The 228071-nt window shown below is 73.4% G+C and carries 203 protein-coding genes, 1 tRNA gene, 2 pseudogenes and 3 riboswitches (2 of these 209 cut by a window edge); of the genes and pseudogenes, 86 read left to right on the forward strand and 120 right to left on the reverse strand.

Annotation, left to right across the window (positions count from 1 at the left end; all coding sequences use genetic code 11):
* On the reverse strand, positions 1 to 471 hold the 5' portion of the coding sequence (locus ACZ34W_RS00260) for an MBL fold metallo-hydrolase (protein ID WP_329487178.1). It extends 171 nt beyond the left edge of the window; only the first 471 of its 642 coding nucleotides appear in the window; its start codon is at positions 469 to 471; its stop codon lies off the left edge, out of view.
* Between the two features lie 61 nt (positions 472 to 532).
* Here ACZ34W_RS00260 and ACZ34W_RS00265 point away from each other — a divergent pair, with 61 nt between their 5' ends.
* Together ACZ34W_RS00265 and zapE are read left to right on the forward strand one after the other, a co-directional pair.
* Positions 533 to 991 (forward strand): MarR family winged helix-turn-helix transcriptional regulator, encoded by a 459-nt coding sequence (locus tag ACZ34W_RS00265; RefSeq protein ID WP_359802412.1) that lies wholly within the window; start codon positions 533 to 535, stop codon positions 989 to 991.
* A 26-nt stretch (positions 992 to 1017) separates the two neighbouring features.
* Positions 1018 to 1203 (forward strand): AFG1/ZapE family ATPase, encoded by a 186-nt coding sequence (zapE, locus tag ACZ34W_RS00270; RefSeq protein ID WP_465601122.1) that lies wholly within the window; start codon positions 1018 to 1020, stop codon positions 1201 to 1203.
* On the opposite strand, the gene ACZ34W_RS00275 is transcribed toward zapE, so the two are convergent.
* Together ACZ34W_RS00275 and rpsA are read right to left on the reverse strand one after the other, a co-directional pair.
* Entirely contained in the window at positions 1204 to 3420 is a 2217-nt protein-coding gene (locus tag ACZ34W_RS00275; protein ID WP_465600251.1) for an MMPL family transporter, read from the reverse strand.
* A gap of 252 nt (positions 3421 to 3672) precedes the next feature.
* Positions 3673 to 5163 (reverse strand): 30S ribosomal protein S1, encoded by a 1491-nt coding sequence (rpsA, locus tag ACZ34W_RS00280; RefSeq protein WP_329487183.1) that lies wholly within the window; start codon positions 5161 to 5163, stop codon positions 3673 to 3675.
* Between the two features lie 412 nt (positions 5164 to 5575).
* Here rpsA and ACZ34W_RS00285 point away from each other — a divergent pair, with 412 nt between their 5' ends.
* Entirely contained in the window at positions 5576 to 6430 is an 855-nt protein-coding gene (locus ACZ34W_RS00285; RefSeq protein ID WP_329487184.1) for a class I SAM-dependent methyltransferase, read from the forward strand.
* A 213-nt stretch (positions 6431 to 6643) separates the two neighbouring features.
* Positions 6644 to 9181 carry an ATP-dependent helicase HrpB gene (hrpB, locus tag ACZ34W_RS00290; RefSeq protein ID WP_465600254.1) on the forward strand — a complete coding sequence of 846 codons (2538 nt, stop codon included), beginning with the start codon at positions 6644 to 6646 and terminating at the stop codon, positions 9179 to 9181.
* 78 nt (positions 9182 to 9259) lie between these two features.
* Here hrpB and ACZ34W_RS00295 read toward each other — a convergent pair whose 3' ends face one another.
* Both ACZ34W_RS00295 and polA read right to left on the reverse strand, forming a co-directional pair.
* On the reverse strand, positions 9260 to 10483 hold the full coding sequence (locus ACZ34W_RS00295) for a DUF3103 family protein (protein WP_465600257.1): 1224 nt from the start codon (positions 10481 to 10483) through the stop codon (positions 9260 to 9262).
* Between the two features lie 204 nt (positions 10484 to 10687).
* A complete protein-coding gene (gene polA, locus ACZ34W_RS00300; RefSeq protein WP_465601125.1) occupies positions 10688 to 13387 on the reverse strand; it encodes a DNA polymerase I in 2700 nt (899 codons plus the stop codon).
* A 384-nt stretch (positions 13388 to 13771) separates the two neighbouring features.
* On the opposite strand from polA, the gene ACZ34W_RS00305 reads away from it, so the two are divergent.
* From ACZ34W_RS00305 to ACZ34W_RS00330, 6 genes are all read left to right on the forward strand, one after another.
* Entirely contained in the window at positions 13772 to 14251 is a 480-nt protein-coding gene (locus ACZ34W_RS00305; protein WP_329487187.1) for a PaaI family thioesterase, read from the forward strand.
* Between the two features lie 586 nt (positions 14252 to 14837).
* Complete coding sequence (locus tag ACZ34W_RS00310) at positions 14838 to 16064, forward strand: branched-chain amino acid ABC transporter substrate-binding protein (RefSeq protein ID WP_465600261.1); 1227 nt, start codon at positions 14838 to 14840, stop codon at positions 16062 to 16064.
* A gap of 129 nt (positions 16065 to 16193) precedes the next feature.
* The gene (locus ACZ34W_RS00315; protein ID WP_329487189.1) at positions 16194 to 17123 is read left to right on the forward strand and encodes a branched-chain amino acid ABC transporter permease; all 930 of its coding nucleotides are present in this window, start codon (positions 16194 to 16196) and stop codon (positions 17121 to 17123) included.
* 5 nt (positions 17124 to 17128) lie between these two features.
* Positions 17129 to 19063, forward strand: a complete 1935-nt coding sequence (locus tag ACZ34W_RS00320; protein ID WP_465601128.1) for an ABC transporter permease subunit — start codon at positions 17129 to 17131, stop codon at positions 19061 to 19063.
* A gap of 8 nt (positions 19064 to 19071) precedes the next feature.
* Positions 19072 to 19914, forward strand: a complete 843-nt coding sequence (locus ACZ34W_RS00325; protein ID WP_329492074.1) for an ABC transporter ATP-binding protein — start codon at positions 19072 to 19074, stop codon at positions 19912 to 19914.
* Positions 19911 to 20627 (forward strand): ABC transporter ATP-binding protein, encoded by a 717-nt coding sequence (locus ACZ34W_RS00330; RefSeq protein WP_329487190.1) that lies wholly within the window; start codon positions 19911 to 19913, stop codon positions 20625 to 20627. The genes ACZ34W_RS00325 and ACZ34W_RS00330 overlap by 4 nt, the downstream gene beginning before the upstream one ends.
* A gap of 81 nt (positions 20628 to 20708) precedes the next feature.
* Here ACZ34W_RS00330 and ACZ34W_RS00335 read toward each other — a convergent pair whose 3' ends face one another.
* Positions 20709 to 21398, reverse strand: coding sequence for an ANTAR domain-containing response regulator (locus ACZ34W_RS00335; protein WP_380394343.1), 690 nt, complete (start codon positions 21396 to 21398; stop codon positions 20709 to 20711).
* A gap of 62 nt (positions 21399 to 21460) precedes the next feature.
* Here ACZ34W_RS00335 and ACZ34W_RS00340 point away from each other — a divergent pair.
* The 3 genes and pseudogenes from ACZ34W_RS00340 to ACZ34W_RS00350 all read left to right on the forward strand — a co-directional run bounded on the left by ACZ34W_RS00340 (position 21461) and on the right by ACZ34W_RS00350 (position 22429).
* Positions 21461 to 21544, forward strand: a tRNA-Leu gene (locus ACZ34W_RS00340).
* Positions 21545 to 21643: 99 nt separating this feature from the next.
* Positions 21644 to 21790: pseudogene (locus ACZ34W_RS00345) on the forward strand (helix-turn-helix domain-containing protein); the annotation flags it as partial.
* Between the two features lie 165 nt (positions 21791 to 21955).
* A complete protein-coding gene (locus ACZ34W_RS00350; RefSeq protein WP_465601181.1) occupies positions 21956 to 22429 on the forward strand; it encodes a hypothetical protein in 474 nt (157 codons plus the stop codon).
* 45 nt (positions 22430 to 22474) lie between these two features.
* Here ACZ34W_RS00350 and pyk read toward each other — a convergent pair whose 3' ends face one another.
* Complete coding sequence (gene pyk / locus ACZ34W_RS00355; RefSeq protein ID WP_329487191.1) at positions 22475 to 23905, reverse strand: pyruvate kinase; 1431 nt, start codon at positions 23903 to 23905, stop codon at positions 22475 to 22477.
* A gap of 266 nt (positions 23906 to 24171) precedes the next feature.
* On the opposite strand from pyk, the gene ACZ34W_RS00360 reads away from it, so the two are divergent.
* The 3 genes from ACZ34W_RS00360 to ACZ34W_RS00370 all read left to right on the forward strand — a co-directional run bounded on the left by ACZ34W_RS00360 (position 24172) and on the right by ACZ34W_RS00370 (position 27524).
* Positions 24172 to 25263 carry a hypothetical protein gene (locus tag ACZ34W_RS00360; RefSeq protein ID WP_465600267.1) on the forward strand — a complete coding sequence of 364 codons (1092 nt, stop codon included), beginning with the start codon at positions 24172 to 24174 and terminating at the stop codon, positions 25261 to 25263.
* A gap of 82 nt (positions 25264 to 25345) precedes the next feature.
* Complete coding sequence (locus ACZ34W_RS00365; protein WP_465600270.1) at positions 25346 to 26998, forward strand: VWA domain-containing protein; 1653 nt, start codon at positions 25346 to 25348, stop codon at positions 26996 to 26998.
* A complete protein-coding gene (locus ACZ34W_RS00370) occupies positions 26985 to 27524 on the forward strand; it encodes a hypothetical protein (RefSeq protein WP_465600273.1) in 540 nt (179 codons plus the stop codon). The genes ACZ34W_RS00365 and ACZ34W_RS00370 overlap by 14 nt, the downstream gene beginning before the upstream one ends.
* Positions 27525 to 27561: 37 nt before the next feature.
* On the opposite strand, the gene ACZ34W_RS00375 is transcribed toward ACZ34W_RS00370, so the two are convergent.
* Positions 27562 to 30876, reverse strand: coding sequence for a helix-turn-helix transcriptional regulator (locus tag ACZ34W_RS00375; protein WP_465600276.1), 3315 nt, complete (start codon positions 30874 to 30876; stop codon positions 27562 to 27564).
* Positions 30877 to 31411: 535 nt separating this feature from the next.
* On the opposite strand from ACZ34W_RS00375, the gene ACZ34W_RS00380 reads away from it, so the two are divergent.
* The 3 genes from ACZ34W_RS00380 (at position 31412) to ACZ34W_RS00390 (ending at position 34875) form a co-directional block, all read left to right on the forward strand.
* Positions 31412 to 32089, forward strand: coding sequence for a helix-turn-helix transcriptional regulator (locus tag ACZ34W_RS00380; RefSeq protein ID WP_329492076.1), 678 nt, complete (start codon positions 31412 to 31414; stop codon positions 32087 to 32089).
* Positions 32090 to 32374: 285 nt separating this feature from the next.
* The gene (locus tag ACZ34W_RS00385; protein ID WP_465600279.1) at positions 32375 to 34201 is read left to right on the forward strand and encodes a bifunctional metallophosphatase/5'-nucleotidase; all 1827 of its coding nucleotides are present in this window, start codon (positions 32375 to 32377) and stop codon (positions 34199 to 34201) included.
* A gap of 104 nt (positions 34202 to 34305) precedes the next feature.
* Entirely contained in the window at positions 34306 to 34875 is a 570-nt protein-coding gene (locus ACZ34W_RS00390; protein ID WP_329487197.1) for a Uma2 family endonuclease, read from the forward strand.
* Positions 34876 to 34963: 88 nt separating this feature from the next.
* Here ACZ34W_RS00390 and ACZ34W_RS00395 read toward each other — a convergent pair whose 3' ends face one another.
* From ACZ34W_RS00395 to ACZ34W_RS00405, 3 genes are all read right to left on the reverse strand, one after another.
* Positions 34964 to 36421, reverse strand: coding sequence for an aldehyde dehydrogenase family protein (locus ACZ34W_RS00395; RefSeq protein WP_329487198.1), 1458 nt, complete (start codon positions 36419 to 36421; stop codon positions 34964 to 34966).
* Between the two features lie 91 nt (positions 36422 to 36512).
* A complete protein-coding gene (locus tag ACZ34W_RS00400) occupies positions 36513 to 37379 on the reverse strand; it encodes a helix-turn-helix domain-containing protein (protein WP_329487199.1) in 867 nt (288 codons plus the stop codon).
* Between the two features lie 79 nt (positions 37380 to 37458).
* The gene (locus tag ACZ34W_RS00405) at positions 37459 to 38220 is read right to left on the reverse strand and encodes an MFS transporter (protein WP_465601133.1); all 762 of its coding nucleotides are present in this window, start codon (positions 38218 to 38220) and stop codon (positions 37459 to 37461) included.
* A 33-nt stretch (positions 38221 to 38253) separates the two neighbouring features.
* Between ACZ34W_RS00405 and ACZ34W_RS00410 the strand changes: the two genes are divergently transcribed.
* Together ACZ34W_RS00410 and ACZ34W_RS00415 are read left to right on the forward strand one after the other, a co-directional pair.
* Complete coding sequence (locus ACZ34W_RS00410) at positions 38254 to 38484, forward strand: ArsR/SmtB family transcription factor (protein ID WP_442906782.1); 231 nt, start codon at positions 38254 to 38256, stop codon at positions 38482 to 38484.
* Positions 38485 to 38576: 92 nt separating this feature from the next.
* A complete protein-coding gene (locus ACZ34W_RS00415; protein WP_465600285.1) occupies positions 38577 to 38759 on the forward strand; it encodes a hypothetical protein in 183 nt (60 codons plus the stop codon).
* Between the two features lie 196 nt (positions 38760 to 38955).
* Here the strand turns inward: ACZ34W_RS00415 and ACZ34W_RS00420 are convergent, their stop codons facing one another.
* The 18 genes from ACZ34W_RS00420 to ACZ34W_RS00505 form a co-directional block, all read right to left on the reverse strand.
* Positions 38956 to 40416, reverse strand: coding sequence for a glutamate synthase subunit beta (locus tag ACZ34W_RS00420; RefSeq protein ID WP_465600288.1), 1461 nt, complete (start codon positions 40414 to 40416; stop codon positions 38956 to 38958).
* Complete coding sequence (gene gltB, locus ACZ34W_RS00425) at positions 40409 to 45010, reverse strand: glutamate synthase large subunit (protein ID WP_465601136.1); 4602 nt, start codon at positions 45008 to 45010, stop codon at positions 40409 to 40411. The genes ACZ34W_RS00420 and gltB overlap by 8 nt, the downstream gene beginning before the upstream one ends.
* A 508-nt stretch (positions 45011 to 45518) precedes the next feature.
* Positions 45519 to 46250 carry a VIT1/CCC1 transporter family protein gene (locus tag ACZ34W_RS00430; RefSeq protein ID WP_329487203.1) on the reverse strand — a complete coding sequence of 244 codons (732 nt, stop codon included), beginning with the start codon at positions 46248 to 46250 and terminating at the stop codon, positions 45519 to 45521.
* A 153-nt stretch (positions 46251 to 46403) separates the two neighbouring features.
* Entirely contained in the window at positions 46404 to 47384 is a 981-nt protein-coding gene (gene lgt / locus ACZ34W_RS00435) for a prolipoprotein diacylglyceryl transferase (RefSeq protein WP_329487204.1), read from the reverse strand.
* A gap of 162 nt (positions 47385 to 47546) precedes the next feature.
* Positions 47547 to 48410 carry a DsbA family protein gene (locus ACZ34W_RS00440; protein WP_465600292.1) on the reverse strand — a complete coding sequence of 288 codons (864 nt, stop codon included), beginning with the start codon at positions 48408 to 48410 and terminating at the stop codon, positions 47547 to 47549.
* A 74-nt stretch (positions 48411 to 48484) separates the two neighbouring features.
* Positions 48485 to 48997, reverse strand: a complete 513-nt coding sequence (locus ACZ34W_RS00445) for a MauE/DoxX family redox-associated membrane protein (RefSeq protein ID WP_329487206.1) — start codon at positions 48995 to 48997, stop codon at positions 48485 to 48487.
* A 125-nt stretch (positions 48998 to 49122) separates the two neighbouring features.
* A complete protein-coding gene (locus tag ACZ34W_RS00450; RefSeq protein ID WP_352287207.1) occupies positions 49123 to 49380 on the reverse strand; it encodes a hypothetical protein in 258 nt (85 codons plus the stop codon).
* Between the two features lie 193 nt (positions 49381 to 49573).
* Complete coding sequence (gene trpA, locus ACZ34W_RS00455; RefSeq protein WP_329487208.1) at positions 49574 to 50383, reverse strand: tryptophan synthase subunit alpha; 810 nt, start codon at positions 50381 to 50383, stop codon at positions 49574 to 49576.
* 2 nt (positions 50384 to 50385) lie between these two features.
* Positions 50386 to 51660, reverse strand: coding sequence for a tryptophan synthase subunit beta (gene trpB / locus ACZ34W_RS00460; protein ID WP_329487209.1), 1275 nt, complete (start codon positions 51658 to 51660; stop codon positions 50386 to 50388).
* 44 nt (positions 51661 to 51704) lie between these two features.
* Complete coding sequence (gene trpM / locus ACZ34W_RS00465; protein ID WP_465600299.1) at positions 51705 to 51857, reverse strand: tryptophan biosynthesis modulator TrpM; 153 nt, start codon at positions 51855 to 51857, stop codon at positions 51705 to 51707.
* Positions 51858 to 51867: 10 nt separating this feature from the next.
* Positions 51868 to 52674 carry an indole-3-glycerol phosphate synthase TrpC gene (gene trpC, locus ACZ34W_RS00470; RefSeq protein WP_465600302.1) on the reverse strand — a complete coding sequence of 269 codons (807 nt, stop codon included), beginning with the start codon at positions 52672 to 52674 and terminating at the stop codon, positions 51868 to 51870.
* A 200-nt stretch (positions 52675 to 52874) separates the two neighbouring features.
* Positions 52875 to 53315: a DUF2752 domain-containing protein gene (locus ACZ34W_RS00475; protein WP_352287203.1), complete on the reverse strand. Its 441-nt coding sequence runs from the start codon at positions 53313 to 53315 to the stop codon at positions 52875 to 52877.
* A 127-nt stretch (positions 53316 to 53442) separates the two neighbouring features.
* Positions 53443 to 53700, reverse strand: coding sequence for an HGxxPAAW family protein (locus tag ACZ34W_RS00480; protein ID WP_465600306.1), 258 nt, complete (start codon positions 53698 to 53700; stop codon positions 53443 to 53445).
* 146 nt (positions 53701 to 53846) lie between these two features.
* On the reverse strand, positions 53847 to 54458 hold the full coding sequence (locus tag ACZ34W_RS00485) for a TIGR02234 family membrane protein (protein WP_329487213.1): 612 nt from the start codon (positions 54456 to 54458) through the stop codon (positions 53847 to 53849).
* Positions 54455 to 55066 carry a Uma2 family endonuclease gene (locus ACZ34W_RS00490; RefSeq protein ID WP_465600310.1) on the reverse strand — a complete coding sequence of 204 codons (612 nt, stop codon included), beginning with the start codon at positions 55064 to 55066 and terminating at the stop codon, positions 54455 to 54457. The genes ACZ34W_RS00485 and ACZ34W_RS00490 overlap by 4 nt, the downstream gene beginning before the upstream one ends.
* A 26-nt stretch (positions 55067 to 55092) precedes the next feature.
* Complete coding sequence (locus ACZ34W_RS00495) at positions 55093 to 56613, reverse strand: anthranilate synthase component I (protein WP_465600313.1); 1521 nt, start codon at positions 56611 to 56613, stop codon at positions 55093 to 55095.
* A gap of 37 nt (positions 56614 to 56650) precedes the next feature.
* Positions 56651 to 57022, reverse strand: coding sequence for a phosphoribosyl-AMP cyclohydrolase (gene hisI / locus ACZ34W_RS00500; protein ID WP_329487216.1), 372 nt, complete (start codon positions 57020 to 57022; stop codon positions 56651 to 56653).
* 97 nt (positions 57023 to 57119) lie between these two features.
* Positions 57120 to 57593 (reverse strand): hypothetical protein, encoded by a 474-nt coding sequence (locus tag ACZ34W_RS00505; protein ID WP_329487217.1) that lies wholly within the window; start codon positions 57591 to 57593, stop codon positions 57120 to 57122.
* 150 nt (positions 57594 to 57743) lie between these two features.
* Here ACZ34W_RS00505 and ACZ34W_RS00510 point away from each other — a divergent pair, with 150 nt between their 5' ends.
* The 3 genes from ACZ34W_RS00510 to ACZ34W_RS00520 all read left to right on the forward strand — a co-directional run bounded on the left by ACZ34W_RS00510 (position 57744) and on the right by ACZ34W_RS00520 (position 59933).
* On the forward strand, positions 57744 to 58313 hold the full coding sequence (locus ACZ34W_RS00510) for a hypothetical protein (RefSeq protein WP_465600318.1): 570 nt from the start codon (positions 57744 to 57746) through the stop codon (positions 58311 to 58313).
* A gap of 36 nt (positions 58314 to 58349) precedes the next feature.
* Positions 58350 to 58997: a TIGR03085 family metal-binding protein gene (locus ACZ34W_RS00515; RefSeq protein ID WP_329487219.1), complete on the forward strand. Its 648-nt coding sequence runs from the start codon at positions 58350 to 58352 to the stop codon at positions 58995 to 58997.
* A gap of 150 nt (positions 58998 to 59147) precedes the next feature.
* A complete protein-coding gene (locus ACZ34W_RS00520) occupies positions 59148 to 59933 on the forward strand; it encodes a VOC family protein (RefSeq protein WP_329487220.1) in 786 nt (261 codons plus the stop codon).
* A 51-nt stretch (positions 59934 to 59984) separates the two neighbouring features.
* On the opposite strand, the gene hisF is transcribed toward ACZ34W_RS00520, so the two are convergent.
* From hisF to hisD, 8 genes are all read right to left on the reverse strand, one after another.
* Positions 59985 to 60755 (reverse strand): imidazole glycerol phosphate synthase subunit HisF, encoded by a 771-nt coding sequence (hisF, locus tag ACZ34W_RS00525; protein ID WP_329487221.1) that lies wholly within the window; start codon positions 60753 to 60755, stop codon positions 59985 to 59987.
* Positions 60752 to 61183 (reverse strand): Rid family hydrolase, encoded by a 432-nt coding sequence (locus ACZ34W_RS00530; RefSeq protein WP_329487222.1) that lies wholly within the window; start codon positions 61181 to 61183, stop codon positions 60752 to 60754. Before ACZ34W_RS00530 ends, hisF begins: the two co-directional genes overlap by 4 nt.
* Entirely contained in the window at positions 61180 to 61905 is a 726-nt protein-coding gene (gene priA, locus ACZ34W_RS00535) for a bifunctional 1-(5-phosphoribosyl)-5-((5-phosphoribosylamino)methylideneamino)imidazole-4-carboxamide isomerase/phosphoribosylanthranilate isomerase PriA (RefSeq protein WP_465600324.1), read from the reverse strand. Before priA ends, ACZ34W_RS00530 begins: the two co-directional genes overlap by 4 nt.
* Positions 61906 to 61927: 22 nt before the next feature.
* Complete coding sequence (hisH, locus tag ACZ34W_RS00540; protein WP_465600327.1) at positions 61928 to 62563, reverse strand: imidazole glycerol phosphate synthase subunit HisH; 636 nt, start codon at positions 62561 to 62563, stop codon at positions 61928 to 61930.
* Positions 62564 to 62642: 79 nt separating this feature from the next.
* Positions 62643 to 62795 (reverse strand): hypothetical protein, encoded by a 153-nt coding sequence (locus tag ACZ34W_RS00545; RefSeq protein ID WP_329487225.1) that lies wholly within the window; start codon positions 62793 to 62795, stop codon positions 62643 to 62645.
* Positions 62792 to 63385 carry an imidazoleglycerol-phosphate dehydratase HisB gene (gene hisB / locus ACZ34W_RS00550; RefSeq protein WP_329487226.1) on the reverse strand — a complete coding sequence of 198 codons (594 nt, stop codon included), beginning with the start codon at positions 63383 to 63385 and terminating at the stop codon, positions 62792 to 62794. Before hisB ends, ACZ34W_RS00545 begins: the two co-directional genes overlap by 4 nt.
* A 5-nt stretch (positions 63386 to 63390) precedes the next feature.
* On the reverse strand, positions 63391 to 64539 hold the full coding sequence (locus ACZ34W_RS00555) for a histidinol-phosphate transaminase (protein ID WP_329487227.1): 1149 nt from the start codon (positions 64537 to 64539) through the stop codon (positions 63391 to 63393).
* The gene (hisD, locus tag ACZ34W_RS00560) at positions 64536 to 65870 is read right to left on the reverse strand and encodes a histidinol dehydrogenase (RefSeq protein ID WP_465600334.1); all 1335 of its coding nucleotides are present in this window, start codon (positions 65868 to 65870) and stop codon (positions 64536 to 64538) included. The genes ACZ34W_RS00555 and hisD overlap by 4 nt, the downstream gene beginning before the upstream one ends.
* Positions 65871 to 65961: 91 nt before the next feature.
* Between hisD and ACZ34W_RS00565 the strand changes: the two genes are divergently transcribed.
* From ACZ34W_RS00565 to ybaK, 3 genes are read left to right on the forward strand one after another with little or no spacing between them, the layout of a single operon-like run.
* Positions 65962 to 67578, forward strand: a complete 1617-nt coding sequence (locus tag ACZ34W_RS00565; RefSeq protein WP_465600337.1) for an oxidoreductase — start codon at positions 65962 to 65964, stop codon at positions 67576 to 67578.
* Between the two features lie 42 nt (positions 67579 to 67620).
* Positions 67621 to 68349 carry an LON peptidase substrate-binding domain-containing protein gene (locus tag ACZ34W_RS00570; protein WP_329487230.1) on the forward strand — a complete coding sequence of 243 codons (729 nt, stop codon included), beginning with the start codon at positions 67621 to 67623 and terminating at the stop codon, positions 68347 to 68349.
* 32 nt (positions 68350 to 68381) lie between these two features.
* Entirely contained in the window at positions 68382 to 68876 is a 495-nt protein-coding gene (ybaK, locus tag ACZ34W_RS00575; RefSeq protein WP_329487231.1) for a Cys-tRNA(Pro) deacylase, read from the forward strand.
* A 54-nt stretch (positions 68877 to 68930) separates the two neighbouring features.
* On the opposite strand, the gene ACZ34W_RS00580 is transcribed toward ybaK, so the two are convergent.
* The 6 genes from ACZ34W_RS00580 to ACZ34W_RS00605 form a co-directional block, all read right to left on the reverse strand.
* Complete coding sequence (locus ACZ34W_RS00580; protein WP_465600342.1) at positions 68931 to 69779, reverse strand: hypothetical protein; 849 nt, start codon at positions 69777 to 69779, stop codon at positions 68931 to 68933.
* Positions 69780 to 69942: 163 nt separating this feature from the next.
* Positions 69943 to 70755 (reverse strand): ABC transporter permease, encoded by an 813-nt coding sequence (locus ACZ34W_RS00585; RefSeq protein ID WP_329487233.1) that lies wholly within the window; start codon positions 70753 to 70755, stop codon positions 69943 to 69945.
* Positions 70752 to 71753, reverse strand: a complete 1002-nt coding sequence (locus ACZ34W_RS00590; RefSeq protein WP_465600346.1) for an ABC transporter ATP-binding protein — start codon at positions 71751 to 71753, stop codon at positions 70752 to 70754. Before ACZ34W_RS00590 ends, ACZ34W_RS00585 begins: the two co-directional genes overlap by 4 nt.
* Positions 71754 to 71902: 149 nt before the next feature.
* Positions 71903 to 73108, reverse strand: coding sequence for an NYN domain-containing protein (locus ACZ34W_RS00595; protein ID WP_465600350.1), 1206 nt, complete (start codon positions 73106 to 73108; stop codon positions 71903 to 71905).
* 343 nt (positions 73109 to 73451) lie between these two features.
* Complete coding sequence (locus ACZ34W_RS00600; RefSeq protein WP_465600354.1) at positions 73452 to 74498, reverse strand: aspartate-semialdehyde dehydrogenase; 1047 nt, start codon at positions 74496 to 74498, stop codon at positions 73452 to 73454.
* 158 nt (positions 74499 to 74656) lie between these two features.
* On the reverse strand, positions 74657 to 75556 hold the full coding sequence (locus ACZ34W_RS00605; RefSeq protein WP_465600357.1) for a 4-hydroxy-tetrahydrodipicolinate synthase family protein: 900 nt from the start codon (positions 75554 to 75556) through the stop codon (positions 74657 to 74659).
* A 72-nt stretch (positions 75557 to 75628) separates the two neighbouring features.
* Here ACZ34W_RS00605 and ACZ34W_RS00610 point away from each other — a divergent pair, with 72 nt between their 5' ends.
* Positions 75629 to 76519: a LysR family transcriptional regulator gene (locus ACZ34W_RS00610; RefSeq protein WP_465600360.1), complete on the forward strand. Its 891-nt coding sequence runs from the start codon at positions 75629 to 75631 to the stop codon at positions 76517 to 76519.
* A gap of 31 nt (positions 76520 to 76550) precedes the next feature.
* Here ACZ34W_RS00610 and dnaE read toward each other — a convergent pair whose 3' ends face one another.
* Positions 76551 to 80084, reverse strand: a complete 3534-nt coding sequence (gene dnaE, locus ACZ34W_RS00615) for a DNA polymerase III subunit alpha (RefSeq protein WP_465600363.1) — start codon at positions 80082 to 80084, stop codon at positions 76551 to 76553.
* Positions 80085 to 80271: 187 nt separating this feature from the next.
* Between dnaE and ACZ34W_RS00620 the strand changes: the two genes are divergently transcribed.
* A complete protein-coding gene (locus tag ACZ34W_RS00620; RefSeq protein ID WP_465600366.1) occupies positions 80272 to 81600 on the forward strand; it encodes a DUF2252 domain-containing protein in 1329 nt (442 codons plus the stop codon).
* A gap of 2 nt (positions 81601 to 81602) precedes the next feature.
* Here the strand turns inward: ACZ34W_RS00620 and ACZ34W_RS00625 are convergent, their stop codons facing one another.
* Together ACZ34W_RS00625 and ACZ34W_RS00630 are read right to left on the reverse strand one after the other, a co-directional pair.
* A complete protein-coding gene (locus ACZ34W_RS00625; RefSeq protein WP_465600369.1) occupies positions 81603 to 82820 on the reverse strand; it encodes a hypothetical protein in 1218 nt (405 codons plus the stop codon).
* Positions 82821 to 83191: 371 nt separating this feature from the next.
* On the reverse strand, positions 83192 to 83782 hold the full coding sequence (locus ACZ34W_RS00630; protein WP_329487242.1) for a dienelactone hydrolase family protein: 591 nt from the start codon (positions 83780 to 83782) through the stop codon (positions 83192 to 83194).
* A gap of 190 nt (positions 83783 to 83972) precedes the next feature.
* Here ACZ34W_RS00630 and ACZ34W_RS00635 point away from each other — a divergent pair, with 190 nt between their 5' ends.
* Positions 83973 to 85607: an alkaline phosphatase D family protein gene (locus ACZ34W_RS00635; RefSeq protein WP_465601138.1), complete on the forward strand. Its 1635-nt coding sequence runs from the start codon at positions 83973 to 83975 to the stop codon at positions 85605 to 85607.
* Positions 85608 to 85674: 67 nt separating this feature from the next.
* Here ACZ34W_RS00635 and ACZ34W_RS00640 read toward each other — a convergent pair whose 3' ends face one another.
* The 7 genes from ACZ34W_RS00640 to ACZ34W_RS00670 all read right to left on the reverse strand — a co-directional run bounded on the left by ACZ34W_RS00640 (position 85675) and on the right by ACZ34W_RS00670 (position 92690).
* On the reverse strand, positions 85675 to 86547 hold the full coding sequence (locus ACZ34W_RS00640; protein ID WP_329487243.1) for an ABC transporter permease: 873 nt from the start codon (positions 86545 to 86547) through the stop codon (positions 85675 to 85677).
* Positions 86544 to 89378, reverse strand: a complete 2835-nt coding sequence (locus ACZ34W_RS00645; RefSeq protein WP_465600374.1) for an alpha/beta fold hydrolase — start codon at positions 89376 to 89378, stop codon at positions 86544 to 86546. The genes ACZ34W_RS00640 and ACZ34W_RS00645 overlap by 4 nt, the downstream gene beginning before the upstream one ends.
* Positions 89379 to 89462: 84 nt before the next feature.
* Complete coding sequence (locus ACZ34W_RS00650; protein ID WP_465600377.1) at positions 89463 to 89762, reverse strand: hypothetical protein; 300 nt, start codon at positions 89760 to 89762, stop codon at positions 89463 to 89465.
* 156 nt (positions 89763 to 89918) lie between these two features.
* Positions 89919 to 90389: a GNAT family N-acetyltransferase gene (locus ACZ34W_RS00655; protein WP_329487245.1), complete on the reverse strand. Its 471-nt coding sequence runs from the start codon at positions 90387 to 90389 to the stop codon at positions 89919 to 89921.
* 1 nt (position 90390) lies between these two features.
* Positions 90391 to 91329, reverse strand: a complete 939-nt coding sequence (locus tag ACZ34W_RS00660; RefSeq protein ID WP_329487246.1) for an RluA family pseudouridine synthase — start codon at positions 91327 to 91329, stop codon at positions 90391 to 90393.
* Between the two features lie 33 nt (positions 91330 to 91362).
* Positions 91363 to 91974, reverse strand: a complete 612-nt coding sequence (gene lspA / locus ACZ34W_RS00665; protein ID WP_465600382.1) for a signal peptidase II — start codon at positions 91972 to 91974, stop codon at positions 91363 to 91365.
* 209 nt (positions 91975 to 92183) lie between these two features.
* Positions 92184 to 92690: a TraR/DksA family transcriptional regulator gene (locus tag ACZ34W_RS00670; protein WP_359834327.1), complete on the reverse strand. Its 507-nt coding sequence runs from the start codon at positions 92688 to 92690 to the stop codon at positions 92184 to 92186.
* A 605-nt stretch (positions 92691 to 93295) separates the two neighbouring features.
* On the opposite strand from ACZ34W_RS00670, the gene ileS reads away from it, so the two are divergent.
* Positions 93296 to 96424: an isoleucine--tRNA ligase gene (gene ileS, locus ACZ34W_RS00675; RefSeq protein ID WP_465600386.1), complete on the forward strand. Its 3129-nt coding sequence runs from the start codon at positions 93296 to 93298 to the stop codon at positions 96422 to 96424.
* Positions 96425 to 96631: 207 nt separating this feature from the next.
* Here the strand turns inward: ileS and ACZ34W_RS00680 are convergent, their stop codons facing one another.
* The 16 genes from ACZ34W_RS00680 to rsmH all read right to left on the reverse strand — a co-directional run bounded on the left by ACZ34W_RS00680 (position 96632) and on the right by rsmH (position 115434).
* The gene (locus ACZ34W_RS00680; RefSeq protein WP_465600389.1) at positions 96632 to 97966 is read right to left on the reverse strand and encodes a DivIVA domain-containing protein; all 1335 of its coding nucleotides are present in this window, start codon (positions 97964 to 97966) and stop codon (positions 96632 to 96634) included.
* A 59-nt stretch (positions 97967 to 98025) separates the two neighbouring features.
* The gene (locus tag ACZ34W_RS00685; RefSeq protein ID WP_148645520.1) at positions 98026 to 98307 is read right to left on the reverse strand and encodes a YggT family protein; all 282 of its coding nucleotides are present in this window, start codon (positions 98305 to 98307) and stop codon (positions 98026 to 98028) included.
* A 93-nt stretch (positions 98308 to 98400) separates the two neighbouring features.
* Complete coding sequence (locus ACZ34W_RS00690) at positions 98401 to 99000, reverse strand: cell division protein SepF (RefSeq protein WP_329487250.1); 600 nt, start codon at positions 98998 to 99000, stop codon at positions 98401 to 98403.
* A 303-nt stretch (positions 99001 to 99303) separates the two neighbouring features.
* Positions 99304 to 100092, reverse strand: a complete 789-nt coding sequence (locus tag ACZ34W_RS00695) for a YggS family pyridoxal phosphate-dependent enzyme (RefSeq protein WP_329487251.1) — start codon at positions 100090 to 100092, stop codon at positions 99304 to 99306.
* The gene (gene pgeF, locus ACZ34W_RS00700; protein ID WP_329487252.1) at positions 100089 to 100823 is read right to left on the reverse strand and encodes a peptidoglycan editing factor PgeF; all 735 of its coding nucleotides are present in this window, start codon (positions 100821 to 100823) and stop codon (positions 100089 to 100091) included. The genes ACZ34W_RS00695 and pgeF overlap by 4 nt, the downstream gene beginning before the upstream one ends.
* A 3-nt stretch (positions 100824 to 100826) precedes the next feature.
* On the reverse strand, positions 100827 to 102038 hold the full coding sequence (gene ftsZ, locus ACZ34W_RS00705) for a cell division protein FtsZ (RefSeq protein ID WP_329487253.1): 1212 nt from the start codon (positions 102036 to 102038) through the stop codon (positions 100827 to 100829).
* 364 nt (positions 102039 to 102402) lie between these two features.
* Entirely contained in the window at positions 102403 to 103146 is a 744-nt protein-coding gene (locus ACZ34W_RS00710; protein WP_465600395.1) for a cell division protein FtsQ/DivIB, read from the reverse strand.
* Between the two features lie 55 nt (positions 103147 to 103201).
* Positions 103202 to 104308 carry an undecaprenyldiphospho-muramoylpentapeptide beta-N-acetylglucosaminyltransferase gene (murG, locus tag ACZ34W_RS00715; protein WP_329487255.1) on the reverse strand — a complete coding sequence of 369 codons (1107 nt, stop codon included), beginning with the start codon at positions 104306 to 104308 and terminating at the stop codon, positions 103202 to 103204.
* A gap of 6 nt (positions 104309 to 104314) precedes the next feature.
* Complete coding sequence (gene ftsW, locus ACZ34W_RS00720; RefSeq protein WP_465601141.1) at positions 104315 to 105622, reverse strand: putative lipid II flippase FtsW; 1308 nt, start codon at positions 105620 to 105622, stop codon at positions 104315 to 104317.
* Positions 105623 to 105958: 336 nt separating this feature from the next.
* Entirely contained in the window at positions 105959 to 107392 is a 1434-nt protein-coding gene (gene murD, locus ACZ34W_RS00725; protein WP_465600399.1) for a UDP-N-acetylmuramoyl-L-alanine--D-glutamate ligase, read from the reverse strand.
* Entirely contained in the window at positions 107389 to 108450 is a 1062-nt protein-coding gene (gene mraY / locus ACZ34W_RS00730; protein WP_329487257.1) for a phospho-N-acetylmuramoyl-pentapeptide-transferase, read from the reverse strand. Before mraY ends, murD begins: the two co-directional genes overlap by 4 nt.
* Positions 108450 to 109853 carry a UDP-N-acetylmuramoyl-tripeptide--D-alanyl-D-alanine ligase gene (locus ACZ34W_RS00735; protein ID WP_329487258.1) on the reverse strand — a complete coding sequence of 468 codons (1404 nt, stop codon included), beginning with the start codon at positions 109851 to 109853 and terminating at the stop codon, positions 108450 to 108452. Before ACZ34W_RS00735 ends, mraY begins: the two co-directional genes overlap by 1 nt.
* The gene (locus tag ACZ34W_RS00740) at positions 109850 to 111502 is read right to left on the reverse strand and encodes a UDP-N-acetylmuramoyl-L-alanyl-D-glutamate--2,6-diaminopimelate ligase (RefSeq protein WP_465600403.1); all 1653 of its coding nucleotides are present in this window, start codon (positions 111500 to 111502) and stop codon (positions 109850 to 109852) included. The genes ACZ34W_RS00735 and ACZ34W_RS00740 overlap by 4 nt, the downstream gene beginning before the upstream one ends.
* A 6-nt stretch (positions 111503 to 111508) precedes the next feature.
* On the reverse strand, positions 111509 to 113821 hold the full coding sequence (locus tag ACZ34W_RS00745; RefSeq protein ID WP_465600406.1) for a peptidoglycan D,D-transpeptidase FtsI family protein: 2313 nt from the start codon (positions 113819 to 113821) through the stop codon (positions 111509 to 111511).
* The gene (ftsL, locus tag ACZ34W_RS00750) at positions 113818 to 114411 is read right to left on the reverse strand and encodes a cell division protein FtsL (protein ID WP_329487261.1); all 594 of its coding nucleotides are present in this window, start codon (positions 114409 to 114411) and stop codon (positions 113818 to 113820) included. The genes ACZ34W_RS00745 and ftsL overlap by 4 nt, the downstream gene beginning before the upstream one ends.
* A 48-nt stretch (positions 114412 to 114459) precedes the next feature.
* Entirely contained in the window at positions 114460 to 115434 is a 975-nt protein-coding gene (gene rsmH, locus ACZ34W_RS00755) for a 16S rRNA (cytosine(1402)-N(4))-methyltransferase RsmH (RefSeq protein WP_329487262.1), read from the reverse strand.
* Between the two features lie 586 nt (positions 115435 to 116020).
* Between rsmH and ACZ34W_RS00760 the strand changes: the two genes are divergently transcribed.
* The 4 genes from ACZ34W_RS00760 (at position 116021) to ACZ34W_RS00775 (ending at position 121714) form a co-directional block, all read left to right on the forward strand.
* Positions 116021 to 116563, forward strand: a complete 543-nt coding sequence (locus tag ACZ34W_RS00760) for a beta-class carbonic anhydrase (RefSeq protein ID WP_329487263.1) — start codon at positions 116021 to 116023, stop codon at positions 116561 to 116563.
* 339 nt (positions 116564 to 116902) lie between these two features.
* Positions 116903 to 117955: an AAA family ATPase gene (locus tag ACZ34W_RS00765; protein WP_465600413.1), complete on the forward strand. Its 1053-nt coding sequence runs from the start codon at positions 116903 to 116905 to the stop codon at positions 117953 to 117955.
* 1 nt (position 117956) lies between these two features.
* Positions 117957 to 119279 (forward strand): DUF58 domain-containing protein, encoded by a 1323-nt coding sequence (locus tag ACZ34W_RS00770; protein WP_329487264.1) that lies wholly within the window; start codon positions 117957 to 117959, stop codon positions 119277 to 119279.
* Positions 119276 to 121714 carry a transglutaminase TgpA family protein gene (locus ACZ34W_RS00775; protein WP_465600418.1) on the forward strand — a complete coding sequence of 813 codons (2439 nt, stop codon included), beginning with the start codon at positions 119276 to 119278 and terminating at the stop codon, positions 121712 to 121714. Before ACZ34W_RS00770 ends, ACZ34W_RS00775 begins: the two co-directional genes overlap by 4 nt.
* Before the next feature lie 106 nt (positions 121715 to 121820).
* On the opposite strand, the gene ACZ34W_RS00780 is transcribed toward ACZ34W_RS00775, so the two are convergent.
* From ACZ34W_RS00780 to ACZ34W_RS00790, 3 genes are all read right to left on the reverse strand, one after another.
* Entirely contained in the window at positions 121821 to 122210 is a 390-nt protein-coding gene (locus tag ACZ34W_RS00780) for a DUF3040 domain-containing protein (RefSeq protein ID WP_329487266.1), read from the reverse strand.
* Positions 122211 to 122576: 366 nt separating this feature from the next.
* Complete coding sequence (locus tag ACZ34W_RS00785; RefSeq protein ID WP_329487267.1) at positions 122577 to 123329, reverse strand: methyltransferase domain-containing protein; 753 nt, start codon at positions 123327 to 123329, stop codon at positions 122577 to 122579.
* A gap of 79 nt (positions 123330 to 123408) precedes the next feature.
* A complete protein-coding gene (locus ACZ34W_RS00790; protein WP_329487268.1) occupies positions 123409 to 123972 on the reverse strand; it encodes an SAV_6107 family HEPN domain-containing protein in 564 nt (187 codons plus the stop codon).
* 543 nt (positions 123973 to 124515) lie between these two features.
* On the opposite strand from ACZ34W_RS00790, the gene ACZ34W_RS00795 reads away from it, so the two are divergent.
* Complete coding sequence (locus tag ACZ34W_RS00795) at positions 124516 to 125145, forward strand: DUF4126 domain-containing protein (RefSeq protein ID WP_329487269.1); 630 nt, start codon at positions 124516 to 124518, stop codon at positions 125143 to 125145.
* Positions 125146 to 125155: 10 nt separating this feature from the next.
* A complete protein-coding gene (locus ACZ34W_RS00800) occupies positions 125156 to 126652 on the forward strand; it encodes a phytoene desaturase family protein (RefSeq protein ID WP_329487270.1) in 1497 nt (498 codons plus the stop codon).
* A 30-nt stretch (positions 126653 to 126682) separates the two neighbouring features.
* Here ACZ34W_RS00800 and ACZ34W_RS00805 read toward each other — a convergent pair whose 3' ends face one another.
* Together ACZ34W_RS00805 and metF are read right to left on the reverse strand one after the other, a co-directional pair.
* Entirely contained in the window at positions 126683 to 127588 is a 906-nt protein-coding gene (locus ACZ34W_RS00805; protein ID WP_329487271.1) for a hypothetical protein, read from the reverse strand.
* A gap of 133 nt (positions 127589 to 127721) precedes the next feature.
* Positions 127722 to 128636: a methylenetetrahydrofolate reductase [NAD(P)H] gene (metF, locus tag ACZ34W_RS00810; RefSeq protein WP_329487272.1), complete on the reverse strand. Its 915-nt coding sequence runs from the start codon at positions 128634 to 128636 to the stop codon at positions 127722 to 127724.
* A gap of 175 nt (positions 128637 to 128811) precedes the next feature.
* Between metF and ACZ34W_RS00815 the strand changes: the two genes are divergently transcribed.
* Positions 128812 to 129918, forward strand: a complete 1107-nt coding sequence (locus tag ACZ34W_RS00815) for a polyprenyl synthetase family protein (protein ID WP_329487273.1) — start codon at positions 128812 to 128814, stop codon at positions 129916 to 129918.
* Positions 129919 to 129976: 58 nt separating this feature from the next.
* Here the strand turns inward: ACZ34W_RS00815 and thiE are convergent, their stop codons facing one another.
* The 3 genes from thiE to ACZ34W_RS00830 are packed head-to-tail and all read right to left on the reverse strand — an operon-like array spanning position 129977 to position 132250.
* Positions 129977 to 130627 (reverse strand): thiamine phosphate synthase, encoded by a 651-nt coding sequence (thiE, locus tag ACZ34W_RS00820; protein ID WP_465600426.1) that lies wholly within the window; start codon positions 130625 to 130627, stop codon positions 129977 to 129979.
* A complete protein-coding gene (locus tag ACZ34W_RS00825) occupies positions 130627 to 130992 on the reverse strand; it encodes an Rv2175c family DNA-binding protein (protein ID WP_465600429.1) in 366 nt (121 codons plus the stop codon). Before ACZ34W_RS00825 ends, thiE begins: the two co-directional genes overlap by 1 nt.
* A 52-nt stretch (positions 130993 to 131044) precedes the next feature.
* Positions 131045 to 132250 (reverse strand): NAD(P)/FAD-dependent oxidoreductase, encoded by a 1206-nt coding sequence (locus tag ACZ34W_RS00830; protein ID WP_359802585.1) that lies wholly within the window; start codon positions 132248 to 132250, stop codon positions 131045 to 131047.
* A 98-nt stretch (positions 132251 to 132348) separates the two neighbouring features.
* Positions 132349 to 132461: riboswitch (TPP riboswitch) on the forward strand.
* A gap of 3 nt (positions 132462 to 132464) precedes the next feature.
* Here ACZ34W_RS00830 and thiO point away from each other — a divergent pair.
* The 5 genes from thiO to ACZ34W_RS00855 all read left to right on the forward strand — a co-directional run bounded on the left by thiO (position 132465) and on the right by ACZ34W_RS00855 (position 138002).
* Complete coding sequence (gene thiO, locus ACZ34W_RS00835) at positions 132465 to 133625, forward strand: glycine oxidase ThiO (protein WP_465600432.1); 1161 nt, start codon at positions 132465 to 132467, stop codon at positions 133623 to 133625.
* Positions 133622 to 133831 (forward strand): sulfur carrier protein ThiS, encoded by a 210-nt coding sequence (gene thiS, locus ACZ34W_RS00840; protein ID WP_329487278.1) that lies wholly within the window; start codon positions 133622 to 133624, stop codon positions 133829 to 133831. Before thiO ends, thiS begins: the two co-directional genes overlap by 4 nt.
* Positions 133832 to 133833: 2 nt before the next feature.
* On the forward strand, positions 133834 to 134631 hold the full coding sequence (locus ACZ34W_RS00845) for a thiazole synthase (protein WP_329487279.1): 798 nt from the start codon (positions 133834 to 133836) through the stop codon (positions 134629 to 134631).
* An 89-nt stretch (positions 134632 to 134720) separates the two neighbouring features.
* Complete coding sequence (gene pknB, locus ACZ34W_RS00850) at positions 134721 to 136490, forward strand: Stk1 family PASTA domain-containing Ser/Thr kinase (RefSeq protein ID WP_465601146.1); 1770 nt, start codon at positions 134721 to 134723, stop codon at positions 136488 to 136490.
* Between the two features lie 141 nt (positions 136491 to 136631).
* The gene (locus ACZ34W_RS00855; protein ID WP_465600436.1) at positions 136632 to 138002 is read left to right on the forward strand and encodes an FAD-binding oxidoreductase; all 1371 of its coding nucleotides are present in this window, start codon (positions 136632 to 136634) and stop codon (positions 138000 to 138002) included.
* Positions 138003 to 138009: 7 nt separating this feature from the next.
* On the opposite strand, the gene ACZ34W_RS00860 is transcribed toward ACZ34W_RS00855, so the two are convergent.
* Entirely contained in the window at positions 138010 to 138639 is a 630-nt protein-coding gene (locus tag ACZ34W_RS00860) for a molybdopterin-dependent oxidoreductase (protein ID WP_329487281.1), read from the reverse strand.
* 218 nt (positions 138640 to 138857) lie between these two features.
* Here ACZ34W_RS00860 and bfr point away from each other — a divergent pair, with 218 nt between their 5' ends.
* Positions 138858 to 139337, forward strand: coding sequence for a bacterioferritin (bfr, locus tag ACZ34W_RS00865; RefSeq protein WP_329487282.1), 480 nt, complete (start codon positions 138858 to 138860; stop codon positions 139335 to 139337).
* A 16-nt stretch (positions 139338 to 139353) separates the two neighbouring features.
* On the opposite strand, the gene ACZ34W_RS00870 is transcribed toward bfr, so the two are convergent.
* Both ACZ34W_RS00870 and ACZ34W_RS00875 read right to left on the reverse strand, forming a co-directional pair.
* Positions 139354 to 139638: a (2Fe-2S)-binding protein gene (locus tag ACZ34W_RS00870; RefSeq protein ID WP_465600441.1), complete on the reverse strand. Its 285-nt coding sequence runs from the start codon at positions 139636 to 139638 to the stop codon at positions 139354 to 139356.
* 187 nt (positions 139639 to 139825) lie between these two features.
* Positions 139826 to 141163, reverse strand: a complete 1338-nt coding sequence (locus ACZ34W_RS00875; protein ID WP_329487284.1) for a class II 3-deoxy-7-phosphoheptulonate synthase — start codon at positions 141161 to 141163, stop codon at positions 139826 to 139828.
* Positions 141164 to 141465: 302 nt separating this feature from the next.
* Between ACZ34W_RS00875 and ACZ34W_RS00880 the strand changes: the two genes are divergently transcribed.
* Positions 141466 to 143400, forward strand: a complete 1935-nt coding sequence (locus tag ACZ34W_RS00880) for an anthranilate synthase family protein (RefSeq protein ID WP_465600444.1) — start codon at positions 141466 to 141468, stop codon at positions 143398 to 143400.
* Between the two features lie 52 nt (positions 143401 to 143452).
* Here ACZ34W_RS00880 and ACZ34W_RS00885 read toward each other — a convergent pair whose 3' ends face one another.
* Genes ACZ34W_RS00885 through ACZ34W_RS00895 form a run of 3 tightly spaced genes read right to left on the reverse strand, consistent with a single transcriptional unit; the run spans position 143453 to position 146179 of the window.
* Entirely contained in the window at positions 143453 to 144136 is a 684-nt protein-coding gene (locus ACZ34W_RS00885) for a response regulator (protein ID WP_396486880.1), read from the reverse strand.
* Entirely contained in the window at positions 144129 to 145319 is a 1191-nt protein-coding gene (gene macS, locus ACZ34W_RS00890) for a MacS family sensor histidine kinase (RefSeq protein WP_465600447.1), read from the reverse strand. The genes ACZ34W_RS00885 and macS overlap by 8 nt, the downstream gene beginning before the upstream one ends.
* 41 nt (positions 145320 to 145360) lie before the next feature.
* Complete coding sequence (locus ACZ34W_RS00895; protein ID WP_329487287.1) at positions 145361 to 146179, reverse strand: lysophospholipid acyltransferase family protein; 819 nt, start codon at positions 146177 to 146179, stop codon at positions 145361 to 145363.
* Positions 146180 to 146372: 193 nt separating this feature from the next.
* On the opposite strand from ACZ34W_RS00895, the gene ACZ34W_RS00900 reads away from it, so the two are divergent.
* Positions 146373 to 147167 carry an alpha/beta hydrolase gene (locus ACZ34W_RS00900; RefSeq protein ID WP_352287078.1) on the forward strand — a complete coding sequence of 265 codons (795 nt, stop codon included), beginning with the start codon at positions 146373 to 146375 and terminating at the stop codon, positions 147165 to 147167.
* Between the two features lie 10 nt (positions 147168 to 147177).
* Positions 147178 to 147939 carry a hypothetical protein gene (locus ACZ34W_RS00905; protein ID WP_465600452.1) on the forward strand — a complete coding sequence of 254 codons (762 nt, stop codon included), beginning with the start codon at positions 147178 to 147180 and terminating at the stop codon, positions 147937 to 147939.
* A 56-nt stretch (positions 147940 to 147995) separates the two neighbouring features.
* Here ACZ34W_RS00905 and ACZ34W_RS00910 read toward each other — a convergent pair whose 3' ends face one another.
* The 5 genes from ACZ34W_RS00910 to ACZ34W_RS00930 all read right to left on the reverse strand — a co-directional run bounded on the left by ACZ34W_RS00910 (position 147996) and on the right by ACZ34W_RS00930 (position 152185).
* The gene (locus tag ACZ34W_RS00910; protein WP_465600455.1) at positions 147996 to 148739 is read right to left on the reverse strand and encodes an endonuclease/exonuclease/phosphatase family protein; all 744 of its coding nucleotides are present in this window, start codon (positions 148737 to 148739) and stop codon (positions 147996 to 147998) included.
* A 134-nt stretch (positions 148740 to 148873) separates the two neighbouring features.
* Positions 148874 to 149818: an ROK family glucokinase gene (locus ACZ34W_RS00915; RefSeq protein ID WP_329487291.1), complete on the reverse strand. Its 945-nt coding sequence runs from the start codon at positions 149816 to 149818 to the stop codon at positions 148874 to 148876.
* Between the two features lie 192 nt (positions 149819 to 150010).
* Entirely contained in the window at positions 150011 to 150370 is a 360-nt protein-coding gene (locus ACZ34W_RS00920; RefSeq protein ID WP_465600459.1) for a DUF5304 family protein, read from the reverse strand.
* Positions 150371 to 150552: 182 nt separating this feature from the next.
* Positions 150553 to 151725, reverse strand: coding sequence for an ArsA family ATPase (locus ACZ34W_RS00925; RefSeq protein WP_465600462.1), 1173 nt, complete (start codon positions 151723 to 151725; stop codon positions 150553 to 150555).
* A 25-nt stretch (positions 151726 to 151750) separates the two neighbouring features.
* The gene (locus ACZ34W_RS00930) at positions 151751 to 152185 is read right to left on the reverse strand and encodes an SRPBCC family protein (RefSeq protein ID WP_329487294.1); all 435 of its coding nucleotides are present in this window, start codon (positions 152183 to 152185) and stop codon (positions 151751 to 151753) included.
* A gap of 323 nt (positions 152186 to 152508) precedes the next feature.
* Here ACZ34W_RS00930 and ACZ34W_RS00935 point away from each other — a divergent pair, with 323 nt between their 5' ends.
* On the forward strand, positions 152509 to 154302 hold the full coding sequence (locus ACZ34W_RS00935) for an AMP-dependent synthetase/ligase (RefSeq protein ID WP_465600466.1): 1794 nt from the start codon (positions 152509 to 152511) through the stop codon (positions 154300 to 154302).
* Positions 154303 to 154349: 47 nt separating this feature from the next.
* On the opposite strand, the gene ACZ34W_RS00940 is transcribed toward ACZ34W_RS00935, so the two are convergent.
* The gene (locus ACZ34W_RS00940) at positions 154350 to 155489 is read right to left on the reverse strand and encodes a glycosyltransferase family 4 protein (protein WP_465600469.1); all 1140 of its coding nucleotides are present in this window, start codon (positions 155487 to 155489) and stop codon (positions 154350 to 154352) included.
* Between the two features lie 244 nt (positions 155490 to 155733).
* Between ACZ34W_RS00940 and ACZ34W_RS00945 the strand changes: the two genes are divergently transcribed.
* A complete protein-coding gene (locus ACZ34W_RS00945; RefSeq protein WP_329487297.1) occupies positions 155734 to 157158 on the forward strand; it encodes a glycosyltransferase 87 family protein in 1425 nt (474 codons plus the stop codon).
* Here the strand turns inward: ACZ34W_RS00945 and ACZ34W_RS00950 are convergent.
* The 6 genes from ACZ34W_RS00950 to ACZ34W_RS00975 form a co-directional block, all read right to left on the reverse strand.
* Positions 157155 to 158312 carry a hypothetical protein gene (locus ACZ34W_RS00950; RefSeq protein WP_465600473.1) on the reverse strand — a complete coding sequence of 386 codons (1158 nt, stop codon included), beginning with the start codon at positions 158310 to 158312 and terminating at the stop codon, positions 157155 to 157157. The two genes, ACZ34W_RS00945 and ACZ34W_RS00950, sit on opposite strands and share 4 nt — an antisense overlap.
* A 32-nt stretch (positions 158313 to 158344) precedes the next feature.
* Positions 158345 to 159403: a C40 family peptidase gene (locus tag ACZ34W_RS00955; protein WP_329487299.1), complete on the reverse strand. Its 1059-nt coding sequence runs from the start codon at positions 159401 to 159403 to the stop codon at positions 158345 to 158347.
* Between the two features lie 225 nt (positions 159404 to 159628).
* Complete coding sequence (locus ACZ34W_RS00960; protein WP_329487300.1) at positions 159629 to 160783, reverse strand: C40 family peptidase; 1155 nt, start codon at positions 160781 to 160783, stop codon at positions 159629 to 159631.
* A 10-nt stretch (positions 160784 to 160793) separates the two neighbouring features.
* Positions 160794 to 160947: riboswitch (cyclic di-AMP (ydaO/yuaA leader) on the reverse strand.
* Positions 160948 to 161270: 323 nt separating this feature from the next.
* Positions 161271 to 162314: a C40 family peptidase gene (locus ACZ34W_RS00965; protein ID WP_329487301.1), complete on the reverse strand. Its 1044-nt coding sequence runs from the start codon at positions 162312 to 162314 to the stop codon at positions 161271 to 161273.
* 210 nt (positions 162315 to 162524) lie between these two features.
* Positions 162525 to 164069 (reverse strand): NYN domain-containing protein, encoded by a 1545-nt coding sequence (locus tag ACZ34W_RS00970; protein WP_352287055.1) that lies wholly within the window; start codon positions 164067 to 164069, stop codon positions 162525 to 162527.
* Positions 164070 to 164145: 76 nt separating this feature from the next.
* Positions 164146 to 164397, reverse strand: coding sequence for a hypothetical protein (locus ACZ34W_RS00975; protein WP_329487305.1), 252 nt, complete (start codon positions 164395 to 164397; stop codon positions 164146 to 164148).
* Between the two features lie 202 nt (positions 164398 to 164599).
* Between ACZ34W_RS00975 and ACZ34W_RS00980 the strand changes: the two genes are divergently transcribed.
* Positions 164600 to 165382 (forward strand): rhomboid family intramembrane serine protease, encoded by a 783-nt coding sequence (locus ACZ34W_RS00980; protein ID WP_465600478.1) that lies wholly within the window; start codon positions 164600 to 164602, stop codon positions 165380 to 165382.
* Between the two features lie 41 nt (positions 165383 to 165423).
* A complete protein-coding gene (locus tag ACZ34W_RS00985; protein WP_329487307.1) occupies positions 165424 to 165705 on the forward strand; it encodes an Lrp/AsnC ligand binding domain-containing protein in 282 nt (93 codons plus the stop codon).
* Positions 165706 to 165715: 10 nt separating this feature from the next.
* On the opposite strand, the gene ACZ34W_RS00990 is transcribed toward ACZ34W_RS00985, so the two are convergent.
* The 3 genes from ACZ34W_RS00990 to ACZ34W_RS01000 form a co-directional block, all read right to left on the reverse strand.
* Entirely contained in the window at positions 165716 to 167080 is a 1365-nt protein-coding gene (locus ACZ34W_RS00990; protein WP_329487308.1) for an aminotransferase class V-fold PLP-dependent enzyme, read from the reverse strand.
* A gap of 51 nt (positions 167081 to 167131) precedes the next feature.
* Positions 167132 to 167249, reverse strand: a riboswitch (SAM riboswitch).
* Positions 167250 to 167395: 146 nt separating this feature from the next.
* Positions 167396 to 168472, reverse strand: coding sequence for an anthranilate phosphoribosyltransferase (gene trpD / locus ACZ34W_RS00995; RefSeq protein WP_329487309.1), 1077 nt, complete (start codon positions 168470 to 168472; stop codon positions 167396 to 167398).
* A 122-nt stretch (positions 168473 to 168594) separates the two neighbouring features.
* Positions 168595 to 169020 (reverse strand): hypothetical protein, encoded by a 426-nt coding sequence (locus ACZ34W_RS01000; protein ID WP_329487310.1) that lies wholly within the window; start codon positions 169018 to 169020, stop codon positions 168595 to 168597.
* A gap of 395 nt (positions 169021 to 169415) precedes the next feature.
* Here ACZ34W_RS01000 and ctaE point away from each other — a divergent pair, with 395 nt between their 5' ends.
* The 5 genes from ctaE to ACZ34W_RS01025 all read left to right on the forward strand — a co-directional run bounded on the left by ctaE (position 169416) and on the right by ACZ34W_RS01025 (position 174245).
* Positions 169416 to 170036, forward strand: a complete 621-nt coding sequence (gene ctaE / locus ACZ34W_RS01005) for an aa3-type cytochrome oxidase subunit III (RefSeq protein ID WP_073923280.1) — start codon at positions 169416 to 169418, stop codon at positions 170034 to 170036.
* 187 nt (positions 170037 to 170223) lie between these two features.
* Entirely contained in the window at positions 170224 to 171033 is an 810-nt protein-coding gene (qcrC, locus tag ACZ34W_RS01010; RefSeq protein WP_329487311.1) for a cytochrome bc1 complex diheme cytochrome c subunit, read from the forward strand.
* Positions 171030 to 172100 carry a cytochrome bc1 complex Rieske iron-sulfur subunit gene (gene qcrA / locus ACZ34W_RS01015; protein WP_380389855.1) on the forward strand — a complete coding sequence of 357 codons (1071 nt, stop codon included), beginning with the start codon at positions 171030 to 171032 and terminating at the stop codon, positions 172098 to 172100. Before qcrC ends, qcrA begins: the two co-directional genes overlap by 4 nt.
* On the forward strand, positions 172097 to 173758 hold the full coding sequence (gene qcrB / locus ACZ34W_RS01020; RefSeq protein ID WP_329487313.1) for a cytochrome bc1 complex cytochrome b subunit: 1662 nt from the start codon (positions 172097 to 172099) through the stop codon (positions 173756 to 173758). The genes qcrA and qcrB overlap by 4 nt, the downstream gene beginning before the upstream one ends.
* A gap of 103 nt (positions 173759 to 173861) precedes the next feature.
* Positions 173862 to 174245 (forward strand): GntR family transcriptional regulator, encoded by a 384-nt coding sequence (locus tag ACZ34W_RS01025; RefSeq protein ID WP_329487314.1) that lies wholly within the window; start codon positions 173862 to 173864, stop codon positions 174243 to 174245.
* A gap of 28 nt (positions 174246 to 174273) precedes the next feature.
* Here ACZ34W_RS01025 and ACZ34W_RS01030 read toward each other — a convergent pair whose 3' ends face one another.
* The 4 genes from ACZ34W_RS01030 to ctaC all read right to left on the reverse strand — a co-directional run bounded on the left by ACZ34W_RS01030 (position 174274) and on the right by ctaC (position 178741).
* The gene (locus tag ACZ34W_RS01030) at positions 174274 to 175533 is read right to left on the reverse strand and encodes a L,D-transpeptidase (RefSeq protein WP_329487315.1); all 1260 of its coding nucleotides are present in this window, start codon (positions 175531 to 175533) and stop codon (positions 174274 to 174276) included.
* A 165-nt stretch (positions 175534 to 175698) separates the two neighbouring features.
* A complete protein-coding gene (locus tag ACZ34W_RS01035) occupies positions 175699 to 176115 on the reverse strand; it encodes a cytochrome c oxidase subunit 4 (protein ID WP_329487316.1) in 417 nt (138 codons plus the stop codon).
* Entirely contained in the window at positions 176115 to 177890 is a 1776-nt protein-coding gene (gene ctaD / locus ACZ34W_RS01040; RefSeq protein ID WP_380389849.1) for an aa3-type cytochrome oxidase subunit I, read from the reverse strand. The genes ACZ34W_RS01035 and ctaD overlap by 1 nt, the downstream gene beginning before the upstream one ends.
* The gene (gene ctaC, locus ACZ34W_RS01045; RefSeq protein ID WP_329487317.1) at positions 177887 to 178741 is read right to left on the reverse strand and encodes an aa3-type cytochrome oxidase subunit II; all 855 of its coding nucleotides are present in this window, start codon (positions 178739 to 178741) and stop codon (positions 177887 to 177889) included. The genes ctaD and ctaC overlap by 4 nt, the downstream gene beginning before the upstream one ends.
* Positions 178742 to 179108: 367 nt before the next feature.
* Between ctaC and ACZ34W_RS01050 the strand changes: the two genes are divergently transcribed.
* Entirely contained in the window at positions 179109 to 180548 is a 1440-nt protein-coding gene (locus ACZ34W_RS01050) for an aminotransferase class V-fold PLP-dependent enzyme (protein WP_465600486.1), read from the forward strand.
* A 22-nt stretch (positions 180549 to 180570) separates the two neighbouring features.
* Here the strand turns inward: ACZ34W_RS01050 and ACZ34W_RS01055 are convergent, their stop codons facing one another.
* On the reverse strand, positions 180571 to 181548 hold the full coding sequence (locus ACZ34W_RS01055; protein ID WP_329487319.1) for a carbohydrate kinase family protein: 978 nt from the start codon (positions 181546 to 181548) through the stop codon (positions 180571 to 180573).
* Positions 181549 to 181798: 250 nt separating this feature from the next.
* On the opposite strand from ACZ34W_RS01055, the gene ACZ34W_RS01060 reads away from it, so the two are divergent.
* Positions 181799 to 182017 (forward strand): hypothetical protein, encoded by a 219-nt coding sequence (locus tag ACZ34W_RS01060; protein WP_329487320.1) that lies wholly within the window; start codon positions 181799 to 181801, stop codon positions 182015 to 182017.
* A gap of 100 nt (positions 182018 to 182117) precedes the next feature.
* Positions 182118 to 182849: a hypothetical protein gene (locus ACZ34W_RS01065; protein ID WP_465600491.1), complete on the forward strand. Its 732-nt coding sequence runs from the start codon at positions 182118 to 182120 to the stop codon at positions 182847 to 182849.
* 73 nt (positions 182850 to 182922) lie between these two features.
* On the opposite strand, the gene erpA is transcribed toward ACZ34W_RS01065, so the two are convergent.
* On the reverse strand, positions 182923 to 183276 hold the full coding sequence (erpA, locus tag ACZ34W_RS01070; RefSeq protein ID WP_329487322.1) for an iron-sulfur cluster insertion protein ErpA: 354 nt from the start codon (positions 183274 to 183276) through the stop codon (positions 182923 to 182925).
* A 244-nt stretch (positions 183277 to 183520) separates the two neighbouring features.
* Between erpA and ACZ34W_RS01075 the strand changes: the two genes are divergently transcribed.
* On the forward strand, positions 183521 to 184390 hold the full coding sequence (locus ACZ34W_RS01075) for a GNAT family N-acetyltransferase (protein ID WP_352287032.1): 870 nt from the start codon (positions 183521 to 183523) through the stop codon (positions 184388 to 184390).
* Positions 184391 to 184455: 65 nt separating this feature from the next.
* On the opposite strand, the gene ACZ34W_RS01080 is transcribed toward ACZ34W_RS01075, so the two are convergent.
* From ACZ34W_RS01080 to ACZ34W_RS01090, 3 genes are all read right to left on the reverse strand, one after another.
* Positions 184456 to 185823 (reverse strand): pyridoxal phosphate-dependent decarboxylase family protein, encoded by a 1368-nt coding sequence (locus ACZ34W_RS01080; protein WP_465600496.1) that lies wholly within the window; start codon positions 185821 to 185823, stop codon positions 184456 to 184458.
* A 240-nt stretch (positions 185824 to 186063) separates the two neighbouring features.
* Positions 186064 to 186528: an Lrp/AsnC family transcriptional regulator gene (locus ACZ34W_RS01085; protein WP_329487325.1), complete on the reverse strand. Its 465-nt coding sequence runs from the start codon at positions 186526 to 186528 to the stop codon at positions 186064 to 186066.
* Between the two features lie 125 nt (positions 186529 to 186653).
* Entirely contained in the window at positions 186654 to 187577 is a 924-nt protein-coding gene (locus ACZ34W_RS01090) for an NADP-dependent oxidoreductase (protein ID WP_465600499.1), read from the reverse strand.
* Between the two features lie 222 nt (positions 187578 to 187799).
* Between ACZ34W_RS01090 and nadA the strand changes: the two genes are divergently transcribed.
* A complete protein-coding gene (gene nadA, locus ACZ34W_RS01095; RefSeq protein ID WP_465600502.1) occupies positions 187800 to 188981 on the forward strand; it encodes a quinolinate synthase NadA in 1182 nt (393 codons plus the stop codon).
* Between the two features lie 71 nt (positions 188982 to 189052).
* On the opposite strand, the gene pspAA is transcribed toward nadA, so the two are convergent.
* The gene (gene pspAA, locus ACZ34W_RS01100) at positions 189053 to 189346 is read right to left on the reverse strand and encodes a PspA-associated protein PspAA (RefSeq protein WP_329487328.1); all 294 of its coding nucleotides are present in this window, start codon (positions 189344 to 189346) and stop codon (positions 189053 to 189055) included.
* Between the two features lie 37 nt (positions 189347 to 189383).
* The gene (locus ACZ34W_RS01105) at positions 189384 to 190172 is read right to left on the reverse strand and encodes a PspA/IM30 family protein (protein WP_380392108.1); all 789 of its coding nucleotides are present in this window, start codon (positions 190170 to 190172) and stop codon (positions 189384 to 189386) included.
* Between the two features lie 315 nt (positions 190173 to 190487).
* Here ACZ34W_RS01105 and ACZ34W_RS01110 point away from each other — a divergent pair, with 315 nt between their 5' ends.
* Entirely contained in the window at positions 190488 to 191087 is a 600-nt protein-coding gene (locus ACZ34W_RS01110) for a DUF3043 domain-containing protein (RefSeq protein ID WP_465600507.1), read from the forward strand.
* A 158-nt stretch (positions 191088 to 191245) separates the two neighbouring features.
* Entirely contained in the window at positions 191246 to 191986 is a 741-nt protein-coding gene (locus ACZ34W_RS01115; RefSeq protein WP_465601157.1) for a methyltransferase domain-containing protein, read from the forward strand.
* 29 nt (positions 191987 to 192015) lie between these two features.
* Here ACZ34W_RS01115 and ACZ34W_RS01120 read toward each other — a convergent pair whose 3' ends face one another.
* Positions 192016 to 192219 (reverse strand): hypothetical protein, encoded by a 204-nt coding sequence (locus ACZ34W_RS01120; protein ID WP_329487330.1) that lies wholly within the window; start codon positions 192217 to 192219, stop codon positions 192016 to 192018.
* Positions 192220 to 192323: 104 nt separating this feature from the next.
* On the opposite strand from ACZ34W_RS01120, the pseudogene cobU reads away from it, so the two are divergent.
* From cobU to ACZ34W_RS01155, 7 genes and pseudogenes are all read left to right on the forward strand, one after another.
* Positions 192324 to 192971, forward strand: a pseudogene (gene cobU, locus ACZ34W_RS01125) (bifunctional adenosylcobinamide kinase/adenosylcobinamide-phosphate guanylyltransferase); the annotation flags it as partial.
* Positions 192972 to 192999: 28 nt separating this feature from the next.
* Positions 193000 to 194115, forward strand: a complete 1116-nt coding sequence (locus ACZ34W_RS01130; protein ID WP_465600511.1) for a nicotinate-nucleotide--dimethylbenzimidazole phosphoribosyltransferase — start codon at positions 193000 to 193002, stop codon at positions 194113 to 194115.
* A 77-nt stretch (positions 194116 to 194192) separates the two neighbouring features.
* Positions 194193 to 194990, forward strand: a complete 798-nt coding sequence (locus ACZ34W_RS01135) for an adenosylcobinamide-GDP ribazoletransferase (protein WP_465600514.1) — start codon at positions 194193 to 194195, stop codon at positions 194988 to 194990.
* Positions 194991 to 195291: 301 nt separating this feature from the next.
* The gene (locus tag ACZ34W_RS01140; protein WP_329487333.1) at positions 195292 to 196797 is read left to right on the forward strand and encodes a leucyl aminopeptidase; all 1506 of its coding nucleotides are present in this window, start codon (positions 195292 to 195294) and stop codon (positions 196795 to 196797) included.
* Between the two features lie 434 nt (positions 196798 to 197231).
* A complete protein-coding gene (lpdA, locus tag ACZ34W_RS01145) occupies positions 197232 to 198620 on the forward strand; it encodes a dihydrolipoyl dehydrogenase (RefSeq protein WP_329487334.1) in 1389 nt (462 codons plus the stop codon).
* Positions 198621 to 198676: 56 nt separating this feature from the next.
* Complete coding sequence (gene sucB, locus ACZ34W_RS01150) at positions 198677 to 200434, forward strand: 2-oxoglutarate dehydrogenase, E2 component, dihydrolipoamide succinyltransferase (RefSeq protein WP_465600519.1); 1758 nt, start codon at positions 198677 to 198679, stop codon at positions 200432 to 200434.
* Between the two features lie 183 nt (positions 200435 to 200617).
* Positions 200618 to 201133, forward strand: a complete 516-nt coding sequence (locus ACZ34W_RS01155) for a DUF4240 domain-containing protein (RefSeq protein ID WP_359834374.1) — start codon at positions 200618 to 200620, stop codon at positions 201131 to 201133.
* A 162-nt stretch (positions 201134 to 201295) separates the two neighbouring features.
* Here the strand turns inward: ACZ34W_RS01155 and ACZ34W_RS01160 are convergent, their stop codons facing one another.
* Together ACZ34W_RS01160 and ACZ34W_RS01165 are read right to left on the reverse strand one after the other, a co-directional pair.
* Positions 201296 to 202339: a DUF2510 domain-containing protein gene (locus ACZ34W_RS01160; RefSeq protein WP_329487337.1), complete on the reverse strand. Its 1044-nt coding sequence runs from the start codon at positions 202337 to 202339 to the stop codon at positions 201296 to 201298.
* A gap of 208 nt (positions 202340 to 202547) precedes the next feature.
* Positions 202548 to 203045 (reverse strand): GNAT family N-acetyltransferase, encoded by a 498-nt coding sequence (locus tag ACZ34W_RS01165; RefSeq protein WP_465600524.1) that lies wholly within the window; start codon positions 203043 to 203045, stop codon positions 202548 to 202550.
* Positions 203046 to 203118: 73 nt separating this feature from the next.
* Between ACZ34W_RS01165 and ACZ34W_RS01170 the strand changes: the two genes are divergently transcribed.
* The 3 genes from ACZ34W_RS01170 (at position 203119) to ACZ34W_RS01180 (ending at position 207244) form a co-directional block, all read left to right on the forward strand.
* Positions 203119 to 204024, forward strand: a complete 906-nt coding sequence (locus tag ACZ34W_RS01170; protein WP_465600527.1) for a TIGR01777 family oxidoreductase — start codon at positions 203119 to 203121, stop codon at positions 204022 to 204024.
* Positions 204025 to 204578: 554 nt separating this feature from the next.
* On the forward strand, positions 204579 to 205910 hold the full coding sequence (locus ACZ34W_RS01175; protein WP_359838204.1) for an FAD-dependent oxidoreductase: 1332 nt from the start codon (positions 204579 to 204581) through the stop codon (positions 205908 to 205910).
* Positions 205911 to 206014: 104 nt separating this feature from the next.
* Positions 206015 to 207244, forward strand: a complete 1230-nt coding sequence (locus tag ACZ34W_RS01180) for a cation:proton antiporter (protein WP_329487341.1) — start codon at positions 206015 to 206017, stop codon at positions 207242 to 207244.
* A 56-nt stretch (positions 207245 to 207300) separates the two neighbouring features.
* Here ACZ34W_RS01180 and ACZ34W_RS01185 read toward each other — a convergent pair whose 3' ends face one another.
* On the reverse strand, positions 207301 to 209139 hold the full coding sequence (locus ACZ34W_RS01185) for a regulator (protein WP_465600531.1): 1839 nt from the start codon (positions 209137 to 209139) through the stop codon (positions 207301 to 207303).
* A gap of 309 nt (positions 209140 to 209448) precedes the next feature.
* On the opposite strand from ACZ34W_RS01185, the gene ACZ34W_RS01190 reads away from it, so the two are divergent.
* From ACZ34W_RS01190 to ACZ34W_RS01220, 7 genes are all read left to right on the forward strand, one after another.
* Positions 209449 to 210210, forward strand: coding sequence for a 3-hydroxybutyrate dehydrogenase (locus ACZ34W_RS01190; protein WP_465600534.1), 762 nt, complete (start codon positions 209449 to 209451; stop codon positions 210208 to 210210).
* Between the two features lie 41 nt (positions 210211 to 210251).
* Positions 210252 to 211652, forward strand: a complete 1401-nt coding sequence (locus tag ACZ34W_RS01195) for an MFS transporter (protein WP_465600537.1) — start codon at positions 210252 to 210254, stop codon at positions 211650 to 211652.
* A 148-nt stretch (positions 211653 to 211800) separates the two neighbouring features.
* Positions 211801 to 213747 (forward strand): helix-turn-helix domain-containing protein, encoded by a 1947-nt coding sequence (locus ACZ34W_RS01200; protein WP_465600540.1) that lies wholly within the window; start codon positions 211801 to 211803, stop codon positions 213745 to 213747.
* A gap of 171 nt (positions 213748 to 213918) precedes the next feature.
* Positions 213919 to 214716 carry a lipoyl(octanoyl) transferase LipB gene (lipB, locus tag ACZ34W_RS01205; RefSeq protein WP_329487347.1) on the forward strand — a complete coding sequence of 266 codons (798 nt, stop codon included), beginning with the start codon at positions 213919 to 213921 and terminating at the stop codon, positions 214714 to 214716.
* 150 nt (positions 214717 to 214866) lie between these two features.
* A complete protein-coding gene (locus ACZ34W_RS01210) occupies positions 214867 to 215823 on the forward strand; it encodes a lipoyl synthase (protein ID WP_329487348.1) in 957 nt (318 codons plus the stop codon).
* Between the two features lie 308 nt (positions 215824 to 216131).
* Complete coding sequence (locus ACZ34W_RS01215; protein WP_329487349.1) at positions 216132 to 216317, forward strand: hypothetical protein; 186 nt, start codon at positions 216132 to 216134, stop codon at positions 216315 to 216317.
* 127 nt (positions 216318 to 216444) lie between these two features.
* Entirely contained in the window at positions 216445 to 217134 is a 690-nt protein-coding gene (locus tag ACZ34W_RS01220) for a DUF4191 domain-containing protein (protein WP_329487350.1), read from the forward strand.
* A gap of 90 nt (positions 217135 to 217224) precedes the next feature.
* Here the strand turns inward: ACZ34W_RS01220 and ACZ34W_RS01225 are convergent, their stop codons facing one another.
* Positions 217225 to 217692, reverse strand: coding sequence for an RDD family protein (locus tag ACZ34W_RS01225; RefSeq protein ID WP_329487351.1), 468 nt, complete (start codon positions 217690 to 217692; stop codon positions 217225 to 217227).
* A 254-nt stretch (positions 217693 to 217946) separates the two neighbouring features.
* Between ACZ34W_RS01225 and glnA the strand changes: the two genes are divergently transcribed.
* On the forward strand, positions 217947 to 219359 hold the full coding sequence (gene glnA / locus ACZ34W_RS01230; RefSeq protein WP_329487352.1) for a type I glutamate--ammonia ligase: 1413 nt from the start codon (positions 217947 to 217949) through the stop codon (positions 219357 to 219359).
* Positions 219360 to 219456: 97 nt separating this feature from the next.
* Here the strand turns inward: glnA and ACZ34W_RS01235 are convergent, their stop codons facing one another.
* Positions 219457 to 220674: a cytochrome P450 gene (locus ACZ34W_RS01235; protein ID WP_359838215.1), complete on the reverse strand. Its 1218-nt coding sequence runs from the start codon at positions 220672 to 220674 to the stop codon at positions 219457 to 219459.
* Positions 220675 to 220887: 213 nt separating this feature from the next.
* Between ACZ34W_RS01235 and ACZ34W_RS01240 the strand changes: the two genes are divergently transcribed.
* Entirely contained in the window at positions 220888 to 221244 is a 357-nt protein-coding gene (locus ACZ34W_RS01240) for an ArsC/Spx/MgsR family protein (protein WP_329487354.1), read from the forward strand.
* A gap of 46 nt (positions 221245 to 221290) precedes the next feature.
* Here ACZ34W_RS01240 and ACZ34W_RS01245 read toward each other — a convergent pair whose 3' ends face one another.
* Positions 221291 to 221761 carry a pyridoxamine 5'-phosphate oxidase family protein gene (locus tag ACZ34W_RS01245; RefSeq protein WP_465600550.1) on the reverse strand — a complete coding sequence of 157 codons (471 nt, stop codon included), beginning with the start codon at positions 221759 to 221761 and terminating at the stop codon, positions 221291 to 221293.
* A gap of 72 nt (positions 221762 to 221833) precedes the next feature.
* Here ACZ34W_RS01245 and ACZ34W_RS01250 point away from each other — a divergent pair, with 72 nt between their 5' ends.
* Positions 221834 to 222385 (forward strand): DUF1697 domain-containing protein, encoded by a 552-nt coding sequence (locus tag ACZ34W_RS01250; protein ID WP_329487356.1) that lies wholly within the window; start codon positions 221834 to 221836, stop codon positions 222383 to 222385.
* Between the two features lie 128 nt (positions 222386 to 222513).
* Positions 222514 to 223059, forward strand: coding sequence for a DUF1707 and FHA domain-containing protein (locus ACZ34W_RS01255; RefSeq protein WP_329487357.1), 546 nt, complete (start codon positions 222514 to 222516; stop codon positions 223057 to 223059).
* A gap of 32 nt (positions 223060 to 223091) precedes the next feature.
* Here the strand turns inward: ACZ34W_RS01255 and ACZ34W_RS01260 are convergent, their stop codons facing one another.
* On the reverse strand, positions 223092 to 224054 hold the full coding sequence (locus ACZ34W_RS01260) for a DUF1152 domain-containing protein (protein WP_352286979.1): 963 nt from the start codon (positions 224052 to 224054) through the stop codon (positions 223092 to 223094).
* Between the two features lie 63 nt (positions 224055 to 224117).
* Here ACZ34W_RS01260 and ACZ34W_RS01265 point away from each other — a divergent pair, with 63 nt between their 5' ends.
* On the forward strand, positions 224118 to 224711 hold the full coding sequence (locus ACZ34W_RS01265) for a DUF6891 domain-containing protein (RefSeq protein ID WP_465600555.1): 594 nt from the start codon (positions 224118 to 224120) through the stop codon (positions 224709 to 224711).
* A 125-nt stretch (positions 224712 to 224836) separates the two neighbouring features.
* Here the strand turns inward: ACZ34W_RS01265 and ACZ34W_RS01270 are convergent, their stop codons facing one another.
* From ACZ34W_RS01270 to ACZ34W_RS01280, 3 genes are all read right to left on the reverse strand, one after another.
* Positions 224837 to 225223: a hypothetical protein gene (locus ACZ34W_RS01270; RefSeq protein ID WP_465600558.1), complete on the reverse strand. Its 387-nt coding sequence runs from the start codon at positions 225221 to 225223 to the stop codon at positions 224837 to 224839.
* Between the two features lie 249 nt (positions 225224 to 225472).
* The gene (locus ACZ34W_RS01275; protein ID WP_465600561.1) at positions 225473 to 226228 is read right to left on the reverse strand and encodes a hemerythrin domain-containing protein; all 756 of its coding nucleotides are present in this window, start codon (positions 226226 to 226228) and stop codon (positions 225473 to 225475) included.
* 314 nt (positions 226229 to 226542) lie between these two features.
* Positions 226543 to 227610, reverse strand: a complete 1068-nt coding sequence (locus tag ACZ34W_RS01280; protein ID WP_465600564.1) for an alpha/beta hydrolase — start codon at positions 227608 to 227610, stop codon at positions 226543 to 226545.
* A gap of 434 nt (positions 227611 to 228044) precedes the next feature.
* Here ACZ34W_RS01280 and ACZ34W_RS01285 point away from each other — a divergent pair, with 434 nt between their 5' ends.
* Positions 228045 to 228071 carry the 5' end (the start) of an SDR family oxidoreductase gene (locus tag ACZ34W_RS01285; RefSeq protein ID WP_329487363.1) on the forward strand. The gene runs 735 nt beyond the window's last position, so 27 of the gene's 762 nt are visible here — the first part of the coding sequence; it begins with the start codon at positions 228045 to 228047; its stop codon lies off the right edge, out of view.

The following is a 228071-nucleotide window of genomic DNA, read 5'->3' on the forward strand; positions in this document are numbered from 1 at the left end:
TTCGGAGACCTTGGTCCAGGGGGCGGCGATCGGGAGCAGCAGCGTCTCCACGACGTGCGGCGGCACGGTCAGCGCGTCACCGGGGTGGAAGAGCCGGCCGTCGAAGAGGAAGCCGATGTTCTTCACCGGCGGGATGTCCGGGTGGATCACCGCGTGCCACTCGCCGTGCACGGAGACCTCGATCCCGCCGATCTCGAAGGCGTCGCCCTCGCCGACCACCGCGACCCGAGGGGCGACGCCCTCCAGCTGGTCGGCGACCGCTCGGTTGGTCCAGACCCGCAGCGCCGGGTCGGCCTCCAGAGCGGCGCGCAGCCGGGCCTCCTCGAAGTGGTCGGCGTGCTCGTGGGTGATCAGCACCGCGTCCGCGCCTGCGAAGGCGGCGGGGTCGGTGAACATCCCGGGGTCGACGACGACGGTGGTGCCGCCGTGCTCCAGGCGGACGCAGGCATGGCCGAACTTGGTGATTCGCATGGGAAAACCGTACAGCAAGGCTGTGCAGTTTCGCTGTACACCTGAGCGATAGACTTCTCCCATGACCAGCGACACCGCAGGCGGCCGCGACACCGCCGCCGCTCCGCGTCCGGAGACCCTCGAACTGGCCGCCGACCTCCGCGCCGCCGTCGGCGACCTGGTCCGCGCGCTCCGCCCCGGCGACACCCTGCCGCAGAACCAGGCGGGCGTCCTCGGCCTGCTGATCCGCGACGGGCAGGCCCTCACCGTCAGCGAACTCGCCACCCGCCAGCGCGTCCGCCACCAGTCGATGGCCCGCACGGTCGCCCTGCTCACCGGGGCCGGCCTGGTCACCCAGGAGCCGCACGCCACCGACGGACGCAAGCTGCTCGTCTCCCCCACCGGGGCCGGCCGCGCCGCCCTCGCCGAGCAGCGCGCCCGCCGCGAGGCCCGGATCGCCACCGCCATCGAGGCCCGACTCACCCCCGGGGAGCGGGAGACCCTCCGCGACGCCGTCGCCCTGCTGCGCCGCCTGCCCTGACCGCCGCGCACGGCGGCCGGCCGCCGCTGGCCACCGCCTCCTCCGACGCGCGCCAGCGCTTCGCCAACCTGGTCGACGTCTGCTGCGACCGCGACACCCGCCTGGTGCTGATCGGCGCCGACCCGCTCGCCGGACTGCCCGCCGGCTCCGGTCTGCTGCGCGACCTCGACCGCACCGCCAGCCGGCTCGCCCTGCTCCGGCAGCCCGGCTGATCAGGTGTTCGCGCCCACCCCGGCGCCGGCCAGGTCGTGGACGGGGGCCCGCGGCACCGGCAGCACGGCCGGCTCGATGGCCGGCAGTTCGACGTGCTCGCTGAGGCCGAACCGCCGGTGCAGCCGCCGCAGCGGAGCCGGGGCCCACCAGTTGAACTCGCCGAAGAGGCTCATCGCGGCGGGCACCAGCAGGCAGCGGACCAGGGTGGCGTCCACCGCCACGGCGACGGCCAGCGCGATGCCCATCTGCTTGACCATCAGCATGTCGCCGAGCGCGAATCCGGCGAAGACGATCACCATCAGCAGGGCCGCCGAGGTGATGATCTTCCCGCTGCGCTGGACGCCCAGTTCGACTGCCCGGGTACAGCTGTGCCCCTTGTCCCGCAGTTCCTTGATCCGGGCGAGCAGGAACACCTCGTAGTCCATCGACAGGCCGAACGCGAAGGCGAAGACCAGCACCGGGATGAACGTCTCCAGCCCGCCCGTGGGGCTGAAGCCGAGCAGACCGCTGAACCAGCCGTCCTGGAAGACCAGGGTGAGCGCGCCCAGGGAGGCGCCGAGCGAGAGCAGGTTCATCAGCAGGGCCTTGACCGGCATCACCAGCGAGCCCGTCATCAGGAAGAGCAGCACCAGCGTCCCGAGCGCCACCAGGCCGAGCGCGATCGGGCCCCGGGTGAGCAGTTCGTGCTGGAAGTCGACCACCGAGGCGGCCCCGCCGGTGACGTAGGTGGTGAGCCCGCTCCGTTCGGCGCGCAGCTCCTTGACCACCTGTTCGGCCTCGGCGCCCTGGGGATCGCCGTGCACCAGCACGTCGATGGTGGAGAGCCGGTCGCCGACCGGGGTCACCGCCCGGACGCCGTCCACTCCGGGCAGCTTGGCGACCACGTCGTCCGCGTACGCCTGGGCCACCGGCGCGCCGCCCTCGACGACCACGGCGATCGGGGCCTGGGCGGACTGCGGGAAGCGCTGGTCGATGGTCTCGGCGACCTGCCGGCCGGCCGAGGAGGCGGGCAGCACGGCGGCCCCGGAGGTCCGCATGTCGGCGTGCAGGAACGGCGCCCCGGCGGCCATCAGCAGCGCGGTGCAGGCGAGGGCGACGGGGACGGCGCGCTTGCGGACCCGGCGGACGGTGCGGCTGAAGAATCCCTCGTCGGGGACGGGCGCGCTCGGTGCCTTGATCCGGCTCCCGGCGAAGCCGAGCAGCGCGGGTATCAGGGTCAGTGCCGCCGCCACGGCGATCACCACCACGCTGACTCCGGCGGCGGCGACCGCGCCGAGCACCGGGCTGGTGAAGACGAAGAGGCCGGAGAGCGCCACGGCGACGGTCAGTCCGGAGAAGGCCACCGTCCGGCCCGCGGTGGCGGCGGTCCGTTCGACGGCGGCGGCGATGCCCGCGCCGTGCCCGCGTTCCTCGCGGAAACGATTCACCATGAGCAGTGCGTAGTCGATCGACAGGCCCAGTCCCAGCACGGTGGCGATCGGCAGCACGCTGGTGTCGATGTCCATGATCCTGCTGAACCCGAACATGGCCAGCAGCGCGCCGCCCACCGAGGCGACCGCGCCGATCACCGGCAGGCTGGCGGCGGCCAGGCCGCCGAAGACCAGCACCATGACGACCAGGGTGAGCGGCAGGGTGACGATCTCGCCGAACCGGGTGTCCTTCTCGGTCTGCTTCTTGACCTCCTGCTCCAGCACGAGGTCGCCGCCGACGGTGACCTCGGCCCCGTCCGCCCGGATCCCGGCGAGGCGCTGGCCGACGGCGTCGGTCTGCGCGGCGGTGCTGTCGTCGGCCATCCGGACCGAGACCAGGCCGGCGTCGCCGTCGGCCGAGCGCAGCGCGGCGGCGGCCGGGCCGGGGCCGTAGGCGTCGCTGACCGAGGAGACCCCCGGCAGTGCGGCGATCTCGGCGGTGGCGCGGGTGACGGCGTCCCGGACCCCCGGGTCGTCGACGGGCCTGCCGTCCACCACCGCGGTCACCGTGCCCCGGGCCGGGTCGGCCGCGGTGACCACCGCGCTGCCGCGGTCGGCCTCGGAACTGGCCGAGGAGGCACCGGCGACGGACCCCTCGAACACCCGGCCGCCGATCAGGACCCCGACCACCAGGACGACGGCCCAGAGACCGAGGACCCACCGCCGGTGCCGGAAGCAGAACCGGCCGAGGGCAGCGAGCCGCCCGTCGACCTGACGGCCGGCGGACGTGCGGGTGGGGGGTGTCACTGCGGTGCTACGGCGCATGTGCGGGGGTGCCTAGCGTGCGGGGCCGGAGTGAACGACCCGTCGGGCAACTCATCCCAAGGTAGGGCCTAGGTCCTGAATCACCCATAGGCACCCGATGAGCCCCTTATCACAAAAATCCAGCGGATAAGGAACAAATAAGTGAATGCCCAAAACAATGAGCCCCACCCGGAGTTCCGGGTGGGGCTCATCGGTCAAGCGGCTATGCGCAGGGCACTAGCGAAGGGCGAGAGCTCAGCTCTGGCCGCCCGCCAGCTTCTCGCGCAGGGCAGCCAGGGCCTCGTCCGAAGCGAGAGCGCCGGAGCCCTCGTCGCTGCTGGAGGAGTACGAGCCACCGGCGGCGGCGGCGACAGCGTCGCCACCCTCGGCAGCGGCCTCGGCGTCGGCCTCGCGGCTCTTGATGACCTGGGCCTGGTGCTGCTCGAAGCGGGACTGCGCCTCGGCGTACTGGCGCTCCCACTCCTCACGCTGCTTCTCGAAGCCGGGCAGCCAGTCGTTCGCCTCGGGGTCGAAGCCCTCCGGGTAGATGTAGTTGCCCTGGTCGTCGTACGAAGCGGCCATGCCGTACAGGGTCGGGTCGAACTCGACCTCGGCCGGGTTGGCACCGAGGGCCTCGTTGGCCTGCTTCAGCGAGAGGCTGATGCGACGACGCTCGAGGTCGATGTCGATGACCTTGACGAAGATCTCGTCGCCGACCTGGACGACCTGCTCCGGGATCTCGACGTGGCGCTCGGCCAGCTCGGAGATGTGGACCAGACCCTCGATGCCCTCGTCCACGCGGACGAACGCACCGAACGGAACCAGCTTGGTGACCTTACCCGGAACGACCTGGCCGATCTGGTGGGTACGGGCGAACTGCTGCCACGGGTCCTCCTGGGTCGCCTTCAGCGACAGGGAGACGCGCTCGCGGTCCATGTCAACGTCGAGAACCTCGACGGTGACCTCCTGGCCGACCTCGACAACCTCGGACGGGTGGTCGATGTGCTTCCAGGACAGCTCGGAGACGTGAACCAGACCGTCGACGCCGCCGAGGTCCACGAACGCACCGAAGTTGACGATCGAGGAGACGACGCCGGAGCGCACCTGACCCTTCTGCAGGGTGGTGAGGAAGGTCTGGCGGACCTCGCTCTGGGTCTGCTCCAGCCAGGCACGGCGGGACAGGACCACGTTGTTGCGGTTCTTGTCCAGCTCGATGATCTTGGCCTCGAGCTCCTTGCCCACGTAGGGCTGGAGGTCGCGGACGCGGCGCATCTCGACGAGCGAGGCCGGCAGGAAGCCACGGAGGCCGATGTCGAGGATGAGACCACCCTTGACGACCTCGATGACGGTACCGGTGACGATGCCGTCCTCTTCCTTGATCTTCTCGATCGTGCCCCAGGCGCGCTCGTACTGAGCACGCTTCTTGGACAGGATGAGACGACCCTCCTTGTCCTCCTTCTGGAGAACCAGGGCCTCGATGTTGTCCCCGACGGAGACGACCTCGTGCGGGTCGACGTCGTGCTTGATCGAGAGCTCACGGGACGGGATGACGCCCTCGGTCTTGTAACCGATGTCGAGGAGCACCTCGTCACGGTCGACCTTCACGATGACGCCCTCGACGATGTCGCCATCGTTGAAGTACTTGATGGTCTCGTCGATCGCGGCGAGGAACGCTTCCGCGTCGCCGATGTCGTTGACCGCGACCTGCGGGGTGGTGCTGAGGGAGGAGTCGGTGGGGCTCGTCATTAGGAAAAGGGCTCCGGTACGGACATGAAGTCGTAGGTAATGCCACGCGGAGGGCCCGTATCGCTCCCACCGAAAGCCGGACAGCCAAGAACACGGCGCACCGAAACATCCCGCACAGCGAGAAATCGATGTCCGTCTTGCGACCGTGGGGTCTTCGACAGATGCGAGCGCGACCTGCTCCGTCCGAGGCGCGCAGGCCCGCAGCGCAACTTGTAGCATACGGGGACGGCCAGGCACGGTCAACGCCAAGGGCGCCAAGACGGTGGAGGCCGGTATGGATCAGGCCATATCCTCCGATTGCGCACCTATGGTGGCGGCCGCAGGAAGCCCTTCCCCGGATGCCACCGCCTGGATCCGGGCCCTGACGGGCCGGCTCGCGGCAGCGGCGCTTCCGCAGACCACACCCTACGCGATGGGCTCTATCACCGTGGCCACCACCCCCCTGTCCGACCCGCATGATCTTGACGACGACGGCGACGACGCGCTAAGGCGCGAGGCCGAGGCCGGCGAGAGCAGCCGGGCCAGCCGGCACTGGTGGGACCGCAACGCGGACGAGTACCAGGACGAGCACGGCGAGTTCCTCGGCGACGACCGCTTCACCTGGTGCCCGGAGGGCCTGGACGAGGCCGACGCCCGACTGCTCGGGGAGGTCGCGGACCGCCGCGTCCTGGAGATCGGCGCCGGCGCCGCCCAGTGCTCCCGCTGGCTGGCCGCCCGGGGCGCCCGGCCGGTGGCGCTGGACATCTCGCACCGCCAGCTCCAGCACTCCCGCCGGATCGACCTCGCCCGCGGCGGCACGCCCGTACCGGTGGTCCAGGCCGACGCGGCGGTGCTGCCGTTCGCCGACGGCGCCTTCGACCTGGCCTGCTCGGCGTACGGGGCGGTGCCGTTCAGCGCCGACACCGGCGCGCTGATGCGCGAGGTGCACCGGGTGCTGCGGCCCGGCGGGCGCTGGGTGTTCTCGGTGACCCACCCGATCCGCTGGGCGTTCCCGGACGAGCCCGGCGTCGAGGGGCTGACCGCCACCGCCTCGTACTTCGACCGCACCCCCTACGTCGAGCAGGACGAGCGGGGCCGGGCCACCTACGTCGAGCACCACCGCACGATCGGGGACCGGGTGCGCGAGCTGGTCGGCGCCGGGTTCCGGCTGCTGGACGTGGTGGAGCCGGAGTGGCCCGCCGGACTCGACCAGGAGTGGGGCGGCTGGTCGCCGCTGCGCGGGCGGCTGATCCCGGGCACGGCGATCTTCGTCTCCGAACGGGACTGAGCGGGCCGCCGGGGCCGTCGGACCGGCGCCCGTCGCGGCCGGGCCGGGCAGTCGGGGCCGTCGCGGCCGGGCCGGGCCGGGCCGCCGGGGCTGTCGGACCGGCGCCCGTCGCGGCCGGGCCGGGCAGTCGGGGCCGTCGGGGCCGGGCCGGGCAGTCGGGGCCGTCGGGGCCGGGCCGGGCCGGGGAGTCCGGGAGTCGGGGAGACTGTCCGGGTGAACCCCGCCTGGCGCGATCTGCCCGTCCGTACCGCCCTGCCGGCCCTGCACCGCGCGCTCGACCGGCGCGGGGTGGCCGCGCTGACCGCCCCGCCCGGCACCGGCAAGACCACCCTGGTGCCGCTGGCCCTCGCCGGGTTGCTCACCGAGGAGGGCGACCGCCCGGTCCGCCGGGTGCTGGTCGCCGAGCCGCGCCGGCTCGCGGTGCGGGCGGCGGCCCGGCGGATGGCCTGGCTGCTCGGCTCGACGGTGGGGGCCGAGGTCGGCCACACCGTGCGCGGCGAGCGCCGGGTCGGGCCGGACACCGTGGTCGAGGTGGTGACCACCGGCGTCCTGCTCCAGCGCCTCCAGCGCGACCAGGAACTGCCCGGGGTGGACGTGGTGGTGCTGGACGAGTGCCACGAACGGCACCTGGACGCCGACACCGCGCTCGCCTTCCTGCTGGACGTCCGGGCGGCGCTGCGGCCGGAGCTGCGGATCGTCTGCGCCTCGGCGACCTCGGACACCGCCGCCTGGGCCGAACTGCTCGGCGGCGCCGAGGGCCCGGCGCCCGTCGTCGAGGCGCACGGCGTCTCGCACCCGGTCGACGTGGTGTGGGCGCCGCCGCCCCGGGCCGTCCGGCCCGCGCACGGCACCCGGGTCGACCCGGCGCTGCTGGAGCACGTCGCGGCCACCGTCCGGCGGGCGCTCACCGAGTGCCGGGGCGACGTGCTCTGCTTCCTGCCCGGCGTCGGCGAGATCACCCGGGTCGCCGGGCTGCTCGCGGACGCCCCGGCGCAGCTGCTCCAGTTGCACGGCCGGGCCCCGCAGTCGGTGCAGGACGCGGCGCTCGCGGCGGGCGAGGGCCGCCGGGTGGTGCTGTCCACCGCCGTCGCCGAGTCCTCGCTGACCGTGCCGGGGGTTCGCGTCGTGGTCGACGCCGGCCTGGCGCGCGAGCCGCGCACCGACCACGCGCGCGGCCTGGCCGGCCTGGTGACCGTCCGGGCCTCGCTGGCCGCCGCCCGGCAGCGCGCCGGGCGGGCCGGGCGCGAGGCGCCGGGCACCGTCTACCGCTGCTGGGCGGAGGCCGAGGACGCCCTCGCCGCGCGCTGGCCGACGCCCGAGATCGCGCTCGCCGACCTGACGCCGTTCGCCCTCCAGGCCTCCTGCTGGGGCGACCCGGACGCGACCGGGCTCGCGCTGCCCGACCGGCCCCCGGCCGGGGCGATGGCCGCCGCCCGGCAGACCCTGCGGGCGCTCGGCGCGGTGGACGCCGACGGCCGGGCCACCGCGCGCGGCGTCCGGCTGGCCCGGACGGGGCTCCACCCCCGGCTCGCCCGCGCCCTGGTGGACGGCGCACCGGCGGTCGGCGCGCGGCGCGCCGCCGAGGTGGTGGCCCTGCTGTCGGAGGAGCCGCCGCGCGCCCTCGGGGACGACCTGGGCGCCGTGCTGCGGACCGTCCGGGACGGCCGCGACCCGTACCCGGGCCGCTGGCGCGAGGAGGTGCGGCGACTGCTGCGCGGGGTGGACGGGAGCCCGGCGACCCCGCTGCCGGACGCGACGGCGGTCGGTCTGGTGGTGGCGCTGGCCTTCCCCGAGCGGATCGCCCGGGCCCGGGTGGAGAAGCCCGAACCGGGAGCCCGCAGCCCGTACCTGATGGCCTCGGGCACCGCCGCCGAGCTGGCGCCGGGCACCGCGCTCGGCTCGGTGCCCTGGCTGGCCGTCGCGGCGGCGGACCGGCCGGCCGGCTCGCCGTCCGCGCGGGTGCTGCACGCGGCCGCACTGGACGAGGAGACGGCCCGGCTGGCGGGGGCCCCGCTGCTGACCACCCGGGAGGAGGTGCGCTGGGACGTCCGGCGCCGCGAGGTGACCGCCCGGCGGGTGGAGTCGCTGGGCGCCGTCGAGCTGGCCGCGGCGACGCTGGACCGGCCCCGGCCGGCGCTGCTGCGGGCCGCGCTGCTGGAGGGGCTGGCCCGGGAGGGCGTCGGTGAGCTGCTGAGCTGGCCGCCCGGGGCGGCCGGCCTGCGCGAGCGGCTGGCCTTCCTGCACGCGGCGCTCGGCGAGCCCTGGCCGGCGGTCTCGGACGAGGCCCTGCTGGCCCGGGCGGACGACTGGCTGGAGCCCGAACTCTCGCGCGCCCGGCGGCGCTCCGACCTCGCCCGGATCGACACCGCGGGTGCCCTGCAGCGGCTGCTGCCCTGGGCGGGCGGCGCGGCCGGGCGGCTCGACGAACTGGCGCCGGAGCGGATCACGGTGCCGTCCGGCTCCCGGATCCGGGTCGACTACAGCGGCGAACGGCCGGTGCTGGCGGTCAAGTTGCAGGAGCTGTTCGGCTGGGCCGCCGCGCCCGCGCTGGCCGGCGGGCGGGTGCCGCTCACCGTCCACCTGCTCTCCCCCGCCGGGCGCCCGGCCGCCGTGACCGGCGACCTCGCCTCGTTCTGGCGCGAGGGCTACCGGGCCGTCCGGGCCGAGCTGCGGGGCCGCTACCCGCGCCACCCGTGGCCGGAGGACCCGAGCACCGCCGAGCCGACCCGGCGCCTGAACGCCCGGCGCTGACCGCCCGGGTGGCCGCCTGCGGGGTCGCCCGCGGGGTCGCGCCCCGCGGGCGGCCGCCCGGCCGGAACCGTCGGAACGTCAGAACTGCTCGACGAAGTACGGCTCGACGGTCATCCAGCCGTTGCCGCGGGCCCCGTTGAGCCGGCCCGAACTGGTCCGGGCGAGGGTGTACCAGGACTCCACGTAGTCCGGGTCGTCGACCCACCAGGAGGTCGGCAGGGCCGCCAGGACGGCGTTGACCAGCGGGATGTAGGCACCCTGGTCGGCGATGGTGAGCAGGACGGCGGCCACCGCCTGGGCCAGCGCCAGGTAGTTGGTGTCGCCGTCGTCCTCCATCAGGACGACGTCGGCCAGGTTGTACTTGTAGTTCGACCAGTTCACCAGGATCTGGTTCGGGTAGTACACCGTGCCGTCGTACTGGAGGTACGGCATGGCGACCGAGTCGACCCGGACCTTGCCGTCCTGGCCGAAGCCGGTCACCAGGCCGAACATCTCGGCGGCGCCCTTGAACCAGGGCTCCTCGTCGTCGGCGACCTCGATGCCACTGATCTTGGTGGCCCACCAGCCGCCGGCCGCCTGCGCCGCGCCCGGCCCCTGCGCCGTCGCCGGCCCGTTCGCCGCCCCCGGCCCCTTCGCCGCGGCGGCACCGCCGGCGGTGTCGAGACCGCGTGCGGCGAACTCCCGCTGGAGGACGGCCATACCGGCGGCCAGCGTCCTGGCGGTGTCGATGTCCACCAGGTAGACCGGCTGCCCGGGCACCGCCGCGGCGTCGAGCGCGTGGGCCCGGCCTGCGGCGTCGTAGGCGCGGACGGTGCGGGCGTGGTCGTCGGCGACGGCGGTGGCCACCAGCGGCGCGGCGCCCGCGTCCAGCGCGGCCCGCATCGACGGGTCGGCCAACTGGACGCGCAGCAGCGGGCCGAGGTCGCCGAGGCCCTTGGCGGCGGCGATCCGGCGGTCCGCCTGCGCGGTGGTGGCGGCGAGCCGGCCGGCGGGGCCCTGGGCGGCCGCGGTCAGCGGGCCGAGGTCGGCGGCGCCGGAGGCCGCGTCGGCGGTCGCGGACCGCAGCCGGTCACGCAGCGCGGCGTCGGTGAGGGCGCCGGCCAGCGCGCGGGCGACCTCGTCCTCGATCGCGGACACCTGGGTGGCGGTGGCGGTGGCGATGGCCCGGGCGGCGGGCGCCTGGGCGGGAGCGGTGGGGTTCGGTGCCGGGGACGGGGCGGCCAGCGCCTGGCCGGCGCCGAGCGCCAGCAGCGGCAGGGCCGCGAGCGCCACGACGGCGCGCCGCAGGGGGGGCACGGACATGAGGGGATCTCCAGACTCGTCGGGTGAGGCGTCGGAGCGGGTGGAGCGGCACGGCGCGCGGATCATGGACGTCGGTGCCATGACAAGTGAAGAGCTCTCCTGACGCCGGATCAACCCCCGGTACGAAGCAATCGCCCGCCGGACGGCGAGAAGGCGGTGGGCGCGGCCCGATCCGGACCGCGCCCACCGCCTTCTCGCCGGCCGTCAGTGCGCGGCGGCCTCCCAGTTCGCGCCGACGCCCACCGAGACGTCGAGCGGGGCGCGCAGCGGGTAGGCGCCGGCCATCTGCGCGCGGACGATCGCCTCGACCTGCTCGCGCTCACCGGGCGCCAGCTCCAGCACGATTTCGTCGTGCACCTGGAGCAGCATCCGGGAGGTGAGGCCGGCGGCGGTCAGCGCCTCGTCCACCCGGAGCATGGCGATCTTGACGATGTCGGCGGCCGAGCCCTGGATCGGGGCGTTGAGGGCCATCCGCTCGGCCATCTCGCGGCGCTGGCGGTTGTCGCTGTTGAGGTCCGGCAGGTAGCGGCGGCGGCCGAGCAGGGTCTCGGTGTAGCCGGTGGCGCGGGCCTCGTCGACGACCCGGCGCAGGTAGTCGCGCACGCCGCCGAAGCGCTCGAAGTAGGTGTCCATCAGGCCCTGGGCCTCGGCGGGCTTGATGCCGAGCTGCTGGGAGAGCCCGTACGCGGAGAGCCCGTACGCCAGACCGTAGGACATCGCCTTGATCTTGCGGCGCATCTCGGCGTCCACCGCGTCGCCGGGGACTTCGAAGACCTGGGAGGCGACGGTGGTGTGCAGGTCCTCGCCGGTGGCGAAGGCCTCGATCAGGGCCTCGTCCTCGGAGAGGTGGGCCATGATGCGCAGTTCGATCTGGGAGTAGTCGGCCGTCAGCAGCGCCTCGTAGCCCGCGCCGACGACGAAGGCGCGGCGGATGGCGCGGCCCTCCTCGGTGCGGACCGGGATGTTCTGCAGGTTCGGGTCCTGCGAGGAGAGCCGGCCGGTGGCGGCGACCATCTGGTTGAAGGTGGTGTGGATCCGGCCGGCCGGCGAGACCGTCTTGAGCAGGCCCTCGACGGTGGTGCGCAGCTTGGCCTGGTCGCGGTGGCGGAGCAGGATGACCGGCAGCTCGTTGTCGGTCTGGCCGGCCAGCCAGGTGAGCGCGTCGGCGTCGGTGGTGTAGCCGGTCTTGATCTTCTTGGTCTTGGGCAGGGCCAGCTCGCCGAAGAGGATCTCCTGGAGCTGCTTGGGCGAGCCGAGGTTGAACTCGTGGCCGGCGGCGGCGTGCGCCTCCTCCACCACGCGCTGGATCTCGGTGGCGAACTGGGCCTCCAGGCCGGTGAGCCAGGGGCGGTCGGCGGCGATGCCGGTGCGCTCCATCCGGGCCAGCAGGGCGGCGATCGGCAGCTCCATGTCGCGCAGCAGCTCGGTGGCGCCGACCTCGGCGAGGCGGGTGTCGAAGAGGGCGGCGAGGTCGAGCACGGCGCGGGCCTGGAGCATCAGCGCCTGGGCGCGGGCGGCCACCGCGTCGACCTCGTCCGGCTCCTCGGGGGCGTCGAAGGCGAGCTGGCCGCTCTCGGCGACCGCGGCCGGGGCGAGCGAACGGGCCAGGTACTCCTCGGCGAGCACCTCCAGGGTGAAGGTGCGACGGCCGGGCTTCTCCAGGTACGCGGCGAGGGCGGTGTCGGCGACGACGCCCGCGATCGTCCAGCCGCGCTCGGCGAAGGCGCGCATCACCTGCTTGGCGATGTGCAGGGCCTTGGGGGCGGCCGGGTCGGCCAGCCAGTCGGCGAAGGCGCGTTCGTCCTCCTCGGCCAGCAGCGCCGGGTCGAACCAGGCGGCGGTCTCGCCGGCGGCCAGCGCGATCTCGGTGACCTCGCCGGTGCCGAGCGCCCACCGGTAGACGGCGGCCAGCGCGACCGGGGCCTTGCCGTCGGAGTGCCCGCGCAGCCACCCGGCCAGCGTGCCCGGGTCGGTGAGCAGTTCGCCGTCCACCTCGACGCCGGGGGCGAGTTCGACGGCGGCCTCGGGCTCGGCGGCGGCCGGGTCGATGCCGAAGACCCGGTCGCGGAAGTTGGCGTTGCGGAACTCCAGCGACTCCATCAGACCGGCGACCGCCTCGCGGTCGAACGCGGCGCGCTCCAGGTCGGCGACGGTGAGCGGGAGTTCGACGTCGCGGACCAGCTCGGTGAGGACGCGGTTGCGCTTGACCGAGTCCAGGTGGTCGCGCAGCTTCTCGCCGATCTTGCCCTTCACCTCGTCGGCGCGGGAGACGAGTTCGTCGAAGGAGCCGAACTGGTTGACCCACTTGGCGGCCGTCTTCTCGCCGACGCCCGGGATGCCGGGCAGGTTGTCGGACGGGTCACCGCGCAGCGCCGCGAGGTCGGGGTACTGGCGGGGGGTGACGCCGTACTTCTCGGCGACCTTCTCCGGGGTGTAGCGGGTGAGCTCGGAGACGCCCTTGGTCGGGTAGAGGACGGTGATGTGGTCGGTGACCAGCTGGAGCGAGTCCCGGTCGCCGGTGACGATGTCGACGTCGAAGCCGGCCGCCTCGGCGGCGGTGGCCAGGGTGGCGATGATGTCGTCGGCCTCGAAGCCCTCGACCGTCATCCGCGGCACCCGCATGGCGTCCAGCAGTTCGCCGATCAGGCCGATCTGGCTGCGGAACTCGTCCGGCGTCTTGGCCCGGTTGGCCTTGTAGTCGGGGAACTCGACGGAGCGGAACGTCTGCCGGGAGAGGTCGAAGGCCACCGCGAGGTGGGTGGGCCGCTCGTCCCGGACGGTGTTGGCGAGCATCGAGGCGAAGCCGTACACCGCGTTGGTGGGCTGGCCGGTGGAGGTGTTGAAGTTCTCCACGGGCAGCGCGTAGAACGCCCGGTAGGCCATCGAGTGCCCGTCGAGCAGCATCAGCCGGGGCCGCGCCCCGCCGCCACCCGCCGCGCCCTTGTCCGTACTCTGCGTAGCCACGTCAACGTCCGTTCCTGCCGATTCCACTACCGGCCACCGATCCTATGGCCCGGCACCGACAGAAAGGGCGCCGCGCGGTCGGGGCGCCGGGCCCGCGGGGCGCGGCGCCCGGGGGCGTGCCCGGGCGGGCGCGCACCCGCGCGGGCGCGCCCGTGCGGGAGCAGCCGGGTCCGGCCGGCGGGGGGACGGGTCCCGGCCGGCGGGGGAACGGTCCGGGCGCACCCGCAACGCCAACTCCCCCACGCGATCACTACCGCCGAGTAGGACGGTCGTACGATCGCAGGCAGCACGACGACGTGACCCCCGAGCGGCAGGAGCTCCCCCATGACCGAAGCGGCCCCCGGCGCGACCACCCCCGAACCGGCCCCCGCCCTGAACATCCCGCAGGAGGTGCTGGACCACTTCGCGAAGCTCGGCGTCGACCCGGCCACCTTCTCCGGCGGCCGCCTCGGCGACAAGCTCGGGATCCGGGTCGTCGAGGCCTCCGGCGACCGGGTGGTCGGCACGATGCCGGTCGAGGGGAACCAGCAGCCGTACGGGCTGCTGCACGGCGGCGCCTCGGCGGCGCTGGCCGAGACCCTCGGGTCGGTCGGCGCGATGCTGCACGCCGGCCCCGGCCGGTACGCGGTGGGCGTGGACCTGAACGCCACCCACCACCGCTCGGCCACCTCCGGCCTGATCACCGGGGTCGCCACCGCCGTGTTCAAGGGGCGCACCGCCGCCACCTACGAGATCGCGATCACCGACGACACCGGCAAGCGGATCACCAGCTGCCGCCTGACCTGCATGCTCCGCGACCTCTGACGCCCCGTCGGCCCGGCCGACCCGTCAATGGCCCGCCGGTCGGGCCGACCGATCATCAATTCCCTTGTCCGCCCCCTTGTTTGACCTTCGACTGCCCTGGGCAGGCGTTGGTCCAGACAAGGGGGCGGACGCGTTTGCGCGCACTGCGAGGGATGTAACACTGCGTAACAAGTAGGAAATCCGAACTTTCGACCGCTTCCGGACCCGCATCGACCCGGGGGCGCTTCGCCTTTCCCGGGAATGTCCGATATTCGGATGCACATGCCCGACACCAGCACGGCGGACAGTCATGTCCGATTATCGGTGAGGCCAGGAGTCACCCGCAATTCTGGCCCTTACATGCACCTATCAGCGAGTAGACGCCCGTCAGTACAGGATCGATCGGGCCAGAACGACCACATAGTGAGACGGTCGCTCCGTGTGCTCATAACAAGAGAATCACAGCCTCGCCACAGCACTGCCCGAGCCGCCCAGAGGCATCTAGAGTCACGGCCAGTCACCGCGCCACCGGATTGGGCCAGGCCCATTGCGCATCCCGGCTCCCGCCACTCAGGCGCGGCGCCCTCCTGAACCGAAGGGGACCCCTGTGCGTCACCGTTCAGCAGTTGTCGTGAGCATTGCCGTGATCGGCGCCCTCAGCATCAGCGCCTGCGGATCCCGCGGCGAGAAGAAGTCCGGGGACGGCAACGCCGGGGCCACCACCGTCACCATCGGCGTGGACGCGCCGCTCACCGGCGACCTCTCCGCCCTCGGCCTCGGCATCCGCAACTCCGTCGAGCTCGCGGTCAAGCAGGCCAACGAGAAGAACGAGGTCCCCGGCGTCAAGTTCGAGATCAAGGCCCTCGACGACACCGGCAAGCCCGCCCCGGGCCAGCAGAACGCCACCCAGCTGGTCGCCGACAAGAACGTCATCGGCGTCGTCGGCCCGCTGAACTCCAGCGTCGCCCAGTCGATGCAGCAGATCTTCAACGACGCCAACCTCGTCCAGATCTCCCCCGCCAACACCGGCGTCGCGCTCAGCCAGGGCGAGAAGTGGGCCAGCGGCGACAAGGCCCGCCCCTTCAAGTCCTACTTCCGCACCGCCACCACCGACGCCGTCCAGGGCCCCTTCGCGGCCCAGTTCCTGGCCAAGGACGCCAAGAAGACCAAGGTCTTCCTCATCGACGACCAGAAGACCTACGGCGCCGGCCTCGCCGCCACCTTCAAGGGCGAGTTCGTCAAGCAGGGCGGCACCATCGTCGGCGAGGAGCACGTCAACCCCGACGACCGCGACTTCGCCGCCGTCGTCACCAAGGTCAAGAGCTCCGGCGCCGAAGCCGTCTACTACGGCGGCGAGTACCCCGCCGCCGGCCCGCTCTCCCTCCAGCTCAAGGACGCCGGCCTCACCATCCCCCTGATGGGCGGCGACGGCATCCAGAGCGGCGACTTCATCAAGCTCAACCCCAAGAGCGCGGGCGACTACGCCACCGCCGTCGGCCTGCCCGTCGAGGCGCTCCCCACCGCCGCCAAGTTCATCGCCGACTACAAGACCGCCGGCTACAAGGACGCCTACGAGACCTACGGCGGCTACTCCTACGACAGCGGCTGGGCGATCATCGAGGCCGTCAAGAACGTCGTCAAGGACAACGGCGGCAAGCTCCCCAGCAACCCCCGCGCCAAGGTCGTCGAGGCCGTCCAGAAGGTCTCCTTCGAGGGCGTGACCGGCAAGGTCTCCTTCGACGAGTTCGGCGACACCACCAACAAGCAGCTCACCGTCTACACCGTCAAGGACGGCAAGTGGGCCGTGGAGAAGTCCGGCACCTTCAGCGGCTGACCTGACTACCCGACAGGCACAGTCCGGAACACCGGAGTCATCCCGCGCGGGGGCGCCACCAGTGCCCCCGCGCGCGCCCACATCCCCCACCCACGCGGACTTCACGCAACGCACAACGGAGGCCCAGCGGTGCACGACCTACCGCAGCAGCTGGCCAACGGCCTGATCCTCGGCGCCCTCTACGGGCTCGTCGCGATCGGCTACACGATGGTCTACGGCATCGTCCAGCTCATCAACTTCGCCCACGGCGAGATCGTCATGGTCGGCGGCTTCGGCGCCCTGACCGCCTACCTCGCCCTCCCCGGCGGCACCACACTCTGGCTGGCCCTACCGCTGATGCTGATAGCCGGCATCCTGGTCTCCACGCTCACCGCCGTCGCCGCCGAGCGCTTCGCCTACCGGCCGCTGCGCACCGCGCCCCGACTGGCCCCCCTGATCACCGCGATCGGCCTGTCGATCGTCCTGCAGCAGCTCGTCTTCTCGTTCTACCCCGACGCGAAGAAGGCCCGGGTCTTCCCGAAGATCCCCGGCGACCCGTTCGAGCTCGGCTCCGTCACCGTCCAGCGCAGCGACATCTTCCTGATCATCGCCGCCCCGCTCTGCATGCTCGCCCTCGGCTGGTTCGTCACCCGCACCCGCTCCGGCCGCGCCATGCAGGCCACCAGCCAGGACCCCGACACCGCCAAGCTCATGGGCATCGACACCGACCGGATCATCGTCATGGCCTTCGCCATCGGTGCCGCGTTCGCCGCCGTCGCCGCCGTCGCCTACGGTCTGCGCAGCGGCCAGATCGACTTCCGGATGGGCTTCCTGCTCGGCCTCAAGGCCTTCACCGCAGCCGTCCTCGGCGGCATCGGCAACATCTACGGCGCCATGCTCGGCGGCGTCGCCCTCGGCCTCGCCGAAGCCCTCGCCACCGGCTACATCCAGCACCTGCCCGGCATGCACCTCTTCGGAGGCGGCGCCTGGAAGGACGTCTGGGCCTTCGTACTCCTCATCCTCGTCCTGCTCGTCCGACCCCAGGGCCTGCTCGGCGAACGCGTCGCGGACAGGGCGTGAGCACCATGACCACCACCTCGACCACCGAGACCACCCCGGTCATCCCGCTGCCGGCCCGCGCCGCCGCCCTCCTCACCGGCCTCGGCGCCCTCGCCACCGCCGGCTCCGCCCTGATGTCCTGGACGTACACCGACGAGTTCCCCGGCGACCTCACCTACTACGGCTCCCCCGCCGGCCTCCAGTGGCTCGCCCTCACCGCGGGCCTGCTCACCCTCGCCCTGCTGCTCGCCACCCACGGCGTCCGCGGCCTGCGCTGGGCCGCCCCCACCCGCAGCCACAACGCCGTCCTGCTCGCCGCCGCCGGCGCCTTCGCCGTCAGCTGGTTCTCCGTCATCGCCATCGCGGTCGACCTCGGCGGCCTCGCCAACCTCGACCCCGGCGGCTGGGTCGCCGCCCTCGGCTCGCTGCTCGCCGTCGTCGGCACCCTCGGCCTGCCGCTCGACCGGCGCACCCACGTCCCGGTGCGGATCCTCGACCGGCGGCTGTTCCTGCTCCTCCCCGCCGCCCCGGTCGTCTGGTTCGCCACCCACGCCGTCCCCGAGGACAAGCCCGTCGCCCCGGTGCTGACCGCCCTCGCCGGCGCCCTGGTGATCGCCGCCGCCGCCGTCCTGCTCCTGCAGATCGGCCACCTCGCCAACAGCGGGCTCCGCCTCGGCACCGTCGAGCGGCCACTGCCCGCCGCCCGCGAACTGCCCTCCTGGGCCGAGGTCCTGCTCATCGTGCTGGCCTTCGCCATCGGCCTGTTCGCGATCACCTTCGGCATCGACACCGAGTACGGCGAACTCTTCACCGCCTACCTGCTGCTCGCCGCCGCCGTCGTCCCCGCCCTGGCCAAGGGCGGCCTGCTGGCCCGGCTGCGCGCGCTGACCGTCAAGTACCGCCCGGTCACCACCGGCGCCGCCTTCGCCGCCGCCGCCAGCTTCCCGTTCACCCAGACCAGCGACCAGTACACCTCGGTCGCCGCCAACATCCTGATCTTCGCCACCGTCGCCCTCGGCCTCAACATCGTCGTGGGCCTGGCCGGCCTGCTCGACCTCGGCTACGTCGCCTTCCTCGGCGTCGGCGCCTACGCCGCCGCCCTGGTCTCCGGCTCCCCCGCCTCGCCGATCCACGTCCAGTTCCCCTTCTGGGCCGCGATGCTGACCGGCGCCGTGGTGTCGATGATCTTCGGTGTGCTGATCGGCGCCCCCACCCTGCGGCTGCGCGGCGACTACCTCGCCATCGTCACCCTCGGCTTCGGCGAGATCTTCCGCATCACCATGCTCAACCTCAACGGCACCACCGGGCCCAAGATCACCAACGGCTCCAACGGCATCCCGCGGATCCCCGACCTCCAGATCCTCGGCTTCGACCTCGGCAAGCCGCACACCGTCCTCGGCGTCGAACTCGGCCGGTTCTCCAACTACTACCTGCTGATGCTCCTGGTCACCGCCTTCGTCGTACTGGTCTTCGCCCGGGTCGGCAACTCCCGCATCGGCCGCGCCTGGGTCGCCATCCGCGAGGACGAGACCGCCGCCGAGGCCATGGGCATCAACGGCTTCCGGCTCAAGCTCCTCGCCTTCGCCCTCGGCGCCTGCCTCGCCGGCCTCGCCGGCACCGTCCAGGCCCACGTCAGCTACACCGTCACCCCCGACCAGTACACCTTCGCCGAGGCCCTGCCGCCCAACTCCGCCTTCCTGCTCGCCGCCGTCATCCTCGGCGGCATGGGCACCATCAGCGGCCCGCTGGCCGGCGCCACCCTCCTCTTCCTCATCCCGAAGAAGCTGGAATTCCTCTCCAACTACCAGCTGCTCGCCTTCGGCATCGCCCTCATCGTGCTGATGCGCGTCCGCCCCGAAGGGCTCATCCCCAACCGGCGCAACCAGCTGGAATTCCACGAGGCCGCGATCCCCGCGCAGCTCTCCGGCGACACCGTCGCCCTCACCAAGGCAGGGGCGTGACCAGCCAGATGACCACCACCGACGCCCCCGCCGCCGTCTCCGGGCCCGGCCCCGCCAAGCCCCTGCTCGAAGTCTCCGGCGTCACCATGCGGTTCGGCGGCCTCACCGCCGTCAACAACGTCTCCCTCACCGTCGGCGAAGGCGAGATCATCGGCCTGATCGGCCCCAACGGCGCCGGCAAGACCACCTTCTTCAACTGCCTCACCGGCCTCTACGTCCCCACCGAGGGACGCGTCGCCTACCGCGGCACCGTCCTGCCGCCCAAGCCCCACCTCGTCACCCAGGCCGGCATCGCCCGCACCTTCCAGAACATCCGGCTCTTCGCCAACATGACCGTCCTGGAGAACGTCCTCGTCGGCCGGCACAGCCGCACCAAGGAAGGCATCTTCTCCGCCATCCTCCGCGGCCCCGGCTACCACCGCGCCGAAGCCGAGAGCCGCGCCCGCGCCATGGAACTGCTGGCGTTCACCGGACTCGCCGACAAGGCCGACCACCTCGCCCGCAACCTCCCCTACGGCGAACAGCGCAAGCTGGAGATCGCCCGGGCCCTCGCCTCCGACCCCGGCCTGCTGCTCCTCGACGAGCCCACCGCCGGCATGAACCCGCAGGAGACCCGGGCCGCCGAGGAACTCGTCTTCGCCATCCGTGACAAGGGCATCTCCATCCTCGTCATCGAGCACGACATGCGGTTCATCTTCAACCTGTGCGACCGCACCGCCGTCCTGGTCCAGGGCCAGAAGATCGTCGAAGGCGACCGCGAGACCGTCCAGAGCGACGAACGCGTCATCACCGCCTACCTCGGCGCACCGCTCGAAGGCACCGCCCCCGCAGCAACGGAGACCGACCAGTGACCGCACTCCTCGAGGTCAAGGACCTCCGCGTCGCCTACGGCAAGATCGAAGCCGTCAAGGGCATCAGCTTCACCGTCAACCAGGGCGAGGTCACCACCCTGATCGGCACCAACGGCGCCGGCAAGACCACCACCCTGCGCACCCTGTCCGGTCTGCTCAAGCCCACCGGCGGCACGGTCACCTTCGACGGCCAGGCCCTCACCACCGTCCCCGCCCACAAGATCGTCGCGCTCGGGCTCGCCCACTCCCCCGAGGGCCGGCACATCTTCCCGCGGATGACCATCGAGGAGAACCTGCTGCTCGGCGCGTTCCTGCGCACCGACACGGCCGGCATCGCGGCGGACGTCGAGCGGGCCTACGGCCTCTTCCCGATCCTCGGCGAGCGGCGCAAGCAGGCCGCCGGCACCCTGTCCGGCGGCGAGCAGCAGATGCTCGCCATGGGCCGGGCGCTGATGTCCCAGCCGAAGCTGCTGATGCTGGACGAGCCCTCGATGGGGCTCTCCCCGCTGATGATGCAGAAGATCATGGCGACCATCGTGGAGCTGAAGGCTAGCGGCACGACCATCCTGCTGGTCGAGCAGAACGCCCAGGCGGCGCTCTCGCTGTCCGACCAGGGCTACGTGATGGAGACCGGCCGCATCGTGCTGAAGGGCACCGGCGCCGACCTCCTGCACGACGAGTCCGTGCGGAAGGCCTACCTCGGCGAGGACTGACCTCCCGCCCGACAGGCACGTGGAAGGGCCCGGCAGCGTGCGCTGCCGGGCCCTTCCACGTGCCTGTCGGCCCACGGGCCGCTACTGCTCGCCCTTGGCCTCGTCGGCCTTCTTCTTGTCCTGGGCCTCGCCCTCTTCGATCACGGCCTCCGCGACCGCGGCCATCGTCATCCGACGGTCCATCGAGGTCTTCTGGATCCACCGGAACGCGGCCGGCTCGTTCAGCCCGAACTTGGTCTGCAGCACGCTCTTCGCCCGGTCCACCAGCTTCCGGGTCTCCAGCCGCTGGGTGAGGTCCTGGATCTCCTCCTCCAGCGTCCGCATCTCGGTGTACCGGGAGACGGCCATCTCGATCGCGGGGACCAGGTCGCTCTTGCTGAACGGCTTCACGATGTACGCCATCGCGCCCGCGTCCCGCGCCCGGTCCACCAGCTCGCGCTGCGAGAACGCGGTCAGCATCAGCACGGGCGCCAGGTGCGCCTCGTGGATCTGCTCGGCGGCGGAGAGCCCGTCCAGGACGGGCATCTTCACGTCCAGGATCGCCAGGTCGGGCCGCAGCTCCTCGACCAGCTTCAGCGCCGTCGCCCCGTCCCCGGCCTCGCCGACGACCGTGTACCCCTCCTCTTCGAGCATCTCCTTCAGGTCGAGGCGGATCAACGCCTCGTCCTCGGCGATCACAATTCGGGTGATCTGGGGCATGTCGGTCTCAAGCGGCTCTGCCTGCTCGTCGGCGGTGCTCACGGGGCTCCTCGTTCCGGCGGGGTACTGCATCAATGAGGGTACCTACACCCACCCGCGGACGCGCACGCGGTATGCTGTCGCAGTCGCACCCGGCCGGGTTGGCGGAATAGGCTTACGCGGATGTCTCAAACACATCTGTCCGAAAGGACATGCGGGTTCGAATCCCGCACCCGGCACTTCAAGCGGTATTCCCGCTGAATGAGGAATTCACCGGATCCGGTGGATGATCGCGGGATCTCCCGAATGTCACCCGAGCAGCAGACACGCTGAGCGACATGGCTCCCCCCTCAGCGCGCGAACAAGCCGTACGTCTCCTTCGCCAAGGCGTCCGCAACGCCGACGTAGCACGGAGGCTCGGCGTCCCACCCGGCACCGTCTCCTGGTGGAAACACGAAGATCTTGCCAAGCACGGTACGCCTCCCGGGCGCAAGCGGTCGACCTGCGTCCATTGCTACGGAGACGGGATAAACCGCTCCGCTTACGCCTACCTACTCGGCCTCTATCTGGGCGACGGCCACATCAGCCGACCCAAGCAGCACCGCACGGCGAGCCTGTCCATCTCCTGTGACGACAACTGGCCGGGAATCATGGATTCCGCCGAGAAGGCCATGCGCGAGGTGATGCCGCGCAACAGGCCGTGCCGCGTCCGCCGAACCGGCTCCCACGACGTGGAGCTGTACTCCCAGCACCTGACCTGCTACTTCCCCCAGCATGGCGCCGGCAAGAAGCACGAGCGCCTCATCGCCCTGCAGCCGTGGCAACAGGAGATCGTCGAAGCCCACCCGTGGGAGTTCCTGCGCGGCCTGATCCACTCCGACGGCTGCCGCATCACCAACTGGGCGACCCGCACCGTCAACGGTGTCGTCCGCCGCCACGAATACCCGCGCTACTTCTTCACCAACACCTCGACCGACATCATCGCCCTCCTCACCTCGACCCTCGACGCCGTCGGCGTGCGGTGGAAGACCTCCGTCCCTCGCCCCACCGGCCAGGTCAACGTCTCCATCGCTCGCAAGGCCTCCGTCGCCCTCATGGACGCCCACATCGGCCCCAAGTACTGATGGCGGCGCGCTCCCCCGGAGCGCGCCGCCATCGGCGAAGCCCGGTCAGCTGTCCAGTGTTCCCACGTGGTGGACGCGGACGAGGTTGGTGGAGCCGGCGAGGCCGGGTGGGGAGCCGGCGGTGATGACGACGATGTCGCCCTTGCGGCAGCGGCCGAGGGAGAGCAGCGCGGCGTCGACCTGTTCGACCATCTCGTCCGTGGTGGCGGCGAAGGGGCCGAGGAAGGTCTCCACGCCCCAGGTGAGGGCGAGTTGGCTGCGGACGGCGGGTTCGTAGGTGAAGGCGAGCACCGGGATCGGCGAGCGGGAGCGGGAGAGCCGGCGGGCGGTGTCGCCGGACTGGGTGAAGGCGATCAGGTACTTGGCGCCCAGGAAGTCGCCGATCTCGGTGGCCGCGCGGGCGACGGCGCCGCCCTGGGTGCGCGGCTTGGTGCCGGCGGTGAGCGGCGGGAGGCCGTCGGCGAGGACGTCCTGTTCGGCGGCCTCGATGATGCGGCCCATGGTCCGGACCGTCTCGACGGGGTACTTGCCGACGGAGGTCTCGCCGGAGAGCATCACCGCGTCGCTGCCGTCGAGGACGGCGTTGGCGACGTCGGAGGCCTCGGCCCGGGTGGGGCGGGAGGCGTTGATCATCGAGTCCAGCATCTGGGTGGCGACGATGACCGGCTTGGCGTTGCGCTTGGCCAGCTTGACGGCGCGCTTCTGGACCATCGGGACCTGTTCGAGGGGCATCTCCACGCCCAGGTCGCCGCGGGCCACCATGATGCCGTCGAAGGCGTCCACGATGGATTCCAGGTTCTCGACCGCCTGCGGCTTCTCGATCTTGGCGATGACCGGGACGGAGCGCCCCTCCTCCGCCATCACGCGGTGGACGTCCTCGATGTCGCGGCCGCTGCGGACGAAGGAGAGCGCGATCAGGTCGGCGCCGGTCCGCAGGGCCCAGCGCAGGTCGGCGATGTCCTTCTCGCTCAGCGCGGGTACGGAGACGGCGACGCCGGGGAGGTTGAGGCCCTTGTGGTCGGAGACCAGGCCGCCCTCGACGACGGTGCAGCGGACCAGCGGGCCGGCCACCTCGACGACCTCCAGGGTGACCCGGCCGTCGTCGACGAGGATCCGCTCGCCGCTGGTGACGTCGGCGGCGAGGCCCGGGTAGGTGGTGCCGCAGATGTTCTGGTCTCCGACGACGCCCTTGTCGGTGGAGATCGTGAACTCGTCGCCGCGTTCGAGAAGTACCGGACCTTCGGCAAAGGTCTCCAGTCGGATCTTCGGGCCTTGAAGGTCGGCGAGCACGCCGACGCTGCGGCCGGTCTCGTCGGCGGCCTTGCGGACCCGGCGGTAGCGCTCCTCGTGCTCGGCGTGGGAGCCGTGGCTCAGGTTGAAGCGGGCGATGTCCATCCCGGCGTCGACCAGCGTCTTGATCTGGTCGTACGAGTCGGTGGCTGGCCCGAGAGTACAGACGATTTTTGCTCGGCGCATACCCCTGAGCGTAGGCATTACCGGCGCGTAACATCGACGCCCGTCCGACCGGCGGGATGACCTTTGCAGGAAGGTGAGTTGAACAATCTGACACCCGCTCGGACTGGTGTGCGCGCGGCACCCGGCGGGCGTCCGCCGATGCGATTCCGTGAAGGGGTGTTCACCCCCGGTTCACCACGCCTTCGGCCGCCGCTCGCGGCCCGGCGGGACGCTCGTCACCCGGGTGGGAGCCCGGACACGGGTCCGACGAGGGGGAATCGCCCGGTATGAAGCGTGCGTTCGGGGTGATCGCGGCACTGGTGCTGCTCGGCGGGGTGGCGTTCGCGCTGCTCAAACCCACCGGCCAGGACGGTCCGGGCTCGAAGGTCGTCACGGTGACCGGCGTGATCGGCTCCGAGAAGCGAGACTTCTTCAAGGATCCGGACGTCGTGGCCGCGCTGGCGGAGCAGGGCCTCAAGGTCGATGTGCAGACCACCGGGTCGTGGCTGATGAGCGAGAGCGACCTCGGCCGGCTCGACTTCGCGTTCCCGGCCAGCCTGTCGCCGGCCGAGGCGATCCGCCGGCAGCTGCAGCTCAAGGACGGGCCGGTCCGCCCGTTCTACTCGCCCCTGGTGGTGCTGGCCCACCGGTCGACGGCCAAGGTGCTGGCGCAGAACGGGCTGGCCGCCCAGGACCAGAACTCCCGGGTGTGGACGTTCAGGATGGACGAGTACGTCAACGTGGTCAGGGCCGGCCGCCGGTGGGAGGAGCTCACCGGCGCGAAGGACCAGGCGGACCTCAGCGGTGCGGTCTTCATGACCACCACGGACCCCGCCGAGTCCTCCTCCGGGGCGCTGTACCTCGCGCTGGTCTCCTACCTGCTCAACAACCACCAGGTGGTGTCGAGCGACGCCGAGGTGCAGCAGGTGAAGGCCGTGCTGTCCTCGCTGACCAGCAAGCAGGGCATCCAGAAGAGCAGCAGCGACGAGCCGTTCCGGGACTTCCTCTCGAACGTGGGCAATCCGCTGGTGCTCGCCTACGAGTCGCAGGCGGCGCAGCTGGCGGTGGAGGGCAAGGGGACCGGCGACATGGTGGTGCTGTACCCGGACACCACCATCTCCTCCGACCACACCATCGTCGGGCGCACGGCGGCCGGGCAGAAGCTGGCCGCGCTGCTGAACGACGACCAGAAGCTCCGCAAGCTGGAGGCCAGGTACGGGTTCCGGCCGCAGTCGGATCCGGCCGCCTTCGGTCTGCAGACCGCCGGGCGGGAGAACCCGGCCTTCGCGGCGGACCTGACGGCGGCGCGGGTGAAACAGGCGCCGGTGCCGTCCTCGGAGGCGCTGGCCAAGCTGGTCGACGCGGCGAAGGGGAAGTGACCGGCCGATGGCGGGCGGGACGGTGGCGGGGCGAACGGGACCGCCCGAAGCGGTACACGACGGCACGACGGACGGGGCGACGATGAGGACGACCAGGGTGGGGGCCGCGGCGGGGCGCGGCGGGCGGGTGCTGGTGGCGGGGCTCGCCCTGCTGGTGGCGGCGACGGCGTGCACGTCCTCGCCGGCGCCGGCTCCGCAGCAGAGCGACGCGCCGGCGCCGACCGCGCGGGCGGGGGTGCTGCGGGTGCTGGCCGGCAGCGAACTGCAGGACATGGCGCCGGTGCTGGAGGAGGCGCAGAAGGCGACCGGGGTGACCGTCCAGTTCGCCTGGACCGGGTCGCTGGACGGTGCGGACGCCGTGGCCTCGGGCCGGGCGGACGGCAAGTACGACGCGGTCTGGTTCCCCTCGAACCACTATCTGCGGCTGGACGACGCGGGGAAGTCGAAGCTGCTGTCGGAGACGCCGGTGATGGTGTCGCCGGTGGCGGTGGGTGTGCGGTCGTCCGCGCTCAACGAGCTGGGCTGGGGCGACGGTTCCAAGGTGAGCTGGGGGCAGCTGGCGGACGCGGCGTCGACCGGCAGGCTGGCGTACGGGATGGCCGACCCGTCGCGGTCCAACTCGGGCTTCTCGGCGCTGGTGGCGGTGGCGGCGGCGTTCTCGGGGGCGGATTCGGCGCTCACCGAGGCGGACGTGCGGAAGGCGACGCCGTCGTTGAAGCAGTTCTTCACGGGGCAGAAGCTGACGTCGGGTTCGTCCGGCTGGCTGGCGCAGGCGTACGCGCGGGCGGAGCAGGGCCGGGTCGGGGCGCTGGTCAACTACGAGTCGGTCCTGCTGTCGATGAACAAGACGCTGGCGGCGGACCAGCAGTTGACGGTGATCCGGCCGACCGACGGCGTGGTGTCGGCGAACTACCCGCTGACGCTGCTCAGTTCGTCGGCCGAGCGGGAGCGGGACTCGTTCCGGCGGCTGACCGACTACCTGCTGAAGGACGATGTGCAGAAGCGCGTCTCGGAGTTGACGCTGCGTCACCCGGTGTCGGCGGGGGTGGCGGCGGCTCCGTCGCTGCCGGCCGACCGGCGGCACGAGTTGCCGTTCCCGGGCAGCAAGGCGGTCGCGGACGGCCTGTTGGCCTCGTACCAGGACGAGCTGCGCCGGCCGTCGCGGACGGTGTACGTGCTGGACACCTCGGGGTCGATGGCGGGGGCCCGGCTGGCGGCGCTGAAGTCGGCGCTGGGGCGGCTGACCGGGGCGGAGGACACCCGGGGGGTGCGGCGGTTCCGCAACCGCGAGGAGGTGACGCTGCTGTCGTTCGCCTCCAAGGTGAAGTCGACGAAGACGCACACGGTGCCGGCGGCCGGTGCGCAGCAGGAGCTGGCGTCGATCAACGCGGATGTGCAGGCGCTGTCGGCGGACGGCGGGACGGCGGTGTACAGCTCGCTGCAGGAGGCGTACCGGTTCCTGGACCGGCAGCAGGCGGCGGCGCAGGACGACCGGTTCACGTCGATCGTGGTGATGACGGACGGTGAGAGCAACGAGGGCGCGTCGGACAAGGACTTCCGGAACTTCTACAACGGGTTGGCGGCGGCGCAGAAGGCGGTGCCGGTGTTCCCGATCCTGTTCGGGGACGCGGCGAAGAACCAGTTGCAGGGGATCGCGGATCTGACCGGGGGCAAGCTGTTCGACGGGACGGCGTCGCTGGACGGGGCGTTCGAGGAGATCCGTGGGTACCAGTAGCCGCGGGGGTCCGGGCGGGCGGCGGATGGTGGGGTATCTGGAGTCCACCCGCAATCTGGTCGGCTGCGGGGGCGGGGCGGTCGGGCTGGGGCTGCACTTCGCGGGGCTCGGCGGTGCGTGGTGGCCGGGGATCGTGGCGGCGCTGTACGTCGTGGGTGTGCTGCTGGCGCCGGGGCCGCGCCCGGTGACCCCGGGGCGGGTGCCGGACGTGCCGGTGCCGAACGCGCCGGTGCCGAACGTGCCGCTGCCCGCGCCGCCGGTGCGCTGGGTGGAGCTGGACGCGCTGGCGGGTTATCTGGGGACGGTGGCCCTGCCGTCGTCGGTGAAGCTGGACGACCTGGTGGAGCGGTTGCGGGTGGTCGGTCCGGGACCGGCGGCGGAGCGGATCGTGCTGCGGCGGCTGCCGGTGGCGGTGGACGGCTATCTGCGGGCGCGGACCTGGGAGCGCTGGACGCCGGACGGCGAGGATCCGGGGGTGGCGCTCGCCCGGGAGGTGGAGCGGATGGCGGCGGTGCTGGCGGGTTGAGCGGGGGAGGCCCGCGCCGGGTGTCGGCGCGGGCCGGTCACGTCTCCAGGGCGCCGGCGAGTTCCGCCCGGCGGCGGACGCCGAGTTTGCGGAAGCTGTTGGTCAGGTGGGTCTCCACGGTCCGGACGGCCAGGTGCAGCATGGCGGCGATCTCGGCGTTGGAGTGTCCGGCCGTGGCCAGGCGGCAGATCCGCAGTTCGCTGTCGGTGAGGGCCTCGGCGCCGGCGTGCTCGCCGCGGCCGCGCCGGGCGCCGCTGGCACGGAGCGCCTCGACGGCGACGGCCCGCAGTCGTATCGCGCCGAGCCGTTCGGCGCGGCCGGCGGCCTCGCGCAGGGCGCGGCGGGCGGCGCCGCGGCGGCCGCCGTCGGCGAGCAGGCGGCCGTGGGTGATCAGTGCGGGGATGAGTTCGGTCTCGATCTCGGCGGTGCGCAGGAGTTCGACGGCCTCGGCGGCGAGGTCGAGTCCGTGGCGGCCGCCGGTGGCGGCGCCGAGGGCGCGCAGGGCGCGGCCGACGGTGCGCGGGGTGCCCCAGATCCGGGCGAGCCGCAGTTCCTCCTCGGCGAGGGCGACGGCGGGGCCGGGTTCGCCGAGGGCGGTGTGGCAGTCGGCGGCGGCGGAGCGCCAGGGGGTGACGATGGGGCTGAGGACGTGCCGTTCGCCTTGGCGGCGGCCGCATTCCATCAGGTCGACGAGGGCTTCGGCCGGTTCGCCCGTGGCGAGTCGGAGCAGGCCGCGGGCGTACAGGTACTCGTTCCACTCCCAGGAGCCCTGGGCGCGGTCCGCGGCGACGGCGCGGGCGAGGCCGTGGGCCTGCCAGTAGCGGCCGGTCTCGGTGAGGGCGATGACGGCCTGGGCGACGAGGTGGGCGTTCTGCTGGCCGAGCAGGCCGGCGTAGGTGGCGGGAGCCTGCGCGTCGGCTTCGGCCGGTTCACCGGGCGCGGTCGCGGCGCCCGGGGTGGTGACGTCGCGGTCCGCGAGGTGCGGGTCCGCGGTGCCCGGGGCGCAGGCGCCCGGGTGGCCCGGCCCGGTGGCGCCCGGGCCGCTGGCGCCCGGGCCGGTGTCCGCCGGTGTCCCGCACCACCAGGACCAGACGGAGCGCTCGTGGCGTTCGGGCCGCTCGGCGCTCTCGCCGCCGGACCGGCCGCGGACGCCGGTCCGCAGCCCCTGGCGGACGGGCTGGGCGGGGGCGGGCGGGGCCGCCTGGGCGGGGGCGGGCGCCGGTCCCGGGAGCGCGGCGGGCCCCGCGCAGGCGGCGGGCGCGGACGCGGCGGCGGCCGACGCGGCGGACGATCCGGTCAGCGCGAGGTCGTCGAGCAGCGCCTGGTACTCGCCGCGCATCACCCGGCTCTCGGCGCGCACGCTCAGCAGGCACTGGTAGCCGGGGTCCAGCGAGGGCCCCCGGTACGCGGCCAGGCCGCGCGCCACCAGCCGGTCCACCTCGGGCAGCAGGTCCGCCCACTGGGCCAGGGTGGCGGCGGAGACCAGGACGTAGGAGCGGCAGAGCGGGTCGACCGGGGCGTCGAGCAGGTCCTTGACCCGGGCGGCGACCTCGGCCGCGGAGAGCACCCCGCTGGTCGAGTCGAACTCGGTGAGCAGCGCGTACGCGGGCGGTGCGAGCCGGTGCTGGGTGCGGGCGGCGAACCGCTGGACGCCCTCGACCACCTGGAGCCAGCTGTGGCCGTCGTGCGCGGCGATCAGTGCGGCGGCGGCCTGGACGGCGTGGACGAGGTCGTCGCGGTCGGCGAAGCGTTCGGCCAGTTCCTCCATCAGTTCCAGCGCCGCGGGGGCGTCGCCGCGGGCGGCCAGTACGGCGCCGAGCGTGTTGGCGGTCTGGAAGACGCCTTCGTCGGACTGCTGGAGGTGGACTGCCTCGGCGAGGTGGCGGACGCCCGCGGTGCGCTCGGCCGGGCCGAGGGTGACCTCCAGGCCGCCGAGCTCGGTGAGCAGCAGGCCGCGCCGGCGGTCGTTGAGCGGCTCGGTGAGGACCCGGCGCAGCAGGGTGACGGCGTCCTCGGGGCGGTCGGCCTCGGCGGCCTTGCGGGCGGCGCGGCGCAGGGCTTCCGCGGCCCAGCGCGGGGCGGGGGCGGGGGTGAGCAGGAGGTGTCCGGCGACGCGTTCGTCGGGTGCTCCGGTGCGGTGCAGGAACTCGGCGGCGGCGCGGTGGACGCGGGCGCGGTGGCCGGGTTCGTGGCCGGCCAGGACGGCGTCGGTGAGCAGCGGGTGGGCGAAGCGGGGCCAGCGGCCGGGGCCGGGGTCGTCGAGCAGCTGCTGGGTGGTGAGCTCGGCGAGCCAGCCGGTGATCTGGTCGGGGTCGGCGCCGGCGAGTTCGGCGAGCATCGGTACCGGGTCGAAGTCCCCGGCGCCGGGCAGGGGGGCGGTGCGGGCGGCGGGGTGTTCCTGCATCCGGGCGAGGACGCGGGCGGCGGTGAGGGCGCGGTCGCCGCCGCCGCGCAGCCACTGTTCGACGGCTTCGGGGAAGGCGCCGCCGGGCATCCGGGCGCAGCTGTCGGGCAGGGCGCGGAGGGTGGTGAGGGCGCGGGGCGCGGGCAGGGCCGGGAGGGCGACGAGGGCGGGCGGGGCGGGCAGGGCGGTGAAGGCGGCGGGGCAGCACTCGTCGGGGTGGTCGCGCAGGTCGGCGAGGAGTGCGGTGAGCAGCAGCGGGTTGCCGCCGGTGGCGCGGACGCAGTCGTCGGCGAGGGCGGGCGGGGCGCCGAGGCCGAGGTGGAGTTCGGCGAGCCGGGTGGCGGCGGTGGTGTCGAGGGGGTCGAGCCGGGTGGTGTCGGCCAGTCCGGGGGGCAGGCCGCGGCCGAAGCGGGCGGGCGGGCTGCCGAGGGCGCTCTGGCGGCGTTCGGTGGCCAGCAGGAGGACGGGCAGCCGGTCGATCCGGCGGGCGAGCTGGAGCAGCCAGTCCCGGGAGGCCCGGTCGGCGAGGTGGATGTCGTCGACGGCGAGCAGGACAGGGCTGTGGGCGGCGTGCAGGCGCAGCAGGGCCCAGAGGTCGGTGTCGGTGTCGGGGGCGGTGCGGCCGGTCCCGGGGGGCGGTGTGCCCTGGCCGGGGGCGGCCTCGAACAGCTGGCGGGCGGCGGCGTAGGGGGTGGTGGCCTCGTCGACGGAGCAGCGGGCCCACAGCACGGTGGTGCCGTGGGCGGCCTCGCGGCGGGCGGCTTCGGCGAGCAGGGCGCTGCGGCCGGTGCCGGCGGCGCCGGTGACCAGCAGGACGCCGCCGGTGCCGGTCCGGGCGCGGGTGGCGAGGGCGGCGATCCGGCGCAGCTGGGGGTCGCGGGCCGCGAGGTGCGGTGGTGCGGCGACGGTCCGGTCCTGCTGGTGTCGGCGCGTCCTGACGGTACTCATCTGCTTCCCTCCCGCGACGCCCGCCGATGACCGGACGGGCACTTTTCCCCGTTGTGCAGGGAAACGGCTTGACGCCGTGTCAGCGGCTCGGTTAGAGCTGTGATTCTCGTCGCACCCCTTTCGGAGCCGCTCCGCACCCACCCCCGCCCGATCCGTCCGGCGGCCCTCCGCGCCCCGCACCGCCCCCGCCCGGGCCGGGGCCGCGCCCGTCGTGCGCGTGTCCGCGCGGCGCTGCGCTGCTCCGTTGCCGCCGGGTGGCCGATCTCGTGGTGGACCACGATGGCCGTGGCCGCCCGTGGCGGGGACCATGGAGCCTACCGGGGGGCCGTCGTCGTTCCCGCATCGCACGCCGCACGCCTGTGCCCGCCGGGCCCTGCAAGGGCCTGGGCGCGGCGCACCGCCGTCCGGCCGCGAGCCGGGGATTCTCCAGGAGGGGGCCAGCTTGACTGTCCTGCACACCGACCACGAACGCCGGGCCGTGCCCAGGCACGCTCCCGCGTCGGCGGGCCAGCGGATGGTGCCGCCGCAGCGTCCGATGTCCGCCCGGCACGTCGCCCCGTCCGCCGCTCCCCCGTCCAGCGGTGGCCGGACCAGCGTCGTCGTCCAGGCCGCGGACCCGATCTCGCGGGCCGGGGCGGAGGCGCAGCTGCGCCGTCACCCGGGGCTGGAGCTGTTGGATCCGGCGCCGGGTGCGCCGACCACACCGGGGGCGGTCACCGTGCTGCTGGCCGAGTCGGCGGACGCCGCCGTGATGGCGAACCTGCGGCGGCTGGTGCGCGGTGCCGAGCAGCGGGTGGTGCTGGTCGTCGAGCGGATGCGCGAGGCCGAGCTGCTGGAGGCGGTGGAGTGCGGCGTGGCCGCGATCATCTGGCGCCGGGAGGCCACCGCCGAGCGGCTGGGCCGGGCGGTGCTGGCGGCGGCCCGGGGTGACGGTGATCTGCCGGCGGACCTGCTGGGGCGGCTGATCAGCCAGGTGGGCCGGTTGCAGCGGAGCGTCCAGGGGATGCCGGGCCATGCGCCGTCGGGGCTGTCCGAGCGGGAGTCGGACGTGCTGCGGCTGGTCGCCGAGGGCTGGGACACGGGTGAGATCGCGGCCCGGTTGTCGTACTCCGAGCGCACGGTCAAGAACGTCCTGCACGGGTTGACGACCCGGCTGCAGTTGCGCAATCGGGCCCACGCGGTCGCCCACGCGGTCCGCGAGGGGTACATCTAGGCCCCGCGCCCGTCCTTCGGCCACCCGCCCGCCGCGTCCCGTCCGCCGGCGCGGCGGGTGGCCGCTTTTCCGGCCGCGGCGGGTGACCTGTTCCGCGGCCGCGGCGGGTACGGTGCGCGATGCCGGTGCGGCGGCGTCACGAACGAGTCGCCAAGATCTCACCTGCTGGAAACGTTTCGGGGCTACCCATCGGCCGGGTCGCGCGGCACACTTCTACGCGCGTACCTCTACGCGCGTCACCACACCTGACGACCCATTCGCCGTCCCCACCCGGGAGAGCCGTCCATGCCTCTGAACCGTCGTGACTTCGTCGCCCGGTCCGCCGCCACCGCCGCCGGCGCCGCCCTGGCCGGCGGCGCCGGCCTCGTCGCCGCCACGCCCGCCGCGGCGGCGGGCCCGGACGAGGCCCGCGCCAAGGGGCGGGCCAAGAAGCAGGCCTTCACCGTCATGGGCACCACCGACCTGCACGGCCGGGTGCTCAACTGGGACTACTTCACCGACGCGGTCTACGCCGACAAGGCGCACAACGAGGTCGGCCTCGCCAAGATCTCCACGCTGGCCAAGCAGGTCCGCGAGGAGAAGGGCTGGGACCGCACCCTGCTGATCGACGCCGGCGACACCATCCAGGGCACCCAGCTGACCTACTACTACGCCCGGGTCGACCCGATCGCCACCGAGGCCGACACCGCGCCCGAGCACCCGATGGCGCTCGCCATGAACACCATGGAGTACACGGCCGCGGCGCTCGGCAACCACGAGTTCAACTACGGCATCGACACCCTGCGCGCCTACGAGGAGCAGCTGGACTTCCCGCTGCTGGGCGCCAACGCGCTGAACGCCCGCACCGACAAGCCGGCCTTCCCGCCGTACGTGATCCGCAAGCTGCGGCTGGGCAACGGCCCGGCCCTCAAGGTCGGCATCCTGGGCCTGACCAACCCGGGCATCGCGATCTGGGACAAGGCGAACGTCGCCGGCAAGATGACCTTCCCCGGCATCGTGGAGACCGCGAAGGTCTGGGTGCCCAAGGTCCGCGCGGCCGGCGCGGACGTCGTCGTGGTGGCCTGCCACTCCGGCATGGACGAGGCCACCTCCTACGGCGACCAGCTGCCGTGGGCGGAGAACGCCTCGGTCGCGCTGGCCGAGCAGGTCGCGGGCATCGACGCCGTCCTGGTGGGCCACGCGCACAAGGAGATCCCGCAGCGGCTGGTCGTCAACAAGGAGACCGGCCGGACGGTCGTGCTCTCCGAGCCGCTCTGCTGGGGCCAGCGGCTGACCTGCTTCGACTTCGAGGTGGAGCTGGACAGCGGCGCCTGGAAGGTGGTCTCGCTCTCCTCCCGGGTGCTGAACTCCAACACCGTCCCGGAGGACCCGGAGATCGTCGGCCTGATGACCGACCAGCACAAGAAGGTGGTCGAGTACGTCAACCAGGTCATCGGCACCGCGAAGATCGAGCTGTCGATCGCCGAGGCGCCGTTCCGGGACGTCCCGATCATCGACCTGATCGGCCGCGTCCAGGCCGACGTGGTCAAGGAGGCGCTGGCCGGCGGCCAGTACGCCAAGCTGCCGGTGCTCGCGCAGGCCGCGCCCTTCAACCGCACCGCCGTGATCCCGTCCGGCCAGGTCAAGCTGCGCGACGCGGCGGGCCTGTACATCTACGAGAACACCCTGGAGGCGCGCATCCTGACGGGCGCCCAGCTCAAGGACTACCTGGAGTTCTCGGCCCGGTACTACAACCAGCTCGCCCCGGACGCGCCGGTCGACAAGACCACCCTGACCAACGCGCAGAACACCCCGGACTACAACTACGACGCGGTGTACGGCCTGGGCTACGACATCGACATCGCCCAGCCGGCCGGCTCGCGGATCGTCAACCTCACCTTCGAGGGCAAGCCGGTCGACCCCGCCGCCCAGTTCGTCCTCGCGGTGAACAACTACCGTGCCAACGGCGGCGGCAACTTCCCGCACGTCGCGGCCGCCCCGAAGGTGTGGGCCAACTCGGACGAGATCCGCAACGCGATGATCGCCTGGGTGAAGGCCCGGGGCGTCATCGACCCGGCCGACTTCGCCGCCGAGTCCTGGCGCCTGGTCCGGGCCGGCCGCCCGGTGTTCTGACCCCGCCCGCCCCACGACCGCCGCGACCGCCCCGCCACCCCTTCCCCGGTGGCGGGGCGCCCGCGTCCGGCCCGGCGGGCCCGTCGCGGTGGGAGGATGGCGGCATGACCGAGTTCCGTGTCCCCGAACGACATGCCCAGCTCCTGGCGTACGCGCAGGGCCTGACTCCGCCGTCGGGGTGGAAGATCGAGATCTCCGGCGACGAGATCATCATGATGGCGGGCCCGTCGGTGATCCACCAACGCAACCTGCTGATCGTCCGGGAGCAGTTCGACGCGCACCGGCCGTCCGACCTGATGCCCAGCGAGAACACCGACCTCGCCTCGCCGAACGTCGGCAAGCTGCGCAATCCGGACCTCACCTACATCCCGGTCTCGGTGGTCGAGCTCGGCGGCAACGACGTGCCGGCAGAGCTGGCGGCGATCGCGGTCGAGATCGTCTCGCCCTCGAATCCGGAGAACGACCTGGTCGGCAAGGTCCGCGACTACCCGCTGATGCAGATCCCGCTGTACCTGGTGATCGACCCGCGCGACGGCACGCTCACCCTCCACTCCGAACCCGGCAACGGCGTCTACCGCCGCCGGTGGAGCGGCGGGTTCGGCGACCGGGTGCCCGTCCCTGAGCCGTTCGCCTTCGAGCTCACCACCACCGAGCTGATCCGCTACCCCCGCTGAGCCCGGGCGCCCGCGCGGCGGGTTGGGCCCCCGCCACCGGTGGTCCGGGTGGCGGGGCGCCCGCGTCCGGCCCGGCGGGCCCGAGGGGTCAGAACGGGAAGCGGCTGCGCCCGTGCTGGATGGAGATCCACTTCACCGTGGTGAAGGCGTCCACCGTGGACTCGCCGTTGAGGCGGCCCACCCCGGAGTTCTTCTCGCCGCCGAACGGCACCACGGCCTCGTCGGCGATGGTCCCGTCGTTGACGTGGATCATGCCGGTCTCGATCCGCTGCGCCACCCGCACACCGCGCTCCACGTCCGCCGTGTGCACGGCGCCGCTGAGCCCGAAGGGGGTGTCGTTGGCGATCCGGACCGCCTCGTCCTCACCGTCGAACGGCACCACCAGGACGACCGGGCCGAAGAGTTCGCGCTGCAGGATCGGCGCGCCGGCCGGCAGGCCGCCGAGCACGACCGGGTCCATCAGGCTGCCGTTGGTCTCACCGCGCAGCAGGGCGGTGGCCCCGCCGGCGATCGCCTGGTCGACCTGGGCGGTGATGGCGTCGGCCTGCACCGGGTTGATCAGCGGGCCGATCTGGGTGGCCGGGTCCTTCGGGTCGCCGACCCGCAGCGTGGCGACCTTGCGGACGAACCGCTCGGTGAACTCCGCCTCGACGCTGCGGTCGACCAGCACCCGGTTGGCCGCCATGCAGACCTGGCCCTGGTGGGCGAAGCGGCTGAACACCGCGGCGTCGACCGCGTAGTCCAGGTCGGCGTCGTCGAGCACGATCAGCGCGCTGTTGCCGCCGAGCTCCAGCACCGTGCGCTTGAAGTGCGAGGCGGCGACGGTGGCGACGTGCCGGCCCACCTTGTCCGAGCCGGTGAAGGAGATCACCTTGGGGACGGGGTGCTCGATGAAGGCGTCCCCGATCTCGGCGATGTCGGTGATGACGACGTTCAGCAGACCGGCCGGCAGGCCCGCCTCCTCGAAGATCCTGGCGATCAGCGTGCCGCCGACCACCGGGGTCTCCTGGTGGGGCTTGAGCACCACGCCGTTGCCGAGCGCGAGGGCCGGCGCGACCGCCTTCAGCGACAGGAACAGCGGGAAGTTGAACGGACTGATCACACCGACCACCCCGACCGGGAGGCGGTACAGGCGGTTCTCCTTGCCCTCCACCGGCGAGGGCAGCAGCCGGCCCTCGGCGCGCAGCGACAGCTGCATCGACTCGCGCAGCATGTCCTTGGTGAGGGAGAGTTCGAACCCGGCCTTGAGGGCGGTGCCGCCCAGCTCGGCCATGATCGCCTCGGTGATCTCCGCCTCGCGCTCCTCGACGATGCGCAGCGCGCGCTCGAAGACCAGCCGGCGCGCGTAGGGGTTGGTGGCGGCCCACTCCTTCTGCGCCCGCTCGGCCGCGCGGTACGCCCGGTCGACCTCCTCGACGGTGGCGACGGTGATGGTGGCGAGCTTGTCGCCGGTGTAGGGGTCGACGTCGACGATGTCCCAGGAGCCGCTGCCGGTCCGCCACTCGCCGTCGATGTACTGCAGCGCCAACTCGGAAAGGTACGACATCTGATCCCTCTCGTGCTGATTCGGGAAAGCTGCGGGAAAGCCCGCAGGCTCTCCTCGATCAGATCTGATCAGGGCTCATCGTACTGACGCCTCAAAGTTCTTGGCGTACGGAGCGAAGAAGTTCCCGGGTCAGCTCGGGGGTGAGGCTGTCGGCCGCCAGACCGTCCGCCGCGCCGGAGTACTCGGCCACCTCGGCGGGCTTGTCCAGGTAGAGCGCGGTGGTGAACTGCTCCAGGTAGACGACGTCCGCGAGCTCCGGTTCGGCGAAGCTCAGTACCGAGAAGGCGCCGCCCTCGGCGCGCAGCCCGCCGAAGCGCAGCGGCATCACCTGGAGGACGACGTTGGGCAGTTCGGTCAGCTCCAGCAGCCGGTCGATCTGCGCCCGCATCAGCTCGGGCCCGCCCCAGGGGCGGCGCAGTGCGGCCTCGTCCAGGACGGCGAGCAGTCGCGGCGCCCGGTCGGCGGTGAGCACCCGCTGGCGTTTCAGCCGGACCTCGACCCGCCGCTCGACCTCGTCGGCCTCGGTGACGTGGCCGCCGTGGGTGATCACCGCCCGCGCGTAGTCGGCGGTCTGCAGCAGCCCGTGGACGAACTGCACCTCGTAGCTGCGGATCTCGGTGGCGGCCTCCTCCAGGCCGAGGTAGGTCTGGAACCAGCCCGGCAGCACGTCGCCGTAACCGTGCCACCAGGACGTCGCGTTGGCGTCGCGGACCAGCCCGAGCACCGAGGCCCGCTCCTGCTCGGCCTCGACCCCGTACAGCGTGAGCAGGTCGGCGACGTCGCGCTCCTTGAAGCCGACCCGGCCGAGTTCCATCCGGCTGATCTTCGACTCGGAGGCGCGGATCGAGTACCCGGCCTCCTCCCGGCTGACGCCTCTGGCCTCCCGCAGCCTTCGCAGTTGGGACCCCAGTAGCAGGCGCCGTACCGTGGCACCTCCGCCTGCCTGAGTCATGCTCATCGCGTCACCCTCCGCACGTCGCGCAGCCCCCCGGCCGTCGGCCGCAGTCTGCCATCTGACACGGACAAACAACAGTCCGTCAGCGATCGCGTTCCAGGCGTAGCAGCCCGGGTACCGCGGCCAGGCTCAGGACCAGCAGGAACAGCCACGGCCAGGCGGCGCCGCGCCCCAGCAGCAGGGTGAGCAGGGCGGGGGCGACGGCCTGGTCGATGTTCCAGGACAGTTGGTAGACCGCCAGGTAGCGGCCGCGCAGCCCGGGGTCGGCGAGCGAGACGCTGAGCTCCTCCCGGAAGGGGGTGGCCATGGTCTCGGCGAGGTTGTAGAGGAACATCGCGGCGTGGAGCGCGGCGAGGACGGCCCAACCGGGGGCGGCTGCCACCAGGGCGAAGGCGCCGAAGGCGAGGGCGTTGAGGAGCGAGGCGGCGGCGAGCACCCTGGTCGGCCGGAACCGCTCCAGCCGCCCGGCCACCAGGTTGCCGGTGAGGACGACCTGGAGGCCGTTGAGCACCAGCAGCGAACCGGCCACCCAGGCCTCGCGGTGCAGGCCCTCGGTGAGGTAGACGGCGAGCAGCATGCTCAGGATCATCGAGCCGAAGACGAAGGTGAGGTTGACGGCGACCAGCAGCAGGTACCGGCGGTCGCGCAGCACCGCGCGGTAGCCGCCCGCCTCCTCGGCCGGGGCCGCCACCTCCGCCGGCGCCGTCTCCTCCGCCGGCGCGGCCGCCGGGGCCGGCCGCCAGGTGGCCAGCAGGACGGTCGCGACGACGTAGCTGACGCCGTTGAGCGCCACCAGCAGCCGCAGGCTCCCGGTGCCGCCGCCGGCCACCAGGAGGGCGCCCAGCGCCCCGCCGAGGGGGAGACCTCCGGCGCCACCGTGCCCGACGGCCTGGCCCGGGTGATCGGGCGGACCAGGGCCCGGCTGCTCGCCGAACTCGACGCACCCGCCTCGACCACCGAACTCGCCGCCCGGACCGGCCTGTCGGCCGCCAACGTGTCGCACCACCTCACGGCCCTGCGCGGAGCGGGCCTGGCCGCCCGCCACCGCGCCGGCCGCACCGTCCTCTACCTGCGCACCGAGGCCGCGGAACTGCTGCTGCGCGGCTGAGCCCCGAGAACCGCCGCCGCGCGGCCGAGGCACGAAGACCGCCGCGCGGCCGGGGCCCGGAACCGCCGCGGCCCCCGGCCCGTCCAAGCGCCATGCGCCGACGCCGCCCGAGCCCCGCCGCCCTGCTGCTCACCGTGCTGGCCCTCACGGCCCTGGTGTTCGCCGTTCTGACGGTCACCGCCGGGGGGAACGACCGGGGGCTGCCGCCCCGGCCCGGCGATCCGGGCCTCCCCCGCCCCACCGTCACGATCGCCCCGGCGACGCCCCGGGTCTGAACCGCCACCGCGGCGGGCGCACGAAAGCGGCACCTGCCCTCAACTTGGTCGGGGAGAGGGCAGGCGCCGTGGGACCGCGTTTGGCCCGGCGACACTGGCGGGAGGAGCGGCTCGTACTCCCGGCGATGCGGTGCCGGGCGCTCTGGGGGTGGACGGGTCCACCGGCGGGAGTGGCCGCCGGCGGTCCGGCCGGGGGTCAGACCACCAGCGGGCGGTCCGTCGGGCGGATCGGGGCGGGCAGCGGGGTCTTGCCGCCCAGGTACTTGTCCACCGCGGCGGCGGCCGAACGGCCCTCCGCGATGGCCCAGACGATCAGCGACTGGCCACGACCGGCGTCCCCGCAGACGTAGACGCCATCGACATTGGTGGCGAACTTCCCGTCCCGGGCCACATTACCCCGAGCGTCCAGGTCGACGCCAAGCTGCTCGACCAGGCCGTTCTTCACGTCCGTGCCGGTGAAGCCCATGGCCAGGGTGACCAGCTGGGCCGGGATCGCCCGCTCGGTGCCGGGGACCGGCTCGAAGCGGCCGTCCCGGAACTCGACCTCGACCAGGTGCAGCTCCTGGACGTTGCCGTCCTCGTCGCCCGTGAAGTGGGTGGTGTTGACGGCGTAGACCCGCTCGCCGCCCTCCTCGTGGGCCGAGGTGACCTTGTAGGTCATCGGCATGGTCGGCCAGGGCTGGTGGCCGGGGCGCTCGTCGCTGGGGCGCGGCATGATCTCCAGCTGGGTGACCGAGGCCGCCCCCTGGCGCAGCGCCGTGCCGAGGCAGTCCGCGCCGGTGTCGCCGCCGCCGATGACGATGACGTGCTTGCCCTTGGCGCTGATCGGCGAGTCGACGAAGTCGCCCTCCTGCACCTTGTTGGCCAGCGGCAGGTACTCCATCGCCTGGTGGATGCCCTTGAGCTCGCGCCCGGGCACCGGCAGGTCGCGGGCGGTCGTCGCACCGGCGGCCACGACCACCGCGTCGAAGCGCTCGCGCAGCTGCTGGCCGGTGATGTCCTCGCCCACGTGGACGCCGGTGCGGAACCGGGTACCCTCCGCCCGCATCTGCTCGATGCGGCGGTTGATGTGGCGCTTCTCCATCTTGAACTCGGGGATGCCGTAGCGCAGCAGGCCGCCGACGCGGTCGGCGCGCTCGTACACCACCACGGTGTGCCCGGCCCGGGTGAGCTGCTGGGCGACGGCCAGGCCGGCCGGGCCGGAGCCCACCACGGCGACCGTCTTGCCGGAGAGCCGCTCGGGGATCTGCGGCGTGACGCCGCCCCGGTCCCAGGCCTTGTCGATGATGGTGACCTCGACGTTCTTGATGGTCACCGCGTCCTGGTTGATGCCCAGCACGCACGCGGACTCGCAGGGAGCCGGGCAGAGCCGCCCGGTGAACTCCGGGAAGTTGTTGGTCGCGTGCAGCCGCTCGATCGCGCCGGCGAAGTCGTCCCGGTAGGCCAGGTCGTTCCACTCGGGGATGAGGTTCCCGAGCGGGCAGCCGTTGTGGCAGAACGGGATGCCGCAGTCCATGCAGCGGCCGGCCTGCTTGCTGATGATCGGCAGGAGGCTGCGTTCGACGTAGACCTCGTTCCAGTCCCGCAGACGGACGTCCACGGGCCGGCGCTCGGCCAGCTGCTTGCCGGTGGTCAGGAAGCCCTTGGGGTCAGCCACGTGCCGCCTCCATCATCTTGCGAGTGGTCTCGGACTCGGAGAGTCCATCGCGCTCAGCGGCGTCCTTGGCGGCGAGCACAGCCTTGTAGTCGGTCGGCATGATCGTGGAGAAGCGGGAGACCCCGCTGCCCCAGTCGGCCAGGAGCTCGGCGGCGACGGTGGAGCCGGTCTCCTCGTAGTGCTGCTGCACGGTCTCCCGCAGCCATTCGCGGTCGGCGGCGCTGGGGGCCTCGATGCCCACCATGCCGTCGTTGACGTTCGCGGGCCGCAGGTCCAGCACGTAGGCGACGCCACCGGACATGCCCGCCGCCAGGTTGCGCCCGGTCTCGCCGAGGATGACGACCCGGCCGCCGGTCATGTACTCCAGACCGTGGTCGCCGACGCCCTCCACCACCAGGGTGGCACCGGAGTTGCGGACGGCGAAGCGCTCGCCGGCCTTGCCGCGCAGGTGCACGCGGCCGCTGGTGGCGCCGTAGCCGATGGTGTTGCCGGCGATCACGTGGCTCTGCGCGTCGGCGCCGATCGCGGCCGCCTCGCGGGCCGGGCGGACGATCACCACGCCGCCGGAGAGGCCCTTGCCGACGTAGTCGTTGGCGTCGCCCTCCAGGCGCAGCGTGATGCCCTTCGGCAGGAAGGCGCCGAACGACTGCCCGGCCGAGCCGGTGAAGGTGACGTCGATGGTCCCCTCCGGCAGGCCCTCGCCGCGGTACCGCTTGGTCACCTCGTGGCCGAGCATGGTGCCGACCGTGCGGTTGACGTTGCGGATCGGCAGCTGGATGCGGACGGCGTCGCCGCGCTCCAGGGCGTCCTGGGCTAGGTCGATCAGCTGGTTGTCCAGCGCCTTGTCGAGCGCGTGGTCCTGCGTGGTGGTGCGGTGCAGGGCCGCGCCCTCGGGCAGCTCGGGGACGTGGAACAGCGGCGCCAGGTCGAGCCCGGCGGCCTTCCAGTGCTCGATCGCGGCCTGGGCGTTGATGTGCTCGGCGTGGCCGACCGCTTCCTCGATCGTGCGGAAGCCCAGCTCGGCGAGGATCTCGCGGACCTCCTCGGCGATGAACTCGAAGAAGTTGACGACGAACTCGGGCTTGCCGGAGAAGCGCTCGCGCAGCACCGGGTTCTGGGTGGCGACGCCGACCGGGCAGGTGTCCAGGTGACAGACGCGCATCATGATGCAGCCGGAGACGACCAGCGGGGCGGTGGCGAAGCCGAACTCCTCGGCGCCCAGCAGCGCGGCGATGACGACGTCGCGGCCGGTCTTCAGCTGGCCGTCGGTCTGCACCACGATGCGGTCGCGCAGGCCGTTGAGCAGCAGGGTCTGCTGGGTCTCGGCGAGGCCGAGCTCCCAGGGACCGCCCGCGTGCTTGAGCGAGGTGAGCGGCGAGGCGCCGGTGCCGCCGTCGTGGCCGGAGACCAGCACGACGTCCGCGTGGGCCTTGGAGACGCCGGCCGCGACCGTGCCGACGCCGACCTCGGAGACCAGCTTCACGTGGATGCGGGCCGCCGGGTTGGCGTTCTTGAGGTCGTGGATCAGCTGGGCGAGGTCCTCGATGGAGTAGATGTCGTGGTGCGGCGGCGGGGAGATCAGGCCGACACCCGGGGTGGAGTGCCGGGTCTTGGCGACCCACGGGTAGACCTTGTGGCCGGGCAGCTGGCCGCCCTCGCCGGGCTTGGCGCCCTGGGCCATCTTGATCTGGATGTCGTCCGCGTTGACCAGGTACTCGGAGGTGACGCCGAACCGGCCGGAGGCGACCTGCTTGATCGCGGAGCGGCGCTCGGGGTCGTAGAGGCGGTCCGGGTCCTCGCCGCCCTCACCGGTGTTGGACTTGCCGCCGAGCCGGTTCATCGCGATGGCCAGCGTCTCGTGCGCCTCCAGCGAGATGGAGCCGTAGGACATGGCACCGGTGGAGAAGCGCTTGACGATCTCGGAGACCGGCTCGACCTCGTCGACGGAGATCGGGGTGCGGCCGAGGGTGTCGAGGCGGAACAGGCCGCGCAGCGTCATCAGGCGCTCGGACTGCTCGTTCACCCGGTCGGTGTACTGCTTGAAGATGTCGTACCGGCGGTTGCGGGTGGAGTGCTGCAGCCGGAAGACGGTGTCCGGGTCGAACAGGTGCGGCTCACCCTCGCGGCGCCACTGGTACTCGCCGCCGATCTCCAGCGCGCGGTGCGCGGCGGGGATGCCGGAGGCGGGGTACGCCTTGGCGTGGCGGGCGGCCACCTCCTTGGCGATCTCGTCGAGGCCGATGCCGCCGAGCTTGGTGGTGGTGCCCGCGAAGTAGGCGCCGACCAGCTCCTGGGAGAGGCCGATCGCCTCGAAGACCTGCGCGCCGCGGTAGGAGGCGACGGTGGAGATGCCCATCTTGGACATGACCTTGAGCACGCCCTTGCCGAGCGCCTTGATCAGGTTCTTGATGGCCCGCTCGGGCTCGACGCCCTCGATGAAGACTCCCTGGGCGACGAGGTCCTCGACGGACTCCATGGCCAGGTACGGGTTGACCGCGCCGGCGCCGTAGCCGATCAGCAGCGCGACGTGGTGCACCTCGCGGACGTCGCCGGCCTCGACCAGCAGCGACACCTGGGTGCGCTGCTTGGTGCGGATCAGGTGGTGGTGGATCGCGGAGGTGAGCAGCAGCGAGGGGATCGGCGCGTGCTCGGCGTCCGAGTGCCGGTCCGAGAGCACCACGATCCGGGCGCCGTCGGCGATCGCGGCGTCGGCCTCGGCGGCGATCTCGGCCAGCCGCGCGGCCAGGCCCTCGCCGCCGGTGGCGACCTTGTACAGGCCGGAGAGCGTGACGGCCTTGAGGCCGGGCTGGTCCCCGTCGTGGTTGATGTGGACGAGCTTGGCCAGCTCGTCGTTGTCGATCACCGGGAAGGTGATGCCGACCGAGCGGCAGGAGGCGGCCTCGGCGGTCAGCAGGTTGCCCTCGGGGCCGAGGTTGCTCAGCAGCGAGGTGACGAGCTCCTCGCGGATGGCGTCCAGCGGCGGGTTGGTGACCTGCGCGAAGAGCTGCACGAAGTAGTCGAACAGCAGCCGCGGCTTCTCGGAGAGCGCCGCGATCGGGCTGTCGGTGCCCATCGAGCCGAGCGCCTCGCCACCGGTGCGGGCCATCGGCGCGAGGATGACCCGCAGCTCCTCCTCGGTGTACCCGAAGGTCTGCTGGCGGCGGGTCACCGACGCGTGGGTGTGCGCGATGTGCTCGCGCTCGGGCAGCTTGGCGAGCTGGATCTGGCCGCCGTCGACCCACTCCGCGTAGGGGTGCTCGGACGCCAGCGCGGACTTGATCTCCTCGTCCTCGACGATGCGGTGCTCCGCGGTGTCGATGAGGAACATCTTGCCGGGCTGCAGCCGGCCCTTGCGGGCGACCTTCTCCTGCTCGATGTCGAGCACCCCGACCTCGGAGGAGAGCACGACCAGGCCGTCCTCGGTGATCCAGTAACGGGCCGGGCGCAGGCCGTTGCGGTCCAGCACGGCGCCGATCTGGGTGCCGTCGGTGAAGGTGACGCAGGCCGGGCCGTCCCAGGGCTCCATCAGGTTGGAGTGGTACTGGTAGAACGCGCGGCGGGCCGGCTCCATGGTGGCGTGGTTCTCCCAGGCCTCCGGGATCATCATCAGCACCGAGTGCGGCAGCGAGCGTCCGCCGAGGTGGAGCAGCTCCAGGACCTCGTCGAAGGAGGCCGAGTCGGAGTGGTCCGGGGTGCAGATCGGGAAGATCCGGTCGAGCCCCTGCCCGTTCTTGTTGGCCGGGATGAGGTCGGTGGCGAGCTGGGACTCGCGGGCGGTCATCCAGTTCCGGTTGCCCTTGACCGTGTTGATCTCGCCGTTGTGCGCGACGAAGCGGTACGGGTGGGCGAGCGGCCAGCTCGGGAAGGTGTTGGTGGAGAAGCGCGAGTGCACCAGGCCGAGCGCGGAGGCGTAGAGCCGGTCCGACAGGTCGGGGAAGAAGGGCTCCAGCTGGCCGGTGGTCAGCATGCCCTTGTAGACGATGGTGCGCGCGGAGAGCGACGGGAAGTACACGCCGGCCTCGCGCTCGGAGCGCTTGCGGACGACGAAGGCGAGCCGGTCGAGGGTGATGCCCTCGCTGCCGTCCTTGGCCAGGAACACCTGGCGGAAGCGCGGCATCACCGAGCGGGCGGTGGCGCCCAGCAGGTCGGGGGTGACCGGGACGTCGCGCCAGCCGAGGACGGTGAGGTCCTCCTCCTCGGCGATGGCCTCGATCTGCGCGGCGGCGGCGGCGGCGGCCGCGTCCTCGTCGGGCAGGAAGGCGATGCCGACCGCGTAGGAGCCGGCGGCGGGCAGCTCGAAGGGGACCTTGGCGCGCAGGAAGGCGTCGGGGACCTGGGTCAGGATGCCCGCGCCGTCACCGGAGTCCGGCTCGGCGCCGGTGGCACCCCGGTGCTCCAGGTTGCGCAGGACGGTGAGCGCCTGCTCGACGATCTTGTGGTCGGCGATGCCGGTCAGCGTGGCGACGAAGCCGACGCCACAGGCGTCGTGCTCGTTCCTCGGGTCGTACAGGCCCTGAGCAGCAGGTCGCGCATCCGGAACGAGCGCGTACGGCGGGCGGGCGGCGCCGGCCTGGGGCTCGTTGGCGGAGTGCATGGATGCAGACAGCATCGGCTCTCCCGTCGTCGTCTTGAGCAATGAGCTTCGTGCAATAGGGACGACGTTGGCCCTCTGCGATTTCGTGCAGGTTACATGATGCCGGAGATCCCGAGAAGTGGAACATCTCGTCCATATGGCGGACATGACCCCAGGTCAGGGGCTATTACCGGCGAGTAGTGCGAGCGGGAGGAGTCGGTTTGCCGACTGCGCGCTCCTTCCAGTGTGCCCGTGCCGCGGAGGACCGAAACGGGACCGAAATCCCCCGTCGACAAGATCGCCACGAGCGCGCCTGCGATTCGATCCTCCGGGGCCGATCGGACCGAAGGAATCCTCGGACCGGCGGCTCTTCGGCCGATACTAGGACGACCGCGCATCCGGGCCCATGTGCGGAACGTCACGCGCTGCACAGCATAACCATGCAGCCTGCTGTAGCAATCGACGATTCCCCGCCCCGGCCGCCACAGCGCCCGGGCGGGCCCCGGTCAGCGGCCCCGGCGGGCCCCGGTCAGCCGACCTGCCCGCCGATGAGCATGCCCAGCAGATACGTCACCGCGGCCGCCGCCCCGCCCAGCACCAGCTGCCGCAGCCCGCTGAACCACCAGGTCCGCGCCGTCACCCGGGCGACCACCGCACCGCAGAGGAAGAGGCCGCCCGTCGCGAGCAGCACCGCGGGCAGCAGCGAGGTCGCTCCCAGCAGGTACGGCAGCAGCGGCAGCAGCGCGCCGACCGCGAAGCAGACGAACGAGGACCCGGCCGCGACCCACGGCGAGGGCAGGTCGTTGGGGTCCACCCCCAGCTCCTCCCGGGCGTGGACCTCCAGGGTCCGCTCCGGATCCGCGGAGAGCTGCCGGGCCACCTCGCGCGCCAGCTCCGGATCGACCCCGCGCGAGGCGTAGAGCTCGGCCAGCTCGGCCAGCTCGCCCTGCGGGTTGCGGCGCAGCTCCAGCCGCTCGGCCTCGATCTCCGCCTGCACCAGCTCGCGCTGCGAGGCCACCGAGGTGTACTCCCCCGCCGCCATCGAGCAGGCACCGGCCGCCAGACCGGCGAGGCCGGTGATCACCACCGTGCCGCTGGAGGCCGCGCCCCCGACGACGCCGGTCATCAGCGCGAAGTTGGAGACCAGCCCGTCCATCGCACCGAACACCGCCGGCCGCAGCCAGCCGCCGTTCACATCGCGGTGGTGCCCTGCGGCGGGCACGCGGGGGTGTTGCCCGGCCTCGGGTTCAAGGGTGGTCACGCTCACGGTCCCGGGTCTCCGTCCGATCGTCCGACGACCCGAACGTAGTCCTTCCCGCCTGGGCACTTCCAGCAAAGTAAGGCTGTCCGAACACACCTCCGGCCGCCCTCCGCGGAAGTCGGGAGAGCGGCCGGTGGCAGGGGAAAGAGCTGGTCAGGTGAGGTTCTTGGCGTCCTTGTCGGCACTCCCGGCGACGGACCGGGCCGACTCGCCGTCCACCTTTTTGTCCGAGGGGCGAGACGCCACCGGGCTGTCACCCGAGGAACCCGGAGCCTCCACGGGCTCGGCGGCGTCGGACGGGCCGGTCACGGTCGGGTCGATGGTCGCCGGGTCCTCCCGGCCGGGGTGCTTCTTGCCGACGATCACGAGGTAGACGACGGCGGAGATGAAGACCGCGATCGCCACCCAGTCGTTGAGCCGCAGCCCGAAGAAGGTGTGCGCCTCGTCGATCCGCAGCCACTCGGTCCAGAACCGGCCGACCGTGTACGCGGCCACGTACAGCGCGAAGGCCCGGCCGTGGCCGAGGGTGAACCGGCGGTCCGCCCAGATCACCAGCGCCGCGACGCCCACGCACCAGAGCGACTCGTAGAGGAAGGTCGGGTGGTAGATCCCGGTGACCACCTCGCCGTTGGGCAGCGTCTTGTCGATCTCCAGGCCCCACGGCAGCGTGGTCTCCCGGCCGTACAGCTCCTGGTTGAACCAGTTGCCCCAGCGGCCGAGCGCCTGGGCCAGCGCGATGCCCGGCGCGATGGCGTCGGCGTAGGCGGGCAGCGGCACGCCCCGGCGGCGGGCACCGATCCAGGCACCGACCGCGCCGAACGCGATCGCACCCCAGATCCCGAGGCCGCCCTCCCAGATCTTGAAGGCGTTCCAGGGGTTCTTCCCCTCGCCGAAGTAGAGCTGGTTGTCAGTGATCACGTGGTAGAGCCGGCCGCCGACCAGGCCGAAGGGCACGGCCCAGACGGCGATGTCGCCGACCGTGTGCTTGCCGCCACCACGGGCGACCCAGCGCTTGCTGCCGAGCCAGACGGCGACGACGACACCGAGGATGATGCAGAAGGCGTAGGCGCGCAGCGGGATCGGTCCGATGTAGAGGACACCCCGCGACGGGCTGGGAATGTAGGCGATATCCATGGCAGCTCCGACGCTACAGGGTCGGCGGCCCGCCCCGGTCACCCCGCGGGTCACAGATCCCGAACAACAGGGTGCCGGACGCCGGACGCCGGGCCGGACGCCGGACGCACCGCCGCCCGCTCCGGACGGGGAGGGGCGGCGGGCGACCGGCCGGGGCCGGCCTCAGCCGGCGTTCGGCGACGGGTTGTTGCTCTCCGGCGCGGTGCCGGTCGGCGCCGGGGACTGCCCGTGCGAACCCGGTGTGCCCAGCTTCTTGCCCTGGTTGGCGGCGTCCACCCACGTGACCAGGTTCTGCGGGGTGATCTCCTCGTTGCCGTTCTTCGGGTAGATCGGCTGGCCGTTGAGCAGCACCGTCGGCGTCGACTTGTGGCTGGACTTGTCGAAGTCCTGCTGCACGGCGGAGACCCACCCGCCGTAGGTGTTGTCGTTGACGCAGGCCTCGAAGGCCGGCGTGGCCAGGCCGTCGACCTGCTTGGCGAGGTTGATCAGGGTGGCCTTGTCGCCGAAGGCGTCGTTGGTCTCGTCCGGCTGGTTGCGGTAGAGCACGTCGTGGTAGTCGCGGAAGTGCCCGGCCTGCTGGGCGCAGCCCAGCGCGTTGGCCCCGTACTTGGAGCCCTTGCCGGGCACCGCCCGGTCGATGAACGAGACGATGTGGTAGTTGGTGTAGATCTTGCCCGCGTCTTCCAACTGGTCGATGGTGGAGGCGAATTCACGCTCGAAGGTGCCGCAGGCGGGGCAGCGCGGGTCCTCGTAGACGGTGAGCACGGCCGGGGCGTCGGCGGCGCCCACCGGGACGACGAGGTTCTTGTCGCCGATGGTGCCGGCCGGTGCGGCGGTCGGGGTCTCCGGCTTGGAGCGCTCGTTCTGCACCACGACGCCGGTCACCACGGCGGCGGCGATCACCGCCAGCACCACACCGCCGATCACCAGCTTCTTCTTGCGCCGGCCGCGGGCCTCGTCGGCCGCCCGGTCCGCCAGCATCCGCTCGCGGGCGGTGCGCTTGCCTTCTCGGTTCTTCTCGCTCATCGCCTTGACATCCACTGTTCGCCTTGACATCCACTAGCGGGGAAAGGGGTGTGGGGATGGGTGCCCGCGGCCGCTCAGGCCGCCAGCCAGCCGTCCACCGAGAACTTGGTGCGGGGGCGCCAGATAAGCCAGCCGGCCAGGAGCAGGAACCCGGTGTCGCGCAGGATCTCCTGGAGGTACTCGGTCTGCGAGGCGTCCACCGCCCCGCCGCCGCCGAAGCAGCCGCAGTCGATCGAGATGCCGCGCGCCCAGGCCGAGGCGATCCCGGCGATGAAGGCGAGCAGCAGCAGCGCCGACACGCCCGCGACCAGCCGGACACCGAGCCCGATCACCAGCAGCAGCGCGAGCGCCAGCTCCAGGAAGGGCAGGGCGTAGCCGACCGGCTTGACCAGCGACTCGGGCAGGATCTCGTACGCGCGGACCGCCTGGGCCGCCTCGGCCGGATCGGCGATCTTGGCCAGTCCGGCCCAGCCCCAGACCACGGCGAGGCCGAGCCGGGCGGCGGTGCCGATCCACTCCGTCCAGGCCGGCCACGGACGCCGGGCCGCCGGCTCGGTCTGGCTGAGGTGCGCTGCCGGGCCGGCCATCGGGAAACCCCCCTCGGGAAACACGTTCACTTCCTGAGGAACCGTAAGGGATGAAGGGTGGTTCCTCCATATTCAGGAATTAAGCCGGATGAGTGACGCCTGATGGCGTTCTGTCCGAATGTGTTCTAGTGCCCGTTCGGGTCGCAGCCCGGCGGGCGCCCGGGGTCGTAGAGGTCCGGGCGGCTCTCGTGCGCCGAGCGCGTCGCCCGCGCCACCGCGTCCACCCGGGCCGCCTCGGCGCAGACGTACGCGTCCCGCTCGGCCCGCTCCGCCCCCCGCCTGGCCAGCGCGTGTCCCACCGCGGTGTCCGCCCCGACCGCCGCGGACAGGGCCAGCACGGCGGCCGCCGCCCGCAGCAGGACGGCTCGCTGCAGACCCGGCACCGGCGGACCCCTTCCGTTCGCTTCACGCCCCCGTACACGTGGTTCGTGCACTCGTCCCTCCACTCAACGCCGGTCAACCCCACCTGATGCGTCGGAGCCGCCTTGTTCACCCGTTCGGGTCCGGCCGGGCACGCCGACGGCCCGTCGCCCCCTCCGGTGGGGGCGACGGGCCGTCGGCGTCGGACGCGGGTGCCTACCGGCGGCGGACGCCCCGGGCCAGCTCGCCGGCCAGCTCGCGGACGGCGGCCAGCGCGGCCGGCTCGTCCCCGTCGGCGTCCAGGATCCGCTGGACGAAGGCCGAGCCGACGATCACGCCGTCCGCGAAGCCCGCCACCTCGGCGGCCTGGGCGGCGGTCGAGACGCCGAGGCCGACGCAGACCGGCAGGTCGGTGGTGGCCCTGGTCCGGGCGACCAGGTCCTCGGCGAGGTTGCCGACCTGCGCGCGGGTACCGGTCACCCCCATCACCGCGGCCGCGTAGACGAAGCCGGAGCCCGCCGCGGTGACCTCGGCGAGGCGCTTGTCCCTGCTGCTGGGTGCGACCACGAAGACGGTGTCGAGGCCGTGCTCGCCCGCCGCCTTGCGCCACTCCTCGGACTCCTCGACCGGCAGGTCCGGCAGGATGCAGCCGGCCCCGCCGGCGGCGGCCAGGTCGGCGGCGAAGCGCGCCGTGCCGTAGCGGTCGACCGGGTTCCAGTAGGTCATGACCAGCACCGCCGCCGCGGGGTGGGCGGTGGCCACCTCCTGGACGGTGCGCAGCACGTCCTTGATCTTCACCCCGGCCCGCAGCGCGATGTCGTCGGCGGTCTGGATGGTCGGGCCGTCCAGGACCGGGTCGGAGTGCGGCAGGCCGATCTCGACGACGTCGCAGCCGCCCTCGATCAGCGCGTTGACGGCGCGCACGCCGCCGTCGACGGTCGGGAAGCCGGCCGGCAGGTAGCCGATCAGCGCGGCGCGGTTCTCCGCCTTGGCCCCGGCCAGGACGTCACTGAGCTTCGAAGCCATGGTCACTTACCCCCGTTGCCGGTGCCGTCGCCGGCGTTGCCGGCCGCCTTGCCACCGGTCTCGTCGTACAGGCCGAAGTACTCGGCCGCGGTGTGCATGTCCTTGTCGCCGCGCCCGGAGAGCGAGACCAGGATGGTGGCCTCCGGTCCGAGCTCGCGGCCCAGCTCCAGGGCGCCGGCCAGCGCGTGGGCGCTCTCGATGGCCGGGATGATGCCCTCGGTGCGGGACAGCAGCCGCAGGGCCTGCATGGCGGCGTCGTCGGTGACCGGGCGGTACTCGGCCCGGCCGGTGTCCTTCAGCCAGGCGTGCTCCGGGCCGACGCCCGGGTAGTCCAGACCGGCCGAGATGGAGTGCGACTCGATGGTCTGGCCGTCCTCGTCCTGCAGGACGTAGGTGCGCGAGCCGTGCAGCACCCCGGGGTCGCCCTTGGTGAGAGTGGCGGCGTGCTTCGGGGTCTCGGCGCCCTCGCCGGCCGCCTCGCAGCCGATCAGGCGCACCCCGGCGTCCGGGATGAACTCGTGGAAGATGCCCATCGCGTTGGAGCCGCCGCCGACGCAGGCGACCACGGCGTCCGGCAGCCGTCCGGTCCGCTCCAGCACCTGCTCGCGGGCCTCGACGCCGATGACCCGGTGGAAGTCGCGGACCATCATCGGGAACGGGTGCGGGCCGGCCACCGTGCCGAACAGGTAGTGGGTGGAGTCCACGTTGGCGACCCAGTCGCGGAACGCCTCGTTGATGGCGTCCTTGAGGGTGCGGCTGCCGGAGGTCACGGACACCACCTCGGCGCCGAGCATCCGCATCCGCGCCACGTTCAGCGCCTGGCGCTGGGTGTCGACCTCGCCCATGTAGATGGTGCAGTCGAAGCCGAACAGCGCGCAGGCGGTGGCGGTGGCCACGCCGTGCTGGCCGGCGCCGGTCTCGGCGATGATCCGGGTCTTGCCCATCCGCCGGGTCAGCAGGGCCTGGCCCAGCACGTTGTTGATCTTGTGCGAGCCGGTGTGGTTGAGGTCCTCGCGCTTGAGCAGGACGCGCGCGCCGCCCGCCTCGGCGGAGAAGCGGTGCACATCGGTCAGCGGGGAGGGGCGGCCGGTGTAGTCCTTCAGCAGCCCGTCCAGCTCGGCCGCGAAGGCCGGGTCGGCCTTGGCCTTCTCGTACTCGTCGGCGACCTGTTCGACGGCGGCGACCAGCGCCTCCGGGATGAAACGGCCCCCGTAGGCGCCGAAGTAGCCGCGGGCGTCCGGCACCTCGGCGCCGGGCAGGTAGTCCTTCTCGGACATGGTGGAGTCCTTCTCGCAGATGACGGCAGTGACGTCGGAACGGCCTAGCGGCCGCGCGTCCTGCGCCATCGGCGGCCCTGCACCTGCCCGGGCTCGCAGCCGATCACGTAGCGCACCCGCCTGCCCAGCACCCGGCGTGCGGGCGCGCGGCAGCCGCGCGGGCGGCAACCGGGAGCGAGACGGGAGGCGAGTTTCATGGCGGCGGGATCAGTCCTTGTGCCGCAGGGCGGGGTGCGCACCGGCGGCGACCAGGTCGGCCACCGCGGCGCGCGGGTCCCGGCCGGTCACCAGGGTCTCGCCGACCAGCACCGCGTCGGCGCCCAGGTTGCCGTAGGAGATGACGTCCAGCGGGCCGCGCACACCGGACTCGGCGATCTTGACCACGTGGGACGGGATCGCGTGCACGATGTTGCCGAAGGTGTTGCGGTCCACCTCAAGGGTCTTGAGGTTGCGGGCGTTCACGCCGATGATCTTCGCACCGGCGTCCACCGCGCGGGCGATCTCCTCCTCGTCGTGCACCTCGACCAGCGGGGTGAGGCCGATCGACTCGGCACGCTCGATCAGCGACACCAGGGCCGGCTGGTCGAGCGCGGCGACGATCAGCAGCGCGAGGTCGGCGCCGTGCGCGCGGGCCTCCCAGAGCTGGTAGGCGGTGACGATGAAGTCCTTCCGCAGCAGCGGGGTGTCCACCGCGGCGCGGACGGCGTCCAGGTCCGCCAGCGAGCCGCCGAAGCGGCGCTGCTCGGTCAGCACGCTGATCGCCGCGGCACCGCCCGCCGCGTAGTCGGTCGCCAGGGCGGCCGGATCGGCGATGGCGGCCAGCGCTCCCTTGGACGGGCTGGAGCGCTTGACCTCGCAGATCACCCGCACCCCGTCGCCCTTGAGGGCGGCGACGCCGTCCTTGGCGTCCGGGGCCTTGGCGGCGAGCTCCTTGAGCTGGTCCAGTGAGACCTCGGCCTGCCGCTCGGCGAGGTCCTCGCGGACCCCTTCGATGATCGTGTCGAGCACACTCACGCGAGCGCCCCCATCAGTTCTGCTAGTTCTGCTAGCGAGGAGCCGGACGGCCAATGGGCCCGCCGGCCCTTCGATGGTATCGGCACCGGGGAGCGCGAGGCGCATCCACCCGGCGCGCGTCTCGCGGAACGGACGCCCCCCGACATGCCTCCCGACACGCCTCCCAACTGCGGCTTCACACCGTCCACACCGCGCCGGGGTCAGATCAGCGGCGGCGCCAGCCCCACGCCCACCGACAGGTTGCGCACCACCGTGAACACCAGGACCAGCAGCGCGACCAGCGCCCAGCGGCGGGCGCCCAGCGCGACCCGGGGCGCCGGTCCCCCGGTCAGCGCCGCCCACACCCAGCGCACCCAGAGCAGCGCCAGCACCGCGAAGAGCAGCACCGCGGCCGCGTTGTCGTGCAGCGCGCCGCTGAGGTCGCCGTGGGCGAGGGCGTGGACGCAGCGCAGGCCGCCGCAGCCCGGGCACCACCAGCCGGTGGCCGCCAGGAACGGGCAGGTCGGGTAGTGGCCGGGGGCGTTCGGGTCGACCACCGCGAGGTACACGGTGGGGACGGCCGCCGCGGCCAGGGCGGCCAGCGGCGGACCGAGCCGGCGCAGGACGGACGGCCGGGCGGAGACGAGGGGGGCGGCGTTCACGCCCACGATTGTGCCGGTACGACGCGCCCGCCGGGGGCACGAAACGGCCTCCGGCGGCGAAACGTTCCGGCCGGGACGACGAAACGGCGGGCGTGGCGCCCGCCGTTCGGTACTGCGCGGGGCTTCGTCAGGCGGCGGCGGCGACGGCGGCGGCGGCCGCGGCGCGGTCCTCCACGGTCTCGACGTGCGGGCTGGGCTGCTTGCCCATGCCGGCCATCGACATGGCCTTGCCGATCACGCCGCCCAGCACGACGACCGCCAGGCCGCCCCAGACGACCGGCACCGACGGGAGGATCATCGCCACGCCCGCGATCGCGAAGCCGACGAAGGAGATGGTCACGCCGGTCCAGGCGGCGGGGTTGTGGCCGTGTGCTGCTGCCGACATCTGCGGTGCTCCTTGGTTCTCCGGGGCCCGGCCGGGCCCCGGCGGGCCCCTGGCGGGTTGACGTGTTCCATTGTGCCGGGCCACACACCGTCGGCCCAAAGGGGGTGCTCGTCTATCGGGTCACATCGGGGACGGGGCGGGGCGGGTCAGCCCGCGGTCGGGTCCTCGCCGCGGTCGAGCGCCTTCCAGAGGTCCGCCGGCGTCTCGGCCGCCTTCGCCGGCGCCGTCCGGGTGGGGGCGTCGTAGCGGCTGCCCATGGCCGGCCAGCTCCGCCCGTACCGGACGACCAGCAGCCCGGCCAGGGCCAGCAGCAGCCCGCCGACCAGGGCCACCCAGGGCCAGCCGGTGTGGCCGACCTCGGTGGCGGTGGTGCCGGAGAGCGCCAGCTTGCGGGCCGCCTCGCCGTCCAGCGCGGCGCTGTCGCCCGCCCCCGCGGCCGCGGTCGCCGCCGCGCCGAGGCCGGCCAGCAGGGTGAGCAGGCCGACGGCGATCCGGCCGGCGCCGCGCACCGCGAACACCGCCAGCGCCGCCGCCATCGCCACCAGGGCCAGCCCGCCGGGCAGTTCGGAGATCCGGCTGCCGGTGACGGACACCTCCAGGGTGCCGGCCACGCCGTCGGCCCAGACCCGGCCGACGGCGGTCAGCACCAGCACCGCGCCCAGCACGGTCAGCAGCAGCATCAGGCCGAGCGTGCGGCGCCCGGACCTGGCGGGGGCGGCGGATACGGCTTCGGCACGCGACTGGGTAGGAACGCTCACCCGTCCACTATCCCCCGGCCGCCGCCCGGCTCCGCACCCGGGGTCGGCGACTCGACCGGAAAGTCGTCGGTCCGCAGCACCAGGGTCCGCCCCGCCAGCGGCAGGAACAGGTCGTTGCCGAACGGCACCCGCTCCGCCTCCCGGTACGTCCCGGCCGGCTGCGGCGCGCTGTACACCGTGCAGACCGCCTCCGCCGGGTCCACCAGCACGTACAGCGGGATCCCGCACTCCGCGTAGAAGCGGTGCTTGCGCACGAAGTCCTCGTCCTGCTGACCGCGCGGGACGGCCTCCAGCACCGCCTCCAGGTCGCGCCAGCCGTACCGGCCCCCGGCCCCGGGGCGCGCGCCCGGGGCGACCAGGGCCACGTCCGGCGCGTAGCCGTACCGCGCGGACGGGAAGTCCACGACGGCCTGGGCCAGCACCGTGCCGCGCCCGGCCGACTGCTCCCCGGCCTGCGCGGCGGCGGCCCGCGCGATCGCCGCCGAGGCGGCCGTGCGCGGCGTCATGGTGACCTTCCCGGCGGTGATCTCCACCCGGTGGCCGGGCGGCAGCCGGGTGCCCGCCAGGACGTCCCAGGCCGATCCGGTGGGCTGCCGGTCGTCCGACATCGTGGCCTCCTCGCTGCTGGGCGTCGCTAGAGCGTCGGCGTGCGCAGGGTGTTGGCGGTCGCCACGGCGCGCAGGACGGCGGCGGCCTTGTTGCGGCACTCGGTGTCCTCGCCGTGCGGGTCCGAGTCGGCGACCACGCCCGCGCCCGCCTGGACGTAGGCGGTGCCGTCGCGCAGGACGGCGGTGCGGATCGCGATCGCGGTGTCGGAGTCCCCGGCGAAGTCCAGGTAGCCGACGCAGCCGCCGTACAGGCCCCGACGGGTGGGCTCCAGCTCCTCGATGATGCGCATCGCGCGCGGCTTCGGCGCGCCGGAGAGCGTCCCGGCCGGGAAGCAGGCGGTCAGCACGTCGAACGCGGTCCGGCCGGGCGCCACCCGCCCGGTGACCGTCGAGACGATGTGCATGACGTGGCTGTACCGCTCGATCTGCATGAAGTCGACCACCTCGACGCTGCCCGGCTCGCAGACCCGCCCGAGGTCGTTGCGGCCGAGGTCGACCAGCATCAGGTGCTCGGCCCGCTCCTTGGGGTCGGCGAGCAGCTCGGCGGCCAGCTCGGCGTCCTCGTGCGGGGTGGCGCCCCGGTGCCGGGTACCGGCGATCGGGTGCAGCATCGCCTCGCCCTCGGTGACCTTGACCAGCGCCTCGGGGCTGGAGCCGACCACGTCGAAGCCGCCCTCGGCGGCGCCGTCCTGACCGGGGAAGCGGAACAGGTACATGTAGGGGCTGGGGTTGGTGGTGCGCAGCACCCGGTAGACGTCCAGCGCGGAGGCCGGGCAGGGGGCCTCGAACCGCTGCGAGGGCACCACCTGGAAGGCCTCGCCGGCCCGGATCCGCTCCTTGATCTCCTCCACGGCCGCCCGGTACGGCGCGCCGCCGAACGGCGAGCGGACCTCCCCCGGGCCGGCCGGGGTGAAGGTGGCGAGGCCGGGGTCGACCGGCTTCAGCAGGTCGGCCTCCATCGCGTCGAGGCGGGCCACCGCGTCCGCGTAGGCCTCGTCGACGCCGCTGGCCAGGTCGTTGTGGTTGACCGCGTTGGCGATCAGCAGCACCGTGCCGTCGGCGTGGTCGAGCACGGCGAGGTCGGTGGCGAGGAGCATGGTCAGCTCGGGGAGCCGCAGGTCGTCCGGGTTGAGGTCGGGCAGCTTCTCCAGCCGGCGGACGACGTCGTAGCCGAGGTAGCCGACCAGGCCGCCGGTCAGCGGGGGCAGGCCGTCGTCGGTGCGGCGCGGGGTGTGCAGCGCCTCCAACGCGGCGCGCAGCACCTGGAGCGGGTCGCCGGTGGTGGGGATGCCGACCGGCGGGGCGCCGAGCCAGCGGGCGTTGCCGTCGGCGCCGGCGGTCAGCGTGGCGGCGCTGCGCACGCCCACGAAGGAGTAGCGGGACCAGCTGCGGCCCTGCTCCGCGGACTCCAGCAGGAAGGTGCCGGGGCGCTCGCCGGCGAGGCTGCGGTAGAGGCCGATCGGGGTGAGGCCGTCCGCGAGGAGCCTGCGGGTGACCGGGATGACCCGGGTGTCGACGGCGAGCTTGCGGAAGGCTTCGAGGTCCATGGCGGGCGGCACCTTCTGGTCGTGGTGGTCTGGGGGATCAGGCGAGCGGGAGCACGTCGGCGTCGAAGCAGGTGCGGTCGCCGGTGTGGCAGGCCGCGCCGCTCTGGTCGACCTTGACGAGCAGGGTGTCGCCGTCGCAGTCCAGCGCCACCGAGACGACCCGCTGGACGTGGCCCGAGGTGTCGCCCTTGACCCAGTACTCCCGGCGGCTGCGGCTCCAGTAGGTGCAGCGGCCGGTGGTGAGGGTGCGGTGCAGCGCCTCGTCGTCCATCCACCCCAGCATCAGCACCTCGCCGGTGTCGTACTGCTGCGCGACGGCCGGGAGCAGGCCGTCGTCGGTGCGCTTGAGCCGGGCGGCGATCTCGGGGGCCAGGGCGGTGGAGCCGGGGGCGGCGGGTGTGGTGGACATGGGGCCATTGTGTCAGCCCGGCCCCGGCCGCCGGGCCGCCGTCCGGATCGCGGCCCGGCCCGCGCGGCGGCGGGTCCGGCCCGCCCCCGGCCGCGGCTCAGGCGGGCCGCTCGCAGCCCTGCGGCCAGATCCGGTGGACGAACAGCCCGGCCCGCCGGGCCAGTTCGGCGACGTGGGCGGGCTCGCTGCCGGGCTCGCCGTCCCAGACCGCGATCACCTCGTCGACCATGCCGACCAGGGCGCGGGCGGTGTCGTCGCCGAGGCCGCCGTGCTCGACGGCGGCGAGCCGGTGGACGGCGCCGGCCTCGTTCATCAGCCGCAGCCGGGTGCCCCGGTGCCGGTCCTCGGCGCGGCCCACCGGCGCCGCCCCGGCGGGGACGATCACCTCCAGCTTGCCGCCGTGGTCCAGCACGGACCGGGCGAACCAGCTCTCCGGGCCCTCGCCGGCGCAGGTGACGCCGACCAGGTCGTAGGAGCCGAAGGTGGTGACGAGGTTCCAGAGGTCCCCGCGGACCAGCATCTCGGTGATGCCACCCGACAGGCCGTGGTGACCGGTGATTCCGACGCGCATCCGAAACTCCTGGGATCGTGTCGTGCCGGGGCGAGCCTAACCGACCCCCGTCCGCGGCCGGGCTCCGCTCGGCCGCACCGGACCGGTCTGCTCGTACGAGTTGTGCCAACCGCCTGTCACCGGGCCCCGGAGTGGGCCATTCTCGTGGCCATGACCTCCGAGCAGCCCCCCGCAGCCGCCTCCCGTCCGTCGCGGGGCCTGGTCCTCGCCGTCTCGGCGGTGCTGGCCGTCCTGCTCGCGGTGGTGGCCACCGTGCTGCTCTGGCCCGAGAAGAAGCCGGTCGCGCCGGCTCCGCCGCCCGCTCCCAGCACGGCCCCCCCGGTGCCCACGCCCACCCCGACCCCCACCCCGACACCGACCAGGACGGTGCCGTACACCTTCCTCCCGGTGGGCTCCTGCTTCGACCACCCGCAGCTGAACAAGACGGTCACCAAGCCGGAGGCCCGCCCCTGCGAGGGCGAGCACGACGGCGAGGCGATCGCCGACCTGCTGCTGCCGGACGGGCTGACCGGCGACAGCCAGATCGGCAAGGCGATGCGGGAGGGCTGCCAGCCGGCGCAGGCCGCCGCCGAGGCCCGCCAGGGCGGCGGCGGCCCCTACTACGGGTACCCGTTCGGTCCGTCCATGACCTACTACCAGCAGGGCTGGCGGGACTTCACCTGCACCCTGACGGCGAGCAACCGCCCGGGCGGCGTCCGGCTCTCCGGACACCTGCGCTGACGGCCGGGCCCGGGGCCGGGCCCCTAGGCTGTCCGCATGTCGAACCACGCCCTCGCCGAGCGCCACCGGCTGGCCGGACTCCTCGCCGCCGCCGGACCGGACGCCCCCACCCTCTGCGCCGGGTGGACCACCCGCGACCTCGCCGCCCACCTGGTCCTGCGCGAGCACCGGCCGGACGCCGCGGCCGGCATCCGGATCGGCCCGCTGGCCGGCTGGACCGAGCGGGTGCGCACCGGCTACGCCGAGCGCCCGTACGAGGAGTTGCTGCGGACGTTCCGCGCCGGCCCGCCACTGCTCTCCCCCTTCGCGCTGCCCGGCGCCGACGAGGCGGCGAACACCGTGGAGTACTTCGTGCACGCCGAGGACGTCCTGCGGGCGGGCGACCCCTGGCAGGCGCGGCCGGTGCCGCCCGGGCGGGCCGAGGCGCTCTGGCGCCGCCTGCCGCTGCTCGCCCGGCTGGAGGGCCGCCGCTCCCCCGCCCGGCTGGAGCTGTGCCACCCGGACGGGCGGAGCCTGACGGCCGGCCCGGCGGGGGCGCCGACGGTGCGGATCACCGGCGAGCCGGGCGAGCTGGTGCTGTTCGTCCACGGCCGGGGCGCCCGCACCGAGCTGTCGGTGGACGGCCCGCCGGACGCGCTCGCCGCGCTGCACCACCTGTTCCCGCTGCCGGCGGCCCGGGGGTAGGGCCCGGGGGGCGGCCGCGGGGACGTGCCCGCGGCCGCCCCGGCTGCGGATGTCAGTGGCGGGGTGCAGACTCGCAACGGGCCGGGAAGAGGCGCGGCCGCGCCTCCGGAACGCCGCCCGGCCGTCTTTCCGTCGAAGGAGCACCACCTCATGCTCACCACCGACTTTCCCACCGGCTCGCCCTGCTGGATCGACCTCGGCAGTCCGGACCCGGCCGCGGCCGCCGCCTTCTACGGCGCGGTGTTCGGCTGGACGTTCCAGGACCTCGGCCCGGAGGCGGGCGGCTACGGCTTCCTGCAGGCCGACGGCAAGACCGTGGGCGCGATCGGGCCGCTCACCGAGGAGGGTGCGAAGTCCGCCTGGACGACGTACTTCAAGACCGCGGACGCGGACGCCACCGCCAGGGCCGTCGAGCAGGCCGGCGGCACCGTCCGGGCCGCGCCGTTCGACGTCATGGACGCCGGGCGGATGGCCCAGCTGACCGACCCGCAGGGCGCGCAGTTCGCGATCTGGCAGGCCGGCACCACCAAGGGCCTGGACGCGGTGTCCGCGGACAACGCGCTGGTCTGGTCCGAGCTGCACACCACCGACACGGAGGCCGGATTCGGCTTCTACGAGAAGGTCTTCGGCTGGCGCAACGAGAAGTTCCCGGCCCCGGGGATGACGTACCTGGTGCTCTCCCCCGCCGAGGGCGACCTGCGGGCCACCAGCTTCGGCGGCGTCGCCCCGGTGAGGGACGAGGGGCAGCCGCCGTCCTGGACGCCGTACTTCGCCACCGACACGGTGGACGAGCTGGTGCGCCGCGCCCAGTCGGCCGGCGGCACGGTGCTGATGCCCGCCGCGGACGTCCCGGAGGTCGGCCGGATCGCCTGGCTGGCGGACCCGTTCGGCGCGCCGTTCGCCCTGATCAAGGGCGAACCGCGGCAGGACGCCTGAGCGGAGCCGCCCGGGCCGGCCGCGCACGCGGGCGGCCCGGGCGGCGCGGCCTCAGCGGACGGGGTGCCCGGCCGCCCGCAGCGCGTCCTTGACCTCGCCGATCCGCAGGTCGCCGAAGTGGAAGACGCTGGCGGCCAGGACGGCGTCCGCGCCGGCCTCCACCGCCGGGGCGAAGTCGGCGAGCTTGCCGGCGCCGCCGGAGGCGATCACCGGGACGGCCACGGTCTTGCGGACGGCCCGGACCAGCTCCAGGTCGTAGCCGTCCTTGGTGCCGTCCGCGTCCATCGAGTTGAGCAGGATCTCGCCCGCGCCCAGCTCGGCCGCGCGGCCCGCCCACTCGACGGCGTCCAGGCCGGTGCCGCGGCGCCCGCCGTGCGTGGTGACCTCGAAGCCCGAGGCGGTCTCGGTGCCCTCGGGGCAGCGCCGGGCGTCCACCGACAGCACCAGCACCTGCCGGCCGAAGCGCTGGGCGATCTCCCGGACCAGCTCCGGGCGGGCGATGGCCGCGGTGTTGACGCCCACCTTGTCCGCCCCGGCCCGCAGCAGCCTGTCGACGTCGTCGACGGCCCGGATGCCGCCGCCGACGGTGAGCGGGATGAAGACCTGCTCGGCGGTGCGGCGGACCACGTCGTAGGTGGTCTCGCGGTCGCCGGAGGAGGCGGTGATGTCGAGGAAGGTCAGCTCGTCGGCACCCTCGGCGTCGTAGAGCTTGGCCATCTCGACCGGGTCACCGGCGTCGCGCAGGTTCTGGAAGTTGACGCCCTTCACCACCCGGCCGGCGTCGACGTCCAGGCAGGGGATGACACGTACGGCGAGGGTCACGGCTGTTTGCCTTCCAGAGTGCGTGCGAGCCCGGCGCGGTAGGCGTCGAGTTCGACCTCGACCATCATCCGGGAGTCGATCAGGCCGTCGACCACCACCATGGTGGCCGCCGGGCGGGCGGCGTCGAAGAGCGCGCGGTGGGCGCGGCCCACCTCGTCGGCGTCGCGGGAGTGGGTGATGTACATCCGGGTACGGACCACGTCGTCCGTCGTCAGGCCGTACGCGGCCAGGGCCTTGAGGCCCACGCCGAACGCGGCGAGGGTCTGCAGGTACGGGTCGCCCTCGTGCTCGATCTTCCCGTCCACCCAGGCGGTGGAGCCGGCCACGTGCACGTGGTCTCCCGCGGCGACCGCCCGCGAGTAGCCGAACTCGTCCTCCTTGGGGGAGAACCCGGCCACCCGACCGCGTACGACCTGACGTTCCGTCATCCTGAAACCGCCTCCAGGGCCTCTTCGAGGGTGAACTTCTGCTCGTAGAGTGCCTTGCCCACGATGGCTCCCTCGACACCCTCGCCGACGAGAGTGGCGATGGCGCGCAGGTCGTCCAGCGAGGAGACGCCGCCGGAGGCGACCACCGGCTTGTCGGTGGCGGCGCAGACGTCGCGCAGCAGCCGCAGGTTGGGGCCGGTCAGGGTGCCGTCCCGGTTGACGTCGGTGACCACGTAGCGGGTGCAGCCCTCGGCGTCCAGGCGGGCCAGCACGTCGAAGAGCTGGCCGCCGTCGCGGGTCCAGCCGCGGCCGCGCAGGGTGGTGCCGACCACGTCCAGGCCGACGGCGATCTTGTCGCCGTGCTCGGCGATGACCTTGGCGACCCACTCGGGGCTCTCCAGGGCGGCGGTGCCCAGGTTGACCCGGGTGCAGCCGGTGGCGAGGGCCGCGGCCAGCGACTCGTCGTCGCGGATGCCGCCGGACAGCTCGACCTTGATGTCCAGCGCGGCGGTCACCTCACGGAGCAGGTCGCGGTTGCTGCCGGTGCCGAACGCGGCGTCCAGGTCGACCAGGTGGAGCCACTCGGCACCGGCGTTCTGCCAGGCGAGGGCGGCGGCGAGCGGCTCGCCGAAGGAGGTCTCGGTGCCGGAGGCTCCCTTGACCAGGCGGACGGCCTGGCCGTCCCGGACGTCGACGGCGGGGAGCAGTTCGAGGCGGCTCATGATGGTGGCAACTCTCAGATCGTCAGAGGGTGTTGACCCAGTTGGTCAGGAGGGCGGCGCCGGCGGCGCCGGACTTCTCGGGGTGGAACTGGGTGGCCCAGAGCGGGCCGTTCTCGACGGCCGCGACGAACGGCTGCCCGTGCGTGGCCCAGGTCACCAGCGGGGCGTGCAGCCGCGCGCTGTGGACCTCCAGCTCCCAGCGGCGCACCGCGTAGGAGTGCACGAAGTAGAAGCGGGTGTCGGCGTCCAGGCCGGCGAAGAGCCGGCTGCCCTCGGGGGCGTCGACGGTGTTCCAGCCCATGTGCGGGACGACCGGCGCGTCCAGCGGCTCGACGGTGCCCGGCCACTCGTCGCAGCCGGGCGTCTCCACGCCGTGCTCGACCCCCTTCTCGAAGAGGATCTGCATGCCGACGCAGATGCCCAGCACCGGGCGGCCGCCGGCGAGGCGGCGGCCGATGACCTGCTCGCCGCGGACGGCCTTCAGCCCGCGCATGCAGGCCTCGAAGGCCCCGACGCCGGGGACGAGCAGGCCGTCCGCGTCCATCGCGGCCTGGAAGTCCGACGTGACGGTGACGGTCGCGCCGGTGCGCTCGACGGCGCGCTGGGCCGAGCGGAGGTTGCCCGACCCGTAGTCGAGTACGACGACGTTCTTGCCCATGTTCAGGTGTCCAAGTCTCTCGGCTGTTCCGAAGCGGCTCTGTGCGGCGCCGTCCCGCGGGGCGGCGCCGGGGGCGGGTCTACAGCCGCATGAGGCCGGAGGCCAGGCAGAGCACCGAGCCTATGGCGAGCACGGCGATGACGCCCTTCGGGATCTTCTGCTTCCAGAACGAGATGACGCCGCCGGCCAGGAACAGGCCGACGAAGAGGAGGACGATCGCGGACTTGCTCACAGCGCACCCTTGGTCGAGGGGAGGATGCCGACCGCGCGCGGGTCGCGCTCGGAGGCGTAGCGCAGGGCCCGGGCCAGCGCCTTGAACTGGCACTCCACGATGTGGTGCGCGTTGCGCCCGTACGGCACGTGGACGTGCAGGGCGACCTGCGCCTGGGCCACGAAGGACTCCAGGATGTGCCGGGTCATGGTGGTGTCGTAACTGCCGATCATCGGCGCCATCGACTCCGGCTCGGTGTGCACCAGGTAGGGGCGGCCGGAGAGGTCCACCGTGACCTGGGCGAGCGACTCGTCCAGCGGCACCGTGCAGTTGCCGAACCGGTAGATGCCGACCTTGTCGCCGAGCGCCTGCTTGAAGGCGGCGCCCAGCGCGAGGGCGGTGTCCTCGATGGTGTGGTGGGTGTCGATGTGCAGGTCGCCGTCGGTCTTCACGGTGAGGTCGAAGAGGCCGTGGCGGCCGAGCTGGTCGAGCATGTGGTCGTAGAACCCGACGCCCGTGGAGATCTCGGTCCGGCCGGTGCCGTCGAGATCGATCTCGACCAGGACCGAGGTCTCCTTGGTGGTGCGTTCAACGCGTCCGATGCGGGACATGCGGGTTACAGCTCCTGACTGGCCGCGCGCGCGGAGCGCGCCGCCGCGGGGGTGGGGGCGGGCGACGGGAGGGCGGAGCGGACGGCGTCCAGGAAGGCGTCGTTCTCGGCCGGGGTGCCGGCGGTGACGCGCAGCCACCCGGGTACGCCGTTGTCCCGGACCAGGACGCCCCGGTCGAGGATCGCCTGCCAGACGGCGTGGGTGTCCGCGAAGCGGCCGAACTGGACGAAGTTGGCGTCCGACTCGGTCACCTCCAGGCCCAGCCCGCGCAGCGCGTCGACCAGCCGGTCCCGCTCGGCCTTGAGCCGGCCCACGTACCCGAGCAGGGTGTCGGTGTGCTCCAGGCAGGCCAGCGCGGTGGCCTGGGTGACGGCCGACAGGTGGTACGGCAGCCGGACCAGCTGCACCGCGTCCACCACGGCCGCGTCGGCGGCCAGGTAGCCCAGCCGCAGGCCCGCCGCGCCGAAGGCCTTGGACATGGTGCGGGTGACCACCAGGTTGGGGCGGCCCTCCAGCAGCGGCAGCAGCGAGGCGCGGTGCGAGAACTCGACGTACGCCTCGTCCACGACCACCAGGCTGGGCCGGGCGGCCTGCGCGGCGTCGTAGAGCCGCAGCACCACGTCGGCGGCGACGGCGGTGCCGGTCGGGTTGTTCGGCGAGCAGACGAAGACGACGTTCGGCCGGTGCTCGGCGATCGCCGCGACGGCGGCGTCCACGTCGATGGTGAAGTCCGCGTTGCGCGGCCCGGAGAGCCAGCCGGTGCCGGTGCCCCGGGAGATCAGCGCGTGCATCGAGTAGGAGGGCTCGAAGCCCAGCGCCGTGCGGCCGGGGCCGCCGAAGGTCTGGAGCAGCTGCTGAAGGATCTCGTTGGAGCCGTTGGCGGCCCAGACCTGCTCGCGGGTGCGCGCGAAGCCGGTCGTCGTGGTCAGGTAGGCGGCCAGGCCCTCGCGCAGCTCGACCGCGTCCCGGTCGGGGTAGCGGTTGAGGCCGCGGGCGGCCTCGGCCACCCGCTCGGCGATCCGGGCCACCAGCTCCGCGGGCAGCGGGTACGGGTTCTCGTTGGTGTTCAGCTGGACGGGGACGTCCAACTGCGGTGCGCCGTACGGGGACTGTCCGCGCAGTTCGTCGCGGATGGGGAGGTCGTCGATCTTCACGAGCGGGGAACCGTCCAGTCGCTTTGCCAGTTCTGTTCGTCTCCCACGAAACGTGCCTTGACGGCGTCGCCGTGACCGGGGAGGTCCTCGGCGTCCGCGAGGTTGACGACGTGCGCGGCGATGCCGGCCAGCGCCTCCCGGTCGTACTCGACGACCTGGACGCCGCGCAGGAAGGTCTGCACGGAGAGTCCGGAGGAGTGGCAGGCGCAGCCGCCGGTCGGCAGCACGTGGTTGGAACCGGCCGCGTAGTCGCCCAGCGAGACCGGGGTGTAGCGGCCGATGAAGATCGCGCCGGCGTTGCGGACCCGGTCGGCGACCGCGTGGGCGTCCCGGGTCTGGATCTCCAGGTGCTCGGCGGCGTAGGCGTTCACCACCGCCAGGCCCTGCGTCAGGTCGTCGACCAGGATGACGCCGGACTGCCGGCCGCCCAGCGCCTCGGCCACCCGCGCGCTGTGCTTCGTCCGGGCGACCTGCGTCTTCAGCTCGGCCTCGACCGCCTCGGCCAGCTCGGGCGAGTCGGTGACCAGCACCGAGCCGGAGGTCGGGCCGTGCTCGGCCTGGCTGATCAGGTCGGCCGCGACCTCCGCCGGGTCGGCGCTGTCGTCGGCGAGGACGGCGATCTCGGTCGGACCGGCCTCGGAGTCGATGCCGATCCGGCCCGCGAAGTACCGCTTGGCCGCGGCCACGTAGATGTTGCCCGGACCGGTGACCATGTTGACCGGCTCGCACTCCTCGGTGCCGAGCGCGAACATGGCGACCGCCTGGGCGCCGCCGACCGCGTACACCTCGGTGACGCCGAGCAGCGCGCAGGCCGCCAGGATCGTCGGGTGCACCCGGCCGCCGAAGGCCTTCTGCGGCGGCGAGGTCACCGCGATGCCGGTCACCCCGGCCTCCTGCGCGGGCACCACGTTCATCACGACGGAGGACGGGTAGACGGCGAGGCCGCCCGGCACGTACAGGCCGACCCGGTCCACCGGTACCCAGCGCTGGGTAACCGTGCCGCCCGGCACGACCTGGGTGGTGTGCCCGGTGCGGCGCTGGTCGGCGTGGACGAGGCGGGCGCGGCGGATCGACTCCTCCAGCGCGGCGCGGACCTTCGGGTCCAGCGCCTCCAGGGCCTCGGCGAGCTGCTCGGCGGGCACCCGGGTGGACTCCAGCCGCACGCCGTCGAAACGCTCGGTGATGTCGATCAGCGCCGCGACCCCGCGATGATGCACGTCCTCGGCGATCGGGCGCACCGTCTCCAGGGCGGCCGCGACGTCGAAGTCGGCACGGGGCAGCAGGTCGCGCGGGTCGTCGAGGGATCCGCGCAGGTCGATTCGAGAGATCACGCCACCCAGTGTAAGGAGTGGCCGGAACCGGCGGCCCCGCATTTCAGTCCGTGATACGAAAGGCGAGACGACCGGGGGAGACGGGGGAACGATGGCGGAGCGTGCGCCGGACGGCTGGACGCGGACCGAGCAGGGGCTCTGGGAGGCGTTCCGCCAGGGCGAGGTGTACGACCTGCGGGCCCGCGGCGCCGAACCGGCGAACGGCGCCGGCGGCCGGACCGGCACCCCGCTGGACGACCCCTTCGGCGGTGCGCCCTGGGGCCCCGGGCGCACCGTCCGCGCCGAGGTCCTGGCCCACCTGCTGCTGGACGGCCCGCCGGCCGCCCCCGGCCGGGTCGCCTCGCTCAAGCTGACCGGCGCCCGGGTCACCGGCCCGCTGGTGCTGGCCGGCGGCACCATCGGCCACTACGTCGAGGTACACGACTGCCGCTTCGAGCGGAAGGTCCTGGTGTCCGAGGCCGACGCCGGCACCCTGCGCTTCGTCAGCTGCGCGATCCCTCGGCTGGAGGCCTCCCGCCTGACCACCTCCGGCGACCTGCACCTGGCCCGCTGCCGAATACCGGGCGGCGTCCGGCTCACCGACTCCCGGATCGGCACCGACCTGCTGCTCAACCAGGCCGTCCTCGGCGGCGACCGGTTCGGCCGGGCGCTGTCCGCCGACGGCCTGGCCGTCAGCCAGGACTTCGAGGCGGACCGGCTGGAGTCGCGCGGCGAGGTCAGCCTGCGCTCCGCCCGGATCGGCGGCCGGCTCTCGCTGCGCGGCGCCCAGCTGTACGCCGTCCCGGAGAACCCGAACGCCCTCAACGCCGTCCGGCTCACCGTCGGCCACACCCTGTACCTCAGCGGCTCGGCGGACGGCGGCTGGTCCTCCTCCGGCTCGTACTACGGCTCCGGCTACGGCCAGGTCGTCACGGCCGGCGTGGCTGGCACGCCGTTCCGCGCGCACGGCGCCGTCCGGCTCTCGGACAGCCGCTTCGACAACGCCTGCCTGATCTCCGACGCCGAGTTCCACCTGGGCACGGACGACGAGCTGGCGCTGCGCCGGATCCAGACCCCCGAGCTGCGCTTCACCTGCCGCACCCCGCCCACCGGCAAGGTCTCGCTCTCGCGCGCCCGGGTGGGCAACCTGGTCGACGCCCCGGACTCCTGGCCGCACGGCAGGCACCTCGGCCTCACCGGCTTCACCTACGAGTGCCTGCGTCCGGCCGCGCCCTTCACCGTCCCGCAGCGGATCGCCTGGCTGGAGGGCTCCTCGGTGGAGTTCCAGCCCGAGTCCTACGAGCAGCTGGCCGCCGCCCTGCGCCGCGACGGCGCCGACGACGACGCCCGCGAGGTGCTGTACGCCAAGCAGCGCCGCCGCCGGCAGACCCTGCCGCTGCCGGCCCGGCTCTGGGGCCGGGTCCAGGACGTCACCGTCGGCTACGGCTTCCGCCCCGGCCGGGCCGCGCTCTGGCTGCTGCTCGCCTGGGCGCTCGGCAGCGGCTACTTCGCCGCCCACCGGCTCCAGCCGCTCAAGGCCGACGAGAGCCCGCACTGGAACCCGGTGCTCTACGCGCTCGGCCAGCTGCTGCCGGTCGTCGACCTCGGTCAGCAGGGCTGGAACCCCGGCGGGTTCAGCCAGTGGGTGGCCTCCGGGCTGGTGATCGTCGGCTGGATCCTCGCCACCACGGTCGCCGCGGGCGCGACCCGGATGCTCCAGCGCGGATAACCCGGGCGCGAGGCGGCCGTCCGGGGAACTACGCTGTCGGCCGTGACAGAACGGCTGCCGCTCTTCCCGCTGAACACCGTGCTCTACCCGGGCCTGGTGATGCCCCTGAACATCTTCGAGGAGCGTTACCGCCGTCTGGTCGCCGACCTGCTCGCCCTCCCCGAGGACCAGCCGCGGCGGTTCGGCGTGCTCGCCATCAAGGACGGCCGCGAGGTCGCGCCGGTCCGGCCCGAGGAGGGCCCGGCCGGTCCGCTGGACGGCCTGGGCACCGTCACCGGGGACCCTCTGGAGGCGCTGTACCACGTCGGCTGCGTGGCCGACGTCGCCTCGGCCCAGGAGCAGCCGGACGGCCGGTACGAGCTGCTGGTCACCGGCACCACCCGGTTCCGGCTGCGCTCGGTGGACACCGGCGGCGCGTACCTGAACGGCGAGATCGAGACGCTCGAGGAGCTGCCCGGCGAGGGCGCCGGGGCACTGGCCTCCGGCGTCGAGCGGGCGTTCCGGGCGTACCAGAAGCGGCTGGCCGGCGCCCGCGAGGCCAGCACGGTCGGCCGCCAGGAGCTGCCGGACGACCCGCAGGTGCTCTCCTACCTGGTGGCCGCGGCCTCGGTGTTCGGGACGCCGGTCAAGCAGGAGCTGCTGGCCTGCCCCGACACCGCCCGGCGGCTGACCTCCGAGCTGGAGCTGCTGCGCCGCGAGACGGCGGTGCTCAGCTGGCTGCCGTCGCTGCCCGCGGTCGATCTGACCCGGCAGTCGTTCAGTCCCAACTGACCACGCCCACTCACGCGTTCGAAGAGGTCCCGATGGCCAGGAAGCCGAAGAAGGCCGGCGGGGGAACGCCCGCCACCGTCGCCCTGGAGAACGCCGCGGTGGCGTTCACCGTGCACTCCTACCCGCACGATCCGGCCGCCGCCTCCTACGGCGGCGAGGCCGCCGAGGTGCTCGGCGTGCCGCCCGAGCGGGTCTTCAAGACCCTGGTCGCCGATGTCGACGGGGTGCTCACGGTGGGCGTCGTCCCGGTCGCGGGCCGGCTGGACCTCAAGGCGCTCGCCACCGCCGTCGGCGGCAAGCGGGCCGCGATGGCGGACCCGGCGGCCGCCGAGCGCAGCAGCGGCTACGTCCTCGGCGGGATCTCCCCGCTCGGTCAGCGCCGCCCGCTGCGCACCGTGGTGGACGACAGCGCGCTCGCCCACGCCACGGTGTACGTCTCGGCCGGCCGGCGCGGGCTGGAGGTCGAGCTGGCCCCGGCCGACCTGGTCGGCGTCACCGGCGCGCTGACCGCCCCGATCGGCCGCTGACCGCCGGGGCGCACCGGGCGGGTCCGGCGAAGGCCGCCCCCGCCCGGTGCGCCGTCACGGCGTGCGGCCCTGCGGCGGCCGGCCCTGCGGCGGCTGGTCCTGCGGCGGCTGGTCCTGCGGCGTGCGGTCGCCCGGGTGCTCCCCCGCCGGGCCCGGGTGGAACGACCCGCCGGGCAGCGGACCGGCCGCGCCGGGCGGCCCGACCACCGGCCGCTGCGGGTCGTACGGGCCCGCCCAGTACGGCGGCGGGTCCTCCTCGCGCTTGCCGAAGGCGGCCGATAGCGCCAGCAGCACCACCATCGCGGCCATCGGCCAGGCCAGCAGCGCGCCGTAGGCCCCGAGGTCGATGTCCGCGTCGAAGTGGCCGCCGTTGCCGACCCGCCGCGCCTCGGCGACGAGGTCGCTCGCCGGGCCGAGCCGCCGGCCCAGGCCCCAGGCGCCCACCGAGGCCAGCAGGCCGCCGACCGCGAGGCCGGTCGCCACCGCGATCCCGCCGCCGCGCCGCCGGGTGAACAGGAAGGCGCCGAGCGCGGTCACGATGCCCATGCCCAGCCCGATCAGCACGAAGACGCTGTCCGCCCCGGCCCGCTGCTCGCCCTCCGGGTCGCCGTAGAGGATCTTGTTGCCGTCGACCACCAGCGGCACCTTCGGCGCCAGCCAGGCCCAGAGCACCGCCATCAGCAGACCCAGCGCCAGACAGGCCAGCACCGTGACCGCACCGACCTTCAGCTCGGGCAGCAGCCGCTCCAGCGGCGCCCGCCGGTCCGCGGCCCGCAGGACGGCCTGGTCCACGGGCGGCGGCGCGTACGGGTCCCGGCCGGCGGCCGGACCAGGGGCGGTGGCGTCCGCGTCGGTGCCCGCGGCGGCACGCAGGGGGTCCGGAGGTGTGTTCGGTACGGTCACGGGCCCCATCGTTTCACGACCGCCGCCCGAACGGACCCGCCACCCGTACCGGCCCGCGCCCGGAGCCCGCCCGGCCTGGCGCGGCGGGACCGTCGCACGGGCCCGGGGCTTGACCGGCACCTCCCGCCGCCCGCCGGTGCGACGCGAATCGATCGGAGAAGCCCTAGCGGGTGGTGGCCCGCCGGTACGCCCAGGTGGCCACCGCGAGCGACGCCACACCGACCCCGGCGCAGACCGCCAGGTCGCCCGCCACCGCCGCCCAGTCCGGGTCGGCCGCGAAGGTCCGGGCGAACGCCTCGACGCCGTACGTGGAGGGCAGCAGCTCGCGCAGCCAGAGCACCGGCTGCGGCAGGTTGTCCACCGGGAGCACGCCCAGCAGCAGCGCCGCCGACATGCCGAGCTGCCCCAGCATGGTGGCGATCTCCTGCTTGGGCGCCAGCAGCCCGCAGGCCGCGCCCAGCCCGGAGAGCGCCGCCCCGGCCAGCGGCACCACCGCGAGCAGCACCCAGAGCTGCCCCATCGGCAGCCCGAACATCCAGGCCCCGGCGACGGCCGTCACCAGGGTGCCCGGCAGCGTGAAGGAGGCGTACGCGGCGGCCGCGCCGAGGACCACCGAGGCCGCCGGGACGGGCAGCGTCGCGTAGTGGTCGAGGCCGCCGGTGGCCCGCAGCCGGCCGAAGTACTGGGCCAGCAGGTTGAGCGCGACGAAGGCCACCACCAGCACGCTGGAGCCGGCCACCACCGACCGCGCGGCCGAGGTCTGCCCCGGGTCGACGACGCCCCGCATCATCACCAGGATGCCGAGCGACTGGAAGGTCGCCACGAACAGCAGCGGGATGCGGGCCACCTTGGCCCGGGCCAGCTGCGCCCGGTAGACGGCGGCCAGCGCGGGCAGCAGCCGGGCGGCGGGGGCCAGCGGGGCGGGCCCGCCGGCCAGGGCCCCGGCGGTCTGCGGCGGCACCGAGAGCAGCGTCACTTGGCCAGTCCTCCATGGCGGCCGCCCAGCTTGAGGTAGGCGTCCTCAAGGCTCGGGGTGGCCAGGGTGAAGTCGTCCAGCGCGGCGAAGGCCGGGCCGGTGGTGACGGCGGCGACCAGTTCGCGGGCCCGCTCGGGGCTGGTGCGCACGGTCCAGCGCCGGCCGGTGCGCTCGGCCCGCTCGGCGAGCGCGGCGACGGCGGGCACCGCCATCGGTGCCTCGTCCCGCCAGACCAGGTCCAGCCGGACGTCACCGTCCACCAGTGCCTTGAGTCCGCCGGGGGTGTCGCAGGCGATCACCCGGCCCTCGTCCACGACCGCGACGCGGTCCAGCACGGTCTCGGCCTCGATGACGTTGTGGGTGACCAGCAGCACGGTGGTCCGCCGTTCGGCGCGCCGGCGGTCGACGGCGCTCCAGACCGCGCGGCGGGCGACCGGGTCCATGCCGGTGGTCGGCTCGTCCAGCACCAGCAGCGGCCGCTCCCCCACCAGCGCGGCGGCGAAGCAGGCGAGGCGGCGCTGGCCGCCGGAGAGCTTGGCGAGCGGCCGGTGGGCGAGCGGTTCCAGGGCGAGTTCGGTCAGCACGTCGGCGGCCTCGGCCCGGGCCCGGGCCCGGGTGAGGCCGCGCAGCCGGCCGGTGGTCTCGGCGGCGAGCGCGACGGTCAGCTCGTCCAGCGCGCTGGACTCCTGGCCGAGGTAGCCCAGCAGGCGGGCGGCCCGCTCGGGGTGGCGGACGACGTCGTGGCCGAGCAGCTCGATGGAGCCCGAGTCGGGCCGCAGCAGGCCGGTGAGCTGGCGGACCAGCGTGGACTTGCCGGCTCCGTTCGGCCCCAGCAGCCCGAAGATCTCGCCCTGCCGGACGGTCAGGCTGATGCCGTCGTTGGCCCGGATCTCACCGGCGGCCCCGGTGCCGCGTCCGGCGCGGTAGATCTTGACCAGGTCGCGTACGGCACAGCACGGCGAGGCCTCCCCGGGTGCCCGCCCGGCCGTCTCGCTCATCCGCCCGCCTCGCTCCACCGAGCGGTCGCACCACGGATCGCGTCCCTGTCGACGCTCCGCTCCTTGCCCTCGCTCACGAGCGAAGACTCTACGCGGTGGACGCGGCCGGCCGGACAAGGGGGCCCGGCCGCCCGGGGCCGCGGGGCGGGTCAGTCGTCGACGACGAGGTCCCCGCCCGGCACCCGGCCGGCGAGCTCCTTCCAGAATCCCGCCCGGATGGCGTACCGGTCGTGCTCGTCGATCTGGTCGTCCTTGTGCGCGAGCAGCCCGAACCGGGCCGCGTAGCGGAGCAGCTCGCCGTCGACCCGGTGCGGGATGCGCGGGTAGTCGGGCCAGAGCACGGTGAGCCGTTCGACGTCGCCGAGCCGCTCCGTCCAGCGGCGGGCGAACACCTGGCCGACCTCGTGGGCGTCCCCGCCGATGGTGGTGATGTCCTCCTCGCGGTCGGCCCAGCGCTGCTCGGCGGTGGTCAGCTGGGCCAGCGTGGGCAGGCCGTCCCCGGCGGTGACGGCCTGTTCGGCGGCGGGCCGCTCGACCCAGCCCCGGTCCGACGACCAGCGCAGCACCGGGCCGGTGGGGTGCGCCGCCGTCGTCGGCAGCTGGGGGGTGCGCCCGGCGAGGTCCTTGGGCGTCGGCACGACCTTCAGCGCGGTGGCCGTGCCGGTGGCGCGCCCGTTCGCCACCGGCACCTGCTCGGCCGCGGGGACGGCGGCGGGCCGGGCGCCGGACGCGACGGCGGCGGGCGGGGCGGCCAGGATCTTGGCGATCTCGTGGCGCGGCCCGGGGGCGGGGAAGGCGGTGGCGGTGTCGCGCAGGGTGAACGAGCCCTCGATCCACTCCCGGTCGAGCACCCGCCGCTCGTCCGCCTCGCCGACCAGGTCCTCGGACTGGTTGAAGTCGCCGTCGGCGGCCTGCAGCGCCCAGAGGTGCACGACCACGCCGTGCTCCTTGGCGGACATCATGCCGGGCAGCAGGTCCCCGTCGCCGGTGATCAGCACGACGTCCGCGCAGGCCCGGTTGCGGGCGAGCTCGGAGAGCTCGGCGTGCATCGCGGCGTCCACGCCCTTCTGCACCCAGCGGCCCTCCGCCCTGGTCAGGGCGCCCAGCCGGACGGTGACCCGCGGCAGGACCCGGAGCCGGCGGTGCTCGGGCATCGGGCGGCGGTCGGGGGCGGCGTCGAACCAGTAGATCCGCAGCAGCGGCAGCCCGGTCTCGGCCTCGGCGCGCTCGCGCAGCGCGGTGATGAGCGCGGTGTGGTCGACACTGACCCGGGAACGGCTCGGGTCGCCGGCGAGCAGGCTGGCGGCGGCGCCCAGCAGGTAACCGGCGTCCACCAGGACGACACAGCGGTCCATCGCGCACCTCTTTTCGCTCGCCCTCGGGGATCCGGCGGCGCCGGTGTGCGGCGCTGCCGGGTGGGCGCGGTCGGCCCGGCGCTCGGGCCCGTGGGGTGAGGGTGCCCGTGGCCGCCCGATCGTTGGGTCACCTTTACCCCTGGTTCGCCCGCCGAATCTCGGCGGATGTCGCGGTCCGGCAACATCCGGCGGCGGTGCGGCCGGGGCGCGGGCGAGGTGCGCGCGAGGTGCGGCCGGGGCGCGGGCGAGGTGCGCGCGAGGTGCGGCCGGGGCGCGGGCGAGGGCCGGGAACGCGCGGCGGGCCCCGTCCGAGGACGGGGCCCGCCGGGTGCGACCGCGTGACTCAGCCCTTGAGCTCGGCGGCGACGAGTTCGGCCAGCTGGACGGCGTTGAGCGCGGCGCCCTTGCGCAGGTTGTCGTTGGAGACGAACAGCGACAGCCCGTTCTCCACCGTCTCGTCGACGCGGATGCGGCCGACGAAGCTCGGGTCCTTGCCCGCGGCCTGGAGCGGGGTGGGGATCTCGCTCAGCTCGACGCCGGGGGCGGCGGCGAGCAGCTCGACGGCGCGCTCGGGGCTGATCGGGCGCTCGAAGCGGGCGTTGATCTGCAGCGAGTGGCCGGAGAAGACCGGGACGCGCACGCAGGTGCCGGCCACCTTCAGCCCGGGGATGCCGAGGATCTTGCGGCTCTCGTGGCGGAGCTTCTGCTCCTCGTCGGTCTCGTTGGAGCCGTCCTCGACGATGGAGCCGGCCAGCGGCAGCACGTTGAAGGCGATCGGGCGCTTGTAGACCTTGGGCTCGGGGAACTCGACCGCGGAGCCGTCGTGGGCGAGCGCCGAGGCGCCGTCGACGACCTTGGCGGCCTGGTCCTGGAGCTCGGCCACCCCGGCCACGCCGCTGCCCGAGACGGCCTGGTAGGTGGAGACGACCAGCGCGGCGAGGCCGGCCTCGTCGTGCAGCGGGCGCAGCACCGGCATGGCCGCCATGGTGGTGCAGTTCGGGTTGGCGATGATGCCCTTGGGGCGGTTCGCGATGGCGTCGGGGTTGACCTCGGAGACGACCAGCGGGACGTCGGGGTCACGGCGCCAGGCCGAGGAGTTGTCGATCACGACGGCGCCGGCCGCGGCCGCCCTGGGGGCGAGTTCCCTGGAGGTGGAACCGCCCGCCGAGAAGATCACGATGTCCAGGCCGGTGTAGTCGGCCGTGGCCGCGTCCTCGACGGTGATGTCGGTGCCCTGCCAGGGCAGCGTGCGCCCGGCCGAACGGGCCGAGGCGAACAGCCGCAGCTGCTCCACCGGACCCACACCTCCGGGAAGTCCTGCGCGCTCCGCCAGGATCTCGCGGACCACGCCGCCGACCTGGCCGGTGGCCCCGACAATGCCGATCTTCATTCCGACTACTCCTCTTGATGGTGCTGGTCACAGCCGCCCTCCGCCCATCATGCCTTGTCACCCGGGCGGGGCGACCTGGTATTCCACGGTGTGAGAGCCCGGCCCCGGTCCGACCGGTCCCGCCGGGCGCCGATCCGGCCGGACCGGCCCGGGCCGGACTAGTGGTCCAGACCGGTGGCGAGTGCGAGCGCCACCGCCACCTCGTCCGCCCCCGCCGGCAGCAGCGGCAGCCGGACGTCCGGGGTGGGGATCCGGCCCTGCGCGTGCAGCACGCCCTTGACCACCGCGGGGTTGGGCGCGGCGAAGGCGGCCGTCGCCAACGCGGTCAGCCGGTGCCCCAGGGCCCGCGCCCGCGGTACGTCCCCGCGCTCCCAGGCGTCGGTCAGCTCGACGAACCGGCCGGTGGCCAGGTGGGCCGAGGCCGGGATGCCGCCGGCGCCGCCGAGCGCCAGCACCGGCGCGAGGAAGGCGTCCTCGCCGGACAGCACGGCGAACCCGTCCGGGGCCTGCGCGAGCAGCTCGACGGCCGCCTGGTCCAGCCCGCCGGTCGCGTACTTGACGCCGACCACGCCGTCGATCGCGGCGAGTTCGAGCAGCGCGCCGGCCGACAGCTGCTGCCCGGTCCGGTACGGGATGTGGTAGATGACCAGCGGCACCGCGCTCGCCGCGGCCAGCGCCCGGAAGTGCGCGACCGTCCCGGCCTCGCCCGGGCGGACGAAGGCCGGGACGGTGACCAGCGCGGCCGCCGCCCCCGGCACCCGCGCGCCCAGCCCGGCCAGCTCCTCGGCGGCGGCCCGGGTGTCGGCCCCGCCCGCGCCGACCACCAGCTGGGCGCCGCGATCGGCGCAGACGGCCGCGCAGACGTCGACCACCGCGCGCCGCTCGGCCGCGTCCAGCGTGGCCGGTTCGCCGGTGGTACCGAGCGCGACCAGCCCGGCCGCGCCGTCGTCCAGCAGCGAACCGGCCAGCTTCTCCAGTGCGTCCAGCGCCACCGAGCCGTCCTCGGCGAACGGGGTGACCAGCGGGACGTAGATGCCCTTGAGAACCGTGTGTTCCATGCCCACGATCCTGCGGCCCGGTCATCACTCAGGTCCAGTTCACATTTCTGACGCTTCTCGTAAGCTGGGCCGATGCTCGATGTCCGACGCCTGCGCCTGCTGCGCGAACTCGCCCACCTCGGCACCATCGCCGCCGTCGCCGAGTCGCTCTCGTTCAGCCCTTCGGCGGTCTCCCAGCAACTGTCCGTCCTGGAGAAGGAGGCCGGTGTCCCGCTGCTGGAGCGCACCGGGCGGCGGGTCGCGCTGACCCCGGCCGGGCTGGGCCTGGTCCGGCACGCCGAGGCGGTGCTGGCACGGCTGGAGCAGGCCGGCGCGGAACTCGCCCACGCCAGGGAGGGGCTGGCCGGTCCCCTGCGGATCGGCACCTATCCTTCGGCGGCCCGGGCGGTGATCCCGGCGGTGCTCGCCGAGCTGTCCGGCTGGCACCCGGGGCTGGAGCCGATGGTGGCGGAGGTGGACCCGGCGGACGTGGCGGCGGCGCTGCGCGCGGGCGAGCTGGACGTCGCGCTGGTGCACGAGTACGACCTGGTGCCGACCGACCCGGAGCCCGGCCTGGCGGTGACCCGCCCGGTGTTCACCGAGCCGATGTACCTGGCGGCCCGGGCGGCCGGCACCGTCGCCGAGCAGCGCGCCGCGCCCTGGATCATGGCGCCGCGCGGCACGCTGTGCCACAGCATGGCCGTCCGGGCCTGCGAGAGCGCCGGCTTCGCCCCCGGGATCCGGCACCAGATCGACGACTTCGCGACGGTGCTGGCCCTGGTGGCGGCCGGCCAGGGGGTGGCGCTGGTCCCGCAGCTGGGCACGGAACGGACCCCGCCCGGGGTGGTGCTGACCCGGCTGCCGATGTACCGCCGGACCCGCGCCGCCTTCCGGGCGGGCGCGGGCTCGCACCCGGCGATCTCGGCCTTCGTCTCGGCCCTGCACACCGCCGTCCCGCCCGCCCTCGGCGGCGCGGTGCTCTGAGCTCGCCCCGGGGCGTCTCCCGGGGCCGGTCTCAGTTCGCCAGGCAGCTCGGCCCGAGCAGCTGCTTGAGGTCCCCGAACAGCGCCGGGTCGGACTTCACCCGGTGCCGGTCCAGCCGCAGCACCGTGGTGGTGCCGCCGCGCCGGAGGTGGACGTGCACCTCGGTGGTCCCCTTGTGGTGGGCCAGTACCTCGCCGAGCCGGGTCACCACCTGCGGGTTGAGCCGGCTCTCCGCGATGGTGAGGGTGATCGGGAGCTGGGCGGCGACGTTCGACAGGTCCGGCACCGACAGCTCCATCCCCATCAGCCGCGGCACGTCCTCCCGCTTGTCCAGCTTGCCGCGGACGAACACCACGGAGTCCTCGACGAGTTGCGAGGAGACCAGCTGGTAGCTGGCGGGGAAGAACATGCAGTCGATCGAGCCCGCCAGGTCCTCGACGGTGGCGATCGCCCAGGCGTTGCCCTGCTTGGTCATCTTCCGCTGGAGGCCCGAGATGATGCCGCCGATGGTGACGATCGAGCCGTCCGGCCGCTCCGCGAGGTCGGCCACCGCGCAGTCCGCCCTGTCGGCGAGGAGGTGCTCGATGCCGTGCAGCGGGTGCGAGGAGACGTAGAGGCCGAGCATCTCCCGCTCCTGGGTGAGCAGGAAGGCCTTGTCCCACTCCTCCTCGGAGAAGACCACGTCCAGCCCGAAGCTCGGCTCGTCGGCGACCGCGTCGCCTCCGAACAGGTCGAACTGGCCCTCCGCCTCCTTGCGCTTGACCCCGACCACGTTGTCGATCATCGGCTCGAACTCCGCGGTCAGCCCCTTGCGGGTGTGCCCGAGCGAGTCGAACGCGCCCGCCTTGATGAGCGATTCGACGGTCCGCTTGTTGCAGACCACCGACTCCACCTTCTCCAGGAAGTCGGGGAAGGAGGTGAACTTCCCCTTCGCCTTCCGGGTGCGGATCATCGACTCCACCACCGGCCCGCCGACGTTGCGGATGGCGGTGAGACCGAACCGGACGAGGGTGTCCCCGTGCGGGGTGAAGTCGGAGTCGGACTCGTTGACGTCCGGCGGGAGCACCTGGATGCCCATCTTCCGGCACTCGTTGAGGTAGACCGCCGACTTGTCCTTGTCGTCCTTCACCGAGGTCAGCAGCCCGGACATGTACTCGGCCGGGTAGTTGGCCTTGAGGTACGCCGTCCAGTACGAGACCAGCCCGTACCCGGCGGTGTGCGCCTTGTTGAAGGCGTAGCCGGAGAAGGGGACGAGGACGTCCCACACCGCCTGGATCGCCGCGTCCGAGTAGCCGCGCTCGCGGCAGCCCCGCTGGAACGGGACGAACTCGGCCTCCAGGATCTCCTTCTTCTTCTTGCCCATCGCGCGGCGCAGCAGGTCGGCCTGGCCGAGCGAGTAGCCGGCCAGGATCTGGGCGGCCTTCTGCACCTGCTCCTGGTAGACGATCAGGCCGTACGTCGGCTTGAGGATCTCCTCCAGGGGCTTCTCCAGCTCCGGGTGGATCGGGGTGATCTCCTGCTGGCCGTTCTTGCGCAGCGCGTAGTTGGTGTGCGAGTTGACGCCCATCGGGCCCGGTCGGTACAGCGCGAGGACGGCGGAGATGTCCTCGAAGTTGTCGGGCTTCATCAGGCGCAGCAGCGAGCGCATCGGCCCGCCGTCGAGCTGGAAGACGCCGAGCGTGTCGCCGCGGGCCAGCAGCTCGTAGGCGGGCTTGTCGTCCAGGGGCAGGTCGAGCAGGTTGATCCTGACGCCCTTGTTCCGCTCGATCGCCTTGACGGCATCGTCCATGATCGTCAGGTTGCGCAGGCCGAGGAAGTCCATCTTGAGAAGGCCGAGGCCCTCGCAGGTGGGGTAGTCGAACTGCGTGATGGTGACGCCGTCGGTGTGCCGGGTCCAGACCGGGATGTGGTCGGTGAGCGGCTCGGCGGACATGATGACGCCGGCCGCGTGCACCCCGGGCTGGCGGATCAGGCCCTCGATGCCGCGCGCGGTGTCGATCACCTTGCGGACGTCCGGGTCGTTCTCGTACAGCCCGCGGATCTCGCCGGCCTCGCCGTAGCGCGGGTGCGAGGGGTCGGTGATGCCGGAGAGCGGGATGCCCTTGCCCATGACGTCCGGCGGCATCGCCTTGGTGATCCGGTCGCCCATCGCGTACGGGTAGCCGAGGACGCGCGAGGAGTCCTTGATGGCGGCCTTCGCCTTGATGGTGCCGTACGTGACGATCATGCCGACCTTGTCGGAACCCCACTTGTCCGTCACGTACCGGATCACGTCACCGCGCCGGCGCTCGTCGAAGTCGATGTCGACGTCGGGCATGGAGACGCGCTCGGGGTTGAGGAAGCGCTCGAAGATCAGGCCGTGCGGGATCGGGTCGAGGTCGGTGATGCCCATCGCGTAGGCGACCAGCGAGCCGGCCGCCGAGCCGCGGCCCGGGCCCACCGCGATGCCCTGCTCCTTGGCCCACATGATGAAGTCGGCGACCACCAGGAAGTACGCCGGGAACCCCATCTGGATGATGGTGTCCATCTCGTACTCGGCGAGCTTCTTGTGCTCCTCGTCGTACCCGCCCGGGAAGCGCCGGTCCATGCCCTGCCAGACCTGGGCCCTGAAGAAGTCCGCCTCCGACGCGAAGCCCGCCGGGATCGGGAAGCGCGGCATCAGGTTCTTGAACTCGAACATGCCCTCGGTGTCGACCCGCGAGGCGACCAGCAGCTGGCTGTTGCGGCAGCCCTCCTGCCAGGCGTCCGAGGAGTCCAGCGCGTACATCTCGGCGGCCGACTTGATGTAGTAGCCGGTGCCGTCGAAGCGGAAGCGGTCCGGGTCCGAGAGGTTCTTGCCGGTCTGGACGCAGAGCAGCAGGTCGTGCGCGCCGGCGTCGGACTCGGTGGTGTAGTGCGAGTCGTTGGTGACCACCGGCGGGATGTCCAGCTTCCGGCCGATCTCCAGCAGCCCGTCGCGGACCCGCTTCTCGATGTCCAGGCCGTGGTCCATCAGCTCCAGGAAGTAGTTCTCCCGGCCGAAGATCTCCCGGTAGTCGGCGGCGGACCGGAGCGCCTCGTCGAACTGGCCGAGCCGCAGCCTGGTCTGCACCTCGCCGGAGGGGCAGCCGGTGGTGGCCATCAGGCCGGCCGCGTGCTCGGCGATGATCTCCTTGTCCATCCGGGGCCACTTCACCAGCCAGCCCTCGGCGTAGGAGCGCGAGGTCAGCTTGAAGAGGTTGTGCAGGCCCTGCTTGTTGCGGGCCCAGATGGTCTTGTGGGTGTAGGCCCCGGACGCCGAGACGTCGTCCCGCTTCTGGTGCGGCTGCCCCCAGAGGACGCGCTTGGTGTTGGTGCGCGACTCGGGCGCGACGTACGCCTCGATGCCGATCACCGGCGTGATCCCGGCGGCGGTGGCCTGCTTGTGGAACTCCGCCGCGCCGTACATGTTGCCGTGGTCGGTCATCGCGACATGGGTCTGGCCCAGCCGCTCGACCTCCTTGAAGAGCTGCTTCAGCCGGGCGGCGCCGTCCAGCATCGAGTACTCGGTGTGGACGTGCAGGTGCGCGTACGGCTGGTCGCTCAAGGCGGGGCCTCCGGAGGCTGGTGCTGTCTGGCTGGCCGGCGAACGCACAGGTCACGGAGGTGCCTGGAAACAGCTGTGGTCCGAGCCGCCATCGGGGCCCGGACCAGCTCTCACACGTTCACGGACCTACTCTAGCCTCCGGCCCCAGAAGTGCCCGGCCGCCCACCACGCCGCAAAGGACCCTTCCATGTCCCACCCGCAGCCCATCGCCGACCACCGCGCCGAGACCGTCCTGAGCGTCTTCGACACGGCCTTCGGCGACCTGCTCGCCAAGGACCCGGCGGCGTTCCGGGTGAAGTTCCGGAAGATGGCCGCCTCGGCGTTCGCCTTCTACCGCGGCACCGCCGGGCTCTACTACGCCGACCTCGCCGACGGCCCGTTCGCCGGGTACGGCGCCACCTTCCTGGACGAGCGCACCAGCCGGGTCTGGATCCACGGGGACCTGCACGCCGAGAACTTCGGCACCTACCTGAACGCCGAGGGCCGGCTCGTCTTCAACGTCAACGACTTCGACGAGGCCTACGTCGGCGCCTTCACCTGGGACGTCCAGCGCCTCGCCGCCTCGCTGGCCCTGATCGGCTACGCCAAGGCACTGTCCGACACCACGATCACCCAGCTTGTCACCGCCTTCGCCACCGCCTACCGGGCCCAGATCGCCGCCCACGTCTCCTCCGGCGACGCCGACCCCTTCACCCTGGACACCGCCACCGGCCCGATCCTGGACACCCTGCGCCGGGCCCGGCTGCAGACCCGGGTCGCGCTGCTCGACGGCGACACCGTCGTCGAGGGCTACGAGCGCCGGTTCCGCCTCGGCGGCGGCGCGATCGAGCTGGACGAAGCGACCCGCGCCGAGGTGCTCGCCGCCTTCGAGGCGTACGTCGCCACCCTGCCGCCCGCCTCCCGCACCCGGCCGGAGTCGCTGAGGGTCAAGGACGTCGTCGGCCGCCGCGGCATCGGCATCGGCAGCGCCGGCCTGCCCTCCTACAACCTGCTGCTGGAGGGGCACACCGACGCGCTGGAGAACGACGTCGTCATCTACATGAAGCAGGGCCAGACCCCGGCCGTGTCGCGGCACGTCACCGACCCGGCGATCGCCGGGTACTTCGAGCACGAGGGCCACCGCACGGTCATCTCCCAGCGCGCCCTCCAGGCGCACAGCGACCCGTGGCTCGGCCACACCACCCTGCGCGGGCGCGGCCAGCTGGTCGCCGAGGTCTCCCCCTACACCACCGACCTCGACTGGACCGACCTCAACGAGCTGTCCGACCTGCTCGCCGTCACCGAGTACCTCGGCCGCGCCACCGCCACCATGCACGCGGCCGCCGACGAGTCCTCCAGCGGCCACACCCTGGTGCCGTTCTCCACCGAGCACGCCATCGACGCCGCCATCACCCGCGACGAGGCCGGCTTCCCGGCGATGCTGGTCGACTTCGCGCACGCCTACGGGGCGCAGGCCCGCCAGGACCACCAGCTCTTCGTCGACCTCTACCGCAACGGCCGCATCCCCGGCCTGTAGGGCTACCCGGTCAGGGCCGCCAGCCGCTCCCCGGCGGCGGCCCTGACCTCCGCCTCCTCCATCGGGTCGTCCCGCAGGTAGGCCAGCCGCTCCCGCACCTCCGGCCCGTCCGGCGCGTGCCCGACGGCCATCAGCCGCGCCGCCGCCTCGCAGTCCCGGAGCGACTCGGTGTACACCGCGCCCAGCCCGGCCGGGCCGATCGCGGCCAGCGCCTCCAGGTAGGCGGCCCGCTCGTACGAGTGCGGCGTCCACAGCCAGAACCGGCGCAGCAGCGAGACGGCGTCGCCGGCCTCCGCCGGCCCGAACCGGGCGAGCGCCTTGGCCTGCCTCCTCGGCCCGCACCAGTGCCGCCGCACCCAGTGCCGTTCCAGCTCCGCCACCAGCACCGGGACGTCCTCGGCCGCCCCGTACTCGGCCAGTACCCACTGCCCCTGCGCCCGCAGCCAGTCCGGCTCCGTGACCGCGGCCCACTCCCGCGCGGCGGGCACCGCCCGGGCGCCGAGCTTCTCCAGCACCCCGGTCAGTGGCCACAGCACGTACCTGCCGTCCGCCGTCCCCAGCGACGGCACCAGCGGAAGCACCCCGGGCTCCGGCCCCCGGTCGTCGAGCACGTCCAGCGCGGCGGTCCGGCGCTCCTGCGACTCGGCCGGGTCCGCCAGCAGCTCCAGCAGCTCCGCGTTCCCCGTCCTCGCCAACGGCTTCGCCTCCCGGGGCGCGTGCACCGGCCCCGGCCGGACCCACCCCCGACGCGTCCACGGCTCGCCCCACCGGTCCGCCGGATCCCGCCGCGCCCGTTCCCCGGCCGTCTCCGCCAGGTCCTCCCACCACTCCACCGGCCACCGGTCCGCCATCGCCTCCAGCACCGGCGCCCAGTGCCGCCCCAGCCGCACATGCGCCCGCAGCGCCTCCCGGGCCTGCGCCGACCCGTCGAGCGCCAGCAGCACCAGCACCGCGCCGGCCCGCTCACAGGTGTCCTCGTCCCCCGCCAGCAGCTCGACCACCGGCCCGACCGGCAGCGCGAGGTCCCTGACCAGCCGCGCCAGATAGAGCGCCCGCTGATCGACGGGCTCCCACCGCCAGTCCCACCGCACGCACCCGTACACCAGCTCGGCGGCCGCCGCCGGGTCCTCCTCGGCCATCCGCGCCCCGAGCCCCCGGCCCCGCTGCAACAGCCCCGGCAGCGTCGCCGCCGGTGCGTACTCGTATCTCCGCTGTGTCACCCCGCCATCCTCCCCCAGCGCCCGCCGAGGACGGTTCCGACCTACATCCCCGCTAGCGTCGGCCTTCCCGGACATGCGATGCGGAGACCGACATGAACCCCACCCGGCCGCGATCGGGGAGTGCGCCCGTTGCGCGGCCCCGGTGACGCCCGGCGGCGGGACGATCTGCCGCCGCTGTGCGGGGCTCATGCCCCCTGCCGCAGCGCCGGACAGGGCCGCCGCCGAGCGGAACCGGATCGGCGCCGAGTTCGCGCGCGGCCTGCTGCGCGGCGCAGCGCCGGTGCCTGTAGCAGCGCCGGTGCCGTAGCAGCTGAGCCAGGCTCGATACACAGGAAGTCGGCCGGGCCGACTTCCTGTGCACGGGGCGCGTCTCAGGCCGCCTGGTCGTCCAGCTCGGCGAGGAAGTCCAGGGCCACCGCCCAGGTCCGCTCGGCCGCCTCGGCGTCGTAGTCGGGCAGCTCGGGGTCGGTGTAGACGTGACCGGCGCCCCGGTAGCGGTGGACCTCGACGTCGGCGCCGGCCCGGCGCAGCTGCAGGTACCAGGCGTTCAGCCAGTCCTCGGACTCGAACGGGTCCGGCTCGGCCACGTGCAGCTGGACGGGGATCGAGGTCGCCGCGTCCTCCCGGATGTCCGAGGTGCCGTGCAGCAGCAGCAGGCCGAGCGCCTTCTCGTCGGCCAGCGCGAGGTTCTGGGCGAGCGAGCCGCCGAGCGAGAGGCCCGCGTAGACGAGCGAGGCTCCCGACCCCAGCAGCGGGGCGGCGGCGCCGACGGCCCGGCGCAGCAGCTCGTCACTGCCGAGCTCCTCCTTGTACGCCATGCCCTCCTCGACGTCGTCGAAGGTCTTCCCGTCGAACAGGTCCGGGGTGTGCACGGTGTGCCCGGCGGCGCGCAGCCGGTCGGCGGCGGCGTGGACGGCGGGGCGCAGTCCGTAGACGGAGTGGAGGAGCAGGATCTGGGCCACGGTCGGACTTCCTTGCAGGGCGGGCGGAGACTCCCCCCATCATCGCTCATGGCCACCGGGTGGCCTCGCGCCCGCGCGGCGGTGGCGGAGGCCACGCGTCGGTGAAGCGGCGACGAACAGTCAGTCCGACCTATGGAGCGGCGCGTTACCGACCGGTAGCCTGTCCGCCGTGACTGACCTTGTCGATGACATGACCGCTGCCCGCCCGCACCGCCGCCAGGTGCTGAAGGCCACCGCGATCGTGGCGGGCGCCGCCGCCCTGCCGCTCGCCCTCGGCTCCGCGGCCTCGGCCGCGACCGCCCCGCAGTTCCTGCACGGCGTCGCCTCCGGCGACCCGCTCCCCGACGGCATCCTGCTCTGGACCCGGGTCACCCCGACCCCCGACGCCGTTCCCGGCTCCGCCACGGGCCCGGCCACCGAGGTCCGCTGGGAGCTCGCCACCGACAAGGGCTTCACCCGGATCGCGGCGAGCGGCACGGTGACCGCCACCGCCGCCTCCGACCACACCGTCAAGGCCGACGTCCGCGGCCTGACCCCGGACACCCTCTACTGGTACCGCTTCACCGCCGGCGCCGCCGTCTCCCCGGTCGGCCGCACCCACACCACCCCGGCCGCCGACGCCGCCCTCTCCCGTCTGCGCCTGGGCGTCGCGTCCTGCGCCAACTGGGAGGCCGGCTACTTCTCCGCCTACCGCCACCTCGCCGCCCGCGGCGACCTGGACGCCTTCCTCTTCCTCGGCGACTACATCTACGAGTACAAGACCGGCGAGTTCTGCGCCCGCGGCTCGGTCGTGCGCCCGCACGCACCCACCCACGAGATCCTCACCCTCGCCGACTACCGGACCAGGCACGGCCGCTACAAGACCGACGAGGACCTCCAGGGGCTGCACGCGCAGGTCCCGACCATCGCGATCTGGGACGACCACGAGTTCGCCAACGACGCCTGGTCCGGCGGCGCCGAGAACCACACCCCCGGCACCGAGGGCGACTGGGCCGACCGGATGGCCGCCGCCAAGCAGGCCTACTTCGAGTGGATGCCGGTCCGCCCGTCGATCGCCGGCACCACCTACCGCCGCCTGCGCTACGGCAAGCTCGCCGACTTCCACCTGATGGACCAGCGCTCGTTCCGCTCGGAGCAGGTCAAGGTCGGCAACGGCGACGTCGACTCGGCCGACCGCAGCATCACCGGTCGCGCCCAGATGGACTGGCTGAAGGCCGGGCTCACCGCCTCCGACACCACCTGGCGGCTGATCGGCAATGAGGTGATGATCTCCCCGGTCGCCTTCTTCTCGCTGCCGGACTACCTGCTGCGCCCGCTGGCCAAGCTGCTCGGCCTGCCGGGCGAGGGCCTCGCGGTCAACACCGACCAGTGGGACGGCTACACCCACGACCGCCGCGAGCTGCTCGGCCACCTCAGGACGAACGGCATCACCAACACCGTCTTCCTGACCGGTGACATCCACTCCGCCTGGGCGTCGGACGTCCCCAACGAGGCCGCCACCTACCCGCTCTCGGGCAGCGCGGCCACCGAGTTCGTGGTGACCTCGGTGACGTCGGACAACATCGACGACGTCCTCAAGGTCGCCCCGCAGACCCTCTCGCTGGTGGCGGCCGCGGCGATCAAGTCGGCCAACCCGCACGTCAAGTGGGTCGACCTGGACTCGCACGGCTACGGCGTCCTGGACATCACCCCGAGCCAGACCCAGATGGACTACTACGTCCTCTCCGACCGCACCCGCAAGGACGCCACCACCAAGTGGACGCGCTCCTACCGCACCCGTTCCGGCACCCAGCAGATCGAGCGGGTCTACTCTCCCGTCAAGTAGGCCGCGCCCCGGAGGGGGTACGCCACCCAGGGCGTACCCCCTCCGCAGAGGCCCTTCCGCAGGCTCCTCAGGACACCACGTCCTTGCGCGCGAACCCGCGGAACGCCAGCGCCAGCAGCACCACCGCGTAGGAGAGCGACAGCGAGACGCCCTGCACCATGCCGCCCCACTCCAACTGCGGCTGCAGGGCGTCCGCCCAGGCGTACTGCCAGTGCGCGGGAAGCCATTCCCGCAGGTCGCCGAGGGCGGTGACGGCGTCCAGCACCCCGGTGACGATGGAGGCGAACACCGCGCCGCCGACCGCGCCCAGCGGCGCGTCGGTCGCGGTGGAGAGCCAGAACGCCAGCGCCGCGATCACGACCTCGCTGAGGAACACGAACGCCACCGCGAGCGCCAGCCGCGGCAGTGCCTCCGTCGCCGACAGGGTCGCGCCGGTGGGCAGCTTCAGGTCCCCCCAGCCGTACGCGGCGGTGCCGACCAGCAGCCCGATCGTCGGCAGCAGCACCACGGCCGCCGCCGAGAAGGCCAGCCCCACCACGAACTTGCGGGCCAGCAGCCGGGCCCGGGGCACCGGCGCGGCCAGCAGGTAGCGCAGCGAGGACCAGCTGGCCTCCGAGGCCACGGTGTCCCCGCAGAACAGCGCCACCGGGATCACCAGCAGGAAGCCGGTGCCCATGAAGAGCAGGGTGGTCGCGAAGTTCGGGCCGGAGGCGGTGGCCAGCTCGATGAAGCTGGTCCGGTCGGCCCGCCCCGGCGTGCCGCCGATCTGGAACGCCGCCAGGATCACGAACGGCATCGCGGCCAGCACCCCGCCGATCACCAGGGTGCGCCGGCGCCGCAGCTGGCGCAGGGCCTCGATCCGCAGCGGCAGCGTCCGCCCGGGCCGGTACCCGGGCGCGCGGTCCGGTGAGACGTGGTCCGGTGACACAGCGGCGCTCACGCCGCACCTCCGATCAGCGACAGGAACGCGTCCTCCAGCCGGCGGTGCGGTCCGGCCCGCTCCACCGGCACTCCCAGGCGCACCAGCTCGGCCAGCAGTTGGCTGGCCGCCATGCCGTCCAGCCGCACCAGCAGCCCGCCCTCGACCACCTCCACCGAGCCCACGCCGGCCAGCGCGCCCGCCTTGTCGGCGGCCACCGCCAGCTCCGACGGCCCGAACGAGGCGGGTGTGCCGATCAGCAGGTGCTCGCCCGCGCCGATGATCTCGGCGACGGCGCCCGCCGTGACCAGCCGGCCGCGGTCCATCACCACCAGGTCGGTGCAGCTCTGCTCGACCTCCGCCAGCAGGTGGCTGGAGACGATGACGGTCCGTCCGGCGGCGGCGTAGCGCACCATCACCTCGCGCATCTCACGGATCTGCGGCGGGTCGAGCCCGTTGGTCGGCTCGTCCAGGATCAGCAGGTCCGGCAGGCCGAGCATGGCCTGGGCGATGGCCAGGCGCTGCCGCATGCCCTGCGAGTAGGTCCGCACCGCCCGGTCCAGCGCCTCGCCGAGCCCGGCGATGGCGAGCGCCTCCGCCAGGTGCGCGTCCGCCTCCGGGCGGCCGGTGGCCTGCCAGTACAGCCGCAGGTTGGCCCGACCGCTCAGGTGCGGCAGGAACCCGGCGCCCTCGACGAAGGCCCCGACCCGCGACAGCACCGGCGCGCCGGGCCGCACCAGGTGACCGAAGATCCTGATCTCGCCGGCGTCGGGCCGGATCAGGCCCATCAGCATCCTCAGCGTGGTGGTCTTGCCGGCGCCGTTGGGCCCGAGCAGCCCGAGCACCTGGCCCTGCTCCACCCGGAAGCCCACGTCCCGGACGGCGTACCGGTCGGTGGCGCCCTTGTAGCGCTTGCCGAGGCCGGTGATCTGCAGCGGCACCTCGGCCAGCGCCGGGTCGTAGGCCGGCCCGCGGGCGGTCCGGCCGCGTCGGCGCAGCCGCGGCAGGAGCAGCAGCGCGGCCGCCACGGCGACGGCGATCAGCGGCAGCACCCAGGTCCGGGCCGGCAGCGGGGTGGCCTCGGTGACCAGCTCGGCGACGGTCGGCGCGGTGACCGGGCCGGCCAGGGAGACCCGGTAGGTGGCCGGCTCGGCCGGCGAGGCGTACGCCAGGTCGGTCGCGGCGAGCACCAGCCGCAGCCGGTGCCCGGCGGCGAAGGTGTGGTCGACGGTGGGCAGCGCCACCGTGACGGTCCGGCCGCCGGGCGCGTCCGCGCCGGTCACCCGGAGCGGGGCGGACAGCTGCTGCGGCAGGGTCTGCTTGCCGTCCGGCGCGACGTCGTACAGCTTGGCGAAGAGCACCGCGTCCGGCCGGTCGGCCGCGACCTTCACCGTGACCGTCGGCTGCCCGGTCAGGTGCAGTTGCCCGTCCAGCGGCGCCGAGTCGAACCCGGCGTACTGACCGGGGAAGTCGAGCGAGAGCCCGGCCCCGAGCGAGGCGGCCTGGCTGAGCGCGCCGATGCCGGGCAGCGCGGAGATGTTGGGCGGCGCGCCGCCGGGCGGGTTGGCGAAGGTCTGCTCGGCGCCCGCCTTGCCGCCGGTCAGCTCCACCTGCCGCGAGCCGGTGCCCGCCAGACCGGGGTAGGCGTCGGCGGAGGCGCCGCGCAGCACGGCCTGGAAGCCGGTGGAGTCGACCCCGCCGGTGCGGGTCACCCGGAACGCCGGCCCGGTGGAGCCGGGCGGGTCCTGCCCGGCCGGCTCCTTCAGGTACCGGTCGAACCAGGCACCGACCCGGTCGTCCACCCGGGCGCTGGTGTCGGTGCCGCCGTCGTGCCCGCCCGCGAACCAGTCCACCGCGACCGGCGCGCCGTTGGCCGCGACCGCCCGGGCGATCGCATCGCCCTGGTCGAGCGGGAACAGCGAGTCCTGCTGGCCCTGGACGACCAGGGTGGGCGCCTTGAGCCGCCCGGCCACCGAGGACGGGCTGGAGCGGTCCAGCAGGGCCACGGCTTCCGGATCGGCGTGACCGGCGGTCGCCACCCGGTCGTACATCCGGCAGAGCTCGTCCAGGAAGCGGCCGCAGCCGACCGTCGCGTCCGCCGAATCGCCCGGGGCCTGCTGCGGCCCGGTGCCACCGCGCGGGGCCTCGCCCGAGGGGCCGAGGTCCCCCGCCGAGCCGGTGGTGAAGAAGATGCCGGCCCAGAGCTTCTTGAACACGCCGTCCACCGCGCCCGAGCCCCGCACGCCCTGCGGGAACAGCGCGTCGGCCAGGTTCCACCAGGTGATCTGGCTGGCCACCGCGTCGATCCGGCTGTCGTACGCGGAGCCGAGCAGCGACACCGCCCCGCCGTACGAGGCACCGGTGATGCCGACCCGCGGGTCGCCCGGCCCGTCGAGGCGCACCTCGGGCCGCTGGGCCAGCCAGTCGACCAGGTGCCGGACGTCCTCGACCTCGCGGTCGGGGGCGTTGAGGCCGATCCGGCCGCCCGAGTGGCCGAAGCCGCGCGCCGACCAGGTCAGCACCGCGTAGCCCTGCCGGGCGAGCTGCTGGGCGCGCTCGCGCTCACCCTCCTTGGAACCGCCGAAGCCGTGGGCGAGCAGGACCGCCGGTCGGGGGCCCGTCCCGGTCGTGAAGAACGAGGTGTCCAGCTGGACCGTGGCGTCGCTGCCGGGCGTCTCCGGCATGCTGAGGAAACGATCCTCCTGCCGGACGGGCTCGTCCCCGCCGGCGGCCACCGCCACCGCCGTGCCGGCTCCGGCCACCACCACCAGGGCCACCACCGCGGCCAGCACTCTTCGTCCGACAGCCGTTCCGCGGCCGCGCCACCGGCGCCACGCCCCACCGAGCTCCATGGTCGGTGATCGTATCCGCCGTGCCGGTAGGCGTCCGATAAGGCCGCCCGGGCCGGGCCGTGCCGAGACGCCCGATTCATCCGACTATGCCCGGGTATCGTCCGCCCGTCCCATCCCACCGCCCGACGACGAGGCGTCTGTGCTCCGGCCGCTGTGCTCCGGCCGCTGATCGCCCTGCTCGCCGCCATCGCCGCCACCCTGGTGATCGGCCGGATCGTCGACCAGGTCCTCCAGCGCGTCGCCGCGAGCCATCCGGACGACGCCGTCTGGGCACTGCTGCGCCGCTGCCGGATCCCCCTGCAGCTGGGGGCCGGGTCGGCGCTGACGCTCGCCGCCGCCCCGCGGGAGCGGATCTTCCACCGGCACGACGACGGCCTGCACCACCTGGTGCCGCTGTTCCTGCTCGGCTCCGTCGGCCGGCTCACCGTCCGGGTGGTGGCGGCCGGCCTGGAGGCGGAGCTCAGCCGGTACGAGCCGGCGCCGACGACTGCGCACGGAGGAGCACCCCGGTCCCGGCGCGACCCGGGACCGGGAGCGGCCCTAGAGCACCCGGGTCATGGTCCGGTGCGGGATCCCGGCGTCGTCGTAGACCGGCCCCTCCGCCGTGTAGCCGAGCCGCTCGTAGAAGCCCAGCGCCTGCACCTGCGCGTGCAGCTCGACCTCACGGGCGCCCCGCCCGCGCCCGGCCGCCTCGACGGCGCGGACCAGCTCGGCGCCCAGCCCGGTGCCGCGCGCCGCCTTCACCACCGCGAGCCGGCCGAGCAGCACCCGGCCCGCCGTCCCGCCGGTGAGGGCGAGCGCCTGCGGGCCGTGGATCAGCCGGGCGGTGCCGAGCGGCTCGCCCTCCGGGCCGACCGCCAGCAGGTGCTCGGAGGTCGCGTCGAGGTCGTCGTACTCCAGTTCCTCGGGCACGCCCTGCTCGGCGATGAACACCTCGTGCCGGACGCCCCGCACCAGTGCCAGGTCGTCCGCGCCCTCGGCCACCCGGATCCGCGCCGCGAAGGAGCTCATGTCAGCTCTCCGCCGAGATGATGTCCAGCGCCCTGCGCAGGTCCTCGGGGTACTCGCTGCCGAACTGCACCCACTCGCCGTCGGCCGGGTGCTCGAAGGCGAGCGAGACCGCGTGCAGCCACTGCCGGGTCAGCCCGAGCCGCTTGGCCAGCGTCGGGTCGGCGCCGTAGGTCAGGTCGCCCACGCAGGGGTGGCGCAGCGCCGACATGTGCACCCGGATCTGGTGGGTCCGGCCGGTCTCCAGCTTGATGTCCAGCAGCGAGGCGGCCCGGTAGGCCTCGATGAGGTCGTAGTGGGTGACGGAGGGCTTGCCCTCCTGGATGACCGCCCACTTCCAGTCGGAGCTGGGGTGGCGCCCGATCGGCGCGTCCACGGTGCCGCTCATCGGGTCCGGGTGGCCCTGCACCAGCGTGTGGTACTTCTTCTCGGTCACCCGGTCGTGGAACTGGCGCTTGAGGTCGGTGTAGGCGCGCTCGGACTTGGCGACCACCATCAGCCCGGAGGTGCCCACGTCGAGCCGGTGTACGACGCCCTGGCGCTCCGCGGCGCCCGAGGTGGAGATCCGGTAGCCGGCCGCGGCCAGGCCGCCGATCACGGTCGGACCGGTCCAGCCGGGGCTGGGGTGGGCGGCGACGCCGACCGGCTTGTCGACGAGCACGATGTCCTCGTCGTCGTGGACGATGCGCATGCCCTCGACATGCTCGGCGACGATCCGCACGGGCGCGGCGGGGGCCGGGATCTCGACCTCCAGCCAGGAGCCGGCGGTGACCCGGTCCGACTTGCCGGCCAGGGCGCCGTCGAGCGTCACCTTGCCGTCGGCTGCCAACTCGGCGGCCTTCGTCCGGGAGAAACCGAACATCCGGGCGAGGGCGGCGTCGAGACGCTCGCCCTCCAGGCCGTCGGGTACGGGGAGGCTGCGGATCTGCGCTGCGGTACTCACCCGTACGAGTATGCCGGACGCGGGAGCCGCCCCTTACGCGGTCGGGCCGGGCCGGTCCCCGCCGGCGTCGCCCTCGGCCGCCCCGTCCTTGCCGCCCGCGCCCTTGCCGGCCGGCTGGTGGACGGTGCCGTCCGGGTTGCTGCCGCGGAAGGAGAGCAGCACCACCAGGATGCCGCCGCAGACGATCGCCGAGTCGGCGAGGTTGAAGACGGCGAAGTGCTGGACGGAGATGAAGTCCACGACGTGGCCGCGGAAGGCGCTCGGCGAGCGGAACAGCCGGTCGGTCAGGTTGCCCAGCGCCCCGCCGAGCAGCAGCCCGAGCGCGATCGCCCAGGGGAGGCTGTACAGCCGGCGGGCGATCCGCCAGATGACCACGATGACCGACGCCGCGATCACGGTGAAGACGATGGTCAGCGCCTGGCCCATGCCGAACGCGGCGCCGGAGTTGCGGATCACCTGGAAGGTCACCACGTCGCCGATCACCTTGATCGCCGCGTGGTTCTCCAGGCGGGCGACCACCAGCAGCTTGGTCCCCAGGTCGATCAGGAAGGCGACCAGCGCGACGCCCAGCAGGACACCGATCCGCCGGCGCCCCTTCGGTGCCTCCTGCTCGACCGGAGCGGTCACCTCACCGGGCTCGGCCACGGCCTCCTCCAGGGCTTCGGCGGGGGTCGGGACGGACTCGTCCCGCGTCTGGGGGGAACCTTGCGTACTGATGATCCGCTCCGCTGCCGATGAGGGTCCCCCGGGGCCGAAGGTCGGGGGAGAGTGGGCCGGTGGTCGCCGACCTCGACGAGTCAGGCGACGTTACGGGGTCGAGCGTACGGCAAGCCCGACCCCCCGCGTCGCCCCGGTCAGCGGCGTTCCTGCTTGGCCTTGCACTGGACGCAGAGCGTCGCCCGGGGGAAGGCCTGCATGCGGGCCTTGCCGATGGCCTGGCCGCAGGACTCGCAGGTCCCGAAGCCGACGCCCTCCAGTCGGCCCAGGGCCCGCTCGACCTGCGCGAGGCTGTCCCTGGCGTTGTTGGCCAGCGCCAGCTCGCTCTCCCGCGAGATGTTCTTCGTACCGGCGTCGACCTGGTCGTCGCCGGCTCCGTCGTTGGAGTCCCGCATCAGCCCGGTGATCGCGGCCTCGGCGGCGCCGATCTCGTTCTGCAGCCGGTCCAGCTCGCTGATCAGCTCGGCGTGCAGTTCGTGCACCTCCTGCGAGGTCCACGGGTCCTCGCCCGGGCGGACGGGAAGCTCGGCCGGGTCCACGGCCTCCGCGCCGCCGCCGCGGACCGCCGCGGCGGGGGTGCGGGTGCGGCCGGGGGCCACGAGCGCGGAATCGTTGCTGGTCTTGTGCCGTGCGGTAGTGGTCACGGTCCCCTCCCCTGGTTCGCCTGCCACGGCCTTGCGGGCCCGCTTGGTGACGGTACCCGCGCCGGTTGCCTCATCAGCCATGGCTTCGACCCCATCTACGAACGAATCGAGCCGCCGGTTCCCGGCGGCCTCCAGTGCCGGAACGATAATCCCCATCAAAACCGGTCACAACATGACATACCGACGCCTCACAATGATCCCACCCAGGCAGCCGTCACAACCGCCCCGCCCCGCGCGCTGACCTGAGTTGTGCCCAGAACACCCCCGCCTAACCGCCTCCGCGCGCCGTCGCGGCGGCGGACAAACCGACTTGCGGCTGCCGATAGACTGGGCCGGCAAGGCGCAGATGGGACGAGTACCGACGTACGCAGCCACCAGCGACCCGGGGACGGTGCGAGCCCGGGGGTGTGCGCGGCGGGAAGATCACCCCGGAGCCGCCGGAAGAACGGCCGCTGGTCAGCCCAGCGGCCCGGTAGAACCGGCAGCAAGCCCAAACAAGAGGGTCGCAGCAGCACCGCGGCCAAGGAGGGTGGTACCGCGGGGCGGCTCGCCGTCTCGTCCCTCCGTCGGATCCAGCCGATATCCGCCGGAGGTTTGACACCGCGATGACCACCTACAACGCCGTCCCCGCACAGGTGGACCTGCCTGCCCTCGAACACCAGATCCTCTCCTTCTGGCAGGACAGCAAGATCTTCCAGCGCAGTCTGGAGCAGTCCGAGGGCCGCCCCGAGTGGGTGTTCTACGAGGGCCCGCCGACCGCCAACGGCATGCCCGGCGCCCACCACATCGAGGCCCGCGTCTTCAAGGACGTCTTCCCCCGCTACCGGACGATGAAGGGCTACCACGTCGCCCGCAAGGCCGGCTGGGACTGCCACGGCCTCCCCGTCGAGCTGGCCGTCGAGAAGGAGCTGGGCTTCTCCGGCAAGCAGGACATCGAGGCGTACGGCATCGCCGAGTTCAACGCCAAGTGCCGCGAGTCGGTGACCCGCCACACCGACGCCTTCACCGAGCTCACCACCCGGATGGGCTACTGGGTCGACCTCGACGACGCCTACCGGACGATGGACCCGTCCTACGTCCAGTCGGTCTGGTGGTCGCTCAAGCAGATCTTCGACAAGGGCCTGCTGGTCCAGGACCACCGGGTCGCCCCCTGGTGCCCGCGCTGCGGCACCGGCCTGTCCGACCACGAGCTGGCCCAGGGCTACGAGACTGTCGTCGACCCCTCGGTCTTCGTCCGCTTCCCGCTCACCTCCGGCCCGCTGGCCGGCGGGGCCGCGCTGCTGGTCTGGACGACCACGCCGTGGACCCTGGTCTCCAACACCGCCGCCGCCGTCCACCCCGAGGTCACCTACGTGGTGGCCACCGACGGCACCGAGCGGCTGGTCGTCGCGGAGCCGCTGCTGGCCAAGGCGCTCGGCGAGGGCTGGGAGGCCACCGGCGAGTCCTTCACCGGCGCCGAGATGGAGCGCTGGGCGTACCGCCGCCCCTTCGACCTGGTCGAGATCGAGGACGCGCACTACGTCCTCAACGCCGACTACGTCACCACCGAGGACGGCACCGGCATCGTCCACCAGTCCCCCGCCTTCGGCGCGGACGACCTCGCGACCTGCCGCCGCTACGGCCTGCCGGTGGTCAACCCGGTGCTCGCCGACGGCACCTTCGCGCCCGAGGTCCCGCTGGTCGGCGGCCAGTTCTTCAAGAAGGCCGACGAGGCCCTGGTCACGGACCTCCAGGAGCGCGGCCTGCTCTTCCGCCACCTGCCGTACGAGCACAGCTACCCGCACTGCTGGCGCTGCCACACCGCGCTGCTCTACTACGCGCAGCCGTCCTGGTACATCCGGACCACCGCCGTCAAGGACGCGATGATCCGCGAGAACGAGGCCACCAACTGGTACCCGGAGACGGTCAAGCACGGCCGCTTCGGCGACTGGCTGAACAACAACATCGACTGGGCGCTCAGCCGCAACCGCTACTGGGGCACCCCGCTGCCGATCTGGCGCTGCGAGGAGAACCACCTCACCTGCGTCGGCTCGCTGGCCGAGCTCTCCGAGCTCACCGGCACCGACCAGAGCGGCCTGGACCCGCACCGCCCCTACATCGACGACGTCACCTTCGCCTGCCGCGAGTGCTCCGGCACCGCCACCCGGGTGCCCGAGGTGATCGACGCCTGGTACGACTCCGGCTCGATGCCCTTCGCCCAGTACGGCTACCCGTACCAGAACAAGGAGCTCTTCGAGAAGCGCTACCCGGCGCAGTTCATCTCGGAGGCGATCGACCAGACCCGCGGCTGGTTCTACACGCTGATGGCCGTCGGCACCCTGGTGTTCGACAGGAGCAGCTACCAGAACGTCGTCTGCCTGGGCCACATCCTGGCCGAGGACGGCCGCAAGATGTCCAAGCACCTGGGCAACATCCTGCAGCCGATCCCGCTCATGGACCAGCACGGCGCGGACGCGGTGCGGTGGTTCATGGCGGCCGGCGGTTCGCCCTGGTCGGCCCGCCGGGTCGGCCACGGCACCATCCAGGAGGTGGTCCGCAAGACCCTCCTCACCTACTGGAACACCGTGGCCTTCCAGGCCCTGTACGCCCGCACCTCCGGCTGGGCGCCGTCCGCGAGCGACCCGGCCCCGGCGGCGCGGCCGCAGCTGGACCGCTGGGTGCTCTCCGAGCTGAACACCCTGGTCCGCGAGGTCGACGCGGCCTTCGAGGCGTACGACACCCAGCGCGCCGGCAAGCTGCTCTCCGGCTTCGTCGACGACCTCTCCAACTGGTACGTCCGCCGCGGCCGCCGCCGCTTCTGGCAGGGCGACGCCGCCGCGCTCGCCACCCTGCACGAGGCGCTGGAGACGGTCACCCGGCTGATGGCCCCGCTGACGCCGTTCATCACCGAGCGGGTCTGGCAGGACCTCGTCGTCCCGGTCGCCCCGCAGGCCCCGGCCTCGGTCCACCTGGCGGGCTGGCCGGAGGCGGACGAGGCGCTGATCGACGCCGACCTCTCGCGCCACATGGCGCTGGTGCGCCGGCTGGTCGAGCTGGGCCGGGCCACCCGCGCCGAGTCCGGCGTGAAGACCCGTCAGCCGCTCTCCCGCGCGCTGATCGCCGCCCAGGGCTGGGAGGAGCTGCCGGCCGACCTGCGCGCGCAGATCGCCGAGGAGCTCAACGTCTCCACCCTGGAGTCGCTGGCCGAGGTCGGCGGCTCGCTGGTCGACACCACCGCCAAGGCGAACTTCCGGGCGCTCGGCAAGCGCTTCGGCAAGGGCGTGCAGGACGTGGCCAAGGTGGTCGCGGCCGCCGACGCCGCGGTGCTCGCCGCCGAGCTGCGCGCCACCGGCAGCACCGGGGTGGAGCTGAACGGCGAGCGGATCGAGCTGGGCCCGGACGAGGTGATCATCACCGAGACCCCGCGCGAGGGCTGGGCGGTCGCCAACGAGTCCGGTGCCACCGTCGCCCTCGACCTGGCCATCACCCCGGAGCTCAAGCGCCTCGGCATCGCCCGCGACGCGATCCGGCAGATCCAGGAGGCCCGGAAGAACTCCGGCCTGGAGGTCTCCGACCGGATCGTGCTGCGCTGGCAGGCCGCCTCCGACGAGACCACCGAGGCGATCACCGAGCACGGCCCGCTGGTCGCCGAGGAGGTGCTGGCCACCGACTTCGCGGCGGGCGCCGCCGACTGGGAGTCCGAGACCTTCTCGGACGAGGGCCTCGGCCTGACCTTCCGGCTCCGCAAGGCCTGACCCGCACGGCCCGACCCGTCGGGCCCGACCCGCACGGCGAAGCCGCCGCCGCCCCACCCGGGGTGGCGGCGGCCTCGCCGTCTCCGGAGCCCGCGCCCCGGCGCCCGGTCGCACCGGCGCTCACCCGGGCGGGCACACCGACGAGGGCGCCCCCGTCATGACCCGGAAGTCACGGCAGGGGCGCCCTCGAAATGCCTGGCTACAACCTCAGTTGTCGCCGTCCTCGTCGATCAGGAAACCGCGCATCGGCGCCGGCGCCTGCTGCATCGGCTGCGGCGGCTGCGGGCGGACGGCGGCCATCGGCTGCGTCATCCCGGCCGGCTGCATCTGCGGGGCACCGGAGTTGCCACCGGAGGACTGCCCGCCGAAGCTCGGCGCACCGTTGTTGCCGCCGAAGGAGCTCTGGCCGCCGAACGAGGGCTGGTTCCCGCCGAAGGACGGTTGGTTGCCACCGAAGCTCGGAGCACCCCCGCTCATCGCGGACGCACCGGCCGGAGCCATCGACGACGCGGCCGGCGGCAGCGAGGCGGTGGCCGGGATGCGCGGCGGAGCGAGCGAGTCGTCCGCCTGCGACTCCAGCTGGCGCAGCTGGGTCTCCAGGTAGGACTTCAGACGCGTGCGGTACTCACGCTCGAACGCCCGCAGGTCCTCGACCTTGCGCTCCAGCGTGGCCCGCGCGGACTCCAGGGAGCCCATCGCGACGCGGTGCTTCTCCTGCGCGTCCCGCTCCAGGGCGTCGGCCTTGGCACGGGCGTCGCGCTCCAGACCCTCGGCCCGGCTGCGCGCCTCGCCGACGATCTTGTTGGCCTCGGAACGGGCCTCCGAGATCGCCTGGTCCGCGGTCTGCTGGGCGAGCGCCAGCACGCGGGCCGCGCTGTCGCCGCCGGGGCCCTGCTGCTGCTGCATCGGAGCGCCCATCGGGCCGCCCATCTGCTGCGGCTGGCCCATCGGGCCGCCCATCTGCTGCATCTGCTGCTGGCCCATGCCCTGGCCCATCGGGTTGCCCATCTGCTGCGGGCCACCCGGACCGCCCATGGGCTGGAGCATCTGACCGCCCATCGGCTGCACCAGCTGCTGCTGGCCGCCCATGGTCTGGTTCATCTGCTGCTGCTGGCCGCCCATCGGGCCGCCCTGGCCGGACGGGAGCTGCGGGGCACCGGACGGCAGGCCGAGGGGCTGGTTGCCCATCTGCTGCTGCTGCTGCGGGCCGCCCATCTGCTGCGGACCGCCGGGGCCGCCCATCTGCTGCGGGCCGGGGCCCTGCTGCTGTCCGGGCACCGGCGGGCCGGATATGGCGGCCGGCACCGGGGCGCCGGGACGCGAGTCCTGCGGCGGCTCCTTGCGCATGTTGGCCTGGTTCTGCGCGGCGGCACGGGTCGCGGCGGCCAGCTTGGCGCGCAGGTCCTCGTTCTCGCGGAGGAGGCGGGTCAGCTCCGCCTCGACCTCGTCGAGGAAGGCATCGACCTCGTCCTCGTCATAGCCTTCGCGCAGGCGGACGGTCGTGAACTGCTTGTTCCGAACGTCCTCGGGGGTCAATGGCATCTCTTCACCTCAACGTGATCGTCGGCACACCGGCATCCTGTCGCATCGCTCACCTACGACTAGGGCCGCACAAGCGAGATCAGGACATACACAATGATCATCAGTACGAAGAAGGACAGGTCGAGCGCCACGCCCCCGAGACGCAACGGCGGAATGAACCGCCGAAGAAGCTTGAGCGGCGGATCCGTGACAGTGTACGTGGCCTCCAGGACCAGGACCATGGCCTTGCCGGGCCGCCACGAACGTGCGAACTGGAAGACCCAGTCCATCACCAGCCGCACAAGCAGGAACACCAGGAAGACGGTCAGCGCGTAATAGAGCACCGCCCACACGATCCCCATCGCGCTTCCCTCTCCCCGGTTCTCGGCCCTTCGGCCGTGCCGCCTGTCACTAACTCACTGTCGATCAGATCCACACGTAAAGTCGTGGCCGGGTCAGCTCTGGTTGAAGAACCCACCCTCGGCGATCCGAGCCTTGTCCTCCGCCGTGACATCGACGTTAGCAGGCGACAGCAGGAACACCTTCTGTGTCACGCGCTCGATACTGCCGTGCAGACCGAAGACGAGTCCAGCGGCGAAGTCTACGAGCCGCTTGGCATCGGTGTCGTCCATCTCGGTGAGATTCATGATCACCGGGGTCCCGCCACGGAACTGTTCCCCGATCGTACGGGCCTCGTTGTAGGTCCGGGGGTGCAGCGTGGTGATGCGGTAGGGCTCTCGTTCGTTCACTACCTTGGGCATGATCACCGGGGCGCTCTTCTCCAGGTTGTGGCGGCGTTCGGGTGTGATGGACGACACTGGGGCCATCCTCGGGGTCTCCTGGCGGATCGGGACCGCGGCCGGGACCGGCTGCGGCGTGATCGAGGAGACCGGGGCGGGTGCCGCGGCGGGCCGGGGGATGTCCTCCGTCCGCCCCGTTCGGATCGGCTCGGGGTCCGCGTCGTAGTCGTCGTCGGGGTCGTACCCCTGGCCGTCGTACGTCTCGTCCTCCACGAGGCCGAGGTAGACCGCCATCTTGCGCATTGCGCCGGCCATGCTCCTGTCTCCTCCGCTCATGCCCACCTCGCTGTCCGCGCGGTGGTCGCTTCGCGAACGCGCGCCTCTCGATGGTCGCTCGCCCTGCCCGCTCCGTGGTGGACCGGCTCCGTACCGACGGCCGGGCCGTCCGGCCCCGGCTGCGGATTCCGCGGTCCGCCCACGACGAGCCGACGGGCCGACGGCCGGTCAGAACTCGTGGGTGGGGGCCGCGGAGCTACGATCCACGGTTCGCCAGCGCTCTGGAAAGCTGCTAGCTTCTGTCCTATTTTGTCCTGCAGTCTGATCTACTACCCGGTGACGTTACCCGAGGGGTGACCGCACTCCGAGTACCGCCGTTCCGACGCGCACATGTGTCGCCCCGGCGGCAACGGCCTGCTCCAGGTCACCGCTCATTCCTGCGGAAACCATGGTGGCAGCAGGATGGGCCGCCCGTACGGCGGTTGCGATTTCCGTCAACCGCTCGAAGGCCCGGGCCGGATCGCCGGCGAGCGGACCGGAGAGGGGAGCGACGGTCATCACACCGTCCAGTCGCAGCCCGGGCGCGTCGGCGATCGCGTCGGCCAGCGCCTCGACCTCCGACGGGGTCGCCCCGGCCCGGCCCTCGCCCTCGCCGTGCTCCTTCTCCAGCGCGACCTGCACCAGGCAGCCCAGCTCGGGCCGCTCGGCCTTGAGCACCGCCGCGGAGAGCGACTCCACCAGCCGCGGCCGGTCCACCGAGTGCACGTGGTTCGCGTACCGGACCACCGAGCGGACCTTGTTGGTCTGCAGCTGGCCGACGAAGTGCCAGTCCAGCGGAAGGTTTCTGCACTGCTCCGCCTTGGGCGCCGCGTCCTGGTCGCGGTTCTCCGCGACGTCGGTGACGCCCAGTGCGGCCAGCAGTGCGCTGTCCTGCGCCGGGTAGGTCTTGGTGACGACGATCAGCCGCACCTCGTCACGCGCCCGCCCCGCGGCCGCGCAGGCGTCGGCGATCCGGCGTTCGACCACGTCGAGGTTGGTCCCGAGTTCCTCGTACCGGGCCCGCTGGCCCGGCGTCAGGGCGGCGAGGAAATCCGCACCGCCCGGGAACGGTCCGTAGATGTCGTTCGTCATGAGTGATCAGAGCCCAACCAGACGTAGCTCGCGAGCCGGCCCGTGCGCCGCTCGCGGCGATAGGAGTAGTGATCGGCGGATTCGAGGGTGCAGACCGATGATCGCACCAACTCGGTGACGCCCGCAGCGGTCAGCTGCGCCGCCACTCCCTCCGGCACGTCCAGGGCCGGGGTGCCCCAGGAGGTCTCGGCGTGCGCGGCCGGCACCAGCCGGGCCACCTCCGCACGCAGTTCCGCCGGCACCTCGTAGCAGCGGCCGCAGACCGCGGGCCCGGTCGCGGCGGTGATCCGCCCCGGCTCGGCGCCCAGCTCCACCATCGCCCGGACCGCCGCCGGCACCACCCCGGCCGCGAGCCCGGGCCGGCCCGCGTGGGCCGCGCCCACCACGCCCGCCACCGGATCGGCCAGCAGGACGGGCGTGCAGTCCGCGGTCAGCACCGCCAGCGCCAGCGGCCGGTCGGTGACCACCGCGTCGACGGTCGGCGCCTCCCCCGCGGACTGGCGCCGCGTCACCACGGCCACCTCCGCGCCGTGGACCTGGTTCATCCAGACCACGTCCGCCGGGTCGAGGCCCAGCGCGCCGGCCGCGATCGCCCGGTTGCGCCGGACGGCGGCCGGGTCGTCCCCCACCGCGCCGCCGAGGTTCAGCTCCCCGTACGGCGAAGTGCTCACCCCGCCCCACCGGTCGGTGAAGGCGAAGTGAGCACCGTTGCGTACTGCGTGATCGACCACTGCTTACTTCAGGAAGTCCGGCACGTCGAGCTCCTCGGCGGGGCTCTCCACGTACGGCTGGCGGGCCGGCTGCACCTGCGGCGGCACCGGAGCGGCGGTCGTGGTGGCCGGGCTCTCCGTCGAACGCGCCGGGGCGTCGCCCTCGGAGCGGGCCGTCACCGACCCGATGCTCCCGTAGGAGGGCCGGGTCGCCGGGCGCTCGGGGGCGGCCGGCGGCGGCGTGGCCGGGGTGGCCTTGACCACCGGGTCGCGGACGATCGCCGGGGGCTGGCCGCCGTCGAAGCCGGCCGCGATCACGGTGACCCGCACCTCGTCGCCGAGCGCGTCGTCGATCACCGCACCGAAGATGATGTTGGCCTCGGGGTGCGCGGCCTCGCTGACCAGCTGGGCGGACTCGTTGATCTCGAACAGGCCGAGGTCGGAGCCGCCGGAGATGGAGAGCAGCACGCCGCGGGCGCCGTCGATCGAGGCTTCCAGCAGCGGCGAGGAGATCGCCATCACGGCGGCCGCCTTGGCGCGGTCCTCGCCCCGGGCCGAACCGATGCCCATGAGCGCCGAACCGGCCTCCGACATGACGGACTTGACGTCCGCGAAGTCGAGGTTGATCAGACCGGGGGTGGTGATCAGGTCGGTGATGCCCTGGACGCCGGAGAGCAGCACCTGGTCGGCGGAGCGGAACGCGTCCAGCACGCTGACCTGGCGGTCCGAGATGGACAGCAGGCGGTCGTTGGGGATCACGATGAGGGTGTCGACCTCTTCGCGCAGGCCGGCGATGCCGTCCTCGGCCTGGTTCGCGCGGCGACGGCCCTCGAAGGTGAAGGGGCGGGTGACCACGCCGATGGTCAGCGCGCCGAGCGAGCGGGCGATGTTGGCGACGACCGGCGCGCCGCCCGTGCCGGTACCACCGCCCTCGCCCGCGGTCACGAAGACCATGTCGGCCCCCTTGAGGACCTCCTCGATCTCCTCGCGGTGGTCCTCGGCGGCCTTGCGGCCGACCTCGGGGTTGGCGCCGGCGCCGAGGCCCCGGGTGAGTTCACGGCCCACATCGAGCTTGACGTCGGCGTCGCTCATCAGGAGGGCCTGCGCATCGGTGTTGATCGCGATGAACTCGACGCCCTTGAGACCGACCTCGATCATCCGGTTGATGGCGTTGACACCACCGCCGCCGATGCCGACAACCTTGATGACTGCGAGGTAGTTCTGCGGTGCTGCCACGTCGAAGGCCTCTCGCCTCGAATTTCCGGGTCGGCCGGCCCCCTGTGGGGTGCCGTACCGACGGATGTCGATGGGTAGGGAGCCTGGTTTCTGACTGAATGTCCGAAATGCCGACCGCCGACCCCAACCCTAAACTTGACGTTTAGGGTTAGTGCTGTGCCTCCGTCACATCACCAGGAAGCACAGTCTGGTGACACAGGACACTAGGTGGCCCCGGGCACGTGTTTCAACGAACACGCCGAGCTTCCCTTTTTCTTTTGAGCCTATGTGATCATCAACCAGCTTATGAAACCGGGGTGACCACCAAGGGTCGGGCCGTCACCGAAAGGCGTCAACCCCTCCCCCAGGGAGAGAACCTACCGGATCATCCCGACACCGCCGGCGCGTCCGGCGCACTGACGTCGAAGTTCGTACCCTTCTGACTCATCAGTGCCACCAGCACCCGGGCTTTTCGATCGATCTGGTCCGGACTCCCCCAGCGGACCGTGGCACCCCCGCTGAGCTGCAGCTGGATGTCGTCGTAGGAGTGCACCAGCACCGCCCCGGCCCGTTGCCGGACCTCGGCGGGCAGCCCGGCGGCTACCGCCACCGCCCCCTGGACCAACTGCGGACGGGAAATCACCCCGGCCGCGTCGTTCGCCTGCTGACTGAGCCGCAGTTCGACCACCGGCACTCCGGCCGGGGCGGCGTCCTCGGTGGCGAAGCTCACGCCACCTGCGTCCACCTGGGTGAATCTGCCGTCGTCCCCCTTGACGGCGGCCACCGCGGTGCGCTGGGTGATCTTCACCCGCAGGGTGTGCGGCCAGCCCCGCCAGACCTCGGCCCGGGCCACCCGCGGGATCGCCTCCACCCGCCGGGTGGCGGCGTCCAGGTCGACCCGGGCCAGCGGACCGGCGCCGACCGTGCCGATCGCCGCGCGGACCTGGTCGACCGTCAGCCGGTCGTCCTGCACCCCCTGCACCGCGACGCTGCGCACGTCCAGGGCCGAGGAGAGGAAGACCAGCCAGGCCAGCCCGCCCAGCACCGAGGCGCCGAGCGCGGCCAGCACCGCGATGCCCCGCCGGGAGAGCCGGAGCCGGGGCGAGTACTCCTCGTCCCCGAACTCCACCTCCTCCCGCGGGTACCCCCGGCCGGAGGCCGGGGGTTGATCGGCGGGCCGACCGTCAGCCACGGCGGCGGCCGCCCCTGGCGGCCTCGATCGCTTCGTAGACCATGCCGACCAGCAGGTCGTCGGCGTCCCGGCGGCCGAACTCGGCGGCGGCCCGGCTCATGTCCCAGAGCCGCTGCGGGTCGGTGAGCACCGGCAGGACGTTCTGCAGGACCCACTCCGGGGTCAGTTCCGCGTCGTCGACCAGCAGCCCGCCGCCGGCCTTGACCATCGGCTGGGCGTTCAGCCGCTGCTCGCCGTTGCCGATCGGCAGCGGGACGAAGGCGGCCGGCAGACCCACCGCCGCCAGCTCGGCCACCGTCATGGCGCCGGCCCGGCAGAGCATCAGGTCGGCGGCGGCGTACGCGAGGTCCATCCGGTCCACGTACGGCACGGCGCGGTAGGGCGGCATCCCGGGGATGTCGTCCACCTGCGGCAGCTCGTTCTTCGGCCCGACCGCGTGCAGGATCTGCACGCCGTACTGCTGGAGCCGGGGCGCGATGGCGGTGACGGTCTCGTTGAGCCGGCGGGCGCCCTGCGAGCCGCCGGAGACCAGCAGCGTGGGCAGCCGCTGGTCGAGGCCGAAGTAGTGCCGGGCCTCCGGCCGGGCCGCGTTGCGGTCCAGGGTGGCGATGGTCCGGCGCAGCGGGATGCCGATGTACCGGGAGTCGCGCAGCTTGCTGTCCGGCGTGGAGACGGCGACGAAGTCGCTGTACCGGGCACCGATCTTGTTGGCCAGGCCGGGCCGGGCGTTGGCCTCGTGGACCACGATCGGCACCCCGGCCCGCTTGGCGGCCAGGTAGGCCGGCATCGCGACGTAGCCGCCGAAGCCGACCACGACATCCGCCTTGACCCGCTCGATGATCTCCTGGGCGGCCCGGACGGTGCCGCGCAGCCGGCCCGGGACGGTGATCAGCTCGGGGGTGGGCTTGCGGGGCAGCGGAACGGCCGGGATCAGCTCCAGGTGGTAGCCCCGCTCGGGCACCAGCCGGGTCTCCAGGCCGCGCTCGGTGCCCAGGGCGGTGATCCCGATGGACGGGTCGTGCCTGCGGAGGGCGTCCGCGAGGGCGAGGGCCGGCTCGATGTGACCGGCGGTCCCCCCGCCGGCGAGTACGACATGCACCGAAATTCACCGCTCCCTGCGTGCCGGCACCGGGGCCGGGCGCGCTGTGGTTCGTCGTCGTGGCAGCACCCGGGCCAGTCGTCTCCTGATCCGGGAGTTCTTGCTCCGGGCGGCCAGGGCCGCCTTCGCGCCCGAGGTGCTGCGCGCGAGGCACAGCAGCACACCGATCACGGACATGGCCGACAGCATGGCGGAACCGCCGTAGGAGAACAGCGGGAGCGGGACGCCCGCGATGGGCAGCAGTCCCAGTGCCGACCCCAGGTTGATCACGGCCTGCGCCATGATCCACGTGGTGGCGGCCCCCGCGGCGTACCTGACGAAGGGGTCCTTCGTACCGATGGCCACACGGATACCCGCGTAGCCTAGTGCCGCGAAGAGACCGATCACCGACAGCGTCCCCACCAGACCGAGTTCCTCGCCCGTCGTGGCGAAGATGAAGTCGGTGTGCGCCTCCGGGAGCTGGCCCCATTTCTCGACGCCGGCGCCGAGGCCGGAACCGAACAGACCGCCCAGTCCGAACGAGTACACCCCGTGCAGCGCCTGGAAGCACGCGCCGGCCGGGTCGAGCTTGGTCACCCCGATGCAGGAGAGCCGTTCGGCCCGGTGCGGGACGGTGACCACCAGCGCGGTGCAGACCACGACGGCGACGCCGAGGGTGGCGACGAACAGCCGCATCGGGGCGCCGACCATCCAGAGCAGGCCGAACAGCATGGCGACCAGGATCATCGAGGTGCCCATGTCGCCGCCGAGCATGATCATCGCGAGCAGCAGCAGCGCGCCCGGCACCAGCGGGACCAGCAGGTGCTTCCACTGGTCGAGGGTGCCGGTCCGCTGCTTGCGGGCGAGCAGGTCGGCCCCCCAGAGCACCAGCGCGAGCTTGGCGAACTCGGACGGCTGGAACTGGAAGAAGCCCAGATCCAGCCAGTTCCGGTTGCCGTTGACCTCCACCCCGACCCCGGGGATCGCGACCAGCGCGAGCGCACCGATCACGCCGAACATCACGGGGTAGACGATCACCCGGAGCACCGCCACGGGGACCAGCGCGAAGCCGACCAGCAGCGAGAAGCCGAGCAGCACCGCGACCAGCTGCTTGAAGAAGTAGAACTGGGTGGACCGGTGCTGGCCCAGCGCGAGGATCTGCGAGGCCGAGAAGACCATCATCAGGCCGAGCACCACGAGCAGCAGCGTCGCACCGATGATCAGCAGATAGGGCGTGAGCGGCCGGTCCAGGGTGTACCGCAGACGGGCCCGGAAGGCCTGCAGACGGGCCAGCGGGCCGGCCGACTTGTAGGCGGTCGTGGTCGCCGAGAACACCCGCCACGGATCGCCGGAGCCCTTTCCCGGCGTACCGGAACCGCCCTCCCTGCCCTGCCCCGCCACCACGCTGCCCCTCATTCCTTATTGAGGCTCGGCTCGCCTCCGGGCCGCTCGACCCGGCGCCGACGGTCGGCGCTCAGTGTCCTCGCCCGCTCGCCTCCGGGGCGCTCGGGGCGTCCTCGCTTCTCCCTTTCGGCACCGGCGCGCCCCTTCGGCTCGCTCGCCCGTGCACCGGTCGGCGGGCCGAGCCGGACGTCCGTGCGAACGGGACGGGCCGCCGTGCACGGGCGGATGAGCCGAGTCGGACGTCCGGGCGAACGGGCCGGCCGACCGTCAGCTGTCCGCGAGCTCCCGGACCGCCGCGGCGAAGAGGTCGCCGCGCTCGCCGTAGTTGGTGAACATGTCCATCGAGGCGCAGGCCGGGGCCAGCAGCACCGTGTCACCCGATCGGGCGAGTGACGCGGCCGTACGGACCACCTCGGTCATCGCCACCGCGCCAGTCTGGCCCTCGGCCGCCTCGATCACCGGGACATCCGGCGCGTGTCGCGCCAGCGCGTCCCGGATCACCCCGCGGTCCTCGCCGAGCAGCACCACGGCGCGCAGCCGCTCGGCCGCGCCCTGGACCAGGTCGTCGAACGCGGCGCCCTTGGCCAGCCCGCCGGCGATCCAGACCACCGGCCGGTACGCGGCCAGCGAGGCCGCGGCGGCATGGGTGTTGGTGGCCTTGGAGTCGTCGATGTACGTGACCCCGGCGACCACACCGACCTCGGCGATCCGGTGGGCGTCCGGGCGGAAGGCCCGCAGCCCCTCCCGGACGGCCGCGGCGTCCACCCCGTACGCCCGGGCGAGGGCGGCGGCGGCGAGCGCGTTGGCGATGTTGTGCGGGGCCGGCGGGTGGACGTCGGCGACCGAGCCCAGCTCGGCGGCGTTCTTGTCCCGGTCCGGCACGAAGGCGCGGTCCACCAGCAGGCCGTCGACGACACCGAGGTTCGACAGGCCGGGCGAGCCGAGGTCGAATCCGATCGCCCGGCAGCCCTCCTCGACGTCGGCCTCGCGGACCAGCGCCTCGGTGGCCGGGTCGGCCAGGTTGTACACGCAGGCGACGACGTTGCCCTCGTAGATCCGGCCCTTGTCGGCGGCGTACGCCTCCATCGAGCCGTGCCAGTCGAGGTGGTCGGGTGCCAGGTTGAGCACGGCCGCCGCGTACGGGCGCAGCGAGGGCGCCCAGTGCAGCTGGTAGCTGGAGAGCTCGACGGCGAGCACGTCGTACGGCTCCTCGGCGAGCACCGCGTCCAGCACCGAGACCCCGACATTGCCGACCGCGGCGGTGCGCCGGCCGGCGGCGGTGAGGATCGAGGCGAGCATCTGGACGGTGGTGGTCTTGCCGTTGGTGCCGGTGACGGCCAGCCAGGGGGCCGGCTCGCCGGTGGACGCCAGCGGCGCGCGCAGGCGCCAGGCCAGTTCGACGTCGCCCCAGACCTCGACGCCGGCCGCCTCGGCGGCGGCGAACAGCGGGCTGCTGGGCGGCCAGCCCGGCGAGGTGACGACCAGCCGGGTGCCCTCGGGCAGGCTGTCGCCGTCGCCGAGGCGGACGGTGACGCCCAGTGCCCGCAGCTCGGCGGCCCGGGCCTCCAGGCCCGGGCCGGAGCCGCCGTCCACGACCGTGACCAGCGCGCCGAGGCCGTGCAGCACCCGGGCGGCGCTGATGCCGGAGACGCCCAGGCCGGCGACGGCGACCGGCAGTCCGGTCCACACCGGTCCGGTCATCCCGTCACCCATCCCGCGTAGAAGAGGCCGAGACCGACGGCCACGCAGAGGCCCTGGATGATCCAGAACCGGACCACGATCAGGACCTCGGTCCAGCCCTTGAGTTCGAAGTGGTGCTGCAGCGGGGCCATCTTGAAGACCCGCTTGCCGGTCATCCGGAAGGAGCCGACCTGGATGATCACCGAGAGGGTGATGATCACGTAGAGGCCGCCGAGCAGCGCGAGCAGCAGCTCGGTGCGCGAGCAGATCGCCAGACCGGCCAGGGCGCCGCCGAGGGCGAGCGAGCCGGTGTCACCCATGAAGATCTTGGCGGGCGAGGTGTTCCACCAGAGGAAGCCGAAGCAGGAGCCCATCAGGGCGGCGGCGACCACCGCGAGGTCCAGCGGGTCGCGGACGTCGTAGCAGCTGGAGGTGGCCGAGATCGCGTAGGCGCAGCTCTGGCCGTACTCCCAGACGCCGATGAAGGTGTAGGCGCCGAAGACCATCACCGAGGCGCCGGTGGCCAGGCCGTCGAGACCGTCCGTCAGGTTCACGCCGTTCGACATCGCGGCGATCATGAAGTACGCGAAGATGACGAACAGCACCGGGCCGATCGACCAGCCGAAGTCCCGGACGAAGGAGAGGTGCTGGGAGGCCGGGGAGAGCCCGCGGTCGTCGCTGAACTGCAGCGCGAGGATCGCGAAGGCGAGGCCCACGAACGACTGGCCGAAGAGCTTGGCCTTGGCCCGCAGGCCGAGCGAACGGCGCTTGACGACCTTGATGTAGTCGTCCAGGAAGCCGACCAGGCCCAGACCGACCGTCAGGAACAGCACCAGCAGACCGGAGGCGGTCGGCGAGTCGCCCGTTATCGCCTTGGTCGCGAAGTAGGCGATCAGCGTCGCCAGGATGAAGGCGATGCCGCCCATGGTGGGCGTGCCCTTCTTGCTGTGGTGCGCCTTGGGGCCGTCGTCGCGGATGTACTGGCCGTAGCCGCGCTTGGCGAGCAGCTTGATCAGGGCCGGGGTCCCGAGCAGCGAGAGGACGAGGCCGATCATGCCGGAGAAGAGGATCTGCTTCATTACTCGGCCGCACCGTCCGCGAGCAGTGCCTCGGCCACCTTCTCGAGCCCCACCGAACGGGAAGCCTTCACCAGGACCACATCCCCCGGCCGAAGCTGACTGCGCAGCAGTTCGACCGCCGCGTCCGCGTCGGACACCAGCACCGACTCCTCACCCCACGAACCTTCGTTCCTAGCGCCCAGTTCCATGCAGGCCGCCTCGCGTCCGCCGACCGCCACCAGCTTGGTGACGTCCAGCCGTACCGCGAGCCGCCCGATGGCGTCGTGCTCGGCCAGGCTGTCCTCGCCGAGCTCCCGCATCTCGCCGAGCACCGCCCAGGTGCGGCGGCGCTCCGGGCCGCGCCCTCCGATCGAGACCAGCGCCCGCAGCGCGGCCCGCATCGAGTCGGGGTTCGCGTTGTAGGCGTCGTTCACGACGGTGAGACCATCGGCCCGGTCGACGACCTCCATGCGCCAGCGGGACAGCGCACCCGCCTCGCTCAGCGCTTCGGCGGTGTCATCGACGGACATCCCGAGCTCCACCGCCACCGCTGCGGCGGCGAGGGCGTTCGAGACGTGGTGCTCACCGTACAGGCGCAGCTGCACGGGTGCGGAACCGGCCGGGGTGGTCAGTGTGAACGATGGCCGTCCGGTGGAGTCCAGGCGAACATCCTGTGCCCGGACGTGCGCCTCGCGGGACTCCCCGAAGTACACCACCCGGGCCCTGGTGCGGGAGGCCATCGCGCGCACCAGCGGGTCGTCGGCGTTGAGGATCGCCGCACCGTCCGCCGGCAGCGCCTCGACCAGCTCGCCCTTCGCCTCGGCGATCGCCTGCTGGGAGCCGAACTCGCCGACGTGGGCGGTGCCGACGTTCAGCACCAGGCCGATCCGCGGCGGGGTGATCGAGGTGAGGTACTCGATGTCGCCCTTGTGCCGGGCGCCCATCTCCATCACCAGGTGCCGGGTGCCGGCCTCGACCCGCAGCGCCGTCATCGGGTGCCCGATCTCGTTGTTGAGCGAGCCGGGCGGGTAGACGGTGTCGCCGAGCCGCTGGAGCAGCTGGGCGATCAGGTCCTTGGTGCTGGTCTTGCCGGCCGAGCCGGTCAGCGCGACCACGGTGGTGGATTCGGCGCGGGCCACCACCGCCCGGGCCAGCTTGCCGAGTGCGTCCACCACGCTGTCGACCAGGACGGCGGGCACCCCGACCGGGCGGGCGGCCAGCACCGCGACGGCGCCGGCGGCGACCGCCTTCTCGGCATAGTCGTGGCCGTCCACGTGTTCGCCGGCGAAGGCCGCGAACAGGCAGCCGGGGCGCACCTTGCGGGAGTCGACCTCGACCGGGCCGGTGACCGGGGTGTCGGGGTCGGCGCCGTCCAGGGTGCCTCCGACGGCTGCGGCCACCTCGGCGAGGGTCAGTGCGATCACGGCTGCTCTACTCCTCCGGTGCCCCGGGCGGCCGTGGCCCGCGCGATCGAGTCCCGCAGTACCTCCCGGTCGTCGAAGGGGCGGATCTCGTCTCTTACGTACTGGCCGAGCTCATGGCCCTTGCCGGCCACCAGCACGGTGTCACCGGCCTGGGCGCGGGCCACCGCGAGGTGGACCGCCTCGGCCCGGTCGGGCACGACCAGGACGGCGCCGCGCTCGGCCTCGGGCACCGAGGCGGCGCCCGTGAGCATGGTGGCGAGGATCGCCAACGGGTCCTCGCTGCGCGGGTTGTCGCTGGTCAGCAGGGCGGTGTCGGCGAGCTCGGCGGCGATGGCGCCCATCGGGGCGCGCTTGTGCGGGTCGCGGTCGCCGCCGCAGCCCACCACGACGTGCAGCCGGCCCTTGGTGACCTCGCGCAGTGAGGCGAGGACGGCGCGCAGGGCGTCCGGCTTGTGGGCGTAGTCGACCACCGCGACGAACGGCTGCCCGGCGTCCACCCGCTCCAGCCGGCCCGGCACGCCGGGCACCTCGGCGATCCCGGCGACGACCTGCTCCAGCGGCAGCCCGGCGGTCACCAGCACGGTGATCGCGGCCAGCGCGTTGGCGACGTTGAACGGGCCCGGCAGCGGGACGGACGCGTCGGCCTCGGCGCCTTCCGGGCCGAGCACCCGGAAGGTCGAGCCGATCGGGCCGAGCTGGACGTCCACCGCGCGCCAGTCGGCCTCGGCCGCACCGGTCGCGGAGAACGAGGTGACCGGGATCTTCGCCTCGGCGACCAGCCGGCGCCCGTAGGCGTCGTCCAGGTTGGCCACGCCGAGCCGGGACTTGCCGGGCTGGAAGAGCCGGGCCTTCGCCTGGAAGTAGTCCTCCATGTCCGGGTGGAAGTCGAGGTGCTCCGGCGTGAGGTTGTTGAACAGCGCGACGTCGTAGACGACGCCGTCGGTCCGGCCGAAGACCAGCGCGTGGCTGGAGACCTCCATGGTCACCGCGTCCGCGCCGCGCTCCCCCATCACGCCGAGGATCGCGTGCAGGTCGGTGGCCTCGGGGGTGGTGCGCTCGCTCTTGATCCGCTCGTCGCCGACCCGCATCTCGACGGTGCCGATCACGCCGGGGCTGTGCCCGGCGCCGCGCAGACCGCCCTCGACCAGGTAGGAGGTGGTGGTCTTGCCGTTGGTGCCGGTCAGCCCGATCATCAGCAGCCGGTCGGCGGGGCGGCCGTAGACCGCGGCGGCCAGTTCGCCCATCCGGGCCCGCGGCCGGTCGACCACCAGCGACGGCAGACCGCTGCCGGCCGCCTGTTCGGCACCGGCCGGGTCGGTGAGCAGCGCCACCGCGCCGGCGGCCGCGGCCTGGGCCGCGAAGGCCGCGCCGTGGTGGTTGGCGCCCGGGAAGGCCACGTAGACGTCGCCGGGGCGCACCGCGCGGGAGTCGTGGGTGACGCCGGTGACCGGGCCCCCCTCGACCGGCGCGAGGCCGAGCAGACGGGCCAGCTCGGCGAGCGGCAGGGCCTTCACCCCGGCGGGGCGGGGCGGGCTCACGGTGATTTGATCGGGTTTCGGCACGGCGGGCAGGCTATCCGCCGAAGGGCGTCCAGGGCCAAACCGGGCCCTCGCCGTGCCGTCGTCCCGCCCGGCCCGCTCGTTGCTCATGGTCGATCACGGCTTCCACTCGACGGGCAGGTTGGGTGCCTCGCTGCCGCTCGGCGGCACCTGCAGGGTCTTCAGGGTGAACTCCATCACCTGCTTGAACACCGGACCGCAGAGCTGGCCGCCGAAGTGGCCGTTGACCGGGTCCTGGATCACGCAGGAGACGGTGACCCGGGGCGCGTCGGCCGGCGCGAAGCCGATGAACGAGGCGGTGTACCCGCGGTATCCGCCGGTCTTCGGGTCCACCCGGTTGGCGGTGCCGGTCTTGCCGGCCACCCGGTAGCCGGGGACGGCGGCCTTGCCGCCGGTGCCCTGCTCGTCGGTGACGACCGACTCCAGCATCTCGGTGAGCGTCTTCGCGGTCTGCTCGCTGACCACCCGGGTCTGGGCCCCCGGCGCGGCCGGGGTGTACCTGCCGTCCGGCGAGGTGGTGCCCTGGACCACGCTCGGCGCCACGCGCACGCCCCCGTTGGCGATCGTGGAGTAGACCGAGGTGGCCTGGAGGGCGCTGAGGGTCATCGGGCCCTGCCCGAAGGTGATGTTGTACTTCTCCGAGGCCACGAGGTCCTCCGGCTTCTTCAGCTTTCCGGCGGCCTCCCCCGGGAAGCCCAGCCCGGTGGGCTGCGCCACCCCGAACTTGCGCAGGTAGCCGTCGAGCACCCGGTTGGCCTCCGGCTGGTCGGCGCCGAGCGTCTCGAAGGCCTCGATGGTGCCGATGTTGGAGGACTTGGCCAGCACCCCGGCCAGGGTCAGGTACCAGGTGCCGTGGTCGACGTCGTCCTGGAAGTTGACGTCGGCCCGCTGGAGCCGCCCGGGCACCGTCACCTTGGTGTCCCAGGTGGCCTTGCCGCTGTCCAGCACCGCGGCCATCGTCATCAGCTTCGCCGTGCTGCCCGGCTCGTAGGAGTCCTGCAGGGCCGGGTTGCCGAGCTGGGAGGACTTGGCCGTGCTCAGGTCGTTGGGGTTGAAGCCGGGCGAGGTGGCCATCGCCAGGACCTGACCGGTCTTCACGTCCTGGACGACGACGTAGCCCTTCTCCGCCCCGGCGTTGGCGACCTGGTCGGTGATGGCGCGCTGGGCGGCCCACTGGATGTCCCGGTTGACGGTCAGCCGCAGGTCGGTGCCGGGCACGGCCTGGTCCAGCGAACCCCCGGCGGTGGGCACCAGCCGGCCGCCCGCCTGGGCGTAGCTGCTGTGGCCGTCCTTGCCGGCGAGCTGCTTCTGGTACTGCTGCTCCAGGCCGCCGGCGCCCTCGCCCTCGGCGTTGACGAAGCCGACCAGGTTGGAGGCCAGCCCGTCCGAGGGGTAGACGCGCTTCTGGGTGTCCCGGTTGAAGACGCCGGCCAGCGGGTTGGCGCACTCGTTGTCCACCCTGGTCCGGCCGCCCTCCTCGGCCGACTTGGTCAGCAGGCGCTTCTGGGCCAGGCAGGCCTTGGAGTTCGCCTGCTTCTCCAGACCCGACTTGAGGTCGCTGATCTGGTTCTTGACGTCCGGGCTCTGCTGGGCGGCGAGCCGCTTGTAGCGGGTCTTGGGGGTGTGCAGGTCGGCGGCGAGCTTCTCCTTGGACAGGCCGAGGATCGGCGCGAGCAGCGCGGCCGCCTGCTCGGGGGCGTCCGGGACGCCCGCGGCCTCCGGGGTGAACATGGCCGGGTCCGCGGTGATGTCGTAGGCGTCGACGGTGGTGGCGAGGGCGACGCCGTCGGCGGACGTTATCGAGCCGCGCTCGGCGGTGATCGGGATGCTCAGGTAGCGGTTGGTGTTGGCGTCGGCGGCCAGCGCGTCGGAGTCCAGCAGCTGGAGCTGGACGAGGCGGCCGGCGAAGACCGAGAACACCAGGAACAACGCGACGGTGACCACCCGCAGCCGGCGGCGCGGGTCGGCCAGCCGGATCGCCCTGGCCTGGGGGCGCTGCGGCGGGCGGGACTTCGGGCGCGGGCGGCCGGGCAGCCGGCCCTCCGGGCGGCGTTGGCCCGGGGTGCGGAGCGGTCGGCGGGCGGCCTTGGGGTCGCCGGTCCCGGCCGACTGCGCCCGCGGGGGCCGCGGCATGGCCGACTGGGCCTTGACGGACTGGGCCTTCCGGGGTGCTGCCGCCTTCGGGGACTGCGCCTTCGGCGGCTGGGCCTTCGGGGGCTGCTTCGCCCGGGCGGGCTGCGGCTTGGCCGGCTGGGCCTTGGCCGGCTGCGCCTTCGCGGGCTGCGCCTTGCCGGGCTCGGCCCGGCCGGCCTGGCCGCGCGGGGTCTGCCGCGGAGCGGCGCCCTTGGCGACGAATCGGCGGCCACCGGCGCCGCCGGTCCCGCCGGTGGGCTGTCGGGGCGTGCTCATCGGCCCGCACCTCCGGTCGCGGTCGGCGCCGGCTGGGGCGCGGCCGGCGAACCGGCGGGGGCGGGGGCGGCCGGAGCGGCCGGGTTGATCTGGACGGTGGTGTCACCGCCGGGCGCCGGCGCGGCCGGCGCACCCGGCTGGGCACTCGGCGACGGCTGCTTCCCGGGCCACGGCTCCGCGGTGGACCGTTTCACCGGGGGGCTGTCCTGGGCCGGTCCGGGCGTGCCGAGCACCTTGCCGCCGTTCGGGACGTCCAGGAAGGCCATCCCCCCGGCGGGCACCATGCCCAGCTCGGTGGCCCGGCGGGCGAGCGCGTCCGGTGCGGAGTTCTGGTCGATCTGGTGCTGCAGTCCCTGCTGCTCGTCGGTGAGCACGGTGGTCTGCCGCTGCAGTCTGGACAGCTCGAAGGAGCCCTCGTTGAGGGCGGTGTTCAACGCCAGCAGGCCGAGCAGCCCGGCCGCGAGCAGCACCACGACCAGGACCGCGAACGGTGTCCTCCCCCGTACCGGGCGCCGCCCGGGCCGCACCGTGATCCGCGCCCTGCCGCCCTGCCCGGGGAGCACCGCGCTCCCCGCCCCGCCTCCGGCCACCGGCCCCACGCTGTTCCCTCCGCCCTTCGGACCGCCCCGTGAACCTGGTCAGCCCCGGGTGCTTCGGTCCCTGATCCTCTCCGCCACCCGCAGCCGCACGGGCGCGGCGCGCCGGTTCTCCTCGATCTCCTGCTCGGTGGCCAGCTCGGCACCGCGGGTGATCAGCTTCAGCCAGGGCTGGTGCTCCTCCGGGACGAACGGCAGCCCGGGCGGGGCGGTGGTGGTCGCGCCGGCCGCCAGGTACTGCTTGACCAGGCGGTCCTCCAGCGACTGGTAGGACATCACCACGATCCGCCCGCCCAGCGCCAGCGCGTCCAGGGCACCCGGGATCGCCCGGTCCAGCACCTCCAGCTCGCCGTTGACCTCGATCCGCAGCGCCTGGAAGGTGCGCTTGGCCGGGTTCCCGCCGGTGCGCCGGGTCGCGGCCGGAATGGCGTTGCGCACCAGATCGACCAGACGCGCGCTGTTGGTGAACGGTTCCTTCTCCCGCTCGCGCAGGATCACCGAGGCGATCTTCCCGGCGAACCGCTCCTCGCCGTACACCTTGAGGATCCGGGCCAGCTGCCCGTGGGTGTAGGTGTTGAGCACCTCGGCCGCGCTGAGGCCCCGGGTCTGGTCCATCCGCATGTCCAGCGGGGCGTCCTGGGAGTAGGCGAAACCGCGCTCGGCCTCGTCCAACTGCATCGAGGAGACCCCGAGGTCGAACAGGACGCCCTGCACCCGGGGGATCTCCAGGCGCTCCAGCACCTCGGGGATCTCGTCGTAGACGGCGTGCACCAGGGTGGCCCGGTCGCCGAACGGGGCGAGCCGCTGCGCGGAGAGCTTCAGGGCCGCCGGGTCACGGTCCACCGCGACCAGTCGGACCTCCGGGAACTGGGTCAGCAGGGCTTCGCTGTGCCCGCCCAGGCCGAGGGTGGCGTCCACCACCACCGCGCCGGGCTGCGAGATCGCCGGGGCCAGCGCGTCCATGCACCGCTGCAGCATCACGGGGACGTGCTTGGGGGCCGGATCGTTGGTGCTCATGCGCGGTGGCGCCCTTCTTCGGTGCGGAGCAGCCCGACGTCCGGGAGCTCCGACCTATTTTGGCCCACTGTGCGCCGGAGTCGCCGCGTGGGGCGGCGGGTGGCAGCCGCCGGCGGCCGGGACGCGGCCCGTGGTCCCCGCCCGCTCAGGGGGAAGATCGTGACCGCCCGGCGCCGGGGAAGGTGCGCCAGGTGGCACGGGAGCGGGTGGAGGCCACCGGTCGCGTCGGCCGCCGCACCGGCCGGAACCGCCCGGTTGACGGGCGCCGGCGGGTGTGCTTCTCCACTGCGCCGCAACTCTATCGCGGACACCCCGTCAGTCAACGGTCCGCTCCGGCGCACCACCCGGGCGGCGGTACGGATCACCGCAGGTCGCGGCCGTCCGGCGGGCTGCCGGGGGCACCGTCCGGGGGTCGCGCGGCACGGCCGCGCGCCCCGACCCCGACGAGGCCGGACAAACCCGCTCGGAACACCTCGGCCACCCGCACGCCGCTCCACCCGGTTGTCGATATGCACTCGGTCACAGCCGCCCGGTCTGTAGCCCTCCGCCCCACCACGGAAGCCGGATTCGCACTAACGTCTTCACCATGACAGTGACCCCCGACCGGCCCACGCCGACAGCCGCTGCCGACACCACCGAACCGAAGATCATCGACCGCTTCGTGGCGGCCAACCGCGAGTACGCGGTGACCTTCCGCGACGGCGGCATGGACGCCCGCCCCGTCCAGCGCATCGCCGTGGTGGCGTGCATGGACGCCCGACTCGACCTGTTCGCCGCGCTCGGCCTCGAACTGGGCGACGCCCACGTCATCCGCAACGCGGGCGGTGTCGTCACCGACGACACCATCCGCTCGCTCACCATCAGCCAGCGTGCCCTCGGCACCCGCTCGGTCGCGCTGATCCACCACACCGGCTGCGGTCTGCTCGGCCTCACCGAGGACTTCCGGCGCGAGCTGGAGCTGGAGGTCGGCCAGCGCCCGCAGTGGGCGGTGGAGTCCTTCATCGACCTCGACGGCGACGTCCGGCAGTCCATGCAGCGGGTCCGCACCTCGCCCTTCCTGCTGCACACCGACGACGTCCGGGGCTTCGTCTTCGACGTCCACACCGGTCTGCTCCGCGAGATCGACTGACCCACCCCGTCCACCGGCCGTCTCCGGCCCGGCCAACGTCGTCCGGGCCCCCGCCGGCACCCCCGCCGACGGCCTCCGCACCCGTCCCGCCGCCCCCGCGCGGGCGCCCCACCTCCCCGCGGCTTCCCGGGCGCTTTCGGCCGGGTGGTGACTTCTGGCCACCACCCGGGGGAGAATGCGCCTGCCGGTCGGACCCCGAACCACCTGGGGCGGCCAGCCGCAGGCCCCCACGACGGCACCGGCTCCCGCCACGGAACCGCTTCCCGAGGAGCCGCGTCCAGCATGGGGTGGGGGCCCGCCTCGGGGTGAGGCGGGCGCAGTGTGCCAGGGAGCGTACGGGTGACGAGCTACAACGATCAGGCCGGTCTCGAAGGTCGTCCGGGGGGCGACCGGGGGACGCAGGGGTACCACCCGGTCGGCCTGCCCGAGCTCGCCGCCGTGGTGGAACGGGTCCGGGCCAACATCGAGAGCGTGATCGAGGGCAAGCCGGAGGCCGTCCGGATCGCGCTGACGGTGCTGCTCGCCGAGGGCCACCTGCTGCTGGAGGACGTGCCCGGCGTCGGCAAGACCATGCTGGCCAAGGCACTCGCCCGGTCCGTCGACTGCACGGTGCGCCGCATCCAGTTCACGCCGGACCTGCTGCCCTCCGACGTCACCGGCACCAACATCTTCGACCAGCACCAGCGCGACTTCGAGTTCCGCCCGGGCGCGATCTTCGCGCAGATCGTGGTCGGCGACGAGATCAACCGGGCCTCGCCGAAGACCCAGTCCGCGCTGCTGGAGTCGATGGAGGAGCGCCAGGTCACCATCGACGGCACCAGCTACGAGCTGCCGTCGCCGTTCATGGTGGTCGCCACCCAGAACCCGGTCGAGATGGAGGGCACCTACCCCCTCCCGGAGGCCCAGCGGGACCGCTTCATGGCCCGGATCTCGATCGGCTACCCGAGCCCCGAGGCCGAGTTCGCGATGCTCGACGTGCACGGCGGCGCCAGCCCGCTGGACGACCTCCAGCCGGTCGCGCACGCCGCCGACATCCTCAAGCTGATCGACCTGGTGCGCACCGTGCACGTCGCCGACCCGGTCCGCCGCTACGCCGTCGACCTGGTCGGCGCCACCCGGAACAGCCACGAGCTGCGGCTCGGCGCATCGCCGCGCGCCACCCTGCACCTGGTGCGGGCCGCCCGCGCCGCCGCCGCGCTGGACGGGCGCGACTACGTCACCCCGGACGACATCCAGCGCCTGGCCGTCCCGGTGCTCGCGCACCGCCTGATGCCGACCGCCGAGACCCAGCTGAGCCGGCGCACCGCCGAGCAGATCGTGACCGACCTGGTCGCCCGGCTGCCGCTGCCGCGCCCGCAGGGCCAGGCCGGCCCGGCCCTGCGGAGGGGCTGAGGTGGGACCGTCCGACGCACCGTCGGGCCTGCGCGCCGGCCTGAACGGCCTCACCACCCGGGGTCGCTCCTTCCTCGCCGCCGGGGCCACCTCGGTGGTCTGCGCCTACGTGCTCGACCAGGACGCGCTGCTGCGCGTCGGCGTCCTGCTCGCGGCGCTGCCGCTGGCCGCCGCGCTGCTGCTGGCCAACACCCGCTACCGGGTGGCCAGTGGACGCCGGCTCAGCCCGCGCCGGGCCGTCGCCGGCCACGAGGCCCGCGTCCACCTGCGGGTGGACAACGTTTCCCGGGTCCCCACCGGCCTGCTGCTGCTGGAGGACAAGGTCCCGTACGTGCTCGGGCCGCGCCCGCGCTTCGTCCTGGACCGGGTCGAGCCGCACGGCCACCGCGAGGTGTCCTACCGGGTCCGCTCCGACCTGCGCGGCCGCTACCCGCTCGGCCCGCTCCAGCTGCGGCTCTCCGACCCGTTCGGGATGTGCGAGGTCAATCGTTCCTTCACCGCCTCGGACGTCCTCACCGTCGTGCCGCAGGTGCAGCAGCTGCCACAGGTGCGGCTCAGCGGCGAGTGGGTCGGCCAGGGCGAGAGCCGCACCCGCACCCTGGCGCTGGCCGGTGACGACGACGTCATCCTGCGCGAGTACCGGCACGGCGACGACCTGCGCCGGGTGCACTGGAAGTCCACCGCCCGGTACGGCGAGCTGATGGTCCGCCGCGAGGAGCAGCCGAAGAAGGCCCGGGCCACCGTCCTGCTGGACACCCGGGAGTCCGGCCACCGGGGCAGCGGCCCGGCGTCCTCCTTCGAATGGGCGGTCGGCTGCGCGGCCTCGGTCGCCGCGCACCTGCTGGAGCGCGGCTACCAGACCCGGCTGCTCACCGACACCGGCCACTGCGTGCCCGGCCCGGACGCCGGCGGCGGCAACACCGCCGCCGACGCCTCCGGCCTGATCCTGGACGCGCTCGCGGTGGTCGACCTCTCCGACGGCGGCGGGCTCTCCCGGGCCGAGGAGCCCCTGCGCAGCTCCGGCGAGGGCCTGCTGGTCGCCGTGCTCGGCGAGCTGGACGAGGCCCAGACGGCCCGGCTGGCCCGGTTGCGGGGCCGGACCGGCGGCGCCGTCGTCTTCCTGCTCGACACCGGCACCTGGTCCGGCCTGCGGATGCTCGCGCCCGACACCGGCGGGGACGAGTTCCGTGCCCGGGTGCGGCAGCTGCGCGAGGCCGGCTGGACCGTCCTGCCGGTCCGCGCCGGGGACTCCGCGCCGGAGCTCTGGCAGGCCGCCGACCGGACCGAGTCGCCCTCCCCCTACCGAGATGAGGCCGGCGCGTGACCACCCGGGCCAAACTGACCGTCTACTCGGCGCTGGCCACCGCCCTGGCCTCGCTCTGCCTGCTCCCGCTGCTCACCACCAAGGGCTGGATCACCCACGCCTACCTGGTCGTCACCGTGGTCGCGGCGGCCGGCGCGGGCCTGCGCCGGACCCCGTTCTACCGCTGGACGGTGCCGCTCGGGCAGCTGCTCGTGCTGACCGTCCTGCTGCTGGTCGGCTTCGCCAGCTCGACCGCGCTCTGGGGCGGCGTGCTGCCCGGCACCCAGTCGGTGCACACCCTGGCGCAGGTCCTCGGCCAGGGGCTGGACGACATCCGGGAGTACAGCATCCCCGCGCCGCCCAACCCGGGCCTGCGGCTGATCCTGGTCGCCTCCGTCGGTCTGATCGCCATCGCGGTGGACACCGTCGCGGTCACCTACCGCCGCTCCGCGCTGGCCGGGCTGCCGCTGCTGGCGCTCTACTCGGTGGGCAACGGGCTGGCCGGCGACGGCGGCAGCTGGGCCTGGTTCGGCCTCGCCGCCGCCGGCTACCTGGTGCTGCTCTTCGCGGAGGGCCAGGACCGGGTCTCCCGCTGGGGCCGGATCTTCCGCGGCACCTCGCGCCAGGGCGAGGGCTCCGGCGCGCTCAGCCAGGGCGGCCGGCGGATCGGCGTCCTGGCCCTCGCGGTGGCCCTGCTGGTCCCGGCCTTCCTGCCGCGCTGGGAGGGCGGACTGATCCACACCGGTCCGTCCGGCGGCACGGCCGCTGGCGGCGCCGGCGGCGGCATCACCACCCTCGACCCGCTGGTGACCCTGGAGGCGGCCCTGGCCACCCCCAGCAACGTCGAGCTGCTCACCTACCGGATGGACAGCAGCCTCGCCGACACCGCCTACCTGCGCACCGGCTCGCTGGACGAGTTCGACGGCACCGCGTGGAAGCTCAGCAACCCCGGGGTGACCGAGCTCAAGACCACCTTCGCCCCGCCGGAAGGCCTGGCGAGCACCAACGTCCCGTCGGAGTCGGGCGACTTCCAGGCCTCCGACAAGCTGGAGTCGGGCTGGCTGCCGCTGCCGTACCCGGCCGCCGGCGTCAGCGTCCCCAACCCCGGCGACTGGCGGGTGGACACCCTCACCGGCACCGTGCTCCCGGACCGGGACAAGGCCATCAAGGGCCTGCGCTACCAGGCCACCGCACTCGACATCCGGCCCACCGCGGCCGAGCTGCGCAGCGTGGGATCGGTACCGCCGAAGATCGCCGACCACTACACCCAGCTGCCCAAGGACCTGCCGGCCTCGGTCCGGGAGAAGGCGCAGGAGGTCACCCGGAACGCGTCCACCGCGTACGACCGCGCGCTCGCGCTGCAGGACTGGTTCACCAGCTCCGAGTTCACCTACAGCACCAAGATCAAGGCCGGTACCGGCAGCACCGCGATCGAGACCTTCCTGCGCGACCGCAAGGGCTTCTGCGTGCACTTCGCCTCCACGATGGCGGCGATGTCCCGCACCCTGGGCATCCCCGCCCGGGTCGCGGTCGGCTTCACCCCGGGCGACGCCAAGGGCAACGACCGGTACTCGGTGAACGGGCTGATGTACCACGCCTGGCCCGAGCTCTACTTCCAGGGCTTCGGCTGGCTGCGCTTCGAGCCCACGCCGACCCGCGGCGTGCAGCCCCGCTACACCGCGCCGGTCGCCGCACCCGCCACCGCGCCGACCCAGCAGCCGACCGCCGCCGCGCAGAGCACCGCGCCGGTCGCGGCGCCCTCCAGCAGCAGCGACTGCGACCCCAAGCTGCGCCGGATGGGCGAGTGCGGGAACGACGGCAAGGCCGCGGCCGGCGCCCACCAGGACTCCTGGCTGCTGTCCTGGCAGGTGCTGACCACCCTGGCCGCCGTACTGGCGCTGCTCGCCCTGCTGTTCACCCCGATGATCTGGCGGGAGCGGCTGCGCCGCCGCCGGCTCGGCCCGGGCGGACGGCGCCGGCCCGGCGAGGACGGCCCGGCCGGGCCGACCGACGCCCAGGTGCTCGCCGCCTGGGACGAGCTGATCGACTCCGCCTGGGACCTCGGCATCCCGCCGGTCGATTCGCAGACCCCGCGCGCCGCCGCCCGCCGGATCGCCGAGGCCGCCGAGCTGGACGAGGCCTCGGCGGCCGCCGCCGGGCGGGTGGCGCTGGCCACCGAACGGGTGCTCTACGCCCGCTCCGCCGAGGTGTCCGAGCCCCTGGCGGCGGACGTCCGGACCGCCCGGGACGGCCTGCGGGCCGGCGTCGGCAGGGTCGGCCGGACGAAGGCGGCGCTGCTGCCGCCGTCCGCCGCCACGCTCTGGTGGCGGTTCTCGGACGCGGTCGTGGCCGCCCGGCTCGCGACGCGCGGCCTGGCCTCCCGGGCGGCCGCGCCGTCGCGGCGGGTGCTGGGCCGGCTGCGCCGTCGCGGCGGAGGCGACCGGACGCCGTCCTGACACCGGACGCACACGGAACGCCGACACCGGGCACACGAGGGGAACGCCGAGGGCGGGCAGTCGGATCGACTGCCCGCCCTCGTGGCGTTACGGTTCGGCCGGTGGCTCAGAAGCCGCCGGTCTGTTCGTCCCGGCGGCGCTGCCAGCGCTGCTCCACCCGGTCCATCACCCCCGCCTTGCGGCGCGGTGCCGCGGCCGGCCGCGGGCCGGAGGCCTGTCCCGCGGGCCCGCGCCGCCAGCCGGTGACGGCGAAGACGGCGCACCCCAGCATCACCAGGAACCCGACCACGCTGACCCAGATCTGGTCCGGCACGACCATGCCGCCCATCAGCAGCCCGATGCCCACCACGAAGCCGCCGACAGCCAGGTAGACCCGCCGACGGGTGTAGGTGCGCAGCCCGGTTCCCTCAAGCGCCGTCGCGAATTTGGGATCTTCGGCATACAGCGCTCGCTCCATCTGGTCGAGCAGTCGCTGCTCGTGCTCCGAGAGCGGCACGGAGTCCTCCTACTCGTCGGTCGCCGGTGCGACCGGTCCGCCGCCCCGGTCGGGGAGGCAAAGTCCAATCAGCCTTCAGAACACGCGGTCGGACGCCTGTACGGGGGCCCAGGCCCGTGTCGTCCATATGCCCCATGCATCCGGCTGTCATGCTTTCCGGCTTTACCCAGATCATACGGTCCACGGGCTCGTTGCGGGGCGGTCGGCCGCGCGTGGGCCGGGCCGTACCGGGCCGCACCCGGCCGCACAGGGCTCAACGCGGCCGACACCGGACAAGTGCCCGACGGCGTGGAATCGGCCGGGACCTGGGGAGCTTCCGCGCGGATCGCGAGGAGACCCGCCGGAGAACGGCGGGAGGAACCGGGGTCAGGCCAGCGTGGCCAGCAGGTGGAGCTGGGTCGCCACGGCGTGGAAGGCCGGCTGCTCGGCGGCGGCCTCCTCCAGCTTGAGCAGCGCCTCCAGCGCGCCCGGCTCGGTGTCCACCAGGACGCCGGGCACCAGGTCGGCGAAGACTCGGACGCCGTGCACCGAGTCCACCCGCAGGCCGGCGCCGGCGGCCAGCCGGCCGAGCTCCTCGCCGCTGAAGCGGCGCGGCATCGGGTCGCTCGCGCCCCAGCGGCCGTCGTCGGCCTCCAGGACGGTACGGGCGTCGGTGAAGTGGCCGGCCAGGGCGCGGGCCAGCACCGCGCCGTTGCGGTTGGCGGCGAGCAGGCTGACGAAGCCGCCGCGCCGCAGGGCGGCGGCCAGGCTGCCGAGCGCCTCGGCCGGGTCGTCCACGACCTCCAGCACCCCGTGGCAGAGCACCGCGTCGACGGTGCCGGGGGCGACCAGCTCGGGCAGCGTCTGGGTGTCGCCCTGGACGGCGCGGACGAGGTCGGTGACCCCGGCCTCGGCGGCCCGGCGCTCCAGCGCGAACAGCGCGTCGGGGCTCGGGTCGACCACGGTCACCCGGTGGCCGAGCCGGGCGACCGGCACCGCGAAGTTGCCGGTGCCGCCGCCGGTGTCGACCACGTCGAGCACGGGCTGGTCCAGCTCGGCCGCCCGCTTCTCCAGGGCTGCCCGCACCACCTCCCACACCACGGCGGTACGCAGGGCGCTGCGGGGACGCGTCGGGTACAAGGTCGGGCTCCTTGGCACGTGCAGATGGATCAGGATGCCTCCACCTTAGACCGGGCCGGGAGCCGGACCGTGCCGCCGGTCACCGCCGCGGACCCGGGTCGCGGCCGTCGCCCGGGCCGTCGTCCAGGGGAAGCCGCGGGGCGGGCGGCACCGGGTGCAGGCCGAGCAGCCGTTCGACCAGCCGCAGGAAGAGCGCGGAGTTGCGGATCAGGTCGTCGGCGTCGCGGGCCGAGGCGGCGCCCCGGATCCCGGCCTCGGCCGCGGCCCGGCGGCGGGCGCCGGCCGCGTAGTACACCGCCCATTCGGCGAGCTCCGGGGCGATCTCGGGCAGCACCTCCCAGGCGCTGCGGATGGCCTGGCGGCGCCTGGCGTTCTTCTCCGGCCGGCCGCGCGCGGCGAGCACCGCGGCGACGGTGCGCAGCGCGGCGAGGTGGGCGGCGGCGTACCGCTCCAGCGGGTCCTCCCGGGCGCGGGCTCCGGCGAGGGTGCGGTGCGCGTCGGCGAGCAGGTCGAGGGCGGCGGGCGGAGCGGCGATCCGGCGCACCACCGGGTGGACGTCCCCGGTGGCGGGGCGGTGGGCGTCCGGGCGGTGGGCGGCGGAGTGGAGGCGGGTGGTGACGGGCTCAGGACGGCTGATGGTCATGGTCTCCCCCGGTCCGAGGCAGCGCGCGGACCGGGTGGTCCGTGCTCCTCCATCGTGACCGGGGCCACTGACAACGCGGCCGCGCGGCGGATCCGCGTGCGGGCGGCGGCCCGGCGGCCGCCCCCGTCGGCCCCGCGTCCCACCGCCCCGCACCCCGCCGGAGCGCCGCCCCCACGGCCGCCGCTCCGGAGCCCCCTCCGGGTCACCGGTTCCCCCCTGACCGCGCTCCGCCGCCCCGTGTCGGCGGTGCGCGGCCCCTGCGACCGGCTCCCGTACGGACCTTCCGGTGACGTCCGCGGCCCCCGTGCCCGCTGGACGGCACCTGTCCGCCGTCCCGGGACCTCAGCGCCCGACGCGCCGTCGTCCCGGTGCCCCTACTGTCCCGTCTCCGCAGGTCGGGGGCCATCCGCTCAGGTACTCAACCGGGTTTCTGAGTATCCGTACTCAGTCCGTCCGGGGCGGGAACCGCGGGCCGCCCGGCCGGCGTCCCGGTACGGTACGGCGAGCCGGGCGGATCCCGGCGGGCGCCACGAGGAGGAACGGATGACGATCGTTCCGCTGATCTTCACCAGCGGGCTGGCGAGCGGGATCAACGCGTACGCGGTGGTGCTGCTGCTCGGGCTGCTCGGCCGGTTCGGCGGCGCCGAGTCGGTGCCGGCCGCGCTGGAGCGCACCGATGTGCTGGCCGCCGCCGCGGTGCTGTTCCTGCTGGAGGCGGTGGCCGACAAGATCCCGTACGTGGACAGCGTCTGGGACGGCGTCCACACCGTGATCCGCCCGATCGCGGGCGCCACCGTCGGCGCGCTGCTGGCCAGTGCCGACCCGGGCTCGCTGGGCGAGGTCGCGGCGGGGGCGATGGGCGGGACCACGGCGCTGGTCAGCCACCTGGTGAAGGCCTCGCTGCGGATGGCGGTCAACACCTCGCCCGAGCCGGCCAGCAACATCGTGGTGAGCCTGGCCGAGGACCTCTCGGTCGCCGGTCTGGTCACGCTGGCGATCTTCCACCCGTGGGTGGCCGCCTCGATCTCCGCCGTGCTGCTGGCCGTCGGCCTGCTGCTGGTCTGGTTCGCGATCAGCCGGATCCGCCGCTTCCGGGACCGCCGTCGCGAGCGCCGGGCCGCCCGGGCGGCGGGCGTGCGACCGGCGCGGGAGGTGCCCGTCCCCCGGCCGTAGGATGCGGTCCATGGCACGGATCGTCATCATCGGCGCAGGAATGAGCGGGCTCGCGACGGCCTCCCGGCTGGCGACCCTCGGCCACCGGGTGACGGTCTGCGAGGCGACCGGGACGTACGGCGGCATGGTCGGCCGCTACGAGCGGGACGGCTTCGCCTTCGACACCGGCCCCGGGCTGCTCACCCTCCCGGCCGTCTACCGCGACCTCGCGCTGAAGACCGGCCGGGAGCCGCTGGAGCAGCTGGTCGAGCTGGCGCCGGTGGATCCGGAGAGCCGGCACCTGTTCCCCGACGGCACCGACCTGCTGCTGCCCAACGCCTCCCGCGGCGGGGTGATCCAGGCGCTGGACACGGCGTTCGGCACCGGCTCGGGCGCCCGCTGGGCCGAGGTGATGAACCACGGCCGCACGGTCTGGGAGGCCACCCGCCGCCCGCTGCTGGAGGAGCCGCTGCCGGCCGACACCGCGCCGCTGCGCACCGATCCGTACCCCGCGCCGCGGCCCGGTCGCCTCGCCCGCCTGTTCGGGGCCAGGGCGTGGACCCTCGCCGACGTGGCCGCCCGTGGACTCGGCGGCCACGACGGGCTGACCGCCCTGCTGCACGAGCACGCCCTGCGCTTCGGCCTCGACCCGCGCACCGCGCCGGCCGGGGCCACCGTGCTGCCGTACATGGAGCAGTCCTTCGGCGTCTGGTACGTCCGGGGCGGCATCCGGGCGCTGGCCGACGCGGTGTACCGGCGGTGCGAGCGACGCGGGGTGGAGTTCCGCTTCGACACCCGGGTCGCCGAGGTGCTGGAGAAGGACGGCCGGGCCTGCGGCGTCGACACCGCGGCCGGCCGGATCGACGCCGACGTGGTGGTCTCCGCGATGGACGCCCGGGTGGTCTTCTCGGAGTACCTCGGCACGGCCGGCTCCCAGGACGACTGGCCGTCGTCGATGGAACGGCTGCACGACGCCCCCGGCCGCGTCGTGGTGCTGCTCGCCCTGCGCGGGGAGCGCCCCGCCGGGACGGCGCACCGGACCGTGGTGCACGCCGCCGACCGCGCCGCCGAACTGGACGGGATCTTCCGCGCCGGCGCCCCGCTCGCCCAGCGGCCGACCGTCCAGGTGCTGCGCCCGGACGACGCCTCGCTGCACCCCGCCGGCCACGAGGCCGTGGTGCTCACCGCGACCACGCCGGCGATGGGTTTCGACTGGACCGGACCGGGCGTCGCCGAGCGCTTCGCCGACCGGATGGTCGCGCAGGCGGACGCGGCCGGTCTGGGCCTCGGTGAGCGGGTGCTCTGGCGGGTGGTGCGGACGCCGGCGGACACCGCGCGGGAGACCGGTTCCTTCCTCGGCTCCGTCCCGCTGCCAGCCCTGGCGGGCGCGCGCGGCGCCTACCTCCAGGCGCCGACCGAGGAGGCGCCCGGCTTCTACCTGGTGGGCGGCGCCGCCCACCCCGGCGGCGGGCTGGCCCGGGTCGGCATGTCGGCCTGCATCGCGGCCAACCTCATCGGCCCGGCCTGAGCCGCTCCGGACCGGCCCGGCGGGCGGGGCTCAGCCCTGCTGCTGCCAGGTCGGCTGCTGCTGGTAGCCGTACTGGTCGTACTGCGGCTGCTGGGGGATGCCCTGCTGCTGCGGGTAGGGCTGGTGCTGCTGGTCGGCCTGCTGCTGCCACTGCTGCTGGGCCTGCTGCGCCTGCTGGGCCTGGTCGTAGCCGTACTGGTCGGGCTGCTGCTGGTAACCGCCGTACGCGTCCACCTGCGGCTGCTGCTGGTAGCCCGCGTACGGGTCCGGCTGCTGCTGGTAGGTGCCGTAGCCCTGGTCGTAGGCGAAGGCCGGCTGCTGCTGGGCCTGCCACTGCTGCTGGCCGTTCGCGTCCCAGCCGGGCTGCTGCTGCGAGGTGTCGTAGCCGGCCTGGTAGGCCTCGGCGTACGGGTCGGGCTGGGCCGGTGGCGCGGGCTGCTGCTGCTCGTAGTAGCCGGGGGTGTAGACGCCGTCGGCGGCGATCTCCTGCATCTCGAAGGCGGCGGTCTGCTCGACGGCCGGGACGTCCTCGGCCACCGGGGCCGGGGCCGGGCTCTCCTCGACCGCGCTGACCGTGCCGATCCGGTCGGCCGCCACCGCGGTGGCCACCACCGCGCCACCGGTCAGCGCGCCCAGCAGGGGCACCCTGGCCAGCGGGCCGGGCAGTCCGCCGTCGGCCCGGCGCAGCGACCAGCCGGCCGCGTAGCCGCGTTTCACGGAGAGGGTGACGAGGGTCTGGCCGACCGCGAAGAGGGCCGCGCCCGCGCCGATCAGCGGGACCGAACCGGCCGCCATCCCGGCCGGCACGCCGAGGAAGCCGGTCAGGGCGAGGGCGCGCCAGTGCACCGGCGCGCGGTTCTGCAGCAGCAGCTCGGCCAGCAGCCAGAGCGCCACGACCGCCAACGCGCCGTACAGCAGCAGGTATCCGATGCCCATCCGCCCGCTACCTCCAGTCGCGTGCCCGCGCGCGCCGCGCGTGTCCGGCGACTGTACCGGTTGAACGGTCCGGGTACCGCATTGCGTTCCCGGCCGGAACGGCGGGCCCGGCCGGCCGGGAACGGCGGCCCGCTCAGCGCTGGTGCAGGCCGAGGTTCTGGTAGATCTCCAGCGTCGCGGTCGAGTGGTTGAGCGTGATGAAGTGCAGCCCGGGGGCGCCCTCCGCCAGCAGCCGCTCGGACATCGCGGTGGCGTGCTCCATGCCGATCGCGCGCAGCGCGGCCGGGTCGTCGATCGCGGCGCGCAGCCGCTCCTCCAGGTCGGGCGGGAAGGCCGAGCCGCTCAGCTGGGGGAAGCGCTCCAGCTGCTTGGCGTTGGTGACCGGCATGATCTCCGGGATGATCGGCGCCTCGCAGCCCGCCGCCGCGACCCGGTCGCGCAGCCGCAGGTAGTCGTCGACCTCGAAGAACATCTGGGTGATCGCGTAGTCGGCCCCGGAGCGGATCTTCGCCACGAAGTGCCGGATGTCCTCGTCCCAGTCGGTCGAGCGCGGGTGCATGTTCGGCGAGGCCGCGACGCCCACGCAGAAGTCGCCGATCCCCTTGATCAGCTCCACCAGCTCGTAGGCGTAGGTGACGCCGTCCGGGTGGCTGACCCACTCGCCCGTCGGGTCGCCGGGCGGGTCGCCGCGTACCGCGAGGACGTTGCGCACGCCCTGGTCGGCGTACTGGCCGATGATGTTGCGCAGCTCGGCGACCGAGTGGTCCACCGCGGTCAGGTGGGCCACCGGGGTGAGGGTGGTCTCGGTGGCGATCCGCCCGACCATGTTGACCGTGCGCTCGCGCGAGGAGCCGCCGGCTCCGTACGTCATGCAGACGAAGTTGGGGTCGAGCGGTTCGAGGCGGCGGATGGCGTCCCAGAGGCGCTGCTCACCGACCTCGGTCCGCGGGGGCATGAACTCGAAGGAGAAGGACCGCTTGCCGGCCGCCAGAAGCTCGCGGACCGTCGAAGCGCGGTCTGTTCTGGTGGAAGCGATGCCGAGTGCCATGGGGGCAGGTTAACCGTCGGCCGAAGGACACGAACAACCCGGTTCCAGGTATTGAGACAACTGGTGGACGACCGTCCGCTTTCCGTCCGAACGGGTGCACGGCCCTGCCCGACGGCCGTTCGCGGCCCTCCGGCTAGGCTTGCCGGACCCCCAGCGAACCCTCCGGAGCCTCATCGTGACCTCGTCCAGCAACCGGCCGGCCAACCCGATCGACGTGGAGGACGTGCGCGAGCGCGTCAACGCCGCGCTCGCCGGGTTCATGGACGGCCAGTCGGCCCTGCTCGGGAAGATCTCCCCGCAGCTGGCGCCCGCCGTCGAGGCCCTGCGCGACTTCCTGCTGGACGGCGGCAAGCGGCTGCGCCCGGCGTTCTGCTACTGGGGCTGGCGCGGCGCCGGCGGCCCGGCCGCCGGCGAGGCCATCGCGCACGCCGCGGCCGCCCTGGAGCTGCTGCAGGCCAGCGCGCTGGTCCACGACGACCTGATGGACCGCAGCGACACCCGGCGCGGCCTGCCCTCCGTGCACCGCCGCTTCGAGGCGCTGCACCGCGCGAGCGGCTGGCGGGGCGACCGCGAGCAGTTCGGCGCCTCGGCGGCCGTGCTCCTCGGCGACCTGCTGCTGATCTGGTGCGACGAGCTGTTCCTGCGCTCGGGCCTGGACCCGGCCGCGGTGCTGGCCGCCAAGCCGGTGTTCGACCTGATGCGCACCGAGGTCATGGTCGGCCAGTACCTGGACGTCCTGGAGCCGGTCGCCGGGGACTCCACCGACGAGGGTGCGCTGGACCGGGCACGGACCGTGCTGCACTACAAGTCGGCCAAGTACACGATCGAGCGGCCGCTGCAGGTCGGCGCGCTGCTGGCGGGCGCCGGGCCGGAGCTGGTCGAGGCTTACGGCGCGTTCGGCCTACCGCTGGGCGAGGCCTTCCAGCTTCGTGACGACCTGCTCGGCGTCTTCGGGGACCCGGCGGTCACCGGCAAGCCGGCCGGGGACGACCTGCGCGAGGGCAAGCGGACGCTGCTGGTCGCGCACGCCATGCGGGGGCTGCCCGCCGCCGACGCCCGCCACCTGGACGACCGGCTCGGCGCGCCGGACCTGGCGCCCGAGGAGGTGTCCCGGCTGCGCGAGCTGGTCGGGCGCAGCGGCGCGCCCGAGCTGGTGGAGCGGCGGATCGAGGAGCTGATGCGGCAGTCGCTGGCCGCGCTGGAGGCGGCCCCGCTGGCCGACCGGCGGGCCCGCGAGGTGCTGCTGGCATTGGCCGAGGCCGCCACCGTCCGCAAGTACTGAGCCGGGTGTCCGAAAAACGGGCACCCGGACGTACCGGGAACGGCGGCAGCCGTCCGGGTCAGACCGCGCGCAGCCGCCGGGCGAACGCGGCGGCCGCCGCCCGCGGGTCGTCCGCGGCGGTGATCGCGCGGACCACCACGACCCGGCTCGCCCCGGCCGCCAGCACCTCGTCCAGGTTGCCGAGGTCGATGCCGCCGATCGCGAACCACGGCCGGTCGGTGCTCTGCTTCGCCGCGTACGAGACCAGGCCGAGACCGGGCGCGTGGCGGCCCGGCTTGGTCGGGGTGGGCCAGACCGGGCCGGTGCAGAAGTAGTCGACGCCGGGCTCGACGACCGCCGCGTCGACCTCGGACTCGGCGTGGCAGGACCGGCCGATCAGTACGTCCTCGCCGAGGATCGCCCGGGCGGCGGGCACCGGCAGGTCGTCCTGCCCGAGGTGCAGCACGTCGGGCCGGGCCGCGTGCGCGACGTCGGCGCGGTCGTTGACGGCGAGCAGCTTGCCGTGGCGGCGGCAGGCGTCGGCGAAGACCTCCAGGGCCGCCAGTTCCTGCTTGGCCTCCAGGCCCTTGTCGCGGAGCTGGACGATGTCCACCCCGCCGGCCAGCGCCGCGTCCAGGAACGCGGCGAGGTCGCCCTGCTCGCGGCGCGCGTCGGTGCAGAGGTAGAGCCGGGCGTCGGCGAGGCGCCGGCGCGGTGTGTCCGCCGCCATCAGATCAGCATCGCCTGGGCGCGGCGCTTCACCTCGGTGCCGCGGTTCTCCTGCAGCGCCTGGATCGGGCTGCCGGGCAGCGACGGGTCCTCGGTGAAGAGCCACTCCAGGATCTCCGCGTCGTTGTACCCGCAGTCGCGCAGCACCGTCAGGGTGCCGGACAGGTGCTTGACCAGGCCCGGGCCGTCGATGAAGGAGGCCGGCACCTGGAGCGACCTGTTCGGGCCGCGGCGGACGGCGATCAGCCCGCCGTTCTTGACCAGGTCGCGCACCTCGGTGACCCGGACCCCCCACTGCTCCGAGATGTCGGGCAGGTACATCCAGTCGGTGACCAGGGATTCAATCTTGCTTTCGATCTCACTCACGTCACCAGACTGCCACCTCCGGGGCCCGCCGCGCACCAACCGGCCCCGCGGACTACCCCGCTACGGCCGACTTCAGGGCCACCGCCGGGTCCGCCGCGCGGACCGGATCGAGCACCGCGGCGCGCTCGACCAGCCGGCGGCCCTGGGTGAGATCGCGCGGGCGGTCCACCGTCAGCAGGGCCCGCAGCACGCCGTCCCGCAGCCAGAGCACCGCCCAGGACGGGTCCTGCGGGGAGCCGCGCCAGAGCAGTTCGTCACCCTCGCCGTGCCGCCCGGCGTACTGCACCGTCCGGCCGAACTGCTCCGACCAGAAGTACGGCACCGGGTCGTACGCCACCTCCGCGCCGAGCACGGCGGCGGCCGCCGCCGCACCGGACTGCAGCGCGTGGTCCCAGTGCTGGACGGTCAGCCGGGCGCCGGCGCGGGCCGACGGGTAGCTCACGCAGTCGCCGGCCGCGTGGACGCCCGGCAGCGTGGTGCGCAGCCGCTCGTCGACCAGGATCGCGCCGGCGGCGTCCAGCGCGACCCCGGAGCCGGCCAGCCAGCCGGTCGCCGGGCGGGCGCCGATGCCGACCACCACCTCGTCGGCGGGCAGGTGCGAGCCGTCCGCCAGCAGCACCGCGCCGGGCTCGACCGCCGCGACGCCCACCCCGCAGCGCAGCTCCACCCCGGCCTCGGCGTACCAGGCCGCCATCGCCCCGCCGATCACGGCCGGCAGCGCGCCGGGCACGGGCGCCGGGCCGGCCTCGACGACGGTGACCTCGCAGCCGGCCGCCCGGGCGGCGGTGGCCACCTCGGCGCCGATCCAGCCCGCGCCCACCAGGACCAGGCGCAGGCCGGGCCGGAGCAGGGCGCGCAGCGCCAGCGCGTCGTCCAGGGTGTGCAGCAGGTGGGCGCGCTCGGCGCCGGGCAGGGCGCGCGGGGCGGCGCCGGTGGCGATCACCAGGGCGTCGTACGGCAGGTCGCCGCCGTCGGTGCGCAGCACGCCGGGGGTGAGGCCGGTGGCGCGGCGGCCGGTGAGCAGTTCGACGCCGAGCTGCGCGAGGTCGAGGTCGAGCGGGGTGGCGTCGGCCTTGCCGAGCAGCACCTCCTTGGAGAGCGGCGGCCGGTCGTACGGGGTGTGCGGCTCCTCGCCGACCACCACGATCCGCCCCCGCCAGCCGCCCTGCCGCAGGCCCGCGGCGCAGTGCGCCCCGGCCAGCCCGGCCCCCACCACGACCACCTGATCCGTCCCGCTCAGCTCTGCCACGCCCGTCACTGTACTGGCGGGCGCACGGGGCGCCAGAGGGCCCCGGGCGCCCCGCGTCCGCCCCTCGTACGCGCCTTCGGTGGCGGCGACCCCCGGAGTTATGGTGGGGGCACCATCACGGGAGCCCGGCGGACCGGGCTGAGAGGCGGGCTTGCACGGCCTGCGACCGTCCGAACCTGATCCGGGTCATACCGGCGAAGGGAGAGCAGCGACTTTGACACGCTTGGCAGCAGGTACCCATGCCCACGTGCTGGTCGTCGGCGGCGGCATCATCGGCCTCGCCGTCGCCTGGCGGGCGGCCCGGCGCGGACTGGCGGACATCGCGGTGGTCGACCCCGACCCGGGCGGCGGGGCCGCCCGGGTGGCCGCGGGCATGCTGGCCCCCGTCACCGAACTCCAGTACGGCGAGGAGCCGTTGCTGCGCCTCGGGATGGCCTCCAACGAGCGGTACGCGGCCTTCGCCGACGAGCTCACCGAGGCTTCCGGCGGCCGGGACACCGGCTACCGCCGGTGCGGCACCGTCGCCGTCGCCCTCGACTCCGACGACCGCGAGGAGCTGCGCGAGCTGCACGCCTTCCACGGGCGGCTCGGCCTCGACTCGCAGTGGCTGACCGGCCGGGAGGCCCGCAAGCTGGAGCCGATGCTCGCCCCCGGCGTCCGCGGCGGCCTGCACGTCACCGACGACCACCAGGTGGACGGCCGCCGGCTGGCCGCGGCGCTGGTCCTCGCCTGCGAGCGGGCCGACGTGCGGCTGCACCGCACCGAGGCCGCCGAGCTGCTGGTCGAGGGCGACCGGGCCGTCGGCGTCCGGCTCGGCACCGGGGAGACCCTGACCGCCGACCGGGTCGTGCTCGCCGCCGGCTCCCGCAGCCATCTGCTGCCCGGCCTGCCCGCCGGTGTGCTGCCGGCGATCCGCCCGGTGAAGGGCCAGATCCTGCGGCTGCGGATCCCGCCGGCCTACCGGCCGTTCCTCTCCCGCAACGTCCGCGCGGTGGTGCGCGGCCAACACCTCTACCTGGTGCCGCGCGAGGACGGCGAGCTGGTGATCGGCGCCACCAGCGAGGAGCAGGGCTACGACACCACCGTCACCGCCGGCGGGGTGTACGAGCTGCTGCGCGACGCCCACGAGCTGGTCCCCGGCATCACCGAGCTGCCGCTGGTGGAGACCTCCGCCGGGCTGCGGCCGGGCTCGCCGGACAACGCGCCGCTGCTCGGGCCGACCGCCCTGCCCGGTCTGGTCGCCGCCACCGGCCACTACCGCAACGGCGTGCTGCTCACCCCGGTGACGGCCGACCTGCTCGCCGAGTACCTGGTCACCGGCACGACGCCCGCGCTCGCCGAGCCGTTCTCCCCCACCCGCTTCACCACGAAGGTCCCCGCATGAGCGAGATCGAACTCACCGTCAACGGCGAGCCCCGCCGGGTGCCCGCCGCCACCACCCTGGCCGAGGTGGTGACCACCCTCAGCCGGGCCAACTCCGGCGTCGCGGCCGCTCTCAACGAGGCCGTGGTGCCGCGCGGCTCGTGGCCGCTGACGCGACTGGCCGCGGGCGACCGGGTCGAGATCCTCACCGCCGTCCAGGGAGGCTGACCATGGCCGACGACGTGTTCACCATCGCCGGGACGGCCTTCGGCTCACGCCTGATCATGGGCACCGGCGGCGCCCCCAGCCTGGACGTCCTGGAGCAGGCGCTGCGGGTCTCCGGCACCGAGCTGACCACCGTGGCGATGCGCCGGGTCGACGCCACCACCCAGGGCTCCGTCCTGGACGTGCTGACCCGCAACGGCATCCGCGTGCTGCCCAACACCGCCGGCTGCTTCACCGCCGGTGAGGCCGTGCTGACGGCCCGGCTGGCCCGTGAGGCGCTCGGCACCGACTGGGTGAAGCTGGAGGTGATCGCCGACGAGCGGACCCTGCTGCCCGACCCGATCGAGCTGCTGGACGCGGCCGAGACACTGGTCGACGACGGTTTCACCGTCCTGCCCTACACCAACGACGACCCGGTGCTGGCCCGGAAGCTGGAGGACGTCGGCTGTGCGGCGATCATGCCGCTGGGCTCGCCGATCGGCTCCGGCCTGGGCATCCGCAACCCGCACAACTTCCAGCTGATCGTGGAGGGCGCGACCGTCCCGGTGATCCTGGACGCGGGCGCCGGCACCGCCTCGGACGTGGCCCTGGCGATGGAGCTGGGCTGCGCCGCGGTGATGCTCGCCTCGGCGGTGACCCGGGCCCAGGAGCCGGTGCTGATGGCCGACGCGATGCGGCACGCCGTGGAGGCCGGCCGGCTCGCCCACCGGGCGGGCCGGATCCCGCGCCGCTTCCACGCCGAGGCCTCCTCGGCGATGGCCGGCCGGGCCGCGCTGGACACCCGCGAGCGCCCGGCGTTCTAGGCGGTGTCACAAGCCGGGCACAGAGCGCCCCGGGAGCGGTGTCTCCCGGGGCCGGTGCCGGGCGCCCCCACTACACTCGCCGGGTGGACATGGCACTGGACGACCCGCTGATCGGTACCCTGCTCGACGGCCGGTACCGGGTCGAGCAGCGCATCGCGGCCGGCGGGATGTCCACCGTCTACCGGGGCACCGACACCCGCCTCGACCGGGTCGTGGCGGTCAAGGTGATGCACCCCTCGCTCGCCGGCGACGAGGACTTCACCGGCCGGTTCATCCGCGAGGCCAAGGCGGTCGCCCGGCTCGCGCACCCCAACGTCGTCAACGTCTTCGACCAGGGCGCGGACGGCGCCCACGTGTTCCTCGCGATGGAGTACGTGCCCGGCCGGACCTTGCGCGACCTGCTCCGCGACCGGGGCGCGCTCTCCGTCCGGGCCGCCCTGGACGTCCTGGAGCCGGTGCTCGCCGCGCTCGGCGCCGCCCACCGGGCCGGTCTCGTCCACCGCGACGTCAAGCCCGAGAACGTGCTGATCACCGACGGCGGCCTGGTGAAGGTCGCCGACTTCGGCCTGGTCCGGCTGCTGAACGCCGCCGACGGCGCGGCGAGCTCCGGCACCGCGACCACCGACACCGTCCTCGGCACCGTCTCCTACCTGGCCCCCGAACAGATCCGGCCCGGCGCCGGGACCGACCAGCGGGTGGACGTCTACGCGGCCGGCATCCTGCTCTACGAGTTGCTCACCGGCCACCGTCCGCACACCGGCGAGAACCCCGTCCAGGTCATGTACCGCCACCTGCACGAGGACGTCCCGGCGCCCTCGCTGACCGTGCCGGGGGTCGTTCCCGAGCTGGACGCGATAGTCGCCGCGGCCTGCGCGCGCGACCCGCGGGACCGCCCGTACGACGCGGTCGAGCTGCTGGCCGCCCTGCAACGGGTCCGCCGCGCGCTCACCCCCGCCCAGCTCGACGCCGAGCCCCCGGCCTCCACCCGGCCCAGCCCGCGGTACCCGACCAACGAGCCGACCTCGGTGATCCGGCCGGCCGTGGTCGCGCCCCCGGTCGAGCGCACCAGCGTGCTGGACGTGCCGCCGGAGGTGATGGAGCAGCTGCTCACCGAACCGCGCCCGTACGACGAGCCCGCGCCGGTGCGCACCCGGCGCGGCCCCGGCCCGTGGCGCCGGCTCCCGCGCAAGCCGCTGATCTGGACCTCCGTCCTGGCCGCGCTGGTGCTGCTGGTCGGCGGCACCACGTACGCGCTCTCCGGCGCGCTGTACACGACGGTGCCGGGCGTGATCGGCAAGGACCGCGGCGAGGCGCAGCGGATCCTGGACGGCGCCGGGATGCACGGGCGGTTCACCGAGGTGTACAGCGAGAGCGTCCCGGCCGGTCAGGTGATCTCCACCGACCCCGGCGTCGGGGCGCGGGCGCGCAAGAGCGACGCGGTCGGGGTCACCGTCTCCCGGGGGCCGAAGCGGATCGCCGTGCCCGAGCTGGTCGGCCGGCCCGCCGAGCAGGCCGCCGCCGCCCTGAGCGGCGTGCAGCTGGCGCGCGGCGGCGTCACCGAGACGTACAACGACACCGTGCCGGAGGGTTCGGTGATCAGCAGCTCGCCGGTGGCCGGCCAGCAGGTGCCGGAGAACACCCCGGTCTCGCTGGTGGTCAGCAAGGGCATGGTGGCCGTCCCGGACGTCACGGGGATGTCCAAGGACGACGCCGCCAAGGCTCTGCAGGCCGCCGGGTTCGCCATGCAGAGCAGCGGGGTCAACCTGTTCGGCACCGGCAAGGTCTCCAGCCAGTCCCCGGCCCCGGGCGAGCGCCGCCCGCAGCGCACCGTGGTCACGGTCAACTTCCCGTTCATCTAAGGATTTTGCCCAGCCTTGGGGTCACGCGACGTAGCGTGGAACCAGGCCTGCCCGGCCCCGCCTGCCACGGCCAGGAGGGCTGTGGCGCCGGGATCTCCGGACGGGGCTGCGCGGCGGCCGGTACCCGAGGATGTGGTCGTCATGGGCGGACCCGCCGTCGACGGCTTGAGGGAGCGTGTACGGGGCGCGGTGATCACGCCCGACGACGAGGGCTACGAGCAGGCCCGCCGGGTCTACAACGGCACGGTGGACCGCCGGCCGGCGGCGGTCGTCCGGGTGGCCAACGCCGGGGACGTGATGGCTGCCGTCGACTTCGCCCGGGAGACCGGCCTGGAACTCGCGGTGCGCGGCGGCGCCCACAGCGCGCCCGGCTACGGGACCTGCGACGGCGGCCTGGTGATCGACTTCTCCGACCGGCACGGCGTCCGGATCGACCCGGTGGGCCGGACGGCGCGCTGCGAGGGCGGCGTCACCTGGGGCGACCTCAACGACGCCGGGTACGCCTTCGGGCTCGGGGTGACCGGCGGGATCGTCTCCACCACCGGCATCGCCGGGCTGACCCTCAACGGCGGCTTCGGCCACCTCGCCCGGGGGCTGGGGCTGAGCTGCGACAACCTGGTCTCGGCCGATGTGGTCACCGCGGACGGGCGGTTCCGGACGGTGAGCGAGGAGCAGGAGCCGGACCTCCTCTGGGCGCTGCGCGGCGGTGGCGGCAACTTCGGCGTGGTGACGTCCTTCGAGTACCGGCTGAGCCCGGTCAAGGACGTGGTCGCCGGGCCGTTCGTCTACGAGCTGGAGCACGCGGCCGAGGTGCTGCGGTTCTACCGCGAGTACGTCCGGGAGGCCCCCGAGGAGCTGGGCATCTTCCCCGGCTTCCACGTCGCGCCGCCGCTGCCGTTCCTCCCCGAGGACCGGGTCGGCGACTCCTTCATCCTGCTGGTGCCGTGCTGGTCCGGGCCGCCGGACCGGGCCGAGGCGGTACTGGCCCCGCTGCGGGACGCCGCGCCGGTGGTCGCCGAGGGCGTGGACACGGTGCCGTACCCGGCCTTCGCCGCCGCCTTCGACCCGCTGCTGCCGCCCGGCCTGCGGCAGTACTGGAAGGGCGCCTTCGCGACCGAGCTGACGGACGCGGCGATCGCCGCGCACACCGAGCACGGCCCGCGGGTGCCCACGGTCCACTCGGCGGTGCACATCTACCCGATCAACGGCGCCTGCCACCGGGTGCCCGCCGACGCGACGGCCTTCGCGCACCGGGAGGCGACCTTCGCCACCGTAATCCTCGCGGCCTGGACCGACCCGGCCGACGACGCGGCCGACACCGCCTGGGTGCGCGGCTACTACGACGCGCTCGCCCCGCACTCCGACGAGGGCGGCTACATCGGCTTCATGGACCACGACGACCAGCACCGGATCGAGGCCAACTACCGGGGCAACTACGCCCGTCTGACCGAACTGAAGCGGCGGTACGACCCGGGCAACCTGTTCCGGCTGAACCAGAACATCCGGCCCTGAGGGGCCGCTACCGCAGCGGCCCGTCGCCCGGCTCCTCCTGGTAGGAGTAGCGCTGCTCGCGCCAGGGGTCGGCCAGGTTGTGGTACCCGCGCTCCTCCCAGAAGCCGCGCCGGTCCGCCCGCATGTACTCCACCGCCCGCACCCACTTGGGCCCCTTCCAGGCGTAGAGGTGCGGGACGACCAGCCGGACGGGGAAGCCGTGCTCGGCGGTGAGCGGCTCGCCGTTGCGGTGGGTGGCGAAGAGCGTCGCGGGGTCGGCGAAGTCGGCCAGCCGGAGGTTGGCGCTGTAGCCGTACTCGGCCCAGACCATCACATGGGTGACACCGGGCGCCGGAGGCACCCGGGCCAGCACTTCGGAGGCCGACACGCCGGTCCACTCGCTGCCGAGCACGGAGAACTTGGTCACGCAGTGGAAGTCGGCGCGGACGGTCGCTCGGGGCAGGTCGTTGAAGCCGGCGAAGTCCCAGCGGTGCTTCGCCGCCGAGGCGGTGGCGCCGAACACCTGGAAGTCCCAGGTCAGCGGCTTGAAGCGGGGTACGGGGCCGTAGTGCAGGGCGGGCCAGCCGCGTTGCGTCCGCTGGCCCGGCGGGAGTCTCGGGTCAGACGGCGGAGGTGGTTCTTGCTCGGACTGACCCATGGCTCCATGGTGACAGACGGCGGACAACGCCCGGCGCGCGCCCCTTTCGGGTGCCGTGCGCCCCGCCCGTACGGCCCATTGGGCCACCAAATCGGATATTCCGACACATGTCCTAGTGAGTGTGAACTTACTGGAATTCGGCCCCGGCGCGGTGCCAGGATGCGTGCAGCCGGAGGGTACGGCCGTGAGTCCCGGACGCGAAGCAGGAAGGCACCGCCATGAAGGGCGACACCGAGGTCATCGAATTCCTCAACGAGCAGCTCACCGCCGAGCTGACCGCCATCAACCAGTACTTCCTGCACGCGAAGATGCAGGAGAACAACGGCTGGACGAAGCTCGCCAAGTACACCCGGCACGAGTCCTTCGACGAGATGAAGCACGCCGAGGTGCTCACCGACCGGATCCTCTTCCTGGACGGGCTGCCCAACTACCAGCGGCTCTTCCACGTCCGGATCGGCCAGACCGTCAAGGAGATGTTCGAGGCGGACCGCCAGGTCGAGGTCGAGGCGATCGACCGGCTGAAGCGCGGGATCGTGGTCATGCGGGCCAAGAACGACGTCACCTCGGCGAACATCTTCGAGGACATCCTGGCCGACGAGGAGCACCACATCGACTACCTCGACACCCAGCTGGAACTGCTGGAGAAGCTCGGGGAGGCGCTCTACCTCGCCCAGCTGATCGAGCAGCCGGAGTCCTGAACCCCCGGCCGTACCCTCAGGCCGCGCGCAGCGGCCGGGCCGGCAGGACGGCCGGCGCCTGGGCCCCGTCCCGCGGTCCGGCCTCCTGGTCGTCGGCCAGCCCCAGCTTGGCCGCCAGCCGGGCGGTCGGGCAGGGCCGTGCGCCGTGCTCACCGAGCAGCGCCTGGATCCGTCGGACGCAGGAGCCGCAGTCGGTACCGGCCTTGCAGCCCCGGGCTATCTGGCGCGGGGTGTTGGCACCCGCGTCGATCTCCTTCTTCACCTGGGCCTCGGTGACCGCATGGCACATGCACACGTACATCGCGGTCTCTCCCTGCGCAGGCGACTGGCTCGAAATCGATCTTGACTAAGGCATGCCTTAGTTCACTAAGCCTCACCTTACCCGGGGATCCGGGCATGAAAAAGCCCCTCCGGGTTCGGAAATCCCGAATCCGGAGGGGCTTTCGTCACATCGGGGCCGGCCGCATGGCCCGCCCGGGGGCGACGGCTCAGTTGCCGCCGCGGTACATCTCGGCCACCAGGAAGGCCAGGTCCAGCGACTGGCTGCGGTTGAGCCGCGGGTCGCAGGCCGTCTCGTAGCGCTGGTGCAGGTCGTCCACCAGGACCTCGTCGCCGCCGCCGACGCACTCGGTGACGTCGTCGCCGGTCAGCTCCACGTGGATGCCGCCCGGGTGGGTGCCGAGGCCGCGGTGCACCTCGAAGAAGCCCTTGACCTCGTCGAGCACGTCGTCGAAGCGGCGGGTCTTGTGACCGCTGGAGGCCTCGAAGGTGTTGCCGTGCATCGGGTCGCAGATCCAGACCGGCTGGGCGCCGGAGGCGGTGACCTTCTCCACCAGGGTGGGCAGGTGCTCGCGGATCTTGCCCGCGCCCATCCGGGTGATGAAGGTGAGCCGGCCGGGCTCGCGCTCCGGGTCCAGCTTCTCGATCAGGGTGAGCGCCTCGTCGACCGAGGTGGTCGGGCCGAGCTTCACCCCGATCGGGTTGCGGATCCTGGACGCGAACTCGATGTGCGCGTGGTCCAGCTGGCGGGTGCGCTCGCCGATCCAGACCATGTGGCCGGAGACGTCGTACAGCTCGCCGGTCCGCGAGTCCACGCGGGTCAGCGCGGTCTCGTAGTCGAGGATCAGCGCCTCGTGCGAGGAGTAGAACTCGACGGTCTTGAACTCCTCCGGCGCCACGCCGCAGGCGTTCATGAACGCCAGCGCGTTGTCGATCTCGCGGGCGAGCTGCTCGTAGCGCTGGCCGGCCGGCGAGTTGCGCACGAAGTCCTGGTTCCAGGCGTGCACCTGGCGCAGGTCGGCGTACCCGCCGGTGGTGAAGGCGCGGACCAGGTTGAGCGTCGCGGCGGAGGCGTTGTACATCCGCTTCAGGCGCTCCGGGTCCGGGTTCCGGGACTCGGGAGTGAAGTCGAAGCCGTTCACCGAGTCGCCCCGGTAGACCGGCAGCGTCACGCCGTCGCGGGTCTCGGTCGACTTGGAGCGCGGCTTGGAGTACTGGCCGGCGATCCGGCCGACCTTCACCACGGGGACGGAGGCGGCGTACGTCAGCACGGCCGCCATCTGCAGCAGGGTCTTCAGCTTGTTCCGGATGTGCTCGGCCGAGACACCGTCGAAGGCCTCGGCGCAGTCACCGCCCTGCAGGAGGAACGCCTCACCACGCGCCACGGCACCGAGCCGGGCGCGCAGCTGGTCGCACTCGCCCGCGAAGACGAGCGGCGGATAGGAGGCGAGCTCCGCAAGGGTCTTGCGCAGAGCCTCGTGGTCCGGCCATTCAGGCTGCTGCGCCGCGGGCAGGGACTGCCAGGGGTGGGGATTCGTCACGGTCACACGGCAAGGCTACGGGGTGGGACAACCGAATTGTGACCGCCGCTCGCTGGGTGAGACACCCGGTGGACAATCGTGTGAGGCGGCTCACGGCGCCCGCCGGATCCGCTACGCTCGACGCATGAACGCGCCGCACACCTCTTCCTGGTGGTGGGCCGACCCCTCGGGTGGCCCACCGATCGCGCGTTCCTAGACGAACACGACGGCCGCCCCTCGGGGCGGCCGTCGGCGTTTCGGCGCAGACGGCCCTCCCGGGAGCGGAACCCCGAACCACCGCACCCGCCCTCCCGGAAGGAAGCCGCACCGTGAACCTCGCAGCCGACCTACTCGCCCGCCTCACCGGCCCCGACGCCCCGGCGTTCGCCCTGCTGCACCGCCGCGCCCCCCGGCTCGCGCCGGACACCGTCGAGGTCCTGCTGGGCACCGTCGACAGCTACGAACGGCTGGCCGACCTGCCGGTCCGCGCGGGCGTCCCGGCCGACGGCCCGGTGCACGACCTGCTCGCCCTCGTCCCGTTCCGGCAGATCCGCGAGCGCGGCTTCGAGGCCGTCGACGACGCCACCCCGCTGCAGGCGCTCTCGGTCACCGAGCAGTACGCCCTCCCGCTGGCCGAGCTGCTCCCGGCGCTCCCCCGGCGGCCGGTCGCCCTGACCGGCGGCGCGTTCGACATCGACGACCAGGAGTACGCCGGGATCGTCCGCCGGGTGATCGCGGACGAGATCGGCCGGGGCGAGGGCGCCAACTTCGTCATCCGGCGGGACTTCACCGCCACCCTGGAGGACTACTCCCCCGCGCTCGCGCTGACGCTCTTCCGCCGGCTGCTCGAACAGGAGCGCGGCGCCTACTGGACCTTCCTGGTGCACACCGGGGAGCGGGTCCTGGTCGGCGCCTCCCCCGAGGTGCACGTCCGCCAGAGCGGCGGCACGGTCGTGATAAACCCGATCTCCGGCACCTACCGCTATCCGGCGGGCGGCTCCGACATCGACTCGCTTCTCGCCTTCCTCCGCGACCCCAAGGAGCTGGAGGAGCTGACCATGGTGGTCGACGAGGAACTCAAGATGATGTGCACCGTCGGCGACCTCGGCGGCCAGGTGCTCGGCCCCAGGCTCAAGGAGATGTCCCACCTCGCGCACACCGAGTACGAGCTGCGCGGGCGCACCTCGCTGGACGTCCGCGAGGTGCTGAAGGAGACCATGTTCGCCGCCACCGTCACCGGCAGCCCGGTCCAGAACGCCACCCGGGTGATCAGCCGGTACGAGCGCGGCGGGCGCGGCTACTACGCCGGCGCGCTCGCCCTGATCGGCCGCTCGGCCAGCGGGGGCCAGCAGATGGACTCCCCGATCTGCATCCGCACCGCCGACATCGACCCGGCCACCGGCCGGCTGGTCGTCCGGGTCGGCGCGACCCTGGTCCGCCACTCCGACCCGGACTCCGAGGTCGCCGAGACCCACGCCAAGGCCGCCGGGGTGCTCACCGCGATCGGCGCCCGCCCGGCCCCCGCCCGGCTCCCCAACCCGTCCGGCCCGCGGCTCGCCGAGGACCACCGGGTCCAGGCCGCGCTGGACGCCCGGCGGGCCGACCTCGCGCCGTTCTGGCTCCGGATGCAGGAGCCGGCCCCGGTCACCCGGAGCGAGGAGACCCTGGTGGTGGATGGCGAGGACACCTTCACCTCGATGCTCGCCCACCTGCTGACCTCGCTCGGCCACCGGGTCACCGTGGCGCGCTTCGACGAAGCCGGCCTGCGCGAGCGGGTCGCCGCCCACCCCGGCCCGCTGGTGCTCGGCCCCGGCCCGGGCGACCCGGCCGCCGCCGACGACCCCAAGATGGGCGTCCTGCGCCCGATCGTCGCCGACGCGCTGGCCGCCGTCCGCTCCGGGGCCCGCACCGCGCCCCTGCTCGCCGTCTGCCTGAGCCACCAGCTGCTCGCGGAGCGGCTCGGACTGCCGCTGGCCCGCAAGGCCGTGCCTCACCAGGGCGCGCAGGAGACGGTCGAACTCTTCGGCGCCCGGCACACGGTGGGCTTCTACAACACCTTCACCGCGCGCTGCTCGGACCAGGACGCCGCCCGGCTCGCCGCCGAGGGCGTCGAGGTCTCCCGGGACCGGCTGACCGGCGACGTCCACGCGCTGCGCGGCGGCGGGTTCGCCGGACTGCAGTTCCACCCGGAGTCGGTGCTCACCCGGGACGGCGTCGGGATCGTCGCCGGGCTGCTGCGGTCGGCCGCCGCCGTCCACGGCTGAGACCCCGGGCGGGGTGCGCGCGTTCGTCCGGCGCGCCCCCCGCCCCGGGGCGTCAGGCCTCGTCGTCCAGGCCCTGCTGGATCGCGTACCGGACCAGCTCGACCCGGTTGTGCAACTGGAGCTTGCCGAGGGTGTTCTGGACGTGGTTCTGCACCGTGCGGTGGGAGAGCACCAGCCGGTCGGCGATCTGCCGGTACGACAGGCCCTTCGCGACCAGCCGCAGCACCTCGGTCTCCCGGGCCGTCAGCTGCGGCGCGGCGGGGGCCGTCGGGGCGGCCGGCTCGGCGGCCAGCCGGCGGAACTCGCCGAGCACCAGCCCGGCCAGGCCCGGGGTGAAGACCGCGTCGCCGACGGCGGTGCGGCGCACCGCGTCCAGCAGCTCGTCACGGCCGGCCGACTTCACCAGGTAGCCGGTCGCCCCGGACTTCACCGCCTCCAGCACGTCCGCGTGCTCACCGCTGGCGGAGAGCACCAGGACGCGCACCGAGGGATCCTGGGCGACCACCTGGCGGCAGGCCTCGGCGCCGGACAGGCCGGGCAGGTTGAGGTCCAGCACCACCACCTGCGGGGCGCAGGCACGGGCCCGGCGGACGGCCTCCTCGCCGTCCCCGGCGGTGGCCACCACGTCCAGCCCCGCCTCGGCGAGGTCGCGCGACACGGCGTCGCGCCACATCGGGTGGTCGTCCACGACCATCACCCGCACCGGCGGCCGGTCGGTCATCGGCTGGTCAGCCATCGGAACCCCTCCTCGGGACGCGCAGTTCGACCTCGACGCCCTCCCCGGGCACCGAGTACAGCTCGGCCGTACCGCCGAGGTCCAGCAGCCGGCCGCGGATCGACTGGGAGACGCCCAGCCGGCCGGCCTGCTCCGCCTCACCGAGCCGCCCCGCCGCGAAGCCCGGACCGTCGTCGCGGACGCTGACCGTGACGGCCTCCGGCTCGTCCTCCAGCAGGATCCAGGCGTGCGCCCCGGGCCCGGCGTGCCGGCGGACGTTGTCGACCGCGGCGCCCACGGCCGCCGCCAGCTCGCCGGCCGCCGGGCCGGGCAGCAGCACCGGGGTGCCGGGGGCGGAGAGGGTGATCCGCTCGTCCGTGTAGGGGCCGAGCAGGGTGCGCAGGTCCTGCGGCTCCAGCGGCGCGCGCTGCACGGGCAGCGGTCCGCCGCTCATCAGGGCCCGCAGCGCGCGCTCCTGCTCGCCGGCCAGCCGGCCGAGTTCGGCGAAGTCCGCGCCCCGGCCGGGGCCCTGCTCGCCGCCCCGGCGCTGGACCAGGGCGAGCACCTGGAGCACCCCGTCGTGGATGTCCCGGGAGAGCCGCTCGCGCTCCCGGTTCGCGGCCTCGACCTGGAGCGCCCGGGTCAGCGTCGCCTCGCTGGCGCGGGCCAGTTCGATCACGTAGCCGATCGCGCAGCCGGCCACCATCAACAGCACGATGTTGTGGATGTTGTCGCCGGTCGGACCGCCGTGGCCGAGGATGTTCGCCACCCCGATCACCGATCCGGCCGCCGCCGCCCAGCGCCAGCCGCCCCGGCCCGCGAAACCCAGGACGGTGCCGGCCGCCCAGATGGTGGGCAGCGTGGGCGCGCCGTGGGCGATCCGGGCCGGGTCGTCGGTCATCCCGCTCATCACGATGCCGGTGACGACCAGGGTGAGGTCGGTGCCGAGCACGTACCAGGTGCAGCGCAGCGGCCCGGCGAAGGCGCGGGTGCTGGCGAGCGTCCAGAGCGTCAGCGCGCCGAGGTAGATCCAGCCGGCGACGGGGTGCAGGAACTCCAGGTACGAGTCGAGGTAGCGCAGCACCGCGTAGCAGAGCGCCAGCACCCGGAAGAACGAGATGGCCCGCCAGAGCGGCAGTTCGACGGACATGCCGCCGGCCGCCACCGCCGCGCCGACCGCTCCGGGTCTGTTCCCGTCCGACATCTCCGTGCCCCTCCCCCTGCGGGCGGATCCGGCCTCCCGGCCTAGGCCGACCCGCTCTCCTTCTGCTCCTGCTCGGCGGCCTTCTGCGCCTTCTCCGCCTCCGCCTTCTCGGCCTTGGCGGCGGCCTGCTCGGCCTTCTGGACGGCCTTGCGCTCGGCGTCGGCACGCTTCTTGTCGTCGGCGATCTGCCGCTTGGCGGCGGTCGCGTAGACGTCCACGTACTCCTGGCCGGAGAGCCGCATGATCTCGTACATCACCTCGTCCGTCACCGAACGGAGGATGAAGCGGTCGTTCTCCATGCCGTGGTAGCGGGAGAAGTCCAGCGGTCGGCCGATCCGGATGCCCGGACGGATGCCGAAGTTGGGGACGACCTGGCCGGGCGGCTGCACCTTCTCGGTGTCGATCATCGCGACCGGGATCACCGGCGCGCCGGTGGCCAGCGCGACGCGGGCCAGGCCGCCGACCTTGCCGCGGTACAGCTTGCCGTCGGGCGAACGGGTGCCCTCCGGGTAGACGCCGAACAGCTCGCCGCGGTCCAGCACGGCGATCGCGCTGCGGATCGCCGCCTCGCCCGCGCCGCGCACGCCGGAGCGGTCCACCGGCAGCTGGCCGACGCCCTTGAAGAAGGCGGCCGTCAGCTTGCCCTTCAGGCCCGGCGTGTTGAAGTACTCCGCCTTGGCGATGAAGGTCACCCGACGCCTGATCAGCGCGGGGAAGAAGAAGGAGTCCGAGAAGGAGAGGTGGTTGCTCGCGATGATCGCGGCACCCTCGGCGGGGATGTTCTCCTCACCCTCGATCCACGGCCGGAAGAAGATCCGTAGCAGTGGCGCGACGATCATCTTCATCAGTCGGTAGAACAACGCCGGGCCTCCTGTTATGCGGACCGGTCGATCCTAATGCCCCGCGGCCACCGCCCGCGCCCCGCCCCGCCCCGCCGGGGTGTCCGGCAGGGGTGTACGACGCGTGCGGGCGCGTGGGACGATGCGGTTTTCCGCAGCCCGCCGTCCCGCCCTCGCCCGTCCCAACGCGCCGCCGCCCGCGAAGGAGCCCGTCATGCCGCTGCTGCCCGGTGCCGAACCGTACCGCCACCGGGGCGGGCCGGTGGGCGTACTGCTCTGCCACGGGTTCACCGGCTCGCCGCAGTCGCTGCGCCCGTGGGCCGAGGAGCTGGCGGCGGCCGGGTACACCGTCTCGCTGCCGCTGCTGCCCGGCCACGGCAGCCGCTGGCAGGACATGCAGGTGACCCGCTGGGAGGACTGGTACGCGGAGGTCGAGCGGGAGTTGCTGGCGCTGGCCGCCGAGTGCGAGCGGGTCTTCGTCCTCGGGCTGTCGATGGGCGGCGGGCTGGCGCTGCGGCTGGCCGCGCTGCACGGCCCGGTGGTCTCCGGACTGGTGCTGGTCAACCCGTCGGTGCGTTCCGACAACCCCGCGAGCGTGCTGCTTCCGGTGCTGCGCCACGTGGTGCCGAGCCTGCCCGGGATCGCCAACGACATCGCCCGCCCGGGCTCCGTCGAGGTCGGCTACGACCGGACGCCGCTGCACGCCGCCTGGTCGCTGGCCCGGCTCTGGAAGGACGTGCAGCGCCGGCTGCCGCAGGTGACCCAGCCGGTCCTGCTCTTCCACAGCCCGCAGGACCACGTGGTCTCGGCGGCCAACTCGGAACTGGTGCTGGCCCGGATATCCTCGACCGACGTGACGGAGCGGTTGTGCCAGCGCAGCTACCACGTCGCGACGCTGGACCACGACGCGGCGGAAATATTCGCGGCCGGCCAGGACTTCATCCGACGGCTGGCTCCCGCGCACGCGGCGGGCGTCACCCGGATCGAATCCGACGATCACCAAGGCTGAAGGGCCGGAAGTGCACGAGAGCAGCACGGCGGGCGGCGAGGACGAGGCGCCCCGCGAGGACGCGGAGAACACCGAGGCGGACGCCTCGAAGGCCGAGGCCGCCAAGGCCGACGGCGTGAGGACCGAGGCCGCCAAGACCGAGAGCGCGAAGACCGAGAGCGCCAAGACCGAGAGCGCCAAGACCGACGGCGTGAAGACCGAGGGCGCCTCGGGTGAGGCCGCCCCGGCGCCCGAAGCGCCCCGGGTGCGGCGCGCGCCCGAGCGCAGCCAGGCCGAGCAGGACGAGATCTTCGCCGCGCTGGTCGCCCAGTTCGACGACCCCGTCGACCTCAACAACCCGGACTGGCCGGAGGTCGAGGACCTCCGGGCGCGCGGCGAGCTCAAGGGCGGGTTCAAGGAGGGCACCGACCCGGACGACCTCGCCGACCTGGCACCGCAGCCGCGGCCCCGCTCCACCCGCCCGGTGATGCCGGCCGCCGGATCGGGCCCGCGCGACTTCGAGCTGACCGAGGAGACGGACGAGGGCCACTTCGTCCCGCCGGAGCCGCCGCCGCTGCCCGCCGCCGACGTCACCGCCAAGTTCGCCTGGCTCGCCGTGCTCGGCGGCCCGGCCCTGCTGCTGTTCGACGCGGTGGTCTGGCGCGAGGTGTCCGGCTGGCCGGCCTGGGTCGGCGTGACCGCCTTCCTCGGTGGCTTCGTCACCCTGGTGGTCCGGATGAAGGAGCGCGACGAGGACGAACCGGAGGACCCGCACGGCGGCGCCGTCGTGTAGGGCCGGCGCACCGGCGGCCCGTGGCCGAGCCGGTCATCCCGGCCCGGCCACGGAGTTCAGCCGGCCGGGAGCTCCAGGACGGCGAGCAGCGGCAGATGGTCGGTGGCGGCCCGCAGATCGCCCTCGGTGACACCGGGCAGGCCGTGCGGCACCCCGCACGCGAGCACCCGGACGCCGGGGGTCGCGAAGACGGCGTCGATCCGCTGGTAGGGGTTCTCCGGGACGGACGTGAAGGTGCCGCCCCAGGGCGCCACGAGATGGCCGTCCTGCAGCCGACCGGCCAGCAGCTGCCAGCCGGCGCCGTCCGGGTGTTCGTTGAAGTCCCCCGCCACCACGCCGAGTTCGGCGATCTTCAGCTGGTCCAGCAGCAGCTCGAACTGGCCGCGGCGCTCTTCGGCGTCCAGGCTCAGGTGACAGCTGGTGACGCCGAACGGCGCCGAGCCGGCGATCCGGACCAGCGCGCTCGCGAAGCCGCGCGCGTGCAGCCCGCGGGTCTTGGGCAGCAGCCGGTCGTGGACGGCGAGCAGCTCCACGCCCGGGCCGCCGAGCAGCAACGGCCCCGCGGCGATCCGGCCGCCGCCGGCCAGCACCTCGGTGCCGGTCGCCCGCGCCAGCCAGGCCGCCCGGCCCCGCGGGCGCCAGTAACGCGGCGACTCCTGAACGCAGGCCACGTCCGGTTCACAAGCCCGGATCACCCGAACGAGGGCGTGCCGGTCGTCGCGGAGCGAGCGGATGTTGTAGCTGAGCAGCCGCAGCCGCCGCGGGCCGGGCGGCGGCAGGTCGGTCGGTCCGGTGGTCAAGGCGGTCCTCCCCTTTCGTCCGGTGTCGACCGTACGACAGGGGCCGGGCGGCCGGGGCGGAACACGACGGCGGCGGCGCGGCCGGGCCACGAGGGCTCCGGTCGCGCCGCCGCCGTCGGCGGGTGCGGGGTGGGTCAGACGGTGCGGGCGAGGTCCGCCGCGCCGGCGATGCCGGAGGCGGAGCCCATCGAGGCGAGCACCACCTCGGCGCGCGGGCGGTGCACCCCGCCGGTCAGGTAGTGCTCGAAGGCCTTGGCGACCGGGTCGAGCAGCAGCCGGCCGGAGTCGGAGACCCCGCCGCCCAGCACGAAGACCGCCGGGTCGAAGAGCGCGGCGAGGTCGGCCATGCCGCGGCCCAGCCAGTCGGCCAGCTCGTTGTAGCAGTCCAGGGCGAGCGGGTCGCCCGCCTCGGCCGCCTCGGTGATGTGGATGCCGCGGATGGTCTCGGCGACGCCGTCGTTCAGCTCCAGCATCCGCCGGCCGCGCACGGGGTCGGCGGCGGCCATCTCCCGGCCGTAGCGGCGCAGCGCCCGGCCCGAGCCGTACTGCTCCCAGCAGCCCTTGCCGCCGCAGCCGCAGGGCAGGCCGTCGGGGACCATGTTGAGGTGGCCGATCTCGCCGGCCACGCCGAACCGGCCGCGGTGCAGCCGGCCGTCCAGGACGATCCCGCCGCCGATGCCGGTGCCGACGGTGATCAGCACCATGTCCGAGTACTCGGCGGCGGCGCCGAAGCGGAACTCGGCCCAGGCGGCGCAGTTGGCGTCGTTCTCGACCACGGTGTCCAGGCCGGTGAGCTCCTCGATCCGGCCGCGCAGCGGCTCGTCCTCCCAGTCGATGTTGGGGGCGAAGATCACCGTGGAACGGTCGCGGTCGACGAAGCCGGGGGCTCCGACGCCGGCCGCGACCACGTCGGGGTACTGCTCCTTGAGCTCGCGCACGGCCTGCGCGATGGCATCGACCGCCCACTGCGGGTCGGCCGGGGTGGGCACCCTGGTCCGGGCCAGGATCTCGCCCGCCTCGTTGACCACGCCTGCCGCGATCTTGGTCCCGCCGACGTCGACGCCGATGGTCAGAGCCATGTGTCCCTCAGCTATTCACTCGTTCCCGCTGGACGGAACGGTACCGTCCAACCCTGCCCCCGTACACACCGTCGCCTACATTAACCGAAGACAATTCACGACCAAGCTCGCCGAGCAGCTTCAAAAGTCGTACATTCCGCCCCGCTCCGTCACAGCAGGGGTCCGCACGGTCACTTCCCGGGAGCCCGGGGTTCACTGCTTGTCGGACGGCCCGTCAGGTGCGTCGAGGTCGATCCGCTCGCTGCGCGCGGCGTCCCCGGCGGTCCAGCGGTGCTCGTGGCCGGCCACGGCGGCCCGGTAGGCGGCCATCAGCTCCCCGCCGGCGGCGGCCAGGCCGGTGCCGGCGGCGGACAGGTGGCCGTACACCTCGGGCTGCTTCTCGCGCAGGCGCTCGGCGAGGCCGGCCAGCGAGATCAGGGTGTCGGCGCTCGCCTCCTGGGCCTTCTGGCCGACGACGGACGCGAACCGGCGCACCTCGTCCACCAGCGGGCCCAGCTCCGGGCCGAACGGGTGCTCGGCGGCCTGCTCGGTGCGGTCGTCGGCAGTGGTCATCGCGGGCGTCTCCTCAGCTCCGGCCGCGCCTGCGGCCCCTGGCCCCGACGCTACCGGACGGGCCCGACCGCCCCGACGGCCCGCCATCGGCGCCGGCGCACGGTCACCGGGCGGCGCGGGAGACGAACCGGCGCACGGTCACCGGGCGGCGCGGGAGGCCCGGTCGCGTCCGCGCAGGGTGCTCAGCCGCGCGGCCAGAGCGCCGGATCGGGCGCGAAGCGGACGGCGAGCGCCCCGTCGTGCAGGCCCGCGCCCGCCACCGTGCAGCGGCGCAGGGCCGAGGGCAGCGTGAGCACCCGCCGGTGGGCACCGAGGCCGACCACGAGTTCGTCGCCGCGCCGCACCAGGTCCAGGTCGGCCCGCTCGGCACCGGGCAGCGCGAGGTGCCAGACCAGCAGTCCGTCCTCGGCCAGCCGGTCCTCGACGCTCCACGGCTTCGGGTCGAGCGGGGCCGGGCCGGCCCCCGCGCCGTAGAGGCGGTCCGCGACGGCCTCCAGGGTGACCTCGGCGAACCCGGTGACCAGCACCGGGACGTCGCTCGCGGCGGTCAGCGCGGCCAGCTCCTCCTGCCGGCGCCGGGCCAGCCCGGCCAGCCAGGGATCGGCCGAGTCGGCGGCGGCGTCCGGCAGCGCGCCGTGCACCACCACGGCGTCCGGCCGGTGGCCGTGCAGGGCCAGCCCGGCCCGGATCCGGCGCAGCTCCCCGTACGGGTGGGCGTCGGCGGCGGTGACCAGGCGGACGCTGGTGCCGGAGGCGGCGAGCGCCGCACGGGCCTCGGCGAGCGCGGCGGCAGCCTTGGTCCGGCCCTCGTAGAGCCAGTCGGCGGGCATCGGCACCCCGGCCAGGCCGGCCAGCAGCGGGCGCAGCGCCCGGGCGGCCTGCCGCTGCTCGGGCACCAGCCGGGCCAGGTAGCGCTCCAGCTGCTCGGGCAGCGCGAGCGCGGCGATCAGCTCGGCGGGCGGCGGGGCGAGCACCACCAGGACGTCGGCCTCGGCGGCGGGCAGGGCCCGGAGCAGGGCGAGCCGGGCGGTGCCGGGAAGGGCGGTGAGCTCCTCGGGGTCGAGCGGGTCGGCGCCGAGCAGGTCGAGCGCGGGCTTGATCCGGCCGCCGATCTCGCCGAGGGCGTGCCGGAACGCGGCCTGCTCGTCGATCCGGGCCACGGTCAGGCCGGGGGCGTACGGGGCCGGTTCGGGCTCCAGCCGGGCGTCGAGGACGGCGTCCAGGGTGCGGTGCGGGTCGTCGGCGGCCAGCAGCAGGGTGCGCCGCCCCTGCCGGGCGGCGTGCAGGGCGGTCGCGGCGGCCACCATGGGCGCCGCCGCGTCGCCGCTGACCAGGATGGTGCGTGTCGCCGTCATGCCGTCCAGCCCCGCTTTCCCGGCGTCAGCCCTCGACGCGCTTCTTCAGTCCGGCCAGCGCCCGGTCGATGATGACCTTCTCGGCCTTGCGCTTGATCATCCCGAGCATCGGGATCTTGACGTCGACGGCCAGCTGGTAGGTGACCTCGGTCCGGCCGCCGTCCAACGGGGCGAGCGAGTAGGAGCCGTCCAGCGAACGGAGCATCTGGCTGCGCACCAGCGTCCAGCCGACCTCGCGGTCGCCGTCCCAGGTGTAGGCCAGCACGTGCTCGTCGCGGATGGCGCCGGCGTCGAGCAGCAGGCGCACCTGGGCGGCGCGGCCGTTCTCGGCGGTCTCCAGCACCTCGACCTCCTTGACCTCGCCGGTCCAGGCCGGGTAGGCGGCGAAGTCGGCGATCACGGCCATGACCTTCGCCGGGGTCGCGTCGATGGTGATGCTCGACCTGGTGTGCTCCGCCATGGGTATGGCCCTCCGCGTCGTCCCTTGCTGCCGGCCCGGCCGAGCCTGCTCGGTCGGGTGCGCCCGGAGCAGGCTATCGCGCCCGGCGATCCCTCAGGTCCGGGGCTCGGAGGGTGCGCGGCCCGGGCTCGGGGGGCGCTCGCAGGCTACCCGCCGGTCACGTCCGGGCTGCCGTAGGGTGCCATTCGAACGACCCGGTCACGGCCTGGTCGGACCGGGTAAAGGTGTGACACTTCGAACACCGGAGCCGACCCCCCTGGTCGAAGCTGCCTACCGGGCAGTAACGTCCTGCCGTCCCGCAGCGTCGCGAACGAGGAGCAGTCTTGCTCGACTTCAGCCTTCCGGCCCTCTACCAGGTACCGAGCGGCGGTAACCTCTCCGACCTCGTGCACCAGAACGCCGAGCGGCACCCGGACGTCGTGGTGCTCAGTCGCAAGGTGGACGGCCGGTGGCAGGAGTTGACCGCCGCCCAGTTCCTGGTCGAGGTGCACGCCGCCGCCAAGGGTCTGATCGCCGAGGGCATCGAGCCCGGCGACCGGGTGGGCATCATGTCCCGCACCCGCTACGAGTGGACGCTGCTGGACTTCGCGATCTGGACGGCCGGCGCGATCACCGTGCCGGTGTACGAGACCTCCTCCGCCGAACAGGTGGAGTGGATCCTCGGCGACTCCGGGGCGGTGGCCGTCCTCACCGAGACCGCCCAGCACGCCGCGGTGGTCGAGGAGGTCCGGGGGCGCCTGCCGCTGCTGCGGCAGACCTGGCAGATCGAGGGCGGCGCCCTGGCGACGCTGGCCGGGGCGGGCCGGGACGTCACCGACGCGACCGTGGCCGAGCGCCGGTCGCTGGCGACGGCCGACTCGATCGCCACCGTCGTCTACACCTCGGGCACCACCGGCCGCCCCAAGGGCTGCCAGCTGACCCACGCCAACTTCATGGCCGAGTGCGGCAACATCGTGGAGCGGCTGGCCCCGCTGTTCCGCACCGGCGAGAGCTCGGTGCTGCTCTTCCTGCCGCTGGCCCACGTGCTCGGCCGGATCGCCGAGATCGCCCCCGCGATGGCCCCGATCAAGCTCGGCCACGTCTCCGACATCAAGGACGTCACCGCCGAGCTGGCGGCGTTCCGGCCCACCCTGATCCTGGGCGTGCCGAGAGTGTTCGAGAAGGTCTACAACACCGCCCGCACGAAGGCCCAGGCCGACGGCAAGGGCAAGATCTTCGACAAGGCCGCCGACACCGCGATCGCGTACAGCCGGGCGCTGGACGCCGGCGGCGCGGGCCTGGGCCTGCGGATCAAGCACAAGATCTTCGACAAGCTGGTCTACAGCAAGCTGCGCGCCGCGCTCGGCGGGCGGGCCACCCACGCGATCTCCGGCGGCGCCCCGCTCGGCGAGCGGCTCGGCCACTTCTACCGGGGCATCGGCTTCACCGTCCTGGAGGGCTACGGCCTGACCGAGACCTGCGCGGCCACCGCCTTCAACCCGTGGGACAAGCCGAAGATCGGTACGGTCGGCCAGCCGCTGCCCGGCGCCGCCGTCCGGATCGCCGAGGACGGCGAGGTCCTGTTCAAGGGCCCGCAGGTGTTCACCGGCTACTGGAACAACCCGCAGGCCACCGCCGAGGCGCTGAAGGACGGCTGGATCTCCACCGGCGACATCGGCTCGCTGGACTCCGAGGGCTACCTCACCATCACCGGCCGCAAGAAGGAGATCATCGTCACCGCGGGCGGCAAGAACGTCGCCCCGGCGGTGATCGAGGACCGGATCCGGGCGCACGCGCTGATCGGCGAGGTGATGGTGGTCGGCGACCGCAGGCCGTTCATCGGCTGCCTGGTCACCGTGGACGAGGACTTCTTCCCCAAGTGGAAGGAGCTGAACGGCAAGCCCGCCACCGCCACGGTGGCCGAGCTGCGCGAGGACGCGGACCTGCTGGCCGCCGTCCAGGCCGCCGTGGACGACGGCAACGCCGCCGTCTCGCACGCCGAGGCGGTGAAGAAGTTCCGGCTGCTGGACACCGTCTTCTCCGAGGAGAGCGGCCACCTCACGCCGTCGCTCAAGCTCAAGCGCAACCTGGTGCTGAAGGACTTCGCGGCCGACGTCGAGGCGATCTACCAGCGCTGACCGTACGGTGCGGGCCCCGCCGCGGTGGCGGGGCCCGCACCGCTTCGTCAGCCCGCCAGCAGCGAGGTCAGCCGCCCGGCCAGCAGGTCCCACCGCCAGGAGCGGTCCACCCAGCGCCGCCCGGCCTCGCCGAGCCGCCGGCGCAGCTCCTCGTCGTTCAGCAGCCGGACGATCCGCTCGGCCGCGGCGGCCGGCGAGCCGCCCGGCACCACGTAGCCGGTCTCGCCCTCCAGCACCGCGTCCGGCGCGCCGCCGGAGTCCCCGGCCACCACCGGCAGACCGGTCGCCGAGGCCTCCAGGTAGACGATGCCCAGGCCCTCGACGTCCAGCCCGCCCCGCCGGGTCCGGCAGGGCATCGCGAAGACGTCCCCGGCGCCGTAGTGCGCGGGCAGCTCCGACCACGGCACCGCGCCGGTGAACCGCACCGCGTGGCGCACGCCCCGGGCGTCGGCGAGCTTCTCCAGGTCCGCCCGGTAGGGGCCGTCGCCGACGATCAGCAGCACGGCGTCCGGCACCTCGGCGAGGATCTGCGGCATCGCGTCGATCAGGGTGTCCTGGCCCTTGCGCGGCACCAGCCGGGAGACGCAGACCACCACCGGCCGGTCAGCCAGCCCGAGCCGGCGGCGCAGCTCGGCGCCGCCCGAGCCGGGGTGGAAGGTCTGCTCGTCGACCCCCGGCGGCAGCTGCACCATCCGGGCGGCCGCCTCCGGGCCGACCGCGTCGGCGATCCGGGAGCGGGTGTACTCGCCGAGGTAGGTGAGGGTGTCGGTACCGGCGCCGATCCGGCGCAGCAGCTGCCGGGCCACCGGGAGCTGGGCCCAGGCGGCCTCGTGGCCGTGCGTCATGCCGAGCAGCCGCCCGCCGGCTCCGGCCCGGCGCAGCGCGGGCGCCATCAGCCCGAGCGGGGCGGCCGCGCCGAACCAGACCGAGTCGCACTTCTCGGCGCGGAGGATCTCGGCGGCCCGGCGGGTGACGCGCGGTGTGGGAACCATCACCTTCGTCCGGTCGCGGATCACCGGGAACGGCTGTTCGGCGTCGAAGCGGGCGACCTCGGCGCCGTCGCGCCAGGTCGACGCGTAGACCACGATGCTCCCGGCGGGCTGACGGACAGCCATGTTGTGGACGAAGGCCTGGATGCCGCCGGGTCGCGGCGGGAAGTCATTGGTGACGATCAAGGTCTTGTGCATCTGGCCACGGCTCGCTCGGTCGGGGGGTGCTCGGTGTACCGCTGGGTGATCCGTACGATAGGTCAACACCACGACCCGCCGGGAACGGATCCGCGCACGGCAACCGTTTCTCCCCCGGGTCTGTCCTAGAACCTAGGCAGCCGGTGCGGCCCCGCCGAACGTGGCGCCGCGCCCGGCACCGGCCGCCCGGGCGTCCGTCGCGCGACGCCTCCGGTGGGACGTCCGAGACGAACGAGGGAGCGCAGTGGAGTTGGCCCCGGCCACCAAGTCCGGTTCACCCAGCGGCGCCGACGGCCCCGGCACGGCGCTGGCCGTCCGCCAGGAGCCCGTACCGGCCCCCACCGGCCCCTCCCGGCGTACCGGGGCGCTCTGCGCGCTCGGCGGGACGTGGCTGGCCTCCCGGGCACTGCTGCTGCTGCTGGTGACCGGCGTGCTGCGGATGGCCGGCGGGGACATCACCACGGACGTCTGGCTGATCTACCACGGCTGGTACGGCGTCCTGCAGACCGGCACCTTCCCGCTGGACGACGTGACCTGGCAGTACCCGCCCGGCGCCGCCCTGGTGATCATGCTGCCCGGGCTGCTGCCCTGGTCGTACCTGGTCTCCTTCTGGGTGATCTGCGGGCTGGCCGACGCGGTCGCGATGGCCCTGCTGGTGCGTACCGGCCTGCGCAGGGGCCGGGCGCTGACCGGTGCCTGGGTCTGGGTGGCCGGCGTGCCGCTGCTCGGTCCGATGATCTACAACCGGTACGACGTCATCGTCACCGCCGTCGCGGTGGCCGGCCTGCTGGCGCTGATCCGCCGCCCGGCGATCGGCGGCATCCTGCTGGGGCTGGGCGGGATCATCAAGATCTGGCCGCTGATCGGCCTGATCGGCACCCCGTCCGGCCGCCGCACCCGCCGCTCCTGGACCGCCGCCGCGGCCACCGCCGTCTCGGTGGGCTTCCTGCTGGCGGCCGGGATGAACGGCGCCTTCGAGTTCCTGACCTTCCAGAAGGACCGCGGCGTCGAGGTGGAGTCGGTCGGCGCGCTGCCGCTGCACTTCGCCCGGATGGCCGGCGCCTGGGACGGCAGGGTGACGATGAACTACGGCTCGGTCGAGATGCTCGGGCCGTGGGTGAACGTGGTCGGCAAGGTGATGCTGGCCGGCAGCCTGCTGGGCTTCGCCTGGCTGCTGCTCTGGCGCTTCACCGCCAAGCGCCGCAACGCGGCGACCATGTACGACGCGGCGCTGGCCGCGCTGCTGATCTTCACCGTGACCAGCCGGGTGATCAGCCCGCAGTACCTGGTCTGGCTGGTCGGCGTGGCGGCGGTCTGCCTGACCGTGCGCGGCACCAGCCAGCGCCCGGTGGCGCTGCTGGTCCTGGCCGCGACGCCGCTTACCGTGGTGGAGTTCCCGCTGCTCTTCAGCGAGCTGGTCGGCAGCGAGCCCTGGGCCGTCACCGCGCTGACCCTGCGCAACCTGCTGCTGCTGGCCGCCACCGGGCTCTCCTGCGTCCGGCTCTGGCGCTCGACCCGCGGGACCGCCCAGCTCCCGCCGACCGTCGTGCTGGACCGCGCGGAGCCGGAGCCGGTGTCGGCGACCGGCTACCCGGTGCGCCCGGGGATCGCGTACGAGCAGGACCTGCTGGACGGCATCGACCGGCCGCCGGCCCAGCGGCGGCGCTAGGCCGCCAGGCGGCGGACCTCGGCGACCCAGAGCGCGGTGAACTCGGCCAGTCCGAGGCCCAGCTCGTCCCGCAGGACGCGGTCCGACTGCTCCTCCCGGCCCGCGCCCGCGCCCGCCGCGCCGACCGCCCGGTAGTAGCCGACCAGCCGGTCCGGCCCGAAGCGGCGGGCGATCAGGTCGCAGGCCAGCCAGGCCTGCTCGTAGGCCTGGGCGATGCCGTCGGCCCCGGCGGTGAAGTCCTGGTCGGCGGGGAGCGCCGAGGGCACCCGGCCGGCGGCGACGTCCCGGGCCAGCTCGGGGGCGATCTGCCGGGGCGAGCGGCCGGAGTCCCGGTAGCCGGTCCAGTCGGCGACGCCCTCGGAGAGCCAGAGCGGCGTCCAGGCCCGGGTGTCGGCCCGGGTCGCCACATGCACGGCCTCGTGGGTGATCACCACCTGGCGGCCGAAGTCGCCGAGCCCCCGGTAGGCACCGGGGTTGACCAGCACCCGGTCGGCCGGGGTGTGCCGGGGGGCGCCGGGCGCCGCGGTGGTGACCGCCACCATGCCGGTCCAGCCCGCCGGGTCGGCGTCCAGCAGCCGGCCGAACTGCTCCTCGGTGCCGGGCAGCTCCAGGAGCAGCCGGCCCGGCCAGGCGGTGCCCCAGAGCGCGGTGACGGCCGGGACGGCCCGGTCGGCCACGGCCGTGAGCTGCGCCGGGTCCGGGCCGTCGGCCAGGCCGAGCACCAGGCAGTGCGCGCCGGCCGCCGCCCGGACGGTCCCGAAGTCCCAGAGCGGCGCCGGCCCGTCCGGGCCGTCCTCGCGTTCGACCCGCCAGCCCCCGCCGGTCCGCCACAGCTCCAGCCGGCGCTGGTGGACCACCGGGTAGGCGTCGTACCCGGTCACCCGGACGGTCAGTTCGGCGGTGGCGGTGAGCCGGTCCGGCCGACCGGCCGGACCGAGCACGAGGTTGCGGTAGGCCGCCTCCACCGGGGGCGCGGACGGTCCGGTGGTCAGCGTCCGGGCCCGCTCGGCCAGCAGCGCGACCACCTCGGCCCGCTGGTCCGCCACCGCGGCCACGGAGGCCGCCGGAGCCGCCCGGGGCAGCGACAGCTGGGCCAGTCCGCCCGCCGCGAGCAGCAGGGCCCCGCGCCGGGACAGTGCGCGGCAGCGTGTCACGGCGTCGGCGGGAGGGGTCGGGACGGGCCGGCTCAGAGCCGGATCACCTCCGCGACGGGCATCGCGTTGACGCTCTCGTAGCGGACCTTGGCGCCCGGGTAGGGGGCGTGCACGATCACCCCGCCGCCGGCGTACATGCCGACGTGGTGCCTGTCCCGGTAGAAGATCACCAGGTCTCCCGGTCGCGCGTCGGAGATGCTGACCCGCTGGCCGGCGTACGCCTGGGCCTGCGAGGTGCGCGGCAGGGTCACTCCGGCCTGCCGCCAGCTCCAGTACATCAGACCGGAACAGTCGAACGCGCGGGGCCCGGCGGATCCGTACACATAGGGCGAACCGATCATCCGCACGGCGGCGGCCAGCGCGGCCGCGCCGCGTTCGGAGGCGGGCGGGGCCGTGCCCAGGTCGAGGCGGTCGGTGCCGCGGGTGGCCCGCTGCTCGGCCTCGCGGGCGTCCTGGGCCACCATCCGGGCCCGCTCGCCCGCCCCCAGGCTGTTGAGCAGCCGCTGCGCCTTGGCCAGCCGCTGCTGGATCTGCTGTTTGCTCTCGGCCAGGGCCCGGCGGGTCTCCTCCAGCTCGGAGAGCTTCATCGAGGCCTCCGACCGGCGCTGGTCGAGCCGGCGCTGACGGGCCACCACCTCGTGCAGCGTCTCGTTCTGCCGCTCGGCGGCCTGGTCCAGGCTGCGGGCCTTGGAGAGGTAGCCCTCCGGGTCGGTGGAGAGCATCAGCTGGACGGTCTGCGCCATCCCGCCGCCCCGGTACTCGGCGCCGGCCACGGTGGCGAGGTCGCCGCGGAGCTCGTTGAGCTCGCCCTGGGCGACGGCGACCTGCTGCTGGAGCGTGCCGGTCTCGTGCTGGAGGCGCTGCTGGACGTCCAGTGCGGCGTTGTACTTCTCCGAGGCCTGCTCGGCCTCGTCGTACAGCTGTTCCACCTGCGCCTTGACGTCCTTGCGGTTCGACGGCCCGTCCGGCGTGCCCGGGGCGGCCTGGGCGGCACCCCCCGTGGCCACCCCCAGCGCGGTGGTGGCCGCGGCGGTCAGCACCAGCGCACGGGCGAACGCGCCCGGCAGGGGGGAACGGCGGTGCACGGCCATACGACGGTAACTCCGATCCTGCGACCCGGCCCCGCCGCCGCACCGGTGCGGGCGGCCGTCGAGCGGGAGTCCGGTGGCAGACGTTAGCGAGTCCGGGCGAGCGAGTCCAAACCCCTCCCAACCCGAATATTTGACCCGCAATCGGACATCAGCACGGTCCGGCACGAAAGCCGCAGGCCCGGCCTCCCGCGAGGGGAGACCGGGCCTGTGGGAGCAGACGTCGGATCAGACGCGCACGATGGCCGAGATCGGCAGCATGCTGGCGGTCTCGTACCGGACGTTCGCGCCGGGCTTCGGCGCGTGGATGACCTGGCCGCCGCCGACGTAGAGCGCGACGTGGCTGCGGTCCGCACGGTAGATGATCAGGTCGCCGGGCTGGGCGTTGGCGATGTTGGTGCCCACGTTGGTACCGGCGGTGGCCTGGGACTGCGAGGTGCGCGGCAGCGACACGTCCGCCTGGGCGTAGGCCCAGCTGGTCAGGCCGGAGCAGTCGAAGGAGCTCGGACCGGCCGCGCCGTAGACGTACGGGGCACCCAGCTTGCTCTCCGCGGCGGCGATCGCGGCGGCGGCGCGCGAGCCGTTGGCGGCGGGCGCGGACGGCGCGGCGGCCGCGGCGGCGGGCTTGGCGGCCGGCGACGACGGGGCGGGCAGCTGGTCGCGGGTGTTGTCGCGGGAGGCGCGGTCGGCGTCCGCCTTGGCCTTGGCCTCGGCCTTGGCGGCGTCCGCCTTGGCCTTCGCCTCGGCGGCGGCCTTCTCCTCGGCCGCGCGCATCGCCTGGCGCTCCTGCTCGGACAGCGAGTTGTACAGGTCCTGGGCCTTGGCCAGCTTGCCCTGGACCTCCTCCTTGGAGGCCTTCAGCTGCTGGGTGGTGGCTTCGAGCTCGCCGAGCTTGCCCTGGGCCTCGTTGCGGTCCTGGTCGAGCCTGCGCTGCTGCTCCTGGAGGTCCTTCAGCGCACCGGACTGCGTGCTGCCGGCCTGGTTGATGGCGCCGGCCTGGCTGAGGAAGCTGTCCGGGCTGGACGAGAGCATCAGCTGCACGGTCGGCGATATGCCGCCGTTGCGGTACTGCTCGCCGGCGATCTCGGCGAGACCGCCCTGGGCCTCGGTCACCGCGGCCTGCTGACGGGCCACCTTGTCCTGCAGCTCACCGACCTGCTTCTGCAGCTCCTGCTGCTTGGCCTGGGCGCCGTTGAGCTTCTCGGTGGCCTGCTCGGCCTGCTCGTTGAGCTGGTCGATCTGCTCCTTGACCTGATCCTTGGTCGGCGTCGGGTCGGCGTGGGCGCCGGACTGCGCGGAGAGCGCGACCGCCGCGGCGGCGACACCGGTCAGAATCGAGACCCGGGCGCGGCCGGCGGGCTTGGGACGACGATGGGACGCCACGAAGGCGGACTCCTTCTTCCTACGTCCGCCTACCGGGTGAGCTGACGGGTTCGGGCCGGAAGCGTGCCCTACGACGCCTCACCGACCGCACGACGGTCGACCTGGCGCCGATTCACCCCGGAGGAACATGGTTCCCCGGCTCCGTTCCACAGCGCCCCCGACTACTGGACTCCCCGACGGGCAGATGCTCTGCCCCGCTGCTTCACGAACTCGGCGGTAAACCTCCGCCGCCACCCCTGCTGGGTGATCGACTGTGCGGTGGTTCGAGGCATGACCCTAGTAACAGAACCGTGATCCGTTCAAATCCTTGTCAGAAAAATGCCGGAAGAATATCCAAGTTCATTTGTGAATATGACCGGGTGTGATCACACGCCCACATGGAGCTGATCATTTGTCATGATGCGGCCGCAGACACCGACGCCACCCCCGGTTCCGGGGGTGGCGCGGATCACAGGGCCGGATCCCGGCCCGTGGGCATGTCGGTCCGTCAGACCCGGCGGATCGCGTTGATCGGCATCGCGTCGGCCTTCATCACCTTCACCACGTCACCGGTGTGCGGCGCGTGGACCACCATCCCGTTGCCGATGTACATCCCGACGTGGCTGCGGTCCGGGCGGTAGATGATGAGATCGCCCGGCTGGGCGTCGGCCAGCGAGGCCACCTTCGAGCCGTAGTTGGCCTGCGCCTGCGAGGTGCGCGGCAGCGAGACGCCGGCCTTCGCGTACGACCAGACCATCAGACCGGAGCAGTCGAAGGAGTTCGGGCCGACCGCGCTCCAGACGTACGGCGAACCCTGCTTGCTCATCGCGTTGGCGACGGCCTGCCCGGCGAAGCCGCTGCCCTGCGGGAGGCTGCTCAGGTCGGTGCGCTCGCTGCCGCGCGAGGCCCGGTCGGCCTGCTGCTGGGCGGCCTTCAGCGCGGCCCGGTCGGCGGCGCTGAGCGAGTTCAGCAGGTCCTGGGCTTCCTTGAGCTTCTTGTTGACCTCGGCCTTGGACTGGTTCAGGTCCTTGGTCGTGCTGTCCAGCGAGGCGAGGACGGCGGCCGCCTCGGCCTTCTGCTGGTCCAGCCGGCGCTGCTGGTCCTGCAGGCCCTTGAGCGCCTCGGTCTGGCTGGAGCTGGCCTGCTGGACGCTGGCGGCCTTGTCCAGGTAGCCGGACGGGTCGGAGGCGAGCATCAGCTGGACGGACGGGTCGATGCCGCCGGTCCGGTACTGCTCGGCCGCCACCTCGGCCAGCCCGCCCTGAAGCTGGGTCATCTGGTCCTGGCCGCGAGCCACCTGGTCCTGGAGCTGGTCCGCCTGCTTGCGCAGCTGGTCCGCCCGCTCCTTGGCACCGTTGAACTTCTCGGTGGCCTGCTCGGCCTCCTCCTGCAGCTGGTCGACCTGCGCCTTCACGTCCTCCTTCTTGGGGGACGGGCTGGGCGCGGCGTGGGCGCTGACCTGGGCCGAGAGGGCGACCGCGGTCGCAGCGGCAGCGGTCAGCACGGTGACCCGTGCACGGCTCGACTGCTTGGGACGGCGGTGGGTGGCCAAGTGACCGGCTCCTTCTTCCAACGGACTCACCCGAACGAGTGAGAATCCGGAAAATAGGTTTGACGCCAGACCCTAGTGAAGATCCACGCTTTGCGCCACTCCCCCGATGGCGTGAACTCCCGCCCCCCGCCATGACTTCACGGGATCCACACATCCCCGCAAACCGGGCGCTGACCAGGGTCATCTCCTGCCGGCCGGCCCCGGCCGAGGTCAGGGCCGGGCCAGTCGGTTCAGCAGCAGCACCGAGGCTACAGGGCGCGCGCCCGCCTTCCGCACGCCCTCCGCGACCTCCCGGTCGGTGGAGACCACCACCACCGGCCGGCCCTGCGGCTCGGCCCGCACCAGGCGGCGGATCAGTTCGTCGGCGGTCTCCCCGGTCCGGCTGAACCGCACCCGGACCCCGCGCGGCGGCGCCAGGATCACCGGCACGTCGAGGTCCTGGCCGTCGAACACGCAGGTCACCTCCGCCTGCGTGCGCTGGGCCAGCATCGCCAGCCCGCCCAGCAGCCGGATCCGCTGCTGCTCCAGCGGGAGCGCCGGGTAGCCGGTCTTGGTCACGTTGTAGCCGTCCACCACCAGGTGGACCTGCGGGATCGCCAGCAGCTGGTCCAGCAGCGCCGGGTCGTCCTCGGCCAGCCCGCGCCGCGCCACGTCGTGCGGCGAGGCCGAACCCGGCACCACCGCCTCGACCAGGTCGGCCGGGCGGATCTGGGAGACCGGCAGGGCCAGCTCCCGCTGGAGCCCCTGCGCCGACTGCAGCACGGTGTCCAGCAGCAGCCGCAGCCGCATGTCCTCGACGCTGCGCCCCTCGCGGGCCGAACGGCGGCCCTGCTCGGCGGCGTTCTCCAGCTCGGAGATCCGGTGCCGCAGCCGCCGCGCCTCGCTCTCGGCGGCGCCGCGCTCGACGCCCGTCTGCGCCTTCAGGGCCTCCAGCTCCCCGGTGACCCGGCGCGTCTCGGCCTGGGCCCGCCGGGTGTCGCTCTCCAGCGAACGCACCTTCTTGCGCAGCGACTCCACCTCCTTGCGGACGTCCTCCGACTCGGCCCGCTGCCGGTCCAGGTCCGCCCGGGCGGCGGCGCGCACCTCGGCCAGCTCCGCCTGCAGCTTCTCGGCCAGCCGGGCCGCCTCGGCCGCCGCGCCCTCGGCGCCGGCCCGCTCGGCCTCCTCGCCGGCCTCGACGACCAGGCGGCTCCAGCCCGCCGACCGGACCAGGTAGGCGGCGGCCGCCACGTCCATCGGATCGGCGGCGCCCGGCACGCTGCCCGACTCCAGCGCCCGGACCAGGTCCGGCTGCCCGAGCCGCAGCCGCTCCGCTATCCGCACCCGGAACGCCGGCTCGGACTCCAGTGCCGCGGCGAGCGCGGTGGCGGCGTACTTGGCCCGGCGCGCCGGGGTGAACTTGGCGTACGGGCGCAGCGTCTGCGGCAGCTCCGCGACCGGCAGCCCCCCGAGCGCGTCGGCGGCGAGGCCCACCACACGCCGGCGCACCCCCTCGGGCAGCGGCCGGTCGAGCTTCTCGGCCGCGCGGGCTGCCGCCGGCTCCTCACCGCCGGAGCCGCCGGCCTCCTCGCCGTCGACCTCCTCGGCGGGGGCGCCGGTGCCGGGCGCGGCGGCCTCGACCGCGTCCGGCGCCTGCGCGTCCACAGCGGGCTGCCGCCCCTGCGGCCCGGCGGGCTCCTGCGCTGCGTCCACCACGTCCTCGGCTCCGATCCTCGCCAGCGGGGTACGGCCGTCGGCCGTACCCCTGGTCGTCACGCTCCGTGCGCTCTGTCTGTATTGTCCCGCGCGGCGGACGGCCGTGCCGCGCACCGTCCACCGCGCGGGGCGGGCATCAAGCCTGCTCGGCGGCCTCGGCGCCCGGACGGGCCACCAGTTCGACCTGGTCCACCGCGTTGCACCAGCGGCAGCGCACCGACTCGATGGTCTCGCTGTGCACCTCGGTCTCCTCCACCTTGGACTCGCCGGCCAGGTCGAAGTGCAGGAACTCGGTCACCCGGGCGGTACGGGTGACGTCGAAGCGGGTCAGGTTGCCGCACAGGGTGCAGCGCCAACGCGTCTCTGCGGTCAGGGCGGGGACGGTCATCGGGGGTCCTCTCGGGTGGTCCCTGGGTGGGCTCAGGCGCTCCCCCCGGAGCCCCGGCATCGGCGGCGGGAGGCGGGATTGCCCGCCCCAAGCCTATTGCCTGGGGCAACCACCCCGGCCACCGGTCACGGCGATCGCGGGGGTGGTCCACCTGCCGTACAGCGCGGTGTCGCCCGGGCCGGACGGAGGGATGCTTGGTCGCATGGCGATCCCGGTCCTCGACCACACCGGCGCGCGGGACGGCCCCCCGGCCGCGCCCGTCCCGGCCGTCAGCTACGCGCTGATCGCGCTGAACGTGCTGGTCTTCCTGCTCGGCCCGGCGGCCGGGCTCAACCCGCTGTACGGCCGCGGGCAGGACCGGGTCTGCGCGGAGCAGCGGTACGAGCAGCGCTGGGGCGCCGTCCCGGCCGAACTGCTGGCCGGACGGCCGCTGAGCGCCGAACAGGTGGCCGAGGCCCCCGACCCGGTGCCGGGCTGCCCGGCCGCCCCGACCCCCGGCAAGCACCCGGCGATGTCCGTCCTCAGCGGGCTCTTCGTCCACGCCGGCTGGCTGCACCTGCTGGGCAACCTGCTCTTCCTCCAGGTCTTCGGCCCCACCGTGGAGGCCCGCTTCGGCCGGGCCCGGTTCGCGCTCTTCTACCTGGCGGCAGGCTCGCTGGCCACCTACGGCTTCGCGCTGGCCGAGGCGCACTCGGCGGACTACACCCGGGTCCTGATCGGCGCCTCGGGGGCGATCGCCGGCGTGCTCGGCGCCTACCTGAGGCTGCACCCGCGGGCCCGGGTGACCACGCTCGTCCCGCTGCTGCTCTTCCTGCCCCTGCGGCTCCCGGCCTGGCTGGTGCTCGGCCTCTGGTTCGCGCTCCAGTGGTGGTCGGTGCACTCGGCGGGGCCGGGCGTCGCCTACCTGGTCCACGTGATCGGCTTCTCGGCGGGGTTCCTGTACGCCTGCACGCTGGCCACCCGCCCCCCGCGACGGCCCCGCTGACGCCCGATACCCTGGCGGCACCTCACAAAGGAGCCCGAACAGTGATCACCGCCATCGTCCTGATCAAGACCAGCGTCGACCGCATCCCGGAGATCGCCGAGGCGATCGCGGCCATCGAGGGCGTCAGCGAGGTCTACTCGGTCACCGGCGGCTACGACCTGGTGGCGATGGTGCGGGTGCGCCGGCACGACGACCTGGCCGAGGTGATCCCCGGCCGGCTGAACAAGGTCCCGGGCGTGGCCCACACCGAGACCCAGATCGCCTTCCGGACCTACTCCCAGCACGACCTGGAGACCGCCTTCGCGCTCGGCCTGGGCGAGTAGCCTCCCCCGTTCAGCCCTCGCGCCGGGTGTCCGCGACGCAGCGGCCGCCCTCGTTGCGGTAGTTCCAGGCCGCGCCGTCCGTGACCAGCTCGCGGACGGCGGTCAGGAACCGGTCGATGTGCTCGTCCGGGGTACCCGCGCCGAAGCTGACCCGGATCGCGTTCAGGCTGCGCTCCCCCGGCAGCGACGCCTCCGGCGCACCGCACTCGGACGGCGCCACGTCCTCGTCGCCGAGCAGGGTGCGCACCAGCGGGTGCGCGCAGAACAGGCCGTCGCGCACCCCGATGCCGTACTCGGCGGAGAGCGCGGCCGAGAAGTGCGAGCTGTTCCAGCCCTGGACGACGAAGGAGAGCACGCCCACCCGGGCCGAGTCCGCGCCGAACAGGTTCAGCACCCGCACCTGCGGGACCTCCGCCAGCCCGGCCTTCAGCCGGGCGATCAGCTGCCGCTCGCGGGCCTCCAGCGCGTCGAAGCCCGCCTCGGTCAGGGCCCGGCAGGCCGAGGCGATGGAGTAGACGCCGATCACGTTCGGCGAGCCGGCCTCGTGCCGGGCCGGGCCGGTGTGCCACTGCACGGCCACCGAGCCGTCGGCCTCCCGGGCGACCGTGCGGGTGGCGCCGCCGCCGGCCAGGTACGGCTCGGCCGCGTCCAGCCAGTCGGCCCGGCCGGCCAGCACCCCGGCGCCGAACGGCGCGTAGATCTTGTGGCCCGAGAAGGCGATCCAGTCCACGCCCAGCTCGCGCACCGAGACCCGGTGGTGCGGGGCGAGCTGCGCGGCGTCCAGCACCACCCGGGCGCCGTGCCGGTGGGCGGTCTCGGTGAGCTCGGCGACCGGCCAGAGCTCGCCGGTGACGTTCGAGGCGCCGGTGACGCAGAGCAGCTTGGGGCCCTCGGGGGCCTCGGCCAGCGCGGCGTCCAGCGCGGCGACGGCCTCGGCGTGCGAGCGCGGGGCGCGCAGGTAGGTGACGCTCAGCCCGGCGTGGCGCCAGGGCAGCAGCGAGGCGTGGTGCTCGGTCTCGAAGGCGAAGACCCGGGTGCCGGCCGGGACGGCGCCCGCCAGCAGGTTCAGCGAGTCGGTGGTGGCCCGGGTGAAGACCACCTGGTCGCCCTCGCGCAGGTCGAGGAAGTCCGCGACGGTGCGGCGGCTCTGCTCGAAGAGGTCGGTGGAGAGCTGGGAGAGGTAGCCGGCGCCCCGGTGCACGCTGCCGTAGTAGGGGGCGTAGGCGGCGACGTCGTCCCAGACCCGCTGCAGCGCCGGGGAGCTGGCGGCGTAGTCGAGCGCGGCGTAGGTGACCTTGTCACCGTTGACCAGCGGGACCTCGACGTCGTGGCCGAGGACGGGGAGCGGGGCGCAGATCTCGGTGGCGACGGACATGGGGGTGCACTCCTTCGACGGGTAAGGACCCCGGAGGTGCGTGTCAGCCGGCGTCCGCGCTTGTCACGCGGACGGTTCGCCGCGAGACCCGGTCCTCACCCAGGGCACCCCGCCACGGACGGAGGGTTGCCGGACAGCCAGCTGGGGCTTGACGCTGTCACTCATGACCTGGCGAAGACTCTAGGTCGCGTCCGTCGAGTGGTCAAACAGGGGTCCGCCATCCGGACAGCGGTCCACCACCGGGGCACGGCGACGCCACCGCCGGACGCGAAAGGGCCCACGGGGAGGCATCCCCCCGCGGGCCCGACCGCCGCTTCACACCCGGGTGGTGGCCTCGGACCAGCGCCGCAGCAGATCCTGCGCGGCGCCCGAGTCGATGGCCGCCGCGGCCCGCTCCATTCCGGCCGCCAGCTGCTCGGCGAGCGGCGCGTCGGTGAGGTCCAGCGCCACCAGCGCCGTCGCCGTGTTCATCAGGACGGCGTCCCGCACCGCTCCGCGCTCCCCGGCCAGCAGCCGGCGTGCGACGTCCGCGTTGAACGCCGGGTCCCCGCCGCGCAGCGCCTCGATGCCCACCAGCTGGACGCCGACGTCGCGTGGGTCGAAGGAGGTCTCGGTGACCTCGCCGTCGCGCACGATCCAGACCCGGGAGGTGGTGGTGACGGTCAGCTCGTCCAGGCCGTCGTCGCCGCGGAAGACCAGCGCGGTGGACCCCCGGCGGGCCAGCACCCCGGCGATCAGCGAGGCCAGCCGGGTGTCGAAGCAGCCGATCGCGTGGGCGGTGACCTTGGCCGGGTTGGTCAGCGGGCCGAGGGTGTTGAAGGCGGTCGGCACCCCGAGGCCGCTGCGGGCCGGGGCGGTGTGCCGCATCGCGGGGTGGAACCTGGCCGCGAAGCAGAAGGTCAGTCCGACCTCCTCGGCCACCTCGGCGACCCGCCGGGCCGAGAGGTCCAGATTGACGCCGAGCTTCTCCAGCACGTCCGAGGAGCCGCTCGCCGAGGAGGCCGCCCGGTTGCCGTGCTTGACCACCTTGGCACCGGCCGCCGCGGCGACGATCGCCGACATGGTCGAGATGTTGACGGTCTTCGCCCGGTCGCCGCCGGTGCCCACGATGTCGACCGCCGGGCCGGGGATGGAGAGCGGTTCGGCGTGCGCGTACATCGAGTCCACCAGGCCGACAATCTCGTCCACCGTCTCGCCCTTGGCCCGCAGGGCGACCATGAAGCCGGCCATCTGCACCGCGGAGGCCTCGCCGCTCATGATCCGGTCCATCGCCCAGGCGGTGTCCGCCCGGTCGAGGTCCTCGCCCCGCAGCAGCGCCGACAGGATGTCCGGCCAGGTGCGGACCACCTGCACGGGGTCCTTGCCGCCGTTCGCAGGGTTCACGTTCACCATGGCTGACTCCAGCTCTTGTCGGTTCCCCGAGGGGTTCTCCGTAAGGATGGAGCCAGCCTATCGAGCGGCGGGACGCCTCCGCCCCGCCGTCGCCTTCACTTCTCTCCCACTGAGACGCGGTCCTACCGGGCGGCCGGGGCCCGCTTCGCCAGCCGGGCCCGGAGCAGCGTGGCGGCCGCCTCGGCCAGCGCCACCGGGTCCACCGGGTGGGAGATGGCCGCGTCGGCCCGGCTCCAGGCGGCCAGCCAGGAGTCCTGCGGCCGGCCGATCACCACCAGCACCGGCGGGCAGCCGTAGATCTCGTCCTTCAACTGCCGGGCGAGCCCGAGGCCGCCGGCCGGGACCGCCTCGCCGTCCAGCACGCAGAGGTCCACGCCCCCCTTCTCCAGTGCCTTCAGCACCGCGGGGGTCGTCGCGCACTCCAGGTAGGTCAGCTCCGGCAGATCCTCCGCGGGCCGGCGGCCGAGGGCCGTCAGCACCTGCTCGCGGGTGTTGCGGTCGTGGCTGTAGACGAGAACGGTCAGCGTCTCGTCGGTGGTGTACGCCATGGGCCCTGCTCCCTCAAGTGTGATCCGGACCACGTTCGTCTCAACCCGGATGCTACTCCCGATCACCGCCCGCCGAGCCACTCCCGCACGATCCGTCTCAAGCCGCCGCGCCCACGACTCACCCGCCCGGAGGACAGGCCGTCACCCCCGCAGTCGCGGTCCACCCGTACGGCCGACCCGAGGGCCTTTCCCTTACTCCCGGCGGACCCCGAAGGAGTGGAGCGACACGCTGGGCATCAGGGTCGAAGATGCCTTCGAAGAACCGTCAGAAAAGGGACACGCCCCTGCTCAGCCGCCATCCGGGCGTCCCGGCGGGCCCCACCGGGGCATACCGCACGCACCGGACACTCCGAGGGACACCCCCCGGCGTGAAGACGGAATAAGGGACCGACATAATGTCCGTCGTGGCGACAGCAACAGCAGTAGAAACCGGGCACGCGCACGGATCGGTCAACCGGCCGAACATGGTCAGCGTCGGAACGATCGTCTGGCTCAGTTCCGAGTTGATGTTCTTCGCGGCCCTCTTCGCGATGTACTTCACGCTCCGCTCCGTCAAGGGAGCCGAGTTCTGGAGCGAGAAGGCGCACGCCCTCAACGTGCCCTTCTCCTCGGTCAACACCACGATCCTGGTGCTCTCCTCTCTCACCTGCCAGCTCGGCGTGTTCGCTGCCGAGCGCGGGGACGTGAAGAAGCTCCGCTCGTGGTTCGTCATCACCTTCGTGATGGGCGCGATCTTCATCGGCGGCCAGATCTTCGAGTACACCGAGCTGGTCAAGAAGGACGGCCTCTCGCTGTCCTCCGACCCGTACGGCACGGTGTTCTACCTGACCACCGGCTTCCACGGTATGCACGTGACGGGTGGTCTGATCGCCTTCCTGCTGGTCCTCGGACGGACGTACGCAGCCAAGCGCTTCACGCACGAGCAGGCCACCGCCGCCATCGTGGTGTCGTACTACTGGCACTTCGTCGACGTCGTGTGGATCGGCCTGTTCGCGACCATCTACCTGATCAAGTAACCAGCTGATCAGGTCGCTGGCCACCGGCTCCGGGTCCCGCCCTCACCGGCGACGGCCCGATTTGCCGGTGCCTACGCTCCCAACCGACCGACCGCGCGCGCAGCCCTAGACAGGCAGCCTCGTGCCGGCCAGACCGGCCGCCGGGTGCACCCACCAGTCGACCAGATCCTGACACCGGGGTTATTCCGTGAAAAAGCTCTCCGCACGACGGCGCCACCCATTGGCGGCGCTGGTCGTCCTACTTCTCGCCCTGGCGGCAACCGGGGGGCTGTACGCCGCGTTCGCGCCCGCCGACAAGGCGCAGGCCGACGTCGCCGCGCAGTCGCTCGCGATCGATGAGGGCAAGAAGCTCTTCGCCGTGGGCTGCTCCTCCTGCCACGGCCTGAACGGCCAGGGCAGCAGCGACGGTCCGAGCCTGGTCGGCGTCGGCTCAGCCGCGGTCGACTTCCAGGTCGGCACCGGCCGCATGCCGGCCCAGCAGCCCGGCGCCCAGGTGCCGAGCAAGAAGAACATCTACTCGCAGGCGGAGATCGACCAGCTCGCCGCCTTCGTGGCTTCGCTCGGCCCCGGCCCGGTCATCCCGACCGAGGAGCAGTACACCTCGACCAACCCCGAGGACCTCTCCAAGGGTGGCGAGCTGTTCCGCACCAACTGCGCCCAGTGCCACAACTTCGCCGGCCAGGGCGGTGCCCTGACCCAGGGCAAGTACGCCCCGTCGCTGGAGGGAGTGGACGCCAAGCACATCTACGAGGCCATGCAGACCGGCCCGCAGAACATGCCGTCGTTCCCGGACACCACCATGCCCGAGGAGCAGAAGAAGCAGATCGTGGCCTTCGTCCGCCACACCACCAACGATGAGCCGAACCCCGGCGGTCTCACGCTCGGCAGCCTCGGTCCGGTGACCGAGGGCCTGTTCGGCTGGATCTTCGGTCTCGGCACGCTCATCGCGGTCGCGATCTGGGTCGCCGCCCACACCACCAAGGCCAAGAAGTCATGAGCCACGACATGTCAGAAGAGAAGCTCCCGGAGTCACACGGCTCCGCCGGACACCACGAGGTGGCCGCCCACGGCGATCCGTTCGCCGACCCGGGCCTGCCGGCCCACCAACCGCGTCGCACCGACATCGACGAGCGGGCCGCCCAGCGGGCCGAGCGCCAGGTCTCGCTGATGTTCGTGGTCTCGATGCTCGCCACCGTGGGCTTCATCGCCTCCTACGTGGCCATCGACCCGGACAAGATCGTCTACATCTTCCCGCTGGGCCACGTCAGCGCGCTGAACTTCGCGCTGGGCATGACCCTGGGCGTCGCGCTGTTCTGCATCGGCGCGGGTGCGGTCCACTGGGCCCGCACCCTGATGTCGGACCACGAGATCCCGGCCGAGCGTCACCCGATCGAGGCCGACGACGAGGTCCGCGCGGACGTCATCGAGCAGTTCAGGACCGGCGCCGCCGAGTCCGGCTTCGGCCGCCGCAAGATGATCCGCAACACCCTCATCGGTTCGATGGCCCTGGTGCCGCTGTCCGGCGTCGTGCTGCTGCGCGACCTGGGCCCGCTGCCCGAGGACAAGCTGGAGCACACCGGCTGGCGCGAGGCCACCGATGTGAAGCCGCTGCAGCTGATCAACATGAACACCAACCAGCCGATGAAGGCCGAGGACGTCATCGTCGGCTCGCTGACCTTCGCCATGCCGGAGGGTCTCAGCACGCACGACGAGGACTTCCAGCAGCAGATCGCCAAGGACGCCCTGATGCTGGTGCGCATCGCACCGGAGGACATCAAGGACACCGAGTCCCGGGAGAAGGGCTTCGAGGGCATCCTCGCCTACTCCAAGATCTGCACCCACGTCGGCTGCCCGATCAGCCTGTACGAGCAGCAGACCCACCACGCGCTCTGCCCCTGCCACCAGTCGACCTTCGACCTGGCGGACGGCGCGCGCGTCATCTTCGGCCCGGCCGGCCACCCGCTGCCGCAGCTGAAGATCACCACTGACGAGAAGGGCTTCCTGGTCGCCACCGGCGACTTCGACGAGCCCGTCGGCCCGAGCTACTGGGAGCGTGCTCGATGAGTAGCGCGAGCAGCACCACCTCCGGTGCCGCCAAGCCCGCCGGCAGCACGCGTGCCAAGCCCGCCAACAAGTGGGAGCAGGCTGCTGACTGGACGGACGGCCGGCTGGGGATCTACTCCCTCGCCAAGGCCAACCTGCGGAAGATCTTCCCGGACCACTGGTCCTTCATGCTGGGCGAGATCTGCCTCTACACCTTCGTCATCATCATCCTGACGGGCGTGTACCTGACGCTTTTCTTCAAGCCCAGCATGGGCGAGGTCATCTACGACGGCTCGTACATCCCGCTCAAGGGCATCCCGATGTCCGAGGCGTACGCGTCGACGGTGGACATCAGCTTCGAGGTCCGCGGCGGCCTGCTGGTCCGCCAGATCCACCACTGGGCCGCGCTGGTCTTCGTGGCCGCAATGCTCGTGCACATGATGCGCGTGTTCTTCACCGGCGCGTTCCGCAAGCCGCGTGAGATCAACTGGGTCTTCGGCTTCCTGCTGCTGGTCCTGGGCATGTTCGACGGCTTCTTCGGCTACTCGCTGCCCGACGACCTGCTCTCGGGCACCGGTATCCGCTTCATGGAAGGCGCGATCCTCGCCGTCCCGCTGGTGGGCACCTACATCCAGATGTTCCTGTTCGGCGGCGAGTTCCCCGGCCACGACATCGTGCCGCGGTTCTTCACCATCCACGTGCTGCTGATCCCCGGCATCATGCTCGGCCTGCTGGTCGCGCACCTGATCCTGGTCTTCTACCACAAGCACACCCAGTGGGCGGGCCCGGGCAAGACCGAGAAGAACGTCGTCGGCATGCCGCTGATGCCGGTCTACATGGCCAAGGCCGGTGGCTTCTTCTTCCTGGTCTTCGGTCTCATCGCCGCCGTCTCGGCGATCGCCACGATCAACCCGATCTGGGCGTACGGCCCGTACCGCCCCGACCAGGTGTCCACGGACGCCCAGCCGGACTGGTACATGGGCTTCTCCGAGGGCCTGATCCGCGTCATGCCGGGCTGGGAGATCGGCCTGTGGGGCCACACCCTGAACCTGGGTGTCTTCGTCCCGCTGATGATCTTCCCGCTGGTCCTGGTCGCGATCGCGGTCTACCCGTTCATCGAGTCCTGGGTCACCGGCGACAAGCGCGAGCACCACATCCTGGACCGCCCGCGCAACGCGCCGGTCCGCACCGCGCTGGGCGCCGCCTGGATCAGCCTGTACCTGGTGCTGCTGGTCGGTGGTGGCAACGACCTGTTCGCCACCCACCTGCACCTGTCGATCAACGACATCACGTACTTCGTCCGCGTGGGCTTCTTCGTGGTGCCGGTACTGACCTTCATCGCCACCAAGCGCTGGTGCCTCGGCCTCCAGCGCCGGGACAAGGAGAAGGTGCTGCACGGCCGCGAGACGGGCGTCATCAAGCGCCTGCCGCACGGCGAGTTCATCGAGGTGCACGCCCAGCTGCCGCAGGCCGACCTGCACAAGCTCACCTCGCACGAGCAGCCGCCCGTGTTCGAGCTGCCGGCCGAGACGGACGAGAACGGCGTGGCCGCCAAGGCCGGGCTGATCCCCCGTACCCGGGCGAAGCTCTCCCGCGGCTTCTACGGCGAGGGCAGCCGGATCCCGAAGCCGACCGCCGAGGAGCACCACGAGATCACCAGCGGCCACGGCCACCACTGATCCCGTACGCATCCCCCGCGTCACCCCCGAGGGCCGCCGACCAGAGTTCTTCCTGGTCGGCGGCCCTCGGGCTTTCCCGTCCGCCCCACCGTCAGGAGCCCCCGTGGAGCTGTCCGTCGACCCCGCCGCCGCCACGCCCCCGTACGAGCAGATCCGGGAGCAGATCGCCGAGCGCGCCCGCACCGGTGACCTGCCGACCGGGCTGCGGCTGCCCACCGTCCGGGCCCTGGCCGAGCAGCTCGGGCTGGCGGCCGGGACGGTGGCGCGGGCCTACCGCGAGCTGGAGACCGACGGGGTGGTGGAGACGCACGGCCGGCGCGGCACCCTGATCGCCGCCACCGGGGACACCGCGCACCGGCTGGCCGCCGCCGCGGCCACCGAGTACGCCGAACGGGTCCGGCGGCTCGGCGTGCCGGAGGCGGACGCCCTGGCGGCCGTGGCGACGGCGCTGCGGCTGGCCCACCGGGAGCCCGGCCGGGAGGGCTGAGCGGCCCGGGCCGGGGCCGGGAGGGGCGTCAGAGCTCCGGGCGGATCATCCCGGTGGCGGGGGCCCGGGAGGCCGGCGGCGTGGTGCTGACGGGCTGTCCGAGGGCGCTGTGCTTGACCCAGTCGGTCCAGGCGATGTTCCAGTCCCCGAAGCCGTTGCCGAACGACTCCATGCTCGGACCCTGGCTGTTGACCACCGTGACCAGGTCGCCGATCCGGGTGTTCTGGTAGAACCACTTCGCGTTCTCGGTGCTCATGCCGGTACAGCCGTGGCTGACGTTCGCCACCCCCTGCGAGCCCACCGACCAGGGCGCGGCGTGCACGTACTCGCCGCTCCAGGTCACCCGGGTGGCCCACTCGACGTTGAGGTCGTAGGCCTCCGAGCTGCCGGCGGCTATGCCGATCGTCTCGCCGCTCATCCGCACCTGGCGCTCCTGTCCGAGCACCACCTTGACGCCGTTGCGGGTGTCGAAGCCGGGCTTGCCGGTGGTCACGGGTATCGTCCGGACCACCTCGCCGCCGCGCGTCAGGGTGAGCTCGTGGGTGGCGGCGTCCACCACCGACTCCACCCGTTCGCCGATCCGCAGGGCCAGCGCGGCGCGGTCGCCGCCGTAGAGGCCGTCCGCGATCCGGCTGCCGGTGCCGTCGTAGACCAGGCTGACGGTGGTGCCGGTCGGCCAGTACTCCTCCGGGCGGAAGTGCAGGTTCTTGTCGTCCACCCAGTACCAGCCGCCGGTGACGGCGGGCTGCGAGGTGACGGTCAGGGCGCGCTCGACCTCCTGGCGGGCCTGCGGGTCCTTCACCGCCTCCGAGAGCTGGACGGTGAGCGGCTGGCCGACGCCGTAGAGGCCGGTGCCGGAGGAGTCCGGGCCGAGCTTGGCGGTGAGCAGGCGCTGGCCCGCCACCGTGCTGAAGCCGGCGGTGGTCTCGCCGCGACCGCCCTTGCCGTCGTCGGCGGCGATCCTGACGGTGTAGGCGGTGGCCGCCTTGAGGCGCCCGGTGGTCTGCCAGCTGAGCTGGTCCGCCGAGAGCTGTCCGGCCACCACCCGGCCGTCCGGACCGACCACCGTGACGTCGGTGAGCCGGCTGCCGGGTACCGCCGTCACCGTCACCGGCTGGGACGGATCCACCGTCCCGGTCGCCGAGAGGTGCACCAGCGGGGCCGCGTCGACCCGGTGGACGGCGCCCGGGGCGTCGTCCTCACCGGACGAGCAGGCGGCCAGTGGGGCCAGTACGACGAGAGCCAGCGAGATGCTGCCGATACCTGCGGTTCCGCGCCTGTCGGCCATGACCGCCTCCGAGGGTTCGCACGATTGATCAGATCGTAGGAACGTGAAGCGGCGGAGCGACATCCGAGCGACCCCCCGTTCGCCCAGGGGGGTGAGGCCGTCACTCCGGGGACGCAAAAGGGCCGGGCATCCTTTGCGGAATGCCCGGCCCTGTGCGAGGGAGGCCTACTGGTTCTGGTTCTCGCCCCGGTAGAACTCGAAGACCCAGCCGAACAGGCCGATCAGGATGATCGGGATCGACCAGTACAGCAGCCACCAACCGAAGATCACGCCCATGAACGCGAGCGCGCCACCGATCGCCAGCGAGAGCGGCTGCCAGCTGTGCGGGGCGAAGAAGCCCAGCTCGCCGGCGTCGTCCGCGACCTCGGCCTCGGGGTTGTCACCAGCGCCGCTGTCCACCCGGCGGGCGGTGAAGGCGAGGTAGTACCCGATGAAGGCGCAGAGGGCGAAGGCGAGGAACAGCGCGGTGGTACCGGCGGCCTCTACCCCGAGGTCGGAGTGGTTGGTCCAGACGCCGTAGGTGATCGCCATCGCGAGCGTGAAGACCGCGAGGCCCAGGAAGATCTTGCCCTGTTCCTTCATCAGGCGTCGCCTTCCTTCTTGCCCTTGCCCAGCTGCGGGACGTCGTACTTGGCCGGGGTCACACCGGCGAGGTGCTTGGCCGGCTCACCGTGGTTCTCCAGGTAGTCCAGCGCGGCGATCTCCGGGTAGTGGAGGTCGAAGGCCGGCGATTCGGAGCGGATCCGGGGCAGCGTGAGGAAGTTGTGCCGCGGCGGCGGGCAGGAGGTCGCCCACTCCAGCGAGCGGCCGTAGCCCCACGGGTCGTCCACCTCGACCTTCTCGCCGTACTTGGCCGTCTTCCAGACGTTGTACAGGAACGGCAGGATCGACAGGCCGAGCAGGAACGAGCCGATGGTCGAGACGGTGTTCAGCGTGGTGAAGCCGTCCGCGGCCAGGTAGTCGGCGTAGCGGCGGGGCATGCCCTCCGCGCCGAGCCAGTGCTGCACCAGGAAGGTGGTGTGGAAGCCGATGAAGAGCGTCCAGAAGGTCATCTTGCCGAGGCGCTCGTCCAGCATCTTGCCGGTCATCTTCGGCCACCAGAAGTGGAAGCCGGCGAACATCGCGAAGACGACGGTGCCGAAGACCACGTAGTGGAAGTGGGCGACGACGAAGTACGAGTCCGAGACGTGGAAGTCGATCGGCGGGGAGGCGAGCAGGACACCCGTCAGACCACCGAAGAGGAAGGTGACCAGGAAGCCGACCGTCCAGAGCATCGGGGTCTCGAAGCTCAGCGAGCCCTTCCACATGGTGCCGACCCAGTTGAAGAACTTCACACCGGTCGGGACCGCGATCAGGAAGGTCATGAAGGAGAAGAACGGCAGCAGCACCTGGCCGGTGACGTACATGTGGTGGGCCCACACCGTCACGGACAAACCGGCGATCGCGATGGTGGCCGCGATCAGGCCGGAGTAGCCGAACATCGGCTTGCGGCTGAAGACCGGGATGATCTCCGACACGATGCCGAAGAACGGCAGCGCGATGATGTACACCTCGGGGTGGCCGAAGAACCAGAAGAGGTGCTGCCAGAGCAGCGCCCCGCCGTTGGCCGGGTCGAAGACGTGTGCCCCGAATTTGCGGTCCGCCTCCAGGGCGAACAGCGCGGCGGCCAGGACCGGGAAGGCCAGCAGGACCAGCACGGCGGTCAGCAGGACGTTCCAGACGAAGATCGACATCCGGAACATCGTCATGCCGGGCGCGCGCATGCAGATGATCGTGGTGATGAAGTTGACCGCACCGAGGATGGTGCCGAAGCCGGAGAAGGCCAGGCCCATGATCCACATGTCGGCGCCGATGCCCGGCGAGCGGACGGCGTCCGACAGCGGGGAGTAGGCGAACCAGCCGAAGTCGGCCGCACCCTGCGGGGTGACGAAGCCGGCCACCGCGATGGTCGAGCCGAACAGGTACAGCCAGTACGCGAACATGTTCAGACGCGGGAACGCCACGTCCGGGGCGCCGATCTGGAGCGGCATGATCCAGTTCGCGAAGCCGGCGAAGAGCGGCGTCGCGAACATCAGCAGCATGATCGTGCCGTGCATCGTGAACGCCTGGTTGAACTGCTCGTTCGACAGGATCTGGGTCCCGGGACGAGCCAGCTCGGCGCGCATGACCAGGGCGAGGATGCCACCGATCAGGAAGAAGGCGAACGACGTGCCCAGGTAGAGCGTGCCGATCGTCTTGTGGTCAGTGGTGGTCAGCCACTTGATGATGGTCGAACCCGGCTTCCGGGTCCGCTGCGCCCCGACCGTGACGGCCCCGGCGCCCCCGCCGGCCGCGGCGGGCTCGTTGAGGATGGTCACTTCTCTTCACTTCCCATGGTCGTGATGCCGGAGGGCACCGCGCCGGTCTGGCCCTTGGCCCGGAGGTCCGCCAGGTGCTTGTCGTACTCCGCGCGGTCGACGACCTTCACGTTGAAGAGCATGCGCGAGTGGTCGACGCCGCAGAGCTCGGCGCACTTGCCCATGTACGTGCCCTTGACGGTCGGGGTGACCTCGAACTTGTTCACCACACCCGGGACGACGTCCATCTTCATCATGAAGTTGACGGGCCAGAAGTCGTGGATGACGTCACGAGAGGTCAGCCGGAACTGGACCGACTCGTTGACCGGCAGGTACAGGGTCGGCACCTCCTTGGGGGTGCCCACGTCGTACGCGGCGTCCTTGTTGGCCGGGTCGGGGTTCTCGGTGTTCTCGTAGTTGAACGCCCAGCTCCACTGGAAGCCGACCACGTTGACCGTGTGCTGCGGCTTCTCGGAGACGGAGATCAGCCTCGACTCGTCGCGGGCGACGAAGTAGAAGAGAACCGACACGATGATGATGGGGACCGCGGTGTAGAGCGCCTCGATGGGCACGTTGTACCGGGTCTGCGGAGGGACCTGCACACCGGTGCGGCTGCGCCGGTGGAAGATCACGCTCCAGATGATCAGACCCCACATCAGTACGCCGACCACCAGCGCCGCGATCCAGGACCCCTGCCACATGTGGAGGACCAGCGGCCCTTCCTCGGTGACGGGGCTCGGGAGGCCAAGCCTGGGGAGGTCGTTGGCCGAGCAGCCGGTGGCGGTCGCGATGACGAGGCCCAGTGCCAGCGCCTGAGGCAGCTTCCGCCGCATCGTGCGCCGCGGCGAGCGGTCGGAGCCGTTGGGACTCACGTAGCGCCTTCCCGAAGTCTCGCCCGCCTTCGCGTCGCCCCGCGGAGGTTTGTGAGCCTCCCCGGCGACCCGTCCACGGGCACGGTTTGAATGCTTATGCGGGCCAAACCCTACTCCAGCCTTATGCGCTGCTGACGGGCAGGTCCCGGTAACGCGCCGCCCGGTCGCCCGATCAGGCCCCGCAAGGGCTGCGCCGCAGGTCATCGTAGGCATTAGAGGTCCGTACGCCCGATCGGGGGATGACCTCGAACAACGTGGGTGACGGCCCGTCGGGCGAGGACGAATCGGACATTCGGGTTGATCGTCTGACGGTCGGTGAGCGTGGCCGACGGCCGGAACGCGACCGGGAGTGTCGTTAAATGTGACCGTGTACTTCGATGTGGCGTCCACGGCCCCGCTCCACCCCGTCGCGCGGCAGGCGCTGACCGCCGCGCTGGACGAGGGGTGGGCCGATCCGGCCCGGCTCTACCGCTCCGGGCGGCAGGCCCGGATGCTGCTGGACGCCGCCCGCGAGACGGTCGCCGAGGTGCTCGGCGCCCGGACCGACGAGATCTCCTTCACCACCAGTGGGACCCAGGCCGTCCAGACGGGCATGCTCGGCGCGCTGGCGGGCCACCGGCGCCGGGGCGCGCACCTGGTGCACTCCGCGGTGGAGCACTCCAGCGTGCTGCACACCGCCGAGCGCTGGGAGCACTCCCGGCCGGGGGCCGGCGGCGAGGTGGGCGTGGTACCGGTCGACCGGTACGGGCGGGTGTCGCCGGAGGGGTTCGCGGCGGCGCTGCGGCCGGACACCGCGCTGGCCGTGCTCCAGTCGGCCAACCACGAGGTGGGCACGGTGCAGCCGGTGGCCGAGGTGGCCGAGGTCTGCGGTGACGTCCCGCTGCTGGTGGACGCCGCGCAGAGCGCCGGGCGGGTGGACGTCCCGGGCGGCTGGTCGCTGCTGACGGCCAGTGCGCACAAGTGGGGCGGCCCGGCCGGGGTCGGCGTCCTGGCGGTGCGCAAGGGGGTCCGGTACGCCTCGCCGCTGCCGGCCGACGAGCGCGAGGGCGGCCGGGTGCCGGGCTTCGTGAACGTCCCGGCGATCGTGGCCGCGGCCGCCTCGCTCCGGGCGGTGCGGGCCGAGGCCGAGCGGGAGAACGCCCGGCTGCACGCGCTGGTCGAGCGGATCCGGGCCCGGGTGCCGCGGTCGGTGCCCGAGGTCGAGGTGGTCGGCGATCCGGTGCGACGGCTGCCGCACCTCGTCACCTTCTCCTGCCTGTACGTCGACGGCGAGGTGCTGCTGACCGAGCTGGACCGGGCCGGCTTCGCGGTCTCCTCCGGCTCGTCCTGCACCTCCTCCACCCTGACGCCGAGCCATGTGCTGGCGGCGATGGGCGTGCTCACCGAGGGGAACGTCCGGGTCTCGCTGCCGTTCGGCGCGGCCGAGGCCGACGTCGAGCGGTTCCTCGCGGTGCTGCCGGAGCTGGTGGCCCGGGTCCGCGCCCCGCTCGGGCTGGACCTGGCGCTGCCCGGGCCGGCCGGGGAGCCGGCGGGCGCCCCCGGGCCGGAGAGCGGCGCGCCGGCGACCGACGCGCTGGTGATCGACGCGCTGGGCAAGCGCTGCCCGCTGCCGGTGATCGAGCTCGCCAAGCGGATCGGCGAGGTGCCGGCGGGCGGGACGGTCGCGGTGCTGGCCGACGACGAGGCGGCCCGGCTGGACGTCCCGGCCTGGTGCGGCATGCGCGGCCAGGAGTACCTGGGCGAGGCCCCGGCCGCCGACTTCGGCGGCGACCGGGGCTCGGCCTACCTGGTGCGGCGCACCGCCTGAGCGGGTACGCCGGACCGCTCGGCTACTTGACCAGGTGCGCCCGGACCTCGGCGGCGGCTGCGGCGCCGTACGCGGCCTCGAAGCGCTGCAGGAAGGCGAGCGGACGAAGCTCGTACTCCTGGGTGCCGACGGTCTCGATCACCAGGGTCGCGAGCATGCAGCCGAGCTGGGCGGAGCGCTCCAGGTCCAGCTCCCAGGAGAGGCCGGCCAGGAAGCCGGCCCGGAAGGCGTCGCCGACGCCGGTCGGGTCGACCTTGGCCTCCTCGGGCGCGCAGCCGACGACCACCGGGGCCTCGCCCTTGCGGTCGATCCGCACGCCCTTGCTGCCGAGGGTGGTGATCCGGGTGCCCACCCGGGTCAGGATCTCCTCGGCGTCCCAGCCGGTCTTGGTCTCGATCAGCGCGGCCTCGTACTCGTTGGTGAACAGGTACGCGGCGCCGTCGACGATCTCGCGGATGTCCTCGCCGTCCAGGCGGGCCAGCTGCTGCGACGGGTCGGCGGCGAAGGCGTAGCCGCGGGTCCGGCACTCCTGGGTGTGGCGGACCATGGCCTGCGGGTCGTCGGCACCGATCAGCACGAGGTCCAGCCCGCCGACCCGGTCGGCGATCGGCTTGAGCTCGATGTTGCGGGCCTCGGCCATGGCACCGGTGTAGAACGAGGCGATCTGGTTGTGGTCCTCGTCCGTGGTGCACATGAAGCGGGCGGTGTGGCGGGTCTCGGAGATGTGGACCGAGCGGCAGTCCACGTTGTTGCGCTCCAGCCAGCTGCGGTACTCCCCGAAGTCCGCGCCGGCGGCGCCGACCAGGATCGGGCTCAGCCCGAGGACACCCATGCCGAACGCGATGTTCGGCGCGACACCGCCACGACGGATGTCGAGGGTGTCGACCAGGAAGGACAGCGACACGGTGTGCAGCTGCTCGGCCACGAGCTGGTCGGAGAACCGACCGGGGAACGTCATCAGGTGGTCGGTCGCGATCGAACCGGCGACGGCGATACGCACGGGAGGTCTCCTCAGGAGGGCGGCATGGGCCACGGGAAAGCAGGGGGCGGAACCCACCCACGGTACCGGGCGGGGGGCGGGCGGCAGCAAGAGCGCCCCTCCTGGCACCGGTCGCCGTCGAACGTGTACTACCCCCGGGTAGCTCTGGTGGGGGCCGGACGGGCGGCCTAGGGTCGCTGGCAGGGGCCGGTCCGGCCCTGACCGAGCCGTGGCAGTGCGGCCGCGGCACCGTGGATCGGAGCGATGCCCGATGATGCCAAATCACCACCCGCTGCGTGTTCCGCCCGCCCTCAAGGGCGACGCCGACGGCGAGACCCTGGACGCGCTGGTGGACTCCTCCCGGCAGCTGCGCCGCTTCTGGCCGCTGCTGGCGACCGGCCCGGAGCCCAGCGCTCCCGCCCCGGTCGGTTTCAGCGTCTCCTCCGGGGCCCAGCGCCTGGTCGCGGGGATGGCCGAGTACGGCATGTGATCCTCCCCGGGGGGCGGGAACCGGATTCGTCCGAGGCACGTCACATCCGCGCGGTGCGGCCGTGGAGGCGGCGCCGCCGAAACCCTCGGGAGGATGTCAGATGGACCTGGAGACGATGCCCCGGCGTACCGGTGGAGCACGGCCCGCCCGGCCGGGCCGACGGCGGGCGGCGGCCCTGGCGGGTCTGCTGCTGGCGGCGGCCGCGCTGGCCGGCTGCGGGGACGGTGACGGCAAGGCGGCCGCGGATTCGGCCACCGGTTCGGCCTCGCCGTCGGCGAGCGCGACGCCCTCGCCCGGCTCCCCCGCCCCGACGACCGCCACCACCGCGCCGTCGGCCCCGGACTCGCCGCCGGCGGCGACCCCGCCGACCGATCCGACGGCGAGCACCCCCGACCCCCGGCCGACCGGCCCCGCGCCGGGCACCGGCCCGGGCCAGACGCCCACCCCGGTGCCCACTCCCCCGCGGGAGGGCATCGCGGTCGGTGAGCCCGACCCGAACGGCCGGCCGGCCCACCCCGCGATCACCTACCGGGTGGACGGGAGCAAGCTGACGGTCTGGTTCTACGGCGGGATCTGCGAGAAGTACGCGCTGAAGGCGGACGAGTCCAAGCCCGGACGGGTGGACGTCCGCGTCACGGTGGCGTCGCCGATGCCGGCCGGGCAGGCCTGCGCCGAGCTGGCCAAGCGGCAGACGGTGACCGCCGACCTGAAGCAGCCGCTGATGGGCCGGGCGGTGACGGACCTCGCGACCGGTCAGCCGGTGCCGCTGGAGAGCGACCCGCACGTCGGCCCGGACCCGGCCGGCCCCGGCCCGGAGATCGGCGGGAAGTAGGGCCCGTGGCCCGGTACGGGAAAACGGCGAGGGCGGCCCCGGAGGATCCGGGGCCGCCCTCGCCGTCTGCCGACTAGCTGAACGAGTCGCCGCAGGCGCAGGAGCCCGTGGCGTTCGGGTTGTCGATCGTGAAGCCCTGCTTCTCGATGGTGTCCACGAAGTCGACGGTGGCGCCGCCGAGGTACGGGGCACTCATCCGGTCGGTGACGACCTTGACACCGTTGAAGTCCTTGAGCACGTCGCCGTCGAGCGAGCGCTCGTCGAAGAACAGCTGGTAACGCAGGCCGGAGCAACCACCGGGCTGGACGGCGACGCGAAGCGCAAGGTCGTCGCGGCCCTCCTGCTCCAGCAGGCCCTTGACCTTGGCCGCGGCGGCATCGGTAAGGAGGATGCCACTCTCGACGGTGGTCTCGTCCTGGACGGTCATCTGCTTTCTCCCGGTCTTGACGACGGTCTGCCGCCAGTGCCAACCATCGGCCGTCCGGATTCATTTCCCGGACGGCGGTGTAATTTCGGCGGCTTTCGGCGGCGGAATTTTCGTGGGCCGGGTGTACCACCCGCTCCCCTACGCTCCCCATGCTCGCACAGACGGCGCGGCTCGGACACCGCCCCGACCGCGGATCCGGCGGAACCGGCCCCGGGCGCCCGGTGCGACGGCCAGGATGGTGGGCATGATCCTGCGCCTGGTCCAGGACACCGCCGCCGACGCGGAGGCCGTCCAGCACATCGCCCGCGCCTCGTTCGCGCCGCTCGCCGACACCGCCGGCCCGGCCCCGCAGGACGGGCCCCCGGTGGGCCGGCTGGCCAGGACCAGACACCTCGTCCGGACCGACCCGCAGGGCTGCTGGCTGGCGGAGAGCGACGGCGAACCGGTCGGCGCGGTGCTGTCGCTGCGCCGCGAGGGCCTCTGGATCCTGGCGCTGCTCGTGGTGCGGCCCGAGGCGCAGGGGCACGGCCTCGGCCGGCTGCTGCTGGAGCGGGCCGCCGCGTACGGGCGCGGCTGCCTGCGCGGGATGCTCTGCGTCCCGCCGTCCCCGGCGGCGGCCCGCCGGTACCGGCTGGCCGGGTTCACCCTGCACCCGGCGATGGCGCTGACCGGCCGGGTGGACCGGGCCGGGCTGCTCGACCCCGGTGACATCCCGGTGCACCCCGGCAACGCCAGCCACCGGCACCTGCTGGACTCGGTGGACCGCCGGCTGCGCGGCGCGGCGCACGGGCCGGACCACGAGCTGATGCTGGGCCACTGCGAGGAGCTGCTGATCGCCGACGCGCTGGCCGGCAGCGGCTACTGCTACCGCGACGGCGGCGAGGTGCGGCTGCTGGCCGCGACCTCGAAGCGGATCGCCGCCCGGCTGCTGCGCGAGGCGCTGGCGCGGGTGCCGGACGGCGTGGACGCCCACGTGGGGCACCTGACCGCCGAGCAGGAGTGGGCGCTGGACGTCGGCCTGGAGGTCGGGCTGAGCCCGCGGACCGTGGGCTTCCTGGGCCTGCGCGGGATGCGCCCGCCAGCGCCGTACCTGCCCGACGGCGCGCTGCTGTGACGCGCCGGCCCCCCGCCGGTCGGCCGGCGGGGGGCCGGGGCGTTCGCGCGGTCGGCCGCGGGGGCTCAGACCATGGTGTCCAGGATCTCCCGGACCATCGCCATCGTGGTGCCCGGGTGCAGGAAGGCGAAGCGGGCGACCGTCTCGCCGTCCCAGCCGGTCGGGGTGACGAAGCCGATCTGGTCCGCGAGCAGCTGCTGCGACCAGCGGTAGTAGTCGTCGTTGGTCCAGCCCTTGCGGCGGAAGCAGACCGCCGAGAGCTGCGGGTCGAACAGCAGCTCCAGGTGCTCGGTGTCGCGGATCAGCTGCGCGGTCTCCCGGGCCAGCGTGAGGCCGGTCTCGATGGCGTCGGTGTAGGCCTGGGTGCCGTGCACGGCCAGCGAGAACCAGAGCGGCAGACCGCGGGCGCGCCGGGTCAGGTGGTAGGCGTAGTCGGTGGGGTTCCACTCGTCGCCCTCGGTGTGCAGCACGTCAAGGTAGGAGGCGTCCTGGGTGTGCACGGCGCGGGCGAGCTGCGGGTTGCGGTAGATCAGCGCGGCGCAGTCGAACGGGGCGAACAGCCACTTGTGCGGGTCCACCACGAAGGAGTCGGCGTGCTCGATGCCGTCGTAGCGGGCCCGGACGGAGGGGGCGAAGAGGCCCGCGCCGCCGTAGGCGCCGTCCACGTGGAACCAGAGGCCGCGCTCGCGGGCCACCTCGGAGAGGCCCTGGAGGTCGTCGATGATGCCCTCGTTGGTGGTGCCGGCCGTCCCGACGACGGCGATCACCGTCTCCGGGTTCGGGTCGGCGGCCAGGGCGGCGCGCAGCGCCTCGCCGGTGAAGCGGCGGTCGACGGTGGGGACCTTGAAGGCCTCCACGCCGATGATGTTGAAGGTGTTCTTGACCGAGGAGTGCACCTGGTCGGCGACGGCGATCCGCAGCCGGGCCTCCGGGCCGACGCCGAGCCGGCGGCGGGCGGTGTCGCGGGCGACGACCAGCGCGGAGAGGTTGCCGGCCGAACCGCCGGAGACGAAGGTGCCGCCGGCCGACTCGGGCATCCCGGCCCGGTCCGCGATCAGGCGCAGCACCTGGTTCTCGGCGGCGATGGCGCCGGCCGCCTCCAGCCAGGAGATGCCCTGCAGCGAGGCGCAGGAGACGACCATGTCGAAGAGCAGCGCGGCCTTGGTCGGCGCGCACGGGATGAACGAGAGGTAGCGCGGGCTGTCGGCGGAGATCACCGCGCGGGAGAGCTCGTGGTCGTAGAGCTTCAGCACGTCGGCCGGGTTGTTGCCGTCCGCGTTGAGCAGACCGGCCAGCTGGGTGCGCAGGTGCTCGCCGTCACCGGGGTGGTCGAGCGGAACGGGGTCGTACTGCAGCCGCTCCCGCATGTAGTCGAAAACCAGGTCGACCAGCTCGTTGTCGGGCCGGTGCATGCGGTCGGGTGCTGCGGACACGGGGGTCCCTCTCGGCTGTGGGGTGTCGGGGGAGGTCCGGCGGCGCGGGACGTCTCACCGCTCCGCCGGATGTGATCAGCCTAGGCAGCACCGCGCCCCCGCCGCGCGTCCGAACGCGGCTGGTCAGGCAGGATTCGAGCGTCTTGGCCGGGGCCAGCGCAGGATTCCTGCGCAGGCCGCCGGGCGGCCCCGGGGGCGGCCGCGCCGGCCCCCGGAGGGAGCGGACTGGGCCGTTCGGATTCAGCCGATGAGCTGGGAGAGCACGACCGAGGAGCGGCTGCGCTGGACGCCGGGCTCCCGCCGGATCCGCTCGATCACGGCCTCCAGGTGCCGGGTGTCGGAGGCCCGCAGGTGGACCAGGGCGTCCGGGTCGCCGGTGACCGTCCAGGCCGCGACCACTTCGGGGAACTGGCGCAGGCTCGCCAGGATCTCCTCCGGGGCGGTCCGCTCCCGGCAGTACACCTCGACGAAGGCCTCGGTCTGCCAGCCGAGCACCGAGGGGTCGAGGACGACGGTGAAGCCGCGGACCACCCCGCGCGCCCGCAGCCGGTCGATGCGGCGGCGGACGGCGGTGGCGGAGAGGTTCACCTGCACGCCGATCTCGGCGTAGGAGGCCCGGCCGTCGCTGCCCAGCCGGGCGAGCAGGAGACGGTCGGTCTCGTCGAGGGTCGCCCCGACCGTCTCGTGTGCTCGACTGCTGGTCATCGGTGCGGGGCTCCACGGGTCGTACGGGGGTCGGCGGGACGGTGGCCGCCGAAACGGTTCTGCACCATTCTGGCGGATGACAGGACCGAGTCCACCGCTGGCAGATGACGGCTCGCGGACCGTTCTCAGTCCACCAGGAGCACGATCTTCCCCCGGGTGCGGCCCTCCGCGCTGAGCGCCTGGGCGGAGCCGGCCTGCGCGAGCGGGAAGGTGGAGGCGACGGTGACGGTGAGCCGCCCGTCATCGGCGAGCGCGGCCAGCTCCGCAAGCCCGGCGGCGTCGGGGCGGACCCAGACGTAGTGGCCGCCGAGCGCCTTCACCCGGTAGTCCGTCACCGAGGCGATCCGGGACGGGTCCGCGACCAGGGCGGCCGAGACCTCGACGGCCCCGCCGCCGACCAGGTCGAGGGCGGCGTCCACCCCGCCGGGCGCCAGGGCCCGGACCCGCTCGGCCAGGCCCTCGCCGTGGGCCACCGGCTCGGCGCCGAGGCCGCGCAGGTAGTCGTGGTTGCGCTCGCCCGCGGTGCCGATCACCCGGGCCCCGAACGCCTTGGCGATCTGCACGGCCAGGTGGCCGACGCCGCCGGCCGCGGCGTGCACCAGCACGGTGTCGCCCGCGGCCACCCGCAGCGCCCGCAGGCCCTGGAGGGCGGTCAGGCCGGCCAGCGGCAGGCCGCCGCTCTGCACCCAGTCCAGGGCCGCGGGCCGGCGGGCCAGCGTGCGGACGGGGGCGGCGACCAGCTCGGCGTAGGTCCCGTGCTCGACGGAGTCCTTGCGCACGTAGCCGTAGACCTCGTCGCCGGGGGCGAACTCGGTCACCCCGCCGCCGACCGCCCGGACCACCCCGGCCGCGTCCCAGCCCATCACCAGGGGGAAGTGGACGTCCAGCAGGCCGTCCAGAGCGCCGTCCCGAACCCTCCAGTCCACCGGGTTCACCCCGGCCGCCCTGACCTCCACCAGTACCGAGTCCGGCCCGACCTTGGGGTCCGGGAGGTCGGTGTACTCCACCACCTCGGGGCCGCCGTAGCGGCGGATCGCGATTGCCTTCATGGTCCCAGCCAAACCCGGCCGGGCCCGGATACCGGTTCGGCCACGCCGAACCGCCCCATATCGTGCTTCCGGCGCCACCGAACGGGCCCGAAGCGGGAAGCGGTTCTCGTCACATCGACAGAATGGCCATCGTCAGTCTGACGCTAAGCGGTTATCATAGATAGCGTCAGATAGACGAGAAGGCTGCACCGACTGATCGGCCGCACAGAAGGGCACCCGCCCGTGACCACCACCACCGAGACCTACGGCGTCGACCCCACTCCGACGCCGCTCGCTCTGCTGCTGCTCGGCCGTGAGGCCGACCCGAACAGCGAGCGCGGCGTCGAGTGCCCCGGCGACCTTCCCGCCGCCTCCGACCCGGACCTCGTCGCCCGTGCGCGGGCCGCGAAGGAGGCGCTCGGGGATCGCGTCTTCATCCTGGGCCACCACTACCAGCGCGACGAGGTGATCGAGTTCGCCGATGTCACCGGCGACTCCTTCAAGCTCGCGCGCGACGCGGCCGCCCGCCCGGAGGCCGAGTACATCGTCTTCTGCGGCGTGCACTTCATGGCCGAGTCCGCCGACATCCTCACCGGCGACGCCCAGCAGGTCGTCCTGCCGGACCTCGCGGCCGGCTGTTCGATGGCCGACATGGCCACCGCCGAGCAGGTCGCCGAGTGCTGGGACGTCCTGACCGACGCCGGCATAGCCGACGTCACCGTCCCGGTCTCGTACATGAACTCCTCCGCCGACATCAAGGCCTTCACCGGCAGGCACGGCGGCACCATCTGCACCTCGTCCAACGCGAAGCGGGCCCTGGAGTGGGCCTTCGAGCAGGGGCAGAAGGTGCTCTTCCTGCCCGACCAGCACCTGGGCCGCAACACCGCGGTGCGCGAGATGGGCTTCTCGCTGGACGACTGCGTGCTCTACAACCCGCACAAGCCCAACGGCGGCCTGACCGCCGAGCAGCTGCGGAACGCCAAGATGATCCTCTGGCGCGGCCACTGCTCGGTGCACGGCCGGTTCTCGCTGGACTCGGTCAACGACGTCCGCGAGCGCATCCCCGGCGTCACGGTGCTGGTGCACCCCGAGTGCAAGCACGAGGTCGTCGCGGCCGCCGACATGGTGGGCTCGACCGAGTACATCATCAAGGCGCTGGACGCCGCCGAGCCCGGCTCCAAGTGGGCCATCGGCACCGAGCTGAACCTGGTCCGCCGGCTCGCCAAGGCGCACCCGGACAAGGAGGTCGTCTTCCTGGACCGGGCGGTCTGCTTCTGCTCCACGATGAACCGGATCGACCTGCCGCACCTGGTCTGGGCACTGGAGTCGCTGGTCGAGGGCCGGGTGCCGAACGTGATCCGGGTCGACCCGGAGACCGAGAAGCACGCCAAGGCGGCGCTGGACCGGATGCTCGCCCTGCCGTAGCCACCGCACGCCGAAGGGCGGGCTCCTCCGCACTGGAGGAGCCCGCCCTTTCGTCTGGCGCGAGACGGCCGCTACTCGGGCAATCCGGGGATCAGGCCGTCACCCTCGGCCCGCAGCAGCTCCCTGACCTGGTCGATCGTCGAGTCGGCATCCGGGAGGATCAGGTCGGAGGGCTCCAGCGAGGCGTCCGGCAGCGGGGTGCCGAACTCCTTGACGGCGCCCAGCAGCTCCCCGAGCGCTCGGCGGAAATGCTCTTCGTCCCCCGAATCCAGTGCGGTGACGAGCTCGTCGTCCAGCTCGTTCAGCCGGTTCAGATGGGCGTCGCCCACCTCGAACTGGCCCTCCCCCATGACCCTCATGATCATGCCGTGCGTCTCCCTGGTTCGTGGGGTGGAGCTCAGGTCACTTGTTGTAGTTGATCCGCGGGGAGTCCGGCTGGGCGTCCTGCGGCTGTCCCTTGCCCGGCTCGATGGCCTGCGGACCGGAGGCCGGCGAGCCGCCCGTCAGCTCGGCCTTCATCCGGGCCAGCTCCAGCTCGACGTCCGAACCGCCGGCGACCCGCTCCAGCTCGGCCTCGATGTCGTCCTTGCGGCCGAGACCGCTGGCGTCGTCGAGCGCGCCGGAGGCCAGCAGCTCGTCGATCGCACCGGCCCGGGCCTGCATCTGGGCGGTCTTGTCCTCGGCCCGCTGGATCGCCAGACCGACGTCGCCCATCTCCTCCGAGATGCCGGAGAAGGACTCGGCGATCCGGGTCTGCGCCTGGGCCGCGGTGTAGGTGGCCTTGATCGTCTCCTTCTTGGTGCGGAAGGCGTCGACCTTGGCCTGCAGCCGCTGGGAGGCGAGCGTGAGCTTCTCCTCCTCGGCCTGGAGCTGCTGGTACTGCGTCTCCAGGTCGGTGATCTGGGACTGCATGTTCGACTTGCGGGTCAGGGCCTCGCGCGCGAGGTCCTCCCGGCCGAGCGAGAGGGCCTTGCGGCCCTGGTCCTCGTACTTGGCGGACTGCTGCTGCAGCTGGGTCAGCTGGAGCTCCAGGCGCTTGCGCGAGGTGGCCACGTCCGCGACACCGCGACGCACCTTCTGCAGCAGCTCAAGCTGCTTCTGGTACGAATAGTCGAGCGTCTCACGGGGATCCTCCGCCCGGTCCAAGGCCTTGTTCGCCTTGGAGCGGAAGATCAACCCCATACGCTTCATGATTCCGTCGCTCATGGGCCTCGGGTGCCCCCTTCTCCGGCCTGCGGTCTTTATCTCGTTACCAGACACGACGAGTGTATGTGCAGCGAGCCCTTCGCCGCAGTGCACCTGCCTGCAACAAGACTGCTACAGCGTCCCCCTCCAGGGCCTCATCCCCGGGGTGGATCCGCCCCTCATCCCACCCATCGTCCGAAGCGGTGATCCCCTACGGGAAGACCCCCGGAAACCCGGCCGGGGCCCGGACCGGCGCGATCGATATGCGTTTGGGTCCGAGGACACCCGTGGAAGCGGTCGCGCACCCCGTACGCTGGGGGTGTGTTCCGACGCCGTTCAGATGATGCCGCTGCCTCCGCCGCCGTGCTGGAGAAGCAGGACGAGACGACCCAGACCCGCGATCCGCAGGCGAAGAAGGGCCGGCCGACGCCCAAGCGCAGTGAGGCCGAGGCCCACCGGCGGACCAGGGTGACCGTACCCAAGGACCGCAAGGAGGCCTCCCGCCAGGCGCGCGAGCGCATGCGCAGCGAGCGCGAGAAGCAGCGCACGGCGCTGCTGGAGGGCGACGAGCGGCACCTGCCGGCCCGTGACAAGGGCCCGGTGCGCAAGTTCACCCGCGACTACGTGGACGCCCGCTGGTCGCTGGCCGAGTTCTTCCTGCCCGCCGCCGTGGTCATCCTGGTGCTCAGCATCGTCAAGGTGCCCGCCCTCCAGCTGCTCTCCACCCTGCTCTTCCTGGCCTTCTTCGTGCTGGTGGTGCTGGACTTCGTCCGCCTCGGGTTCGGTCTGCGCAAGTCGCTCAGCGAGCGGTTCGCGGGCCAGAACACCCGCGGCGCGGTCGCCTACGGCCTGATGCGCATCCTGCAGATGCGCCGGCTGCGCCTGCCCAAGCCGCAGGTGAGGCGCGGAGAGAAGCCCTGACCGCCGAACCGGTGGACTCCGGCTGGGCCCCTCCCTCCTGGGAGGGGCCCGGCCTGTACGCGCTTCCGGGCCAGGGTGACGGCGGCCACGACCGGCTCGCCCAGGAGCGCCGGCTGCCCTCGCGCAGCGGTTCCTTCGCCGGCGGCACCGGCCCGTGGCTGGACCGCCTCGGCAGTCTGCGCAACCTCGTCCGGCAGGAGCTGGTCGCCCGGCAGCTCGCCGAGCAGCTGACCGGCCGCGCCGAACAGCGCGTCCTCGACATCGGCTGCGGCCAGGGCACCCAGGCCCTGCGGCTGGCGCGGGACGGCCACTACGTCACCGGGATCGACTCCGACCCGGTCGCGCTCGGCGTCGCCCAGGGGGCGCTCGCCGAGGAGCCGCCCGAGGTCCGCGGCCGGATGCAGCTGCTCAGCGGCGACGGCCACCAGTGCGGGCGCTGGTTCGGGCCGCGCAGCTTCGACGTGGTGCTCTGCCACGGCGTCCTGATGTACCTGCCGGACCCGGATCCGATGATCGCCTCGCTGGCCCGGCTGCTGGCCCCGGGCGGACTGCTCTCGCTGCTGGTCCGCAACCGTGACGCGCTGGTCCTGCGGCCCGCCGCCGCCGGGGACTGGCGGGCCGCCCTGCACGCCTTCGAGAGCGACCGCTACTACAACCGGCTCGGGCTGGCCGCCCGGGCCGACCGGCTCGCCGACCTCGCCGTCACCCTCTCCGAGGTGTCCGTGCCGCTGCGGCACTGGTACGGCGTGCGGGTCTTCACCGACAGCGCGCCCGACGACGCGGCGCCGCCGGTGGACGGCCGGCAGCTGGCCCAGCTGCTGGAGGCCGAGGAGCGGGCCGGCCGCACCGACCCGTACCGGCAGGTCGCCGCGCTGCTGCACGTCTTCGGGGCCAAGTAGCGGCCGCTCCCGAAGGCGTGCGGGCGGGCTCAGGCCTCGTGCAGGCTCATCGAGTAGATCTCCCGGCCGTCGTCGAGCAGGACCGCGGTGTCCACGCCGTCCTCGGCCAGCTGCTTCCAGCTCTCCCCGATCCAGGTCTCGGCGTCACCCTGGCCGGCGAACTCCTCCTCCTGGCCGCCGCTCGGGGCCACCACGGTGCCGTCCGCCTTCTCGTACCGCCACGTCCAGACCATGCCCGGTTCCTCCCACTGACGACCTGTGCGCTGCCTGCTGCTGCGCGCACCTTAGCCTGCCCGGCCCGATCTTCCGTATGCCTGACCGGGGCCGCGTTGTCGGCCGGGTCGCGGCTCCCCGCCCGGCCGGGCCGGGCCCGCGCGGGGCGGGGCGCCACCGTCTTGGCAGGATGGACGGCATGGCAGCCCACCCCGCACTCCCCCGCACCCTGCTCCTCGGCGGCGCCCGCTCCGGAAAGTCCACCAGGGCCGAGCAGTTGCTCGCCCGGTACCCGGACGTGCTGTACGTGGCCACCGGCGGCGCCCGCGACGGTGACACCGAGTGGGCCCAGCGGGTGGCGCTGCACCGCGACCGGCGGCCGGCGAGCTGGCGCACCGCCGAGACCTGCGACCTGGCGGCGGTCCTGGCCGACCCCGCCGACCCGGCGCCGGTGCTGATCGACTGTCTGGCGCTCTGGCTGACCGCGGTGATGGACGAGTGCGGCGCCTGGGACGACGCGGTCTGGGCGGACGGCGGCGAGGCGGCCGTCCAGCGGCGCTGCGAGGAGCTCGCCCGGGCCTGGGCGGCGACCCGGCGCCCGGTGGTCGCGGTCAGCAACGAGGTGGGCATGGGCGTCGTCCCGGCCACCGCCTCGGGCCGCCGGTTCCGCGACACCCTGGGCCGGCTGAACATGGCGGTGGCCGACGCCTCGGAGCGTGTGCTGCTCGTCGTGGCGGGGCAGGTTCTGACGGTCAAGCCCGCCGCGGGCTGAACACCCGCGGCGTGTAGCCTTCCGATCGATGGACACGACCGTGGATCTCGATACGTTCTCCTCGCTCGTCGAGCGCCCCGACGAGAGCGCCCGGCGGGCCGCCGACGAGCGCTGGCAGGCGCTGGACCGCCCGCGCGGCGGCCTCGGCCGGCTGGAGGAGCTGGGCAGTTGGCTGTCGTCCGTACAGGGCCGCTCCCCGGTGCGGCCGCTGTCGGCGCCCAAGGTGCTGCTGTTCGCCGCCGACCACGGGGTGGCGGCCCTCGGGGTGTCCCGGCTGCCCGCGCAGGGCGGCACGGCCGCCCGGGTGCGGGCGGTGCTGGACGGCACCGCGCCGGTCGCCCTGCTCGCGCGGCGCTTCGGCGCCGAGGTGCGGGTGGTGGACGTCGCGGTGGACGCGGACCCCTCCGACTTCCCGGACGAGGTCGTCGCCCACCGGGTGCGGCGCGGCTCCGGCCGGGTCGACGTCGAGGACGCGCTGAGCCCCGAGGAGACGGTCAAGGCCTTCCGGGCCGGGATGGCCGTCGCCGACGAGGAGGCCGACGCCGGGACCGACCTGATCGTCCTGGGCGACCTCGGGGTCGGCGCGACCACCGTGGCGGCCATCCTGGTCGGCGCGCTCTGCGGCACCGACGCGGCCGCGGTGACCGGGCGCGGCTCGGGCATCGACGACCGGGTGTGGATGGTCAAGTGCGCGACCGTCCGGGACTCGCTGCGGCGGGCCCGGCCGGTGCTGGGCGACCAGTTGGCGCTGCTCGGCGCCACCGGCGGTGCCGACTTCGCGGCGATCACCGGCTTCCTGCTGCAGGCCGCGGTCCGCAAGCTCCCGGTGCTGCTGGACGGTGTGGTCTCGGCGGCCTGCGCGCTGGTCGCGCAGCGGATCGCGTTCCGGGCGCCGGAGTGGTGGCGGGCCGGGCAGTCCACCGGCGAGCCGGCCCAGGCCAAGGCCTACGACCGGCTGACCCTGACGCCCCTGCAGGAGCAGGAGATCACCATGGGCGAGGGCGTCGGCGCGCTGATGGCGCTGCCGCTGCTGCAGGCCGCGGCGGACGCCCTGGCCGAGCACGCGCCCGCCCCGAGCACCCCGGCGGCCCCCAAGGAGCAGCCGAAGCTGCCCTCGGCCGCGGAGCTGCTCGGCCGGGTCTGACCGCCCCGGGGCCCGGACGGGGGCGGGTCGTCGCGGTGCGCGGCGCACCACGGTACGGATGCGAGGAGCGGCGGGCCATGCAGGACGCTTCGGCACGGGAGCCAGCCCGGTGGCGTGAGGGGCTGCGGTTCGCGTTCGGCACGCTCTCCGTGCTGAGGGTGCGGGTCGAGCGGTGGGACCGCCCCACGGCGGGCCGGGCGATGACGGCGGCGCCGGTGGTCGGCCTGACGCTCGGGGCACTGGCCGCGGGCGCGGGAGCGCTGGTGGCCTGGCGCGCGGGCGGGCCGCTCGGCGCGGTGACCGCCGTCGGCGTGCTGGCCGCGCTGACCCGGGGCCTGCATCTGGACGGCCTGGCCGACGTCGCCGACGGCCTGGGCAGCGGCAAACCGGCCGAGGACGCCCTGCGCATCATGAAGCAGTCCGACATCGGGCCGTTCGGCGTACTGACCCTGGTGCTGGTGCTGCTGGCCCAGATCGCCGCACTGGCCGGCCGGTTCGACGCGTCGCCTGCCGGCGGCGCGCTCGCGGTGCTCGCCTCGGCGACGGCCGCGCGGTGCGCACTCGGCTGGGGCTGCCTGCGCCCGGTGCCGGCCGCCCGGCCGGGCGGGCTCGGCGCCATGGTGGCCGGCACCGTGCCGCCGGCCGCGGCGGTGGCGGCGACGGCCGTCTCGGCGCTGCTGCTGGCCGCCCTCGGCCTGCTCGACGGCTCGTCAGTCCTGCGGCTGCCGCTGGCCGTTGTGGTCGGCCTCGGCTGCTCCTGGCTGCTGCTGCGGCGCTGCGTACGCCGGTTCGACGGCATCACCGGGGACGTCCTCGGCGCGATGGCGGAGACCGCCGCGACCGGCACCCTGGTCACCCTCGCGCTGATGGGCTGAGACCTGCCGCCGGCCCCCGCTCCCGGCGTTGGGACACCGGCGGCGCGTGATCCCAGCATGCGGACTACCATGCGTGGAGCACCGCAGCCCTGCACCGTCGCAGGTCCGGCCCGGCCGACGCGCGTCGAGGAGCCGGGGCTTCTGGTGTGTGCGGCCGCCGTGACCGGTGGACGCACGCGCCAGGGGCCCCGGACCCGGCCCGCTCCGGCGGGACGGCCCGCAGTGGCGGCCCCGGGCTGCGCCGGTGCGGCAGCCGTGCCGTGACCGGTGCCGTGGACCGCGATAGAACAGGACGCATTACGTGACTGCATTGTCTGTGAGCACCTCCTCCGCCGCCTCGCTGCGCGCGGACGCCGTGGTGATCGGTGTGGCGAAGGGCCCGAAGGGCATCGTGCTGGCGCCGGGCGCCGAGGCCGTGAGCGAGGCGTTCGAGGGCAAGCTGGCCGAGGTCCTCACCACCCTGGGCGCGACCGGCGCCGAGGGCGAGGCCGTCAAGGTCCCCTCCCCCGCCGGCCTGAAGGCCGCGCTCGTGCTCGCGGTCGGCCTGGGCGAGGCCGCCGACGCCGGCTACGGCCTGGAGACGCTGCGCCGCGCCGCCGGTGTCGCCGCCCGAACCCTGGGCGGCAGCAAGAAGGCCGCGCTGGCCCTGCCGGCCGAGTCCGCCGACGAGGTCGAGGCGGTCGCGCTGGGCGGCCTGCTCGGCGCCTACTCCTTCGGCACCTACAAGGGCAACGGCAGCGCCAAGGAGCCGGTCGGCGAGCTCGTGCTGCTGACCGTCCGCAAGGGCAGCAAGGACGCCAAGGCCGCCGTCGAGCGCGCCGTCGTCCTCGGCGAGGAGATGAACCGCGCCCGCGACCTGGTCAACACCGCGCCGAACGACCTGAACCCCAAGGGCTTCGCCGCGATCGCCCAGGCGGCCGGCAAGGAGCACGGCCTCAAGGTCGAGGTGCTGGACGAGAAGGCGCTGCTCAAGGGCGGCTTCGGCGGCCTGCTCGGCGTCGGCAACGGCTCGGCCAACCCGCCGCGGCTGGTGAAGGTGGCCTACACCCACCCGAAGGCCAAGGCGAGCCTGGCGTTCGTCGGCAAGGGCATCACCTACGACTCGGGCGGCATCTCGCTGAAGCCGGCCGGCCACAACGAGACCATGAAGTGCGACATGGCCGGCGCGGCCGCGGTGTTCGCCGCCGTCGTCTCCGCCAAGCGCCTGGGCCTCGCCGTCAACGTCACCGCCTGGCTGGCGCTGGCCGAGAACATGCCGTCGGGCACCGCCACCCGCCCGGGTGACGTGCTGCGCATGTACGGCGGCAAGACCGTCGAGGTGCTGAACACCGACGCCGAGGGCCGCCTGGTGCTGGCCGACGCCATCGTGCGCGCCGGCGAGGAGAACCCGGACGTGATCGTCGACGTGGCGACGCTGACCGGCGCGATGATGCTGGCGCTGGGCAGCCGCACCTTCGGCGTGATGGCCAACAACGACGAGCTGCGCGAGACCCTGCACACCGTCGCGGGCGAGGCCGGCGAGCAGTCCTGGCCGATGCCGCTGCCGGCCGAGCTGCGCAAGGGCATGACCGAGTCGACCATCGCCGACCTGGCCAACATGGGCGAGCGGATGGGCGGCGGCCTGGTGGCCGGCCTGTTCCTCAAGGAGTTCGTGGCCGAGGGCATCGACTGGGCCCACCTGGACATCGCCGGCCCCGCCTTCCACGAGGGCGCGCCGTTCGGCTACACCCCCAAGGGCGGCACCGCGAGCGCGGTGCGCACCCTGGTCCGCTTCGCCGAGCGGACCGCGGCGGGCGACAAGGCCTGATCCGGGGTTCGGACGGACGGGGTCCCGCGCACTCGCGCCGGACCCCGTCCGCGTTCCCGGGCCCGGCCCGCCCCCGGCGGGTGCCCGCCCGCGGCGCTGTTACCTGCGAGTAGAAGGCGGGAGCGCGTCCGCACCTCTGTTCGCTGCGGGCGAAACTTTGTTCCACAGTGCGGAACCGGGGGCGGGCCGGACCGCGCCAAAGGCTGCTCCCGCCGCTGTCAAGCCCGCATTGAGCTGCGATGATGCCCTTCGGTCGGGGCTGTTCCCGCCCCTGTGACCACCCTTTGGGACGCCCCTGGGGTGGACCCGGACATCAGCTGCCGTGAACAAGTGCGAAGATGTATTTCCGGCACGACTGGGCGCCCCACAAAGGCTTCCGACCCACCGGACCGCGACCGGCCCGGCGACCCACCCCATTGCATGGAGGACGTGACGTGGCGAACGACGCCAGCACCGTTTTCGACGTAGTCATTCTCGGAGGCGGAAGCGGCGGTTACGCCGCGGCGCTCCGCGCCGCTCAGCTGGGTCTGAGCGTCGCCCTGGTCGAGAAGGGTGAGCTGGGCGGCACCTGCCTGCACCGCGGCTGCATCCCGACCAAGGCACTGCTGCACGCCGCCGAGATCGCGGACGAGACGAAGGAGGCCGCCGAGTTCGGCGTTCTGGCCACCTTCCAGGGCATCGACATCAACGGCGTCCACAAGTACAAGGACGACGTCATCGCCGGCCTGTACAAGGGCCTGCAGGGCCTGGTCGCCTCCCGCAAGGTGACCTTCATCCAGGGCGAGGGCAAGCTCTCCTCGCAGACCTCGGTGGACGTCAACGGCCAGCGCGTCGAGGGCCGCCACATCGTCCTCGCCACCGGCTCCGTGCCGAAGTCGCTGCCGGGCCTGACCATCGACGGCGACCGCGTGATCTCCTCGGACCACGCCCTCAAGCTCGACCGCATCCCGAAGTCCGCCGTGATCCTCGGCGGCGGCGTGATCGGCGTCGAGTTCGCCTCGGTCTGGAAGTCCTTCGGCGTCGACGTCACGATCGTCGAGGCGCTGCCCCACCTGGTCCCGCTGGAGGACGAGAACTCCTCCAAGCTGCTGGAGCGCGCGTTCCGCAAGCGCGGCATCAAGTTCGAGCTGAAGGCCCGCTTCTCCGGTGTCGAGTACACCGAGACCGGCGTGCGCGTCTCCACCGAGAACGGCAAGCAGATCGACGCCGACCTGCTGCTCGTGGCCATCGGCCGCGGCCCGGTCTCGGCCGGCCTCGGCTACGAGGAGAACGGCGTCGCGATGGACCGCGGCTACGTGCTCGTCGACGAGTACATGCGCACCAACGTGCCCACCATCTCCGCCGTCGGCGACCTCGTCCCGACCCTGCAGCTGGCCCACGTCGGCTTCGCCGAGGGCATCCTGGTCGCCGAGCGCGTGGCCGGCCTCAAGGCCGTGCCGATCGACTACGACGGCGTCCCCCGCGTGACCTACTCCAACCCCGAGGTGGCCTCCGTCGGCATCTCCGAGGCCAAGGCCGTCGAGCTGTACGGCAAGGAGAAGGTCGTCACCCTCAAGTACAACCTGGCCGGCAACGGCAAGAGCAAGATCCTGAAGACCGCCGGCGAGATCAAGCTCGTCCAGGTCAAGGACGGCGCCGTGGTCGGCGTCCACATGGTCGGCGCCCGGATGGGCGAGCAGGTCGGCGAGGCGCAGCTGATCTACAACTGGGAGGCTCTGCCGGCCGAGGTCGCGCAGCTCATCCACGCCCACCCGACCCAGTCCGAGGCCCTGGGCGAGGCGCACCTGGCGCTGGCCGGCAAGCCGCTGCACGCGCACGACTGATCACGCCCCACTCCCCCCATTCCAGTACGCAAGACTTGATAGGAGTCGCTGAAACCATGGCGGTCTCAGTAACACTGCCCGCGCTGGGCGAGAGCGTTTCCGAGGGCACCGTCACCCGTTGGCTGAAGGCCGAGGGTGAGCGTGTGGAGGTCGACGAGCCGCTGCTCGAGGTCTCCACCGACAAGGTCGACACCGAGATCCCGGCCCCGGCCTCGGGCATCCTGGCCTCGATCAAGGTCGGCGAGGACGAGACCGTCGAGGTCGGCGCCGAGCTGGCGGTCATCGACGACGGCTCCGGCGCGCCGGTCCCCGCCGCGGCCCCGGCCGCCGAGGCCGCTCCGGCCGCCGCCCCGGCCCCGGTCGCGGAGGCGCCCGCCGCCCCGGCCCCGGCCCCGGCCGCCGAGGCTCCGGCTCCGGCCGCCCCGGCCGCCGCGCCGGCCGCCGACGCCACCCCGGTGCTGCTCCCCGCGCTGGGCGAGTCGGTCACCGAGGGCACCGTCACCCGCTGGCTGAAGGCCGAGGGTGAGACGGTCGAGGTCGACGAGCCGCTGCTCGAGGTCTCCACCGACAAGGTCGACACCGAGATCCCGTCGCCGGTCGCCGGTGTCGTGGTGAAGATCCTGGTCAGCGAGGACGAGACCGCCGAGGTCGGCGCCCAGCTCGCGCTGATCGGCGCCCCGGGCGCGGCCCCGGCCGCTCCGGCTCCGGCCGCCGCTCCCGCCCCGGCTCCGGCTGCCGCTCCTCCGGCCGCCGCCCCCGCCCCGGCTCCGGTCGCCCCGCCGGCCCCCGTCGCCGCCCCGGCTCCGGTCGCCCCGCCGGCCCCCGTCGCCGCCCCGGCTCCGGCTGCCCCGGTCACCCCGGCTCCGGCCGCTCCGGCCGCCGCCGCGCCGGCCGCCGACAGCGGTGACGCCTACGTCACCCCGCTGGTGCGCAAGCTCGCCGCCGAGCAGGGCGTCGCCCTGGCCTCCGTCACCGGCACCGGTGTCGGCGGCCGCATCCGCAAGCAGGACGTCATCGCCGCTGCCGAGGCCGCGAAGGCCGTTCCGGCCCCCGCCGCTGCCGCCGCGCCGAAGGCCGCCGCCGCGCCGTCCCCGCTGCGTGGCCAGACGGTCAAGATGACCCGCATCCGCAAGGCCATCGGCGACAACATGCTGAAGGCCCTGCACGAGCAGGCCCAGCTGACCAGCGTCGTCGAGGTGGACGTCACCAAGGTCATCTCGCTGCGCGGCAAGGCCAAGGACGCCTTCCTCGCCCGCGAGGGCGTGAAGCTGTCCCCGATGCCGTTCTTCGTCAAGGCCGCCGCCCAGGCGCTGAAGAGCCACCCGGTGATCAACGCCCGCATCAACGAGGCCGAGGGCACCGTCACCTACTTCGACTCCGAGAACATCGGGATCGCGGTGGACTCCGAGAAGGGTCTGATGACCCCGGTCATCAAGGGTGCGGGCGACCTCAACATCGCCGGCATCTCGAAGAAGACCGCGGAGCTGGCCGGCAAGGTCCGCGGCAACAAGATCACTCCGGACGAGCTGTCCGGCGCGACCTTCACCATCAGCAACACCGGTTCGCGCGGTGCGCTGTTCGACACCGTCATCGTGCCGCCGAACCAGGTCGCCATCCTGGGCATCGGCGCGACGGTCAAGCGCCCGGTCGTCATCGAGGCCGACGGCGGCACCGCCATCGGCATCCGTGACATGACCTACCTGTCGCTCTCCTACGACCACCGCCTGGTGGACGGCGCCGACGCCGCCCGCTTCCTGGTGGCCGTCAAGGAGATCCTGGAGGCCGGCGAGTTCGAGGTCGAGCTCGGCCTCTGAGCCGGCCGCCACGGCAGCCCACGCAGTACGGAACCCCGCGTCGTCCCCGGACGGCGCGGGGTTCCGCGTTGGCGCCCGGCCGCCCGGCACCGGCCTCGGTACCCGTACTCCCCCGGCGCGGCCCGCGTTTCGCCGGGCCCATCGCATGCGATCGCGCGGGCGAACAGGGATGCTGGAGCGGTGATGGACGAGACCGACTTCTGGCAGATCATCGACGACACCCGGGAGGACGCCGACGGCGACCCCGACGAGCAGGCGGAACGGCTGGTGGAACGGCTCGTCCAACTGACCCCGGACGACGTCATCGACTTCGCGCGGCTCTTCGAGGCCCGGTTCCAGCGCGCCTACCGGACCGACCTGTGGGGCGCGGCCCACCTGCTGCTGGACGGCGCCTCCGAGGACACCTTCGACTACTTCCGCTGCTGGCTGATCGGCCAGGGGCGGGAGGTGTTCGAGGGCGGCCTGCACGAGCCGGACGATCTGGCCGACCTGCTCCCGGAGTTCGACGAGGAGGAGGACGGCGAGGCCGAGGACCTGGGCTACGCGGCCGACGAGGCGTACGAGCAGTTGACCGGGCTGCCGCTGCCCGAGGTGGGCGACCGGCAGCCCGCGCGGCCGGCCGGCACCGCGCTGGACTTCGAGGACCCGGACACGATGGCAAAACGGTTCCCCAAGCTCTGGGAGCGGTACGGGGACTGACCCGGGAGCGGTACCAGGAGCGGCCCGGCGAAGGGTCCGGCCCGGCGGGAGGTCCGGCCCGGCGGGAGGTCCGGCCCGGCGGCGGCCGGAACGCCGGAGCGGGTGCCCGAGCGGGTGGCTCGGACACCCGCTCGGGGTGCCGGTGGCGTCGGACGCCCGGGCTCAGGTGCCGGAGCCGGAGCCGCTGCCGTCCTGCTTGATGCCCTTGAGGATCTGGTCGAGCACGGTGGGATCGGGTGCGCCCGCGGCGTCGTCGACCCCGCCCTCGAAGGCCACGAAGCCACCGCCCTTGGCCGGGACGGCCGCCAGCAGGATGTAGCCCTTGGTGCCGTCCGAGGTGGTGATGTGCCACCGCACCGCGTAGCCGGAGACGCCCGCCACGGTGGTGTTGGCGGAGCCCGCGTCGGTGTGCGAGGTGATCCCGGTGAAGATCGCCGCCGCGTAGGTGGGCATCGCCGCCTCCGCCGCCGCCCGGGCCGAGGCTCCCGAGATGGTGTCCTTCTCCACCGAGAACTGGCCCCTGATGCAGGAGCCGCCGCTCGGGCAGGTGTAGCGGCCGCTGCCCAGGAAGACCGTCGAGTGCGTGGTGTCGGTCTGCGAGTCCCAGCCCTGGAAGATCGGCACCGTGATGGAGTGCTGGGCGTCCGCGGCGGTGTCCTTGACCACCGGCACCGGCGGCAGGCTGGGGGCCGGCGTGGGCGTGGGCGCGGGTGTGCGCGTGGTCGGGCCGGGGCTCGGCGTCCGGCTCGGGGTGTCGGTGACGGTGACCGTCGGCACCGGCTCCGGGTCGGCCTTGGGATCGCCGCCGCTGTTGAGGGCGATCGCGGCGACCACGCCGACCACGGCCAGCACGCCGACCACGATCCCCACGACCGCGCCCGGCTTCATCCGGCCGGGCGGCGGCGGCGACGGCGGATAGCCGCCCTGCGGGTAGCCGTAGGCCTGCTGGTCCGGCGTCGGGTAGCCGTAGCCGGGCGTGCCCTGCTGGGGCGCGCCGTAGCCGTACGCGGGCGGCGGGGAGACGGGGGCGGGCTGCTGCGGGGTCTGCCAGGAGACCTGGGTCGGGGCGTCGGCGAGCCCGCCGCCGCCCGCCTGGAGGGGGCGGACGTCGCTGGTCCAGGCGTTGCCGTCCCACCAGCGCTCATGACCGGGCGTGCCGTCCGCACCCGGTACCGGGTACCACCCGGGAGGCGTCGAGTTGCTCACGGCCGTACGGTACCCGGCGCGGCACTGCTCCAGACAGGTTGGGTTTGTCACGAGTCTGCACCACCCCGGGGACCCTGATCTGACGTCCCGTCAGCGACTCGGGCCCCGGGAGGCGGCACGCGACCCACCCGCCGCGCCGGAGGGGCCGACGGGTGACCCGCCAGGCGCGGGAGGGCGGAGCGCGGGGTCAGCCGAGCGGAGTGCGGGGTCAGTCCAGCAGTGAACGGGCCATCCAGATGTCGTCCACGTACCGGCCGTCGATCAGGAACTCCTCGGCGAGCGAACCCTCGACCACGAAGCCGCAGGCCTCGTAGAGGCGGCGGGCCGGGGCGTTGTGCCCGAGCACCCGCAGGGTGATCCGGCGCGCCCCCTGCTCCGCGGCGGCCGCACAGCCCGCCTCCACCAGCGCCCGGCCGACGCCCCGGCCGCGGGCCCCGGCGGAGACCGCCAGCCCCTGGATCTGCCGCACGTGCCCGTTACTGGCCAGCGGGGTGGGCGGAACCACCCGGATGTAGCCGACGATCCGGCCGCCCAGCAGGGCGAGCAGGAACTGGTCCGGGGTGTGGCGCTCGTCGAACACGGTGTCCCCCTCGGCCGGCTGCGGGGCGACGTCGCTCTGCCAGGACCAGGCGGCCCGGTTGAGCGCGGAGAGTTCCTTCTCGTCCTCGGTCTGCGCGGGACGGATGATCAGATCTTCGGCGTGCATGCGCGCCATGCTAGTCAGCCGCGCCCGGGGTGGATACGGAGTTCCGGCCGCCGGAAACTGCGAGGATGGGCCCATGCGCATCGCGGTCACAGGATCCACGGGATTGATCGGCTCGACACTCGTCCGCTCGCTGCTGGCCGACGGCCACGAGGTGGTCCGGCTGGTCCGGCACCGCTCCAGAACCGGTCCGCGGCCGGACGGGACGACGGCGATCGGCTGGAACCCGCTGCTGGGCCAGGTGGACCGGGCCGGGCTGGCCGGCGTCGAGGCGGTGGTGCACCTGGCGGGCGCCGGGGTCGGCGACCGCCGCTGGACCGACGCGTACAAGCGCGAGATCCGGGAGAGCCGGGTGCTCGGCACCGAGACGCTGGCCGTCGCGATGGCCGAACTCGACAAGCCGCCCCGGGTCTTCGTCAGCGCCTCGGCCGTCGGCTACTACGGCCAGACCGGCGACCGGGTGATCGACGAGGACTCGCCCGCCGGGGACGACTTCCTCGCCGAGGTCTGCGTCGAGTGGGAGGCCTCCGCGCGGCCCGCCGAACGGGCCGGGATCCGGGTGGTCCACCCGCGCACCGGGCTGGTGCTCTCGGCCGCGGGCGGGGCCGGCGGCCGGCTCTTCCCGCTGTTCCGCCTGGGGCTCGGCGGGCGGCTCGGCGACGGCCGGCAGTACTGGAGCTTCATCTCACTGGCGGACGAGGTCGCCGCACTGCGGTTCCTGATCGACCGCGACGACCTGAGCGGCGCGTTCAACCTCAGCGCGCCGGAGCCGGTCACCAACGCCGAGCTGACGGCGGCGCTCGGCCGGGCGCTGAAGCGGCCGACGCCGTTCCCGGTGCCGGAGGCGGCGCTCAAGACGGTGCTGGGCGAGCTGGCCGTCGAGGTGACCGGCAGCCACCGGGTGGTACCGCGGCGGCTGCTGGAGGCCGGCTTCCGCTTCGAGCACCCGGACGTGGACTCGGCGGTGCGGGCGGCACTCTAGCGGCGGGGCGGCGTCGCGGCGGTTCCGCGACTGGCGGAGCCGTCGCGGCGGTGCCGTGCGGTCGCGGCGGTGCCGTGCGGTCGCGGCGGTGCCGTCGCCGCGGGGCGGCATGGTGGCGGCCGCTCCGGGCGGCCGCGGGGTGCGCGCGGAGCGGGCGCGTCCGGTAGGGCGCCTGCGGTAGGCCGAGTGGTCCGGGCGCGGATGCCCCGCCCGGGCCGCCCGCGTACGCCCGCTACGGCATCAGCCCTGGCCGGGGGCATATGCCGAGCGGGGGTCGGGCGGGGCTCCGGGAGGGGGCGCACGGGAGCACGAACCAGGCGCGCCGCACGCCCCTGGTGACGGTGCGCGCCCGTGGAGCCCGAACCGGACCACTTGCGGGCACCGTGTGTGACCGCGCCCCCACCGCATGCTGTCGAACCCTCCCCGGGACCCGGATAAGGCCCGGTGTGCTTGTCTGACGCTCGTACTGACTGGGCATCACACCGTCGGACCGTGTCCCGGCACCCCGCTGCCTGCGTCGGCCGAAGCTCCGGGACCAGGGAGGGAGCACGCCAGTGCCCACATACGACTTCACCCGCCGCACCCGCCGACAGTCCGATCCGGACGTCGTCGTGGTGGGGGCCGGACTCGCGGGCCTGGCCGCCGCCCGCGCGCTCACCGGCTACGGCCTGACCGTCCAGGTCCTGGAGGCCTCGGGCCGGATCGGCGGCCGGATGGCCACCCGCGAGCTGGACGGCTTCCGGCTCGACCACGGCAGCCAGTTGCTGAACACCGCGTACCCCGAGCTGAGCCGGGCGCTCGACCTGGACCGGCTCGGCCTGCACCCGCTCGCGCCCGGCGTGCTCGTGCACAGCGGGGGCCGCCGCTACCGCGCCGGGGACCCGCAGTTGACCGCCGCCCGCCAGGCGGCCTCGCGGGCCCCGCTGGGCAGTCCGCTGGATAAGGCCCGGCTGGGCAGCTGGCTCAGCCGGCTGGCCGCCACCCCGGCCGGCCGACTGCAGGCCCGGCCGGAGACCACCACCGCCCGCGCGCTCGGCGAACGCGGGCTCGCCCCGCGCACCGTCGACGGCTTCCTGCGGCCGCTGCTCGGCGCCCTGCTCAGCGATCCGGCCCTGGGCACCAGCAGCCGGATCGCCGACCTGGTGCTGCGCTGCTACGCGCGCGGCCGCCTCTGTCTGCCCGCTGACGGGATCGCGGCCGTCCCGGCCCAGGTGGCCGCCGCCCTGCCGGCCGACACCCTGCGGCCCGGCGTGCGGGTCACCTCGATCGCGGCCGACGGCGTGGAGACCGCCGGCCATGGCCGGATCGGCGCCCAGGCCGTCGTGGTGGCGACCGACGCACGCTCGGCCGCCGCGCTACTGCCCGGGCTGCGGCTGCCGGACTTCCACCCCGTCACGACCTTCTACCACGCGGCCGACCGGGCGCCGATCGGCGAGGCCGTCCTGCTGCTGGACGGCGACCGGCCGAACGGCCACCCGCCGCTGGTCTCGCACTCCCTGGTGCTCAGCGAGCTGCACCACTCGTACGCCCCGCCCGGGCAGGCCCTGATCGCCACCACCGTGCTGGGGCGGCGCTCCTTCGACTCCGGCGGGCCCGCCGCGCTCGAACCCGCGGTGCGGGCCCGGCTGGCGGAGCTGTATGGCGTCCCGACGAAGGGCTGGCAGTTCCTGAGCGTGCGCCACGTCCCGGACGCGGTGCCGGCCATGCCGCCGCCGCACAACAACCGCCGCCCGGTGCGCCTGCTGGCCGGGCTGTACGTCTGCGGCGACCACCGGGACACCAGCAGCGTCCAGGGCGCCCTGGTGTCGGGGCGGCGGGCGGCCCTGGCCGTGGCGCGCGACCTCGGGCTGCCGGTCTCCGCCCGGGAGGCGGAGGCGGCGGCGTAACACGCGGCCGCCGGGCTGCCGGGACGGCACGCCACGGCGTGCCAGTATGCCGATATGACCGCTAATCGGACGTTTTCCGTCCAGGACCCCGGGCCCCTCGCCCGGTGAGCGCCGACTGCCGGATCGACCCGCTCGCACTGATCCTGATCCCGGCCGCCGCCGTGGCCGCCCCGCTGCTGGCCGACCGGCTGCTGCGGTGGGTCGCCGTGCCCACGGTGGTGTTCGAGATCGTGCTCGGCGTCCTGATCGGCCCCGACGTCCTGGACTGGGCGCAGGTCGACGGGCTGGTCGACGCGCTCTCCGAGTTCGGCCTGGCGATGCTGATGTTCCTGGCCGGTTACGAGATCGACTTCGCCAAGCTGCGCGGCGGCCCGCTGAAGCGGGCGGGCGCCGCGTGGCTGGTGTCCCTGGTGGTGGCCCTCGGCGTGGGCGCCATGGTCAACCGGGACCCGCTGAACGGCGCCTTCGCCGGGCTCGCGCTCACCACCACCGCGCTCGGCACCATCCTGCCGATCCTGCGCGACTCCGGGGAGCTGCCGACGCCGTTCGGCTCGCTGGTGATGGCCACCGGCGCGGTCGGCGAGTTCGGGCCGATCATCGCGGTCGCGATCCTGCTCAGCGGCAACAGCCCGGCCAGGACCGCCGTCATCCTGGCCGTCTTCGCGGTGATCACGACGGCCGCCGTCGGCTTCGCCCGGCGGCCCCGGCCGGACTGGGTGACCCGGCTGATCCGCCGCACCCTGCGCACCTCCGGCCAGTTCGCGATCCGCACGGTGATCCTGGTGCTGACCGCGATGGTGTCCGCCGCGGTCTGGCTCGACCTGGACATGCTGCTCGGCGCCTTCACCGCCGGGATCGTCTCCCATCTGCTGCTGACCGACGTGCCCGAGGCCACGGAGGAGGTCATCGAGGCCAAGCTGGAGGGCATCGGCTTCGGCTTCCTCGTGCCGGTGTTCTTCGTGGTCAGCGGGATGAAGTTCGACCTGGAGGCGCTGCTCCGGGACCCGGGCGGCCTGCTGCTCGTCCCGGTGTTCCTGCTGCTGCTCCTGGCCGTGCGCGGACTGCCGGCGGCCCTCCTCGCCCCGATCGGGCTGGGCCGCCACGACCGGGCGGCGCTCGGCCTGTACGGCGCGACCGCGCTGCCGCTGGTCGTGGTGATCACCACGATCGAGGTGGACGCCGGGCACCTGCCGTCCTCCACCGCGGCCGCGCTGGTCGGCGCGGGCATGCTCTCCGTCCTGGCCTTCCCGTTGCTCGCCCAGCGGCTGCGCGGGAGCGCCCGCCCACCGGCCGCCGGGGGCGACCGGCAGCGGGTCAACGCCGAGAGCTGGTAGCCGCCGCAGCGGGCCGGCCGCCGGGCCCGGCCGGGCGGCCCCGGCGCGGGCCGTCGTCAGATCACCCCCGCCTGGCGCGCCGTCTCCTCGAAGGCGCGGGCCACCGGACTGCCCCGGTAGGGGGTGAGCCGGCGGTGGAAGTCCCGGACGTACTCCAGCGAACGGGCCGAGCGCATCTCCCCGGCCGCCCGCAACGCGTCGGTGGCCATGGTGCACGCCTCGTCCAAGTCCCCCATGCCGAGCCGGGCGGTGGCCAGCACCATCCGGCAGAAGATCCGGCTGCGGGCGTAGGCGGGCGAGCGCAGCCGCAGGGACTTCTCGGCGTGCTGCGCCGCCGTCCGCCACTGCTGGAGGTCCCGGTAGCAGTGGGCGAACTCGTCGGAGAGCTGCGCTTCGTCGAAGTAGCGCGCCCAGGACGGCAGTTCATCGCCGGCCCGGGCGCCGGCCAGGGCCCGCTCGGAGCGGACCAGGGCGGTGGTGCAGGAGCGGACGTCGCCCAGCAGGCCGTGGCCGCGCGCCTCGGCGGCGTGCAGCAGCGACTGCACGGTGGGCGGCACGGCGGTGCCCACGCCCTGCTGGGCGACCCGGGCCAGCTGGACCGCCTCCCGGCCGTGGCCCAGGTGGACGGCCTGCTGGCTCATCGTCACCAGGATGTAGCCGCCGAGCGCGCGGTCCCCTGCGGCCTGGGAGAGCCGCAGGGCCTGGACGAAGTAGCGCTGGGCCAGGCCGTGCGCGGCGATGTCGAAGGACGTCCAGCCGGCGAGCCTGGTCAGGTCGGCGACGGCCCCGAAGAGCGCCCGCCCGATCTGCTCGCCGTAGCGGCCGCGCAGCATCGGCTCGGCCTCGCTCTCCAGGTAGCGGACCAACGCCTGGCGGGCGTGTCCGCCGCCGTAGGCGTGGTCCAGCGCGCGGAAGAGGTCCCCGACGGCGCGGATGGCGGCGATGTCGCCCCGGCCGACGCGCAGCGCGGGCCTCGGCTCGCGGGCCGGGTCGGTGTACGGCGGCTCGACGGCGGTCGGCGGCCGACGGCTCTGGGTCGGCACCCGGCCGAGCGCGGCGGCCGAGGCGGCCGGGGCCGGCGGTGCGCCGGCCCCGCCGCGGGCCGGGCGCGCGGGGGACGCTCCGGGCGCCGCAGCGCGCGCCTGGGGTGCGGACGGGCCGCCGGGCCCGGCCGGACCGCTGGGCGCCGGGCCGGCGGCGGTGTCCGGCCGGGGCAGCGTGGAGCCGTCCCGGGCGACCCGCTCGTCGGTGCGGCCGATCAGCCAGTCCCGGCTGGGGACGACCAGGCCGGCCGGGGTGAAGGCGATCCGGCGCAGCTCGGACTGCGGGCCGTTGTCCTTGCGCCACATGCTCGCCACGATGTCCACCGCCTCCTGCGGCGTCTCGGCGAACTCCAGGCCGGCGTAGACCGGGGCGCAGGCGTCCAGGCCGAGGTCCTGGGCGGTGAGGCGGCGGCCGAGCCGGCGGGTGAACACCTCGGCGATCAGCGCCGGGGTGGCCCCGCGCGGCTGCTGGCCGCGGAGCCAGCGGGTGACCGAGGTCTTGTCGTACCGCAGGTCCAGGCCGTGCTCCAGGCCGAGCTGGTCGACCCGGCGGGCCAGGCCGGCGTGCGAGAAGCCGGCCTCCTCGATCAGGGCGGCCAGCTGGCCGTTCTGCGGAGCCGGACCGGTGCTCACCGCGGCCGGTGGCGGGGCGGGCGCGGGTGCGACGGGCGCGTCCGCGGGCGCCGGGGCGCTCCGGTGCCGTGCGGTCGTGACCTGCGCGGGCAGCCGCATATCGTCGGCGGCCGGGGCCTCGGGGGCGTCCGGAAGGGCCCGGCCGACCGGACCTCGGTGCTGGTCGAGCGGGTCGAGCGGTCCGTACGCCGGGCTGTCGGTTGCAGGCCGTTGGGGCATAGTCAGTCAACACCTCTCGGACGCCGTACCGGCTCCACCAGCACTTCGGCTGCCTGTGGCGGCGCCCCCTGTCGGGAATCGGCGTGAATGTAGCGAGCATTCGGGCGCTATGGGCGGTTCTGACCGAGCAATCCTCCGAACGGGTGAAGCATCGGCGCCCATTGTGGGGAAGCCCGACCGGCACGGGTTTGGCCCGGGGCGGCCGAACCGCCGATCGGCCCTCGTAGCGGTGACCACCACAGGGCGCCCGGCCGCTGTGGTACGCCATCACATGGGAGCCGGGCCGACGACTTCCTACCGTTCTCGGCCATGGACACCACTTCAGCCCGCCCGCTCGAAGGCCGTACGGCCCTGGTCACCGGGGCCGCCTCGGGCATCGGCCGGGCCTGCGCCGAAGCCTTCGCGGAGGCCGGCGCCCGGGTCTACGTCGTCGACCTCGCGGCCGCCCCGGCCCGGGAGCTCGCCGCGCGGATCGGCGGCGTGGCGCACGTCGCCGACCTCGCCGCCCCGGAGGCGGTGGAGGCGCTGCCGGACGACGCCGACATCGTGGTCAACAACGCCGGTCTCCAGCACGTCGCGCCCGTCCACGAGTTCCCGATCGAGCGCTTCACCCTGATCCAGCGGGTGATGGTCGAGGCCCCGTTCCGCATCCTGCGCCGCACCCTGCCCCACATGTACGCGCGGGGCTGGGGGCGGGTGGTCAACATCTCCTCCGTGCACGGCCTGCGGGCCAGCGCCTTCAAGTCGGGCTACGTGACGGCGAAGCACGCCCTGGAGGGTCTGAGCAAGACGGTCGCGCTGGAGGGCGCGCCCCACGGCGTCACCAGCAACTGCGTCAACCCGGGGTACGTGCGCACCCCGCTGGTGGAGCGGCAGATCGCCGACCAGGCGCTCGCGCACGGCATCCGCGAGGACGAGGTGGTGGAGCAGATCATGCTCGACCGACCCGCCGTCAAGCGGCTGATCGAACCCGTCGAGGTGGCGCAGCTGGCCCTCTGGCTCTGCTCCGCGCACGCCTCCTACATCACCGGCGCCAGCCTCCCCGTCGACGGCGGCTGGACGGCCCGCTGATGCCCCCGCACCCCACTCCCCCCTTCGAGGTGACCCCGCCCATGGCCAGTTCCCCCGCCGTCGCGAGACCAGGCTCCCCCCTCTGGAAGGTGGTCGGCGCCAGCCTCATCGGCACCACCATCGAGTGGTACGACTACTTCCTCTACGGCACGGCCGCGGCGCTCGTGTTCGGCAAGGTGTTCTTCCCGGCGAGCGATCCGCTGACCGGGACCCTGCTCGCCTTCCTCACCTACGCGATCGGCTTCGCCGCCCGGCCGCTGGGCGCGCTGGTCTTCGGGCACTTCGGCGACCGGGTAGGCCGCAAGCGGCTGCTGGTGGTGAGCCTGCTGCTGATGGGCGGCTCGACCACGCTGATCGGCCTGCTGCCGACGTACCACCAGATCGGCGCCGCCGCGCCGGTGCTGCTGACCGTGCTGCGGCTGGTGCAGGGCTTCGCGCTCGGCGGCGAGTGGGGCGGCGCGGTCCTGCTGGTCTCCGAGCACGGGGACGCGCGCAGGCGTGGCTTCTGGGCGTCCTGGCCGCAGGGCGGCGCCCCGGCGGGCAACCTGCTGGCGGCGGGCGTGCTGTCGCTGCTCACCACCGTGCAGTCGGACGCCGCCTTCCTGTCCTGGGGCTGGCGGGTGCCGTTCCTGCTGTCGGCGCTGCTGGTGGCGGTCGGCATGTGGATCCGGCTGGCGGTGGACGAGTCGCCGCTGTTCCAGCAGGCGCTGGCGGCCGCCGAGGCCCGGAAGGCGGCCGGCCGGGCGGTGGAGCAGCCCCCGCTGGTGGCGGTGTTGCGCCACCACTGGCGGGAGGTGCTGGTGGCGATGGGCGCCCGGATGGCGGAGAACATCTCGTACTACGTGATGACCACCTTCGTGCTGGCCTACGCGGTGACCCAGGTGCACCTGCCGAAGCAGACCGCGCTGAACGCGGTGCTGATCGCCTCGGCGATCCAGTTCGCGCTGATCCCGGTGTTCGGGGCGCTCTCCGACCGGGTCGGGCGCAAGCCGGTGTACCTGGTGGGCGCGGTGGGCGTCGGGGTCTGGGCGTTCGTCTTCTTCGGGCTGGTGGACACCCGCTCGTTCGGCTCGCTGCTGCTGGCGGTGACCGTCGGACTGGTCTTCCACAGCGCGATGTACGCACCGCAGGCGGCCTTCTTCTCCGAGATGTTCGCGACCCGGATGCGCTACTCGGGCGCCTCCATCGGCGCCCAGTTCGCCTCGGTGGCGGCCGGCGCCCCGGCCCCGCTGATCGCGACGGCGCTGCTGAAGGACTACGGCAGCTCGACGCCGATCGCGGTGTACGTCGCCGTCGCGGCGGTGATCACCGTCCTCGCGGTGCTCTGCGCCCGGGAGACCCGCGGCCGTGACCTGACCGCGGCCGACCCGGAGGCCGGTGCGCAGGACCGGGTGGCGGGTGCGCCGGAGAGCGCCGCCGTCACCAAGACCGCGCGGGCCTGACGGACCGGTGGCCGGCGCCCACGACCCCGTGCGCGCCGGTCACCCGCACCGGTCACCCGCACCGGCCACCCGCGCCCGCCGGGCCGAGCGGCTACGATCGCGCTTCCGTCCCTGGGGTAGCGACCCACTGCCGATTGGCGGCCGTACCGTGAACGACCCCCGTCCCGAGACCGGCGCGGCGCCCGCGCTACGGCGGTTGCTCGACCTCCTGGCCTCCGGGGCCGCCACCGAGGACTTCGCCGAGGTGCTGGCCGACGCCCGCCGCCGGGGGGCGCCGGCCGCCGTGCTGAGCGCGATCGACGACGCCACCTGGCAGGCGCTGCGGGTGCACCGGACGCTGCGTCAGCACCGCCGCCGCGAGGCCGAGCTGACGGCGCTCTTCGACACCGCCGGGGACCTCGCCGCCTCCCGGGACCTGGACACCGTGCTCCAGGCGATCGTCCGCCGGGCCCGGCTGCTGCTCGGCACCGACACCGCCTATCTGACCCTCCCGGACGAGGCCGCCGGCGACACCTACATGCGGGTCACCGACGGCTCCGTCTCGGTGCTCTTCCAGACCCTGCGGCTGAGCCTGGGCGACGGCCTCGGCGGCCTGGTCGCCCAGACCGCCCGCCCGTACGCCACCCCCGACTACCGGACCGACGAGCGGTTCCACCACACCGGCACGATCGACGCGGGCGTGCTGGACGAGGGCCTGGTGGCGATCATCGGAGTGCCGCTGCTGCTCGGCGGCCGGGTGATCGGCGTGCTGTTCGCCGCCGACCGCGCCCCGCGCGCCTTCTCCCCCGACGAGGTCGCGCTGCTCTGCTCGCTGGCCGCGCACGCCGCGATCGCGCTGGACACCGCCAAGTCGCTGGCCGACACCCGGGCCGCGCTGGCCGGGCTGAACAGCGCCAACGAACTGATCCGGGCCCACGCCGCCGCCGTCCAGCGGGCCGAGCAGGGCCACGACCGGCTCACCGACCTGGTGCTGCGCGGCGCCGAGGTGCCGGACGTCGCCGCCGAGGTCGCCGCCCTGCTGGGCGGCGAGGTGGCGGTCCTGGACACCGAGGGCGACCCGCTGGCCGGCCGGGCCGGACCCGCCGAGGGGCTGGCCGGGGCCGTCGCCGCCTCCCGGGCCGAGGGCCGGTCGGTGCGGCACGGCGAGGACTGGGTCTGCGCCGTGCTGGCCGGCCAGGAGCCGCTGGGCACCCTCGTGCTGCGCGGGCGGCCGGGCCTGGAGGACGCCGACCGGCGGCTGTTCGAACGGGCCGCCGTGGTCACCGCGCTGCTCCTGCTGCTGCGCCGCTCGGTGGCCGAGACCGAGAACCGGGTCCGCGGCGAGCTGCTGGCCGACCTGCTGACCGCCCCCGACCGCGACCCGGCCGGCCTGACCGCGCGCGGGCGCCGGCTCGGCGTGGACCTCGGCCGCCCGCACCTGGTGCTGGTGGCGGAGCCGGCCGGCGCCCCCGGCGCCGCGGCGACCGACCGCGGCCGGCTGGCGGGCGCGGCGGGGCGCTACCTGTTCGGCTCGCGAGGCATCAGCGCGGAGCACGGCGAGGCCGTGGTCCTGCTGCTCCCGGAGGACGCGCCGACGGGCCCCGCGGGCACGGCGGGCCCGGCGTCCGCCCAGCAGGCGGCCGAGCTGGCCGCCGAGCGGCTGGCCCGGCTGGCCGGCTTCCCGGTCACCGTGGGCGTCGGCCGTCCCGCCGCCGGGCCGGTCGCGCTGGCCTCCTCGTACGCCGAGGGCCTGCGCTGCGTCCGGGCCCTGCGGGTGCTCGGCCGGGCCGGGGACGGCGCCTCGGCCCGCGACCTGGGCTTCTTCGGCGTGCTGCTCGGCGACGGCCACGACGTCGACGGCTTCGTCGGCGCGACCCTCGGCCCGCTGCTGGACTACGACGCCCGGCGCGGCACCGAACTGGTCCGCACCCTGCGCGCCTACTTCGACTGCGGCGGCAGCCTGACCCGGGCCAAGGACGAGCTGCACGTGCACGTGAACACCGTGGTGCAGCGGCTGGACCGGGTCGAGGCGCTGCTGGGCCCGGACTGGAACCGTCCCGAGCGCGCGCTGGAGCTCCAGCTGGCGCTGCGCCTCCAACTGCTCGCCGGCGCCTGAGCCGGGGCCTCCCCGGGGCGCTCCCGGGGTCGCTGCGGGCGGTTCGGGCCGGTCGTCCACCGCATTCGGGCACCTGAACGACCGGCCGGGGCTCGGGCGTACAGTGGCGAGGTTGGTCTCGAACGCCGGGCAAGGAGCAGCAGTGGCCACAGAGCGCGACGAGGTGGGCGCATGAGCGGGAACGTACGGTTCGTGCGCCTGGGCACCGGCGAAGGTGCCGTCCCCTACCAGGAGGCCTGGGAGGAGCAGCAGCGGCTGCACGCCCTGCGGGTCGCGGACGAGATCCCCGACACCGTGCTGCTGCTGGAGCACCCCCCGGTGTACACCATGGGCCGCCGCACCAACCCGGCCGACCTGCCGCTGGACGGCACGCCGGTGGTCGAGGTCAACCGGGGCGGCGAGATCACCTGGCACGGCCCCGGCCAGCTGGTCGGCTACCCGATCGTGAAGCTCCCCGAGCCGATGGACGTCGTCGCCTACGTGCGCCGGCTGGAGGAGGCCCTGATCCGGGCCTGCGGCGAGTTCGGCGTGGAGACCACCCGGATCGAGGGCCGCAGCGGGGTCTGGGTGCTCGGCGCCAGCATCCCGGACGCGGTGGTCGACCCGGCGCAGGTGGTGGACATCGGCAAGCTCACCCTGCGGATGGGCCTGCCACTGGGCATCGACCCGCGGCTGGCCGGCCCCGAGTACGCGCCGTCCAACGCCGGGCAGCGCGGCGACGACCGCAAGCTCGCCGCGATCGGCGTCCGCGTCTCGCGCGGGGTGACGATGCACGGCTTCGCGCTGAACTGCAATCCGGACATGACCTGGTTCGACCGGATCGTGCCCTGTGGCATCCGGGACGCGGGCGTGGCCTCGCTCTCCGGTGAGCTGGGCCGCGACTTCGAAGTCGGCGAGGCGCTGTCCGTGGTCGAGAAGCGCCTGGCGGAGGTGTTCGCCGAGCTGCCGGAACCGGCACTCGGCCGCTGAGCCCGCTCCCGGGGGCCGACCGACCTCGCCACCCGGGAATCTACCGGCCGGTAGCACCGTTGCCCTGCGTTTGCGGGCTACGGGCCCGGCGAAGGCCGTACAAGCACAGGCGTACCCTGGGGGTACCCCGTCTAGTTCTAGGAGTCGCACGTGTCCGCTGTCGCACCCGACGGCAGGAAGCTGCTCCGCCTGGAGGTCCGCAACAGCGAGACCCCCATCGAGCGGAAGCCCGAGTGGATCAAGACCCGCGCGAAGATGGGGCCGGAGTACAACGCCCTCCAGTCGCTGGTGAAGAAGGAGGGGCTGCACACGGTCTGCCAGGAGGCCGGCTGCCCCAACATCTTCGAGTGCTGGGAGGACCGCGAGGCGACCTTCCTCATCGGCGGTGACCAGTGCACCCGCCGCTGCGACTTCTGCCAGATCGACACCGGCAAGCCCGCCGACTTCGACCGTGACGAGCCGCGCCGCGTCGCCGAGTCCATCGTGACCATGGACCTCAACTACGCCACCATCACCGGCGTCGCCCGCGACGACCTGGCGGACGGCGGCTCGTGGCTGTACGCCGAGACGGTGCGCCAGGTGCACGCGCTGACCGCCGGCCGCGAGAGCGGCCGCACCGGCGTCGAGCTGCTGATCCCCGACTTCAACGCCGTCCCGGAGCAGCTGGCCGAGGTCTTCTCGTCCCGCCCCGAGGTGCTGGCGCACAACGTCGAGACGGTGCCGCGGATCTTCAAGCGGATCCGCCCGGCGTTCCGCTACGAGCGTTCTCTGGACGTCATCACCCAGGCCCGCGCGGCCGGGCTGGTGACCAAGTCCAACCTGATCCTGGGCATGGGCGAGACCCGCGAGGAGGTCAGCCAGGCGCTGGCCGACCTGGTCGGCGCCGGCTGCGAGCTGATCACCATCACCCAGTACCTGCGCCCGTCGCTGCGCCACCACCCGGTCGAGCGCTGGGTGAAGCCGCACGAGTTCGTCGAGCTGCAGCAGGAGGCCGAGGAACTCGGCTTCGCCGGGGTCATGTCCGGCCCGCTGGTGCGGTCCTCGTACCGCGCCGGGCGGCTGTACCGGCAGGCGCTGGAGCACCGCGAGCGGACCGCGGCGGTCTGACCGCGTCCGGTCGTGTTCCGGCCGCGGCCGCGGGGCCGGTTGCGGCCGGAGGCCGCCGCGGGGTCGTTCCGGCCGCGGGGCCGCGGTCCGGTCCGGCCGCCGTCCGGTGTGAGCCATCTGAGGGGCGGAGCTACGGCTCCGCCCCTTCGGGTTCACCGGGCTTTGACTGACGGGTCACGGGCTGGTAACACGGAGTGGTGAGGATGGAAGCGTTCGAATCATTTCCGCCACACGATCCACCCTGTGATCCACCACGAGATCCGCGACGAGATCCACGACAGGATCCGCCACAAGAGGAGCTGTTCGACATGCAGGTCGGCATCCGGTCGGTGGGCACCGCGCTGCGGCTGGCCGAGAGCGTACTGCTCGCGGGCGGGCAGCGACAGGCCCGGCGCAACGCCTGGGCCGCGGTCTGCGAGAACCGCCGCTACGCGGCGGACCGCGAGCGCGACACGGTGCCGGGAGGCCCCGTGGTGGAGTCCGCGCGCCGCTAGGGCCCCTCCGGCGCCGCCTCCGCGCGACCACTGTGCGCGACCGCCCCGGGGCACCCGGGTCACGGTTCGGTGCGAACGGGTACCCGGGCTTGGTTATCCCGTACCGACGGCACGTACCATGAGCGTTATGGCGAGGGAAACATCCGAGAACCCCGGGCGACTGAAGCAGATCCGCCTGGCATACACCATGACCAAGAAGGTCGACACCAAGATCGGCCTGATCATCGCCGGCGTCGGCCTGCTGACCTTCGGCGTGTTCCTCGCCATCGGCTTCGCGATCGACCACCCGATCTATCTGGGCATCCTGGGCTTCATCGTGGCTTTCCTGGCCATGGCGATCGTCTTCGGGCGCCGGGCCGAGCGCGCGGCGTTCGGGCAGATGGAAGGGCAGCCGGGGGCCGTGGCGGCGGTGCTGAACAACATCAAGCGAGGCTGGAGCGCGAGCTCCACCCCGGTGGCGGTCACCCGTAACCAGGACGCGGTCTACCGCGCCGTGGGCCGGGCCGGCATCGCGCTGATCGGCGAGGGCAACCCGAACCGGGTCCGCCAGCTGCTGGCGTCCGAGAAGAAGAAGATGGCCCGGGTCGTCGGCGACGTACCGGTGCACGACATCGTGGTGGGCACCGGCGAGGGCGAGATCCCGCTCAAGAAGCTGCAGGTCCACCTGATGCGACTGCCCCGCGCGATCACGCCCGCCCAGGTCACCGAGACCAACGACCGCCTCCGCGCGCTGGGCGACCTGCTCTCCAAGGCGCCGATCCCCAAGGGCCCGATGCCCAAGGGCGCCCGGATGCCCAAGGGCGGCCAGGTCCGCTGACCCCTCCCCCATCGACGCGAACGGCCCCGCCGCGGAATCTCCGCTGCGGGGCCGTTCGTCGTTCCGGGGGGTGCCGAGGGGCGGCGTCCGCTAGATGCGGACCTCGACCGTGCCGACCGCCTTGTCGTGCAGGCCGCGGGTGTCGCGGTCCCACACCAGGGCCGGCACCACCAGGCAGAGCAGCAGGGTGCGCAGCAGCACCTGCGGGATGGTCGCGCGGCGGCCGTCCAGGCGGACCACCCGCAGGCCGAACAGCCGCTTGCCGACGGTCGTGCCCGTGGTGGCGAGCAGCAGCACGGTGACGGCGAAGAACAGCGGGGTGGTCCACAGGTTCGCCGAGGCCGGCGAGCCCTTGCCCAGCAGCCCGTAGGCGACCAGGGCGATCAGCCAGCCGTCGACGAACAGCGCGCCCAGGCGCCGGCCCGGGCCGCCGATCGAGCCGGTGCCCTCCTTGGGCAGTCCGAGGCGCTCACCGCGGTGGCCGAAGTCGGCACCCATCTTCTCGGCGGCCGCCTTCGGGCCGTCGATCCACGATCCCAACGCTTCTCTGGTGTCCACGAATCCACACTAACCGGGCGGACGGCGCGGCTCGGCACCGGCTCCCCCGGAGGGTGAATCGCGTCTCCCGGGGCTTTCCAAGTGGTCCAGACCACTTGTAGGGCGCGATCCGGGCCGGCGAAGCGTTTTGCCCCGGAGCGTACGACTTTGCCGCCCGCCCGGGGGCGGCGGTTAACATTCAGGAAACGAGCGGGTCACCGGTCGGAAACGGCCTGTTCCTAGGGTGAGCCCCATTCGCACGCCGAGGAGGATGGATGTTCAACAACGCCGCCGAAGTGAAGCAGTTCATTCAGGACAACGATGTGAAGTTCATCGACGTCCGGTTCTGCGATCTCCCGGGCGTCATGCAGCACTTCTCCGTGCCCGCGGCGACCTTCGACCCGTCCGAGACCCTGATGTTCGACGGCTCGTCGATCCGCGGCTTCCAGGCCATCCACGAGTCCGACATGGCACTCGTCCCGGACCTGGCCACGGCCCGCCTCGACCCCTTCCGCAGGGACAAGCACCTCAACATCAACTTCTTCATCCAGGACCCGGTCACCGGCGAGGCGTACAGCCGTGACCCGCGCAACGTCGCGAAGAAGGCCGAGGCGTACCTCGCCTCCTCCGGCATCGCCGACACCGCGTTCTTCGGCCCCGAGGCCGAGTTCTACGTCTTCGACTCGGTGCGCTTCGACACCAGCGCCAACGCGTCGTACTACCACATCGACTCCGAGGCCGGCGCCTGGAACAGCGGCTCCGCCGAGGGCGACGTGCGCGGCTACAAGGTCAAGTACAAGGGCGGCTACTTCCCGATCCCGCCCGTCGACCACTTCGCCGACCTGCGCGCCGAGATGTCGCTGGAACTGGCCGCGGCCGGGCTGGAGGTCGAGCGCCAGCACCACGAGGTCGGCACGGCCGGCCAGGCGGAGATCAACTACAAGTTCAACACGCTGCTGCACGCCGCCGACGACCTGATGCTGTTCAAGTACATCATCAAGAACGTCGCGTGGCGCAACGGCAAGACCGCCACCTTCATGCCGAAGCCGATCTTCGGCGACAACGGCTCGGGCATGCACGTCCACCAGTCGCTGTGGACGGAGGGCTCGCCGCTCTTCTACGACGAGCAGGGCTACGCCGGCCTGTCCGACACCGCCCGCTACTACATCGGCGGCCTGCTGAAGCACGCCCCCTCGCTGCTCGCCTTCACCAACCCGTCGGTGAACTCCTACCACCGGCTGGTGCCCGGCTTCGAGGCCCCGGTCAACCTGGTCTACTCGCAGCGCAACCGCTCGGCGGCGATCCGGATCCCGATCACCGGCTCCAACGCCAAGGCCAAGCGCATCGAGTTCCGCGCGCCGGACCCGTCGTCCAACCCCTACCTCGCGTTCGCCGCGATGCTGATGGCCGGCCTCGACGGCATCAAGAACAAGATCGAGCCGCTGCAGCCGGTCGACAAGGACCTGTACGAGCTGGCCCCCGAGGAGCACGCCAACGTGCCGCAGGTGCCGTCCTCGCTCCCGGCCGTCCTGGAGGCGCTGGAGGCCGACCACGAGTACCTGCTCGCGGGCAACGTCTTCACGCCCGACCTGATCGAGACCTGGATCGACTTCAAGCGCACCAACGAGATCGCCCCGATCGCCCTCCGCCCCCACCCCCACGAGTTCGAGCTGTACTACGACCTCTAGAAGGCCCTCGCCGCACGGCGGTTCGGCCTCGCACCGTGCCCTGGGGGTCAGCGCTTCGCTGACCCCCAGGGCACGGTGCGTTCCGGGCTCGGCGGGGTCAGCGGATGGTGACGGGGAGGGTGTCGAAGCCGCGGAGGACGAGGCGGTCGCGGCGGGTGGGGACGCCGCCGGGGGCGAGTCGCTGGAAGCGGTCGAGGAGCGCCGGCACGGCGAGCTCGGCCTCCAGACGGGCCAGCTGGGAGCCGAGGCAGAAGTGCGCGCCGCCGCCGAAGCTGAGCGGCTGGCTGTCCGTCCGGGTGGGGTCGAAGAGTTCCGGGCGGTGGTAGCGGGCCGGGTCGTGGTTGGCCGCGGCCAGCAGGACCAGCACCACCGTGCCGGGCGGCGTCGGCACACCGGCCACGTCGAGCCCGGCGGCCAGCGCGATCCGGGTGGTGAGCTGGACCGGCGAGTCGTGGCGCAGCACCTCGTCGGTGAACCGCGCCGGGGCGAGCGCGCCGGTGCGCAGCCCCGCCATCGCGCGCGGGTGCCGGAAGAGCAGCGAGAGCCCGTTGCCGAGCAGGTTGGTGGTGGTCTCGAAGCCGGCCACCAGCAGCAGCACCAGGTTGGCCAGCAGCTCGCGGCCGGAGATCCGCTCCGGGGCCTCGACGGCGATCCGGGCGAGGTCGCTGACCAGGTCGTCCTGGGGACGGGCCAGGCGCTCGGCGGCGAGCGCGGTGAAGTAACCGGACAGCTCGTCGGCGGCGGCGTCGGCGACGGCCAGCTCGGCGAGGTCCTGGACCAGCTCCAGGGCGACGGTCAGGTCTCCCGCGAGGGCCCGGAACCGGTAGCGGTCCGGCTCCGGGACGCCGAGGAGTTCGCAGATGACCTCGACCGGCAGCCGGAACGCGAAAGCGTCCATGAAGTCGACCGGCGAGCCGTCCGCGCCCTGCTCCGCCATCGCGTCCAGCAGCCGGCCGACCGCGGCCTCGACGGCCGGTCGCAGCGCCGCCACCCGGCGGGCGTTGAAGGCCGAGGCGATCAGCGAGCGGACCCGGGCGTGGTCGGGCGCGTTGCGCTGCAGGATCGAGCGGCCGAGCAGGGTCACCGACGAGTGCCGGGCCACCTCGGCGTTCGCCTCCGCCAGCAGCTCGATGTCCTCCAGCCCGAAGCCGGGGTCGCGCAGCACCCGGTTGGCCGCGGCGTGGCCGGCCACCAGGACCGTACCGGGCCCGGCCGGCACGGCGGGGCCCAGCTCGTGCAGCCGCGCGTACAGCGGGTACGGGTCCGCCATGCCCCTGTCGGCCGTCAGCCGCTCGATGATCGACGCGCCGTCCACCCGGTGCTCCCCTCCCGCGATCCGCTGCCGAGACCGCGTTGCCGGGGCCTCGCTGCCGGGGCCTCGCTGCCGGGGCCTCGCTGCCGGGGCCTCGCTGCCGGGGCCTCGCTGCCGGGGCCTCGCTGCCGGTTCGTAAACCGCCGGTGGACGCACGGTAGTTCCCGGGAGCCCGGGTTCACCCGGCCGGGGACCGGCAGTCGGTACCCTGGCGGCATGGAGATCTGGATCAACCCCCGCTGCGGGAAGTGCCGCACGGCACTCGGCGCACTGGAAGCCGCCGGCGCCAAGTACACCGTGCGGCGCTACCTGGAGGACCCGCCGACCGCCGCGGAGCTGGAGCAGGTCCTGGAGCGGCTGTCGCTGGAGCCGTGGGACATCACCCGGCTCGACGAGCAGGCGGCCCAGGACCTGGGCATGAAGCGCTGGACCAGGGAGCCGGAGGACCGGGCGCGCTGGATCGCGGCGATGGCCGAGCACCCGATCCTGATCCAGCGCCCGATCATCACCGCGGAGGACGGCCACGCCGTCGTGGCCCGCACGCCGGAGGTCCTCAAGTCGGTCCTGCCGTAGGGCCCGCGAGCGGACGGTGCCGCCGCGACCGGGCGGCCGGCACCGGTCAGTGCCGCTCGATCCGCCGCACCGGCTCTCCCGGCCGCCAGGACGTGATCCACAGGTGGTCGTCGCCCACGGTGGTGTGCACCGCCTGCTCCAGCTCCAGCCGGAAGGCCTGGAACGGGCCGGGCGGCGGCTCCGGCAGGTCAGCCGCGTAGGCGGCCGGCTCGGTCTCGTCGGTGATCTCGACGGCCCGGCCGGAGAGCTTGGAGTCACCGCCCGCCAGGGTCTCGTCGCTCGGGGTGCTGTGCAGCGCGAAGCGGGGATCGCGCTGGAGGTCGCGCGCCTTCCGCGCGCCCCGCATCGACCCGAGCGTCAGGTCCGCGCGGAGGAAGTCCACCTCGATGCCGCTCACCCGGGGCGAGCCGTCCGCGCGCAGCGTCGCCAGGACGTGGTGCTTGTTCGCCTCGAAACGGGCCCGCACGGCGAGGGCCAGCTCCGGTGCCTCGCGCTCGAAATCCTGCCAGGTAGCCATGGCCTCCAGTCTGGCACCGGGCACCGACCGTGCCCGGGAGGCGCTGTCGGTGCCCGGTGCCAGACTGGACGGGTGACCACCACGACCACGTACATCGCGTTCCTGCGGGCCCTCAACGTCGGTGGCCGGACGGTGAAGATGGAGCGGCTGCGCGCCCTCTTCGCCGAGCTGGGCCTCGACGACGTGCGGTCGTACATCCAGAGCGGCAACGTCTTCTTCCGCACCGCGGAGCCGGACCGGGCCGCGCTCACCCGGCGCATCGAGGAGCACCTGGCCGAGGCGCTCGGCTACCCCGTCCCGACGATGCTGCGCACCGTGGACGAGGTGGCGGCGCTGCTCGACGCCGAGCCGTTCGCGGGCATCGAGGCCACCCCGGAGATCCGTCTGGTGGTCAACTTCCTCTCCGAGCCGCTGCCGGCGGACTTCCCGGTCCCCTACACCTCGCCCAAGGGCGACTACGAGGTGATCGGCGCCGACGCCGGCGCCGCGTACGTGGTGATCCACCTGCGGGACGGCAAGTGGCGGACCGGCAGCAAGCTCTTCGGCGCGTCCTACCGGGGCTCGGCCACGGCCCGCTTCCTGCACACCACCGTCAAGATCCTGGCCGCCGCCAGGAAGGCCTGACCCCGGGCCGGCGGACGGCCGGGTGGACGGGCCGGCGGACGGGCCGGCGGACGGGCCGGCGGCCGCCGGGCCGACCGGCGCGTCCGGCAATCTGGACAGGCACGGGCGGGTGACCCGACAATCGGGCCATGACGTCTCCTGAGATCCGGACGCACGTGGTCCGGCCGTCCGAGGCCGAGCGCGACCAGGCGCTCGGGGTGCTGCGGGAGGGCGCGGGCAGCGGCCGGCTGTCCCACGACACCTTCCTCGGCCGGATGGAACTCGTCCTGCACGCCGGCAGTCGGGCCGAGCTCGACCGGGCGATGGCCGACCTGCCGACCGGCAATCCGTTCGGCCGCTTCGTCCTGCGGACGGTGGGTCAGCTCTCGGCCTTCGGCGTGCGGTTGCGCGGGGCCTGGCGGATCGAGCGGTTGCCCGGACTGAGCCTGCCGCACCCCGCCGCACGGCAGTTGACGATCGGCCGGGTGCCGGGCTCGGGGCTGCGGCTGCACGACGCCTCGGTGTCGCGCCACCACGCCGAACTGCGGCGGGAGGGCGAGGACTGGGTGCTGTACGACCTCGGCTCGACCAACGGCACGCACGTGAACGGGCTGCGGGTCGCGGGCGGCGTCCGCGTCCGCCCGGGCGACCAGGTCCGGTTCGGGAACCTGGAGTTCCGGCTCGCCTCGGGCTGAACGGGCGCCGGGGCCCGGCGCACCCGCCGGCGTCAGTGCGGGAACTGCCGGGGCGGGCGCCGAACCGGCAGGGTGTCGCGGAACTCCTCGATCACGCTGCTGATCTGGCGGGTCAGCACGGTCCGCTCGATCAGGTGCAGGTAGCGGTGCTCGGCGGCCAGGGCCTCGACGGTGACGCCGAAGTACAGCGTCATCAGGGGATTGACGAAGAGCGGGCTGCCCTTGGTGCGGTCGGTGAACCGGACGTCGCCGAACTCGCCGCGCAGGGCGGCCGCCACCGAACCGTTGACGATGCTCGGGTACTCGGGGAACGCGGCCCTCGCGTACTCGACGGCGTCCAGGTAGAGCGCGCCCTCCCGGCTGTCGCGCGGGATCGAGAACGCCCCGAGGTAGCCGCCGGCCCGCTCCAGCGCGGCGAGGTTCTCCAACACCAGTGCATGGTTGACGCCGTGGAAGGCGTCGATGCCGAAACCCAGGCAGGCGACCAGGCGTTCGGGGACCTCCGTCAGCCCGGCGACCGCGCCGAGGCTGGCCATGTCCTCCTCCGGCGTGCCCAGGCCGGCCTCGTCGCCGCGCATCAGGATGTCGGTGCCGCCGTCGACCAACAGCACGGCGTCGACGGCGAGATGGGCGGTGAGCGCCCGGTAGGCGTCGCGCAGCGGCCGCACCCCGACCTTCGGGAACGCCCACACCGTGTCGGGCATGCCCTGCCGGTGCAGCCAGCGGGCCAGCGTCCGCTCGGGGAAGTAGCCGTCGGGGGCCGCGGTGTCGGGGCGGATCCGGGCGACGTCGGGCTCCAGCCAGACCTCGGCGGGGAGGCCGTGGAGGTGGCTGAAGGAGAGGTTGGCCAGGTGCACCTCCTTGCCGGCCGCGCGCAGCGCGAGTGCCAACGGCAGGCCCGCGTACACGTCGAATCCTCCGCCGGCGCCGGCGATCAGGATGCGGTCGGCCGCCAGCAGACGGGTGATCAGAGGCGGTTCGAGAAGGGAGGGCACCGGGGGACGGTAGCACCGGGGGCGGCCGGCGGGACTGTCGGTGGTCGGTGCGAGGATGCGGGCATGAACCAGGAGACCGAGCTCAGCTTCGAGGTACGGCGCGAGGCGGAGGAGCGTGCCCGCGAGTTGATCCGCTGCGGGTTCCAGGAGCCGGACGAGATAGCCGAGTCCCTGGTCGACGAGTTCGAGGACCAGGGACTGGAGCCGGAGGACGCCGAGGAGATCGTCGGCCCGCTCTGGCAGGAGCGGCTGGCCGAGCAGGCTTCGTGGCCGGAGACCACGGACGTGGACCGGCTGGAGGAGGCCTTCGACGCGCTGGAGGAGCAGGGCATCGTCGCGGCGATGGACTTCACCTGCTGTGCGAACTGCGGCTATGCGGAGATCGGCGGCGAGGCGGACGAGGATTCGCGCGGCTTCGTCTTCTTCCATCAGCAGGACACCGAGGGGGCGGCCGCCGGGCGTGGACTGATGCTGCGCTACGGCGGGTTCCGGGCCGACGGCGGGAGCGCCGAGTCGGCGGAGCTCAGGACGGTGGAGATCGGCCGCGCGGTGGTCGCGGCGCTGGAGGAGGCCGGCCTGCCGGTGGAGTGGGACGGCTCGCCGGAGAAGGCGATCTGGGTGACTCCGCTGACCTGGCTCAATCGCCTGCCCGAGTAGCGGCCCACGGTCGTGGCCCGGTACCGGCCTGCGGCGGCACCCGGCCGATGGCGGCGACGGGCGACTGCGGCACCCGGCGCGTGGCGGCGACGTTCGACCGCGGCGACGTTCGACCGCGATGACAGTCAGCGGCTGACGTGGAGTTCGGCGTAGTGGTCGTGGGCGTTGGCGTTGCGCAGGGTGATCTTGGCCGTGCCGATGGTGGTCTCGGCGCCCTCGGCGACGGTCCTGGCGTCGTCCCCGAGTCTCACCTCGGCCGCGCCGTCCGTGATGTGACTGATCATCAGTTCGACGGTCCGGTCCCCGCCGAAGACCTCGACGGTGTGCGTGGAGTCGCCGCCGGCGGTGCGGACGACGACGTCGCAGCTGTTGTCGCTGGTGCAGAGCGCGGCGCCGCCCTCGCAGGCGGTCAGCCCGGCACCGAGCAGCAGCACGGCGGCCGCCGCGAACAGGGTCGGGCGGACCGGTGCGGGCCGGCGCCCGGGGCGCGCGGTGGTGGTCGCTGTGGTCATGGTTCCGACGGTAGGCGGGGCCCGGGCCCCGCCATCGGCCCCCGGCGGTACCCTTCCCCTGGCCGCCCCCGGACTGTCCGGACCATCCCGCCCCCTACGGCACCGGGGTCAATCCCTTTGGGGTCACGGGGAGTTGAGACGCCCAGCGCGCCCGACGCGGACCCGGCGCCGATCATCGCACACCGTCGCGGCATAGGCGCCCGGCATATGCCACGCGCGTAGATCGAGGGCCCGCGAAAGGCCCGCCGCTCACTCGGCGGAGCCGTCCAGGGCCTCCGCCGGGCCCCAGAGCAGGCCGGTGCAGCGCTGGTAGGTCGCGTGCCAGTGCGGCCAGTTGCGCGCCACATCGTCGTCGCACTGGGCCAGCAGGGACTCGACCACCGCCGGCTCGACGCCGTCCAGCAGCCAGGCGAGCGCGTCGGCGGTACCGGGGCCGTCGGCGGATCGCAGCAGGTCCAGCAGCTCCGGCAGGCTTCCCACCCGCGAGGACCGCGCGAAGACCCGCTCCATCCGCGGCAGCAGTTGGCGCTCCTCGATCCGCAGGTGGGTCTCCAGCCGGGCCGCCAGGTCGTCCATGGCGTAGGCGACCGGCCAGGTGCTGCCCGCGTCCCGGCTGGCGATCCGGACCAGGGTGGTGACCCGGGTGAAGGAGTGGTCCAGGTTGTGGTGGTCGCTCTCCAGCCAGTTGAGCAGCAGGCGCAGCTCGGGCGCGAAGCGGCGGACCAACGGCCAGACCCGGATGTCCTGCTGCTCGTGGTGGCAGGTCAGCATCGCGGTGACGAAGGTCCAGTGCCGCAGGAGCGCCTCGCCCTTCTCGTCCTCGCCGGGCTGGAGCAGCCGCAGGGCGTTGGGCAGTCGGGCGAGGTCGCGACGGAGGGCGTTGTGCACCAGTCGCAGCCCGGCGAACCGGATGGCTTGCGGCTCCTCGTCGGCGGCCCGCTGACACTGGGAGCCCGCCTGGGCGGGCACGGAGGGGGACGCTAGGGACAGCAGACGGCTCGGCATGGCACTCTCTTCACGACTTGGCACGGCGGGCTTGCACGGCATGGCACGACCGGTCCTCCCGGACCGGTTCCGTGGCTGGCAGCACTGGCGGAATGCGGTCCCACCACAGTGGCCGTAGTCGATCAGAGGCGAATCAATGTCCGATTGACGCGCAGGTCAGCGGCCTGCCGCGGACTTGGCGGCAGCCGTCCGCGCCGTCGGCGACGGGCGCGCCGACGGGGACGAGGACGGAGGCGGGGCCCCGACGCGGCGTCCGGCGGCCCGCGCCGGGGCGGGCCGCCGGACGCGTCCACGGCGACGCCTCCCCGGCCGGGTCAGTCGCTCTGCGGCCCCGCGAGGTTCCTGGTCAGCCACTGCAGCGTGTCCGGGATCATCTTCTTGAAGTCGCTGGTGAGGTGCTTGCCGCCGGCCTGCTCGTAGTACTCGACCGAGAGCGGCGGTGCGGCCTTGGCGACCCACGCCTTGACCAGCTTCATCTCGAACGGGTTGGCGCCGCCCGCGGTGGCGAGCAGCTTCACCTCGGCCTTGCCCTGGGTGACCAGCAGATCGGGGCTGTTGGCCTGCCGCTCCGCCTCGTGACCCTTCCAGAGCGGCGAGTCCGGGTTGAAGTAGCCGTCGATCGGGACGGCGGCCTTGAACTTGTCCGGGTGCTGCAGCGCCAGCTTGGCACTGCAGAACGCACCCGTGGAGGCACCCATCAGGCCCCAGCCGTCGCGGCCCTTCACCGTCCGGAAGTTGGCGCGGACGAAGTCCGGGATGTCCTCGGCCATCCAGGTGCCCATCTTGGGCTGGCCCGGGATGTCGGCGCACTCCAGGGCCTTGGCCTCGTTGGAGTCGAGGTTCTGCACCGGCATGATCATGATGAACGGGTGCGCCTTGCCGGCCTTCGCCAGATCGGCGTCGATCTCCTGGATCGGCAGCTGGTTGTCGGTCCAGGTGTTGTATCCCGCGCTCTGGCCGCCCGCGTAGAGGGTGAGCACGGGGAAGCCGGTCCGGGCGTACTTCGGGTCGTTGTACTGGGGCGGCAGCCAGACCCAGACCTTGCCGGAGACGCCCGACTTGGGCCCGTTCAACGTGGTCATCAGGATCTGTCCGGCCGCGGTGTCCCGGGCCTTGCCGAAGCTCGCCTCCGGGCCGGTGGGCATGAGGACCTTGCCGGCCGGGTTCGGGGCCGTCGTCGTCGGGGTGCCGGGGGCGGCCGTCGGGCTGCCGGGTGCGGGGGTGCCGCTCGCCGTACCGGCGCCGCCCTTGGCGCCGCTCGCCTTGGCGGCGTCCCCCTTGCCGCCGGCATCCGTACTGCCGCACGCCGCCAGCGAGGCGGCCAGGGCGAAGGCGGCGGCGCCGGTCAGGGCGGCACGGACACGGGTGGACTGCGGCTGCACGGTGAGGACTCTCCGACCGATGTCACGCCCGGCCCCTCGGGAGCCGGCCGGCGGCCCCCGGGTGGGGCCGGACAGACCCGGGGTGCGACGTCACGCCGGTCCCCGGGGCGGCGGCGCGCGCCCCTCGCGGGAGCGCGCCGTCCTGCGATCTTATGACGTGGACCCGGGCGGCCCGGTTGCGCTGCGGCCTGCGCCGATTCAAGGTTTGTCCCCGATCGGGTCAAGCCCCGCAGGCGCCCCCGCCACCCGGCGGGGCGGGCCACCCGCCGGGTGGCGGGGGCTCCCCCGGGGTCCCCCCACAACCGACGGCGCGCCGGACGGGAGGGGGGCCGGACTTTGGGACCTTCCACCAGTGACTCGGGGCGGCGGATCGGGAACGATCGCACCTGCCGTCGACCGACGGGCCGCCCGAAGACCCTCCGAGGAGTACCGCCATGCCACAGCAGATCGCCGTCGTCACC

Source organism: Kitasatospora sp. NPDC022856 (assembly GCF_055561235.1).

Bases quoted from the DNA above. Each gene is read 5' to 3' on its own strand.
- ACZ34W_RS00265 (WP_359802412.1), top strand. From the start codon at position 533: ATGACCAGCGACACCGCAGGCGGCCGCGACACCGCCGCCGCTCCGCGT.
- rpsA (WP_329487183.1), bottom strand. From the start codon at position 5,163: ATGACGAGCCCCACCGACTCCTCCCTCAGCACCACCCCGCAGGTCGCG.
- ACZ34W_RS00285 (WP_329487184.1), top strand. From the start codon at position 5,576: ATGGGCTCTATCACCGTGGCCACCACCCCCCTGTCCGACCCGCATGAT.
- ACZ34W_RS00295 (WP_465600257.1), bottom strand. From the start codon at position 10,483: ATGTCCGTGCCCCCCCTGCGGCGCGCCGTCGTGGCGCTCGCGGCCCTG.
- polA (WP_465601125.1), bottom strand. From the start codon at position 13,387: ATGCTGCTCGACGGGCACTCGATGGCCTACCGGGCGTTCTACGCGCTG.
- ACZ34W_RS00305 (WP_329487187.1), top strand. From the start codon at position 13,772: ATGACCGAAGCGGCCCCCGGCGCGACCACCCCCGAACCGGCCCCCGCC.
- ACZ34W_RS00320 (WP_465601128.1), top strand. From the start codon at position 17,129: ATGACCACCACCTCGACCACCGAGACCACCCCGGTCATCCCGCTGCCG.
- ACZ34W_RS00325 (WP_329492074.1), top strand. From the start codon at position 19,072: ATGACCACCACCGACGCCCCCGCCGCCGTCTCCGGGCCCGGCCCCGCC.
- ACZ34W_RS00335 (WP_380394343.1), bottom strand. From the start codon at position 21,398: ATGCAGTACCCCGCCGGAACGAGGAGCCCCGTGAGCACCGCCGACGAG.
- ACZ34W_RS00350 (WP_465601181.1), top strand. From the start codon at position 21,956: ATGGATTCCGCCGAGAAGGCCATGCGCGAGGTGATGCCGCGCAACAGG.
- pyk (WP_329487191.1), bottom strand. From the start codon at position 23,905: ATGCGCCGAGCAAAAATCGTCTGTACTCTCGGGCCAGCCACCGACTCG.
- ACZ34W_RS00360 (WP_465600267.1), top strand. From the start codon at position 24,172: ATGAAGCGTGCGTTCGGGGTGATCGCGGCACTGGTGCTGCTCGGCGGG.
- ACZ34W_RS00365 (WP_465600270.1), top strand. From the start codon at position 25,346: ATGAGGACGACCAGGGTGGGGGCCGCGGCGGGGCGCGGCGGGCGGGTG.
- ACZ34W_RS00375 (WP_465600276.1), bottom strand. From the start codon at position 30,876: ATGAGTACCGTCAGGACGCGCCGACACCAGCAGGACCGGACCGTCGCC.
- ACZ34W_RS00380 (WP_329492076.1), top strand. From the start codon at position 31,412: ATGTCCGCCCGGCACGTCGCCCCGTCCGCCGCTCCCCCGTCCAGCGGT.
- ACZ34W_RS00385 (WP_465600279.1), top strand. From the start codon at position 32,375: ATGCCTCTGAACCGTCGTGACTTCGTCGCCCGGTCCGCCGCCACCGCC.
- ACZ34W_RS00390 (WP_329487197.1), top strand. From the start codon at position 34,306: ATGACCGAGTTCCGTGTCCCCGAACGACATGCCCAGCTCCTGGCGTAC.
- ACZ34W_RS00395 (WP_329487198.1), bottom strand. From the start codon at position 36,421: ATGTCGTACCTTTCCGAGTTGGCGCTGCAGTACATCGACGGCGAGTGG.
- ACZ34W_RS00400 (WP_329487199.1), bottom strand. From the start codon at position 37,379: ATGAGCATGACTCAGGCAGGCGGAGGTGCCACGGTACGGCGCCTGCTA.
- ACZ34W_RS00415 (WP_465600285.1), top strand. From the start codon at position 38,577: ATGCGCCGACGCCGCCCGAGCCCCGCCGCCCTGCTGCTCACCGTGCTG.
- gltB (WP_465601136.1), bottom strand. From the start codon at position 45,010: ATGCACTCCGCCAACGAGCCCCAGGCCGGCGCCGCCCGCCCGCCGTAC.
- lgt (WP_329487204.1), bottom strand. From the start codon at position 47,384: ATGGATATCGCCTACATTCCCAGCCCGTCGCGGGGTGTCCTCTACATC.
- ACZ34W_RS00440 (WP_465600292.1), bottom strand. From the start codon at position 48,410: ATGAGCGAGAAGAACCGAGAAGGCAAGCGCACCGCCCGCGAGCGGATG.
- ACZ34W_RS00445 (WP_329487206.1), bottom strand. From the start codon at position 48,997: ATGGCCGGCCCGGCAGCGCACCTCAGCCAGACCGAGCCGGCGGCCCGG.
- trpA (WP_329487208.1), bottom strand. From the start codon at position 50,383: ATGGCTTCGAAGCTCAGTGACGTCCTGGCCGGGGCCAAGGCGGAGAAC.
- trpB (WP_329487209.1), bottom strand. From the start codon at position 51,660: ATGTCCGAGAAGGACTACCTGCCCGGCGCCGAGGTGCCGGACGCCCGC.
- trpM (WP_465600299.1), bottom strand. From the start codon at position 51,857: ATGAAACTCGCCTCCCGTCTCGCTCCCGGTTGCCGCCCGCGCGGCTGC.
- ACZ34W_RS00480 (WP_465600306.1), bottom strand. From the start codon at position 53,700: ATGTCGGCAGCAGCACACGGCCACAACCCCGCCGCCTGGACCGGCGTG.
- ACZ34W_RS00490 (WP_465600310.1), bottom strand. From the start codon at position 55,066: ATGTCGGACGACCGGCAGCCCACCGGATCGGCCTGGGACGTCCTGGCG.
- ACZ34W_RS00495 (WP_465600313.1), bottom strand. From the start codon at position 56,613: ATGGACCTCGAAGCCTTCCGCAAGCTCGCCGTCGACACCCGGGTCATC.
- hisI (WP_329487216.1), bottom strand. From the start codon at position 57,022: ATGTCCACCACACCCGCCGCCCCCGGCTCCACCGCCCTGGCCCCCGAG.
- ACZ34W_RS00505 (WP_329487217.1), bottom strand. From the start codon at position 57,593: ATGCGCGTCGGAATCACCGGTCACCACGGCCTGTCGGGTGGCATCACC.
- ACZ34W_RS00510 (WP_465600318.1), top strand. From the start codon at position 57,744: ATGACCTCCGAGCAGCCCCCCGCAGCCGCCTCCCGTCCGTCGCGGGGC.
- ACZ34W_RS00515 (WP_329487219.1), top strand. From the start codon at position 58,350: ATGTCGAACCACGCCCTCGCCGAGCGCCACCGGCTGGCCGGACTCCTC.
- ACZ34W_RS00520 (WP_329487220.1), top strand. From the start codon at position 59,148: ATGCTCACCACCGACTTTCCCACCGGCTCGCCCTGCTGGATCGACCTC.
- ACZ34W_RS00530 (WP_329487222.1), bottom strand. From the start codon at position 61,183: ATGACGGAACGTCAGGTCGTACGCGGTCGGGTGGCCGGGTTCTCCCCC.
- priA (WP_465600324.1), bottom strand. From the start codon at position 61,905: ATGAGCCGCCTCGAACTGCTCCCCGCCGTCGACGTCCGGGACGGCCAG.
- hisH (WP_465600327.1), bottom strand. From the start codon at position 62,563: ATGGGCAAGAACGTCGTCGTACTCGACTACGGGTCGGGCAACCTCCGC.
- hisB (WP_329487226.1), bottom strand. From the start codon at position 63,385: ATGTCCCGCATCGGACGCGTTGAACGCACCACCAAGGAGACCTCGGTC.
- ACZ34W_RS00565 (WP_465600337.1), top strand. From the start codon at position 65,962: ATGGCGGAGCGTGCGCCGGACGGCTGGACGCGGACCGAGCAGGGGCTC.
- ybaK (WP_329487231.1), top strand. From the start codon at position 68,382: ATGGCCAGGAAGCCGAAGAAGGCCGGCGGGGGAACGCCCGCCACCGTC.
- ACZ34W_RS00590 (WP_465600346.1), bottom strand. From the start codon at position 71,753: ATGAGCGAGACGGCCGGGCGGGCACCCGGGGAGGCCTCGCCGTGCTGT.
- ACZ34W_RS00595 (WP_465600350.1), bottom strand. From the start codon at position 73,108: ATGGACCGCTGTGTCGTCCTGGTGGACGCCGGTTACCTGCTGGGCGCC.
- ACZ34W_RS00600 (WP_465600354.1), bottom strand. From the start codon at position 74,498: ATGAAGATCGGCATTGTCGGGGCCACCGGCCAGGTCGGCGGCGTGGTC.
- ACZ34W_RS00605 (WP_465600357.1), bottom strand. From the start codon at position 75,556: ATGGAACACACGGTTCTCAAGGGCATCTACGTCCCGCTGGTCACCCCG.
- ACZ34W_RS00610 (WP_465600360.1), top strand. From the start codon at position 75,629: ATGCTCGATGTCCGACGCCTGCGCCTGCTGCGCGAACTCGCCCACCTC.
- ACZ34W_RS00620 (WP_465600366.1), top strand. From the start codon at position 80,272: ATGTCCCACCCGCAGCCCATCGCCGACCACCGCGCCGAGACCGTCCTG.
- ACZ34W_RS00635 (WP_465601138.1), top strand. From the start codon at position 83,973: ATGACCGCTGCCCGCCCGCACCGCCGCCAGGTGCTGAAGGCCACCGCG.
- ACZ34W_RS00645 (WP_465600374.1), bottom strand. From the start codon at position 89,378: ATGGAGCTCGGTGGGGCGTGGCGCCGGTGGCGCGGCCGCGGAACGGCT.
- ACZ34W_RS00655 (WP_329487245.1), bottom strand. From the start codon at position 90,389: ATGAGCTCCTTCGCGGCGCGGATCCGGGTGGCCGAGGGCGCGGACGAC.
- ileS (WP_465600386.1), top strand. From the start codon at position 93,296: ATGACCACCTACAACGCCGTCCCCGCACAGGTGGACCTGCCTGCCCTC.
- ACZ34W_RS00680 (WP_465600389.1), bottom strand. From the start codon at position 97,966: ATGCCATTGACCCCCGAGGACGTTCGGAACAAGCAGTTCACGACCGTC.
- ACZ34W_RS00685 (WP_148645520.1), bottom strand. From the start codon at position 98,307: ATGGGGATCGTGTGGGCGGTGCTCTATTACGCGCTGACCGTCTTCCTG.
- ACZ34W_RS00690 (WP_329487250.1), bottom strand. From the start codon at position 99,000: ATGGCCGGCGCAATGCGCAAGATGGCGGTCTACCTCGGCCTCGTGGAG.
- ACZ34W_RS00695 (WP_329487251.1), bottom strand. From the start codon at position 100,092: ATGACGAACGACATCTACGGACCGTTCCCGGGCGGTGCGGATTTCCTC.
- murD (WP_465600399.1), bottom strand. From the start codon at position 107,392: ATGACCGGACCGGTGTGGACCGGACTGCCGGTCGCCGTCGCCGGCCTG.
- mraY (WP_329487257.1), bottom strand. From the start codon at position 108,450: ATGAAGCAGATCCTCTTCTCCGGCATGATCGGCCTCGTCCTCTCGCTG.
- ACZ34W_RS00740 (WP_465600403.1), bottom strand. From the start codon at position 111,502: ATGAGCAACGAGCGGGCCGGGCGGGACGACGGCACGGCGAGGGCCCGG.
- ACZ34W_RS00745 (WP_465600406.1), bottom strand. From the start codon at position 113,821: ATGAGCACGCCCCGACAGCCCACCGGCGGGACCGGCGGCGCCGGTGGC.
- rsmH (WP_329487262.1), bottom strand. From the start codon at position 115,434: ATGAGCACCAACGATCCGGCCCCCAAGCACGTCCCCGTGATGCTGCAG.
- ACZ34W_RS00760 (WP_329487263.1), top strand. From the start codon at position 116,021: ATGACAGTGACCCCCGACCGGCCCACGCCGACAGCCGCTGCCGACACC.
- ACZ34W_RS00790 (WP_329487268.1), bottom strand. From the start codon at position 123,972: ATGACCATCAGCCGTCCTGAGCCCGTCACCACCCGCCTCCACTCCGCC.
- ACZ34W_RS00795 (WP_329487269.1), top strand. From the start codon at position 124,516: ATGACGATCGTTCCGCTGATCTTCACCAGCGGGCTGGCGAGCGGGATC.
- ACZ34W_RS00800 (WP_329487270.1), top strand. From the start codon at position 125,156: ATGGCACGGATCGTCATCATCGGCGCAGGAATGAGCGGGCTCGCGACG.
- ACZ34W_RS00805 (WP_329487271.1), bottom strand. From the start codon at position 127,588: ATGGGCATCGGATACCTGCTGCTGTACGGCGCGTTGGCGGTCGTGGCG.
- metF (WP_329487272.1), bottom strand. From the start codon at position 128,636: ATGGCACTCGGCATCGCTTCCACCAGAACAGACCGCGCTTCGACGGTC.
- thiE (WP_465600426.1), bottom strand. From the start codon at position 130,627: ATGGCGGCGGACACACCGCGCCGGCGCCTCGCCGACGCCCGGCTCTAC.
- thiS (WP_329487278.1), top strand. From the start codon at position 133,622: ATGAGCGAGATCGAACTCACCGTCAACGGCGAGCCCCGCCGGGTGCCC.
- ACZ34W_RS00845 (WP_329487279.1), top strand. From the start codon at position 133,834: ATGGCCGACGACGTGTTCACCATCGCCGGGACGGCCTTCGGCTCACGC.
- pknB (WP_465601146.1), top strand. From the start codon at position 134,721: ATGGCACTGGACGACCCGCTGATCGGTACCCTGCTCGACGGCCGGTAC.
- ACZ34W_RS00855 (WP_465600436.1), top strand. From the start codon at position 136,632: ATGGGCGGACCCGCCGTCGACGGCTTGAGGGAGCGTGTACGGGGCGCG.
- ACZ34W_RS00860 (WP_329487281.1), bottom strand. From the start codon at position 138,639: ATGGGTCAGTCCGAGCAAGAACCACCTCCGCCGTCTGACCCGAGACTC.
- bfr (WP_329487282.1), top strand. From the start codon at position 138,858: ATGAAGGGCGACACCGAGGTCATCGAATTCCTCAACGAGCAGCTCACC.
- ACZ34W_RS00870 (WP_465600441.1), bottom strand. From the start codon at position 139,638: ATGTACGTGTGCATGTGCCATGCGGTCACCGAGGCCCAGGTGAAGAAG.
- ACZ34W_RS00885 (WP_396486880.1), bottom strand. From the start codon at position 144,136: ATGGCTGACCAGCCGATGACCGACCGGCCGCCGGTGCGGGTGATGGTC.
- macS (WP_465600447.1), bottom strand. From the start codon at position 145,319: ATGTCGGACGGGAACAGACCCGGAGCGGTCGGCGCGGCGGTGGCGGCC.
- ACZ34W_RS00900 (WP_352287078.1), top strand. From the start codon at position 146,373: ATGCCGCTGCTGCCCGGTGCCGAACCGTACCGCCACCGGGGCGGGCCG.
- ACZ34W_RS00915 (WP_329487291.1), bottom strand. From the start codon at position 149,818: ATGGCTCTGACCATCGGCGTCGACGTCGGCGGGACCAAGATCGCGGCA.
- ACZ34W_RS00920 (WP_465600459.1), bottom strand. From the start codon at position 150,370: ATGACCACTGCCGACGACCGCACCGAGCAGGCCGCCGAGCACCCGTTC.
- ACZ34W_RS00925 (WP_465600462.1), bottom strand. From the start codon at position 151,725: ATGACGGCGACACGCACCATCCTGGTCAGCGGCGACGCGGCGGCGCCC.
- ACZ34W_RS00930 (WP_329487294.1), bottom strand. From the start codon at position 152,185: ATGGCGGAGCACACCAGGTCGAGCATCACCATCGACGCGACCCCGGCG.
- ACZ34W_RS00940 (WP_465600469.1), bottom strand. From the start codon at position 155,489: ATGCACAAGACCTTGATCGTCACCAATGACTTCCCGCCGCGACCCGGC.
- ACZ34W_RS00955 (WP_329487299.1), bottom strand. From the start codon at position 159,403: ATGGCCGTGCACCGCCGTTCCCCCCTGCCGGGCGCGTTCGCCCGTGCG.
- ACZ34W_RS00975 (WP_329487305.1), bottom strand. From the start codon at position 164,397: ATGACCGTCCCCGCCCTGACCGCAGAGACGCGTTGGCGCTGCACCCTG.
- ACZ34W_RS00980 (WP_465600478.1), top strand. From the start codon at position 164,600: ATGGCGATCCCGGTCCTCGACCACACCGGCGCGCGGGACGGCCCCCCG.
- ACZ34W_RS00990 (WP_329487308.1), bottom strand. From the start codon at position 167,080: ATGTCCGTCGCCACCGAGATCTGCGCCCCGCTCCCCGTCCTCGGCCAC.
- trpD (WP_329487309.1), bottom strand. From the start codon at position 168,472: ATGGTGAACGTGAACCCTGCGAACGGCGGCAAGGACCCCGTGCAGGTG.
- ACZ34W_RS01000 (WP_329487310.1), bottom strand. From the start codon at position 169,020: ATGGCGTACACCACCGACGAGACGCTGACCGTTCTCGTCTACAGCCAC.
- ctaE (WP_073923280.1), top strand. From the start codon at position 169,416: ATGTCCGTCGTGGCGACAGCAACAGCAGTAGAAACCGGGCACGCGCAC.
- qcrA (WP_380389855.1), top strand. From the start codon at position 171,030: ATGAGCCACGACATGTCAGAAGAGAAGCTCCCGGAGTCACACGGCTCC.
- qcrB (WP_329487313.1), top strand. From the start codon at position 172,097: ATGAGTAGCGCGAGCAGCACCACCTCCGGTGCCGCCAAGCCCGCCGGC.
- ACZ34W_RS01030 (WP_329487315.1), bottom strand. From the start codon at position 175,533: ATGGCCGACAGGCGCGGAACCGCAGGTATCGGCAGCATCTCGCTGGCT.
- ACZ34W_RS01035 (WP_329487316.1), bottom strand. From the start codon at position 176,115: ATGAAGGAACAGGGCAAGATCTTCCTGGGCCTCGCGGTCTTCACGCTC.
- ACZ34W_RS01060 (WP_329487320.1), top strand. From the start codon at position 181,799: ATGATGCCAAATCACCACCCGCTGCGTGTTCCGCCCGCCCTCAAGGGC.
- ACZ34W_RS01065 (WP_465600491.1), top strand. From the start codon at position 182,118: ATGGACCTGGAGACGATGCCCCGGCGTACCGGTGGAGCACGGCCCGCC.
- erpA (WP_329487322.1), bottom strand. From the start codon at position 183,276: ATGACCGTCCAGGACGAGACCACCGTCGAGAGTGGCATCCTCCTTACC.
- ACZ34W_RS01075 (WP_352287032.1), top strand. From the start codon at position 183,521: ATGATCCTGCGCCTGGTCCAGGACACCGCCGCCGACGCGGAGGCCGTC.
- ACZ34W_RS01085 (WP_329487325.1), bottom strand. From the start codon at position 186,528: ATGACCAGCAGTCGAGCACACGAGACGGTCGGGGCGACCCTCGACGAG.
- ACZ34W_RS01090 (WP_465600499.1), bottom strand. From the start codon at position 187,577: ATGAAGGCAATCGCGATCCGCCGCTACGGCGGCCCCGAGGTGGTGGAG.
- pspAA (WP_329487328.1), bottom strand. From the start codon at position 189,346: ATGATCATGAGGGTCATGGGGGAGGGCCAGTTCGAGGTGGGCGACGCC.
- ACZ34W_RS01105 (WP_380392108.1), bottom strand. From the start codon at position 190,172: ATGAAGCGTATGGGGTTGATCTTCCGCTCCAAGGCGAACAAGGCCTTG.
- ACZ34W_RS01120 (WP_329487330.1), bottom strand. From the start codon at position 192,219: ATGGTCTGGACGTGGCGGTACGAGAAGGCGGACGGCACCGTGGTGGCC.
- ACZ34W_RS01130 (WP_465600511.1), top strand. From the start codon at position 193,000: ATGGACACGACCGTGGATCTCGATACGTTCTCCTCGCTCGTCGAGCGC.
- ACZ34W_RS01135 (WP_465600514.1), top strand. From the start codon at position 194,193: ATGCAGGACGCTTCGGCACGGGAGCCAGCCCGGTGGCGTGAGGGGCTG.
- sucB (WP_465600519.1), top strand. From the start codon at position 198,677: ATGGCGGTCTCAGTAACACTGCCCGCGCTGGGCGAGAGCGTTTCCGAG.
- ACZ34W_RS01155 (WP_359834374.1), top strand. From the start codon at position 200,618: ATGGACGAGACCGACTTCTGGCAGATCATCGACGACACCCGGGAGGAC.
- ACZ34W_RS01165 (WP_465600524.1), bottom strand. From the start codon at position 203,045: ATGCACGCCGAAGATCTGATCATCCGTCCCGCGCAGACCGAGGACGAG.
- ACZ34W_RS01170 (WP_465600527.1), top strand. From the start codon at position 203,119: ATGCGCATCGCGGTCACAGGATCCACGGGATTGATCGGCTCGACACTC.
- ACZ34W_RS01185 (WP_465600531.1), bottom strand. From the start codon at position 209,139: ATGCCCCAACGGCCTGCAACCGACAGCCCGGCGTACGGACCGCTCGAC.
- ACZ34W_RS01190 (WP_465600534.1), top strand. From the start codon at position 209,449: ATGGACACCACTTCAGCCCGCCCGCTCGAAGGCCGTACGGCCCTGGTC.
- ACZ34W_RS01195 (WP_465600537.1), top strand. From the start codon at position 210,252: ATGGCCAGTTCCCCCGCCGTCGCGAGACCAGGCTCCCCCCTCTGGAAG.
- lipB (WP_329487347.1), top strand. From the start codon at position 213,919: ATGAGCGGGAACGTACGGTTCGTGCGCCTGGGCACCGGCGAAGGTGCC.
- ACZ34W_RS01215 (WP_329487349.1), top strand. From the start codon at position 216,132: ATGCAGGTCGGCATCCGGTCGGTGGGCACCGCGCTGCGGCTGGCCGAG.
- ACZ34W_RS01220 (WP_329487350.1), top strand. From the start codon at position 216,445: ATGGCGAGGGAAACATCCGAGAACCCCGGGCGACTGAAGCAGATCCGC.
- glnA (WP_329487352.1), top strand. From the start codon at position 217,947: ATGTTCAACAACGCCGCCGAAGTGAAGCAGTTCATTCAGGACAACGAT.
- ACZ34W_RS01240 (WP_329487354.1), top strand. From the start codon at position 220,888: ATGGAGATCTGGATCAACCCCCGCTGCGGGAAGTGCCGCACGGCACTC.
- ACZ34W_RS01245 (WP_465600550.1), bottom strand. From the start codon at position 221,761: ATGGCTACCTGGCAGGATTTCGAGCGCGAGGCACCGGAGCTGGCCCTC.
- ACZ34W_RS01255 (WP_329487357.1), top strand. From the start codon at position 222,514: ATGACGTCTCCTGAGATCCGGACGCACGTGGTCCGGCCGTCCGAGGCC.
- ACZ34W_RS01265 (WP_465600555.1), top strand. From the start codon at position 224,118: ATGAACCAGGAGACCGAGCTCAGCTTCGAGGTACGGCGCGAGGCGGAG.
- ACZ34W_RS01270 (WP_465600558.1), bottom strand. From the start codon at position 225,223: ATGACCACAGCGACCACCACCGCGCGCCCCGGGCGCCGGCCCGCACCG.
- ACZ34W_RS01275 (WP_465600561.1), bottom strand. From the start codon at position 226,228: ATGCCGAGCCGTCTGCTGTCCCTAGCGTCCCCCTCCGTGCCCGCCCAG.